The organism is Stenotrophomonas sp. 112478_Sma, assembly GCF_056479905.1.
In genome coordinates this window covers 1,605,563-1,834,566 of the sequence record NZ_CM151072.1, presented here as the reverse complement: position 1 = coordinate 1,834,566, position 229,004 = coordinate 1,605,563, and the positions used below count along the sequence as shown (strand labels likewise).

Annotated in this window: 203 protein-coding genes, 1 tRNA gene, 1 other RNA gene and 1 pseudogene (2 of these 206 running past the window's edge); 72 read left to right on the top strand and 134 right to left on the bottom strand. The window is 66.5% G+C overall.

All coding sequences use genetic code 11. From position 1 onward, the window contains the following. Positions 1–1,178, top strand: partial view of a TonB-dependent receptor gene (locus ACZK08_RS08650; RefSeq protein ID WP_065182694.1) — the 3' end only. Its footprint begins 1,897 nt before the window's first position; 1,178 of the gene's 3,075 nt are visible here — the last part of the coding sequence; its start codon lies beyond the left edge, outside the window; its stop codon occupies positions 1,176–1,178. Between the two features lie 157 nt (positions 1,179–1,335). Beyond that, positions 1,336–1,530, top strand: coding sequence for a heavy-metal-associated domain-containing protein (locus tag ACZK08_RS08645; RefSeq protein WP_053516712.1), 195 nt, complete (start codon positions 1,336–1,338; stop codon positions 1,528–1,530). Positions 1,531–1,618: 88 nt separating this feature from the next. On the opposite strand, the gene cueR is transcribed toward ACZK08_RS08645, so the two are convergent. The 17 genes from cueR to hisS all read right to left on the bottom strand — a co-directional run bounded on the left by cueR (position 1,619) and on the right by hisS (position 21,649). After that, positions 1,619–2,056, bottom strand: coding sequence for a Cu(I)-responsive transcriptional regulator (gene cueR / locus ACZK08_RS08640; RefSeq protein ID WP_065182695.1), 438 nt, complete (start codon positions 2,054–2,056; stop codon positions 1,619–1,621). A gap of 13 nt (positions 2,057–2,069) precedes the next feature. Next, positions 2,070–4,562, bottom strand: coding sequence for a heavy metal translocating P-type ATPase (locus ACZK08_RS08635; RefSeq protein WP_065182696.1), 2,493 nt, complete (start codon positions 4,560–4,562; stop codon positions 2,070–2,072). 151 nt (positions 4,563–4,713) lie between these two features. Continuing rightward, positions 4,714–7,671 (bottom strand): TonB-dependent receptor plug domain-containing protein, encoded by a 2,958-nt coding sequence (locus ACZK08_RS08630; protein ID WP_478452684.1) that lies wholly within the window; start codon positions 7,669–7,671, stop codon positions 4,714–4,716. Between the two features lie 295 nt (positions 7,672–7,966). Further along, positions 7,967–8,707, bottom strand: coding sequence for a copper homeostasis protein CutC (locus ACZK08_RS08625; RefSeq protein WP_065182698.1), 741 nt, complete (start codon positions 8,705–8,707; stop codon positions 7,967–7,969). Next, a complete protein-coding gene (locus ACZK08_RS08620; RefSeq protein ID WP_065182699.1) occupies positions 8,704–9,702 on the bottom strand; it encodes a glycosylasparaginase in 999 nt (332 codons plus the stop codon). Before ACZK08_RS08620 ends, ACZK08_RS08625 begins: the two co-directional genes overlap by 4 nt. A gap of 50 nt (positions 9,703–9,752) precedes the next feature. Beyond that, entirely contained in the window at positions 9,753–10,775 is a 1,023-nt protein-coding gene (locus ACZK08_RS08615) for a glucokinase (RefSeq protein ID WP_065182700.1), read from the bottom strand. Between the two features lie 157 nt (positions 10,776–10,932). Continuing rightward, positions 10,933–12,522 (bottom strand): calcineurin-like phosphoesterase C-terminal domain-containing protein, encoded by a 1,590-nt coding sequence (locus ACZK08_RS08610; RefSeq protein WP_065182701.1) that lies wholly within the window; start codon positions 12,520–12,522, stop codon positions 10,933–10,935. Between the two features lie 124 nt (positions 12,523–12,646). Beyond that, the gene (gene hisIE, locus ACZK08_RS08605) at positions 12,647–13,267 is read right to left on the bottom strand and encodes a bifunctional phosphoribosyl-AMP cyclohydrolase/phosphoribosyl-ATP diphosphatase HisIE (RefSeq protein WP_065182702.1); all 621 of its coding nucleotides are present in this window, start codon (positions 13,265–13,267) and stop codon (positions 12,647–12,649) included. After that, the gene (gene hisF / locus ACZK08_RS08600; RefSeq protein WP_053516721.1) at positions 13,257–14,033 is read right to left on the bottom strand and encodes an imidazole glycerol phosphate synthase subunit HisF; all 777 of its coding nucleotides are present in this window, start codon (positions 14,031–14,033) and stop codon (positions 13,257–13,259) included. The genes hisIE and hisF overlap by 11 nt, the downstream gene beginning before the upstream one ends. Next, positions 14,027–14,761: a 1-(5-phosphoribosyl)-5-[(5-phosphoribosylamino)methylideneamino]imidazole-4-carboxamide isomerase gene (gene hisA / locus ACZK08_RS08595; protein ID WP_053516723.1), complete on the bottom strand. Its 735-nt coding sequence runs from the start codon at positions 14,759–14,761 to the stop codon at positions 14,027–14,029. Before hisA ends, hisF begins: the two co-directional genes overlap by 7 nt. Beyond that, complete coding sequence (gene hisH / locus ACZK08_RS08590) at positions 14,758–15,360, bottom strand: imidazole glycerol phosphate synthase subunit HisH (RefSeq protein ID WP_053516724.1); 603 nt, start codon at positions 15,358–15,360, stop codon at positions 14,758–14,760. Before hisH ends, hisA begins: the two co-directional genes overlap by 4 nt. Next, on the bottom strand, positions 15,357–16,430 hold the full coding sequence (hisB, locus tag ACZK08_RS08585; protein WP_053516725.1) for a bifunctional histidinol-phosphatase/imidazoleglycerol-phosphate dehydratase HisB: 1,074 nt from the start codon (positions 16,428–16,430) through the stop codon (positions 15,357–15,359). The genes hisH and hisB overlap by 4 nt, the downstream gene beginning before the upstream one ends. Beyond that, positions 16,427–17,521 (bottom strand): histidinol-phosphate transaminase, encoded by a 1,095-nt coding sequence (hisC, locus tag ACZK08_RS08580; RefSeq protein WP_065182703.1) that lies wholly within the window; start codon positions 17,519–17,521, stop codon positions 16,427–16,429. Before hisC ends, hisB begins: the two co-directional genes overlap by 4 nt. After that, complete coding sequence (gene hisD, locus ACZK08_RS08575; protein ID WP_065175580.1) at positions 17,518–18,813, bottom strand: histidinol dehydrogenase; 1,296 nt, start codon at positions 18,811–18,813, stop codon at positions 17,518–17,520. Before hisD ends, hisC begins: the two co-directional genes overlap by 4 nt. Then, a complete protein-coding gene (gene hisG / locus ACZK08_RS08570) occupies positions 18,810–19,721 on the bottom strand; it encodes an ATP phosphoribosyltransferase (RefSeq protein ID WP_053516728.1) in 912 nt (303 codons plus the stop codon). Before hisG ends, hisD begins: the two co-directional genes overlap by 4 nt. Before the next feature lie 33 nt (positions 19,722–19,754). Beyond that, positions 19,755–20,063, bottom strand: a complete 309-nt coding sequence (locus ACZK08_RS08565) for a YerC/YecD family TrpR-related protein (RefSeq protein ID WP_074901503.1) — start codon at positions 20,061–20,063, stop codon at positions 19,755–19,757. A 188-nt stretch (positions 20,064–20,251) separates the two neighbouring features. Next, positions 20,252–21,649: a histidine--tRNA ligase gene (gene hisS / locus ACZK08_RS08560; RefSeq protein ID WP_053516730.1), complete on the bottom strand. Its 1,398-nt coding sequence runs from the start codon at positions 21,647–21,649 to the stop codon at positions 20,252–20,254. Between the two features lie 138 nt (positions 21,650–21,787). Between hisS and ACZK08_RS08555 the strand changes: the two genes are divergently transcribed. Then, the gene (locus ACZK08_RS08555) at positions 21,788–22,540 is read left to right on the top strand and encodes a Crp/Fnr family transcriptional regulator (protein WP_065182705.1); all 753 of its coding nucleotides are present in this window, start codon (positions 21,788–21,790) and stop codon (positions 22,538–22,540) included. A gap of 91 nt (positions 22,541–22,631) precedes the next feature. Here ACZK08_RS08555 and thrC read toward each other — a convergent pair whose 3' ends face one another. From thrC to ACZK08_RS08530, 5 genes are all read right to left on the bottom strand, one after another. Beyond that, positions 22,632–23,918: a threonine synthase gene (thrC, locus tag ACZK08_RS08550; RefSeq protein ID WP_065182706.1), complete on the bottom strand. Its 1,287-nt coding sequence runs from the start codon at positions 23,916–23,918 to the stop codon at positions 22,632–22,634. A gap of 29 nt (positions 23,919–23,947) precedes the next feature. Then, positions 23,948–24,862 carry a homoserine kinase gene (locus ACZK08_RS08545; RefSeq protein ID WP_065175578.1) on the bottom strand — a complete coding sequence of 305 codons (915 nt, stop codon included), beginning with the start codon at positions 24,860–24,862 and terminating at the stop codon, positions 23,948–23,950. Further along, on the bottom strand, positions 24,859–27,363 hold the full coding sequence (thrA, locus tag ACZK08_RS08540; RefSeq protein ID WP_065182707.1) for a bifunctional aspartate kinase/homoserine dehydrogenase I: 2,505 nt from the start codon (positions 27,361–27,363) through the stop codon (positions 24,859–24,861). The genes ACZK08_RS08545 and thrA overlap by 4 nt, the downstream gene beginning before the upstream one ends. Positions 27,364–27,720: 357 nt before the next feature. Beyond that, positions 27,721–28,671: a DMT family transporter gene (locus tag ACZK08_RS08535; protein WP_065182708.1), complete on the bottom strand. Its 951-nt coding sequence runs from the start codon at positions 28,669–28,671 to the stop codon at positions 27,721–27,723. A gap of 126 nt (positions 28,672–28,797) precedes the next feature. Further along, a complete protein-coding gene (locus ACZK08_RS08530) occupies positions 28,798–29,493 on the bottom strand; it encodes a helix-turn-helix transcriptional regulator (protein ID WP_053516737.1) in 696 nt (231 codons plus the stop codon). 80 nt (positions 29,494–29,573) lie between these two features. Here ACZK08_RS08530 and ACZK08_RS08525 point away from each other — a divergent pair, with 80 nt between their 5' ends. Beyond that, entirely contained in the window at positions 29,574–30,347 is a 774-nt protein-coding gene (locus ACZK08_RS08525) for a DUF6491 family protein (protein ID WP_065175574.1), read from the top strand. Here ACZK08_RS08525 and ACZK08_RS08520 read toward each other — a convergent pair. The 6 genes from ACZK08_RS08520 to ACZK08_RS08495 all read right to left on the bottom strand — a co-directional run bounded on the left by ACZK08_RS08520 (position 30,344) and on the right by ACZK08_RS08495 (position 37,619). Next, on the bottom strand, positions 30,344–31,396 hold the full coding sequence (locus tag ACZK08_RS08520) for a linear amide C-N hydrolase (protein WP_065182709.1): 1,053 nt from the start codon (positions 31,394–31,396) through the stop codon (positions 30,344–30,346). The genes ACZK08_RS08525 and ACZK08_RS08520 overlap by 4 nt on opposite strands. Positions 31,397–31,479: 83 nt before the next feature. Beyond that, positions 31,480–31,908: a BLUF domain-containing protein gene (locus ACZK08_RS08515; RefSeq protein ID WP_065182710.1), complete on the bottom strand. Its 429-nt coding sequence runs from the start codon at positions 31,906–31,908 to the stop codon at positions 31,480–31,482. Between the two features lie 89 nt (positions 31,909–31,997). Beyond that, the gene (locus ACZK08_RS08510; protein ID WP_053516742.1) at positions 31,998–33,125 is read right to left on the bottom strand and encodes a hybrid sensor histidine kinase/response regulator; all 1,128 of its coding nucleotides are present in this window, start codon (positions 33,123–33,125) and stop codon (positions 31,998–32,000) included. Beyond that, positions 33,122–33,697 (bottom strand): chemotaxis protein CheB, encoded by a 576-nt coding sequence (locus tag ACZK08_RS08505; RefSeq protein ID WP_053516743.1) that lies wholly within the window; start codon positions 33,695–33,697, stop codon positions 33,122–33,124. The genes ACZK08_RS08510 and ACZK08_RS08505 overlap by 4 nt, the downstream gene beginning before the upstream one ends. After that, positions 33,697–34,521, bottom strand: a complete 825-nt coding sequence (locus ACZK08_RS08500; protein WP_065175572.1) for a CheR family methyltransferase — start codon at positions 34,519–34,521, stop codon at positions 33,697–33,699. The genes ACZK08_RS08505 and ACZK08_RS08500 overlap by 1 nt, the downstream gene beginning before the upstream one ends. After that, positions 34,518–37,619 carry a response regulator gene (locus tag ACZK08_RS08495; protein ID WP_065182711.1) on the bottom strand — a complete coding sequence of 1,034 codons (3,102 nt, stop codon included), beginning with the start codon at positions 37,617–37,619 and terminating at the stop codon, positions 34,518–34,520. The genes ACZK08_RS08500 and ACZK08_RS08495 overlap by 4 nt, the downstream gene beginning before the upstream one ends. 152 nt (positions 37,620–37,771) lie before the next feature. Here ACZK08_RS08495 and ACZK08_RS08490 point away from each other — a divergent pair, with 152 nt between their 5' ends. After that, entirely contained in the window at positions 37,772–38,926 is a 1,155-nt protein-coding gene (locus ACZK08_RS08490) for a two-component system sensor histidine kinase NtrB (protein ID WP_053516751.1), read from the top strand. Then, on the top strand, positions 38,923–39,282 hold the full coding sequence (locus tag ACZK08_RS08485) for a response regulator (protein ID WP_053516753.1): 360 nt from the start codon (positions 38,923–38,925) through the stop codon (positions 39,280–39,282). Before ACZK08_RS08490 ends, ACZK08_RS08485 begins: the two co-directional genes overlap by 4 nt. Positions 39,283–39,297: 15 nt before the next feature. On the opposite strand, the gene ACZK08_RS08480 is transcribed toward ACZK08_RS08485, so the two are convergent. From ACZK08_RS08480 to ACZK08_RS08470, 3 genes are all read right to left on the bottom strand, one after another. Continuing rightward, positions 39,298–39,432: a hypothetical protein gene (locus ACZK08_RS08480; protein ID WP_262218444.1), complete on the bottom strand. Its 135-nt coding sequence runs from the start codon at positions 39,430–39,432 to the stop codon at positions 39,298–39,300. A gap of 132 nt (positions 39,433–39,564) precedes the next feature. Beyond that, the gene (locus ACZK08_RS08475) at positions 39,565–39,747 is read right to left on the bottom strand and encodes a hypothetical protein (RefSeq protein ID WP_053516755.1); all 183 of its coding nucleotides are present in this window, start codon (positions 39,745–39,747) and stop codon (positions 39,565–39,567) included. Positions 39,748–40,633: 886 nt separating this feature from the next. Continuing rightward, a tRNA-Arg gene (locus ACZK08_RS08470) sits at positions 40,634–40,710 on the bottom strand. A 109-nt stretch (positions 40,711–40,819) separates the two neighbouring features. Between ACZK08_RS08470 and ACZK08_RS08465 the strand changes: the two genes are divergently transcribed. From ACZK08_RS08465 to ACZK08_RS08440, 6 genes are all read left to right on the top strand, one after another. Continuing rightward, positions 40,820–41,422, top strand: coding sequence for a phosphatase PAP2 family protein (locus ACZK08_RS08465; protein ID WP_065182712.1), 603 nt, complete (start codon positions 40,820–40,822; stop codon positions 41,420–41,422). 77 nt (positions 41,423–41,499) lie between these two features. Next, positions 41,500–41,832: a hypothetical protein gene (locus ACZK08_RS08460; RefSeq protein ID WP_053516758.1), complete on the top strand. Its 333-nt coding sequence runs from the start codon at positions 41,500–41,502 to the stop codon at positions 41,830–41,832. Between the two features lie 77 nt (positions 41,833–41,909). Next, entirely contained in the window at positions 41,910–43,016 is a 1,107-nt protein-coding gene (locus ACZK08_RS08455) for a polysaccharide biosynthesis/export family protein (protein ID WP_111186544.1), read from the top strand. 64 nt (positions 43,017–43,080) lie between these two features. After that, complete coding sequence (locus ACZK08_RS08450) at positions 43,081–43,707, top strand: YjbF family lipoprotein (protein WP_065182713.1); 627 nt, start codon at positions 43,081–43,083, stop codon at positions 43,705–43,707. Positions 43,708–43,712: 5 nt separating this feature from the next. Then, positions 43,713–44,465: a capsule biosynthesis GfcC family protein gene (locus ACZK08_RS08445; protein WP_196768761.1), complete on the top strand. Its 753-nt coding sequence runs from the start codon at positions 43,713–43,715 to the stop codon at positions 44,463–44,465. Then, entirely contained in the window at positions 44,465–46,654 is a 2,190-nt protein-coding gene (locus ACZK08_RS08440; RefSeq protein ID WP_065182715.1) for a YjbH domain-containing protein, read from the top strand. Before ACZK08_RS08445 ends, ACZK08_RS08440 begins: the two co-directional genes overlap by 1 nt. Before the next feature lie 61 nt (positions 46,655–46,715). Here the strand turns inward: ACZK08_RS08440 and ACZK08_RS08435 are convergent, their stop codons facing one another. Together ACZK08_RS08435 and ACZK08_RS08430 are read right to left on the bottom strand one after the other, a co-directional pair. Further along, a complete protein-coding gene (locus ACZK08_RS08435) occupies positions 46,716–47,150 on the bottom strand; it encodes a low molecular weight protein-tyrosine-phosphatase (protein ID WP_053516763.1) in 435 nt (144 codons plus the stop codon). 149 nt (positions 47,151–47,299) lie between these two features. Then, positions 47,300–48,649 (bottom strand): undecaprenyl-phosphate glucose phosphotransferase, encoded by a 1,350-nt coding sequence (locus tag ACZK08_RS08430; protein ID WP_428992351.1) that lies wholly within the window; start codon positions 48,647–48,649, stop codon positions 47,300–47,302. Between the two features lie 594 nt (positions 48,650–49,243). On the opposite strand from ACZK08_RS08430, the gene amaB reads away from it, so the two are divergent. From amaB to ACZK08_RS08395, 7 genes are all read left to right on the top strand, one after another. Continuing rightward, positions 49,244–50,776, top strand: a complete 1,533-nt coding sequence (amaB, locus tag ACZK08_RS08425) for an L-piperidine-6-carboxylate dehydrogenase (protein WP_065181375.1) — start codon at positions 49,244–49,246, stop codon at positions 50,774–50,776. Continuing rightward, positions 50,776–51,579 (top strand): SDR family NAD(P)-dependent oxidoreductase, encoded by an 804-nt coding sequence (locus tag ACZK08_RS08420; RefSeq protein WP_053517548.1) that lies wholly within the window; start codon positions 50,776–50,778, stop codon positions 51,577–51,579. The genes amaB and ACZK08_RS08420 overlap by 1 nt, the downstream gene beginning before the upstream one ends. 76 nt (positions 51,580–51,655) lie before the next feature. Continuing rightward, positions 51,656–51,940, top strand: a complete 285-nt coding sequence (locus tag ACZK08_RS08415; protein ID WP_053517549.1) for a DUF4190 domain-containing protein — start codon at positions 51,656–51,658, stop codon at positions 51,938–51,940. A gap of 5 nt (positions 51,941–51,945) precedes the next feature. After that, the gene (locus ACZK08_RS08410) at positions 51,946–52,713 is read left to right on the top strand and encodes a class I SAM-dependent methyltransferase (protein WP_065181374.1); all 768 of its coding nucleotides are present in this window, start codon (positions 51,946–51,948) and stop codon (positions 52,711–52,713) included. A gap of 8 nt (positions 52,714–52,721) precedes the next feature. After that, positions 52,722–53,777, top strand: a complete 1,056-nt coding sequence (locus tag ACZK08_RS08405) for a quinone-dependent dihydroorotate dehydrogenase (RefSeq protein WP_065181373.1) — start codon at positions 52,722–52,724, stop codon at positions 53,775–53,777. Positions 53,778–53,785: 8 nt separating this feature from the next. Continuing rightward, positions 53,786–54,847 carry a UDP-N-acetylmuramate dehydrogenase gene (gene murB, locus ACZK08_RS08400; protein ID WP_053517611.1) on the top strand — a complete coding sequence of 354 codons (1,062 nt, stop codon included), beginning with the start codon at positions 53,786–53,788 and terminating at the stop codon, positions 54,845–54,847. Positions 54,848–54,879: 32 nt separating this feature from the next. Continuing rightward, complete coding sequence (locus ACZK08_RS08395) at positions 54,880–55,767, top strand: DMT family transporter (RefSeq protein WP_053517553.1); 888 nt, start codon at positions 54,880–54,882, stop codon at positions 55,765–55,767. Between the two features lie 7 nt (positions 55,768–55,774). On the opposite strand, the gene ACZK08_RS08390 is transcribed toward ACZK08_RS08395, so the two are convergent. Further along, entirely contained in the window at positions 55,775–56,803 is a 1,029-nt protein-coding gene (locus tag ACZK08_RS08390) for an aminoglycoside phosphotransferase family protein (protein WP_065181372.1), read from the bottom strand. A gap of 124 nt (positions 56,804–56,927) precedes the next feature. Then, positions 56,928–57,539 (bottom strand): TetR/AcrR family transcriptional regulator, encoded by a 612-nt coding sequence (locus tag ACZK08_RS08385; RefSeq protein WP_065175563.1) that lies wholly within the window; start codon positions 57,537–57,539, stop codon positions 56,928–56,930. A gap of 103 nt (positions 57,540–57,642) precedes the next feature. Here ACZK08_RS08385 and ACZK08_RS08380 point away from each other — a divergent pair, with 103 nt between their 5' ends. Together ACZK08_RS08380 and ACZK08_RS08375 are read left to right on the top strand one after the other, a co-directional pair. Further along, positions 57,643–58,722: an MBL fold metallo-hydrolase gene (locus ACZK08_RS08380; protein WP_065181371.1), complete on the top strand. Its 1,080-nt coding sequence runs from the start codon at positions 57,643–57,645 to the stop codon at positions 58,720–58,722. A 197-nt stretch (positions 58,723–58,919) separates the two neighbouring features. Continuing rightward, positions 58,920–62,036, top strand: a complete 3,117-nt coding sequence (locus ACZK08_RS08375; RefSeq protein WP_065181370.1) for a galactose-binding domain-containing protein — start codon at positions 58,920–58,922, stop codon at positions 62,034–62,036. A 59-nt stretch (positions 62,037–62,095) separates the two neighbouring features. Here ACZK08_RS08375 and ACZK08_RS08370 read toward each other — a convergent pair whose 3' ends face one another. The 9 genes and pseudogenes from ACZK08_RS08370 to ACZK08_RS08330 form a co-directional block, all read right to left on the bottom strand. Next, a complete protein-coding gene (locus ACZK08_RS08370) occupies positions 62,096–63,070 on the bottom strand; it encodes an ABC transporter substrate-binding protein (RefSeq protein WP_065181369.1) in 975 nt (324 codons plus the stop codon). Positions 63,071–63,087: 17 nt separating this feature from the next. Further along, positions 63,088–64,818: an amino acid ABC transporter permease/ATP-binding protein gene (locus ACZK08_RS08365; protein WP_081284349.1), complete on the bottom strand. Its 1,731-nt coding sequence runs from the start codon at positions 64,816–64,818 to the stop codon at positions 63,088–63,090. Next, on the bottom strand, positions 64,815–65,375 hold the full coding sequence (locus ACZK08_RS08360; RefSeq protein WP_065181368.1) for a GNAT family N-acetyltransferase: 561 nt from the start codon (positions 65,373–65,375) through the stop codon (positions 64,815–64,817). The genes ACZK08_RS08365 and ACZK08_RS08360 overlap by 4 nt, the downstream gene beginning before the upstream one ends. Beyond that, complete coding sequence (locus ACZK08_RS08355; RefSeq protein WP_065181367.1) at positions 65,372–66,586, bottom strand: M20 aminoacylase family protein; 1,215 nt, start codon at positions 66,584–66,586, stop codon at positions 65,372–65,374. The genes ACZK08_RS08360 and ACZK08_RS08355 overlap by 4 nt, the downstream gene beginning before the upstream one ends. A gap of 4 nt (positions 66,587–66,590) precedes the next feature. Continuing rightward, positions 66,591–67,934, bottom strand: a complete 1,344-nt coding sequence (locus tag ACZK08_RS08350; protein WP_065181366.1) for an LLM class flavin-dependent oxidoreductase — start codon at positions 67,932–67,934, stop codon at positions 66,591–66,593. 18 nt (positions 67,935–67,952) lie between these two features. After that, positions 67,953–68,948: an LLM class flavin-dependent oxidoreductase gene (locus ACZK08_RS08345; protein WP_053517564.1), complete on the bottom strand. Its 996-nt coding sequence runs from the start codon at positions 68,946–68,948 to the stop codon at positions 67,953–67,955. Positions 68,949–68,962: 14 nt separating this feature from the next. Next, positions 68,963–69,325 (bottom strand): DUF3088 family protein, encoded by a 363-nt coding sequence (locus tag ACZK08_RS08340; protein ID WP_053517565.1) that lies wholly within the window; start codon positions 69,323–69,325, stop codon positions 68,963–68,965. A gap of 159 nt (positions 69,326–69,484) precedes the next feature. Then, the gene (gene msuE / locus ACZK08_RS08335; protein WP_053517566.1) at positions 69,485–70,066 is read right to left on the bottom strand and encodes an FMN reductase; all 582 of its coding nucleotides are present in this window, start codon (positions 70,064–70,066) and stop codon (positions 69,485–69,487) included. Positions 70,067–70,118: 52 nt separating this feature from the next. Next, positions 70,119–72,697: pseudogene (locus ACZK08_RS08330) on the bottom strand (TonB-dependent receptor plug domain-containing protein). A 260-nt stretch (positions 72,698–72,957) separates the two neighbouring features. Here ACZK08_RS08330 and ACZK08_RS08325 point away from each other — a divergent pair. Both ACZK08_RS08325 and ACZK08_RS08320 read left to right on the top strand, forming a co-directional pair. Beyond that, a complete protein-coding gene (locus ACZK08_RS08325) occupies positions 72,958–73,959 on the top strand; it encodes a helix-turn-helix domain-containing protein (protein WP_065181364.1) in 1,002 nt (333 codons plus the stop codon). A gap of 85 nt (positions 73,960–74,044) precedes the next feature. Then, a complete protein-coding gene (locus tag ACZK08_RS08320) occupies positions 74,045–75,289 on the top strand; it encodes a hypothetical protein (protein ID WP_065181363.1) in 1,245 nt (414 codons plus the stop codon). A gap of 24 nt (positions 75,290–75,313) precedes the next feature. On the opposite strand, the gene ACZK08_RS08315 is transcribed toward ACZK08_RS08320, so the two are convergent. The 3 genes from ACZK08_RS08315 to ACZK08_RS08305 all read right to left on the bottom strand — a co-directional run bounded on the left by ACZK08_RS08315 (position 75,314) and on the right by ACZK08_RS08305 (position 77,489). Then, a complete protein-coding gene (locus tag ACZK08_RS08315) occupies positions 75,314–75,799 on the bottom strand; it encodes a hypothetical protein (protein WP_053517571.1) in 486 nt (161 codons plus the stop codon). A 96-nt stretch (positions 75,800–75,895) separates the two neighbouring features. Next, the gene (locus ACZK08_RS08310; protein WP_065181362.1) at positions 75,896–76,480 is read right to left on the bottom strand and encodes a TetR/AcrR family transcriptional regulator; all 585 of its coding nucleotides are present in this window, start codon (positions 76,478–76,480) and stop codon (positions 75,896–75,898) included. 55 nt (positions 76,481–76,535) lie between these two features. Then, positions 76,536–77,489, bottom strand: a complete 954-nt coding sequence (locus tag ACZK08_RS08305; protein ID WP_231107720.1) for an AraC family transcriptional regulator — start codon at positions 77,487–77,489, stop codon at positions 76,536–76,538. Between the two features lie 102 nt (positions 77,490–77,591). Here ACZK08_RS08305 and ACZK08_RS08300 point away from each other — a divergent pair, with 102 nt between their 5' ends. The 3 genes from ACZK08_RS08300 to ACZK08_RS08290 are packed head-to-tail and all read left to right on the top strand — an operon-like array spanning position 77,592 to position 79,237. Next, on the top strand, positions 77,592–78,428 hold the full coding sequence (locus tag ACZK08_RS08300; RefSeq protein ID WP_065181361.1) for an oxidoreductase: 837 nt from the start codon (positions 77,592–77,594) through the stop codon (positions 78,426–78,428). A gap of 33 nt (positions 78,429–78,461) precedes the next feature. Further along, entirely contained in the window at positions 78,462–78,776 is a 315-nt protein-coding gene (locus ACZK08_RS08295) for an ArsR/SmtB family transcription factor (protein WP_053517574.1), read from the top strand. A gap of 2 nt (positions 78,777–78,778) precedes the next feature. Next, positions 78,779–79,237, top strand: coding sequence for an SRPBCC family protein (locus ACZK08_RS08290; protein ID WP_065181360.1), 459 nt, complete (start codon positions 78,779–78,781; stop codon positions 79,235–79,237). Positions 79,238–79,259: 22 nt separating this feature from the next. Here the strand turns inward: ACZK08_RS08290 and ACZK08_RS08285 are convergent, their stop codons facing one another. From ACZK08_RS08285 to ACZK08_RS08265, 5 genes are read right to left on the bottom strand one after another with little or no spacing between them, the layout of a single operon-like run. Next, entirely contained in the window at positions 79,260–79,970 is a 711-nt protein-coding gene (locus ACZK08_RS08285) for an Imm52 family immunity protein (RefSeq protein WP_180875926.1), read from the bottom strand. A 13-nt stretch (positions 79,971–79,983) separates the two neighbouring features. Beyond that, entirely contained in the window at positions 79,984–80,685 is a 702-nt protein-coding gene (locus ACZK08_RS08280) for a Tox-REase-5 domain-containing protein (protein WP_065181358.1), read from the bottom strand. Then, positions 80,685–81,044: a hypothetical protein gene (locus ACZK08_RS08275; RefSeq protein WP_053517578.1), complete on the bottom strand. Its 360-nt coding sequence runs from the start codon at positions 81,042–81,044 to the stop codon at positions 80,685–80,687. Before ACZK08_RS08275 ends, ACZK08_RS08280 begins: the two co-directional genes overlap by 1 nt. Beyond that, positions 81,044–81,496 carry a DUF4123 domain-containing protein gene (locus ACZK08_RS08270; RefSeq protein ID WP_053517579.1) on the bottom strand — a complete coding sequence of 151 codons (453 nt, stop codon included), beginning with the start codon at positions 81,494–81,496 and terminating at the stop codon, positions 81,044–81,046. Before ACZK08_RS08270 ends, ACZK08_RS08275 begins: the two co-directional genes overlap by 1 nt. Before the next feature lie 2 nt (positions 81,497–81,498). Further along, positions 81,499–81,921, bottom strand: coding sequence for a PAAR domain-containing protein (locus tag ACZK08_RS08265; RefSeq protein WP_065181357.1), 423 nt, complete (start codon positions 81,919–81,921; stop codon positions 81,499–81,501). A gap of 315 nt (positions 81,922–82,236) precedes the next feature. Between ACZK08_RS08265 and ACZK08_RS08260 the strand changes: the two genes are divergently transcribed. Next, a complete protein-coding gene (locus ACZK08_RS08260; RefSeq protein WP_053517581.1) occupies positions 82,237–82,608 on the top strand; it encodes a DUF4180 domain-containing protein in 372 nt (123 codons plus the stop codon). Here ACZK08_RS08260 and ACZK08_RS08255 read toward each other — a convergent pair. After that, the gene (locus ACZK08_RS08255) at positions 82,605–83,387 is read right to left on the bottom strand and encodes a 3-hydroxybutyrate dehydrogenase (RefSeq protein WP_065181356.1); all 783 of its coding nucleotides are present in this window, start codon (positions 83,385–83,387) and stop codon (positions 82,605–82,607) included. The two genes, ACZK08_RS08260 and ACZK08_RS08255, sit on opposite strands and share 4 nt — an antisense overlap. Before the next feature lie 128 nt (positions 83,388–83,515). Between ACZK08_RS08255 and ACZK08_RS08250 the strand changes: the two genes are divergently transcribed. The 3 genes from ACZK08_RS08250 to ACZK08_RS08240 all read left to right on the top strand — a co-directional run bounded on the left by ACZK08_RS08250 (position 83,516) and on the right by ACZK08_RS08240 (position 87,297). Next, on the top strand, positions 83,516–84,895 hold the full coding sequence (locus ACZK08_RS08250; protein WP_065181355.1) for a M1 aminopeptidase family protein: 1,380 nt from the start codon (positions 83,516–83,518) through the stop codon (positions 84,893–84,895). Positions 84,896–85,144: 249 nt separating this feature from the next. Then, entirely contained in the window at positions 85,145–85,417 is a 273-nt protein-coding gene (locus ACZK08_RS08245) for a nucleotide pyrophosphohydrolase (RefSeq protein ID WP_227255387.1), read from the top strand. Next, complete coding sequence (locus ACZK08_RS08240; protein ID WP_065181353.1) at positions 85,414–87,297, top strand: DUF2075 domain-containing protein; 1,884 nt, start codon at positions 85,414–85,416, stop codon at positions 87,295–87,297. The genes ACZK08_RS08245 and ACZK08_RS08240 overlap by 4 nt, the downstream gene beginning before the upstream one ends. A gap of 66 nt (positions 87,298–87,363) precedes the next feature. Here ACZK08_RS08240 and ACZK08_RS08235 read toward each other — a convergent pair whose 3' ends face one another. Together ACZK08_RS08235 and ACZK08_RS08230 are read right to left on the bottom strand one after the other, a co-directional pair. Then, the gene (locus tag ACZK08_RS08235) at positions 87,364–88,095 is read right to left on the bottom strand and encodes a hypothetical protein (protein WP_065181352.1); all 732 of its coding nucleotides are present in this window, start codon (positions 88,093–88,095) and stop codon (positions 87,364–87,366) included. 98 nt (positions 88,096–88,193) lie between these two features. Then, positions 88,194–89,033, bottom strand: coding sequence for a type 1 glutamine amidotransferase domain-containing protein (locus tag ACZK08_RS08230; protein WP_065181351.1), 840 nt, complete (start codon positions 89,031–89,033; stop codon positions 88,194–88,196). Positions 89,034–89,130: 97 nt separating this feature from the next. Between ACZK08_RS08230 and ACZK08_RS08225 the strand changes: the two genes are divergently transcribed. Further along, positions 89,131–90,054 carry a LysR family transcriptional regulator gene (locus tag ACZK08_RS08225; RefSeq protein ID WP_065181350.1) on the top strand — a complete coding sequence of 308 codons (924 nt, stop codon included), beginning with the start codon at positions 89,131–89,133 and terminating at the stop codon, positions 90,052–90,054. Positions 90,055–90,605: 551 nt separating this feature from the next. Then, the gene (locus ACZK08_RS08220) at positions 90,606–90,962 is read left to right on the top strand and encodes a hypothetical protein (protein WP_065181349.1); all 357 of its coding nucleotides are present in this window, start codon (positions 90,606–90,608) and stop codon (positions 90,960–90,962) included. Between the two features lie 101 nt (positions 90,963–91,063). Here ACZK08_RS08220 and ACZK08_RS08215 read toward each other — a convergent pair whose 3' ends face one another. The 13 genes from ACZK08_RS08215 to ACZK08_RS08155 form a co-directional block, all read right to left on the bottom strand. Continuing rightward, positions 91,064–91,216, bottom strand: coding sequence for a hypothetical protein (locus tag ACZK08_RS08215; protein WP_155761001.1), 153 nt, complete (start codon positions 91,214–91,216; stop codon positions 91,064–91,066). Between the two features lie 62 nt (positions 91,217–91,278). After that, the gene (locus tag ACZK08_RS08210; RefSeq protein ID WP_231107719.1) at positions 91,279–92,253 is read right to left on the bottom strand and encodes an ATP-binding protein; all 975 of its coding nucleotides are present in this window, start codon (positions 92,251–92,253) and stop codon (positions 91,279–91,281) included. After that, a complete protein-coding gene (locus ACZK08_RS08205) occupies positions 92,208–92,366 on the bottom strand; it encodes an RNA-binding domain-containing protein (protein ID WP_231107718.1) in 159 nt (52 codons plus the stop codon). The genes ACZK08_RS08210 and ACZK08_RS08205 overlap by 46 nt, the downstream gene beginning before the upstream one ends. A gap of 37 nt (positions 92,367–92,403) precedes the next feature. Next, complete coding sequence (locus ACZK08_RS08200; protein ID WP_478452716.1) at positions 92,404–95,061, bottom strand: TrlF family AAA-like ATPase; 2,658 nt, start codon at positions 95,059–95,061, stop codon at positions 92,404–92,406. Positions 95,062–95,220: 159 nt separating this feature from the next. Further along, complete coding sequence (locus ACZK08_RS08195; protein ID WP_065181347.1) at positions 95,221–97,821, bottom strand: DEAD/DEAH box helicase; 2,601 nt, start codon at positions 97,819–97,821, stop codon at positions 95,221–95,223. Positions 97,822–97,824: 3 nt separating this feature from the next. Continuing rightward, complete coding sequence (locus ACZK08_RS08190; protein ID WP_065181346.1) at positions 97,825–99,954, bottom strand: site-specific DNA-methyltransferase; 2,130 nt, start codon at positions 99,952–99,954, stop codon at positions 97,825–97,827. Between the two features lie 458 nt (positions 99,955–100,412). Then, positions 100,413–101,978 carry a glutamine-hydrolyzing GMP synthase gene (gene guaA, locus ACZK08_RS08185; protein WP_065181344.1) on the bottom strand — a complete coding sequence of 522 codons (1,566 nt, stop codon included), beginning with the start codon at positions 101,976–101,978 and terminating at the stop codon, positions 100,413–100,415. Continuing rightward, positions 101,975–102,400, bottom strand: a complete 426-nt coding sequence (locus tag ACZK08_RS08180) for a hypothetical protein (RefSeq protein WP_231107717.1) — start codon at positions 102,398–102,400, stop codon at positions 101,975–101,977. Before ACZK08_RS08180 ends, guaA begins: the two co-directional genes overlap by 4 nt. A gap of 161 nt (positions 102,401–102,561) precedes the next feature. After that, complete coding sequence (guaB, locus tag ACZK08_RS08175; protein WP_014036909.1) at positions 102,562–104,019, bottom strand: IMP dehydrogenase; 1,458 nt, start codon at positions 104,017–104,019, stop codon at positions 102,562–102,564. A 270-nt stretch (positions 104,020–104,289) separates the two neighbouring features. After that, complete coding sequence (gene folD / locus ACZK08_RS08170; RefSeq protein WP_065181342.1) at positions 104,290–105,168, bottom strand: bifunctional methylenetetrahydrofolate dehydrogenase/methenyltetrahydrofolate cyclohydrolase FolD; 879 nt, start codon at positions 105,166–105,168, stop codon at positions 104,290–104,292. Between the two features lie 146 nt (positions 105,169–105,314). Then, positions 105,315–107,147: a monovalent cation:proton antiporter-2 (CPA2) family protein gene (locus ACZK08_RS08165; RefSeq protein WP_065181341.1), complete on the bottom strand. Its 1,833-nt coding sequence runs from the start codon at positions 107,145–107,147 to the stop codon at positions 105,315–105,317. 220 nt (positions 107,148–107,367) lie between these two features. Then, complete coding sequence (gene moeB, locus ACZK08_RS08160; RefSeq protein WP_065181340.1) at positions 107,368–108,504, bottom strand: molybdopterin-synthase adenylyltransferase MoeB; 1,137 nt, start codon at positions 108,502–108,504, stop codon at positions 107,368–107,370. A 7-nt stretch (positions 108,505–108,511) separates the two neighbouring features. Next, positions 108,512–109,456 (bottom strand): LysR family transcriptional regulator, encoded by a 945-nt coding sequence (locus tag ACZK08_RS08155; RefSeq protein WP_065181339.1) that lies wholly within the window; start codon positions 109,454–109,456, stop codon positions 108,512–108,514. A gap of 116 nt (positions 109,457–109,572) precedes the next feature. On the opposite strand from ACZK08_RS08155, the gene ACZK08_RS08150 reads away from it, so the two are divergent. Next, positions 109,573–110,607 (top strand): alcohol dehydrogenase catalytic domain-containing protein, encoded by a 1,035-nt coding sequence (locus tag ACZK08_RS08150; RefSeq protein WP_081284348.1) that lies wholly within the window; start codon positions 109,573–109,575, stop codon positions 110,605–110,607. A gap of 63 nt (positions 110,608–110,670) precedes the next feature. Here ACZK08_RS08150 and der read toward each other — a convergent pair whose 3' ends face one another. The 7 genes from der to ndk all read right to left on the bottom strand — a co-directional run bounded on the left by der (position 110,671) and on the right by ndk (position 117,296). Beyond that, positions 110,671–112,068, bottom strand: coding sequence for a ribosome biogenesis GTPase Der (gene der, locus ACZK08_RS08145; RefSeq protein WP_053520183.1), 1,398 nt, complete (start codon positions 112,066–112,068; stop codon positions 110,671–110,673). A 15-nt stretch (positions 112,069–112,083) separates the two neighbouring features. Next, positions 112,084–113,292 (bottom strand): outer membrane protein assembly factor BamB, encoded by a 1,209-nt coding sequence (gene bamB / locus ACZK08_RS08140; protein ID WP_053520184.1) that lies wholly within the window; start codon positions 113,290–113,292, stop codon positions 112,084–112,086. Beyond that, the gene (locus tag ACZK08_RS08135; RefSeq protein WP_053520185.1) at positions 113,292–113,930 is read right to left on the bottom strand and encodes a YfgM family protein; all 639 of its coding nucleotides are present in this window, start codon (positions 113,928–113,930) and stop codon (positions 113,292–113,294) included. Before ACZK08_RS08135 ends, bamB begins: the two co-directional genes overlap by 1 nt. Positions 113,931–113,994: 64 nt before the next feature. Further along, entirely contained in the window at positions 113,995–114,864 is an 870-nt protein-coding gene (locus tag ACZK08_RS08130) for a RodZ domain-containing protein (RefSeq protein WP_065181338.1), read from the bottom strand. 18 nt (positions 114,865–114,882) lie between these two features. After that, on the bottom strand, positions 114,883–115,668 hold the full coding sequence (gene pilW / locus ACZK08_RS08125) for a type IV pilus biogenesis/stability protein PilW (protein ID WP_065181337.1): 786 nt from the start codon (positions 115,666–115,668) through the stop codon (positions 114,883–114,885). Continuing rightward, positions 115,655–116,860: a dual-specificity RNA methyltransferase RlmN gene (gene rlmN, locus ACZK08_RS08120; RefSeq protein ID WP_053520188.1), complete on the bottom strand. Its 1,206-nt coding sequence runs from the start codon at positions 116,858–116,860 to the stop codon at positions 115,655–115,657. Before rlmN ends, pilW begins: the two co-directional genes overlap by 14 nt. A gap of 10 nt (positions 116,861–116,870) precedes the next feature. Then, positions 116,871–117,296: a nucleoside-diphosphate kinase gene (ndk, locus tag ACZK08_RS08115; RefSeq protein WP_005409295.1), complete on the bottom strand. Its 426-nt coding sequence runs from the start codon at positions 117,294–117,296 to the stop codon at positions 116,871–116,873. Between the two features lie 313 nt (positions 117,297–117,609). On the opposite strand from ndk, the gene ACZK08_RS08110 reads away from it, so the two are divergent. From ACZK08_RS08110 to ACZK08_RS08100, 3 genes are all read left to right on the top strand, one after another. After that, entirely contained in the window at positions 117,610–118,266 is a 657-nt protein-coding gene (locus tag ACZK08_RS08110) for a TetR/AcrR family transcriptional regulator (protein ID WP_065175050.1), read from the top strand. A 40-nt stretch (positions 118,267–118,306) separates the two neighbouring features. After that, positions 118,307–120,679 (top strand): 3-hydroxyacyl-CoA dehydrogenase/enoyl-CoA hydratase family protein, encoded by a 2,373-nt coding sequence (locus ACZK08_RS08105; RefSeq protein ID WP_478452669.1) that lies wholly within the window; start codon positions 118,307–118,309, stop codon positions 120,677–120,679. 93 nt (positions 120,680–120,772) lie between these two features. Further along, positions 120,773–121,981 carry an acetyl-CoA C-acyltransferase gene (locus tag ACZK08_RS08100; protein ID WP_053520191.1) on the top strand — a complete coding sequence of 403 codons (1,209 nt, stop codon included), beginning with the start codon at positions 120,773–120,775 and terminating at the stop codon, positions 121,979–121,981. 464 nt (positions 121,982–122,445) lie between these two features. Here ACZK08_RS08100 and galU read toward each other — a convergent pair whose 3' ends face one another. The 8 genes from galU to cmk all read right to left on the bottom strand — a co-directional run bounded on the left by galU (position 122,446) and on the right by cmk (position 130,725). Next, positions 122,446–123,324, bottom strand: a complete 879-nt coding sequence (galU, locus tag ACZK08_RS08095; protein ID WP_053517730.1) for a UTP--glucose-1-phosphate uridylyltransferase GalU — start codon at positions 123,322–123,324, stop codon at positions 122,446–122,448. Continuing rightward, entirely contained in the window at positions 123,324–125,234 is a 1,911-nt protein-coding gene (locus ACZK08_RS08090; protein ID WP_053517731.1) for a polysaccharide biosynthesis protein, read from the bottom strand. Before ACZK08_RS08090 ends, galU begins: the two co-directional genes overlap by 1 nt. Before the next feature lie 3 nt (positions 125,235–125,237). After that, complete coding sequence (locus ACZK08_RS08085; RefSeq protein ID WP_065181335.1) at positions 125,238–126,227, bottom strand: MraY family glycosyltransferase; 990 nt, start codon at positions 126,225–126,227, stop codon at positions 125,238–125,240. Positions 126,228–126,230: 3 nt separating this feature from the next. Next, complete coding sequence (gene lapB / locus ACZK08_RS08080) at positions 126,231–127,409, bottom strand: lipopolysaccharide assembly protein LapB (protein WP_053517734.1); 1,179 nt, start codon at positions 127,407–127,409, stop codon at positions 126,231–126,233. A 6-nt stretch (positions 127,410–127,415) separates the two neighbouring features. Continuing rightward, on the bottom strand, positions 127,416–127,700 hold the full coding sequence (locus ACZK08_RS08075) for a lipopolysaccharide assembly protein LapA domain-containing protein (RefSeq protein ID WP_053517736.1): 285 nt from the start codon (positions 127,698–127,700) through the stop codon (positions 127,416–127,418). 77 nt (positions 127,701–127,777) lie between these two features. Next, the gene (locus ACZK08_RS08070; protein ID WP_053517737.1) at positions 127,778–128,083 is read right to left on the bottom strand and encodes an integration host factor subunit beta; all 306 of its coding nucleotides are present in this window, start codon (positions 128,081–128,083) and stop codon (positions 127,778–127,780) included. Positions 128,084–128,168: 85 nt separating this feature from the next. Then, the gene (gene rpsA / locus ACZK08_RS08065) at positions 128,169–129,848 is read right to left on the bottom strand and encodes a 30S ribosomal protein S1 (protein WP_053517739.1); all 1,680 of its coding nucleotides are present in this window, start codon (positions 129,846–129,848) and stop codon (positions 128,169–128,171) included. Between the two features lie 199 nt (positions 129,849–130,047). Beyond that, positions 130,048–130,725: a (d)CMP kinase gene (gene cmk, locus ACZK08_RS08060; protein ID WP_053517740.1), complete on the bottom strand. Its 678-nt coding sequence runs from the start codon at positions 130,723–130,725 to the stop codon at positions 130,048–130,050. 197 nt (positions 130,726–130,922) lie between these two features. On the opposite strand from cmk, the gene ykgO reads away from it, so the two are divergent. The 6 genes from ykgO to ACZK08_RS08030 all read left to right on the top strand — a co-directional run bounded on the left by ykgO (position 130,923) and on the right by ACZK08_RS08030 (position 135,422). Further along, a complete protein-coding gene (ykgO, locus tag ACZK08_RS08055) occupies positions 130,923–131,048 on the top strand; it encodes a type B 50S ribosomal protein L36 (RefSeq protein WP_005409283.1) in 126 nt (41 codons plus the stop codon). 146 nt (positions 131,049–131,194) lie between these two features. Then, positions 131,195–131,524 carry a hypothetical protein gene (locus ACZK08_RS08050; protein ID WP_053517741.1) on the top strand — a complete coding sequence of 110 codons (330 nt, stop codon included), beginning with the start codon at positions 131,195–131,197 and terminating at the stop codon, positions 131,522–131,524. A 39-nt stretch (positions 131,525–131,563) separates the two neighbouring features. Beyond that, a complete protein-coding gene (locus ACZK08_RS08045) occupies positions 131,564–132,601 on the top strand; it encodes an agmatine deiminase family protein (protein WP_065181334.1) in 1,038 nt (345 codons plus the stop codon). Between the two features lie 164 nt (positions 132,602–132,765). Beyond that, complete coding sequence (locus ACZK08_RS08040) at positions 132,766–133,653, top strand: carbon-nitrogen hydrolase (protein ID WP_065181333.1); 888 nt, start codon at positions 132,766–132,768, stop codon at positions 133,651–133,653. Between the two features lie 13 nt (positions 133,654–133,666). Further along, complete coding sequence (locus ACZK08_RS08035; protein ID WP_065181332.1) at positions 133,667–134,197, top strand: GNAT family N-acetyltransferase; 531 nt, start codon at positions 133,667–133,669, stop codon at positions 134,195–134,197. Positions 134,198–134,201: 4 nt separating this feature from the next. Further along, positions 134,202–135,422, top strand: coding sequence for a TraB/GumN family protein (locus ACZK08_RS08030; RefSeq protein ID WP_196768722.1), 1,221 nt, complete (start codon positions 134,202–134,204; stop codon positions 135,420–135,422). A 156-nt stretch (positions 135,423–135,578) separates the two neighbouring features. Here ACZK08_RS08030 and ACZK08_RS08025 read toward each other — a convergent pair whose 3' ends face one another. The 3 genes from ACZK08_RS08025 to ACZK08_RS08015 are packed head-to-tail and all read right to left on the bottom strand — an operon-like array spanning position 135,579 to position 143,316. Next, positions 135,579–138,656 carry an efflux RND transporter permease subunit gene (locus tag ACZK08_RS08025; protein WP_065181330.1) on the bottom strand — a complete coding sequence of 1,026 codons (3,078 nt, stop codon included), beginning with the start codon at positions 138,654–138,656 and terminating at the stop codon, positions 135,579–135,581. Further along, positions 138,653–142,114, bottom strand: coding sequence for an efflux RND transporter permease subunit (locus ACZK08_RS08020; protein ID WP_231107723.1), 3,462 nt, complete (start codon positions 142,112–142,114; stop codon positions 138,653–138,655). Before ACZK08_RS08020 ends, ACZK08_RS08025 begins: the two co-directional genes overlap by 4 nt. A 56-nt stretch (positions 142,115–142,170) precedes the next feature. Continuing rightward, positions 142,171–143,316 (bottom strand): efflux RND transporter periplasmic adaptor subunit, encoded by a 1,146-nt coding sequence (locus ACZK08_RS08015; protein ID WP_053517749.1) that lies wholly within the window; start codon positions 143,314–143,316, stop codon positions 142,171–142,173. 205 nt (positions 143,317–143,521) lie between these two features. On the opposite strand from ACZK08_RS08015, the gene ACZK08_RS08010 reads away from it, so the two are divergent. Next, the gene (locus ACZK08_RS08010) at positions 143,522–143,914 is read left to right on the top strand and encodes a c-type cytochrome (protein ID WP_053517750.1); all 393 of its coding nucleotides are present in this window, start codon (positions 143,522–143,524) and stop codon (positions 143,912–143,914) included. Between the two features lie 9 nt (positions 143,915–143,923). Continuing rightward, positions 143,924–144,385, top strand: coding sequence for a c-type cytochrome (locus ACZK08_RS08005; protein ID WP_053517751.1), 462 nt, complete (start codon positions 143,924–143,926; stop codon positions 144,383–144,385). A 129-nt stretch (positions 144,386–144,514) separates the two neighbouring features. On the opposite strand, the gene ACZK08_RS08000 is transcribed toward ACZK08_RS08005, so the two are convergent. Both ACZK08_RS08000 and ACZK08_RS07995 read right to left on the bottom strand, forming a co-directional pair. Continuing rightward, entirely contained in the window at positions 144,515–146,395 is a 1,881-nt protein-coding gene (locus tag ACZK08_RS08000; RefSeq protein ID WP_065181328.1) for an ATP-binding cassette domain-containing protein, read from the bottom strand. Between the two features lie 51 nt (positions 146,396–146,446). After that, positions 146,447–147,322: a LysR family transcriptional regulator gene (locus ACZK08_RS07995; protein WP_065181327.1), complete on the bottom strand. Its 876-nt coding sequence runs from the start codon at positions 147,320–147,322 to the stop codon at positions 146,447–146,449. 101 nt (positions 147,323–147,423) lie between these two features. Between ACZK08_RS07995 and ACZK08_RS07990 the strand changes: the two genes are divergently transcribed. Both ACZK08_RS07990 and dbpA read left to right on the top strand, forming a co-directional pair. Continuing rightward, entirely contained in the window at positions 147,424–148,503 is a 1,080-nt protein-coding gene (locus tag ACZK08_RS07990; RefSeq protein WP_065181326.1) for a YeiH family protein, read from the top strand. A gap of 69 nt (positions 148,504–148,572) precedes the next feature. Then, positions 148,573–149,949: an ATP-dependent RNA helicase DbpA gene (gene dbpA, locus ACZK08_RS07985; protein ID WP_053517757.1), complete on the top strand. Its 1,377-nt coding sequence runs from the start codon at positions 148,573–148,575 to the stop codon at positions 149,947–149,949. Positions 149,950–150,067: 118 nt separating this feature from the next. On the opposite strand, the gene ACZK08_RS07980 is transcribed toward dbpA, so the two are convergent. Further along, on the bottom strand, positions 150,068–150,607 hold the full coding sequence (locus tag ACZK08_RS07980; RefSeq protein ID WP_053517758.1) for an adenine phosphoribosyltransferase: 540 nt from the start codon (positions 150,605–150,607) through the stop codon (positions 150,068–150,070). Between the two features lie 296 nt (positions 150,608–150,903). On the opposite strand from ACZK08_RS07980, the gene ACZK08_RS07975 reads away from it, so the two are divergent. Then, positions 150,904–153,327 (top strand): membrane-bound PQQ-dependent dehydrogenase, glucose/quinate/shikimate family, encoded by a 2,424-nt coding sequence (locus tag ACZK08_RS07975; protein ID WP_065181325.1) that lies wholly within the window; start codon positions 150,904–150,906, stop codon positions 153,325–153,327. Between the two features lie 101 nt (positions 153,328–153,428). Further along, the gene (locus tag ACZK08_RS07970; protein ID WP_065181324.1) at positions 153,429–154,286 is read left to right on the top strand and encodes an IclR family transcriptional regulator domain-containing protein; all 858 of its coding nucleotides are present in this window, start codon (positions 153,429–153,431) and stop codon (positions 154,284–154,286) included. A gap of 115 nt (positions 154,287–154,401) precedes the next feature. Here the strand turns inward: ACZK08_RS07970 and pcaC are convergent, their stop codons facing one another. From pcaC to ACZK08_RS07895, 15 genes are all read right to left on the bottom strand, one after another. Continuing rightward, positions 154,402–154,788, bottom strand: a complete 387-nt coding sequence (gene pcaC / locus ACZK08_RS07965; RefSeq protein WP_065181323.1) for a 4-carboxymuconolactone decarboxylase — start codon at positions 154,786–154,788, stop codon at positions 154,402–154,404. A gap of 24 nt (positions 154,789–154,812) precedes the next feature. Further along, positions 154,813–155,598: a 3-oxoadipate enol-lactonase gene (gene pcaD, locus ACZK08_RS07960; RefSeq protein WP_065181322.1), complete on the bottom strand. Its 786-nt coding sequence runs from the start codon at positions 155,596–155,598 to the stop codon at positions 154,813–154,815. Between the two features lie 25 nt (positions 155,599–155,623). Continuing rightward, positions 155,624–156,967 (bottom strand): 3-carboxy-cis,cis-muconate cycloisomerase, encoded by a 1,344-nt coding sequence (locus ACZK08_RS07955; RefSeq protein ID WP_065181321.1) that lies wholly within the window; start codon positions 156,965–156,967, stop codon positions 155,624–155,626. A 90-nt stretch (positions 156,968–157,057) separates the two neighbouring features. After that, entirely contained in the window at positions 157,058–157,621 is a 564-nt protein-coding gene (pcaG, locus tag ACZK08_RS07950) for a protocatechuate 3,4-dioxygenase subunit alpha (protein WP_053517766.1), read from the bottom strand. Between the two features lie 4 nt (positions 157,622–157,625). Then, positions 157,626–158,336: a protocatechuate 3,4-dioxygenase subunit beta gene (gene pcaH, locus ACZK08_RS07945; protein WP_053517767.1), complete on the bottom strand. Its 711-nt coding sequence runs from the start codon at positions 158,334–158,336 to the stop codon at positions 157,626–157,628. A 67-nt stretch (positions 158,337–158,403) separates the two neighbouring features. Continuing rightward, positions 158,404–159,618, bottom strand: a complete 1,215-nt coding sequence (gene pcaF, locus ACZK08_RS07940) for a 3-oxoadipyl-CoA thiolase (RefSeq protein WP_428992305.1) — start codon at positions 159,616–159,618, stop codon at positions 158,404–158,406. A 1-nt stretch (position 159,619) separates the two neighbouring features. Then, positions 159,620–160,267, bottom strand: a complete 648-nt coding sequence (locus ACZK08_RS07935; protein WP_053517768.1) for a 3-oxoacid CoA-transferase subunit B — start codon at positions 160,265–160,267, stop codon at positions 159,620–159,622. Continuing rightward, complete coding sequence (locus ACZK08_RS07930; RefSeq protein ID WP_053517770.1) at positions 160,264–160,944, bottom strand: 3-oxoacid CoA-transferase subunit A; 681 nt, start codon at positions 160,942–160,944, stop codon at positions 160,264–160,266. Before ACZK08_RS07930 ends, ACZK08_RS07935 begins: the two co-directional genes overlap by 4 nt. Before the next feature lie 169 nt (positions 160,945–161,113). Next, on the bottom strand, positions 161,114–162,430 hold the full coding sequence (locus ACZK08_RS07925) for an MFS transporter (protein WP_065181320.1): 1,317 nt from the start codon (positions 162,428–162,430) through the stop codon (positions 161,114–161,116). 53 nt (positions 162,431–162,483) lie between these two features. Beyond that, positions 162,484–163,371 (bottom strand): type I 3-dehydroquinate dehydratase, encoded by an 888-nt coding sequence (aroD, locus tag ACZK08_RS07920; protein ID WP_053517772.1) that lies wholly within the window; start codon positions 163,369–163,371, stop codon positions 162,484–162,486. Beyond that, entirely contained in the window at positions 163,371–164,660 is a 1,290-nt protein-coding gene (locus ACZK08_RS07915; protein WP_065181319.1) for a carbohydrate porin, read from the bottom strand. Before ACZK08_RS07915 ends, aroD begins: the two co-directional genes overlap by 1 nt. 22 nt (positions 164,661–164,682) lie before the next feature. Then, entirely contained in the window at positions 164,683–166,194 is a 1,512-nt protein-coding gene (locus ACZK08_RS07910; protein WP_065181318.1) for a NosD domain-containing protein, read from the bottom strand. Between the two features lie 273 nt (positions 166,195–166,467). After that, on the bottom strand, positions 166,468–168,033 hold the full coding sequence (locus ACZK08_RS07905; RefSeq protein ID WP_053517776.1) for a protein adenylyltransferase SelO: 1,566 nt from the start codon (positions 168,031–168,033) through the stop codon (positions 166,468–166,470). A 31-nt stretch (positions 168,034–168,064) separates the two neighbouring features. Beyond that, a complete protein-coding gene (locus ACZK08_RS07900; protein ID WP_065181317.1) occupies positions 168,065–168,754 on the bottom strand; it encodes a glutathione S-transferase in 690 nt (229 codons plus the stop codon). A 147-nt stretch (positions 168,755–168,901) separates the two neighbouring features. Further along, a complete protein-coding gene (locus tag ACZK08_RS07895) occupies positions 168,902–169,111 on the bottom strand; it encodes a cold-shock protein (RefSeq protein ID WP_005416210.1) in 210 nt (69 codons plus the stop codon). A gap of 303 nt (positions 169,112–169,414) precedes the next feature. Here ACZK08_RS07895 and ACZK08_RS07890 point away from each other — a divergent pair, with 303 nt between their 5' ends. Beyond that, the gene (locus tag ACZK08_RS07890; protein ID WP_065181316.1) at positions 169,415–169,906 is read left to right on the top strand and encodes a YaiI/YqxD family protein; all 492 of its coding nucleotides are present in this window, start codon (positions 169,415–169,417) and stop codon (positions 169,904–169,906) included. 13 nt (positions 169,907–169,919) lie between these two features. Here ACZK08_RS07890 and ACZK08_RS07885 read toward each other — a convergent pair whose 3' ends face one another. Beyond that, on the bottom strand, positions 169,920–170,801 hold the full coding sequence (locus tag ACZK08_RS07885; RefSeq protein ID WP_065181315.1) for a pseudouridine synthase: 882 nt from the start codon (positions 170,799–170,801) through the stop codon (positions 169,920–169,922). A gap of 124 nt (positions 170,802–170,925) precedes the next feature. Here ACZK08_RS07885 and ACZK08_RS07880 point away from each other — a divergent pair, with 124 nt between their 5' ends. The 3 genes from ACZK08_RS07880 (at position 170,926) to ACZK08_RS07870 (ending at position 174,816) form a co-directional block, all read left to right on the top strand. Next, positions 170,926–171,474 (top strand): YaeQ family protein, encoded by a 549-nt coding sequence (locus ACZK08_RS07880; RefSeq protein WP_053517781.1) that lies wholly within the window; start codon positions 170,926–170,928, stop codon positions 171,472–171,474. Next, entirely contained in the window at positions 171,471–172,655 is a 1,185-nt protein-coding gene (locus tag ACZK08_RS07875; protein ID WP_065181314.1) for a BaiN/RdsA family NAD(P)/FAD-dependent oxidoreductase, read from the top strand. Before ACZK08_RS07880 ends, ACZK08_RS07875 begins: the two co-directional genes overlap by 4 nt. A gap of 91 nt (positions 172,656–172,746) precedes the next feature. Next, positions 172,747–174,816: an EAL domain-containing response regulator gene (locus tag ACZK08_RS07870; protein ID WP_065181393.1), complete on the top strand. Its 2,070-nt coding sequence runs from the start codon at positions 172,747–172,749 to the stop codon at positions 174,814–174,816. A 149-nt stretch (positions 174,817–174,965) separates the two neighbouring features. Here the strand turns inward: ACZK08_RS07870 and fabV are convergent, their stop codons facing one another. The 6 genes from fabV to queA form a co-directional block, all read right to left on the bottom strand. Continuing rightward, a complete protein-coding gene (fabV, locus tag ACZK08_RS07865; protein ID WP_053520465.1) occupies positions 174,966–176,225 on the bottom strand; it encodes an enoyl-ACP reductase FabV in 1,260 nt (419 codons plus the stop codon). 589 nt (positions 176,226–176,814) lie between these two features. After that, on the bottom strand, positions 176,815–177,795 hold the full coding sequence (secF, locus tag ACZK08_RS07860) for a protein translocase subunit SecF (RefSeq protein WP_053519778.1): 981 nt from the start codon (positions 177,793–177,795) through the stop codon (positions 176,815–176,817). Positions 177,796–177,810: 15 nt separating this feature from the next. After that, positions 177,811–179,667 carry a protein translocase subunit SecD gene (gene secD / locus ACZK08_RS07855; RefSeq protein WP_053519779.1) on the bottom strand — a complete coding sequence of 619 codons (1,857 nt, stop codon included), beginning with the start codon at positions 179,665–179,667 and terminating at the stop codon, positions 177,811–177,813. A gap of 61 nt (positions 179,668–179,728) precedes the next feature. After that, entirely contained in the window at positions 179,729–180,073 is a 345-nt protein-coding gene (gene yajC / locus ACZK08_RS07850; RefSeq protein WP_053519780.1) for a preprotein translocase subunit YajC, read from the bottom strand. 134 nt (positions 180,074–180,207) lie between these two features. Continuing rightward, a complete protein-coding gene (tgt, locus tag ACZK08_RS07845) occupies positions 180,208–181,338 on the bottom strand; it encodes a tRNA guanosine(34) transglycosylase Tgt (protein WP_065181313.1) in 1,131 nt (376 codons plus the stop codon). Positions 181,339–181,435: 97 nt separating this feature from the next. After that, positions 181,436–182,503: a tRNA preQ1(34) S-adenosylmethionine ribosyltransferase-isomerase QueA gene (queA, locus tag ACZK08_RS07840; protein ID WP_065181312.1), complete on the bottom strand. Its 1,068-nt coding sequence runs from the start codon at positions 182,501–182,503 to the stop codon at positions 181,436–181,438. A gap of 209 nt (positions 182,504–182,712) precedes the next feature. On the opposite strand from queA, the gene ACZK08_RS07835 reads away from it, so the two are divergent. Further along, complete coding sequence (locus ACZK08_RS07835; RefSeq protein WP_065181311.1) at positions 182,713–184,209, top strand: aminotransferase class III-fold pyridoxal phosphate-dependent enzyme; 1,497 nt, start codon at positions 182,713–182,715, stop codon at positions 184,207–184,209. Positions 184,210–184,473: 264 nt separating this feature from the next. Then, on the top strand, positions 184,474–185,067 hold the full coding sequence (locus ACZK08_RS07830; RefSeq protein WP_065175031.1) for an LOG family protein: 594 nt from the start codon (positions 184,474–184,476) through the stop codon (positions 185,065–185,067). A 19-nt stretch (positions 185,068–185,086) separates the two neighbouring features. Here the strand turns inward: ACZK08_RS07830 and ACZK08_RS07825 are convergent, their stop codons facing one another. Further along, a complete protein-coding gene (locus ACZK08_RS07825; protein WP_231107716.1) occupies positions 185,087–187,882 on the bottom strand; it encodes a bifunctional diguanylate cyclase/phosphodiesterase in 2,796 nt (931 codons plus the stop codon). A 292-nt stretch (positions 187,883–188,174) separates the two neighbouring features. Between ACZK08_RS07825 and ACZK08_RS07820 the strand changes: the two genes are divergently transcribed. The 5 genes from ACZK08_RS07820 (at position 188,175) to ACZK08_RS07800 (ending at position 192,322) form a co-directional block, all read left to right on the top strand. After that, positions 188,175–188,693, top strand: coding sequence for an RNA polymerase sigma factor (locus tag ACZK08_RS07820; protein ID WP_229765872.1), 519 nt, complete (start codon positions 188,175–188,177; stop codon positions 188,691–188,693). Further along, positions 188,690–189,661 (top strand): hypothetical protein, encoded by a 972-nt coding sequence (locus ACZK08_RS07815; RefSeq protein ID WP_065181309.1) that lies wholly within the window; start codon positions 188,690–188,692, stop codon positions 189,659–189,661. Before ACZK08_RS07820 ends, ACZK08_RS07815 begins: the two co-directional genes overlap by 4 nt. A gap of 34 nt (positions 189,662–189,695) precedes the next feature. Next, on the top strand, positions 189,696–190,292 hold the full coding sequence (locus ACZK08_RS07810) for an IMPACT family protein (RefSeq protein WP_053519787.1): 597 nt from the start codon (positions 189,696–189,698) through the stop codon (positions 190,290–190,292). Then, on the top strand, positions 190,285–192,057 hold the full coding sequence (locus tag ACZK08_RS07805; RefSeq protein ID WP_065181307.1) for an ABC transporter transmembrane domain-containing protein: 1,773 nt from the start codon (positions 190,285–190,287) through the stop codon (positions 192,055–192,057). Before ACZK08_RS07810 ends, ACZK08_RS07805 begins: the two co-directional genes overlap by 8 nt. Positions 192,058–192,127: 70 nt before the next feature. After that, a complete protein-coding gene (locus ACZK08_RS07800; RefSeq protein ID WP_053519789.1) occupies positions 192,128–192,322 on the top strand; it encodes a hypothetical protein in 195 nt (64 codons plus the stop codon). A gap of 164 nt (positions 192,323–192,486) precedes the next feature. Here the strand turns inward: ACZK08_RS07800 and ACZK08_RS07795 are convergent, their stop codons facing one another. From ACZK08_RS07795 to ACZK08_RS07785, 3 genes are all read right to left on the bottom strand, one after another. Continuing rightward, positions 192,487–193,611 (bottom strand): prephenate dehydrogenase, encoded by a 1,125-nt coding sequence (locus ACZK08_RS07795; protein WP_065181305.1) that lies wholly within the window; start codon positions 193,609–193,611, stop codon positions 192,487–192,489. Further along, positions 193,608–194,516, bottom strand: a complete 909-nt coding sequence (gene pdxY, locus ACZK08_RS07790; RefSeq protein ID WP_053519791.1) for a pyridoxal kinase — start codon at positions 194,514–194,516, stop codon at positions 193,608–193,610. Before pdxY ends, ACZK08_RS07795 begins: the two co-directional genes overlap by 4 nt. Before the next feature lie 550 nt (positions 194,517–195,066). Then, a complete protein-coding gene (locus tag ACZK08_RS07785) occupies positions 195,067–196,266 on the bottom strand; it encodes an MFS transporter (protein WP_065175027.1) in 1,200 nt (399 codons plus the stop codon). 72 nt (positions 196,267–196,338) lie between these two features. Here ACZK08_RS07785 and ACZK08_RS07780 point away from each other — a divergent pair, with 72 nt between their 5' ends. Next, positions 196,339–197,136, top strand: a complete 798-nt coding sequence (locus ACZK08_RS07780) for an AraC family transcriptional regulator (RefSeq protein WP_065181304.1) — start codon at positions 196,339–196,341, stop codon at positions 197,134–197,136. Between the two features lie 145 nt (positions 197,137–197,281). On the opposite strand, the gene dnaJ is transcribed toward ACZK08_RS07780, so the two are convergent. From dnaJ to hrcA, 4 genes are all read right to left on the bottom strand, one after another. After that, entirely contained in the window at positions 197,282–198,406 is a 1,125-nt protein-coding gene (gene dnaJ, locus ACZK08_RS07775; protein WP_053519713.1) for a molecular chaperone DnaJ, read from the bottom strand. A gap of 153 nt (positions 198,407–198,559) precedes the next feature. Further along, positions 198,560–200,482 carry a molecular chaperone DnaK gene (gene dnaK, locus ACZK08_RS07770; protein ID WP_053519712.1) on the bottom strand — a complete coding sequence of 641 codons (1,923 nt, stop codon included), beginning with the start codon at positions 200,480–200,482 and terminating at the stop codon, positions 198,560–198,562. Positions 200,483–200,688: 206 nt separating this feature from the next. Next, the gene (gene grpE, locus ACZK08_RS07765) at positions 200,689–201,204 is read right to left on the bottom strand and encodes a nucleotide exchange factor GrpE (protein WP_053519711.1); all 516 of its coding nucleotides are present in this window, start codon (positions 201,202–201,204) and stop codon (positions 200,689–200,691) included. A 63-nt stretch (positions 201,205–201,267) separates the two neighbouring features. Beyond that, on the bottom strand, positions 201,268–202,332 hold the full coding sequence (gene hrcA / locus ACZK08_RS07760) for a heat-inducible transcriptional repressor HrcA (protein ID WP_053519710.1): 1,065 nt from the start codon (positions 202,330–202,332) through the stop codon (positions 201,268–201,270). Between the two features lie 114 nt (positions 202,333–202,446). Between hrcA and recN the strand changes: the two genes are divergently transcribed. Beyond that, positions 202,447–204,108, top strand: a complete 1,662-nt coding sequence (gene recN, locus ACZK08_RS07755) for a DNA repair protein RecN (RefSeq protein WP_065175026.1) — start codon at positions 202,447–202,449, stop codon at positions 204,106–204,108. Between the two features lie 43 nt (positions 204,109–204,151). Here the strand turns inward: recN and ACZK08_RS07750 are convergent, their stop codons facing one another. After that, on the bottom strand, positions 204,152–205,069 hold the full coding sequence (locus tag ACZK08_RS07750) for a LysR family transcriptional regulator (protein ID WP_065181303.1): 918 nt from the start codon (positions 205,067–205,069) through the stop codon (positions 204,152–204,154). A gap of 97 nt (positions 205,070–205,166) precedes the next feature. On the opposite strand from ACZK08_RS07750, the gene ACZK08_RS07745 reads away from it, so the two are divergent. Continuing rightward, a complete protein-coding gene (locus tag ACZK08_RS07745; RefSeq protein WP_065181302.1) occupies positions 205,167–206,420 on the top strand; it encodes an SGNH/GDSL hydrolase family protein in 1,254 nt (417 codons plus the stop codon). 55 nt (positions 206,421–206,475) lie between these two features. Here the strand turns inward: ACZK08_RS07745 and fur are convergent, their stop codons facing one another. Next, entirely contained in the window at positions 206,476–206,883 is a 408-nt protein-coding gene (fur, locus tag ACZK08_RS07740; protein WP_053519706.1) for a ferric iron uptake transcriptional regulator, read from the bottom strand. A gap of 103 nt (positions 206,884–206,986) precedes the next feature. Between fur and ACZK08_RS07735 the strand changes: the two genes are divergently transcribed. After that, positions 206,987–207,379 carry an outer membrane protein assembly factor BamE gene (locus ACZK08_RS07735; RefSeq protein ID WP_053519705.1) on the top strand — a complete coding sequence of 131 codons (393 nt, stop codon included), beginning with the start codon at positions 206,987–206,989 and terminating at the stop codon, positions 207,377–207,379. Positions 207,380–207,415: 36 nt separating this feature from the next. Here ACZK08_RS07735 and ACZK08_RS07730 read toward each other — a convergent pair whose 3' ends face one another. Both ACZK08_RS07730 and ACZK08_RS07725 read right to left on the bottom strand, forming a co-directional pair. Then, a complete protein-coding gene (locus tag ACZK08_RS07730; protein WP_053519704.1) occupies positions 207,416–207,673 on the bottom strand; it encodes an RnfH family protein in 258 nt (85 codons plus the stop codon). Positions 207,674–207,676: 3 nt separating this feature from the next. After that, positions 207,677–208,102, bottom strand: coding sequence for a type II toxin-antitoxin system RatA family toxin (locus ACZK08_RS07725; protein ID WP_053519703.1), 426 nt, complete (start codon positions 208,100–208,102; stop codon positions 207,677–207,679). A gap of 57 nt (positions 208,103–208,159) precedes the next feature. Between ACZK08_RS07725 and smpB the strand changes: the two genes are divergently transcribed. Next, on the top strand, positions 208,160–208,663 hold the full coding sequence (gene smpB, locus ACZK08_RS07720) for an SsrA-binding protein SmpB (RefSeq protein ID WP_019661238.1): 504 nt from the start codon (positions 208,160–208,162) through the stop codon (positions 208,661–208,663). 51 nt (positions 208,664–208,714) lie between these two features. Here smpB and ACZK08_RS07715 read toward each other — a convergent pair whose 3' ends face one another. Further along, positions 208,715–209,287 carry a hypothetical protein gene (locus ACZK08_RS07715; protein ID WP_053519702.1) on the bottom strand — a complete coding sequence of 191 codons (573 nt, stop codon included), beginning with the start codon at positions 209,285–209,287 and terminating at the stop codon, positions 208,715–208,717. 229 nt (positions 209,288–209,516) lie between these two features. On the opposite strand from ACZK08_RS07715, the gene ssrA reads away from it, so the two are divergent. From ssrA to ACZK08_RS07685, 6 genes are all read left to right on the top strand, one after another. Continuing rightward, positions 209,517–209,870, top strand: a transfer-messenger RNA (tmRNA) gene (ssrA, locus tag ACZK08_RS07710). Positions 209,871–210,157: 287 nt separating this feature from the next. Next, a complete protein-coding gene (locus ACZK08_RS07705) occupies positions 210,158–211,657 on the top strand; it encodes a S8 family serine peptidase (RefSeq protein WP_227255201.1) in 1,500 nt (499 codons plus the stop codon). A gap of 285 nt (positions 211,658–211,942) precedes the next feature. Continuing rightward, on the top strand, positions 211,943–213,952 hold the full coding sequence (locus tag ACZK08_RS07700) for an esterase/lipase family protein (RefSeq protein WP_065181301.1): 2,010 nt from the start codon (positions 211,943–211,945) through the stop codon (positions 213,950–213,952). 125 nt (positions 213,953–214,077) lie between these two features. Beyond that, a complete protein-coding gene (hchA, locus tag ACZK08_RS07695) occupies positions 214,078–214,950 on the top strand; it encodes a glyoxalase III HchA (RefSeq protein WP_065175070.1) in 873 nt (290 codons plus the stop codon). Between the two features lie 5 nt (positions 214,951–214,955). Continuing rightward, on the top strand, positions 214,956–215,660 hold the full coding sequence (locus ACZK08_RS07690) for a PA1136 family autoinducer-binding transcriptional regulator (RefSeq protein ID WP_065181300.1): 705 nt from the start codon (positions 214,956–214,958) through the stop codon (positions 215,658–215,660). Positions 215,661–215,769: 109 nt separating this feature from the next. Then, positions 215,770–216,624 carry an endonuclease/exonuclease/phosphatase family protein gene (locus ACZK08_RS07685; RefSeq protein WP_065181299.1) on the top strand — a complete coding sequence of 285 codons (855 nt, stop codon included), beginning with the start codon at positions 215,770–215,772 and terminating at the stop codon, positions 216,622–216,624. A gap of 18 nt (positions 216,625–216,642) precedes the next feature. Here ACZK08_RS07685 and ACZK08_RS07680 read toward each other — a convergent pair whose 3' ends face one another. The 7 genes from ACZK08_RS07680 to ACZK08_RS07650 all read right to left on the bottom strand — a co-directional run bounded on the left by ACZK08_RS07680 (position 216,643) and on the right by ACZK08_RS07650 (position 224,949). Continuing rightward, positions 216,643–216,906: a hypothetical protein gene (locus ACZK08_RS07680; protein WP_053517461.1), complete on the bottom strand. Its 264-nt coding sequence runs from the start codon at positions 216,904–216,906 to the stop codon at positions 216,643–216,645. 220 nt (positions 216,907–217,126) lie between these two features. Beyond that, positions 217,127–218,548 carry an efflux transporter outer membrane subunit gene (locus ACZK08_RS07675; RefSeq protein ID WP_065174973.1) on the bottom strand — a complete coding sequence of 474 codons (1,422 nt, stop codon included), beginning with the start codon at positions 218,546–218,548 and terminating at the stop codon, positions 217,127–217,129. Continuing rightward, complete coding sequence (locus tag ACZK08_RS07670) at positions 218,542–219,279, bottom strand: SDR family oxidoreductase (protein ID WP_053517458.1); 738 nt, start codon at positions 219,277–219,279, stop codon at positions 218,542–218,544. The genes ACZK08_RS07675 and ACZK08_RS07670 overlap by 7 nt, the downstream gene beginning before the upstream one ends. Positions 219,280–219,343: 64 nt before the next feature. Continuing rightward, positions 219,344–222,514, bottom strand: a complete 3,171-nt coding sequence (locus ACZK08_RS07665; RefSeq protein WP_053517457.1) for an efflux RND transporter permease subunit — start codon at positions 222,512–222,514, stop codon at positions 219,344–219,346. Positions 222,515–222,641: 127 nt separating this feature from the next. After that, positions 222,642–223,865, bottom strand: coding sequence for an efflux RND transporter periplasmic adaptor subunit (locus ACZK08_RS07660; protein ID WP_065181297.1), 1,224 nt, complete (start codon positions 223,863–223,865; stop codon positions 222,642–222,644). 89 nt (positions 223,866–223,954) lie between these two features. After that, on the bottom strand, positions 223,955–224,725 hold the full coding sequence (locus ACZK08_RS07655) for an SDR family NAD(P)-dependent oxidoreductase (RefSeq protein ID WP_053517454.1): 771 nt from the start codon (positions 224,723–224,725) through the stop codon (positions 223,955–223,957). Then, positions 224,722–224,949 (bottom strand): hypothetical protein, encoded by a 228-nt coding sequence (locus ACZK08_RS07650; protein ID WP_053517540.1) that lies wholly within the window; start codon positions 224,947–224,949, stop codon positions 224,722–224,724. Before ACZK08_RS07650 ends, ACZK08_RS07655 begins: the two co-directional genes overlap by 4 nt. 147 nt (positions 224,950–225,096) lie before the next feature. Between ACZK08_RS07650 and ACZK08_RS07645 the strand changes: the two genes are divergently transcribed. After that, entirely contained in the window at positions 225,097–226,128 is a 1,032-nt protein-coding gene (locus ACZK08_RS07645) for a LysR family transcriptional regulator (protein WP_065174970.1), read from the top strand. Positions 226,129–226,146: 18 nt separating this feature from the next. On the opposite strand, the gene ACZK08_RS07640 is transcribed toward ACZK08_RS07645, so the two are convergent. Beyond that, positions 226,147–227,043 carry a LysR family transcriptional regulator gene (locus ACZK08_RS07640; RefSeq protein ID WP_065181296.1) on the bottom strand — a complete coding sequence of 299 codons (897 nt, stop codon included), beginning with the start codon at positions 227,041–227,043 and terminating at the stop codon, positions 226,147–226,149. A gap of 122 nt (positions 227,044–227,165) precedes the next feature. On the opposite strand from ACZK08_RS07640, the gene ACZK08_RS07635 reads away from it, so the two are divergent. Beyond that, positions 227,166–227,891, top strand: a complete 726-nt coding sequence (locus tag ACZK08_RS07635) for an SDR family oxidoreductase (protein WP_111185460.1) — start codon at positions 227,166–227,168, stop codon at positions 227,889–227,891. A gap of 112 nt (positions 227,892–228,003) precedes the next feature. Here ACZK08_RS07635 and ACZK08_RS07630 read toward each other — a convergent pair whose 3' ends face one another. Together ACZK08_RS07630 and ACZK08_RS07625 are read right to left on the bottom strand one after the other, a co-directional pair. Further along, positions 228,004–228,699: a YiaD family glycine zipper/OmpA-like lipoprotein gene (locus tag ACZK08_RS07630; protein WP_065181292.1), complete on the bottom strand. Its 696-nt coding sequence runs from the start codon at positions 228,697–228,699 to the stop codon at positions 228,004–228,006. A gap of 141 nt (positions 228,700–228,840) precedes the next feature. Next, positions 228,841–229,004: the 3' portion of a cryptochrome/photolyase family protein gene (locus ACZK08_RS07625; RefSeq protein ID WP_065181291.1), read on the bottom strand. Its footprint extends 1,252 nt past the window's final position; only the last 164 of its 1,416 coding nucleotides appear in the window; the start codon falls outside the window, past its right edge — the gene reads right to left on this strand; it ends in the stop codon at positions 228,841–228,843.

The following is a 229,004-nucleotide window of genomic DNA, read 5'->3' as shown; positions in this document are numbered from 1 at the left end:
TCGAGGACGACTTCATCTACAACGTCAACGAGAAGATCTACTCGGGCTACTTCCAGGCCAACTTCCGCACCGAGCGGGTGCGCGGCAACGTGGGCGTGCGCGTGGTGCGCACCAAGCAGCTGGCGCAGTCCACCGATTCGATCGAGCGTTTCGACGACTACTTCCTCGACAACGCCGCAGGCGCACCGATGGCGTGCTCCGACCCGGCCGCGGCGGCCTACCCGAACTACAGCTGCGAGAGCGGTTTCGTGCGCCTGCCGTACAACCTGGCACAGAGCAAGAGTTTCGAGCTGCTGGGCGTGGACCGCACCTACACCGACGTCCTGCCGAGCTTCAACATCGCCTGGGACATCACCGATACCCTGCTGCTGCGCGGTGCCGCCTCGAAGGTCATCGCACGCCCCGGCTACACCGAGATCGGCGCTCCGGGCAGCCTGCGCTACTACAGCGAGGAGTACGTCAATGACCGCCGCGTGGCCGGCGGTGCACCGACCCCGGGCTGGACCGGCGACGGCAGCAACAAGCAGCTTGAACCCTTCGAGGCCACCCAGTTCGACCTCGGCCTGGAGTGGTACTTCCAGCCTGGCGCGGTGGCCGGCGTGGGCCTGTTCCGCAAGAACGTGGACAACTTCACCGTGCCTGTCGTGCGCGACATGCAGATGCAGGTCGGTGGCGAAACCGTGACCGTGCAGGACTACGAGACCCGTGCCAACGGCCAGGACGGTGTGTCGCAGGGCGTGGAGCTGTACGGCCAGTACACCTTCGATTTCGGCGTCGGCGTGCAGGCGAACTACACCTACAACGACACCAACCTGGCCTCGATCGTGCTGGATGGGCAGAACATCGGCTCGTCGCCGCTGGTCGGCAGCGCCAAGAACCAGGCCAACGTGACGGTGTTCTACGAGAACGACACGTTCCTTGCCCGCGCCTCGTACAACCGTCGCGGCCAGGTGGTCGGCGGACTGAACAACGGCATGACGGTCTACACCGAGCCGTACGACCAGCTTGATCTCAACGTGGCCTACAACCTCACCCCGGAGTGGACCCTGACCGCGTCGGTGATCAACGCCACCAAGTCCGAGCAGCGCGTGCATCTGGGCAATGACACCAAGGCCCGCCTGATCTCCAATACCTACGCGGGCCGCCAGCTGTACTTCGGCGCGACCTGGAAGTTCTAAGGCAGTCGCCCCGCCCGGCGCGGGGACATTCCTCCACGGCAGCCACGCTGGTACAGGTGGCTGCCGTTTTTCATGGGCACCGCGGAGGCATCACTTGACCCTGCCATCGTTGGAAGGTGCACACTGGCTGCATTCCCCGGAACCGAAGGAGCTACAGATGGACTTCCATGTTGACGGCATGACCTGCGGCGGATGCGCGCGCAGCGTGACCCGCGCGATCCAGAGCGTTGATCCGCAGGCCCGCGTGGTCGCCGATCCGCCGACAGGCCGCGTGCAGGTGCAGACCACGGCCAGCGAAGCGGAGATCTTCGCCGCTGTGAAGGACGCAGGCTTCCCGCCGCGCACCGCCTGATCGCCCGGCTCCGGGCGATGCCCACGTCCTTCTGAAGGAGCCACAGCACTCCCGCCGCGCAGGTGCGAAGACCCCTGCGCCCCGCGGCTCAGCTCCGGCGCGCCTGCCGCCGCGCCGCGACTGGCTCCGCGCCTTCCTCGCCCTCCTCCAGCCGCTGCAGGATCGGACACTCCGGCCGCTCGTCGCCCGCACAGCAGCTGATCAGCGACTTCAGCGTATCGGCCATCTGCCGCATGTGGTCGATGCGCTGCTCGAGATCATCGATGTGCTGCTCGGCCAGGCGCTTGACGTCGGCGCTGTGGCGCGAGGTATCGTTCCACAGACCCAGCAGATCCGTGATCTCGGCGACCGAGAATCCCAGGTCCCGCGCGCGGCGTATGAACCGCAGTCGATGCACGTCGGCGTGCGAATAGGCCCGGTAGCCGGATGCCGTACGGTCGGCAGCAGGAATCAGCCCGATCTGCTCGTAGTAGCGGATCATCTTCGCCGAAACGCTCGATGCCTTCGCGGCCTCACCGATGTTCAAGACAGTCTCCTTTTCAGTGGCTGGCGGCGTCGGCCATTGGCGCCCGGAAGCGACGCAGGCGCAGTGCATTGCCCAGCACGAACACGCTGGACAGTGCCATCGCACCGGCGGCGAATACCGGCGACAGCAGGATGCCGAAAGCCGGATACAGCACGCCGGCGGCCACCGGAATCAGAGCGGTGTTGTAGGCGAAGGCCCAGAACAGATTCTGCCGGATGTTGCCAAGGGTGGCCCTGGACAGCGCGATGGCATTGGGCACGCCCAGCAGACTGCCGGACATCAGCACTACATCGGCCGATTCCACCGCCACATCGGTACCGGTGCCGATGGCCAGGCCCACATCCGCCTCCGCCAGCGCCGGCGCATCGTTGATGCCGTCGCCGACGAAGGCCACGTGACCATGCGCAGCCTTGAGGCGTCGCACCGCCTCCACCTTGCCTTCGGGCAGCACTTCGGCCACGACCTCGTCGATGCCCAGCTGGCGTGCGATCGCCTGTGCGGTGCGCGCATTGTCGCCGGTGATCATCGCCACCTTCAGTCCCAGCGCATGCAGTGCGGTGATGGCGGCCGGCGTGCTCGTCCTGATCGGGTCGGACACTGCGATCACCGCTGCCAGCCGGCCATCGAAGGCGGCGTACAGCGGCGACTTTCCTTCACCTCCCAGACGCTGCACCAGCGCGGCAACGCCATCGATATCAACGCCCTGCGTTCGCATGAACCGGTCGGCCCCGACTTCAATGCGGCTTCCCTGCACGATCGCACGCACCCCCATGCCGGTGACCGATTCGAACTCCTGCAGGGCCGGCACGGAGATGCCCTCCTCCTCGGCGGCCATCACGATCGCGCGTGCGATCGGATGCTCCGAGCGCGATTCAACGGCCGCGACCGCGCCCAGCACCGCCGCTCGCGCAAAACCGTTGCTCAGCTCCAGATCGGTCAATCGCGGGCGGCCCTCGGTCAGGGTTCCGGTCTTGTCCACCGCCACCACCCGCGCATCCTTCAGCAACTGCAGTGCCTCGCCCTTGCGGAACAGCACGCCCATCTCCGCGCCCCGCCCGGTGCCGACCATGATCGAGGTCGGCGTTGCCAGCCCCATCGCACAGGGGCACGCAATGATCAGCACGGCCACGGCATTGACCAGGGCGAAGGTAAGCGCCGGGGACGGCCCGAGCAGCAGCCACGCCACGAAGGTGGCCAACGCGGCCAGCATCACCGCAGGCACGAACCACAGCGTGACCCTGTCGACCACGGCCTGGATCGGCAGTTTCGACCCCTGTGCCTGTTCAACCAGGCGGATGATCTGCGCAAGCACGGTCTGCGCACCTACCGCCGTGGCACGCACGGTCAGTGCTCCCTGCTGGTTGACCGTACCACCGACCACGGCCGCGCCCGATGCCTTTTCAACCGGAACCGGCTCACCGCTGATCATCGACTCATCGACGAAGCTGCGCCCCTCGACCACCTCGCCATCCACCGGGACGCGTTCGCCGGGACGTATTTCCACGAGGTCGTCACTGACCACCTCGCCCACCGGGACGTCGACCACCCGACCATCGCGTACTACGTGGGCGACCTTGGCCTGGAGCTTGACCAGCCGCTTGATGGCTTCCGACGTACGGCCCTTGGCACGCGCCTCGAGAAAGCGGCCCAGCAGGATCAGCGCGACGATCACCGCCGCAGCTTCGTAATAGACGTTCACCGTGCCGGGCGGCAGCAGCCGCGGTGCGAAGGTCGCGATCACCGAGTAGCCGAACGCCGCCGCGGTGCCCACCGCGACCAGCGAGTTCATGTCCGGTGCCAAACGCAGCAGTGCCGGAATGCCCTTCTGGTAGAAGCGCCGGCCGGGAATCACGAGAACCAGCGTGGTCAGCACGAACTGCACATACCAGCTGGCCTGCAACCCGATGGTCGACATCACCCAGTGGTGCATGCCCGGGATCAGATGCGATCCCATCTCCAGTATGAACACCGGCAGGGCCAGCACGCTGGCCAGTATCAGCGCGTGTTTGAGTTCAGCACGCTCGGCGTCCTTCTTCTCCCCGCCGTCATCGGCCTGCGCGCTGCCATCGAGAAGACGAGCGCCGTAGCCCGCCCTGTCGATCGCCGCCAGCAGCGCCTCCACGTCTGCTGCGCCGCGAACGGTGGCACGCTCGGTGGCCAGGTTGACGCTCGCCGCGCTCACGCCCGGCACGGCCAGCAGTGCGCGTTCGACCCGGCCCACGCAGGACGCGCAGGTCATGCCCTCCACGGCCAGCTCCACGGTCGTGGCCGCAACCTCATAGCCGGCCTTGTGCACCGCCTGGATCAAGGCGGCGCGGTCCACCGGCCCCGACGGACGGATATCGGCACGTTCCGTGGCCAGGTTCACCGAGACGCTGCCGACCCCCTCCACCTTGGCCAGCGCGGCCTCGACCCGGCCTACGCAGCTCGCGCAGGTCATGCCTTCGATGGGCAGGCTGATCGGATCAGGCACGGAAGCGGCGGTGTTGGCGTGCGACAGGCTCATGACTGGATTCCCGGGTTCCTTCTGGACCGGAACAGGCTAAACCTTGCCATCGTGGGAAGGTCAAATCCAGCCTGTCCTGTCCGGCGGCCCAGCGGTCAGTTCATCCGCGGGGCATGGATCCACCGGTCGAGGGTGGATCCATGGCGCGGGCTCAGAACGTGAACACGTATTCCAGCGCGAACTCGCGGCCGACCGCACCGAGCAACCGGGTCGGCGCGAAATCGTAGTCCAGCTTGTAGGGATCCTTGTGGTTCCAGCTGGCCGAGTTGAAGACGTTGTTGACGTACACATTGACCTTGGCGCGTTCAGTCACCTGATAGCCCACATTGACGTTCCAGGTGATGAACGGTCCAACCCGGCCGTAGTAGCGCGCCGTGCGCTGGCCGGCGTTCGGATTCGGATTCGGCGAACCGTCGGGACGCGTGGCAGGTTCCAGGCAGTCCAGCGAAGGACTGTCGCTGGGTACGTAGCCATCGGCGAACGGCAGGCAGCCGCCGGGATTGTCCAGGCGGTCGGTGCCCCAGTGGTAACGCACGCCCGGCACCGAGCCGATGCGGTCGGCGTACACATTCGCGTTCCAGTGACCACGCTGCCAGGCCAGGCTCGCTCGCAGCTTGCTGCGCAGGTCGCGGTCACGGCGCTGCGGATTCGGATCCGCGGCATAGCGCTGCTCCTTGGTCGACAGCTGGTTGGTGTAGTTCACGCCGAACTGGAAGCTTCCCCATGCCGCGCTGTCCCACCGGTAACGCGCGGTCAGGTCGATACCGCGGACCTCCCGGCTGGCCAGGTTGAACGGCCCCCGCTCGATCGACACCAGGCGGCCATTGCTGTCGCGGTTCACGCGCGCGAGGATGCCGGCGCAGTAGTCCGCACCGGCCGGATTGGCCCACGGCGTGCCGTCGATGTTCAGTCCCGTGCGGCAGCCCGCTTCGCTGGCCAGCACCTCGTCGGCGCCGACATCGACGATCATGTCCTCCAGCTTGATGGCCCAGTAGTCGGCACTGATCGAAAGATTGGACATCACATCCCAGACGAATCCGACCGTCCATGAATCCCCCGTTTCCGAGCGCAGCAGCGGAGTACCGCGACGATTCACGTCGAACGTGTACCAGACATCGGTATTGCCCACTCCACAGTTGTTGACCAGATAGGCACCGCTTTCGATGCAACGCAGGCGGTCATAGGTCTGCACCTCGGAACTGCTGGGCTGCCCCAGCAGGTAGTGCATGTCAGGCGCGTGGAAGCTGGTGGCGTAGGAACCGCGTACCAGCAGCGACTCCACCGGCCGCCATTCCAGACCGACATTCCAGGTGGTCTCCTTCTGGCTGCCGATCTCCAGCGCCTCTACATTGGCGTCGGCCTTGTAACTGCCGTAACGGTCATAGCGTGCCGCCGCGGTGGCGATCACGCTGTCCAGCAGTGGAATCTTGAACTCCACGCCCGCCGAGTAGCGCGTGCGCTCGCCGCCACCGCGATCAACGTTCTGCAGGTCGAAATCGATGCCGGCGCGAGGGTCGGGAGCGAGGTGATATCCCTGTTGCGCCACCTCGGCCACCGCCGCGAACGAAACAGGCCCCGCCCAGCCCTGGAACAACTCACCGGTGATGTCCGCCGACGCCTGGTTGACCCAGGAAGACGCACGGTTCTTCGCCACCGTACCCATCTGCCAGTACTGGTCCGGCGTGAGCGGGTTCCACCAGCGTGCTTCGTCCAGTGCGTAGATCGCTTCACCATCCGCCGTCGTACCCAGGCGCGGGCCGAGGAAGAAGTCATAGGACTTCTGCTCGTCCACTACATTCTGCCGCTCTTCCACGCGGTAGTAGGAACGGCCGATGGTGGCACTCCAGTCGAAGCGGTCCGCCAGGCGCCCGCGCAGGCCTGCACTCCAGTCCCAGGACAGCTCCCGGTTGGTGTTGCGAAGGGTGTCCAGGCCGCCCACTTCGTTGGGCGTGAACTGGCGCACGCCCAGGATCGCGCGGTTGCGGTTGGCATCCCAGTAGTAGCCGTTGTCATCATCGATGAGCGTCACGCTGGGCGGATTGGTCCCCCAGATCGCCTCCGACCGGTACACCGCCAGGTTGGTCCAGCCCTGCAGGTCGCTGTCGAAATCGAACGTGGCATACAGATTGCCGGACACATTCTCGGCACCACCGGTCAGCAGCCAGTTGGCATAGTCGGCCGTCATGCCACACAACTGCCCGGTATTGGTGATCGTATCGGTGTTGTAGTTGTAGACCAGTCGATCGGCGGTGTAGTACTCGCCGTCGAACTTCTCGCAGGTGCCGGTCGGCGGCGCCAGTCGCTGGCCGGTACCCGGGTCGATCAGGGCCAGGCCGGCGGTAGGACGGAAACCGACCTTGCGCTGTTCCATGTTCCAGGAGGGGCGCGGCGCATCATCGGCATCATCCATCTGCGGCCGGTTACGGCCGAACAGCGGATCGCGCTTGGTGTACTGCAGCGCGTAGGTCACGCTCCAGTTGTCTCCGGTCCTGCCACCCGCCCACGACAGATCCCAGGTATCGCGACCACCTTCAGTGGAGGTGCCGCCGCGCACGCGCACTTCGTCGCCGTCGTAGTGGGTCTTCAGGATGACGTTGACCACGCCTGCAATGGCATCCGAGCCGTAGATCGCAGAGGCGCCGCCGGTCAGGACCTCGATGCGCTCCACCGCAGCGGCGGGAATGTTGCCGTAGTTGGAGAAATTGGTCTCCCCGCCATAGGGCAACGGGTAGTCGGCCACGCGACGGCCATTGACCAGCAGCAGTGAGCGGTTGGGGCCCATCCCGCGCAGATTCAGGCCGCTGGCGTTGGGCGTGTGCGAGCCCCACTGCGACGCCGCCTCCACGGTGCCGGTGGCTTCGGTCAATGTCTTCAGCGCATCGTACACGCTGACAAAGCCTTCCTTCTGGATCTGCTGCGCGGTGATCACGTTGACGGGAGCTGGGCCTTCGACGCTGGCGCGCTTGATGCGCGAGCCAGTGACGGTGACCGCGTCGAGATCCTTGGTGGACGAACCTGAGACTTCCTGTGCATTGGCAGCCAGCGGAAGCAGGGCCAGGACCAGGGCCTGGGACAGCAGGTGACGACGATTGCGGACGAACTGAGCCATGTGGTCGCTCTCGGAGGGTGTGGTCGCACGGATGGGTGGTGGCGCGGCACTACGGAAGATCCAGGTGCCGGGTCGGTTCAAGCCGGTTCCGGCGCCCCCCTGTGGATCGATCCAAACTAAAGCACGGCTGAACCGGAGAGAGCATTCCGCGGCGCAACACGCCGCTGCGGATCCGCTGCCGTCCCCGCTTGAAAAGTAGATGAATCAGTGGCTTGCGCAGGTTGGCCGCCGCAGGCCGGAGATGAACTGATGACACGCGAGCGGCAGACCCGCGCGGAACCGACTTCGCCCGGTATCAGGACAGATCGCCGTCCAGCGCCCGCCGCAGCCCCGCCACGATTGCGGCATCGGTCTGATCCCAGTGCGGGTCCAGCCCGCGCAGTGCCGGGTTGTGGAACTGCATGGCCGAGTGCCGGCGGCGCTTGGCCGACGCGTGCAGCTCAACGCAGCCGCTGTGCCGCGCCACCGCAGCGATGTTGGCCGGGTCCAGGCCAGCACCCGCCATCACGCTGATGCGCCCCGCCGCCCGGGCGACCAGGCCTTCCAGCACGTCGACACCGGCAGCCGCGCTGGCCTGTCCCCCGGACGTCAATACACGGCTGCACCCCAGAGCGATCACCTGCTCCAACGCCGCCGGAAGGTCGCGCGCGGCGTCGAAGGCACGGTGGAACGTCACCTGCAGCGGACCCGCCGCCTGGATGAGCGCGCGGCACAGGGGCAGATCGATATCGCCCTGCCGGTCCAACGCACCGATCACCACGCCATCGCAGCCCAGCGCACGGCACTGTGCGATATCGCGCAGCATCAGCTCGGCCTCCAAGGCGTCGTAGTGGAAATCGCCCGGCCGCGGCCGCACCAGCACGAACAGCGGAATCGACAGGCGTTCGCGGGCCATGGCGATGCTGGCGAACGACGGTGTGGTGCCGCCCTCGGCAAGGTTGTCGAACAGTTCGATGCGGTCGGCACCACCGGCCTGCGCGGCCAACGCCGAAGCCAGCGAGTTGCTGGCGATCTCCAGGGTGAGCCGCGTGCTCACGCCTGTGTGCTCGTGTAGATCGACGGTGAATCGCGCAGGTCGTCCTGGCGCTGCGCATCGCAGACGGCATAGACGAAACCGCGATGCAGCGCATAGGCGCCCACCTCGCCCTGCTTGTTCATGGCCAGGAAGCACACCTGCAGGGTCCTGCTTGCCTCGGGACGCTTGCGTACCACGCGGTCGATCGCCTCACGGCAGGCCTGGGCGGGCGTTCGACCCTGGCGCATCAGCTCGACCACCAGGAACGAGGCCGCATTGCGGATCATCTCTTCGCCCACGCCCGATGCGGTGGCGGCACCGACCTCGTTGTCGACGTACAGGCCCGCGCCGATGATCGGACTGTCGCCGACCCGGCCGTGCAGTTTCCAGGCCATGCCGCTGGTGGTGCAGGCACCGGCGAGATGGCCCCGGGCATCCAGCGCCAGCATGCCGATGGTGTCGTGGTTGTCGCTGTTGCCGGGAAGGCCACGTCGCTCGGCGTTGATCTGGGGCTGGTACTTCTCGGTCTTCAACCACTCGCGCCAGGCCGCTTCGGCCTGCGGCGTCAGCAGACGCCTGCGCTCGAAGCCCTGCTGCACGGCGAACTGCTGCGCCCCTTCACCCACTAGCAACACGTGCGGGCTGTTTTCCATCACTTTGCGGGCCACCGACACCGGGTGCGGGATGTCGACCAGCGCGGCCACCGCACCGCAGCGGCCATCGCCGTCCATGATGCTCGCGTCCAGGCTCAGCACGCCGTCCCGATCCGGATTGCCGCAATGGCCCACGGTGGGATTGCACAGCTCGCTCTCGGCCCAGCGTGCGCCGGCCTCCACTGCGTCCAGGGCACTGCCGCCCTGCGCCAGGACCTTCCATGCCGCCTGGTTGGCCGGCACACCGAAATCCCAGGTCGAGACCACCTTCGCTCCGCCCTGCACACGTGCCTGTACGCCCGGCAGGGCGGCCATGCCTGCCACCAGCGCTCCGGCCTGCAGGAACTGCCTGCGATCCACCATGTTGCCTCCCAGTCTGCAACGTGTCGCCGGCCCGATGCCGGCAGCACCGATCAATCGTGTACGGGGTACCGCGCCGCATGCCAGACGGCGGCGCCCAGCACGCCCAGTTGGCCGTGTTCGACCCGCCATACCGGCACCTGCCGCAGCACGTCGGCCAGCACGCCCTTGTTGAGGAAGCGCTCGCGGAAGCGGCCATCGGCGAGGAAATCCTGCACGTGGGTGGAAATGCCGCCCGCCAGGTACACCGAGCGGGCCCCCACGGCGATGGCGGCATCGCCGGCCAGGCTGCCCAGCCAGGCGCAGAACACCTGCAGCGTCTCCACTGCAAGTGCGTCTTCGCCGCTGCGTGCGGCGCCGATCAGCGCTTCGGTGCTGGACCACACCGGAGTGACGCCACGCAGCTCGCACAGGCACGGATACAGATTCATCAGACCGCTGCCGGACAGCACACGCTCGTTGTCCACATGTGGCCACCGCTGCAGCAGCCTGCCCAGCACCTCCAGCTCCAGCGCGTTGCCGGCCCCCAGGGCAGCGTGGCCGATCTCGCTGGGCAGCACCGGACGCCCGCCATCGGCGAAGCGCAGCGCCGCGCCCAGGCCGGTACCGGCCCCCAGCACCAGCGCCGGGAACGCCATCGCCGGGTCGGCATCGCCGTTCAATGGAACCAGGGTGTCGGCCTGCAGGTAGGGAATGGCCAGTGCCACCGCCTCGAAATCATTGATGAGCTGCAGATCGTCCAGACCGGACTGTGCGCGGGTGGCGGACAACGACACCGTCCACGGCAGATTGGCATTGATCAGCACATCGCCATCGAGCAGGCCGGCGATGGCGACCACCGCCGACCGCACCGGCAGTGCGAGGCTCCGGGTGAAGTCGGCCAGAATCGCCGCCAGGCTGGAATGATCGGCACACGCGTAGGTGCGATGACTGCCCAGCCGTGGCGCCTGCCCGGGCAGCGTTTCAGCCAGCGCCAGGCGGGCAAAGGTACCGCCGACATCGGCGACGATCAGGCTTCGCGGAAGACCGCCGCGGGAGGAGTCGGTGGAAACCGGGGGCACTGCTGCGATGGTCACTCTGGCCTGCTTGAATCGATTGAATCGCACCGATTCTCAGGCATCAGGGTCGCTTTGCCTAGCGCGGCGCGGCGCCGGCATGCCGGCCCTGCCATGGCCTTGTCCGCAGCGCCCGGGTGGCGGCAGCCCGGACGCAGCGCGCAGCGGCACCTGCGGATCAGGGCTCTGCGGTCTGCAGACTATAACGGGTGGTGGCAGTGAATACCGCACCATCCGGCTGGGTCGAACGCACCTCGATCCTGTGGTCGCCCACGGCCAGGTGGGTGGGCAGCGCGCCGCGCCACAGATGCGGCGAAGCGGTGGCCTCCGGCGAGCGATCGTAACCGCGCAGCACGCTGGACAGGTCGTCCGCCGCATTCTCCACCAGCAGCCGCGGGTCGGGCTGGCGGACCTGCTTCATCGGCTGCCATGCCCCACCGTCCACGCGGTACTCGACCACGCTCGCGTCCTCACCCATGTACACGTTGGCGTACACGCCCCATGCCGGATACGCGCCCTGGCGCAGCACCTTCGGCGCATGCAGGCCGATCTGTTCGCTGGCTGGCGCGCCGGCCACGCGATACTGCAGGCGATAGCTGCCGTTGCCAGCCACATCCAGCAACGCGTAGCCCTTTGGCGTGCCGTCGCTCATGGTGCTGTCCGGCACGCCGGCAGCATCCTTCACGCCGGACCAGAACGCACCGCAGTTGGCACCGACGTTGTACTCGTGCAGGGGCTTTTCGCCGTGCCAGCCCTCGGCCTTGCCATGGTAGACATGCTGCTGGGTGTGGCTGTGGCCGCTCAGGACCAGCACGTTGCGGAAGTCCTTCAGCAGGTCGAACAGGCGCTGCCGGTCGGCGTGCCGGAAGCTCTCACGACCCGGCGCTGCATCGAACAGCGGAATGTGCATGCCCAGCACCAGCAGGCGGTCGCGATGCAGACCCTTGAGGTAGGCGGCAAGGAACGCGAACTGATCCTCGCGCAGGCCACCGACGTAGCTCGGCCTCGCCTTCGGGTCGTACACCACATCATCGAGGAACACGAAGCTGGCACCGCCCTCCTCCACGGCGTACGTGTCCGGGCCGTAGACGTTGCGCCAGCTGTCCAGCGAATGCTCGTCGACGGCGGCATCGAAATCGAGATCGTGGTTGCCCGGCACATGGAACCACGGCACGCCCAGCTGCGTGGTGACCTTGTTGATGGCCGGATACAGCGTCAGGTCATCATTGACGATATCGCCGAGCGTCGTGCCAAGCCGCGCCCGGGTCTGGCCGACCAGCGGCGCCACGATGGACTGCTGGTAGTAGCCGATGTCCTTGAGGCTTGCGGTCTGTGAATCAGTGAACACCAGCATCTGGAAACCACGCCGGTTGTCATGACGATCCGTCTGCAGCGCGAAGTCCCAGTTGCGGGTGGCGTCGCCGGTTGCGGCGATGCCACCGTACTTCAGTGCAGGCGAGCCGTTGGGCTGGAAATGACGCCAGAATGACGGGAGCCCGTCGCTCGCCTTCGGGAACGCGTACGCATCCGGCTTGATCACGAACACCGTCTGGCCCTCGCGCACGGGCAGGCTGTAGCTGCCATCGGCTGCGGTCTTCACGATGCGCTCGCCGTTGGACACCTGCACCCCGGCCAGGCCCGGGTCGGTCGCACCACGGCCGGGCCTGCCGTCGCGTTCCAGGTAGACCTTGCCGCTGACAACCGCATCCGCAGCCCAGGCCGGCGAGGTCAGCAACAGGCAGCACAGCCACGCAGCGGGCGATTTCATGGGCAATCCGGCAAAGAAGAAGACTACCTATTGTAGAGCGGAGCCATGGCTATCTGCCGCCCGGATGCAACCGGGCCGGCGCCGGCGCCGAAAGCGCGTGCGGACCGCAGGCCACATGCAACCATCAACGATGGCGCGTTTCCAGCACCCGCCGGGCGTCGTCAAGCGACAGGCCGCGTGCGCGCAGCAGCACCAGCAGGTGGTACAGCAGGTCCGAAGCCTCGCCCAGCAGCGCCGCGTCATCCTGTGCGACCGCGGCCAGAGCGGTTTCCACGCCCTCCTCGCCCACCTTCTGCGCGATACGGCGGATGCCGTCCTCGAACAGGCGGGTGGTGTAACTGCCGGGTGGACGCTGTGCTTCACGCAGGGCCACCAGTTGCCCCAGCCCGCCCAGGAAATCCTTCGGCGCCTGGTCGAAGCAGCTCTCCGCACCGGTGTGGCAGGTCGGTCCTGCCGGGCGGGCCAGCACCAGCAGCGTATCGGCATCGCAGTCCACGCTGATGGACTGCACCGCCAGCACGTTGCCGGACTGCTCGCCCTTGGTCCACAGGCGCTGCCTGCTGCGGCTGTAGAAGGTCATGTGCCCGACGGCAAGCGTCGCGGCCAGCGACTCCGCGCTGACGTAACCCAGCATCAGCACCTGCAGGGTATCGGCGTCCTGCACCACCGCGGGCAGCAGGCCGTCCCCCTTGCTCCAGTCCAGCCCCTGCAGGGCCTCCAGCGACGGTCGCACCTCAATAGACATCCCGTACCTCGATCTGCTGTTCGCGCAGGTAGCGCTTCAGGTCTGCAATGGCGATGGCGCCGCTGTGGAACACGCTGGCGGCCAGCGCACCATCCACGTCGGCGCGGTCGAAGGCCTCGGCGAAATGCTCCATCGTGCCCGCACCGCCCGACGCGATCAGCGGCACCTGGCACAACGCACGCGCCTGCTGCAGCTGGGCCACATCGTAGCCGCGGCGCACCCCATCGCTGTCCATGCAGTTCAGCACGATCTCGCCTGCGCCGCGGCGCTGTGCCTCGACGATCCAATCCAGCGTCCGTATGGGTACCGCTCGGGTCTTGTCCGGGTCGCCGCTGAAGCGGCGCACCCGCCATTCGCCATCGGCCTCGCGCACCGAGTCGACGCCGACCACCACGCACTGCACGCCGAACTCGGCAGCCAGCTCGTCGATCAGTGCGGGACGGCCCAGTGCCGGCGAATTGATCGAGATCTTGTCGGCACCGGCAAACAGCACCCGCCGTGCGGTTTCCACGCTGTCGATGCCACCGGCTACGCAGAACGGGATATCGATCAGCCGTGCGATGCGCTCGACCCAGGCCACATCGACCGAACGCGCCTCGGGGCTGGCGCCGATGTCGTAGAACACCAGCTCATCGGCCCCCTGGTCGCGGTAACGCTGCGCCAGCTCGGCGATATCCCCCATGTCCACGTGGTCACGGAAGCGCACCCCCTTGACCACCCGTCCTTCGCGCACGTCCAGGCAGGGAATGATGCGGCGACTCAGCATGCCAGCGCCTCCGCCAGGTCCATGCGCTGTTCCAGCAGCGCCTTGCCAAGGATGGCGCCGCCACAGCCGGCAGCACGCGCATCGGCCACGTCGGCCACATCGCGGATGCCACCGGAGGCCTGCACCTGCACGCCCGGCAGCAGCGACACCAGGTGCTGGTACAGGCCGATGTTCGGCCCGGCCAGCATGCCGTCGCGGGCGATATCGGTACACAACAGGTGGCGCATGCCCGCCCGTGCATACCGCAGCGCAAGGTCATCCAGGGTCACGCCCGCGTTCTCGGTCCAGCCATGCACCGGCAGCTGCCACTGGCCCTGAGGGTCCTGGCGTGCATCCAGCGCGATGGTGATGTGATCGGCACCGAACGCCTGCAGCCAGCCGACCACTTCATCGGGCCTGCGCACTGCCAGCGACCCTACCACCACCCGGCTCGCGCCCGCATCGAGAATGCGCGCCACATCATCACGCCCACGCACACCGCCGCCGGTCTGCACCTGCAACGTCGTCTGCGTGCGAACCGCCGCCAGCAGCGGGGCCAGCGTGTAGCCACCGGCACGCGCTGCGTCCAGATCGACCAGGTGCATCCAACGCGCGCCCTGCGCGGCGAATGCCTGCGCGCGCGGCAGGGGATCGTCGCCGTAGTGCGTTTCCTGCGCGTAATCGCCCTGCCGCAGCCGCACCACACGGCCTTCGCGGATATCCAGTGCGGGGTAGACCGTGAAACTCATGCAGCGGTGCCCTCGAGGAAGTTGCGCAACATCAGCGATCCGGTATCGCCGGAGCGTTCGGGATGGAACTGCGCACCGAAGTAGCGCCCCTGCTCCACCACGGCAGTGAACAGGCCGCCGTGATCGCAGGCGGCCACCGTGTGGCTGTTCAATGGCGCCGCATAGCTGTGCACGAAGTAGGCGCTTGCACGATCAGGCACATCGCGCAGCAGCAGCGAGGACCGCAGTGGCAGCAGGCGGTTCCAGCCCATGTGCGGCACGCGGATGCCGCACGCCGGTACCAGCTTGCGCACCACCCCGGGAATCAGGCCGAGCGCTTCCACGCCGGCTTCTTCCGAGCGCTCGAACAGCAGCTGCATGCCCAGGCAGATGCCCATCAACGGCACCTCGATCCGTCGCAACGGCTCCACCAGTCCCTGCGCGTGCAGGCGCTGCATGCCCGGCCCTGCCGCACCGACGCCGGGCAGGATCACCCGCCGTGCGCCCGCCAGCCCCTCTGCGTCGCGTACCAGGCGCACACTGGCGCCCAGCCGTTCCAACGCATAGCGTACGGAACCCAGATTGGCACCGCCGGCATCGATCAGCGCGACTTCGCTCACAGGGCCCCCTTGGTCGAGGGCAGCGCCGTACCCTGGCGCGCCAGCGCCGGGCGCAGCGCGCGGGCCAGCGCCTTGAAACAGGCCTCCACCTTGTGGTGGTCATTGTCGCCACGCACCTGCAGATTGAGATTCAATCCACCTGCATCGCACAGCGAGCGGAAGAAATGCGGCACCAGTTCGGTCGGCATGTCGCCAACGCGCTCACGCTTGAACTCGCCCTCGAAGACGAAATAGGGCCGGCCACTGAAGTCCAGCGCTGCGCTGGCCAGGGTCTCGTCCATCGGCAGGGTGAACCCGTAGCGGCCGATGCCGCGCTTGTCACCCAAGGCTTCGCGCAGCGCCTGGCCCAGCGCCAGCCCTGTGTCCTCGATGGTGTGATGCTCGTCGATGTGCAGGTCGCCCTCGGCGCGGATGTCCAGCGCAAAACCACCGTGCTTGCCGATCTGTTCCAGCATGTGGTCGAAGAACGGCAACCCGGTGCGGATGTTGGCGTCACCGGCGCGATCCAGATCCAGCTCGACGCGTATCTTCGTTTCCTTCGTGTTGCGCTGGACCACGGCCGTGCGCGGCGCATCGGCCAGTGCGTGGGCGATGCCCGGCCAGTCCCAGTCACCGCCGAACTGCTCCGTGCGCAACTGGAAGCCACGGATGTTGAGGTTGTCGGCGAACTGCAGGTCGGTGATGCGGTCGCCGACCATCGCCGAGCGTGCCCAATCGATGCTGCGGTCCTGCAGGTAGGCCGTCATCAGGCCGATGCCGGGCTTGCGGGTCGGGGCATTGTCCTGTGGCCAGCTGCAGTCGATCAGCACATCACGAAACACGATGCCCTGGCTTTCGAAGATCTGCAGCATCAGATCGTTCGGTCCATCGAAGCTGGCGCGCGGATAGCCCTCGCTGCCGAGCCCATCCTGGTTGGTGACGATGACGAACTGGTAGCCGGCATCACGCAGCTTCAGCAGTGCCGGAATCACCTGCGGCACGAAGCGCAGCTTCTCGTAGGCGTCGATCTGGAAGTCGGAAGGTTCCTCGATGAGGGTACCGTCGCGGTCGATGAACAGGATCGGGGTCATGCAACGGCCCTCCGGGCCGACAGGGCCGCAAGCACGCGGTCATTCTCTTCGGGGCTGCCGATGCTGATCCGCAGCGCATCGTCCAGCTGCGGGGCTGCACGCTGGTCGCGCACCACCACGCCGGCCGCCAGCAACGCATCGAACGCGCCCTGGGCATCGGCAAAGCGCACCAGCAGGTAGTTGCCTGCGGACGCATGGACCTGGCGTACGCCAGGCAGGCCCTGCAGCGCAGTACGCAGGCGCTCGCGTTCGGTGATCACGGTGGCCACGCGCTCGCGTGTGCGTGCCAGCGCTCCCGGCTGCAGCGCCTGCACCGCCAGTTCCGCGCACGGCGTCGGCACCGGATACGGTGCCTGGCAGCGACGCAGCACCGCGATCAGTTCCGCTGCGGCGATCAACGTTCCGATCCGTGCGGCCGCCAGCGCATGGGCCTTTGAAAGCGTACGCAGCACTGCCACATTGGCGTGCGTGGCAAGCAGGGAGGTCGCCGAAGGACGCTGCGCGTACTCGACATAGGCTTCATCGACCACGACCAGCGCCCGACCGCGCAAGGCTTCGGCCACACGCTCGATGTCGGCCAGGGCGATATCGCTGCCGGCCGGGTTGGAGGGCGCACACAGAAACACCAGCTTCGCATTGCGCGCTCTGGCCGATTCGATCACCGCATCCAGGTCAGCGCGCAGGCCGTCGGCGGCATCGACCAGAGGCACCTCGATCAGAGGCGCGCCCTGCAGCCGTGCACAGACCGCATACATGCCGAACACCGGCGGCGTGACCAGCACACCATCGCGCCCCGGCACGCACAGCGCGCGCACCAGCAGGTCGATGGCTTCATCGCTGCCGCGCCCGACCAGCACCTGTTGCGGCTGCACGCCATACAGCGAAGCCAGTCCATCGCGCAACGCCTGTGGCTGGGGCTCTGGATAGCGCCGGCTGCGGCCCTCGGCGTCCGCGGGGTTGGCCCAGGCCGATTCGTTGGCGTTCAGCCAGACATCGCCCTGCACTGCCGCACTGCGCGCCGAGCTGTAACCTGCAAAGGCCTGCAGGTCGGGGCGCACCAGCGCCAGTACCTCGTCGATCCCGGCATTCATGCAGCCACCTCCATGCGCAGGGCAACGGCGCGCTCGTGCGCGTCCAGCCCTTCGGCGCTGGCAAGGGTGCGCGCGCAGCCGCCGATCGCCGCCAACCCGGCGGCGCTGGCACTCTGCACGCTGATGAAGTTCTGGAAGCTGGCCACGCTGACACCACTGTACGCACGTGCGGCGCCTGCGGTGGGCAGCACATGGTTGGTACCACTGCAGTAGTCGCCCAATGCCTCGGGGGTGTAATCACCCAGGAACACCGAGCCTGCAGCCTGCACCCGATCAAGCCAGCCGCGTGGTTCGCGCAGGGCCAGGATCAGGTGCTCAGGGGCGTAGCGGTTGCTGATCGCGAAGGCATCGGCCAGCGTGTCGACCAGGATCAGGCGCGACGCCGAAAGCGCCTGGCGGGCGATATCCTGCCGCGGCAGCAGCGCGACCTGGCGTTCCACTTCGGCCTCGACCGCGGCCAGCATCGCGGCATCATCGGTCAGCAGCAGCACCTGCGAATCGGGGCCGTGTTCGGCCTGCGACAGCAGATCGGCAGCCACAAACGCCGGATTGGCACCGGCATCGGCAATCACCAGAACTTCCGACGGCCCTGCAGGCATGTCGATCGCCGCTGCACCGTTCTGCGCGACCTGCTGCTTGGCTTCGGTGACGAAGCTGTTGCCGGGCCCGAACAGTTTGTCGCAGGCCGGAACGCTGGCGGTGCCATAGGCCATCGCAGCGATCGCCTGCGCGCCGCCCAGCTTGAAAACGCGTTGCACGCCGGTCAGCCGGGCAGCCACCAGCACCGCCGGATCGGCGCTGCCGTCGGCGCGCGGGGGTGTGCACAGCACCACCTGCGGGCACCCGGCCAGCTGCGCCGGCACGCCCAGCATCAACGCCGTGGACGGCAACGGTGCGCTGCCGGCCGGCACATACAGGCCGACCCGGCCGATCGGCCGCAGCATGCGTTCACAGACCACGCCCGGCGCGGTCTCCACCGCATAGCCCTGGCCCATGCCTGCGCTGTGGAAGCGCGCGATGCGCCCGGCCGCTTCCACCATGGCCTGGCGCAGATCGCCTGGCACCGCCGCTTCGGCAGTCGCGAATTCGGCGTCAGACACTTCAAAAGACGGCAGTTGCACACCGTCAAAGCGTGCGGTGATCACACGCAGCGCCTCGTCGCCCTGCGCGCGCACCTGCGCGATCAGGGTCGCGACCGCATCGCGCGTCTGCTGGGCCACGGCCTGCACCGGGCGGGTCAGTGCCGCGCTGCGCGCAGCCTCATCAAGTTGCGACCAGATCAGACGATTCATGCCAGCGACCGCTCCACGCTCAACACCATCAGGCCCTGCGCGCCCGCACGCTCAAGCTCTTCCATGCGCTGCCAGCTCAGTGGTCCGGGGCACATGGTCTGCAGCCGCAGCGTGCCGCCGTCAGCCGGCAGGCGCTCCAGCGGCCCGGCATCGGCCAGCAGCTGGGCCAGGGCATCAACACGGTCTTCGCTGGCGCGGAACATCAGCAGCTTGCGGTCCTGCTTCTGTACCACGCCATCGAGACGGCGCAGCAGCATGGCGCGCAGGCCCGCTCGAGCGTCATCGGGCACGCGCACCGCACCGGCCAGCACCGCCTCGCTGTCCAGCAGGTTGTGCACCGGCACAAGCTGGTTGGCACGCAGGGTGGCACCGCTCGACACCAGATCGCAGATCAGGTCGGCCGTGCCCAGCCGTGGGGCGATCTCAACCGAACCGGACAGCTCCACCACCTGCGCGTCCACGCCCTGCTCAACCAGCCATGCCTTGAGGATGGCGGGATAGCTGGTGGCGATGCGCATGCCGGCCAGCTGCGCCGGCCCCTGCCATTGCCAGTCCTCCGGCACCGCCAGCATCAGCCGGCACTGGCCGAAACCCAGCCCCCGCAGGGCCTGATAGGCATCCGGCAGGCCGATCTGGCGACGCGCGGCGGCCTGCTCGTCCAGTTCGTTGCGACCGACGATGCCCAGGTCGCAGACACCGTCGGCAATCAGGCCAGGAATGTCGTCGTCGCGCACCAGCAGCAGGTCCACCGGCAACGATTCTCCGTAGCAGAACAGCTTGTCGCGGCTTTCGCGCCAACTCAGGCCGCAGGCACTGAGCAGGTTGCGGGCGGGCTCGGCAAGCCGCCCGCTCTTCTGGATGGCGATACGCAGCCGGTCTCGTGCCGGGGCTGCCTGGGTTGCACTCATGGGAAGGTCTCGAAGTTCGGTACGGGGCGCGGATCAGCGCGAGGCCAGACGGTCGATGGCGGCGGCATAGCCTCGATGGCCATGCTCGAGCGAGCGCGCCACCCGCCCGGTGGTGGTCACGCTGACCCCGGTGCGCTCGTGGATCTCGCGGTATGGCACCCCCTGCTGCAGCAGCGGCACCACTTTCCAGCGGTCGGCCATGGCCTCCAGCTCGGCCGGAGTACACAGGTCACGCAGGAAAGCCATGACCTGCTCCGGCTCACGCAGGGCCGCGAACGCCTGGGCCAGGGCTTCCAGATCGGCCTGGGGGTCTTTGGCGGCGATGTCGGGGCGGGCTTTCACGGGGCGGATCTCTTGCATCAATGTAATAGCACGCTAGTACATTAGCGCATTCTTGCGCAGTGCGTCAAACCACCCTATCGCCTCCACCCGAGCATTCAGGTTCCGGAAACGAAAAACGCCCGCCAGAGGCGGGCGTCATCCAGGTCAGCGCCGCCCCACCGGGAGAGCGGCGGCACGGCAATGTCAGTTCACACCATCACCTTCGACTGTTCCAGTTCCACCTGCAGGGTGCTGGCCAGCTCCTCGCGGGATACCTCGAACTGCTGCTCGCGGAGCAGATCCTTCACCGCCACCACCCCGCGCGCCAGTTCGTCCTCGCCGGCGAGCGCCACGAAGCGGATGCCCGCCTTGGCCGCGTACTGGAACTGCTTGCCGATCTTCTTCGGCTCCATCTGCACTTCGGTGTTGATGCCACCGGCCCGCAGGCGGCGGGCGATATCCAGTGACTGCGCCATGCCCTGCTCGTCCATCAGCGCCACCAGCGCCTGCACGCTGCTGGCCTCGATTCCGTCGATCAGGCCCGCCTCACGCAGCTGCCAGAACAGGCGCGACAGGCCGATCGAAATGCCGACGCCGGGCAGCTTCGACTTGCTGTAGTGGCTGGCCAGGTCTTCATAGCGGCCGCCGGAGCAGATCGAACCGATCTGCGGGTGGTCGGTCAGCGTGGTCTCATAGACGGTGCCGGTGTAGTAATCCAGGCCACGGGCGATGGAGAAGTTGAGGCAGTAGGCACTCTCCGGCACACCCAGCGCCTGCACCAGCTGCAGCACTTCGCGCAGCTCTGCCACGCCGGCACGCAGCGTTTCCGAGGACCCCGCAGCGTCCTCCAGCGCCGAAAGCTGGGCCAGCGCATCGGCATGCCCCTGCGAACGCACGGCCACGAATGCCAGGATCTTCTCGACCTGTCCGGCCGGAATGCCGAACCCGTCGCCCACCAGCGTCTCGCGCACGTAGTCGGCGCCCCGCTTGTCCAGCTTGTCCACTTCACGCAGCACCGCCAGCTGGCGCTCGCCCTCGGCCACGCCCAGGCTTTCGAAGAAGCCACGCATCAGCTTGCGGTTGTTCAACTGGATGCTGAAGTCTCCGATGCGCAGCTCCGAGAACACCGCGTGGATCACCGCCAGCACTTCGGCGTCGTACCGCACGCTCAGGCTGTCCTTGCCGATCACGTCGATGTCGCACTGGTAGAACTCGCGGAAACGGCCGCGCTGGGCACGCTCACCACGGTACACCCGCTGCATCTGGTAGCGCCGGAACGGGAATGTCAGTTCGTGCTCATGCTCAGCCACATAGCGCGCCAGCGGCACGGTCAGGTCGAAGCGCAGGGCCATTTCCGGAAGCGAGCGGTCACCCGACTCGGCGGCATTGGCCAGCGCACCGGTGGACTGCACGAAGTACACCTGGCGCTCGGTCTCGCCACCGGACTTGGTCAGCAGCACATCGGACAGCTCGAACACCGGCGTCTCCACCGGCAGGAACCCGAAGCGCTCGTAGTTGCGGCGGATGACGTCCAGCATGCGCTGGAACGCAATCTGCTCGCGCGGCAGCAGCTCAAGGGTGCCGGGCGGGGTACGGGGCTTGATCACGGGAGCAACTCCTGCTGGAACGGGACGTGGGAGGGGGCGACATTCTAGCGCCCTGGAGCGCGCGGCCGCCTGACGCAGGGTCGAACAGCCGCTTGAAGTATCATAAGGCCCTCCCCGCCCGCGATACGCCCACGCACCATGTCCCGGCCTTCCGGCGCCCCGTCCGCCAACAACGACATCGCCGGGCAGTCCTGCTCCACGTTGGACTGCCTGCACTGCTCGGTCCGCCACCTGGCGGTGTGTTCGGCACTGTCTCCTGACGAAGTGCAGGCACTTGAACAGGTGACCGTCTCGCAGGCGGTGACGATGGGCAGCACCCTCGCCCGCACCGGCGAAGAGCGCCAGCATGTCTATACATTGACCGCCGGCGCACTGCGCCTGGTGCGGACGTTGGCCGACGGCCGCCGCCAGATCAATGGCTTCGTGCTGCCGGGCGACTACCTGGGCCTGAGCGGCAGCGACCATCACCGCTACGACATCGAGGCGATCGCTGACAGCCGGGTCTGCCGCGTCGCGCTGCCGCAGATGAAGGCGCTGCGCGGGCGTTATCCGCACCTGGAGCGCAAGCTGCTGCAACGCGCCTGCCAGGAGCTGGACGCTGCGCAGGATGCGGCCCTCGCCCTGGCGCGGCTGCAGCCCGCGGAAAAGCTGGCTGACTTCCTGCTGCGCCTGGCCGCGCGCGAGGCGCGACTGGGCGGCGACGGCCTGCGCGTCTCGCTGCCGATGGGGCGCGGCGACATCGCCGACCACCTCGGCCTGACCATGGAGACAGTCAGCCGCACCTTCACCAAGCTGCGTCAGCAGGCGCTGATCGCGCTGCCGCACCTGAACGTCGTGGAGATCCTCGACGAGGACGGGCTGCGCCAGCTGGCGGGCGACGTCCAGGGTTGAGCGTCGCGCCACGACCTGCGCCTGGTGGTACCGGGCGCCCCACCCTGCCCCTTGCTTCAGACGACACCGCGCCATGCCCGGCACCTGTGCGTCAGCGCAGCAGCACCTCGCGCAGCGCCGCATAGTCGGCAGCCAGCGGTTCCGCATGCGCGGGACGCTGCAGCAGCGCCGCCAGCGCCGGAGGCACCGGCACTGCTTCGCCGATCAATGGCTCCACCACCGCCTCGAACTTGGCCGGGTGCGCGGTTGCCACCACCGCCCAGTCGCCCTTCGCCCCGCCCGCGCGGAGGTCCTTCAGCACCTTCACTGCCGTCGCGGTATGCGGGCAGAACAGCTCGCCCCCGCTGGCGTGCGCACTGGCGATGGTGGCGCGGATGGTCACATCATCCACCGCGAAAGCACGGAAGGCTGCGCGCAGTTCGGCATCGTCGCCGTCGTACAGCCAGCGCAGGCGCTCGAAGTTGCTCGGCGCGCCCACATCCATCGCATTGGCAACCGTGGCGACACTGGCCTGTGGCTGATACGCGCCGCCCTCGAAGTACTTCGGCAGCACATCATTGGCATTGGTGGCCAGCACGATCTGGCCGATGGGAACCCCCAGCGTGCGTGCCAGCACCGCAGCCATCGCGTTGCCCAGGTTGCCGGTCGGCACCACCAGGTTTAGCCGGCGCCGATGCTGCCCATGATGGACGAGTGCCGCATGCGCGTAGTAGCTCATCTGTGGCAGAAGACGCCCTAGGCTGATGCTGTTGGCCGAACTCAGCGGCACGTCCGCCTGCAACGCCCGATCGGCCAGCGCCTGCTTGACCATGGCCTGGCAGTCGTCGAACGAACCCGCCACGCGCAGCGCCTGGATGTTGTCGCCGAAGCAGCCGAGCTGGTGCGCCTGGCGCGGCGATACCCGGCCATCCGGATACAGCACCACCACGCGCACGCCCGGTTGGCGATGGAAGGCCGCCGCCACGGCGGCACCGGTATCACCGGACGTGGCAACGACGATCGTCAGGTCGCGTCCCTTGCCCGCCTGCAGCCTCGACAGCGCGCCTGCCAGGAAACGTGCGCCGATGTCCTTGAAGGCCGCAGTGGGACCATGGAACAGCTCGAGGACGTAGTCGCCACCGCCAAGCGGACGCAACGGCACCGGAAAATCGAACGCCTCACGGCAGATCGAAGGCAGCGCCTCCTGCAGCGCGTCGCCGTCGAAGAAGGGTGCCAGCAGATCGGCGGCGGTTTCGGCGAGGGTCTCGCCCTGCTGCACATGATGCGGCGCAGGCAAGGCGCTGGGCACATACAGCCCCCCATCGGGGGCGAGGCCGGCGGCGATGGCGGCACTCAGGCCTACGGCCGGCGACTGGCCGCGGGTGGAAACGAATTGCATGGGATCGGCATCCAGTGAGAGGAAAGAAGTCAGCACAGTCGTGCTCCCGCCGCGTCCAACGGCGAGACCCACGCGTCACTGTCGAAGCCCGCAGCCGCAAATGCCGCGCGGACCTGCCCTGCGGCAGCCTGCGCCTGCACCGCATCTTCGAACCAGGCGAACACGCTGGGACCGGCACCGGATATACCCGCGCCCATCGCGCCCGCCGACAGCGCGGCGTCACGCGCTGCCTCGAATCCCGCGATCAGGCCGGCACGTCGTGGCTCGATCAGCACATCGCGCAAGCCTGCGCGCACCAGCGTGGCATCGCCGCGATGACAGCCACTGAGGACCAGGGCCAGATTCGCGCTCTGGGCGACAAACTCGCGCAGCGCGTAACTGCCCTGCAGCGCCTGCCGTGCCCTGCGCGTTTCCAGCACGGCATGCGGATGCACCAGCAGGCTGTGCCAGCACGCAGGCACCGGCACCGACACCACCCTGTCGGCGGTGCACAGCGCCAGCCCGCCCGCCAGCAACGGTCCGACGTTGTCGCCATGGCGACCGCCGCTGGCCACCGCTTCGCCGTCGAGCGCGTGCGGATACAGGGCGGCGCGTGGCAGCGGCGCATCCAGCAGCGCGTTGGCTGCAACCAGTGCCGCGACGCAGGATGCTGCTGAGCCACCCATGCCGGAGCCGAACGGAATGCCCTTGTCGATCTCCAGCTCGAACCCGTAGCCCAGGCCCAGGCCCTCGCGCAGTGACAGCAGTGCCGCGCCAGCCGTGTTGCCCGCGGCCTCCAGTGGAAGCTCGACCGCACTGCCACGGATCGCCGCGATACGCACCACAGGCTCATCGATGCGGCGCACGCTGACCGTGTCGCCGATACCGGCGATGGCATGGCCCAGAATGTCGAACCCCACTGCCACATTGGCCACTGATGCCGGTGCGAATGCACGTGCGATCACAGGCGCGCCCCTTCACCGGCCGCCACCCGCAGCAGGTCGGCAAACACGCCTGCAGCCGTGACCTCCGGTCCCGCGCCGGGCCCCTGCACCACCAGCGGATTCTCACAGTAGCGGCGGGTACGGAACTGCACCACGTTGTCGGTCAGGCGCAGGTTGGCGAACGCGTGTGCCGCCGGCAGCTCGTGCAGACCCACCGACGCGCCGTCCGCGTCAAGCCTGGCCACATAGCGCAGCACTGCGCCGCGCTCGCGCGCGTCCTGCAGGCGTTGCTGCAGTGATGCATCAGACTCGCCCAGGCGGGCCATGAAGTCCTCGACGCTGCCTTCGCGAAGCAGCGCCGGCACCAGGCTTTCCACCTGCACCTGTTCAAGACTGAGTGCGTGGCCGGCCTCGCGCGCCAGGATCACCAGCTTGCGCGCGACATCCACGCCCGACAGGTCATCGCGGGGATCCGGCTCGGTGTAGCCCATCGAACGCGCCTGCGCCACCAGCGAGGAGAACGGCTGGCTGCCGTCGAAGCGGTTGAACAGCCAGGCCAGCGTGCCCGAGAAAATGCCTTCGATGGCCAGCACCTCGTCGCCGGTATCGACCAGGTCGCGCAGCGTGGTGATCACCGGCAGGCCGGCGCCCACCGTCGCCTCATAGCGGAAGCGCGCGCCGCTGGCAGCCGCCGCCGCACGGATCCGCTGGTAGCGCGACAGCGGGCCGGCGCCTGCCTGTTTGTTCGGGGTGACCACATGGATGCCCGCGGCCAGCCAATCGGCATAGCGCTCGGCGACCTCGCTGCTGCCACTGCAGTCGATCACCACCGCATGCGGCAGGTGCGCGGCCAGCAGGTGCTCAGTGAAGCGGTCGAGATCGCTGGCCTCACCGCCCGCCTGCAGCGCCTGCCGCCAGTCGGCATGCAGACCATCGGCCTCCAGCCGCATCCGCGAACGCGATGCCAGTGCACGCAGGCGCAGATCGACATTGGCCTTGGCCAGCAGCTGCGGGCGCGCCGCCAGCAACTGATCCAGCAGCGCGGCACCGACGTTGCCCGGCCCGATCACGCCCACCGCGAACGTCTGCGGCGACAACCAGAATCCGGCGTGGGCGGCGCGCAGCGCGCGCGTCGCGTCAGCGCTGTCCACGGCCACCGAGATGTTGCGCTCGGAGGAACCCTGGGCGATCGCCAGGATATTGACCTGCGCCCGGCCGAGCGCCTCGAACAGGCGCGCAGCCACACCGGGCTGGCCCGCCATGCCATCGCCCACCGCCGCCAGCACGCTGACCCCTTCGTGGACCTGTACGCGCTGCACCTGGCCGACCGACAGTTCATGGGCAAAGGCCTGCAGCAACGCTCCGCGGCCACGGCCCGCTTCGGCAGCCCGCACCACGCAGCAGATCGAGTGCTCCGAAGAACCCTGCGAGATCATCACCACCGACACCTGCGCCTGGCGCAACGCTGCGAATACGCGCTCGGCGGTGCCAGGCACGCCGATCAGGCCGGTCCCCTCGAGATTCAGCAGGGCCAGGTCGGGACTCAGCGTGAGCCCCTTCACCGGTCCGCGCGGCGAGCGCTCGGCGCTGATGCGCGTACCCGGGTGGGTCGGCTGGAAGGTGTTGCGGATGAAGATCGGCAGCCCGAGCCGGATCGCCGGCGACATCGTCTGCGGGTGCACCACTTTCGCGCCGAAGTACGCCAGCTCGCAGGCTTCGTCGTAGCTCAGCGACTCCAGCTGCACCGCCTCCGGCACCAGTCGCGGGTCGGCCGACAGCACACCATCGACATCGGTCCAGATGTGCAGCTCGTCGGCATTGAACAGCGCGGCGAAGATCGCGCCGGAGTAGTCACTGCCGTTGCGGCCAAGCGTGGTGATGCGGTCGTTGCGGTCCCGGGCGACGAACCCGGTGGCGACCACGCGCGTCTGCGGATGCTGCAGGCGCCATTTCGCCAGACGGTCGGCGCTGGCTTCCCAGTCCACATCCACGCCCAGCTCGCCGTGGCCGACCACGAGCACGTCGCGTGCATCAAGGACGGCGCAGTCCTCGCCGCATGCGCGCAGGTACGTACCCAGCAGCTGCGCGGAGAACACCTCTCCCAGGCCCTGCACGCGGTCGAGCACTTCACGCGGCAGCTCCCCGATTACGGTCAGCGCGGCCAGCACTTCGGACAGCTGCTCGAAACGCGCGTCGATCCACTCCACGGTGTCGCCCACCTGTTCGCCGAGCAGGGCCACCGCAGCCCCACGATGGCGGGCACGCAACGCATGCCAGGCCTCGCGCCACCCCTCGTCTCCCCGCGCCGCAAGCTGGGCCAGTTCAATCAACGCATCGGTGACGCCCTTCATGGCCGAGACAACGGTGACCTGCTGCGATTCGGGGCGGGCCCGCAGCAGGCTGCCGACATGGCGGTAGCGCTCGGCGTCGGCCACCGAAGTGCCGCCGAACTTGTGCACGACCGTGGACGGCGCGGCCAGCTCGGCCGGGGCAACAGGAGGGGGGAGAACGTGGGAAGACATGCAGACCTCGGCAGGAGGCCCCGTCGCATGCAGGTGTCGAGTTTCCCCGCCACCTGGATGGTGCGGGGCCGTGGTTTTCGGGAGTTACACGAAGACGACGGGCCGCACCAGGGCAGTGGTGACGGTGGTGGTGGTAATGGTGGTGATGGCGGCCGGTGCAGTCGGACGCCCCGCGATAGCGGGTGCAATCAGACTGACGGTGGCGGCATCAAGGACCATGACGGACAGAAAACACTGTTCAGCCCGCTGCTGTCAAGTGCTGCAGCGCAAAAACTCCCTGCGCCGATCATCTGCCAACGTGCCGTCATTTGGTTGCAACTGAGACAAAGCAGCGATCGTCGACTCTGAGATGGCCATTCAGCCGGCATGTTCGGCGATCGCGCGTGGCGCGCGGTGAGCGTGCGCGCACAGCATCACTCCCGCCACCAGGAACACGATCGCCAGTGCCTCCAGCACGGTTGGCCAGCGCTGCTGCCAGGCAAATGCGTACAGCAGCGCGAACAGGGTTTCGAACACGATCATCTGCCCGGTCAAAGTCAGCGGCAGCAGACGGCTGGCACGGTTCCAGAATGCGTTGCCCACGATCGACGCCACGACCGCGACACCTGCGCTGATGGCCCAGAATGCGCCCCATTGTGCGGCCGTATGGCTGCCGGCGGACCCGGCGAAGGCCATCGGTACCAGCAGCAGGGACAACCCGCCGGTGGTGACACCCGTCAGCAACGACCAGTCATGGCTGGACAGATCCGGGCGCCGCGCCAGCCAGCGGCTGTTGCCGATCGAGTACAACGCCCACGAGAACAGTGCACCGAAGGCACACAGCAGGCCGATCAGGCGCTGCCGCCAGGGCGTCGCCAGGTGTTCGGACATCAGCGCCTCCCACCCGACCAGGGCCACGCCGAGCACGCACAGCGCCAAGGCGGGCAACAGCTGCTTCAGGGGAACCGCCCCCTGCTCGCGCACGCCCACCAGGGTCACCACGACCGGAATCAGGCCGACGATCAGCGAGGCCGCAGCGCCACCGGCCCACTGCACGGCCGTGGCCAGCAGCAGGAAGTACACCAGGTTGCCCGCCAGGCTCAGCCACAGCAGGCCGTACCATTCCGCGCGCCCCAGCCTCGGCGCCAGCCGCATCCAGCGCGGCAGCAGCAGGATCACGGCGATGAGGCCATAGACCAGATAACGGCCGGCAGACAGCTGCAGGGCATTGAACGTGTGCAGCACGGCGGGGGCCAGGAACACCACGCCCCACAGCGCGCCCGCGGCTACGCCATTGGCGATGCCCAGGACCATCGGATTGTTGCGCATTGCGGATTCTTCGGGGGAGAAGAGGCCGCGCAGTGTAGCCGCCCACCGGACGACCTCTCTTGACCCAGGCTATTGCTGTCCCGGCAGCGCCGGACGCACTCGGCGGCGTTCCCGCAGCGCCATGGATCAGAGGCTGCCCCGCCGCCAGGCCGCAGGGGTTACGCCGCTCTCCCGGCGCAGCGCTCGGGTCAATGCGCTCTGTTCGGAATACCCCGCGGCCAGCGCAATCTCGCTGATCGGCAGCGCACTGGTCCGCAGCTGGTGCTTGGCCCAGCGCAGGCGGCAGGCACTGACCCAGGCCTGCGGACTCAAGCCGAATTCGCGCTGGAACAACGCATGCAGCCGGCTTTCGCTGACGCCGACGAATGCCGCCATGCGCGCGACCGGCCAGGGCTGCCCCGGGTCGGCCTGTACCGCCGTGCACAGCCCCTGCATGCGCGCGCCACTGCCTGCCGGTGCAAACACCCTCAGCAAGGCAGGCAGCAGCAACGGCAGCGGCTGCCCCTGCCGCACCTCGGCCAGCCCCTGGCGCAGGGCCAGCGGCAGATGCAGCCACCGCTGCCTGCACAGGTGCTCCTGCGTGTCGTCGTCCAGAACATCCGGACCGCAATCAACGATCACGAAACCGTTCGGACCCTCCGCCATCTGGTCATGCGCCTCGCCGGCGGCCACGAATGCGCCCTGCAGAAGGTCCAGCCGGCCGCCCCGCCCTTCCAGCTCGAACTGCAGCTCGCCCTGCAGTGGCAGCACCCATTGCGCGTAGTCGTGGCGATCCAGGCCGGTGGCCTGGCCATAGTGCCGGAGGTGGAAAATGGCGCCCATTCGGCAAGTCTGCGCGCCTGACACCGGCGGTGCAATTGACTGCTATAGTCGGGCCGTCTATCCAGCAAGGAGTGCAGGTCATGGCATATCGACAGGTTTCCCTGGCTCTGGCCGCGAGCATCGGCCTGTCCCTTTCCGTCACCGCCAGCGGGCAGGAACGCCGGGCGCCGGCACCGCACTGCCTCGACGCCGTGGGCGTGCAGGAGGTGGAGCAGGCCTCGCCGCGCTCGATCGCCGTCCGCGCCGCGTCCGGCCAGGCCTACCGGATCGACTTCAGCGAAGACTGCCCGAACGTGCGTGCGGCCACCTCCCTGAAGCTGGAAGCGCCGGCAGGCTGGGCCTGCGGCCGCCCCAGCGAACGCGTTGTCGTGGACGGGCACAGCTGCGCGGTCAGCGCGGTCAGTCCAGTGCAGAACCGCGACTACGCCACTGTCGCCCGTGACAGTGACCGCCTGAGCACCGCGACCCTGCCTGCGGTGACCATCAGCGAGCGGCGCGAGCAGCGCCGCAGCTTCGGCGGATCGCCCTCCTACTGTTTCGCAACCCGCAACGTCCGTGCCTGGTCCTCCGATCAGCAGGGGCTGCTGGTGGAGACCAATCCACGCCGCAATGGCGGCCACCGCTACTACCGCGTCGAACTGGGCGGCAGTTGCCGCCAGCTGGACCGCGCGCCTCAGGTCAGCTTCCAGTCCGGGCTGCAGAACGGCCTGATCTGCGGCAATCCCGGCGATCGCATCCTCAGTGCCGAGTTCGAGCCCGGCGACGAGCGCGGCCTGGGGCCGCTGCCGCTGTACACCCGCGGCAGCTGCCAGATCCAGGCGGTCTACCCGGCCGCGACCCAGGCGTCGAACTAGCTCCCGACACCGAGGAAGGTGAACGGTGCGCTGGGAACGAAATGCTCCAGCGCATCGCCGGAGAAGGTGTTGCGCTGGTCCTTGCCCAGGTCCAGCTTGAGCACCTTGCCACCGAAGTCGATCCTGTTGAGGTCCACCCAGAACGTATTCGGCGTCATCGCGGACTCGAAGAAGTACAGGCGTCGCTTGTGGTCGGCCACGGTGCGCCAACGCGTGGACGAGATATTGGGCTCGCCCGGCGTGGTGATTCCGTACGGCACCGAGACATTGCGGATCACACTGAACACACTGGCCAGTGCCACCACGGGGTCTTCCGCCTTGGGAATCGCATTGATGTAGAACGACGCGCGTGCAAAACGGTCGGCCGATCGGTTGGTGCCCGGCAGCATCACCGTGCCGCCGATCTGCTGCCAGTAGCTGTTGAGCGCAAGCTGATGCTCGAAGATGGGCGAATTCGTCATCACCTGGTAGCGGCGATCATGATGGATGACCTGACGGCCACCGATGTATTCCACGATCGCGCTGTCGCCGCTGGCATCGGACAGAGAGAGATGCAGGGTCGCCTGCCGGTCCTCGCCGGGCACCTTGTCGGTGACGATGGAGTACGGCTCGCGCTGCAGCGCCGCCACGGCCTCTGCGACTGTCGCGAAATTATCCAGCACGTACTGCGCCCACAATGAAATGGCCAGGCCGGGCTTGCTGCCGCGCTGCTGCGGATACTCCGATTCCACCAGCCATAGCAGATTGGCGACCAGCCCCTTCTCGTTCATGCCATCGGTGGTCGACACGTCGTAGCCGGTGGCCACCACACTGCCGTACCGTGCAGTCCATGCCAACGACTTCGGCCCGGCCTCGCCGGTCCGTGCAATTCCGCGCGGCAACACGTACAGGTTGGTCGCCACATCGACCTTCCAGTCCATCGACCGCGCCGTGATCACATCGCCGTTGTCACCCAGATAGACCGCACGTGTGCAGGCCAAGGCAGGCATTGCAGCGCCTGCCAGGGCCGCCACCAGCAGCGCGGCCCCTGTGAGTTTCATCCGTACCATGTTGCCCCCTTCCATGCCCTGGAGGTCCAATCTCAGCGCATGCAGGGTGAGACAGCGGTGAAGCCCGGCGCCCCTGCCGCGACTCAGCCGGCGTGGAGCGCCGGCTGCACGATATCGGCGAGCAGGTCCACCGCCGTCGGCGCCGCGCGGTCGCCCTGCAGCGCACGGCTGAATCCGGCCCAGTCGCCCACCGTGAGTCCATGCAGCATGGACGCCTCCACCTGCAGGACACGCATCGCCCAATAGGGAAACTGGCGCTGGCCAAGCCTGCTGCGCGCCAGCTCGACGATGTCGGCATGGCTGCCGGCCTGCAGGATGCGCTCATACACCGAATCAATGCCATCCGGCGGCCCTTCGATGTACTGCAGGAAGCGCCCGCCATCATGCAGCAGCACCCCGGTCACGCCAGCCAGCTTGTTGAAACGGGCGGCGTCGTCCACCAGCGCCTGCAGGCGATCTGCGGAAAGATCCGGCAGCGCCTGGCTGACGTAGGCGATGGCTCGCAATGGCATAGCGCTTCCCTGGCAAGATGTGCAGCCACGGTAGCAGTTGCGGATGAGCCCGTCATAACGCTGCGCCCCGCTTGCTGAAGAATTCAGGTTCAGGCCATGTCCGGTCCACCGCACCGCCGCGGCAGTGCTGCCTCCAGCACGACCTGCCCTGCGTCGTTGCGCGCGGTCAATCGACCGCCGTGAGCGCGCACGAACTGATCGACGATGTACAGCCCCAGGCCGAGGCCCTTGCTCTGGTGGAAGCTGGCCTTGAAGGGCTCGAACAGCCGCGGCAGCAGCGCCGCGTCGATGTGGCCGGCATTGCTGACCCGCAACACCACCCGCTGCGGGTCACGCCCGTCCAGTTGGACATGCGCTTCGCCGGCATGCGTCAGTGCGTTGCCGATCAGGTTCGATGCGACCTGCCCCAACCGGTCCATGTCGCCCTGCAGGACGGTATCGCCCTGCGCCTGGAAGCGGATCCGCTCGAGTCCGTGGGCACTGCCCGCCTCCGCAATGACCGCGCGGGCCAGGGCGTCGAGGTCGCAGGTCGTGGTCTGCAATCGCAGGCCGCCGCTGCGGATGCGCGAGAAGTCCAGCAGCTGCTCGACCATCCGTGCCATGCGCAGCGTGCTTGCTTCCAGGTGCTGCAATGTCTGCTGTGCAGCGGAATTGCCCGCAGGCAGTTCCAGGCTGAGCTTGTCCGCGCAGAGCAGGATGGCTGACAGCGGCGTCCGCAGGTCGTGGGTAAGCACCGCGGCCATGGTCTCGTTCAACTTCAGCGCGCGCTCCAGGGCTTCGTTGCGCACCTTCAGCAGCTGCCGCTGCTGGTACAGCTCGATGAACACATTGACCTTTCCGAGGATCACCTGCGGCGCCACCGGCTTGTGCAGGAAATCCACCGCGCCGGTTTCGTATCCCTTGAACGCGCGCACCGGATCATCCGGCGACGCGGTGAGGAAGATGATCGGCACGTCGCGGCTGCGCAGCGAGCCCCGCATCAGTTCCGCCAGCGTGAAGCCGTCGATCTCGGGCATGTGCACATCCAGCAGCGCCAGCGCCACCTCGTGCTCGAGCAGCAGTTCGAGCGCCTGGGCGCCGGAGCTGGCCAGCAGCAGGTTGACGCCCTCGCGCTGCAGCAGTGCCTGCATCGCCACCAGGTTCTGTGCAACGTCATCGACGATCAACAGGTTGACCGGGGCCTGGGCCTGCGCAGGGTCCGGTGGCAACAGGTTCATGAAAACAACTCCTTCAAGCGGCGACACATCAGTTCAAGGGGCAGCACCGCATCGGCGCCGGCATGCTGCAGGGCCGAGGCCGGCATCATCGAAGCTTCGGCCTCTTCGGGGCATTGCAGCCAGGCGCGACCTCCCGCCTCGCGCACTGCCGCCACGCCCTCGGAGCCATCACTGCTGGCGCCGGTCAGCAGCAGTGCCAGCACGCGCGGACCAAACACCGCCGCGGCCGATTCAAACAGGGGGTCGATGGCCGGACGCGAATACAGCACAGGGGGATCGATCGACAGGGCAACCGAGGACCGGTCTTCCACCAGCAGGTGATAGTCCGGCGGCGCAAACGTCACCGTACCGCGCTCTATCGGCTGCTTGTCCTCCGCCTCGCGCACCGGCACCGCGCAATGCGGCGCCAGCACCTCGACGATGCGGCTGTTGCGGTCACGGGGCACATGCAGAACCACCAGCACCGGCACCGACAGGCCCGCCGGCAGCGCCTGCACGATGGCCTGCAGGGCAGCGACCCCGCCAGCGGATGCACCGACCACCATCACCTCCGGCAGACCGGCGTCATTCATCAGGCGACCTTCCGGTACAGCCGATGTTCGCGCGAACACACGTCGAACGCGTCGTGATGGCAACCGAACTGCAGCGACTCCTTGCTGCCCAGGCCGAGGAAGCCACGATGCACGAGCGCTTCCCGGAACAACCCCACGGCCCGGTCCTGCAGGTCCCGGTTGAAATAGATCAGCACATTCCGGCACGACACCAGGTGCACCTCGGAGAACACCGTGTCCGTCGCCAGGCTGTGGTCGGCGAACATGATGTTGCGTCGCAGGTGACGATCGAACACGGCCCCGTCATACGCCGTCGAATAGTAGTCCGACAACGACGCCCTGCCCCCCGCCGCCAGATAATTGCGGCTGAACTGCGCCAGGCGATCGATCGGGTATGCGCCGGCCTCGGCGGTCACCAGGGCCCCGGGATTGATATCGGTGGCATAGACGATGCTGCGCTCCAGCAACCCTTCTTCGTGCAGCAGCACCGCCAACGACCACACCTCCTCGCCCGTGCTGCAGCCCGCCACCCACAGCTTCACCGAAGGATAGGTGCGCAGCACCGGCACCACCTGCTCGCGCAGGGTGCGGAAATATGCCGGGTCCCGGAACATTTCCGAGACCTGCACGGTGAAGAACTGCATCGCCTGCGTGAACAGCTCCGGCTCGTGGAGCAGGCGATGCTGCAGGTCCGACAGCTTCTCGCACTCGTAGCGCTGCATGGCCTGACGCATGCGCCGTCGCAGCGACGACACCGCGTAGCTGCGGAAGTCGTAGTGGTAGCGCTGATAGATCGCCTCCAGCAGCACCTTCAGCTCCAGGTCGAACAAGGCCTGCTCGTTCATTGACGCGAGCACCACACCCGGCACAGCGAAACCAGCTTGTCGACATCGATCGGCTTGGCGATGTAGTCGTTGGCGCCGGCCTGCAGGCAACGCTCGCGGTCATCGGGCATGGCCTTTGCGGTCAACGCGATGATCGGGAGATCCTGCAGGTGGCGCTGCGCACGGATCTCGCGCATCGCCGTCAGACCATCCTTCTCCGGCATCATGATGTCCATCAGCACCAGGTCCACCTCGCGCTGCGCCAGCCGATCGACCGCCTCCTGGCCGTTGCGCGCGATCTCGAGGTTGACACCCAGCGGCTCGAGCACGCTCGACAGCGCGAAGATGTTGCGCACATCATCCTCGGCCAGCAGTACGGTGCGCCCATCAAGGATGGTGTCGCGCCGGCGCGCCTCGCGCAGCAGGCGCTGCTGATCGGTGGGCAGGCTCGCCTCCACGCTGTGCAGGAACAGGGTGACCTCGTCCAGCAGGCGCTCGGGAGAGCGCGCACCCTTGATGATGATGCTCTTGGAATAACGACGCAGCCGTTGTTCTTCCTCGCGGCTGAGCGCACGTCCGGTGTAGACGATCACCGGCGGGAAGCCGACGTCATCATTGCCGGCCATGTGTTCAAGCAGGTCGTAACCACTGCCGTCCGGCAGGGAAAGATCCATCACCATGCAGTCGAACGTGACACTGCTGAGCTGCTCCAGCGCTGCGGCCAGTGTGCCGACGGCGACGATCTGCAGTTGATCACGCCCCAGCAGCAGCTCCAGGTTGCGCCTCAGCTCGCTGTCATCCTCGACGATCAGCAGGCGCCTGACATCGCGTTGGCTGGTCTGCTCGAGCTGCTCGATGGCCGCCGCCAGCCGCTCGCGCGTGGTCGGCTTGATCGCATAGCCGATCGCGCCAAGCTCACGGGCCACCTGGCTGCGGTCCATCGCCGAGACCACGTGCACGGGGATGTGCCGCGTGTCCGGGTTGCGCTTCAGACGCTCCAGCACGCTCAGACCTGACACGTCGGGCAGGCCGATGTCGAGCAGGATGCCGTTCGGCCGTAGTTCGGCAGCCAGCGCCAGCGCTTCCTCTGCCGTGCCGGCAACCACGCAGTCGAAGTCCAGTTCATGCGCCAGCACCACCAGCGCTTCGGCGAATGCCACGTCGTCCTCCACCGCCAGGATCAGGCGTCCCATGCGCTGCCGCCGGCCACGATCATCTGGAACGTGTGTGGCAGCTGCGGGCGGGGGCGCAGGTGCAGCCGGCGCCATCTGAGCAACCACTGGACGCGCTGCTGGAGTCGCCACGCGCGCGGGCTCCGCTCCCGGCTCCGGCGCGGACACGGGGGCGCCCTGCAGTGGAAGCTCCAGCACGAAACAGCTGCCACGCCCCGGTTCGCTGTCCACCTGGATTTCGCCGCCCATGCGGGCAGCCAGGTCGCGCGAGATCGATAGGCCCAACCCGGTGCCGCCATAGCGCCGGCGGGTGCTGCCATCAGCCTGGCGGAAAGCCTCGAAGATCACCTGCAACTGCTCGCGCGCGATGCCGATGCCCGTATCACAGACCTCGAAGCGGATGCGGCCACTGCCGCCGGGACGCACGTGCAGGCTGACCTTGCCGTGCTCGGTGAACTTCAGTGCATTGGCCAGAAGGTTCTTCAGAATCTGCTGCAGGCGCTGGCTGTCCACCACCAGCTGACCCGGCGCCAGCGCATCGGCGCTGATCTCCAGGGCAAGCCCCTTCTGCCGCGCGATCGGATCGAAGGTCTCGCGCAGCCGCTGCAGCGCGCTGTCGACCGCGACCACTTCATCGCTCAGTTCGACATGCCCGGCTTCGATGCGCGACAGGTCGAGAATGTCATTGATCAGCGCCAGCAGATCGTTGTTCGACGACAGGATTGCCCGTGCGTACTTCACCTGCTCTTCGGTGAGCGTACCATCCTTGTTGTCGGCCAGCAGCTTGGCCAGGATCAACGAGCTGTTCAGCGGCGTACGCAGCTCGTGCGACATGTTGGCCAGGAACTCGGACTTGTAGCGCGACGTCGCCGCCAGCTCGTTGCTGTTGCGCACCAGCTGGCTCTGCGCAACCAGCAGGGCCTGCTTCTGCGCCTCCAGCTCGTGCGTGCGCTCCTCAAGCTGTACGTTGCTCTGCTCCAGTTCGGCCTGCTGCTGTTCCAGATGGGTCTGCGACTGCAGCAGGCTGCGGCTCTGCTCTTCCAGCTCCTCGTTGGCCACGCGCAGTTCTTCCTGCTGGGCCTGCAGCTCCTCTCCCTGGCGCTGCGACTCCTCCAGCAGCACGACCAGCTGCGCGCGCAGCAGCGACGCCCGCAGGGCCATGCCGATGGTGTCGCCACAGCGCTCCAGCAGTTCGCGGTCCAGATCACGCTGTTCGCCGACGCTGGATCGACCCAGCTCGACGATGCCGACCACGGCACCGTCACTGGTGATCGGTGCAAGGATCCGCTCACGCACCGGAACCCGCCCCAGGCTGCTCTGGAGTTCAAGTACCGAGGCCTCATCGCCCTGCAGGTGGCGGGTGCGCAGGTCGCGCGCGACCTGTCCGGCCAGCCCCTCCTGCAGCGCCAGCGACGCCGGCATGCCGGCCGGCAACGCCAGTCCGCCCGTCAATTGCAGGCGGCCGCCCTCAAGCCGGTACACGGCGCCGACATCGGCCTGCAGCTGCGAGGCCAGGCTGGTCGCCGCCGCCTCGGCGATCTGCTCCGGCCCCAGGTCTCCCCGCAGGCTCATGGCCACCGCGTTCTCCGCCTCCTGCAGCCACAGGGCGCGCATGGCCTGCCGGCGCGCCTGGATGGCGCGGGACACGATCAGCGCGATCATCAGGAAGGCCGCACCGCCGATGGTGCGGTTGACCAGCGAGAACGCCGAATTCGTGCTTGCCGGGGCGATGTGATAGCCCACCATCAGCAGCGCGCAGGCCAGCACCGCGACCACGAACGGTGCGCGTGCACTCCGCTGGAACACCGTCACGCCAACGGCCAGGAAGTAGGCCAGCCACACCGCATAACCCAGAGGCACGACAAGTTCCAGTGCGATGGTTGCGGCCAGCAATGCGGCAGCAGTCATCCATATCCAGCGGTCGCGCGAGGTTGCACCGGGACGCATACGGGGCGATTCCAGAAGGTAAAGAAGTGCGTGATGGTACCCCGTGTCGTATTCAGCCGCATACGACCAATGGCACGGGTCATCCCTGCACACATCCTTCACACTGCAGTGCCTAGCTTTCCGGCCCTCACAGGGGTAATGCTCATTTCCACGTGGACGCACCCGCTTCTACGAGGTCCGCTCTGACGGACACTTCCCAACAGCTGCGCCTGCTGATAGACAGCGTGCGGGACCATGCGCTGTATCTGCTCGATCCCGAGGGCATCGTCTGCAGCTGGAACCCCGGGGCCGAACGCATCAAGGGGTATGCAGCCGAGGAAGTCATCGGGACCCACTTCGGACGCTTCTACCTGCCAGCAGACCGCGACGCCGGCGAGCCGCAGCGGCTGCTCCGGCTGGCCGCGCAGCAGGGTCATTGCTCCGCCGAAGGCTGGCGCGTCCGTCGCGACGGCGCCTCGTTCCGCGCCAGCATCGTGATCGAGCCGGTGCTGGAGAACGGCGAACTGCTCGGCTACGTCAAGATCACCCGCGACATCACCGAACAATGGCAGGCGCAGCGCCTGCTGCGTGACGCACAGCGTGCACTCCGGCAGACCCAGCAGTTCGAGACGGTCGGCCGGTTGAGTCGTGGGCTCTCGCATGAATTCAACAATCTGTTGACCACCATCGGCAACGCACTGGATCTGCTGGCGCTGCGCGTGGGCAGTGATCCGCGGGCCCACGAACTGCTATCCACTGCACAGACGGCGACCGACCGCGGCGCATTGTTGACCCGCCAGTTGCTTGCCTTCAGCACCGGGCAGACCCTGATCCGTGAACCGGTGGACGTCAACGAACTGATCGTCGAGTCCTTGCCGGGCCTGCGGCGCGCGCATGCCTCGGGTACACTGCTGGGCACGGAACTAGCTCACGATCTGCCGCCGGTCTGCACCGACGCGCTGCAGCTGCAGACCGCCCTGGCAAACCTGGTCGCGAACGCTGTCGAAGCCACGGCCGATGGCGGCCACGTGCTGATCGCCACCGCACTGGAGCATCGCCTTGATCCGGATGGAGAGGCTGGCCAGCAGCGCCGATACGTGACGGTGAGCGTGCGTGACCAGGGGCGTGGCATGCCCGTCGATGTGGCGGAACGCGCGACAGAGCCTTTCTTCACCACCAAGGACATCGGCAAAGGCAGCGGACTGGGCCTGAGCCAGGTGTTCGGATTCACCACCCAGAGCGGCGGCTTCGTCGATGTCTCCACCACGCCAGGCGTCGGCACCACAGTCAGCCTGCTGTTACCCGCACTAGAGGAACCCGCCCCATGACCGATGATCCGATCCGCGTGCTGATGGTGGAGGACCAGACCGACCTGCGCGAAATGATAGGGCTGGCCCTGCGCGATTTCGGCATCGACGTGGCGACCACGGCCGACGGTCATGAAGCAGTGGCCCTGCTGCGCGGCGATACCCGCTTCGACGTGGTGTTCAGCGACGTCAGCATGCCCAATGGCATGTCCGGCATTGAACTGAGCGAACACGTCGCGCGCGACCAGCCGCACGCCCGCATGATCCTCTCCTCCGGCTATGCGCGTTCGCAGCTGCCCCCCCTGCCCGAACAGGTCGAATTCCTGCCCAAACCCTATCGACTGCGGCAACTGGTGGAGCTGCTCAGGCAGGACTGAGCCTCGCCAAGTGCGTCAGGGGAGTTTTTCCCTGTCCGCACGCCTGCTGCGGCCCCTGCGCCGACGGTGAAGCCGGCTGCAGATTTCAAGAATTCCGAGCACGCAGGCGAACACCGCGGCCACTTTGCCAAGGGCGATCAGCAGGTGCATGGCGACTCCCGTCTGGACCGAAGGCGTGCAGGTGGCCGGGTACCCCTCCCGGCATTGGGGGCCACTGTAGGCCCGGCAAACCCATGCAGCCCGCAGACTGCTATGCGTTTCCGGCAAGAATCACCCGCGGACTCAGTCATCCAGAGAGTCGGCCTCGCCCGGTTTCCGGCTGATCCGTGATCTTCGCCAGCCGCCGTGGGAACGGAAGTAGCCGGTATCCCCGCTCACGGTATAGCGCAGCGCTGCCCACGCGGCGGCGACCAGGGAGGCCTGCCAGCCCCGCGCCTTGCGGAAGGCGTACTGGAAACGCCCCATCACCCGGCCGCCGGGGGGATGATCGGGAAGGCGGGGCGGCGTGCGCGTCCAGGGAAGACGGCATGGCCCACCCGGCAGCACAGGGGGACGGCGCCCGGTCCGACGCCAACGGACGTCACGGCATTGCGATTCATTCGGATCCTGCTGGTCATGGGGGAAGCGCTGCGCACGGCAGGTTCAAGGCCTGCCACGAGTCCCCCTGCCGACCCGTCACGCTGCAGTGAAACTGGGCGCTGAGCAGTTAGCCTTGTGTGAAAACGGCTTGCCTACCTGACTGGATGTTCAGGCTCCCCGCCCCTCTCGCGAACCCTCGGCCCTCACCAGAACGAAATAAGGGCTGTCAAGAACGAGAGTCTTAACAGTTCATGCTCTATGGTCACTTCATTCGGCTTCTCTTCGGCGCGAAATTCCTCGCCTCCGTGTCCAGCCCCTGACCGGCAAGACACATGACCACTCCTGTTGCATTCCGGATCCTGCGGATCCGCCCTTTGCTGCGCCTGGATGCCACCATCGAACGGCTGGATTCCGTGCAGGCCAAGTGCAAGTCATGTGGGGACGAATCACGGATGTCGCATGGGTGCGGGCTCACCGATGTGCACGGGGGTGTGCAACTGAGGTGTCCCGCCTGCGGCTCGATCGATGTCTTGACGGCGGCGGATGCCTGGGGCCACTGGGTGCAGCAGATCAGGCACGATCGAATACTCGCACTCGCTGGCCTGTTGCCAGAGGACCTGGATCGCCCCTAGGTGGGCTTGGCGGAAGGCAGGCAAGGCCGCCGCACGCCCTTTTCCAACGCACTGTGGCGGGTGGCAAGCACGCCGCAGCGACGACAGCACGCCGCAAGCAGAAGCGGCACCCGCCTGATCATCTGCGGGCAATTGACCGATGGTGACCCCGGCCCGATTCGAACGGGCGACCTTCCCCTTAGGAGGGGGACGCTCTATCCAGCTGAGCTACGGGGCCTTGCGCAAGCGGTAGAGCATACCGCGTCCAGCTGAATGGACCAAGCCACCGACGATCGCCGCGCCATCGGCGGCAGGTATGCTGGCCGCCCCCACATCAGTCCCACCGGATGTCCGAGTTCTGGCTTTTCCTCTCCAATTTGGGCGACAGCCGCTGGCTGCTGCCCATGGCCATGGTGCTGCTGCTGGCATTGCCGCGAAGCGAATCGTCCTTGAGGCGACGCTGGGCCGTCGCCATCGTCGTGACCGCTGGGCTGACAGTGGCGTCGAAGCTCGCATTCATGGGTTGGGGGATCGGCATCCGACGCCTGGACTTCACCGGCATTTCCGGGCACGCCGCCATGTCCAGCGTGGTGTACCCGGTGGCTCTATGGCTGACGGTGAGCACTGGCGAACGCAGGGACCTCCGCTGGTTCGCTGCGGGCTCTCTGCTGGCCGGTGCAATCGCGTATTCACGACTGCCTGTTCAGGCACACTCGACATCGGAGGTCATCTCCGGCCTGGCTCTGGGCCTGGCTGCAAGCTGCGCGGTGCTGGGGACATCGGTCGCCCACTCGCGGCCGAAAGTCCGGGTGCTGTTGCTGGCCTGCGTGACGGGCCTGGTGGTTCCGGCGGCCATTTCGGATCTTCGGACACACGATCTCATCAGGGACGCCGCCAAGCTGCTGTCGGGGCGAAGCAGCACGCATGAGCGGCATGACCTCGGGAACTGAACCCGGCGCTTGACACTGCGGGCCTTCCGCCGCAAGATTGGGGTGAAATTTTCCCTAACGGAGTAGGTGCCTCTCCCATGTTCAAGAAGACGATCGCCGTTCTGGCCCTGGCGGCATTCTCCGCCTCCCCGATGATGGCCTTCGCGCAGGACGCGCAGGCAACCACTGACGCCGAGACCCCGGCTGCCGAAGTGACCGCCGGCGCTGAAGCCGCTGGCTATTCGAACGCTGCCATTTTCGGCACCACTGTAGTCGGCATTGCAGCCGCAGCTGTGGCTTACAGCATCGGTGGCGACAGCAGCAGCGGCAGCGACGACAATGGTGGCGGCGAACCCGGTGGTCCGGGTCCGGGCGGCCCAGGCACCGGCGGTACGGGTGGCACTGGCGGGACCGGCGGCACCGGCGGCTGATTCGCCCTGCTGTTCGAGCAAGCCCTCGCCGGGCAATGCACGGCGGGGGTTTTTTATGCCTGTCGGAAACCCACCACATGAACATGAAGCCTCTCCGTACTCTCGCCACTGCACTCACTGTGCTGGCCGTTTCCGGCTGCGCATTCGCGCCAGGTCAGCACCTGCGCCGAAGTGATGTCACTTCGCAGAGCAGCGACGATGGCCGACTGGAAATCGTCACCATCACCTCCAAGCTGATCGCCCAGGAGCATGCAGCTCGCAACGAACAGACGCTTCCTGCCGAGCTTTTCGATTACCAGCCTTCCCCTTACCAGGTCGGCATCGGTGACATCCTCTACGTGACGGTCTGGGATCACCCTGAACTCACCGTACCCGCCGGCTCCCAACAACAGGGCGCGCTCGCCGGTCGTCTGGTGCAGAGCGATGGCACGCTGTTCTACCCCTACATCGGGAAGGTCAAGGCGGCGGGCAAGACCCCGTCTGAGATCCGTGAGGAAATCAGCCGGCGCCTCGCGCAGTACGTGGAATCGCCGCAGGTGGATGTGTCGGTCCTCAACTACGGCAGCCAGCGGGTGTGGGTCACCGGCGCGGCCGAGCGGTCCTCGCCCGTCCCACTCGGTACCTCGCCGCTTACCCTGACCGATGCCATCAGCCAGGCCGGACTGAACGCAGCCCAGGCGGATCTCTCGGGCATCCAGTTCAGCCGCGACGGAGTGAGCTACACCATCAACCTTGAAAGTCTGGCCAAGGAACATGGTGGGCGCCAGCTGTTCCTGAAGGATGGCGATTCAATTTATATCCCCTATCTGGATCGCAAGGAGGTCTTCGTCGTTGGCGAGGTCAACCTGCCAGGCGCGTACAGCTTCCGGACTGGCGACGTCACATTGAACCAGGCGCTCGGTCGTGCACGCGGGCTGCTGCAGCAGACGGCCAATGGCAATGCGGTGTACGTCATCCGCGGCAGCACCGATCTGCAGCAGGAGCCTTCGGTGATCTATCAGCTGGAAGCACGCTCACCAACAGCATTTGCCGTTGGCAGCCAGTTCAAGCTGCAGCCCGGGGACGTGGTGTTTGTCGGCGCCGCAGGTGTGAGCCGCTGGAACCGCTTCGTCAACCAGCTGCTGCCCTTCACCAATATCCTCTACACGGCCGCGCGCACCGGAACCGAAGTCAGGGACAACTGACATGGCGCGCACGGGAGCAGCCTCGGTGCGTTCATTCCGACGCACTTCAGGCCGTCTATTGCGCATGGCGTTGATCGCCGTGGCGCTCGTGCTTGCCGGTTGCACCACCGGCAGCCGGGCAACGGCGGACAGCTTCCGGCTGTTGCTGCACAAGCCCGTTGAGGTCAGCCCCGCTACCGTGGCGGCAAATCGCTTCCCGCAGGTGCTGGTCGAGACACGGGACCTGACCGCGGTGGCCGTTCTTGGCTACGTTGATGGTGGCCGGCAGCAGTGGTACGCCGGCACGCATGCCGTGATCGAGCTGGACGGCAACGGCGTGCTGCTGGGCTCAAGCGGGCTGGGACGTCAGTTGCAGACGCGGATCATCGGCGCGTCCCCCTTCGACCGCCTGACGTCGTTAAGCGGACCGGCACAGGTGCAACGCCAATACGACTGGATGTCGTCGTATCAGCTCGGCGTTGTCGTCACCGGCACGCTGACACCCGGCACCACCGAGGAGGTCAGGATTCTCGGCCGCACCCGCACCCTGCAGCGATTCGTCGAGCATCTCCAGGGCGGCGGAATGGACGCGCAGAACATCTACTGGGCGGACCCGGCGACCGGATTCATCTGGAAGAGCCGGCAGCATCTTGCCCCCGGGTACGTCGTGGAACTCACCCAGCTCAAGCCCTACCGTGCCCCGAAGGGATGACAGGCATGAACACTCGAATTCTCTGCCTGATGCTGTCGGCACTACCGTCACTGTGCTTGGCGCAGGCACCGTCTACCGTGCGCGTCGAGGGTGCGGTCGCCCATCCCGGTGACCAGGCCATCCAGCCGGAGCGGCGACTGGCCGATGCGGTTGTCCAAGCCCAGCCTGCCGCCGACGCCTATCTGCTCGGCAGCAGCTATCTTCGCCGCCAGGCGCTCGTTGAACAGGTCCGACTGCGTGCCGGAATCCTGCATGGCCTGACGCAGCTTCAGCTCAACGCGGATCCGGCCGTCGTCGAAACCGCGGCGGCCCTCCAGCAATGGGTGCAGGCGCACGCTGCAACCGGACGTGTACCGACGGTGATCTCGCCACGCCTGATGCAGGTGCAGCCGCAGAGCAATCCGGTGCTCATGGCCGGCGATGTACTCCGCATTCCCGTCCGACCTGATCACATCACGGTCCTCGGCGCGGTCCGAACCAGCTGCACTGTCTACCATTCCCCGCAGCGCGATGCGCGGGACTATCTGCGTGACTGCCCACCCAGCGCGGCCGCCGATCCCGACTCGCTCTACATCGTGCAACCCGATGGCCGGGTTCAGCAACAGGGCATTGCACTCTGGAACCGCGCGGATCCCCAGGCGGTCGCCCCTGGCGGTTCGATCTATGTTCCGTTGCGCGAATCGGTGCTGAAATCCATCGACCCGGCATTCAACAACGATCTTGCCACCTTCATCGCCACCCAGCCTGTCAGCCCGTAATGACCGACATTCCCCAGCGTGCACGCGTGCCGCGCCCAGCCCGCTTTGCGCTGACCGCGCTTGCCCTGTCACTGAGTGCCGCGTTGCAGGCGCAGGAAGCCCCTCCGCCGACCGCCAACGAATGGGGCGGCATCGGCCTCCTGCAGACACCGACGGCACGCATGGCGCCCGACGGCGACCTCAGCTTCACGGCCTCGCACAATTCCCCGTACAGCCGCTACAACCTCACGCTGCAACCGTTCCCCTGGCTTGAGAGCACGTTCCGCTACATCAACGTGTCCAACATCCGCTATGGTCCGAACATCGCGGGAGACCAGAACTACAAGGACAAATCGATCGACTTCAAGCTGCGGCTCTGGCAGGAGTCACGATGGCTGCCGGAGCTTGCCTTCGGTGTACGCGACCTCGGTGGTACCGGCTTCTTCTCCAGCGAATATCTGGTTGCCAGCAAGAATCTGGGGCCCATCGACGCCTCCATCGGCCTTGCGACCGGCTACATCGGCAACCGCGGCGATTTCGCCAATCCGCTGGGAGCGATCGACGATCGATTCAAGAATCGACGCCCCATCGCGGGCAGCAACATCAACGACGCCGGTCGCTTTGGTCTGGACAACATGTTCAAGGGCCCGGTCGGCGTCTTTGGCGGCATCACCTATCAGACGCCGCTGGACTCGCTGCTGGTCAAGGTCGAGTACGACGGTAACGACTACCGCCGTGAGCCGCGCGGGAACAATCTGGAACAGCGCACCCCCATCAACGTGGGGCTGGTCTACGTCCCCAACCGCAACGTGGAACTCACCGCCGCGTGGGAACGCGGTGACGCGGCGATGTTCTCGCTGACCTGGCGCGGCAATCCCGGCCATGCCGTGTCTGCGCCCAAGCCTTTCGATCCCCCGCCACAACGGATCGTGCCTCGCGACCCGCAGGCAGCCGCGGTTGCGGCGACCGCAGCGCCCGACGCCGGCGCCACGACAGCAGAAGGCGGCCCGGACTGGGCTGCCATCAGCGCCGACCTCACCCGGAATGCAGGCTTCCGGGTCGAGCGCATCTCCCGTCGCGGCGATGAGCTCTACGTGGACGGCTACCAGAACCGATACCTCCACAACGCCAAGGGCCTGGGACGCGCCGGCCGCATCCTGGCCAATGCGACGGGCGATGAGTACGAGTGGTTCACGCTGCGGACAACGCGACTGGGAATGCCCATCGTGGACACGTCCGTCTCCCGCAGTGCCCTCGTGGGCTATCTGGATGGTCGGGTCAGCGAGGACGTGCTACGTCGCAGCACCGAGGTGCAGTCTCCCGACGACGTCACTCGCCAGACGTTGTATGAACCCAGGACACGCCCCTATGGCGGCGGCTTCAACATCGGCTACCGACAGAATCTCGGTGGCCCGGATGGTTTCATCCTTTACCAGATTGCCGCCAATTATTCCGGAAGCCTGTTCGTACGCCCCAACATGTGGCTTACAGGAACCGTCAGCGCCAACCTGATCAACAATTACGACAAGTTCAAGTACAACGCCCCAAGTCGACTCCCGCGCGTGCGCACCGATCTGCGCAGGTACATGGTGGACTCGGACGTAGTGTTGCCAAATCTGCAGTTCAATGTGGCTGGGCGCCTGGGCCGCGATCTCTATGGCATCGCGTACGCGGGTTATCTGGAGTGGATGTATGCCGGCGTAGGCGGTGAACTGCTGTATCGTCCCGGCGGTGAGCGATGGGCCGTCAGCGCGAACCTGAATCGCGTGCAGCAACGCGACTTCGATCAGCGCTGGGATCTGCGCGACTACAAGGTCACGACCGGGCACGCCACCTTCTACTACAGTTTCGACGCCCGCGAGCGCATCGTCGGCTCGCTGTCCGTCGGCCAGTATCTGGCGGGGGACAGGGGCGCAACCCTGGACGTCGCCCGCGTCTTCGACAATGGCGTCACGATGGGTGCCTATGCAACGAAGACCAACGTTTCCGCACGCGATTTCGGCGAAGGCAGTTTCGACAAGGGAATCTACATAAGCGTCCCGCTGGACGGATTCCTGCCACGGTCGACACGCGGACGCGCCGCGTTCAACTGGAATCCCCTGATCCGCGACGGTGGCGCCATGCTCAGCCGCAAATATTCGCTGTACAACATCACCGGCGATCGCGACGAGCGATTCTTCTACGACAACATCCGCTCGATCGACGATTGACCTGCCGGAACGCAGCAGGGCGGCCAAAGGCCGCCCTGCTGCACGTTCGCCCGGTGAAGACCTACAGGTACCGCACCCAGCTTTCGATGCCTTCGGCCATCAATCTGTAGACATGCTCGAAAGCAGGACGCTGCTGGCGATAGGGATCGGGGATTTCCCGGTCCTGCTGCCACTTGCCCAGCAGGAAGGTCTTGCCCGACGCCTGCGGCGCAATCTCGGTGATGCGGTGAATGTGCTTGCGCTCCATGGCCAGCACCAGATCGGCCGCCCCAAGGATCGCATCATCGATCTGGCGTGCGCGGTGAGCCAGCCCATCCATGCCCTGCTCCACCAGCAGCGCCTGGGCAGTGGCGTCGATACCATGCCCGACGAGTGCTCCCAGACCTGCGGAAGACACCTGGATGCCTCTGCCCTGGACCGCCCGTCGAAGCATCACTTCAGCCGAGGGACTGCGGCAGATATTGCCGACGCAAACAAAAAGTACGTTATTGAACACTGACCTGGATCCTGTGGCATTCCATGCAGGCCCCGCCGCGAAACGGGCGGAGCGCTGACAGCTGCACAGATTACCTTACAGCGCCGCTGCTGGCGAGAAAATAGCCATGCAATTCATGGAATTACGTCGCAGTTCGGAGTTCTGCAGGGTCAATAAGCCGACTTCTGCCCGAGAACCTTCAGCGCCGTCAACGCAATGATCCGCACATCCAGGGTCGGGCTCCAGCGACGGATGTAGTCGATGTCGTACTGCACGCGCTTCTTCATCGACCGCAGTTCCGGCGTCTCGCCCCGCAGCCCGTGCACCTGCGCCCAGCCGGTGATGCCCGGCTTGACGTAATGGCGGTGCATGTAGCGTTCGATCACGCGTTCATAGTGATTGTTGTGCTGGATCGCATGCGGACGCGGGCCCACCACCGACATGCTGCCACCCAGCACGTTGAAGAACTGGGGCAGCTCATCCAGGCTGCTGCGCCGCAGGAAGGCACCGAACCGGGTCACCCGCGGGTCGCCCCGGGTCGCCTGGGTGATCTGCCCCGTCCCTTCCTCATGCACGCGCATGGAGCGGAACTTCAGCATCCAGAACTCCTTCCCGCCCAGACCGTGGCGGCGCTGGCGGAACAGGATCGGGCCGGGTGAACTGATCTTCACGCCGATCGCCAGCACCACGAAAAGCGGCGCCAGCAGGACGACCGCAACGCCGGCCACGAGGATGTCCTCGATGCGCTTGAACAGGCGGAAATTGTGGTCCACCAGGCCCTGGCGAACGCCGATCATCGGCACATCGCCCACCTGGTGCACGCCCGGGTTCAGTGCCCCCAGGCCCGTGGTATCGGGAATCAGGCGGATCGGCACCGGGAACCGCTCGATCTGCTTGAGCATGTCACGGATGGGCGCGGTATCCCCCAGCGGCAGGGACACCCAGACCTGGTCGAACTCCCCCCGGTGCGCATCCAGGTAGCGCGGCACATCATCCAGTGCGCCCAGGCGCTGCGGGGCATCGCCGCCACGCCGGGTGGCGATGTCGCCCTTGCTGGTGAAGTAGCCGATCACTTCCTTGCCCATCTCCGGCTTGCCGCGCAGCAGGCGATGCAGCCTGAGCGCCGGGGCCCGGAGCCCGACCAGCAGGATCCGCTCATGATCCAGTCCACGCGAACGCAACCGGTGCAGCTGGACACGAAGGAGTACGCGCAGCCCCGCCATCGAGGCCAGGCCGCCAATGTACCAGCCCACCAGCCAGCGCGACGGAACGGCATCGGCCAGCCCCACCAGCACGGCATACAGCGAGAACAGGGCGAAGCTGCCGGACCAGGCCAGCAGCAGCAGCCAGAGGTCGGCCAGCAGGCCACGCAGGCGCCAGTTGCGGTAGACCGGCGCGATGGAGAAGCAGACGATGGCGCTGAGAATCACCGCACCGAAGACGATGCGCTGGGACTGGTTGGGCGCCGGCGTGCCGTAGCACACGACGTGGGCCAATGCAGCCATGCCGGGCAGGAGCAACAGGTCTCCGAGGCGAAGCCCCAGTTCCAGGGCCGCCCGGGCTTCGACCCGGCGGCGGCCGGCATCGGCACGCTCTGCGGGGAGGTCATCTACCGATCCATGTAGCACTGCACTTCTCCAAGCTGTTTTCCGATCCAGCACTACAATTGTGATGGCTGTCGCATACCAGGCCTCCCCAAGCCGGTGCGAACAGACGGAATTGCGTCAATAAGTCGAACGTGATTGTGGATGATGTGAAAGGCAATTGGTAGGAAGCGGCAGCCCGTCGCGCGCCCATTCACCCGCCCGACCCACCCTAAGTCATTAGAACTATTCCTATTTTTTAATATTTCAAAATGCGTCAAAATGATTCGCACTACGTCCGACAGCGTCCAGAAATTGACGTTTGATGCACGGAATCATCCCATCACGCCCCGAAGGATCAACCCGATTGGCGCCCCCCCGGGACGTCCCGTCCCAGCACGTCCGCCAGGCCTGGCACCCTGCACTGCACCAAGGCCGCTCATCGCCCTCTGCTACCATCGGCGGTTCTGTTCATCGCCCCCCACCCGCCCGCGATGACGCCAAACAACGTAACGAAACACAGGAGTCTGCATGTCTTCCGAGCTGCTCAAGTCCCTTGGCCTGGACGCGATCAACGCTGGCACGTACCTGGGCAACGGGGAGTGGTCGAGCGCTGCCAGCGGTGAGCTGATCACCCCGGTCAACCCGACCACGGGCGAGCCGATCGCACAGGTGCGTGCGACCACCGAGACTGAATACGAAACGGTGATCGCCCGCGCCCAGGAAGCGTTCAAGCAGTGGCGCACCACCCCTGCCCCGCGCCGTGGCGAAGCCGTGCGCCTGTGCGGCGAGGCGCTGCGCAGGCACAAGGACGCGCTGGGCTCGCTGGTTGCCCTGGAGATGGGCAAGAGCAAGCCGGAAGGCGATGGCGAGGTGCAGGAGATGATCGACATCGCCGACTTCGCCGTCGGCCAGAGCCGCATGCTGTATGGCTACACGATGCACTCGGAGCGCCCCGGCCACCGCATGTACGAGCAGTACCACCCGCTGGGCCTGGTCGGCATCATTTCAGCCTTCAACTTCCCGGTCGCGGTGTGGAGCTGGAATGCATTCCTGGCGGCGATCTGCGGCGACGTGTGCATCTGGAAGCCGTCCAACAAGACGCCGCTGACCGCCATCGCCTCGATGAAGATCTGCAACGACGCGCTGCGCGAAGCCGGCTTCCCGGACATCTTCTACCTGGTCAACGATGCCGGCACCGCACTGTCGGAAAAGCTGGTTGATGATCGTCGCGTGCCGCTGATCAGCTTCACCGGCTCCACCCAGGTCGGCCGCACCGTCAATGAAAAGGTGGCGCGCCGCCTGGGCCGCTGCCTGCTGGAACTGGGTGGCAACAATGCCATCATCCTCGACGAGACCGCCGACCTGAAGCTGGCTGTGCCGGGGATCGTGTTCGGCGCCGTCGGTACGGCCGGCCAGCGCTGCACCACCACCCGCCGCCTGATCGTGCACCGCTCGATCTACGCCGACGTGCTGGCCACGCTGGTCAAGGCGTACAAGCAGGTGGAAGGCAAGATCGGCGACCCGACCGATGCCGCCAACCTGATGGGTCCGCTGAACAGCGAGGGTGCCGTGCAGCAGTTCCTCGATGCAATTGCCCAGGCCAAGGCCGCCGGCGGCACCATCGAGACCGGTGGCACCCGCATCGACCGCGCCGGCAACTTCGTGCTGCCGGCCATTGTCAGCGGCCTGAAGAACAGCGATGCCGTGGTCCAGCACGAGACCTTCGCGCCGATCCTGTACGTGATGCCCTACGACAGCATCGACGAAGCCATCGACATGCAGAACGGGGTGCCGCAGGGCCTGTCCTCGTCGATCTTCACCCAGAATCTGAAGACCGCCGAACGCTTCCTGTCGGCCGCGGGCTCGGATTGCGGCATCGCCAACGTCAACATTGGCACCTCCGGTGCGGAGATCGGTGGCGCGTTCGGTGGCGAGAAGGACACCGGTGGTGGCCGCGAGTCGGGCTCGGACGCATGGAAGGTCTACATGCGCCGGCAGACCAACACCATCAACTACTCCGATTCGCTGCCGCTGGCCCAGGGCATCAAGTTCGACCTGTGATGCATCCCGGCCCGGACGGCGCCGAGGGTGGGGCCCCCGCGGGGGCTCCAATCCTCGACTTCAGCGGCCGCCGGGTGCTGGTTGCCGGTGGCAGCAAGGGCATCGGCCGTGAGATGGCCCTGGCCTTCGCTGCGGCCGGCGCCCATGTCTCGGTCTGCGCACGAGGACAGGCGGGGCTCGACGCCCTGCTGGCCGACGCAGCGGCCCAGGGGGCATCACTGCACGCCTTTGCCGCCGACCTGGCCGACCCCGGCCAGATCGACGCCTGGCTGCATGCGGCCGCAGCGTTCCTGGGCGGCATCGACGTGCTGGTCAACAATGCCACCGGTTACGGCATGGCAGACGATGAAGACGGCTGGGCCGCCAGCCTGCAGGTCGACCTGATGGCCGCGGTGCGGGCCTCGCGGCTCGCCCTGCCCTGGCTGCGCGAATCGAGCGACGCCTGCATCCTCAATCTCTCCTCGATCGCCGCGCAGCAACCCCGGCCGGGGGGCGCTCCCTATGCGGCTGCCAAGGCCGCTCTTTCGCACTACACCACGTCGCAGGCGCTGGCACTGGCGCCAGACCGGATCCGGGTCAACGCGATCGCCCCGGGCTCCATCGAGTTTGCCGACGGTCTGTGGGACCGGCGCAAAACCAGCGACCCGGCGCTGTATCACGGCACCCTGGCAAGAATTCCGTTCGGCCGCTTCGGCCAGCCACGCGAGATTGCCGATGCCGCGCTGTTCCTGTGCTCGCCGCTGGCGCGCTGGATCACCGGTCACGTGCTGAACGTCGATGGTGGCCAGGTACTGATGGGCTGAACCGCTCGGGCCGGGCACTGCCCATGGGATTGCCCGGACGGAGGCACTATCATGTGCCTACTGCAAGGAGGACCCGATGAGCGTGGCACCCCGACAGACAAGCGCCCTGGCCGTGGTCAGCCTGGTCATGGGCATTGCCGCCTGGACTGTCCTGCCCTTCGTGGCCAGCATCGTCGCCATCGTCACCGGCCACATGGCCCGCGCCGAGATCCGCCGCCGCCCGCATGAACTCGAAGGCGATGGCCTGGCCGTCACCGGGCTGGTGCTGGGCTGGGTGATGGTGGCAGCCGCCCTGGCGGCAGTCCTGGCCTTCATCCTCTTCTTCGGTGGCCTGGCTTGGCTCGCCGCACTGTCGAACTGAACGCCATGACCTCCTCCGACAGCACCGAACGCTTCAGCAGCCGCGTCGCCGATTATGTCCGTTACCGGCCTGACTACCCGCCGGCGTTGATGGAATGGCTGCATGGACCGATGGGCGTCGGCCACGATGCACGGGTGGCCGACATCGGCGCCGGTACCGGCATTTCCAGCCGTCTGTTCCTCGACACCGGCCATCCTGTGGTCGCGGTCGAGCCCAACGCCGCCATGCGCGCTGCTGCCGAAGGCTGGCTGGCTGCATACCCGTTGTTCCAGGCCGTCGATGGGCGTGCCGAGGCCACCGGCCTGGCAGAGCACAGCGTCGATCTGGTCAGTGCCGCGCAGGCCTTCCACTGGTTCGACACCGACGCCGTCCGTGTTGAATGGCAGCGCATCCTGCGCCCCGGCGGACTGGCGCTGATCTACTGGAACTCACGCCTGCTCGATGCCAGCCCGTTCCTGGTTGGCTATGAGCAGCTGCTGCTCGATTACGGCACGGACTATTCCGCCGTGGCAGAACGCTACCAGGATGACGCCACGATGCAGGCATGGTTTGGCGCCGGGTTGCGCGGCCAGGTGGAACTGCCGAACGTGCAGCACCTGGATCTGGACGCCCTGCGCGGCCGCCTGCTGTCGTCCTCCTATGCGCCACAGCCCGGGCATCCGCGCCATGCGCCGATGCTGGCGGCACTGCAGGATCTGTTCGCGGCCCACGCGGTCAACGGTCAGGTCGCCTTTGAATATCGAACCCGAGCCTTCCTCGGCACGCTGGACTGAACCGACGCATGTATTCGCTTGCCCGCCCCTTCCTGTTCTCGCTCGACGCCGAGCGCGCCCACGGCCTCGGCCTGTCCGCATTGGACGTGGCCTATCGCACCGGCACCACGCCGCTGCTGGCCGCACGCATCGCGCCGCTGCCGAGCACCGTGTTCGGGCTGACATTCCCCAATCCGGTCGGCCTGGCGGCCGGCCTGGACAAGAATGGCGAGCACATCGATGCGCTGTTCGCGCTGGGTTTCGGCTTCGTCGAGATCGGCACGATCACGCCGCGGCCACAGGCGGGCAACCCGACGCCGCGGCTGTTCCGGCTGCCGGCGCACAACGCCATCATCAATCGCATGGGCTTCAACAACGCAGGCGTGGATGCACTGGTGCGCAATGTCGAGCGCGCGCGCAACCGTCGCGGCCTGCTCGGCATCAACATCGGCAAGAACAAGGACACCCCCAACGAGCAGGCCGTCGACGACTATGTGGCCTGCCTCGACAAGGTGTACCCGCTGGCTGACTACATCACCGTCAACATCTCCTCGCCCAACACCGCCGGCCTGCGCGAGCTGCAGGAGGAAACCGCACTGCGCCAGCTGGTCAGCCAGCTGCGTGATCGCCAGGAAGACCTGGCCGCGCGGCACGGCCGGCGCGTACCGATGCTGGTGAAGGTGGCGCCTGACCTCAGCGAGCGCGACATCGACGCTGCTGCGCGCGTGCTCGGCGAGCTGCAGGTGGACGGCGTGATCGCGACCAACACCACGATCGACCACAGCAAGGTGGCCGGCGATCCGCTGGCGAACGAAGCCGGCGGTCTGTCCGGTGCCCCGGTCCTGGAACAGTCCACCCTGGTCCTGCGGCGGCTGCGCTCGCGCCTGCCCGAGTCGGTGCCGCTGGTCGGTGTCGGCGGCATCCTGTCCGGCGCCGACGCAGTGGCCAAGATGGCGGCGGGCGCCTCGCTGGTGCAGTGCTACAGCGGCCTGATCTTCCGCGGGCCGGCGCTGGTATCGGAATGCGTGGAGGCGATCCGCCGCCGCCGCGAAGCGCCCAGCCGTGGCGCGGTGGCGCCGCTGTGAGCACCCCCATGGATGGACTCGACACCGCCGCACCGCTGCGCTGGACACTGACCCGGAACGCGCCGCTGCAGGCGCTGAACACCTTCCACGTGCGTGCCAATGCCGCGCAGCTGCTGGAGCTGCATGACGCATCGCTGTTGCCGGACGTGCTGGCGCTGCCGGAGGTTTCCGGCGGACCGCTGCTGGTGCTGGGCAGCGGCAGCAATGTGCTGATCGCCGACGATCTGCCTGGCACCGTGCTGGTGTTCGGCAACCGCGACATCAGTTTCCTGGAGCATCGCGCCGATCATGCGGTGATCCGCGCCGGTGCCGGCGTGCCCTGGCACGGCCTGGTGATGTGGTCGCTGCAGGAAGGCCTGTCCGGGCTGGAGAACCTGGCCCTGATTCCAGGCACGGCCGGTGCAGCGCCGATCCAGAACATCGGCGCCTATGGCGCACAGGTCGGCGAGTTCATCCAGGCAGTGGAAGCCTGGGACTGCCACGAGCAGGTATGGGTGCGGCTGGACAACGAACAGTGTGGCTTCGCCTACCGCGACAGCGTGTTCAAGCAGCAGGCAGACCGCTACCTGATCACCGCCATCGAGCTGAAGCTGCCCTTGCTGCACGACCTGCGCATGGACTATGCCGGCATCCGCGAAGAACTGCAGGCGCAGGGCGTGGAGCTGCCCAGTGCCGTGGACGTGGCCAACGCAGTCATCGCGATCCGCCGCCGCAAGCTGCCCGATCCGGAGGTGCTGGGCAATGCCGGCAGTTTCTTCAAGAATCCGGTCCTGCCCCTGGAGCAGGTCGACGTGCTGCTGCAGCATTTCCCGGACCTGCCGGTGTTCCCGGCCGATCGTGAGGACCGGCGCAAGGTCTCCGCAGCGTGGATGATCGAGGCCTGCGGCTGGAAGGGCTTCCGTGAGGGCGATGCAGGCGTTGCTGCCAGCCATGCGCTGGTCCTGGTCAACCATGGCAACGCCACCGGGGCCGAGCTGCTTGCGCTGGCGCGGCGCATTTCCGCGTCAGTGCTGGAGAAATTCGGCGTACCGATCGAACCGGAGCCCCGCCTGCTCGGCGCACAGTGGTGAACACCCCCGCCCTTTCCGCCGGCGCCACCCCGATGCGGGCGGCACTGCTGATGCTCGGCAGCACCCTGGCGTTCGGCATGATGGCGGTGGCGATCCGTTACGCCACCCGTTACGTACCGACCCAGGAGGTCGCCTTCTTCCGCAACGCGTTCGGCCTGCTGGCACTGCTGCCGATGCTGCTGCGGCCGGGCCATGCGCCGCTGAAGACCCAGCAGCTGCCACGCTACTTCGTGCGTAGTGCGATCGGCCTGGGTTCGATGCTGTGCGCGTTCTGGGCGTTGGGCCATCTGCCACTGGCGCAGGCGGTATCGCTCTCGTACTCCACACCATTGTTCGTCACCATCGCCGCCGTGCTGTGGCTGGGCGAAACCGTGCGTGTGCGCCGCTGGGCCGCAGTGGTGGTCGGTTTCATCGGTGTGCTGGTGATCGTGCGGCCGGGCACCACCGGCTTCACCGCTGGCAGCCTGGTCGCCGTCGCCGCTGCGGTGCTGAGTTCACTGGTGGCCATCCAGATCAAGCAGCTCACCCGCGTGGACAGCGCCGATACCGTGGTGCTCTATACCTACGTCTTCTGGGTGCCGCTTTCGCTGGTTCCGGCAGTGTTTGTCTGGGTCTGGCCCAGTGGCGTGGCCTGGCTGTGGCTGCTGCTCACCGGCGTGATGGGCACGGTCGGCCAGCTGCTGTGGACGCGTGCGCTGCGCCTGGGAGAAGTGTCGGCGCTGACGCCGATCAGCTTCCTGCAGCTGCCGCTGGTGACCCTGTGCGGGTGGCTGCTGTTCAACGAGACCGTGGACCGCTGGACCATCGTCGGTGCGGGCATCATTCTGGCCGCCAACGCTTACATCGCCCACCGCGAGGCCGTGCTGTCGCGGCGGGCGGCGACGGCGGCGGCGTCAGCGGCGGCCAAGCCCGCCGAATGATCCACCGTCAACGCTGCAGCGGCGACGCGTCCAGCGCGCGATACGCGCGTTCGGCTGCGTCGAACACATTGCCCGGCGCGAACTGTTCGCCCAGGTAGTGCAGCGACTGACGGCGCAGCTGCGGCGAGCGCTCCAGCGCGTCGCCCCCCAGCAGCACCTGTTCGAACTCGATCAGGTCCTGCAGGATCCGCCAGTGCCGGTACCAGGCGATCCAGCGTGGGTCCCCCAGGTCCGGGCCATACCCTTCCACGAAACCGAGCGGACGTTCGCGCCCCCAGCGTCCACCCACCGCCGCGCCGGGAAACATCAGATCCCGCTCGCGGGGCGCCAGGGACAGGCCATCCCAATCAATCAGGTGCAGGTTGCCCTCGTTGCCCATCAGCAGGTTTCCCGCATGCAGGTCGGTATGGCACAACCGCAGCGGCGGCCGTTCGTCGCGCAGTTCATCGTGCAGTTCCGACGCGCGGCGGTGGACCTCGGCAATGCGTTCGCGGCGCAGCTCCCAGACGGCCAGGAACGCGCTGCCCAACCGATCCTGCGCGACCGGCAAGGCATCGCCCGGCTGCAGCCAGCGCCCAACGGTGGTCAACGCATCCGCTTCAAGGCGCAGGGTCGGCAGCGCGCGTTGCAGCGATTCGGGCACCTCAGCGTCATGCAGCCGGCGCAGCACGTTGCCCAGGCGCAGCCACTGCGCATGGCTGAGCGGCGCCTCGAAACCGGACTGGCCCTCGATGTAGGGAAACAGCGTGAACTGCAGGCCCCAGCGCTGGACCGACGCGCCGCCGGTCAACGCCGGCCAGGGCGCCACGATCTCCTCGATGCCCAGGGTGCCCCGCAGCCAATGCAGCGTGTCCCAGACCGCCGGTTGCACCTGGTAGGTGCGGCATTTCAACCACCACTGACCGCGTCGCGCGTCGATGCGGTAAACGCTGGCATTGGCGTCTGCGCCAACCGCGCGAGGCACCACGGCGGCGGTGGTGATGCCATAGGACTGTTGCAGGACTTCGCCGATATGGCGCGCCGAAGCGGATGACATGGAAGCAATCGTGCATTGATACCCGACGTCACTATCGCAGATGGCGCATCGACGGCACAGACATGTCCGTCACAGCACTGTGCTTGCGAGCCGGGCGAGCCATGCCGACGCGGTTGCCACGGCGTCAGCGCGCGTAGTGGCCCAGGAACATGGCGACCGCCGATGCCGCCACCCGCGCGCGCTCGTCGGCCCCCAGCGGCGCCTGCCCCATCGTTACCTGCGGCCAGAAGGCGAAACTCTTCACCAGTCCATGCAGCTGATGGGCGGCGAATTCGGGATCGACCGCACGCAGCCGGCCATCGGCGATCGCTGCACGGATCCAGGCGCTTTCCCCACTCTCCTTCTCGCCCATGCGACAGACGATTGCCTGCGCACGTTCGGGTGAATGGATGATCTCCGCCATGGCAACGCGGGCCAGGTCGATGAAATTGGCATCACCCAGCAGTTCCAGCTTCTGCTCCAGCAACGCGAGCAGCTGCGGCTCCAGTGGCTGCTCCGCACGGTAGGGCAGCTCGACGCCGGCCATGCTGCGTTCCCAGAGTTCCTCCAGAATCAGCGAGAACAGTTCTTCCTTGCTGGGGAAGTGGTTGTAGACCGTGCGTTTGGATACACCGGCCGCTGCCGCGATCCGGTCCATGCTGGTGGCTTCATAGCCGGCCGTGCGGAACTCCTCCACCGCCGCGCGCACGATGGCCTCGCGTTTGCGGTCGGTCAGGCGCTGCGGCGGACGGGACATGGCGACACCAGATAACTGAACGGATACCCCCATTTTACACCGATGAGTATACTTTTCCGCAGCAGGAAACTACACTGTGCAGTGTACCCTGCGGACGTCACCCATGAAGCGCCTGCTCCTTGTCCTCCTGCTTGGAATCCTCGCCGTGACCGCCTACACCTTCTGCAAGTCCTGGTCCCTCCCCGACTTCCCCGACTCCCCGCAGTACCGCGAGGGCAAGTTCCACAACGTACTGCCGCGGCCGGCGATGGGCCTGCGCAACGGGCTGGAGATCTGGTGGACCTTCCTGTTCAACAAGCCGAAGGGGACCGTACCCGCGGGCGCCATTCCGGTGCAGGCGCTGGATCGTGCCGCGCTGGAAGCCGCGCCGGATCGCAGCCTGTTCCGGCTGGGGCATTCGACGATCCTGCTGAAGCTGCGCGGCCAGTATTGGCTGACCGACCCGGTCTTCTCCGAACGGGCGTCACCGGTGCAGTGGATGGGCCCTGCGCGCTTCCACGCCCCGCCGATCAGCATCGAACAGCTGCCGCCGATCGCCGGCGTGATCCTCTCGCACAACCATTACGACCACCTGGATCACGCTGCGGTGATGCAGCTGGCGGGCAAGACCACGCGCTTCATCGCGCCGCTGGGTGTGGGTGATCAGTTGATCGCCTGGGGCGTGGACGCGGACAAGGTCGAACAGCTGGACTGGTGGCAATCGACCGAAGCCGATGGCCTGCGCCTGACCGCCACACCCGGCCAGCACTTCTCCGGCCGCGGCCTGGGCGACAGCGACCGCAGCCTGTGGGCCTCGTGGGTCATCCAGGACGGCGACTTCCGCATCTTCTTCAGTGGTGACACCGGCTACTTCGATGGCTTCAAGGCCATCGGCGAGAAGTACGGCCCGTTCGATCTGACCATGATCGAAACCGGCGCATACGATCCGCGCTGGGCATTCGTGCACATGCAGCCGGAGCAGACGCTGCAGGCCCACCTGGACCTGCGCGGCAAGTGGCTGCTGCCGATCCACAACGGCACCTTCGACCTGGCCCTGCACGACTGGCAACAGCCCTTCGAGCGCATCACCGCGCTGGCAGCCGCGCACGATGTGCCGATCGCCACGCCGATGATGGGCGAGGCGCTGGACATGCAGGCGCCGCAGGCAGGCACGCGCTGGTGGGAACAGGTGGCGCTGCGCTGAGCTTGCCTGGGCGCTGCTGTCACGGGGCGCCGGTTCGTGCAGGCAGTGACGTTGCGGACGATGGCTGTCGCGACGCCGTGCAGGGCGTCGCGCCACGCGTCCGCCCTCTGCCCTATTGCAGCGCGTCATGTAAACGATTACACCCCCTGCTAGCGTAGCGCCTGCCCGATCCTGGCCGAACCTCCAAGGCTGTCGACATGACGCTGCGTGCTGATCGCTTCCGCCCCTCCTGGGCCTGCCTGCGCTACGTCGCGCGCGCTCTGCTGCCGCTGGCCGTGATGGCCTCCGCCGCGCAGGCGCAGACACTGCCACCGCGCAGCCAGTGGCAGGCCAGCAGCTCATCACAGCAGGTCCCGGCGATGGCCATCGGCCATCTGATCGACAACGACCCGAAGACGGTCACCGGCGGCGCCTTCAGCCCCGGACACTGGTTCCAGATCGATCTGGGCGCACCTGCCCTGCTCGGGGGCGCGCGCCTGACCTGGGATGTCTCCAATCCCGAGGGCTACACGCTGCAGACCTCGATGGACGGCCGGCAGTGGCAGACCGCCTACACCATGGCCGACTCGCTGGGCGATGTGGAGACGCTGTACTTCGAACCGCGCCAGGCGCGCTATCTGAGGCTGGCCAGTCCCCAGCGCACGTCGGACTGGGGGGTCTCCATCTTCGAGATGGAACCCTTGGACGCCACGCTCAGTGCACGCGTGCACGGACTCGACAGCGCACAGGCAGCCGCGTTGTGGCAAGGCGGTAGCGGCGTCGCCCTCCCTACCGATGGCAAGGGCAGCCATGTGCTTGAAATCACCCTGCCGCGCGCTCAGCCGGGCACCGGCCTGGCGGTGGAGTGGGCGGGCCAGCGTGGCGCCGCACGCCTGCAGGCCCAGGATGCGCAGGGGCGCTGGCAGCCGCTGGCGCAGGACACGCAGGCCGCCAGCCATGCCCAGAGTTGGTTGGCCAGCGATACGGTGCACGATGTGCGTGCCCTGCGGCTCATCGTCGACGGGCCCTCGCCACAGGTCACGCGCCTGCGCCTGCTCGGCCCGAAGGCCGTGATGACGCCGATGAAGCAGTACCAGATCGCCGCCAGCGGCGCGCAGCGTGGCTTGTTCCCGGCGTCGTTGCAGATGCAGCAGACGTACTGGACGGCCGTGGGCGTGCATGCCGGACGGCAGAAGTCGATCTTCGACGAATACGGCAACATCGAGGCATTCAAGGGCGCACCGCTGGTGCAGCCGATCTGGCGCAATGCCGATGGGCGTGCCGCCGGTGCCGCGGAACAGGCCGTGCAGCATGCCCTGCGCGACGGCTGGAAGCCGATGCCCTCGGCCGCCTGGTCGCCGCAACCCGGTCTGGAACTGCGCAGCGAAGCGTTCGCGATCGAGCGCGACGGCCAGCCCGTCACCTTCCTCCGGCATCGACTGCGCAATACCGGTACCACGCCGGTCGAGGGCATGCTGAGCCTGGTGGTGCGGCCGATGCAGATGAACCCGCCGTGGCAGAACGGTGGCCTGTCGCCGATCCGCGACGTGGCCATCGACGGCCAGAGCGTGCGCGTCAATGGTCGTACCCTGCTGCACTCGCTGTCGGCGGTCAGCGCCTCCGGCGCGGCACCGTTCGGCCCGAACGGCGAAACCGAGATCACCTCCGCCATCGCTTCGGGCCGGTTGCCCGGCGCACGCCAGGCCACCGATGCGCGTGGGCTGGCGGCGGCGGCGCTGGACTACCGGATCACCCTGGCGCCCGGCGCCAGCCAATCCGTGGTCGTCGCCTTCCCGCTGGGTACGGCGGCGGCCGACGCCAAGGGCGCACTGCCGGAGCCACCGGCACTGGACCTCGCGCGCCTGCCACGCGATGCCGATGCCGGCTTCGAGACGCTGGCCGCCGAAGCCTCCGCGGACTGGCAGGCACGATTGGGCCAGGTCGGCCTGCGCCTGCCCGATCCGTCGCTGGTCGACATGCTGCGTGCCCAGGCCGCGTACATGCTGATCAACCAGACCGGCCCGGCCATGCAACCCGGCCCACGCAACTACAACCGCTCCTTCATCCGCGACGGCATGGCCACCTCGGCGATGCTGTTGCGGATGGGCGAAGCCAAGGTCGCACGCGACTACCTGGCGTGGTACAGCGAACACGGGGTACATGCCAACGGCCTGGTGTCGCCGATCCTCAATGACGATGGCAGCGTCAACACCGGCTTCGGATCGGACATCGAGTACGACAGCCAGGGCCAGTACGTCGCGTTGGTGGCCGATGTCGCGCGCCTCGACGGTGGCCCCGAGTCCGTGCGTGCGTACCTGCCGAAAGTGAAGGCCGCGCTGCGCTTCCTGCAGGAACTGCGTGAGCGCACGCTGGTACCCGGTTACAAGGCCGATCAACCGGCGCCGGAACGCTTTGCCGGCATCCTGGCACCGTCGATCAGCCACGAGGGCTATCCCTCTCCCACCCACAGCTACTGGGACGACTACTGGAGCCTGAAGGGCTGGCATGACGGCGCATGGCTGGCTGAATCACTCGGCGACCACGCCACCGCCACCTGGGCACGCGGGCAGTACAAGGCGCTGTATGACGCACTGCACGCTTCGATCCGCGCGACGATGGCGTGGAAAGGCATCGATTTCATTCCCTCCTCCGCCGATCTTGGCGATGGCGACCCGACCGGCGTCTCCATCGCGCTGGATCCCACCGGTGCGCAGAGCGTGCTGCCGGCTGATGCGCTGCGCACCACCTTTGCCCGCTATCTTGACGACGTCCGCAAGCGCAACCAGCCCGGTGCGCTGTATGCGTACACCCCTTATGAAATCCGCAACGTTCTGAGCTATGTGCATCTGGGCCAGCCCGCAGCGGCCGACGAACTGCTGCAGGGCCTGCTGCGCGACCGTCGCCCGCTGCAATGGCAGGTGCTGGCCGAAGTCGTGCACTCACGGCTGCGTTTCCCGCGCTACCTGGGCGACATGCCGCATACCTGGATCGGTGCCGAATACGGCCGCACCCTGTTCGGGATACTGATGCGCGAGGACGACGATGCCCTGTCACTGCTGCCGGGCACGCCACCGTCCTGGCTGGCCGGCGATGGCCTTGCGGTGGAGCGCCTGCCGACGGCGTACGGCACGCTGCGGATGCAGGCACAGCAACGCGACGGTACGCTGACCGTGACGCTCGGCGAAGGGCTGCGCAGCGCCACGGCCGTCAAGGTCTGGTGGCCCGCGCGCACGGCACCGAAGCAGGTGCGCGTGGACGGCCATAGCGTTTCCGACTTCGATGCCGAGGGTGTGCGGTTGGCGAAGCCGTTCAGGACGCTGGAGGCGCGTTGGTAGTGCAGCCGAGCATGGCTCGGCTCTACACAAGCCGCCTTGGTGCCGGGGCATGCCCGGCGTCAGAGATCCGGCAGGCCGGGTGGGTTGGTCTGCGACTGCGGCACGGCTTCCTCGGTCACGTTCCAGCGCGCCAGTGCCTGTGCATAGGTGCCGCTGCCGATCTGGGTGTTGAGCGCCTGGGTCACCGCATCGGCCAGGCCGCTGCCCTTGCGCGTGGTGACCGAGATCGCAGCAGCGTTTGGCCAACCGCCCGGAAACAGGCCAACGCGCCGCACCTTGCCATCGCGCGCGGAGTACGCGCCGGTGGCGTTGGGTTCGAACGACACATCGGCTCGGCCGGTGATCACGGCCAGGCGGCCGACCACCGAATCATCGAAGTACTGGTATTGCACCGGCTCCAGCCCGGCCGCGATGTTCTGTGCATCCCACTGCCGCAGGATCTGGTCCTGGTTGGTGCTGGCACCGACCACCACCTTCAGGCCAGCGACATCGGCCGGCTTCTCGATCTTCTGGATGGGCCCGTCGGTGCGCGTATAGATGCCGAGCAGGTCATAACGGTAGCTGGAGAAGTCGAACTTCTTCTTGCGCTCTTCGGTCACGGTTACGTTGGACAGCACTGCGTCGTACTTGCCCGACTCCAGTCCCAGCGGCCAGTCGGCCCAGGCGACCGGCACCACCACCAGCTTCAGGCCCAGCGCATCGGCCACCAGCCGTGCGATGTCCGGCTCGATGCCGATCACTTCCTTGCTGTCGGCGCCATAGTCGGCCAGCGGCAACTGACCGGGATGCGTCGCGACGGTCAACGTGCCCGGCGTCACGAAGCGGAAGTCCGCCGGAACCAGCGCCTGCGCTTTCGGATCCACGGTCCCCCGCAGCGCTGGCGCGCCGGCACCGGCCAGGCTGCTGGCCGCTGCCGGCACGGCCTCCGGTCCCTGCCGTGCACGGGAATAGACGATGCCGGCAATGCCGATGACCAGCACAGCGATGACCAGCAGGGTGCTGCGCGAGGGGCGACGAGACGTTGCAGGGCTCATGGGGGGTCACATCCGGATCAGAGGGTCTTGGCGAGAAAATCGGCGGTGCGCTGCTGGCGCGGGTGTTCGAATACGGCCTCGGGCGTGCCCTGCTCGATCACCCGGCCCTGGTCCATCATCACCACGTGGTCGGCAACGCGGCGGGCGAAGCCGAGTTCGTGGGTAACGATCACCAGCGTGGTGCCGGAACGGGCGAGCTCTTCGATCACGCTGAGCACTTCGGCCACCAGTTCCGGGTCCAGCGCCGACGTCGGCTCATCGAACAGCAGCACCTTCGGCTGCAGGGCCAGTGCACGGGCGATGGCGATGCGCTGCTGCTGGCCACCTGACAGCTGGCGCGGGAACGCATCGGCCCTGTCCGCCAGACCGACGCGCTCCAGCAGCACGCGCGCCTGCTGTTCGGCCTGCGTACGCGGCACACCGCGCACCGCCATCGGCGCCTCGATGATGTTCTCCAGCGCGGTCAGGTGCGGGAACAGGTTGAAGCCCTGGAACACCATGCCCACCTCGGCACGACGGCGGCGGATCTCGCGCTCCGGCAGCTCGTACAGGGTGTCGCCGTCACGGCGATAGCCGATCAGCTGGCCACCGACGCTGACCAAGCCGGTGTCGGCGCGCTCCAGGTGGTTGATCAGCCGCAGCAGCGTCGACTTGCCGGCACCGGACGGGCCGATCAGCACCGTTACGCTGCCGCCGCGCAGTTCCAGGGTGATGTCCTCCAGTACCGGCTGCCCGTCGAACGCCTTGCCGACACCGTGCAGCGATATCGGCGCTCCCTGTCCGGCCTCGGCCACGCTCGCGATGCGCGGCCGCACCGCAACCGGCGATGCCGCACGCGGCGCGGGCGAGGATACCCGCGACACGCTGCGCTCACGCTGCAGCTGGCCACGCGCGAAGCGCTGCTCCACGCGCCGCTGCAGCAGCGACAGCACGGTCAGGATCACCAGGTACCAGACCGTGGCCACCATCAGCAGTGGCACCACCTCCAGGTTGCGGCGGTAGATCACCTGCACGGTGTAGAACAGCTCCGGCAACGCCAGCACGTAGACCACCGACGTGCTCTTGGCCAGGCCGATCACATCGTTGAAGGCGGCCGGCAGGATCGAACGCATCGCCTGCGGCAGGATGATGCGCCGCACCTGGCGGCCGCGCGGCAGGCCCAGCGCGGCCGCTGCTTCATACTGGCCGTGATCGACCGAGAGGATGCCACCGCGGATCACCTCGGCCGAGAACGCCGCCTGGTTCAGTGTCAGGCCCAGCACCGCAGCCGTGAACACACCGATCAGCTGGGTGGTGGGATACGAGAACAGGCTGATGCCGGTGAACGGAATGCCCAGTTCGATCGTGCTGTACAGATAACCCAGATTGTTCAGCAGCAGCAACAGCACCAGCAGTGGAATCGAACGGAACAACCAGACGTAGCCCCACGATACCGCCGACAACAACGGCGAGCCGGATACCCGTGCCAGCGCCAGCAGCGTGCCCAGCGCGAAGCCCAGGCCGGTGCCGAGCGCGGTCAGCAACAGCGTGCGACCCAGCCCTTCCAGCACCGGGCGGGCGAAGAACCACTCGGCGAAGGTGCCCCAGCCCCAACGTGGATTGCCGAGTACCGACTGCAGCCCGATCAGGATCAATGCCAGCGCCAGGACCGTGCCGAACACCTGCAGCGGATGCCGCGCCGGCACGATCTTCAATGCCGGTGCCGGACGCGCGGCCAGACCCTCGATCGCGGTGGACGGCGTACTCATGCGTGGACTCCCTGCACGGCGGCAGTGCTTGATGCCGGCGGACGCGCCGGTGCCCGCAGCTGCTTCTCGAACGGCAGATGGGCGATCGATTCCGGGTCGGCAGACAGATCGAACAGTGCGGTGTAGCCATGGCTCAGGTACAGGCCGACCGCCTCAGGCTGACGGAAGCCGGTGGTCAGGTACACGCGGCGATAGCCCTGGCGTGCGGCCTGGTCTTCAAGCTCCTGCAGTACCCGCCGGGCGATGCCCTGGCGGCGCAGGCCAGGCAGTGTCCAGATGCGCTTGAACTCGGCCGTATCCGGGTCGCGGTGCGGCATGAACGCGCCGCCGGAAATGGCCACGCCCTCACGCAGCAGCAGCACGAACGCTCCCACTGGCGCAGCGAATGCCTGCGCTGGATAGCGTTGCAGCTCCTCGCGCGCACTGCCACCGATGCGTCGCCGCACATCGGCGTAACGACTGTCGTACTCCTGTTCGAGCCCATCGAACAGTGGCCGCGCCAGTGGATCGTCCACCGAGGTGTAGAGGAAGCGCTCCTCGAACGGTGCCGTACTCATGCTGCGTCCTCCACCAGATAGTGTTCGGCCAGCCGCGCCCAGAGGCTGGCGGCGGGAGCGATGACCGCATCGTTGAACACGTAGCGCGGGCTGTGCAGCGATGCACTGTCACCGTTGCCGACGAACACGAAGCTTCCGGGCCGGGCCTGCAGCAGGAAGGCGAAGTCCTCGCTGGCGGTGCGCGGCGCGAAGGCATCCTGCACCTGCCCTGCGCCGAATCCCTGCAGCGCCACCTCACGGATATAGGCGGTCTGCTGCGGATGGTTGATCACGCTCGGGAAGCCACGCGGGAACTCGATCTCGGCGCGCGCCCCGAACGCGGCGGCGGTCTGCTCGGCAAGCTCGGTCACGCGACGGCGCAGCGTGTCGCGAACGTCGGGCAGATAGGCGCGTACGGTCAGGGTCAGCTCCACCACGTCGGGAATCACGTTGGCCGCCTGCCCACCGTGGATCGAACCGACCGTCACCACGCCCATCTGCCGCGGGTCCACATTGCGCGACACCACACTCTGCAGTGCGGTGACGATGTGCGCGGCGGCGAGGATGGGATCCACGCTTCCCTGTGGTTCCGCACCATGCCCGCCCTTGCCGATCACCCTCAACCGTGCCCAGTCGACCGATGCCATCGCCGGTCCGTCGACAAAGCCGAAGTGCCCCACCGGCACACCCGGCCAGTTGTGCAGTCCATAGATCGCATCCACCGGAAAACGCTCGAACAGACCGTCGGCGAGCATCCTTGACGCACCGGAGCCGGTTTCTTCCGCCGGCTGGAACACCAGTTGCAGGGTGCCATCGATGCGCCCGTGCCGGGCCAGGTAATGCGCCGCCGACAGCAGGATCGCAGTGTGGCCATCATGACCGCAGGCGTGCATCCGTCCTTCGTTCTGGCTGGCATAGGGCAGCCCGGACGCCTCCTGGATCGGCAGCGCATCGATGTCGGCGCGCAGCCCGAGCCGGCGGCTGCCCTGCCCCCGCTGCAGCGTTCCTACCACGCCGGTTCCGCCGACGCCCGTGGTCACCGTATAGCCCCACTGCTGCAGCAGTTCGGCTACGCGTGCGCTGGTGCGATGCTCCTCGAAGGCGAGCTCCGGGTGTCGATGCAGGTCGTGGCGGATGGCGATGGCCTCATCGGCGCGTGCGGCTATTTCAGGCAGCACGCCCGTCGGCCCGGTGGGCGCCACAGTCAACGATGCCCGGCGCAGTACGTTCATCGCCTCACCCCACCTTCCGCGCCGGTTCGGCGGCCGTCGAATGACGGCTGGCCTTGTACGGCAGGCCCAGGTGGTCGCGCAGCGTCTTCCCCTCCAGTTCGCGCTGGTGATACCCGCGCGCCTGCAGGATCGGCAGTACCAGGGTCACGAAATCGTCCAGTCCCTCGCGCTGCGCCGCGAACCCCAGAATGAAGCCATCGCTGGCGCCCGCCTCGAACCAGCGGATCAACTCGTCGGCCACGTGCTCGGGTGTACCTATGAAGTTGGGCCGCGGGCTCACCGCCTGCAACGCGACCTGGCGCAGGCTCAAGCCCTGCTCGCGGGCATCCTGCTTGATCCGATCGGTGGTGGAGCGGAACGAATTGCTGCCGATCTCGCCCAGCTCGGGGAACGGCGCGTCGGGATCGTACTGGGTGAAATCGTGATGGTCGAAGAAGCGCCCGAGGTAGGCCAGCGCATCGTCCAGGCCCGCGAGTGCGGCAATCGCCTGGTACTTGGCTTCGGCCTCCTCGGCGGTGTGGCCGACAATCGGCCCGATGCCCGGAAAGATCTTAACGTCATTGCCGCTGCGCCCGTGGGCGATGGCCGAGTTCTTCACCTTTTGGGTGAAGGCACGGGTTTCTTCCAGCGAGGGCGAGTGGGTGAATACCGCATCGGCATACTTGCCGGCCAGCGCGATGCCGTCGTCGGACGAGCCCGCCTGGAAGATCACCGGCTGCCCCTGCGCGGAGCGCTGGATGTTCAGTGGGCCTTCGACCTGGAAGAAGCGGCCCTTGTGGTCGAGGCGGCGGAACTTGTCGGCGGCGAAGAAGGTGCCCTGTTCGCGGTCGCGGATGAAGGCATCGTCGTCCCATGAATCCCACAGGCCCTGCACCACCTCCAGGTACTCGTCGGCGATCTGGTAGCGCAGCGCATGTTCCGGATGCGGGCGGCCGTAGTTGCGGCCTGATCCTTCCAGCGGCGAGGTCACCACGTTCCAGCCGGCGCGCCCACCGCTGATCAGGTCCAGCGAGGCGAACTGCCGGGCCACGGTGAACGGATCGCTGTAGGAGGTGGACAGCGTGCCGGCCAGGCCGATCTTCTTCGTCGCCGTGGCCAGCGCGGACAACAGCGAGATCGGCTCGAAGCGGTTGAGGAAGTGCGGGATCGATTTCTCGTTGATGTACAGCCCATCGGCAACGAAGCCGAACGCGATGCCGTTGTCTTCGGCCGTGCGCGCGATGTCGATGTAGAAGTCCAGGTTCACGCTGGCATCGGCCGGGTTGGACGGATGCTTCCACGCATGCATGTGGCTGCCCGGTCCCTGCAGCATGATGCCGAACGGGATGGTGCGCGGTGTCTTGCTCATGGGTATCGCTCCTGCAGGTCAGGCCACCGCCGCGCGTGGCGCGGGCGACAGCAGTTCAAGGGATGCCAGGCGTGCGTCGAGGTCGGCCACCGGCGCATCGAGGATGAATTCGCCCACGCCGAAGCGGCGGTGCAGTGCGTCCAGTTCCCCGCGCACCTGCTGCGCGTCGCCCGACAGCACGCTGGGCCGCGTCTCTTCGATACGGAAGTCGGTCACGCCGACCTGGCGGGCATACTCGGCCGCGGCGTCCGGGCTGGGCAGGTTCACCGTCTGCCCCGGGCCGAGGTGCAGCTTGTAGACACGCAATGCGCCGACATGGCGCGCTGCCGCTTCGCTGGTGGGCGCCGCGAAAGCGACGGTGGCCAGCAACGGCGGCTGCGTGGATACGGCGCGATAGGCCTCGAACGCCGCTTCGATGTGCTTCGGGTCGCCGTCGAAATGGGCGGCATAGACGAAGCGCCAGCCCAGCTCTGCCGCCTGTCGTGCGCTCTGCGGGCTGGCGCCCAGCAGGAAGCGCTCGGCCGCTACCTGCGGCACCGGCCGCGCCTGCGCATTGGCATGCGCATGATCTTCGGCCAGCGAGCCGGACAGGAATCCTTCCAGATCGCGCAGCTGCTGATCGAAATCGGCGAAGGCCGGTCGCCCGGCGGCCAGCGCTGCGGTGGACGCCGGCAGGCCACCGGGTGCCTTGCCCACCCCCAGGTCGACGCGTCCGGGCGCCAGCGCCGCCAGCAGGTTGAAGTTCTCGGCCACCTTGTACGGCGCATAGTGGCGCAGCATCACGCCACCGCTGCCGATGCGGATGCGCCGGGTCTGTGCCAGCACCCATGCTGCCAGCACCTCCGGCGCCGGACTGGCCAGGGTCGGTGCGGCGTGATGCTCGGCAAACCAGTAGCGGTGGTAGCCCAGCTGTTCGGCACGCTGGGCCAGCTGCAGGCTGTTGCGCAGCGCCTGCTCGGCGCCTGCGCCTTCGGCCACCGGGCTCTTGTCCAGCACGCTGATGAGGTAGCTCATGTCCGCGTCCTCGCTCAGGGGTGGGCCACAGGAATGCCAAGCAGGCCATTGAGTGCGGCCAGGATCGGCTCGGCACCGGTCACGTACTGCCGGTCCTGGTAGGCACCGTTGGCGTGTTCGCTGCGCACGCCCTGCGGCAACACCAGCTTCGGCAGCGACTGGTCCTGCTCGCCCACCGCCGCGATCACCTCGCGGCGTGGCCGCGCGAAGCCGATGCGGCGCACGTCCAGCTGTGCATCCAGGCCGTCGATGCTGGACAGCGCGCCTTCCAGCAGCAGGCTGTGCCGGCAGAAGAAGCGCTGGCCCGGCAACTGGCCGTCGACGAACTCGCGATCAAGCAGGAACAGGATGGGTTTGGGGGAGGCAGCTGCAGCCACGGGTTCGTCCTCGTCTGGGCCGGCAATGAAGTGCCGTTTCGCTATCGATGCTAGAGAAGCTGTGCGCCGCGCCCGTACCTGCTGGCGACAATCGCCGGTCGGATCCGGCCACGCAGATGCAGGTTGGCAATAAGCAGACTGCTGGCCGTTATGGGCAGCTCAGGCGATGCGGCGCAGGGGCGCCGGCCCGCTGGCGGCATGCGGCAGCAGATGCCCGGCAGCGCGCTCGGCAGCCAACTGGATGCGCGCCTGCAACGCCGCGCTGTTGATCTGCTCGCCATCGAAATCGGCTGGTGTGGCATACACGCCGATGGGCAACGTATGCGCCTGCAGGAAGCTGAACAACGGTCGCAGCTGATGGTCGATCACCAGCGCATGCCGCTCGCTGCCCCCGGTGGCCGCCAGCAGCACAGGGGTGTCCACCAGCGCCTCGAGGTCGATGAAGTCCACCAGGTGCTTGAACAACCCCGGGTACGAGCCACGATGGACCGGTGCGGCCACCACCAGCAGCTCGGCGTCCTCGAGGGTGGCCAGCGCCTGCTCCACCGCGGGCTCGGCCTCGCTGCGCGACAGCGTCTGCCCCAGCGCGCGCGCTATCGGCGCCAGCTCCACCAGTGTCACGCTGGCATGCAGGCGCTGCTGCAGCGCCTCCAGCAGGTGCCGTACCAGCAACAGCGTGCGCGAATTCACCGATGCCGTTGGCGAACCGATCAACGCAACAATCTTCAACCCAGATGACATGCCACTCTCCTCGGTAACGCCGGACGCTGGCCGGCGACGCCATGCCTGAACCTCAGAACCGGTAATTGACCCGCCCGTACCAGAACGCGCCGATCCTGCTGAGCACGTCACCGCTGTCCCAGGTGGTCTCGATGCTGGCCACGTCGGTGGCGCTGCGCGCGTACTCCGGCACCTTGCGGGTGCGCTTGTCGAACACGTTGTTGATGCCCAGCGCCGCACTCCAGCCCGCGCCCAGCTCCACACCGCCGGACAGGTTGGTCACCAGCACCGGTGGCTGCCTGTATTCCACGCCGTTGTTGAGGCGCTTGATCGACCCGTAGTAGGTAACGTCCACATTCGAGCGCCAGCGTCCGTTCTGCCAACCCAGTCCGGCCACCTGGGTGTAGCTGGGCGTACGGAAGCGCAATGCGTACTCGCCGGACTTCGTCAGCAGGTTGATGTTGGGCAGCCCCTGCAGCGCCGCAGGAATGGCGCTGACGCTGCGGATCGTGGTGCGTCCGACGTTGGCGGCATAGCTCCAGCGCAGCTTGCCCCACGATGTGTCCTGGTTCGCCTCCAGCGTCAGCTCCACGCCGCGCGTGCGGGTGTCGCCCACGTTGGTGAAGTAGCTGGCATAGAACGCGTCGCCCGGCAGGATGCTGATGCCGGCCGAACCCAGCAGCGCATCGATCGTGTTCTTCTGCGCGGAGGTCAATACGGTGCCGGTGTTGTCGGTGATGCGCGCCGGATCCTGCGCGTTGTAGCCGATCTGGCTGGACTGGCCGAGCTGGCCGCGGATGTCGATCTGGTAGGCATCCACGGCCAGGTGGAAGGCCGGGCTCGGGTCCCAGGTCACGCCGATGCTGTAGTTGGTGGCCTTCTCCGGTTTCAGCGGGGTGGCACCCAGTGCCACCGCAGCGGGCGAGGACACCTGCGCCACCAGCGTCGTACCGCACGGGCAGCTGCCCGTGGCCTGGTAGAACTGCGCGCCCAGGCTTGGCGCGTGGAAGCCGTTGCTGACCGTCGCACGCACGCCCAGTGCGTCGGTGATGTCGAAGCGGCTGGTCAAGCGTCCGGTCGAGACGCTGCCGAAGTCCGAATGGTCTTCCCAGCGCGCGGCCGCATCCAGGTACCAGCGCGAGGTGACGTTGGTCGCCGCCCCCACGTACACCGCCTTGCTGTTGCGCGTGGCTTTCACCGCGTCGGCGGTGGAGTAGCCGACAAACGCAGCGGCACCGAATCCGGTGTACGACTCCCACTGCCCCGCCCCGCGCTCGTAGCGCTCGTGCTGGTACTCGGCACCGGCACTCACTTCCAGGGGTGAGGCAAAGGCCGCTACGTCAAAGCCCCGGCGCAGGTCCAGGTTGGCAATGCCCTGCTGGTAATCCAGCTTGCCGTCATAGAAGTCGGTGGGCGAGCCCGGGTACGGCAGCGAGTAGTTCACCGAGTTGCGGGTATAGGTGCGCACCGTGCTGCGGTTGCCGGTCAGGCTGGCGTCGTAGTCCCAGCCGGCCACCTGCCCTTCTTCACGCCGGCGGTGCCGGTGTACTGCTTTTCCTTGGTCTCCAGCACCGGCAGGAAGCCGTCGGGAAACACGCTCAGCACCCCCGGTGTCCGGTAAGTGGTGAAGATCGTGGCCGGCAGGCGGAAGTTCTGGATCGCCTGCGCGGTGCGGTCACTGGCAGTGGCGTTGGCGTAGAACTGCGCGCTCTCACCCAGGCCATGGCCCACGTTCACCGCAAACGCCTTCAGCGCATACGACGGTGAGCTGAGGATGGTGTTGGCTTCGGCATCGCGCGTGGCCTCGGCAGGGTCCGGCGTCGCACCGGCCGGCAGGCGGTTGTTCGGCCGCAGCGCGACCCGGTTACCATTGGCATCGATCGCCGGATAGCTCAGATAGCCATCGATGTAGCGTCGCGTCCGGATCGCGTGGTGCTGGCGCGTGGTCTCGCCCGAGAGGTTGACGAAGCCGTCCTCGCCCCAGGGCAGGCCGACGTTGGCGCGCACGCTGGTACGGGTGCCATCGCCATCGATGCTCTGCCCGCTCTCCACCGACACCTCGCCGCCCTGTGCCTGCGATTTCAGGATGACGTTGACCACACCGGTTATCGCGTCCGAGCCGTAGATGGCGGAGGCACCATCGCGCAGCACTTCCACGTGGTCGATGGCCGACACCGGAATCAGCGCCAGATCCGCCCAGGCGTGGCCAGGAAAGCCGCCGCCGTTGGCACCGCTCACATAGGCACTGGCGTTGCGGCGCTTGCCGTTGACCAGCACCAGCGTGTAGCCCGGTGAAAGATTGCGCAGCTGATAGCCGCGGATCAGGCTCTCCTGGTCGCTCTGGTAGCCACCGATCTGGCTCAGCGACGGCAGGCTGCGCTGCAGCGCTTCGAGCAGGTTGGCCTGCCCGGTCGCAGCAAGATCCTCGGCGGAGATCACGTCGATGGGCGTGGAGCTGTTCTTGACCGTGCGCGTGCTGGTGCGCGAGCCGGTCACCACCACTGCGTCCAGGGTGGAAGCAGCGACGTTGGCGGCAGCCGCTGTGGTTGCCGGCTGCGCATCGGCGTCTGCCGCATGCACGGGGGCCGCAACCAGGGCGGCGGCGATCAACACAGCAAGAGGACTCAGGACAGGGGCGTAGGCGGCAGGCATGGGGGCTCGTGGGGTGGGCCGGAAACACGCTTCCATTCAAGGGCCTGTTCACCCGCCACGACAGGCGTGATCGCGTCACCCAGCCGTAACATCCGGCCACCCACATGACCGCTGGTAATGACGTTAGGCAGCGCACTTGCATGGGGTCGGATCCCTTTCGAAGGAAACGGATCCGAACCCAGCCGCCATATATCCCGCAGGCATCACCTCATGACCGCATGCCACGCGGCGGCATGCACCATCACCGGTAGCATCAGGCCATGCCCATCCACGCTGCCGATCCCACCGCGCCGACCGTCGCCATCGTGGCCTGCCACGGCCAGGGCTTGTTCGAGTTCGGTTGTGCGGTGGGCCTGTTCGCACCGGTGCGTCCGGAACTGGGCGTGGCGTGGTACCGCACGCAGCTGTGCGCGGGCGAACCCGGTGCACTGCGCATGCTCGGCAATACGCAGGTGCAGTTGCCGCATGATCTCAACGCGGTGGACGATGCGGACATCATCGTCATTCCCGGTTGGCGCGAACCCAGTGAACGCCCGCCGCAGGCGTTGCTTGATGCGCTCGTCCGCGCACACGCGCGCGGCGCCCGCATCGCCTCGATCTGCTCGGGCGCCTTCGTGCTGGCCTGGGCCGGCCTGCTCGATGGCCGCCAGGCCACCACCCACTGGCGGCTCACCGAAACGCTTGCGCAGCAGTTCCCCCGCATCGGCGTGCGCGACGACGTGCTCTACGTCGACGCCGGCAGCATCATCACCTCGGCCGGTTCGGCCACCGGCATGGACATGATGCTGCACATGGTGCGCAAGGATTACGGCGCGCGCGTGGCCAACCTCGTTGCCGAGCGCCTGGTGCTGGCGCCCTGGCGTGATGCCGGCCGCAGCCAGCGCGTCAGCCGCGCCATTCCCAGCGGCGAGCCGACGCGCCTGGCCAAGCTGATGGAATGGATGCGGCGCAACCTGCGCGAACCGCACTCGCTGGGCAGCCTGGCCGAACAGGCTGCGTTGAGCCAACGCACCCTGCAACGGCAGTTCCTCGACGCCACCGGCCTGTCACCCATCGACTGGCTGATCCGCGAACGGGTGGCTTTCGCCCGCGAACTGCTGGAAACCACCGACCGCCCGCTGCACTGGGTCGCCGATCAGGCCGGGTTCGGCTCGCAGGAATCGTTCCGCCGCCATTTCCGCGGGCTGGTCGATGCCAGCCCCACCGAGTACCGCAGCCTGCATCGGCAGGGCATCGCAGCCGATCGACTGGTCGGCTGCTGAGGTACGCCTGCGGCAACGTCCGCCTTTCCACTCCGTCACCGGACCGGCAAGATAACGCCATGTCCCGCAGGCCGATGGAACGGTGATGACTGACCGCCCTTACAGGAACTACCGCTTCGGGATAGGCGTGTCGCTGGTGCTGGCGGCGTTCATCGCCACCCTTTCGCTCATCGCCGTGGCCACCCCCAATCTGGGTTGGGGCGTTGTGGCGCTGGCCACCCTGGCGATCTGGGTGGGCGTACCGTTGCTGCTGGTGCTTGTGCTGGCGTGGCTGCGCTACATGGTACGGGACCGTGGCCAGGTGCCCGGCCGCGTGCACGCCGTGATGTTCGTGCCCACCGCCGCAGCCATGCTCATCGTTCCGCTGTGGCAGTCCCTGCAGAACACCTGGGACAGCCTCGCCGGCGGCTCGCGTGCCGCCATCGCGGAACTGCACGTCAATCTCAGCGGGCAACCGCTGTGGCTGGACACCTCGCCGTATGCATCCACCGGCTCCGGCGCTGGCCCGGACCTGCCCATGCAGGGCGACACGCCCGAAGGTTTCATCACCTTCCACCGCTACCCCAACGCGCAGTCCGATGCAGACAGGGCATTCCCGTATGAAGGCGGACGCCTGAAGCGCTCGGTGGACCACTACCGCTACGCCACGCCCTCCGGAGATCGTGCCGTCACCGACGTGCCCTTGCTGCGCCACCCCTATCCGGACCTTGCGCCCTTCAACGCGTCATGGAGGCGCCCGGGCACGCCGGAATTGGTGCACCTCTATTACCACTACCGCGATCATGTGGAGGTCGCGCCCGCGCTCGCACGCCTCAGCGGCACTACCGCAGATGATCTGGAGCGCAGCCGCTTCGAAGGCCTGGTGCTGTTCAAGGTCCACAACTACGGCGGCGCGCCCATCGTGCGGATGGAGGTCAATGGCCTCACGCTGGACATCGGTGACGGCGCCATCGCCAACATCCCGACGCCGCCCGCGGACTGCACCGCCTACGGCTACCCGGACGGCGCCGCCCTGCTTCCGCTCGATCAGCCCCTGCAGGTCCGCTGGCAGACCAGCAGCGAGCCGATGCGCTGGCACAGCGCCCGCGTGCAGGTACCGGCGTTCCGCACGCCGCAGCCCATGGAGAGCCAGTCAACCCTGCAGCGCGTGCTGCTGTATGTGCTGCCTGATGACGCGCTGGCCGCCGAACGCTACGCGGAAATATTCGACCGCGATACGCGGCGCGGCATCCGCGCTACTGGCCTGCCCGCGGCGGCCGCTACGGTGGCCACCTGCGGCAGCGCCTACGCCACCTATGGCGAAGACGCGCCGCCGCCGCTGGCAGACTGAGCAGCGTCGCCGCAGCGCCTGTTCTCAGCGGCGGCCACGCATCCGCCAGCACTGTGCGATGAAACCGAGCACGAACACCACGAAACACCCCAGCAAGGTCTGCAGCACGACCGGAGCCATCGGCGCGGCCGCAATCGGATGTGCCACCGGGATGCGGGTCAGCGTTTCATTCACGCCCGGCACCAGCGACAGCAGGAAACTGAACGACAACGCGAAGGTGGACAGATACCGCGCCGCCCGCCCCAGGAAGCGCAGGCGCGCGGCTAGCACGCCGCCGAAAGCAACCAGCAGCACGATCACGCCAAAGGCGTGGCCGGGATTGAGTCCGCCCGTGCTGGACACGGTGAACGAGGTTGCCACCGACAACACCAGGCCCAGCAGGTAGAGCTTGCCGGCACGCGTGGCCGGATCGATGGCGCGGTGGCGGACGAAGCCATAGAGACCGGCCACGATGGGAAGCAGGCTGACGGCAGTGTGGATGACGCCGAGGGCGGACAGCGGGTGTGGCATGGGAGTGCTCCGTTGGGATTAAACAAACCTACTAGTAGGTAGTCATGGTGGACAAAAAGAAGACCCGCGTTGCCGCAGGCCTTCCGCATACAGTTCTCAGGAGGCGCTCACCCGCGCGATCGCCAGCCGCGCCAGGGCCGCGAAGGTGGCCGCATCGCCAAACCCCCGCGCCGCCAGCATCGCACCATGCACGGACGCCATGAACGCCTTGGCTTCGTCGTCCGCCGGGCCCTGCAGGCGCAGCTGCCCCTGCGCAGCGCCCTTCTGCAGGGTGCGGGTCAGCCACTCGGTCAGGTCCTCGAAGTGGCCGCGCACCTCCTCGGCAATCTCCACCGGGATCATCGGTGCTTCCGCGGCCAGCATCGCGCAGATGCAGAACGACGCCGTTCCGCCGGCAATGCAGCTGGACCAGTAATCGACATAGGCGTTGAGCTCCCGCAGCGGATCACCCAGCTGCCGGTCCAGCAGCGCCAGTCCCTCGCGTGCCTCGGCCCGGTACAGCACCACCACCGTGCGCACCAGATCGGCCTTGCTGGGGAAGTGGTGATGGATGCTGGCCTTGCTGATGTTCACCCGCGCGGACACGTCCGCGTAGCTGAAACCGTTGTAACCACCGGCTTCCAGCAGGGAACGGGCCTGCGCCAGGATCTCCAGCGCCTTCGGGGACAGCGACTCTTTCATGGGCGTAAACCTACTAGTAGGTAGACAGGCCTGTCAACGGGCCGACCCGCGCCGTTCAGTGAGAGGACACATACAGCGCACCGGCTGGCGCGGGCGGCACCGCGAAGCTGCGCCGCATCCGCGCCACTTCCGCCGCCGGCGGCAGGCCGAACAGACGCTTGAACTCCCGGTTGAACTGCGACGGGCTGGCATACCCCACCGCCAGCGACGCCGCCTCGGCGGTCATCCCCTGGCGCAGCATCAGCAGCCGCGCCTGGTGCAGGCGCGTGGACTTCACGTACTGCATGGGCGAAGTGCCGGTGATGTCACGGAAGTGATCGTGGAAGGTCGCCACGCTCATCCCCGCCTCCGCCGCCAGGCGTGCCACGTCCAGCGCCGTGGCATAGGCCACATGGATCTGCCGCAACGCCCGGCCGATGCTGCCAAAACGGCCGCGCATGGCCAGCGCCTCACGCATCGCAGCGCCCTGCGCGCCGGTCAGCACGCGGAAGTACACCTCGCGCACCAGCGCCGGGCCCAGCACTGCCGCTTCCCGCGTGTCGCCCAGCGCATGCAGCAGCCGTATCACCGTGGCCTGCATCGGCGGGTCCATCGGGCTGGCCATCATGCTGCGCGCGTGTGTCTGCCCCGGCGCCTCATGCGCGTCCAGCGCAAGCAACAGCTCCGCCGCCAGTTGCAGGTCCAGGTGCAGGTAGATCGCCAGCAACGGCGCCTCCGCCGACGCGTCGGTTTCCATGGTGAACGGCACCGGCACCGACACCGCCAGGTAGTGCTGCGCGTCGTACTGGTAGACCTGCCCGCCCAGGTAGCCGCGCTTGACGCCCTGGCAGACGATCACGATGCCCGGGTCGTACAGCACCGGCGTGCGCGCCAGCGGCCGGTTCGAGCGCAGCAGGCGTACGCCCGGCACGGCGGTGAGCGTGTAGCCCTCCTCCGGCGCCAACGCCTGCAGCAGCCCCACCATGCGCGCCTGCGCATCCTGCTGCACCGGATCATCGCCAGACCGCACCGCACACCTCAGAGGAATAGGCAAGATCGGCCGAAGCTTAGGCCTGTAGGGCATCCCCCACAAGCACTACTGTGCAAGCCCGCTTTCCATGAGGCCATCACCATGTCCCCCTCCCGTCTGCTGCTCATCACCGGCGTCAGCAGCGGCTTCGGCCGCGCCCTCGCCGAACAGGCCCTGCAGGCCGGCCACCGCGTGGTCGGTACCGTGCGCAACGAACCGGCCCGCCAGGCGTTTGAATCCCTCGCCCCCGGCCGCGCGTTCGGCCGCCTGCTGGGCGTCACCGACCACGCCTCCATCGACGCGCTGGTCGATGCCATCGAAAGCGGCATCGGCGCCATCGACGTGCTGGTCAACAACGCCGGCTATGGCCACGAAGGCATCCTCGAGGAATCCACGCTGGACGAACTGCGCCACCAGTTCGAGGTCAACGTGTTCGGCCCCGCCGCGCTCATCAAGGCCGTGCTGCCGCATATGCGCGCGCGCCGCCGTGGCCACATCCTCAACATCACCTCGATGGGCGGCTTCATCACCCTGCCCGGCATCGCCTGGTATTGCGGCAGCAAGTTCGCACTGGAGGGCATCAGCGAGGTGCTGGGCCAGGAAGTGGCCGCGTTCGGCATCCACGTCACGGCCGTCGCGCCGGGATCGTTCCGCACCGACTGGGCCGGCCGTTCGATGGTGCGTGCGCCGCGCAGCATTGAAGATTACGACGCCTTGTTCGACCCCATCCGCAGTACGCGCGAGGCCAAGAGCGGTCATCAGCTGGGCGATCCGGAAAAGGCGGCGCAGGCCATGCTGAAGATCATCGACAGCGACGCACCGCCCAGCCACCTGCTGCTGGGCAGCGATGCCGTGCAACGTGTGCGTGACAAGCTGCAGGCCATGTCCAGCCGCATCGACCAGTGGGAGGCCGTGAGCCGATCCACCGACGGCGGTTGACATGCAGGTATTTACCTGCCTATTCTGTCCGCCATGGATGCAGACAAGGTGTTCAAGGCCCTGGCCGACCCCACGCGCAGGACGCTGCTGGACCTGCTCTGCGCAGACAACGGCCAGACGTTGGGCCAGCTGTGCGAACACCTGGACATGGCCCGGCAATCGGTCACCCAGCACCTGGGCCTGCTGGAAGACGCCAACCTCATCAGCACGGTGCGCCGCGGCCGCGAGAAGCTGCACTTCATCAACCCGGTGCCGCTGCATGACGTCTACGAGCGCTGGGTACGCAAGTTCGAGCAGCAGCGCCTGAGCCTGCTGCATGACCTGAAACGAGAACTGGAAGGAGAATGACGATGTCCGCAGCGTCCACCCGCTTCATCCACGTGATCTACATCGCATCCACGCCACAGAAGGTGTTCGAGGCCATCACCCGGCCCGAGATCGCCCGCCGCTACTGGGGCCACGAGAACGTCTCGGACTGGAAACCCGGCTCGCCCTGGCAACATGTGCGCGCCAACGACACGCGCTCGGTCGAGCTGGTCGGCGAAGTGGTGGAAAGCACCCCACCCTCGCGACTGGTCATCACCTGGGCCGCGGCCTCGCAGGCCGACAACCCGGACAGCTACAGCCGCGTCACCTTCGAGATCGTGCCCTACCAGGACATGGTGCGGCTGACCGTCACCCACGACGATCTGGAACCCGGCAGCGGCATGGATACCGGCATCCGCCAGGGCTGGCCGATCGTGCTGTCCAGCCTGAAATCGTTGTTGGAGACCGGCAAGGGTCTGGACGTGTTTGCCAAGCCGAGCTGACCGGTGAGGTGTCTGGCCGCAGTCACTTCAACGCCGGGTCGATGACCGGAAGCAGCCCGAGATCCACCAGGCTCATCTCGACCTGGTTGGCCTGTTGCACGGCATGCGGGTCGGCAAGATCGAGTACGTCGGTGGCGAGGATGAGTGTTCCGTTGCCCCGTCGCTCAAGCTTTGCCGCAGCAGGAACCTGATCACGGGTGAGCGCCTCATCCACATATCCCATCCAGCCCAGGAACTCACGATGGGGAAACGGTGCTCGATGCAGGCTGTAAAGCAGTAGATCAGCGCCCACACGCTGTTTCACGTTCGTCTGTATCAAACACACATCGGGCCGCTTGGACATCGCATCCAGAATCGTCCACAGCACGCGCGATGGCCGCTCGAAGACCACCTCCACATCGCTGATGCTGATCCGAATCGAGCCAAAGCTTGGAGAGATCGCCAGCCCAACCCGTCCGCGCGCCCTCCAGCTCGCCTCATCTCCCGCGTTCGTCAACAGCAGGCCGGGAGCGCCGGCATGCCGAAGCTCTGGAAACTCGGCATCGTCCGCTTCCATTCGGGCGATGATCCTCGATCGCTCTACGAATGACACGAAATGGTCCTTCGGCCCTTTCGGCATGCCCCACCATTGCCGGAAATCAGGCGTGAGCTCTCCAAGATTCTCGATCAATGCAGCCGAATAGGCGTATGCCTCTGAGAGAGACAGCCTCTGTGGGACGAACTTCACGGTCAAGGTAACGATCATCTCAAATGGCACCCAGCACGTAAGGGGTATGGCGCGCACTCTCAGTTGGAATCCCGGCTTCAATTCCAGCAATGAAAGCGACGACGTCCATGAAGTGCCACTCAAGCTTCCCTCTAGGCATTGCAGGGGCGACGAGCGCGGATTGCACTCTGTAACTTTTGAGCCAGGACTCAGTTACGGCAAACGTAAATGGCGTTGCATCACGGCCATATTCGTCGAAGAATTTTTCAAAGTTGGCCTTCGCTTCAACCACGGTACACCGATCTCGCCAGAAGCCATCAAACGAGGTACCTCCGTATAGCCATTCAAGGGTGGTGTACTCTCCGCCCTTGCCAAAGAACCCCTTTACAACTTCTACGCCAATGCTCACGATCTGGTCAGCACTATCGCCTCGGCGTACATAGCCAAACCGCTCCGGACCGGCAAACATGTTGGCGATCTGTAGCTGGTAGTCATAGTTGATGCGTGTGCTCAAGGTTATGTATCTCGGCGTCGGCGGCTGCCCCACTCGCCCATTCCCCAGCAAGCACTGATTGCACTCGCTGTGGTCTGGCACATCAGAGCAGTCTGCTTCTCGACTTCGGACGTCTGGCTTGTCCTTGACGGCGTCGTTCGCCGCGGTGGCCGCGGCTGCCGCTGCCGCCGCCGCAGCGGCTCTCTCGGCCAGCTTGCCTATGCCCCAACGAACAGGAACCGCAACCATCACTCCTCTCCCTTCGGCCACCGATGCAAGGCGGCCAAGGCGCCGAGCACATCAGCCGCCTTGGTGCTCGGATGCTCCGCGTGGCGAATCGCGATATCCACTTCAGCATTGCGATGAAGCTCACCACCACTGCCGACATCCGTTTTCGTCCAGGCAACGAGCACCGGAAGGTGGGTGATGCCCAACTCGTAGGCCGCGTAGGCATAACAGCGATCGGTTTCCGCAAGAAGTGCGGCGTCATCCATGCCAAGGACCCGTTCGGGCATGTCACGACGAATCTCGCCAGCAAGCTTGGGGAGGAAATCGAACAGATCAGGCAAGCGCAGCAACGCCTCCTGCCTGGCACTGAACGTCAGCATCAGCTTTTCTCCACAACGTCGCGATCCAGCTGCCACTGCTGCCCCTGCAGCCAGACTGACCACCGGAGGAATGGCGCCATGAACGCTCTCTTCTGTTCACGCGTCATGACGGTCCACACACGATACAAGGCGCGTCCATCCCAGAACCGGAACAGCGCCAAGCCTCCATCTGACAGCCGTACTTCCAGGCGGGCTTGAAGATGCTCGATGACGGCGCCAACCGGCTCGTCACTGGTCACCCAGCACACCCGTCCCGGACGCGCCTCAAGATTCAGCAGCCATCGGCGCACCCATCCATCGCCATTCAACTGGATCAGCCAAGGCCCAACATCGGCGCTGCTGGCTTCAGGCTGATGTTCAAAGAGCGGCCACGCAATGCCCGATGTGGCATAACCCCCCAGAACATTGGCAATCTGCGGGGACGCAGCGGCGTCAACAATGGCGTATTCCATATTCATCTCCGCAGGTAAGCGGCACCGCTCCTTGCCGCCGCCAGAAGGCATTCCCGGCAGACCGGCTCCTTTGGGGTCGAGTGCACCGTGAACTCGTCGGGCGGTGGCGCGGGAGCCGTGGCATCCCCTTCCGACGTGGCAGGTGCCAACGCACCAGCAGCCGCGATGTGGGCCGTCTGCTGGGCGCCCGCCAACAGGCTGCATCCGCAGGCCAGCCGATCGCCGTCGCGCGCAACCGGCTGCCCATCCACAATCCAGGAATCGTCCCCGGTCACGATCGGAAAGATGCCCTGATGCTTGGGGCATGTCGCGCGGTCGGACACACGTGCTACGGCGTGCCCGTTGATATCAGTAAACGCAGAGCCCGTGATAACGCGCCCGCCGCCACTGGTTGCATCCCCGACGACCACAATCAATCGACCCATATCAGTTCCACACGAAGCAGGCACCGACCTTTCCAGCCAGCTGCGCGAAGCTACCGAAGCCGATGACAGGACTTCCAGGCGCGAAACGGCGGCGATCTACCTGCAATCCCGCAAGTGGATGAGCTACAAGGAGAATTCTGGAATCGTGTAAACACAACCACCTCTCAAATGCGGCAGAATGCGTCTCCAGTTAAGGGCGAACACGTCACCATGAGCGAGCAGCCGGCCTGATCGACCCACACCGTCCGCAAAAGGGGCAGCCCTAGCTCGCTCCCTCCCCCACCCCGCTCAACGCACACCACCCACTCCACCCCCATGCACCCGCACCTGGAAAAGATCGGCGACACCACCCTCCTGCGCGTCCATGACCAAGGCCCCGTGCTGGATGCCAGCGGCCTGCGCGACCTCGTCGGCGACGCGCTGGGTCACGATGCCGAGTGGATCGTGGTTCCCGCGCAGCGCCTCTCGCCGGACTTCTTCGATCTGCGTTCGGGCGTGGCCGGGCAATGGGTGCAGATGCTGGTGAACTACCGCCTGCGTTTTGCCGTGCTGGGGGATGTCAGCGCCCACCGGGCGCGCAGCGAATCACTGGATGCGTGGATCACCGAGTGCAATCGCGGGCGCGAGGGCTGTTTCGTGGCCGACTGGGACGCGCTGCGGGCGCGGCTTGCGGCGCCGGCCCGCTAGCGCGCGGTCCAGCCCCCATCCGCCGGCAACGCTGTGCCGGTGATCTGGGCGGCGGCGTCCGAGGAAAGGAACACCACCATTTCTCCCAGCTGCTCGGGGGTGACGAACTGCAACGAGGGCTGCTTTTCGGCCAGCAGCGCACGCGCGGCAGACTCCTGGTCGATGCCCCCGCGCTCGGCCAACGCGGTGATCTGTTGCTCCACCAGCGCCGTGCGCACCCACCCCGGGCAGATGGCATTGGCGGTGATGCCGGTGCCGGCATTCTCCAGCGCGGTCACCTTGGTGAACCCCACCACGCCGTGCTTGGCCGCCACATAGGCCGACTTGTTCACCGAGCCCACCAGCCCATGCGCCGAGGCGATGTTGATGATGCGGCCGGCGCCCTGCTGCTTCATGTGGGGCAAGGCCGCCGCCGTGGCATGGAACACCGCCGAGAGATTCAGCGCCAGGATCGCGTCCCACTTCTCTGCGGGAAATTCCTCGATCGATGCGGTGTGCTGGATGCCCGCGTTGTTCACCAGGATGTCGATACGGCCCATCCTCGCAACGGCGTTGGCGATCATGGCTCGTACCGCCTCGCCTCGGGACAGATCAGCACCGTCATGCGCCACCCGCACACCGAACTCCGCCTCGAGGTTGGCGCGGAGGCTCTCGATCTGCGCCGCATCGCCGAAGCCGTTCAGCACGATGTCGGCGCCCTGTCGCGCCAGCGCCGTGGCGATGCCAAGGCCAATACCACTGGTGGAACCGGTAACCACCGCGACCTTTCCGTTCAACATGGGCAAGCTTCCATCACGTGCAGGGGGCCAGTGTAGCTCCGCAACTGCACGCCACGCGTGGATGCGCCCCTCTCGGCAGGAATTCATATTGGCTCTATAGTCGGCGCCATCCACCCAAGGATGGCTCGATGAACCCCAGCAAGGCCCTGCTGCCGGCGGCCCTCGCCGCACTGCTCGCTCCTGCCCTCAGCCAAGCCGCATCGCCCGAGCAGCTGGCAACGCCGCTCACCACTGGCAGTGTGCGCCTGGATATCGCCAGTGGCCGCGTGGAGGGCGATGCATGCCTGTCCAATCGCCCCGCCGACGCACAGGGCCACTTCGTGCTCAATGCCGGTCTGAACGTCGCACGGGTCACCGATGACGAGGGCAAGCCGGTCGGATTCGATGGCTGGTACGACCCGGGCGTGGATGGCGAGGCGCGCGTCTACACTCTGGCCGAGCCCACGGCCACGCTCTGCGTGCAGTACGTGGGCGCGTTCCCGCTGTACCCGAAGCACGATGCCATGGGCGACTTCAAAGGCATGATGGCCTTCAACGGCGACAGCGCCCGTTTTACCGAGCAGTCTGCATGGCTGCCTCAGGCGTTCGACCCCAAGGCCCGCGTGCGCGGCAGCGAAAGCCGCTACGACCTGCAGGTGGACTGCCGCGGCTGCCGCTTCCTGTACCTCAATGGCAGCCCCGCCATCGAAGGCACGCAGGGCCGCTTTCGCAGCGACAACGCGCGGCCCATCCTGCTGTTCGGTGGCAGCGGCCCGATCACCCACACCGCGCAGGTCACCCTCCTCAACGAGAGCCTGCCCACGCCCAAGGTCGACGCGCTGTCCCGCGTCGTGCAGCAGGTGGCCGACGCGCACGCGCGCTACATGGGCGTGCCGCTGGCCGACCGCCCCACCTTCCTGCGCATGGTCACGCTCAACCAGGCCGAGCGCGACCGCGACGGCAGCGAATGGGGCTTTGCCACCTGGCCGACCATCGCCATGAGCGGCAGCATCGGCAACGTGGCCGATTCGCTGCTGGCCGGCGGTGAACAGGCCGAACGGCGCGTGCAGTACATCGCGCACGAAATGGGCCACTACTACTTCGGCACGCTCAACCGGCCGCAGGGGCCGTACTACTGGGTGCTGCTGGAATCCAGCGCCGAATTCCTGTCGATCAAGGCGCTGCGTCAGATCAGTGGTGACGCTGCGGCGGACCACTATGTTGCAAGGTTGCAGGCCACCGTCGATGCGCTCGATACGCCGCTGCCGGCGCTTGATGCCGTCGATGGCCACTCGGACCTGGGCGAGATGTATCGCTACGTCTATGGTCCGTTGCTGCTACTTTCGCTGGAAAAGCAGGTGGGTGAGGCGAAGATGCAGGCCTTCATGCGCGGGCTGCTGACCGCGCCTTCACCGAAAGACTGGGCGGAGCTGCAGGCCATTGCACTGAAGGCCAGTATCGATGCCGAGGCCTGGCAGCACTGGCAGGCCAGCTGTGTGGCAGGGGGCAGGCCGAGGTGTCGGGGCTGATGCCGGGACGGGCAATCATCGCCTGATCGCATCACCAACAAGGGCGCCCATTGGCGCCCTTGTTGATTGCAGGGCAAGGCCGAAATGTCGCTTACGCCCCACTGGCATGGGTAGAATTGGCCAAACCCTGTCGTATAAGGCCATGCCATGGAACACCCTCTTGTCGAGGTTCGGGGCGCTGCCCAAGCGCTCAGGGAGTTCGCCGAAGCCCGTGACTGGGCCCAGTTTCACTCCCCCAAGAATCTTGTCATGGCCCTTTCCGGCGAAGTTGGAGAGCTGAACGAGATCTTCCAGTGGATGACAGAGGCCGACTCGTTCAAGGCGGCGACTTCGGAAACCACCGCCAAGGCCGTACGCGATGAAGTTGCCGATGTAGCCCTGTACCTCATCCGGCTGTCGGACGTGCTCGGCATCGATCTGAACGAAGCCGTCAGCAGCAAGCTGGCCACCAATGCCGCCAAGTACCCGGTGGACCTCTCGCGGGGCGTCAGCACCAAGTACAACAAGCTGTCGCAGCCATGATCGTCTACCAGGCAGACAAGGCGTCCTTCCTTCGCCAATGCAACGACGAGGAGATCGAGGAGGTCATCCGCGCCAGCTTCAAGGCGGCGACGAAGGGCGACGTAGGCGAGTCCGAGATCCGTTCCTGGCGCGAGTCGCTTCGGTACGTCGCGCGTGCACTCACCCATCACTCCATTCCCGATGACATCGGCGTGGCGGTGGAGTTCATTCTTCCCCAGTCGAAGAAGCGCATCGACGTCGTCCTGACCGGTCGCTCCGAGGACGGTTCACCCCACGTCATCATCGTCGAGCTCAAGCAATGGTCCGCCATCAAGCCGACCAAACGCGACGCCATCGTGGAGCTTCGCGAAGGGCAATCACTCGTTCACCCCAGCTATCAGGCGTGGTCCTATGCTGCATTCCTGGAAGGCTTCAACGAAGCGGTCCATGAAGGAAAACTCCAGCTCCACCCCTGCGCCTACCTGCACAACTATGTGCCGGACGGTGTGATCGATTCGCCCCACTATCAGCCCTACATCGAACGTGCCCCGCTCTTCCTGAAGAGCACCGGGGACCTCGAAAAGCTGCGTGGCTTCATCAGTCAGCACACCAGCAAAGGCGATGGCGCGTTCGTGCTTGCCGAGCTGGAGAATGGGCGAATCCGCCCTTCCAAGGCGCTCGCCGACGATGTGCATCGGCTGTTGAGGGGAAACAGTGCCTTTGCGCTGCTTGATGAGCAGAAGCAGGTATTTGAAGCCGCCAAGGCCGCGTGTGCCCAAGCGCACGCCAGCGGAAAGCCCCGCGTCGTCATCGTCGAAGGTGGTCCAGGCACGGGCAAGTCCATTGTCGCGGTGAATCTTCTTGCCGCGCTTCGCGATGGGTTGACCGTCAAGTACATCTCCAAGAATGCGGCACCTCGCGCCGTCTACAGCAACACGCTCATCCAGAAGCCCGAGAACGCCCATCTGGTGCATCTTTTCGGCGGGTCCGGCTCCTTTACCGAGTCGGCACAGAACGCGTATGACGTGTTGGTCGTGGACGAGGCACACCGCCTTACCGAGAAGAGCGGGTTCTATGGGAACCTGGGCACGCACCAGATCCAGGAACTGATAAATGCCGCACTATGCAGTGTGTTCTTCATCGATGAAGACCAGCGCGTCACGCTGAAGGATGTCGGCACCAAAGAGGCCATCCGGGACTTCGCGATTGCCCGTGGAGCGACGGTGGAGGAATACGTACTGTCTTCGCAGTTCCGTTGCGCGGGTTCAGACGGCTATCTGGCGTGGCTGGACGATGTACTGCAGATCCGGCCCACCGCAAACACAACGCTGGACGAGAACAGCTACGACTTCCAGGTATTCGATGATCCGTCCGCGCTGCATGCCGCCATCGAAGCGAGGAACACCGTCAACCGTGCGCGCGTTGTGGCCGGCTACTGCTGGCCTTGGAACAGCAAGAAGAACAGCAAGGAGATGGACATTGTCATCGGCAGCTACCAGCGCCAATGGAACCTCAATGACGACGGAAGCCTCTGGATCATCTCGCCGGACTCGATCGACCAGGTGGGATGCATCCATACCTGCCAGGGTCTGGAAGTGGACTACATCGGGGTGATCATCGGGCCGGACCTCGTCATGCAGGACGGCGTGCTCAAGACCGTGCCGCGCGCGCGGGACCGGCACGACAAAACCATGAAGGGTTTCGTGAAGCTGTCAAAGGCTCATCCCGCCCACGCCGCTGAACTCGCGGACACCATCATCAAGAACACCTACCGCACCTTGATGACCCGAGGGATGAAGGGCTGCTACGTCTACGCGACCGATCCGCAGGTTGCCGCCTACTTCAGGGCCCGACTGCAGTCCGTCGCCAGCGTTGAGCACGCTGTAGAGGTGGAGGCCTGAGCGCCTCCACCTGACAGGCCATCAGCGGTAGATTCACGCGGGGCGAAGATGCTCCCCCTCAACCCATCACTTCCAGTGATCCGGCCCCAGAAACGGCAGGCTCAACACAAACACCGGAACCGCCACAGGAATCAAAGCGGCGCCCAGCACCTTGCCCGCCGCTGACCCCACGCCCGGCCCGTCCTCCCGCTCCGGCAGGATACGCTCGGCGCGCGCGTTGATCGGCTGCGCCAGCGCCGCCTTCTCCGCCAGCGCCGCAGCGTGCGGCAGCTGCACGCGTTCGCCATCGCCCTCGAACAACGCGCTGTAATAGCTGCCACCCTTCTTTGAAAGGTCGCAGGCACGATCAAAGGCCAGCGAGTAACGGGTCCGCTCCAGCGGCAGGTAGTAGCGCGCGCGCTCATCGACCACCTTGGCTTCGCGCGGTGTGACGTCAATCCGTTCCAGCCTGAACTGCGCTGCGTGTTGCGGCGTCACCTGCTCCGGCCGCAGCAGCAGCGCGTAGCTGCCATGCACCTTGGCCTTGTTGGCCGGGTCGCGCCAATCCTCGTGGAAGTACATCTGCGCGCACACCACCGCCTCGCGCAGCGGGCTGTCCATCAGGGCGCGGTAGTCACGGAACGGCGCGGCATCGAAACGCATCGGTTCGTCGTAGCGCGGCAGCAAGTACAGCTGGCCATCGTCGGCCACGAAGGCACCGGTGATCTCGCGGCTTGAGGTGTGCTGCTCCGGGCCACTGGCGCACCCGGACAGCAGGCCCAGGCACAAGGCGGAAAGAATGAAGAAGGACGTTCGCATGTCGTGTCGAGGGCTTCCCTGGGAAACGGCCTCGCCAGCAAGGACGAGGCCAATCCGCCATGGTGCCATGCCGGCCATCACACGCCCAATCAACCGGTTTACTTCAACCGCTCAAGCAACCGCTGCCCGACTTCCAGCGCCGAGGCCGGGTTCTGGCCGGTAATCAGCTCGCGGTCCACCACCACATGGCCGGTCCACGGCGTGGTGTTGCTGCTGAACTTCGCACCCGCCCGCTGCAACGCGGTCTGCGGGTAGAACTTCATCTCGCCGCCGCCCAGCAGCGGCTTGGCCTGTTCTTCTTCCTGGTTGCTGATCACCGTCATCTGGTAGCCGCTGTAGATCCAATTCGGCGTAGCCGGCATCGCACCCGCGTCCAGCTTTGCCACGAAACCCGCTGCATCCGGCAGGGTGGACAGCAGCGCGATCGGGCCGTGGCAGACCAGCGCGGTGGTCTTGCTGCGCTGGTGGAAGTCGGCCAGCAGCCGGCCCAGCGCCGGGCTCTTCAGCAGGTCCTGCATCGGCGCGTGGCCACCGGGAATGTAGACCGCATCGAAGCGCGCGTAGCCCTGCTGCTCCACACGCGCCAGGCTGACCACCGGCGAGGCCGTCAGCGAGGTCAGCGCCAGTTTCTCGAGCAGGTCCTTGTGCAGCGTCAGCTGCGCGGCATCGTTGCCGAAGTACGCCGCCGTCACCGAGGACGCATCCACCGTCGGCGCCCGCCCCTGCGGCGTGGCGAAGGTCACCGCGTGGCCGGCGTCCAGCAGCAGCTTGACCGGCTGCATCAGCTCGTTGAGATAGAAGCCGGTGGACAGCACCTTGCCGTCCTTCAGGTCCAGGTGGTTTTCGTCGGACAGCACCACCAGCACGTTGGCGGCGTGGGCGCCGCTGGCGGCCAGGGTCAGGGCCAGCGCTGCGGCCAGCCGGGTCATCAGGTTCATGGGGAGCTCCTGTTCGGGGAATGGCGGCCACTTTATTCATCGCCCCAGCGGCGATAAATTGGCCCCATCGCAAAACATCTGTTCCCCGGAGAGCCAAATGAGCCGCAAGTTCGACTACCTGGGCGATGTGGAGGTGTTCCTGACGGTGGTCGAGCATGGCTCGTTCACGGCGGGCGCGGTGGCGCTGTCCACCACGCCGTCGGTACTGAGCCGCGCGGTCACGCGCCTGGAAGCGCGTCTGGGCCGGCAGCTGCTGCAACGGACCACCCGCCGCGTGGGCCTGACCGACGCCGGGCGGCTCTATCTGGAACAGGTGCGCACGGCCTTTGGCCTGCTGGACGACGCCGAGCGCGACGTACAGGGCCAAGACGGCGCGCTGGCAGGCCGCGTGCGCCTGAGCGTGCCGACCACCTATGGCCACTACCGGCTGCCGCCCGTGCTGGCGCGCTTTGCGCAGCAGTACCCGCAGGTGCAGGTGGAACTGAACATCACCAACCGCAATGTGGACCTGGTGGCCGAAGGCTTCGACCTGGCCATCCGCCTGGGCCAGCTGCCGGACAGCGGGCTGGTGGGGCGAAAGCTGGAAGACGCGCCGCTGCTGCTGGTGGCCGCGCCGGGCTACCTGCAACGCCGTGGCACGCCGCAGACGCTGGACGACCTGCAACAGCACCTGTGCCTGCCCTTCGTGATGCCGCGTACCGGGCGGTTGGCGCCGTGGATCTTCCGCGACGAGGGGCGCGACGTGGACTGGCTGCCGCGTTCGTCCATCGAGACCTCCGACGATGTGCTGGGCGTGGTGTCGCTGGCCGAACAGGGCATCGGCATCTGCCAGAGCTATGAGTTCATCGTGCGCGAGCGGTTGCAGCGCGGGCAGCTGGTGGAGGTGCTGCCGCAGCTCCGGGGGCGGTCACGGCCGTTCTCGGTGATCTATGCGCCGCATCGGCGGCAGTCGGCGGCGGCGCGGGCGATGATCGAGTTGCTGGTGGGGAATGCTGGCGCGGTTGAGGGCGGCGTCGGTTGAGGGTGCGATGCCTGCTGGCAGTGTCGTGATTGAACCGGTTTTTCAGGTGCGCGGGTGATCGGGCAGCGACGCCAGCCGATTTTGAGCCGAAAGGGGTGTTAAGAACGCTGTCGCGCTATTCGCTTGTGGCGTGGGCGATTGCGCCAGTTTGATTCGCAATCAGCAGGGTGACTGCGCGAATGCGTCTGGCGATGTCGCGTGCTGCACGAATGGTGCGTGCCACAATAGTTCTTCGCTCTCGATTCCTGCGATTTCTTCGGGAATTTCTATTGGCATTCGGAGCGACGGCGTAAACACCATGGCGCGCCACCGACAACGGGTGGCCGGGTCTGCAAACCCGAAGAATGCGACGTCTGTTGTTTGCGCTTGCCCGTCGGCACCGGCCTTAGTCGGTGCCGGCGGGCAATCCGTCGGCCCTTATGGCGGGCGGTGCGTGGGGGTCTTCGGGCCCGCCGGTCTATGACGTCGCTTCATCCGGTTTGCAGCCACGCATCGTCCGCCACCCCGTTCACGCGGTGGCGCTGTCACGTACAGCCAGGGAAACCGACGCCATGAACGATTCCGAGAACTTCTCGTCGTATACGTCCGTTGAGCCCATCAACGACGACACCCCACCGCCCGACCTCAACTCCCTCATTGGCATCCTCAAGCGCATCCGTCGCTGCGAGGGCGCCGATGGGTTGCCTTGGCCGGAGAACGATGTGTCGCCTGGACGGCGAGTCAGTCTTGCCAGGAGTGAGCGCGCGATGGTGGGGGCGCTGACGGTGCTGGAGGTGCTGCACGCCGCGGATCGCTGCCGGGTGGCTGCTGACCCGGAGCGGCATTTGGATGAAGGGGTGGTGGATGGGTTGTTTCTGGCTTGTAGGGGGTTGCTTGAGTGGGCTTGTCGGGAGGTTAGGCCGGAGTGAGACTCGAGCCCTTCAAGATCAATCAAGTCACCGATAGAGATCAGCAAGACGCACATTGACGCTCTCGATGAAATTGGTGGTTATAGATCACCTTCTAGATATCAGGTGGGAACGCGAAGGAGCTCTACCCCGATGTCGCGGACGCTCTTCGTTCTGGCACGGCCGCGAGATTTGAACTCACAGCCGGCAGCAGCCGTCTGGGCGGCCATGTCCTCGGTGGCGAAGAACGTTTCGTTCTCATCGTTCAGTTCCATGCTGACAGCATAGGGACGATCTAAAGACCAGAAGCCTATCCACCTCACTTTCAGCCGATCAGTCAAGAACTTCCGGCCGCCTCGAGAAAGTTGCGACGTGCCACGATAGCCTTGAACAGATTGCCAGCCCGATCATCGATGAGTTCGATCTGCGGCCATGCCCTCAGTGGGCGCAGCAAGCCGCTACCCAATCCGCGATAAGGCAGGAGCTTGGCGGCAAAGGACGCCAGGATGGGGTTGCGCATACTGGAGTTGCCTGCCTTGATGTTCTCGATAGTCAGGTTCTTGGGCAGGTGGCCAGGGCTGACGATCTCGACACGATCCGCGAAGACCAGTATGCGGATAGGCGCGCTGACGAAGTAGTCGCAGTGAATGAGGGCGTTGGCAACCAGTTCTTCCCAGACGATGCGGGGAATCTCAGGCTGCCCTTGAGAGTTAAAGCCCTGCTCGCCCTGCGCGGCGCGGGTGTTAGCGACTATAAAGCCCAGCGTCTGCTGGAACACGTCGGCCAGCTTGCCGACGATGTCGCGGCTGTCGATGTAGCGTTCGTCCTCAATCTGGGTGCCAACAAAGGCGACGGCCTTGACGACGAAGGCAGGCAGCGCGTAATACGGCGATTTGGCAAACAGCAGACCGCCCACCAAGTTGAGCTGCTCCTGGTTCATCAGGTTCATGTTGGTCAGTACCTGCGGCAGCGGCTTGTTATGCTGAGCGAGCGACTCACCGAAGTGCTGCTCGAAAGAGGTTTCGAGATAGGGCATGTCCACATCGCCCGCGCTCAAGCCCGCTACGGGCGTTTCGTCGGCGTGCACCAAACCTGCCTGCTGGAACAGGCGCTGCAATTCCTCGCGCCAGGTGGCCCGGCGCTTGTCCGAGGTGTTCTTCACCCAAATTGTGCCGTTCTTGTCCATGTAGGGCTTGTTAACACCGTCAGCGACGAAGAGCACCAGCACCGTGCCTGCCGAGTGGGGCACGTTCTCAGTGAGCGGGTTCACGGCTGGACGCACGACCTGCGAGGCGACGTTGGCGATGAGCATGTTGAGACGAGCAACATCGGCGCTGGATAGACTCCGCACCGAACCGCGTCGTTCACCCCGATGAAGATGCGACCACCAGCGGTGTTGCTGAAGGCAAAGATTTCTGCTGCCAAGGGGTCAGAATTGTTGATGTCCGTTTTGAACTGCTGCCTACTGTCCTCTCCCCGGCTGAGCAGGTCGATCAGCTCTGTGGTTCCATAGGTTATAGACCTCTTTGCGGCGGTTGAAGGCTTCCTGGCCTCCTTCCATGATGTTGATGATGGCGTCCTGCACCCGCCGGGCGTCGATGCTGCCGCTTCGCGTGGCGACCTTCTCGTCCTGATATTGGCAGGCGTGCACCTGTTCCGCGTCACCCAGCACCGGGAAGTTAGCGTTGTGGGTCGCGAAAATGAACTGGGCATGAGGCTTCATTTCCCGTAGCAGCTTGATCACATCGTCGTAAATGGTCTGGTTGTCCAGATCATCTTCCGGTTGATCGATGATGATCACGTCGTTCTGGCGTTGACTGAGCACGTACAGCAACAGCGCCGAAGCGCGCTGCCCGAGAGAGTGGTGCTTCAACTCTTTGCCGCGATAGCGGATGACGAAGCGGTTGGGCACCTGCCAAGTGACGAAATCGGTCAGGTTCTGCATCAAGGTCCTCTCGAAGACCTCGGGGGTACTGCCAGCCTTCGCCAAGGCTCCCGGCAGGGCACGCAGGAGGCCGCCGAAATCGGCATAGTCATCCATCACTGCGCGCAGCGTGGTTTCGCGGATGTTGCTGCCCTTGAAGAGTTGTTGCATGAAGTTGATGGCGGCTTCCTTGTCACCCTTAAAGTCCGCTTCGATCTGCAGGGCAGTGTGGCCAGCGTTCACGCGGTCCAGCTCTGCCTTGATGGTGTTGAACTCGCGCAGCCATAGTTCATTGAGCTTGTCGATCTCGGCAAACAGCGCGTCGCGGATGCTGGTCTGCTGTGATTCCTGCTTGGTCAGTGCCTCCAGCATTTGCTCCGCCTTGGTTTTGCGCTGCTGCTGGGCCAGGAAGTCGTCCGGCTGGATGGCAGTCATGCCGGTTTGCTTGAGCTCCTGAGCCAGTTGGCGCTCAACTTGTGCGAACTCCTCCTGAAGGTTCTTGCTTGCATCTTCAAATTCGCCCTGTTTGGTCTTGAGGCGAGCCGCAATGGCCCGCGCGTCTTGCTCGATCTGCTTGAGCTGATCGACCTTGGCAACGAGGTTGGAGAACTCGGCGTAGCAGGCCGTGAAGAAATCCGGGTTCTGCTTGGAAACGTAGCTCGTTGCGTTCCGCAGCTCGTCCTCATGCTCGGCAATCAGACTTCCTAGGGCGAGGATGAAGCTGTCTGCCCGCTCCATCATGCGCGCGAGCGCTGTGGCGTCCTGCTGGAAGCCAAGTCGCTTTTGGAGCTTATCGGCGACACCATGCTCCGCGAACTTGGTCAGACGGAAGTTGGCATCATTTAGTTGGGTCTCGAAGTCGCGCTTGAGTTCGGCCGTGTTGCTGAGCTTGAGCCAGCGCTGAGCAGCGTCACGCACGCGCTGGCGTTGAACCTCTATTTCGTCACGCAGCACACGCAGCTTCTCGCCAACCAGCTTTTCCACCAGGTCGGTCTCGAAGCCTTCGCCGGTACTGGAAAGGTCCTTCTGGCCGAAGTAGATCGGACGGCGCAGTACGGTCTCCCGGATCGACACGCCGGGTTGCAACTTGCCGCCCAAATAGACATTCGGGGCTTCGCGGAAGATGCGGGAGATGGTGAATTCCTGTCCGTAAACGTCACATGCTGTCAGCGTCACCTTGCCGCCGCTGCCAAGGGTATGGCGGATCAACTCATCCTTGTACTTGGTGTCCTGCGCCTTCTCACCGCGTGGAATGTCGAGGGCGTAGCGTACTGCCTCCAGGATGGATGATTTGCCGCTGCCCCGAATGCCGATCAACGTGTTGAGTTCGGAAGAGAAATGCAGCACTTGCCCGTCGAGGATGCCGCCGTCGAAGCGGATGCTGCGGATGTGCGACGCTTGATGTTTGGGCGGCTCCATGGCTACCCGCCCAGCGGGATCGCTCAAGGCAAACTTGACCGCCTCGAAGGACAGTTCGCCCAGCTTCAGGTAGCTGGCTTTGCCTCGACCGATTTCATCGACACTCTTGGGGTCGCTGCCTTCCAGTTCGGCGGGGTACCAGCTCTGTAGCCAGCTTTGAATCTTGGTGCGGCAGGGTTTGTCTTTGCCTGCGCCGTCGTGCGTGCGTACCTTCTGAAAAGCCAGCGTTCTGCGTCGGAAGAACTCGTTTTGCCCCAACTCAGTAAGCCGGCCGCCATCCAGCTCCGCCCACAGGCCACTCGGGGCTTCGACATGGGCGAAGACAAGGAAGAAGTCCCGGTGATAGCCTTCCAGCTTCTTGATGGTCTCCAGAAGCGACCATGAAGTGCGCCCGTTCTCCTGCTCGTACTGCGCGGGCGTTTTACCTTCGAATGCGCTGGTCAGAAAGGGGTTGATGTAATTGTGTTCATCGATCCATTCGTCGGAGAACACAACAAGCGTGTGGATGCCATTAGCCCCGTCATTGACCGACAACTCAACGCCTGGCAGCAGCGCAATACCCTTCTTCTGCGCCGTCTTGCGCAGTGCTTTGAATTCTTCGAAGTCGAACTTGTTGTGGTTGGTGATGACGCCCAATCGGATGTCCGCTTTCTCCAACGCATCCACATAGTTGCTGTTGTAGAAGTTGTCATCGCCCTTGAACTTGAATTCTCGGTCCGCTCGGGTATGCAGATGAAAGTCAGCACGGACCCACAGCGCCCCTTCTGCAAAGACCATAGATCGAGTCTCTGGTTGCTTCGGTCGCAGATTTTCCATCATGGTCCATCCTTACATTGAGTCCGCGCGTAGACTGCCAATTGCGAGGTAATTGGATCATAGATAACTTCGTTAATCGATCCATTTCGAATGTGCTGATTCGTCATTGCGCCTAGACGGTCACTGGTAATCTTCCGCCAACCCGCTGCTGAACAGAACCTCTGCATCCTGGCCCACGGCAATCGCATCCCGCACTTCCGGCCGTTTCAAGTCAAGCACGCGCAGTTTGTCACTGCCCTTCACCTTGGCAATGGACTCGATCCGGCGATAGGCATCGGCATGGTTGGCTGCGTACAGCGCCAAGCCCTGCAGCTTGACCAGCGCGTCACTCAAATGCAGCCCATGCGGATCAACCAGATCAACGACAAGGGAGCCATCCCCCTGAATAGCAAAGAACAGAAAGTCCGGGCGAACAATTCCATACTGCCCAGCATTTTCATAGGCGATACCCAGCGAAGCCTGCCCTGGCTGCTGCGGGTTGCGATACCAGAACGAGAATCCCGGCTTTGCCGATTCCGTATCGACGACCGTCCGCTCCCAGTCATTCAGTTCAGCAGGATACTTGCCGGCCTCGTTGCACAGCAAGTGGCCATCCCAGACCTGGAGCACTCTCACTTTGCCGTTCTCGTTCGCCTTGGTCGCCTCATAACGAGCCTCTGGCTTGAGCAAGCCCACGTCCTGCGGCTCCGTGCTCATTTCGATGATCTGCCTGTAGGATTCCCGTCGATCGTCACTGAGCGCCTTGATCTGCGCCCCATGCTTGACCAGCCAATCCTTCGTCAGCTTATCGGCCTCGGCATCGAAATAAGCCTGTGCCTCCATCACCAGCCCCAAACCGGCAATGGTTACGCGAGCCTCCATAATGGCCTCAAGAAAGCCCTCCGGGTCTTCGTCGCGGTCGGCTTCCTGACTGGCAAGATGGTCAACATAGGAATGGGCAATCGGCGGGCTGAAGATGCGCGCCGCACGGCGGTAGGCATCGTCGATGACTGCCACATCGGCGTCTTCCCAGAATTTCTCTAGACTTCGGCCCTGACCCAGCAGGTCAGCCTTGACGGTCTCGCCGTCCACAACCAGGACCGACTGCCGCTTAGCCTTGATCTTGGCCTCGTTGTCGGCCTGAAATGCATCCAAGACCGTATGCATCGCGGCGTGTGCCCGTTGGCCTGCGCCGGACAGAATATCGTCAGATACCAATTCATGTGCCAGTGCGGTCAACCTGACCGCCGGCCTGGCACCCCGTTGCGGCCGGGTTTGCGACGGCAGCGCCTCGAATGCCTCCCACACCGCAGGCGGGGCCGCCGGGTTCGGCCGCACCTCGATGTAGTCGATCAACACCCGTCCCGGTGTGGCGGCCTCGCTGCCGGTCATCAACGCATCAACCACTTCTTCCACGGCCTTGCGATTGAATTTCGGCAGCAAGCAGTCAACCGCATTCAGGCGGTCGTTACCGGGAACACGGCGGGCCAGCGGCGAGCGCACCAGACGACCCAACAACTGCGTGATGTGCGTTTTGTCGTTGGCCGCACGGAACGACACCATCACCTCGGCACGCGGGCAATCCCAGCCGGTACTGATGGCATCCTTGGCAATCAGCACCCGCACCCAAGTCGATTCCTGAACCCGCTGCGGCTCGATGTAGGGCACATCGCGGTTACCGAAGCGCTGGGTAGTGTGATCCCCGAAAACATGCGCCACGCAGGCAGAGGGCAGCTCCGGATATTGTTTGAAGATCGTATCCAGCGCCCTTCCGATTTCATCGGGATCAGGCGTGTTGGGTACCTGCAGGACCATCAACGGCACAACAGCATGGGCTTCCTGTTGCAGCCTAGAGTAAGCGCTCCAGGCAAGGCTGGACTCCTTCAATTTATCAGTCGCTCGCCGCACCAGCACGGTATCAAAGTCGCCAGCTTCATCTGGAATATCCAGCAGGATGGTGTCCTTGATCAGGCCGGATTCCTGCACCTTGGAGGCATCCACTTCCACATTCGGCAGCTTGATGTGCTTGCCTGCCGACTCAATCGCCTTGTTGAATCGTTCCACTGTGGCCGAAATGCCCCAAACCGCCGGAATGCCCGGCACGCTGCCCACGCCATTGATCAGCCGCTGGACGATGGTGCTCTTGGCGTTCTGACTGGCGGCTGTTTGCGCGCCCATGCCACGGTGCGCCTCATCCAGCACCAGATAGAGCGTCAAATCCGGGTCTTCAATGGTGTTCTGAATGGTGTCCCAGATCGTGTAAGCCCGCAGGTCTGGTCGCATGTCCGGGAAGGTGCCGTCCCGCTTGGCGGCCAGCTCTTCAGGGTCGTAGCCGCGCACCAGCAAGCTGTTCTTGCTGAGCTTCTGGGTGTTCAGAAAGTAGATTTTCCCCGCCTGGAACTTCGGCTGGTTGAAGGTGTTCTCCACCACCACCAGATCGGTGTAGCTGATGCGGTCACTGGCCTCGATAAAGCGAAAGCGGGTCTGCTCGTTCAGCGAAGGATCGTCGCTGAACCAGATCACCACCGCGCCAGGGTCGGCGTCGAAGCTGAATTCATCGTCACCGTGAAACAGCGCCTCGAACGTGGCAGCGGCCATCACGGTCTTACCCGCGCCGGTAACCGCCGTCAGTGAAAACGCCGTCCTGTCGGCCTCGCCCCGCCACAGGCGGCGGGCCTTGCCCAAATTGCTCAGGGAGTCGCGGACGGCGTCGCGCTGGTAGTCTTTTAGCGTGAACTTCATCCCTTACTCCCCGTTAGCGAAGCTGAAATTAGTCAGATACGATTCGTACAAGCGCACCGGCTCAACGCCATCAGGCAAGCGCTTGGCAATGGCCTGAAAGCGCCGATCGTCATCGGTGACGATATAGGCGATGCGGATTCCATCAGCCTTGGACAGCGCCTTGATAAAGGGTGTCGCCGCGTCCACCTGGTGAAGCAAGCCATAGGCGTCTGCCACCGCCCAGCCATCACTAGGCAGCTTGTCTATGCGGCCGCCCCGCGCCCCGGCTCGCAACCACAGCAACGGCGCAATCCGGTTGAACGCAAGGTTGTAATTGACCGATACCGGCGTCTCATAGGTCAGCGTGAAGAACTCTGCATTTTCCTCAAAGCCATCCGCCATCGGGAACTCGTCGGGGAATTTGTAGTCGCCCTTGATGGGCTCGCCGTTGGGTGTCCTGCCTGTGATGGCGCTGGCAACGCGGGGCTTGGTGATGTAGTCGCAGATGCCGTTTTCTTCCCACTCGGCATCACCGGGGCGTAAACCCGCTTCGCGTAACTTCTTCTGTTCATCGGCAGCGACTTCATTGTTGGTGACGCTGATGCATTGACGATGACCGCCATCCTGACGGTTCAGTCGCATTACTGCGTGGGCAGTGGTGCCGGAGCCGCTGAAAAAATCGAGGATGACGGCTTCGGGCTTGTCGCCTATGAAGAAGCGAAGTGAGTCTTCTACGGCATACAGTGATTTAGGAAATGGGAACCGGCGACCAGGAAGCAATTTGGACAGGATCAGTGACCCGCCGTTCTCAGCATTGTGCGACGTCATGTTCCATACCCGTTTGGGGATCACGCCTTTGCGTTCGCGGTAAACCGCTTGAACCGCGCCGTCAGGATCGTGGCCAACAACGTCGATCCGCCCATCTTGAATTGCGCTCACCGTTCCGCTGGGAAGGTAGTGGATAGAAACCTGTTCAAGCTCTGGCTTGTAGTTGCGGGCGCGGATGTAGCCGTCTTTGAGGTAGCACTTCGCGGTTTCAGGCGTAATTCCCCAAAGCCCTTCGCCGCCATTTGGTCTCAGCGGCCAGACCGCGAAGGTTCCCTCTGGGACTTTGACTTTCAGTCGGTCGACATCATCGGTGATCGGTTCACCGACTGACTCGATGTAGCCGGTCTTTGTGTCCACGAAGATCGGGTAGAACTGATTTGGTCGCGCTCCGCGCTTTGCCGTGGGCTCCCGACGGCGCAGCCCAAGCCAGTCAATGTCTTTTCCGATCTGTGCTGTCGCCGAACGCGACTCGTCCAGCATATTGTTCTCGCCGAGCTGGACCGTGGACTTACCGATTCTTGCAAAAAAGATGAACTCTTCAACTCGAGAAAACTGACCAAAACGAGCCACACCTTTGGCACTGATCACTGTCGTGACCATTTCGATTTGGGCCTCTGGGAACAACTGCTCCAACAGCAGCCCCAGACGCAGATACTCCTTTTCATCAATCGTAACAATCAACACCGAATCCGCCGGATTCAACAACTCCTTCGCCACTTGCAAGCGGCGCTCCATCATCGCCAGCCATTTGCTGTGGCGATATTGGTCATCACCTTCCACATAGTCGTTGTTGTACTTCCAATCCTTCGCCCCGGTGTTGTACGGCGGGTCGATGTAGATGGCATCCACCATGCCCCGATGCGTGTAGGTCAACGCTTTTAGAACGTGGTAATTCTCGCCATTGATGACAGTGTGGCAGGGCTTGTCACCACCACGCTGCACCTTACCGGTACTTACCAAGCCGGGATAGATGGTGTCGCGGAACTCGGCCACCACCACCAGATCATCCAGCGCCTTGGTCTGCGTTTCGACCTCTGCCGCACCCAGCAACTCCAGGTCGGCCGCCTTCTTCGCCTTGTGGATTGCCTTCACCTGCCACAGCCGCTGATCGCCCTTTCGGGTTTCGCCACGCTCCGGCAGCACACGCACCTTGTCGCCCTTGCGCAGCGGGCGCAGCGGTAGTTCCACCGCCTCCGGGCTATGCCGCTCGAAGTTCAAGCCAAATGGAAGGCGCGAAGAGAGTATCTTGAACTCTCGATCCAACTCAGCCCCCAGAGTCGAATCCTTGGCTTTGGCCTTGGCAATCAAATCAGTCAGTCTGGACACGGAAATGTCTTCTCTCTATTGCTTCTTTGCTATTGATGACGTGGTTGTACGACACCGCAATGCTTGTACATGGCGGTTCGGGATACGCCATAGCGGCCGGCCACGTCCGCCAACTGTATACCGGGGTCATGCAGCAGGGCCTTGATCTCTCTCACCTGCTACTCGCCAAGCTTCGGTTTGCGACCACCGGCACGACCAGCTTCCCGTCGCTGGCTTATCCGCCAAGCTGCTGTCTTTCTGTGGGGCGCCCATGTCTTGTCCTGCGTCTTCTAGGCTATCGGCAACTTCTCATGACGTAGAAGCGCTCAGTTTTGTCCATCATGCCATGAAGAAACGGTATTTAGCGATGCCAGATGTTGGCCGGCAATGCGCTCAGCCAAATCATAAAAAAGCCCGCAGTTGCGCGGGCTTAGGTAGACCTTCGTGCGACTAACTGCCAGCAAACACCAGAGGCCGAATCATTCCCACTCAATAGTAGCCGGCGGCTTCCCCGAGATGTCATAAACAACGCGCGACACCCCCCGCAACTCATTGATGATCCGGTTGCTCACCGTCCCCAGGAACTCATACGGCAGATGCGCCCAGTGCGCCGTCATGAAGTCAATCGTCTCCACGGCCCGCAGCGCAATCACCCACTCGTAAGCCCGCGCGTCACCCACCACGCCCACCGACTTCACCGGCAGGAACACGGCAAACGCCTGGCTGGTCTTGTCGTACAGATCCGCCTTGCGCAGCTCATCAATGAAGATCGCATCGGCCTTGGCCAGCAGCTCGGCGTATTCGCGCTTCACTTCGCCCAGAATACGCACGCCCAGGCCCGGGCCCGGGAACGGATGGCGGTAGACCATGGTGCGCGGCAGGCCCAGCTCCACACCCAGGCGGCGCACTTCGTCCTTGAATAGCTCGCGCAGCGGCTCCACCAGGCCCAGCTTCATGTGCTCCGGCAGGCCGCCCACGTTGTGGTGGCTCTTGATCACATGCGCCTTGCCGGTCTTGCTGCCGGCCGACTCGATCACGTCCGGGTAGATGGTGCCCTGCGCCAGCCACTTCGCGTTCTTCAGCTTGTTCGACTCTTCGTCGAAGATCTCAACGAACAGGTTGCCGATGATCTTGCGCTTGGCTTCCGGGTCGCTCACGCCTTCCAGCGCCTTGAAGTAACGGTCGGCGGCATTCACGCGCACGACTTTCACGCCCATGTGCTCGGCGAACATCGCCATCACCTGGTCGCCTTCCTGCCAGCGCAGCAGGCCGGTATCCACGAACACGCAGGTCAGCTTCTCGCCGATGGCCTTGTGCAGCAGCGCGGCCACCACGGACGAATCGACGCCGCCGGACAGGCCCAGGATCACTTCATCATCGCCCACCTGTTCGCGCACGCGGGCGATCTGGTCGTCGATGATGTTGGCGGCGGTCCACAGGGTCTGGCAGCCGCACACGTCCACCACGAAGCGGCGCAGCAGCGTCTGGCCCTGCAGGGTGTGGGTCACTTCCGGGTGGAACTGCACGCCGTACCAGCGCTTTTCTTCGTTGGCCATGGCGGCCACCGGAATGCGGTCGGTGGTGGCGGTGATGGTGAAGCCCGGCGGCGCAACGGAGACGTGGTCGCCGTGGCTCATCCAGACATTCAGCTTCGGCTCGCCGCCGTGGTCGCTCAGGCCCTTGAACAGTGCATCGGGGTTGATCACGTTCACTTCGGCGTGGCCGAACTCGCGCTGGTCGGCGGCTTCGGTGGCACCGCCCAGCTGGGCAGCCAGGGTCTGCATGCCGTAGCAGATGCCGAAGATCGGCAGGCCGCTGTCGAACACTTCCTGCGGTGCGGCCGGGGCGCCCGGCAGCGTGGTCGATTCGGGGCCACCGGACAGGATGATGCCCTTGGCGCCGAAACCGGCGATCTCGGCCGGGTTGTGGTCCCACGCCCAGATTTCGCAGTAGACACCCAGCTCGCGGATGCGGCGGGCAATCAGCTGCGTGTACTGCGCGCCGAAATCGAGAATCAGGATCTTGTCGTTATGGATGTTGGTCATGGTGCCGTTCCAGTGGTGTTTTTCGCAGCGCCCGGCGCTTCAAGGCTCTGTGTCAGCGTGGCGATGAACGCCTCGCGTTGTTGAATATGTGAGGGGTCTTCCTCGTCCCAGCGCAGCATCAGCAGGCCGTGCGGTGCGGTGGGGTTGGCGCGGTCGGCGCGCGGCAGCTCGGCGATTTCCTGCACTTCGGTGCCGGGCACGATGCGCCGTTGAAAGGCGTGCATCGGGTAACCGGAATCCACGGCGTTGCCCCAGAACGCGGACTGCACGCTCATCCGTTTCGGCTCCAGCGGCCCCAGCTCGGCGGTGACCACAGGATCTTCAAGCCTGTCACCCAGATCGGTAACGCACCGCAGGATGACCTGCAACGGGCGCTCGCCGGTGCCTTTCAGCAGCCAGCGCTGTTCGCCGGCGGCCTGCACCTGCCAGCCCTTCGGCAGCGAGAACGCGTTCTGGCACGCCTGCACGTGCTGCAATTGCGAAACCGCCGCGCCCGGAGACCCGGAGCGCGGCGGCGGTTCGGACAACGAACAGCCTGCCATCAGCAGGCTGCCCGTAATCGCAAGAGCAGTTCGCAAGCGCATCAGGCGCGGTAGTTCGGCGGCTCTTTGGTGATCGTCACGTCGTGGACGTGGCTCTCACGCTGGCCGGCGCCGCTGATCTTCACGAACTTGGGCTTGCTGCGCATCTCGTCGATGGTGGCGCAGCCCACGTAACCCATGGTGGCGCGCAGGCCGCCCATCAGCTGGTGGATGATGCCGCCCACCGGGCCGCGGTACGGCACGCGGCCTTCGATGCCTTCCGGCACCAGCTTGTCGGCGGTGGCGGCGTCCTGGAAGTAGCGGTCCTTGGACCCCTTCTCCATGGCAGCCAGCGAGCCCATGCCGCGGTAGCTCTTGTACGAACGGCCCTGGTACAGCTCGGTCTCGCCCGGCGATTCCTCGGTACCAGCCAGCAGGCCACCGACCATGATGGTCGAGGCACCGGCGGCCAGTGCCTTGCCGATGTCGCCCGAGTAGCGGATGCCACCGTCGGCGATCAGCGGGATGCGGTCCTGCAGCGCTTCGGCCACCAGATCGATGGCGGTGACCTGCGGCACGCCGACGCCGGCGACGACGCGGGTGGTGCAGATCGAGCCCGGGCCGATGCCGACCTTCACCGCGTCCGCGCCGCTGTCCAGCAGCGCCAGTGCGGCTTCGCCGGTGCAGATGTTGCCGCCGATGACCTGCACGTTCGGGAAGTTCTTCTTGACCCAGCTGACGCGGTCCAGCACGCCCTGCGAGTGGCCGTGCGCGGTATCGACCACGATCACGTCCACGCCGGCGGCGACCAGCGCTTCCACGCGGCGATCGGTATCGCCACCCACGCCGACGGCGGCGCCGACCAGTAGGCGGGTCGACAGATCCTTGGCGGCGTTCGGGAAGTCGGTGTTCTTCTGGATGTCCTTGACGGTGATCAGGCCACGCAGTTCGAACGAGTCATTGACCACCAGCACCTTCTCGATGCGGTTGCGGTGCAGCAGCTGCAGCACTTCATCAGACGCGGCGCCTTCCTTGACCGTGATCAGGCGATCCTTCTTGGTCATGATGTGGCGGACCGGATCGTCCAGCTCGGTCTCGAAGCGCATGTCGCGGTGGGTCACGATGCCGGCCAGCAGGCCGTCGCTGCCCACCACCGGCACGCCGGAGATGTTGTGCGCCTGCGTCAGGGCCAGCACGTCACGGATGGTGGTTTCCGGGCCGACGGTGATCGGGTCGCGGATGACACCGGCCTCGAACTTCTTCACCTTGGCCACTTCCGCGGCCTGCTGTTCCAGGCTGAGATTCTTGTGGATGATGCCCATGCCGCCGAGCTGGGCCATGGCGATGGCCAGGCGGGCTTCGGTGACGGTGTCCATGGCTGCGGACAGGATCGGAAGCTTGAGCTTCAGGTCTCGGGTCAACCGCGTTTCAAGGTTGACGTCCTTGGGCAGGATGGTCGAGTGGGCGGGGACGAGCGAGACGTCGTCGTAAGTGAGTGCTTCAGCCTGGATGCGCAGCATCGGCATACCCGAGATGTGGGGAAGCGCGACATTTTACCTTGTTTTCGCGCCGCGTGGCAGGGGGTGGATGCGACGCAGTGTCGCGCGGGCGGCGGTCCATTCAGGGGGCCGGCTACCGCTTCGGTGGGTGCCAACCTTGGTTGGCACAAACAGGGAGAGGCCTTTACCCCATCTGGGGTCCAGGCACCTGACGGATCGTGCCAACCAAGGTTGGCACCCACACAGGCAGGCCGACGACGGTTGGCACCTACCAACAGCCGCTCGCTGCGATCAGCTCAGCGCTTCCGCCGCTTCCAGGGTGTTCTGCATCAACGTGGCCACGGTCATCGGGCCGACACCGCCCGGCACCGGGGTGATCCAGCTCGCCCGCTGCGCCGCCGCGTCGAAGCCGACGTCGCCCACCAGCCGGCCATCGTCCAGACGGTTGATGCCAACGTCGATCACCACCGCGCCCGGCTTCACCCACTCGCCCGGCACGATGCCCGGACGGCCCACCGCCACCACCAGGATGTCGGCGTTGCGCACGGCCTGTTCCAGCACGTCCTTCGGGGTGAACTTGTGGCAGCTGGTGACGGTGCAGCCGGCAATCAGCAGTTCCAGGCCCATCGGGCGGCCGACGTGGTTGCTGACACCCACAATCGTGGCGTTGCGACCGCGCACCGGCTGGTCGGTGTGGCCCAGCAGCGTGGTGATGCCGCGCGGCGTGCACGGGCGCAGGCCGAACTCGCGCAGAGCCAGATGGCCGACGTTTTCCGGGTGGAAGCCATCGACATCCTTGCGCGGGTCGATGCGCTGGATCAGCCGGCGTGCATCGGGGATGCCCGGCAGCGGCAGCTGGATCAGGATGCCGTTGATCTTCGGATCGGCATTGAGCTGGTCGATCAGGTCCAGCAGCTCGGCCTCGGTGGTGCCGGCCGGCAGGTCGTAATCGTGCGCTTCGATGCCGACCTTCTCGGCGGCACGGCGCTTGTTGCGCACGTACACGGTCGAGGCCGGGTCGCCGCCCACCAGCACCACGGCCAGCCCCGGACGGCTGCCACCGGCCGCGATGCGGGCGTCGACGCGCACCTTCAGGCTGTCGAGCAGGTCTTCAGCGATGCGGCGGCCATCGAGAATGCGGGCAGGATGCGGGGCGGCGGAATCGTTCATCGAATGCGGGGGCGGCGGCGGTGGGGAGGCTATTGTCCCCGATTCAGGCCCCCTCGCCCACCGCCAATGCGGCCGCTGCGCTCGCCGGGCATGGACCGGCGCCACCTTGGAACGCTGACCCCGGGTGACGTTACGGGTTGCATCCCTCATTCTTCCTCTTCGGGCACGTCCTGCGGGTTCAAGGTCTTGCTAGCCCGCTTCGGCGCGGTGAACGGGGTCGGCGTCGGTACGCCCTGGCCGGAGTTGCCAAACACCATCTTGGCGCCGGCGTTCAGGCCGCCACCGGCGATTTCCAGCTCGAAACGCTCGGCGTCGCGGCGACGGATCTGCTCGGCGATCTCGATCGCGTCGTCCTCGTCGGCGCCCAGCTCGACCAGGGCGGCCTGACCGAACAGCACGGCCGATTCAAAGGTCTCGCGGATCTGGAAATCGACGCCGGCATGGATCAGCCGCAGCGAATGCTCGCGGTCGAACGAGCGCACCATCAGCTTGGCCTGCGGGAATTCGTGCGCGACCAGCTCGACGATGCGGTCGGCGGCGTCAGCCTTGTCCACGCACACCGCGATCGCGCGCGCGGTCGCCGCGCCGGAAGCATGCAGCACGTCCAGGCGGGTGCCGTCGCCGTAATAGATCTTGAAGCCGAACCGCGCCGCGCTCTGGATCATCTCCACATCGTTGTCGATGATGGTCACGTCCACGTCGCGCGCCAGCAGCGACTGGCTGGCCACCTGGCCGAAGCGGCCGAAGCCGATCAGCAGCACGCTGCCGGACAGGCCGTCGGCTTCGTCCACGCCCTCCAGGTTCACCGTCGGCTTCGGCGCCACGCGCTTGTAGACCAGCACCACCAGCGGGGTCAGCGCCATCGACAGCACCACCACGGCGGTGAAGTTGGCATTGATGTCCACATCGATCACACCAGCGGCCGCCGCCGCGGAGAACAGCACGAAGGCGAACTCACCGCCCTGCGCCATCAGCACGCCACGGTCCAGCGCCTGCGCGTGGTCGCTGCCCATCAGACGCGCAACGACGTAGATGCACAGCGCCTTGGCCGCCATTAGCGCCAGCACCAGGCCAGCGATCAGCTGCCAGTGCGAAGCCACCACGCCCAGGTCCAGCGCCATGCCGACGCTGAGGAAGAACAGGCCGAGCAGGATGCCGCGGAACGGTTCGATGTCGGCTTCGATCTGGTGGCGGAAGGTCGATTCGCTCAGCAGCACGCCGGCCAGGAACGCGCCCATCGCCATCGACAGGCCGGACAGCTGCATCAGCAGCGCCGCGCCCAGCACCACCAGCAACGCGGCGGCGGTCATCACCTCGCGTGCCTTCGATTCGGCCAGCAGGCGGAACAGCGGGTTGAGCAGGAAGCGGCCGACCAGCACCAGGCCGACGATGGCACCGACACCGATCGCCACCGACAGCCAGCGCGAGCCCTCGCCATCGGCGCTGCCCGCGCTGGGCGCCATCCACGCCACCAGGGCCAGCAGCGGCACGATCAGCAGGTCTTCGAACAGCAGGATGGAGACGATCTTCTGCCCCGAAGGCAGCGCGATATCACCGCGCTCGGCCAGCAGCTGCATCACCACGGCGGTGGACGTCAGCACGAAGCCGGTGGCACCGATGAAGGCCACCTGCCACGGGAAGCCGAACAACTTGGCGATGCTGGTCAGGACCAGCGCGCAGGTGACGATCTGCAGCGTGCCCAGCCCGAAGATTTCATTGCGCAGGCTCCACAGGTGCGAGGGCCGCATCTCCAGGCCGATCACGAACAGGAACATCACCACGCCGAGTTCGGCGGTATGCAGGATGGCCTGCGGATCGGAGAACCAGCCCAACCCGAACGGTCCGATCGCCAGGCCGGCGGCGAAATAGCCCAATACCGACCCCAGGCCCAGCCGCCGGAACAAGGGCACCATCACCACCGCCGCGCCCAGCAGGGCAACCACCTTGACCAGCTCGCTGGTCGCTGCTTCTACCGCCATGCGGTGCTTTCCCCGGAATCCAGAATCGCTCACCACGATAGAGCAATGTGGATGACGGCAATAGCACGCATGTTGCGCCGGATTGTCTTGGAGGTGGAACGATGCCGGCAGCCACCCCATACATCATTCTGAAACGATCAACGGTAGCGCCGGGCCATCCCCTGCGGATATGCGTGCCGGCCCCGCTGCGCCCGCCGGGCATGGCCCGGCGCTACCGGAATCACCCGCCTTGGCAGAAGGCGGCGTAATCGATATAGCCCGGGAACGGCACGCCCGGCGCGCAGACCGGGCATTGTGGGTCTGGGCCGATGCCGGTCTCGCGGAAGCGCATGCCCAACGCATCGAAGCGCAGCAGACGCCCCACCAGGGGCTCGCCGATGCCCAGCAGCAGCTTCAACACCTCGGTGGCCTGCAGCACGCCGGCCAACCCTGGCAGCACGCCCAGCACGCCGGCCTCGGAACAGTTCGGCGCGAACTCCGGCGGCGGCGGCTCCGGGAACAGGCAGCGGTAGCAGGGCGCGACACCGCGCTGGCGGCCGGCGTCGAACACGCTCACCTGGCCGTCGAAGCGCTCGATCGCCGCATACACCAGCGGCAGCCGGTGCTTGATGCAGGCATCGTTGAGCAGGTAGCGCAGCGGGAAGTTGTCCGAGCCATCCAGCACCACGTCCACCCCGTCCAGCAGCGCGTCGACGTTGTCGGAGGTGACCCGCTGCGGCACGGCTTCAATGTCGATGGCGGGATTCAGCGCCAGCAGGCGCTCGCGTGCGGAGTCGACCTTGAGCTGGCCGACACTGGCTTCGGTATGCACGATCTGGCGGTGCAGGTTGCTGCGTTCGACCCGGTCGTGGTCGGCGAAGCGCAGGTGCCCGACCCCGGCGGCGGCCAGGTAGAAGCCGGCCGGTGCGCCCAGCCCGCCCGCGCCCAGCACCAGCACACGCGACTGCTGCAGGCGACGCTGACCCGCCTCGCCGATCTGCGGCAGAAGCAGGTGGCGCGAGTAGCGATCGAAGAAATCGCGGTCGGCAGCGCTGGCCACGGGCTGCACCAGCGGCAGCGCCTGCTCGCGCCAGGCCACGGTGCCCCCGGCGACCGACGCCACGTTTGCGTAGCCGGCATCGAGCAGGGCCTGCGCGGCGTCGGCCGAACGCTTGCCGGTCTGGCAGATCAGCAGGATTTCCTGTTCCGGGCGTGGCAGGTGCGCGGCCGGGTCGGCCTGCAGTTCCGCCCTGGCCACACCGCGGGCGCCTTCGGCCATGCCACCGGCGCGCTCGTGCGCCTCCCGCACGTCGATCAGCACGGCGCCATGGGCCAGGCGCTCATGCGCCTGCGCGGGGGAAAGCTCTCGGATGCTCATGGCGCCATTATCGCGCAGGCCCTGCCCACGGTTCCGCCTCCGCCCGGTGCTGCTGGAGGGTCCGGATCAATGCCTTCAGTCCCGATGGCACATGACGATGGCCGGGGTAATAGAGCGAAAGCCCCGAAAACTCGGGGCACCAGTCCTGGAGCAACCGCACCAAGCGTCCGTCGGTCAACGCCGCAGCCGCCAGATGCTCGGGAACAAAGGCGATGCCGATCCCGTCGATGGCCGCATCGACCATCAGTGGCTGGTCGGTCAGGGTGATGGGGCCATCGACATTGATCCGTTCGGCCACGCCCTGCCGCTCGAACTCCCAGCGGTAGATTGCGCCGCTCTCGAAGCGGAACCGGATGCATGCGTGGTGGTGCAGATCCAGCGGCAGCTGCGGCCAGCCGCGCGTGTGCAGATAGTCGGGCGAGGCCACTGCGGCGAACCGCATCGGCGCCGTGACTGCAATGGCCACCATGTCCCTCGGCACCGCTTCTGTCAGGCGGATGCCAGCGTCGAAGCCCTCGGACACGATATCACCCAAGCGGCCGTCACTGACGATATCCAGGTGGACGTGCGGGTAGTCGCGCAGGAACCGCGCAAGCACCGGCTTCAGCACGAGCCGTATCGCGCCTTCGCTGGCGTTGATGCGCAGGGTGCCACGCGGTGTGGCGGTCTCGGCATCTACCGCCTGCAGCGCTTCCTCGATCGATGCCATCGCCGGCCGCAGCTTCTCGGCCAAGCGTTCTCCGGCATCAGTCAGCGACACGCTGCGCGTGGTGCGATTGAACAGGCGCGCGTCCAGCCGCTGCTCAAGCGCCTTGATGGCATGGCTGATCGCCGACGGCGTGATGTTCAACTCGGCGGCGGCGCTGCGGAAACTGCGATGTGCCGCCACGGCGAGGAAGGCGCTGAAGGCGGTCAGATCTCCGCCCACCCATTGATGAACTGATTTCACCATGACATGCAATATTGGAGAGATTGTCTCGATAGTCAACCGATTCTATGCTCCAACGCGCCCCTGGCATCGCACCTCGCGCGGCCCTGACGCCGGCACACCCACACAGGATCAAGACGATGAAGACCATGAAAGCGGTCGTGATGACCGGACCGAACCAGCCCTGGGAAGTCCGTGAGGTGCCCGTTCCGGAAGTGCAGCCGGGCCAGGTACTGGTCAAAGTGCATGCGTCCGGCATGTGCTACACGGATGTGTGGGCAACTCAGGGCTACGGCGGCGACATCTACCCGCAGACGCCGGGCCACGAAGTGGTGGGCGAAGTCGTCGAGGTCGGTGCGGGCGTGCATGCGCGCCGGGTCGGTGACCGGGTCGGGACCACCTGGGTGCAGTCCTCGTGTGGACGCTGCCCCTACTGCCGGGAACAGCGCCCGTTGTCGGGCCAGACCGCGATGAACTGCGAGGCGCCGCGCACCACCGGCTTCGCCGCGCAGGGTGGCCACGCGCAGTACATCGCGATCTCGGCCGAAGGCACGGTCCTGCTGCCCGACGGGCTTTCCTACATCGATGCCGCGCCGATGATGTGTGCCGGCTACACCACGTGGAGCGGGCTGCGCGATGCGGCGCCCCAGCCACGCGAGCGGGTGGCGGTGCTGGGCATTGGCGGACTGGGACACGTGGCGCTGCAGCTGTCCAGCGCGTGCGGTTTCGAGACCATCGCCATCACCCACTCGGCCGACAAGCACGCGCTGGCGCGTGAGCTCGGTGCCCACCACGTGGTGAGCACCGGCAAGGAACTGAAGGCGATCGGCGGTGCCGACGTGCTGCTGGTGACAACCAACGAATTCAGTGCCGCCGAAGAAGCCATGGCCGGACTGCGCGTGGATGGCCGCGTCGTCCTGTGCGGGCTCGACTTCAGCAAACCCTTCTCGATCTCTTCCGAAGGCGTGCCATTCCACATGATGCGCCAGCGCGTGATCGGGTCCACGCACGGCGGCCAGCAGTACCTCAGCGAAGTGCTGGATCTTGCCGCCCAGGGCAAGGTGAAGCCCCGCGTCGAGACCTTCGATCTGGATCACGCCACCGAGGCCTATGACCGGCTGGCGTCTGGCCGCATGAGGTTGCGTGGCGTGCTGCTGCCGTGGGGCAGCGCCTGAGTCCGGCCCTGCCGGCCACAACGCGGTACAACGAAAAAGGCGGCCCTGCGGCCGCCTTTCCGGTTACTTGCCCTTGACGTGTTTCATCAAGCGCCGCTTGGCCTTGATCTGCCGTTCGGTCAGCACGTTCTTCTTGCCCTCGTACGGGTTGGCACCTTCGCGGAACAGGAACACCACCGGCGTGCCGATCAGCTTGAAGCGCTTGCGGAAGAAGTTCTCCAGGTAGCGCTTGTACGACTCCTGCAGCTCCTTCAGGCGTGTGCCATGCACGATGAAGGTGGGCGGGTTGGCCCCGGCCGGGTGCACGTAACGCAGCTTGGAGACGTGGCCGCGGATGGTCGGCGGCGGGTTGGTCTCGTAGGCCACTTCCAGCGCCTTGTTCACTTCGCTGGTGGTGAACGTCTTGTTCGCCGATTCGTGGGCGCGGTGCACCGCACGGAACAGCTCACGCAGGCCCGAGCCATGCTTGGCCGAGATGCGTACCGATTCCGCCCACGGCACGAAGCCCAGCTTCAGCGACAGCATGGTTTCGGCCTGCTCGCGCTGGTACTCGGTCAGGCCATCCCACTTGTTGATGGCGATCACCAGGGCGCGGCCGGCGTCGAGCACGGCCCCCAGCACGGTGGCGTCCTGGTCGGTCACGCCTTCGGTGGCGTCCAGCATGAGCACGGCCACCTGGCACTGCTCGATGGACTGCATGGTCTTGACCACCGAGAACTTCTCGACCACCTCGTCCACCCGCGAGCGGCGACGCAGGCCGGCGGTGTCGATCAGGCGATATTCGCGGCCATCGCGTTCCAGGTCCACCGCGATCGAATCGCGGGTGGTGCCGGGCACGTCGGAGGCGATCATGCGCTCCTCGCCGAGGATGCGGTTGACCAGGGTCGACTTGCCCACGTTGGGGCGGCCGACAAAGGCGATGCGCACACGGTTCGGATCGTTGTCCAGCTCTTCGCCACTGCCCTCTTCCGGCAGACGCTGGATCACTTCATCGAGCAGATCGTCCAGGCCCTGACGATGCGCGGCCGAAACCGTCAGCATCTCGCTGAAGCCGTAGCGCGCGAATTCCGAGCGCACGGCCATCTCGTCGGTGCCGTCGATCTTGTTGATGAGCAGCAGGGTCGGACGCGACAGCTTGCGCAGCCACGACAGGATCTCGTCGTCCAGCGCCGACGTGCCCTCGCGGGCATCGACGACGAACAGGATCAGGTCGGCTTCGGCGGCAGCGGCCCGGGCCTGACGCGTAGTAGCGCCCGCCAGGCCCTCGTCTTCCCCGGCGATACCGCCGGTGTCCACGACGAGGAAATGATTGTCCTCGTCGAGGCGGCAGACGCCGTAGTTGCGATCACGGGTGACGCCGGGCTGGTCATGGACCAGGGCGTCACGGGTGCGGGTCAACGCATTGAAAATGGTCGACTTGCCGACATTCGGCCGTCCAACCAGGGCGACCAAAGGCAGCATCGCGATTACTCCGTATTAATTTGCCAACCGGAAGGCGGTCAGCTTGCCATCCACGTTCTGCACCAGCAGCACCCCGTCGACGACGATCGGCTGGGCCAGCAGAGCTTCACCGCCGCTCTTGGCCCGCGCCGCCATCGCGCCATCGGACGTCTGCAGCCAGTGCACGTATCCCTTGTAGTCGCCGACCACCACGTAGTCGCCGTGCAGTGCCGGGCCGGTCAGCAGGCGCCGGGCGAGCCCGGTCTGCGACCACATCGCCGCGCCACTGGCCTTGTCCAGGCCGAACACGCCACCCTTGTTGTCGGTGACGAACACATTGCCCGACGAGACCGCCACGCCACCGGCACCGCCGTGGTCGCGCGCCCACAGCGGGCGACCGGTCGGGCCTTCGATGGCCATCGTCTGGTTCTTGAAGCTGCTCACGAACAGCGTGTTGCCATCGAGCACCGGCGCACCGTCGATGTCGGCCATGCGCTCCAGCTCGGTGCGCCCTTCAGCGCTGCCCACGTTCTGTTCCCACAGGGTGCGGCCATCCTGCATGGCCAGCGCGGCGATGGCGCCGTCATCCCTGCCGATGAACAGCACGCCCGGACCGGTCACCACCGGCGCATTGCCACGCACGGTCAGCGCCGGCAGTTCGCTCGGGTTGAACCAGCGCTGGGTGCCGTTGCCCACGTCGAAGGCGGTGATGCGGCCGTCGTTGCTGCGCACGAACACCATGCCCTGGGCCACCGCCGGCGCGGCGATCACTTCGCCGGGCACGCGGGCGCGCCACTTCTCGCTGCCATCATTGATGTCCAGCGCGATGACCTGGCCGTCGAGCGTGCCGATCACGACCAGGTTCTCGCCAACACCCGGGCCACCGGACAGGCGCAGCTTGTCCTTCTTCTTTTCCTTCTTCGGCTCCCAGGTCCAGACCTTCTTGCCGGTCTGCAGGTCGATGGCGTGCACGCCCCCGGTGATCGCCGCAGCGAACACGTGACCGTTGGCCACCGCCGGGCCCTGGCGCACGCCGATGCGACGCTCACCCTTGCCCAGATTGACCGACCAGGCCTTGTTGACCTTCAGGGTCGGCTCGAACTTGACCAGTTCGGCCGGCTCCTGCGCCTTCTTCGCTTCCGCGTCCTTGCCGGCGAACCAGCCCTTCATGGTGCTGCAGCCGGACAGCGCCACGCCGAGCAGCAGCACGGTGGCGACGCGGGTGATCATGACCTTCTGACTCATCAAACCGACTCCGCAGGGGCGGCGACGGTGCCGCCGGCGTCCATAACCTTGGTTTCCAGCAGGCGCCGCTGGGGCGCCGCCACGTCCAGCGTCTTCAACGCCTTCTCGTACTGTTCGCGGGCGGCATCACGCTTGCCCTGGGCCATCAGCGCATCGCCATGGATCTCCAGGCTGCCGCTGTCGGTGGCGCTGCCCAGCAGGGAGATGGCCTCGTCGGCCTTGCCGGTAGCGACCAGCAGGCGGGCCACGCGCTGGTCGACCACGCGCTGCAGGTCACCTTCGACCTTCACGCTGCGCAGCGTCGCCAGGGCTTCTTCGTTCTTGCCGGCGTCGACCTGGGCCTTGGCCAGCTGCAGCGCCGCGAGGTCGCCGTAGATGCTGGAGGGACCGGCTTCGAGCGCCTTCACCGCCTTGGCGGCGTCGTCGAGCTTGTTCTGCTGCAGACCCACCAGTGCCTTCTGGTATTCGACATTGGCCGAGGCCAGCTTGCCGCCCTGCTGCGTCTGCCACCACTGCCAGCCGGCGATGGCGCCGATGGCGATGGCCACGCCACCGATGATGCTGGCGCCATTCTTCCGCAGCCAGCTGCGGACGCGTTCACTTTGTTCGTGCTCGTCGAGCAGATCGTCGATCGCCATGCGTACTCTCGCCCCGCCCATCGGGAGGGACCATTGGGATTATCGAAGGTGGTGAAACCGCGCCTCAGTGCGAAACCGGGACCACGGAGCCTTCAGAGGATACCTGAAAGCGTGCCACGTTGGCTCGCTGGTAGGGCGCCAGATCGACGATAGCGCCGTTCTGCTGAACCTGGACCGCCGAGGCGTTGCCCAGAGTGACCCGGGTCACCTGGCCCGGGGTGAAACTGCGGCTCTCGCCCGACCGGATCAGCGCCTTCTCGACGGTGCTGCCATCGGGGCCGCCGATGTCGACCCAGCTGTCTCCGTTGAACTGCATCTCCAGCGTGGTGCCGGCACCCGCCGCAGCGGCGGCCGGACGCGGTACCGGCGCCAGCGAGGCGACGTAGGGGGTCGCGGCCGGCTTGGCGGTGGACGCCACCGAGGTCTCCGTCGATGCCACCGGCTCGCCGCCATCGGCGGCGGGGGTGACCGGCACGGTCGCCGGGATCACGTCCAGCGAGGCGGTGTTCGGCGACGGCGTGCCGCCATCGAAATGGCCACGCGTGGCGAACCACACCGGCACGGCCAGCACCGCGGTGATGCCGACATACAGCACGCGCCGGCCGAGGTTCTCGGCGATCCGGCGCGCACGCGGGGTATGGGTATGGCTGACCAGGGTCGGCGGGACCACCGGGCCCACCTGGGCCTGCTCCAGCAGTTCGCTCACATCCACATTCAGCAGGCGCGCATAGCTGCGCAGCTGGCCGCGGACGAACACCGGCGCACCGAGCTTCTGCCACTGTTCTTCTTCCAGCGACCTGACCACCTGGACCGGCATGCGCAGCCGCTGTCCGACGTCGTCAAGGGTCAGTCCGGCCGCCTCGCGGGCCTGGCGAAGGCGGGTGCCACAGCCGGCCGCAGTCTCGAGAGCGCTCACAGTCTGGTCATCAATCACAATGCATCAACCCTGGAGTTAGGAGCCCGCATCCTGCGGAAATTCCTGTCGAATCCGCTGCAGATAGCGATCGGATGCTGCGTGATCGCCCAGCCGCGCCTCGATTTGAGACGCAAGTTGTAACACGGAACGTGTTGCGGGTGCAGCCGAAATCCTGCGCTCGGCGAAGGCCCGGGCCTCCATGTAGCGGCCCTGGCGGAAGCTCAGCTGGGCCATCGCCTCCAGGGCGACCGGGTTGGCCGGAGCCACCGCGAGTGCGGCACGCAGGTCGCGCTCGGCCCGTTCGGGCTGCCCCGCGTCAAGCGCACAGCCCCCCGCGTTGGCCTGCGCCTCGGCCGGCGTGGCATAGCCCGGCGCCTGCAGCGCACGATCGAACCACACCAGCGACTCGGCGGCCTGCCCCTGCTGGCACAGCCAGGCGCCATAGTTGTTGAGTACGTCACCGCGCTGCGGGGCCAGCTCTGCGGCCCTGCGGAAGCCCTCGCCCGCCTGCCGGGTACGGCCGCGGCGGTCATCGATGCCGGCCAGCAGGACCAGTGCGTCAGGCTCGTCGGGCTGCAGCTTCAGCACCTGGCGGGCCTTGCTCTCGGCACCGTCCAGATTGCCCAGCTGCATGTCCCGCGAGGCCAGCACCAGCAGATCGTTCACGCGCACCTGGCGACGCACGCCGTCCGGGTCGCGCACCGAATAGACCGGCGCTTCGCTGGGACCGAGCCGGCCCTTGGGCGTGGAGGAGCAGGCACCGACCGCCATGGCCAGCACGCCCGCAAGCAGCGCCAGCCGGAAGCGGTCAGGCGGCCGCATCGCTCCCCTTCCCCGCCTGCAGCGTCTTGTTGAACTCCGCCTGGCGCCGGGTGCGGTCCATCACCTGGCCCTTGAGCTGGCCACAGGCGGCGTCGATGTCATCGCCGCGCGTGCGGCGGACCATCGTCAGCACATTGCTGTCGAGCAGGATCTTCTGGAACGCGCGGATGTCGGCTTCCTCGGAACGCTCGTAACGGGTGCCCGGGAACGGATTGAACGGGATCAGGTTGACCTTGCCCGAGTCCTTGGCCTGCACCGCGTTGTCGAACTGGCGCATCAGCCGGGCCAGCTGCCGGGCATGCTCGGGCTGGTCGTTGATGCCCTTCATCAGGGTGTATTCGAAGGTCACCGACTCGCGACGCTTGTTGGCGCGCAGGTAGCGCGCGCACGAGGCCATCAGCTCGGCGATCGGGTACTTCTTGTTGAGCGGCACCAGCGTCTCGCGCAGCTCGTCGTTCGGTGCGTGCAGCGACACCGCCAGGGAGACATCACTCTCGCTGGACAGGCGGTCGATCTGCGGCACCAGGCCGGACGTGGACAGTGTCACGCGCTTGTTCGCCAGGCCGTAGCCCAGATCGTCGCGCATCACGCTCATGGCACGCACGACGTTGTCGAAATTCATCAGCGGCTCGCCCATGCCCATCATCACCACGTTGGTGAGACGGCGCATCTGGTGCGGCACGTTGCCCAGGTGGCGCGCAGCCACCCACACCTGGCCGATGATCTCGGCGGTGGTCAGGTTGCGGTTGAAGCCCTGGGTGGCGGTGGAGCAGAACGTGCAGTTCAGCCCGCAGCCGACCTGCGAGGACACGCACAACGTGCCGCGGGTCTTGTCCGGGATGTACACGGTCTCGATGGCGTTCTTGCCATCCACGCCCATCGCCAGCAGCCACTTGTGGGTGCCGTCGGCGGAGGGCTTGTCGAACACGATGTTGGGAACGACGACCTCGGCATGATCCTGCAGCTTGGCGCGCAGGACCTTGCCGAGATCGGTCATCTCATCGAAGTCGGTGACGTAGCGGTGGTGGATCCACTTCATCACCTGGTGGGCACGGAACTTCTTCTCGCCGAGAACCTCGACGAAAAACGTCTCCAGGCCCGCGCGATCGAGGTCGAGCAGGTTCTGCTTGCCGGCCGTGGGTGCCGACTTCGGCAGCGGCTGGATGGCGGGTGTCTGTACGACCTCGTTCACGGCATCACTCTCAGCGCGAGACGACTTCGGTCGCGGCGAAGAAGTAGGCGATTTCGATCGCGGCATTCTCGACCGAGTCCGAGCCGTGGGCGGCATTGGCATCGATGGATTCAGCGAAGTCGGCGCGGATGGTGCCCGGCGCGGCTTCCTTCGGATTGGTGGCGCCCAGCAGGTCGCGGTGGGCCAGCACGGCGTTCTCGCCTTCCAGGGCCTGGATCATCACCGGGCCGGAGATCATGAACTCGACCAGGGCGTTGAAGAACGGACGCTCGCGGTGCACGGCGTAGAAGCCTTCGGCTTCACGGCGCGACAGCTGCTTGTACTTGGCGGCGACGACCTTCAGGCCGGCCTTTTCAAAGCGGGCGTAGATTTCGCCGATGACGTTCTTGGCAACGGCGTCCGGCTTGATGATCGAAAGGGTGCGCTCCAGCGCCATGGGATGTCTCCAATGGAATCGGGCCGCTGATGGCCCGAAGGGTACATGAAAAAAACCCGCGTCGGAACGCGGGCTTAGCCTGATAAACGTAGGCGAATTGTAAGAGATAAAGCGGCGCGGTGGTAGTGTGCCCCTGGCTGGCGGCTCGTGGCGCCGGGGTCCGAGCCCCTGCGGGGATCCGCCCCCGGCTGTACCCCATTCACCCACCTGAGTGAAATCTGACCGGACCCCGCGTTTTGCTGCACTGCAAAATGCCATACGCTGCCGTCTGGTTCTAGTATCAAACAATCGTTTGATTAAGGTCCGCCTGCCGATGGCCAAGCCCGCCCACTTCTCGACCAAGGACCGGATCCTCGGTGCCGCGGAAGAGCTGTTCGCCCTGCACGGCTTTGCCGGCACGTCGCTGCGCCAGGTCACCAGCCAGGCCGACGTCAACATCGCCGCCGTCAACTACCACTTCGGTTCCAAGGAAAACCTGGTCAACGAGGTGTTCCGCCGTCGCATGGACGAGATGACCGGCGCCCGCATGGCCCAGCTCGAACGCGCCCGCAGCGAACACCCCGGCGAACTGCGCCCGGTGCTGGCCGCCTTCGTGGAGCCGGCGCTGGCGCTGGCCCAGGACCGCCAGAGCGGCGGCGCCTTCGTCCGCGTGATCGCCCGCGCCTACGCCGAGAAAAACGACAACCTGCGCAAGTTCCTGTCCGACCACTACGGCCACGTGCTGCGCGCGTTCGGCAAGGCCATCGCCGAGTGCGTGCCCGACCTGAGCAAGGAAGAGCTGTACTGGCGGCTGGATTTCCTGGCCGGCTCGCTCACCTACGCCATGGCCGATTTCGGGCTGATCAAGCGTCCCGCCGGTGTCACCGAAGCGGCGCATCGTGCCCAGGCAGCCCACGAGCTCATCCATTTCGCCGAAGCCGGGTTCCGCGCCGCCGCACGCAGCGGCAGCGCCCTGCCCGCCTCCGCCTGATTCCACCCAGTAACTGCTGACCAACAAAGGCCCTTACACCATGTCCAATTCCCTGCTAGTCCGCCGCGCCGCCGTGCTGGGTGCCGGCGTCATGGGTGCCCAGATCGCCGCCCACCTCACCAACGCCGGCGTCGACACCGTGCTGTTCGACCTGCCCGCCAAGGAAGGTCCGGCCGATGGCATCGTGCTGAAGGCAATCGCCAACCTGGGCAAGCTCAGCCCGGCGCCGCTGGCCAGCAAGTCGCTGGCCGAAGCGATCACCCCGGCCAACTACGAGTCGGGGCTGGAGCAGCTGAAGGACTGCGACCTGATCATCGAGGCCATTGCCGAGCGCATGGACTGGAAGCAGGACCTCTACAAGAAGATCGCTCCGTTCGTGGCCGATCACGCCGTGCTGGCATCCAACACCTCCGGCCTGGGCATCAACAAGCTGGCCGACGTGCTGCCGGAACAGCTGCGCCACCGCTTCTGCGGCGTGCACTTCTTCAATCCGCCGCGCTACATGCACCTGGCTGAGCTGATCCCGGCCTCGACCACCGATGCCGCCGTGCTGGAAGGCCTGGAAGAGTTCCTGGTCACCACCCTGGGCAAGGGCGTGGTCTACGCCAAGGACACCCCGAACTTCATCGGCAACCGCATCGGCGTGTTCTCGATCCTGTCGACCATCCACCACACCCAGCAGTTCGGCCTGGGCTTCGATGAAGTCGATGGCCTGACCGGGCCGCTGGTCGGGCGCCCGAAGTCGGCGACCTACCGCACCTCCGACGTGGTCGGCCTGGACACCATGGCGCACGTGATCAAGACCATGGGCGACACCCTGCCGAACGACCCGTGGCATGAATTCTTCAAGTCGCCCAAGTGGCTGGACGCGCTGATTTCCAAGGGCGCACTGGGCCAGAAGACCGGAGCCGGCATCTTCCGCAAGGTCGGCAAGGACATCGTCGTGCTCGATCTGGAAAAGCAGGACTACCGTCCGGCCGACCGCAGCGCCGCACCGGAGGTGGTCGAGATCCTGAAGATCAAAAACCCGGCCGAGAAGTTCGCCAAGCTGCGCGAGAGCCAGCATCCGCAGGCACAGTTCCTGTGGGCGACCTTCCGCGATCTGTTCCACTACAGCGCCTACCACCTGGCCGACATCGCCGAGACCGCGCGCGACGTCGATCTCGCGATCCGCTGGGGCTACGGCTGGTCGCTGGGCCCGTTCGAGACCTGGCAGGCCGCGGGCTGGAAGCAGGTCGCGCAGTGGATCGCCGATGACATCGTCGCCGGCAAGAGCATGAGCAACGCCCCGCTGCCGGACTGGGTCTTCGATGGCCGCGACGGCGTGCACGCCGCCGAGGGCAGCTACAGCCCGTCGCGCAACGCCAAGCTGCCGCGCTCGTCGCTGCCGGTGTACCAGCGCCAGCGCTTCCCGGATCCGCTGCTGGGCGAAACGTTCGCGCCGGGCGAGACCGTGTTCGAGAACGATGGCCTGCGCATGTGGCACGACGGCGACGGTATCGCCGTGGTCAGCTTCAAGACCAAGATGAACACCGTCTCCGACCAGGTGCTCGATGGCCTGCAGGAATGCGTCTCGCGCGCCGAGAAGGACTTCCAGGGCCTGGTGATCTGGCAGCAGAAGGAACCGTTCTCCGCCGGTGCCGATCTGGCCGGCGCCCTGGGCCTGCTGCAGGCCGGCAAGGTCGACCAGTTCGAGCAGATGGTCGCCAACTTCCAGCGCGCCAGCCAGCGCATCAAGTACTCGCTGGTGCCGGTGGTGGCTGCCGTGCGCGGCCTGGCCCTGGGCGGTGGCTGCGAGTTCCAGATGCACAGCGCCAAGACCGTGGCCTTCCTGGAAAGCTATATCGGCCTGGTGGAAGCCGGCGTCGGCCTGCTGCCAGCCGGTGGCGGCCTGAAGGAACTGGCCGTGCGCGCCTCGCAGGCGGCCGGCCCGGGCGGCGACGTGTTTGCCGAACTGAAGAAGACCTTCGAGACCGTGGCCATGGCCAAGGTGTCCAACTCGGCGGTCAACGCCAAGGAACTGGGCCTGCTGCGCAACACCGACAAGGTGGTGTTCAACAGCTATGAGGCGCTGTACATCGCCAAGGCCGAAGCCCGCGCGTTGGCCGAAGCCGGCTACCGTCCGCCGCTGCCGGCACGCCGCATCCAGGTGGCCGGCGACGTCGGCATCGCCACCTTCAAGATGATGCTGGTCAACATGCTGGAAGGTCGCTTCATCAGCCCGTACGACTACGAGATTGCAGAGCGCATCGCCACCGTGCTGTGCGGCGGCAAGGTCGATCGCGGCACCCTGGTCGATGAAGAGTGGCTGCTGACCCTGGAGCGCAAGCACTTCGTCGAACTGGCCCAGCAGGAAAAGACCCAGGCCCGCATCGCGCACATGCTCAAGACCGGCAAGCCGCTGCGCAACTGATTGATGGCGGGTGCCGGCCCCCGGGCCGGCATCACCTGCTGTGGCAGTCGAGCATGGCTCGACTCTACAAAACCTATTCGAGAGATCACTGCAATGACCAAGCAAATCCAGGACGCCTACATCGTCGCCGCCACCCGTACCCCGGTGGGCAAGGCGCCCAAGGGCATGTTCCGCAATACCCGCCCCGACGACATGCTTGCCCACGTGCTGCGCAGCGTTGTCGCGCAGGCGCCGGGCGTGGACGTCAACCGCATCGATGATGCGATCATCGGCTGCGCGATGCCGGAAGCCGAGCAGGGCATGAACGTGGCGCGCATCGGCGTGCTGCTGGCCGGCCTGCCGAACACCATCGCGGCGCAGACCGTCAATCGCTTCTGCTCCTCCGGCCTGCAGGCCGTTGCGCAGGCCGCCGATGCGATCCGCCTGGGCAACGCCGACCTGATGCTGGCCGGCGGCACCGAGTCGATGTCGATGGTGCCGATGATGGGCAACAAGATCGCGATGGCACCGAGCGTGTTCGACAACGACCATGTGGCCATCGCCTACGGCATGGGCATCACCGCCGAGAAGGTGGCCGAAGAGTGGAAGGTCTCGCGCGAAGAGCAGGATGCCTTCGCCCTGGCCTCGCACCAGAAGGCGATGGCTGCGATCCAGAAGGGCGAGTTCAAGGACGAGATCAGCCCGTACGAGATCGTCTCGCACCTGCCGGACCTGGCCGATGGCCAGCGCATCATTACCCGCAACAAGGTTGCCGATACCGACGAAGGCCCGCGCCCGGATTCCTCGGCCGAAGGCCTGGCCAAGCTGCGCCCGGTGTTCCGCAATGGCCAGTTCGGTGGCACCGTCACTGCCGGCAACTCGTCGCAGATGAGCGACGGCGCCGGTGCCGTGCTGCTGGCGTCGGAACAGGCGATCAAGGACTACGGCCTGACCCCGCTGGCGCGCTTCGTCAGCTTCTCGGTGGCCGGCGTGCGCCCGGAAGTGATGGGCATCGGCCCGATCGCCGCGATCCCGAAGGCACTCAAGCAGGCTGGCCTGAACCAGGATCAGCTGGACTGGATCGAGCTCAATGAAGCCTTCGCCGCGCAGTCGCTGGCGGTGATCCGTGACTGCGGCCTGGACCCGGACAAGGTGAACCCGCTGGGTGGTGCGATCGCCCTGGGCCACCCGCTGGGTGCCACCGGTGCGATCCGTACCGCGACCCTGCTGCACGGCCTGCGTCGTCGCCAGCAGAAGTACGGCATGGTGACGATGTGCATCGGCACCGGCATGGGCGCGGCGGGTATTTTCGAGGCGCTGTAAGGTTCAAAGCGTTGCCGGCTGATTGCTGATGGTGGGGCCCGGGTGGGTGAGGCTGCCCGGGACACGCCGCAAGTACATCCCTGCAGGCTTGGCAGCGGCATCCATGCCGCTGACAGTCCCGGCCAGCCTCACCCACCCGCGCCTTCCAGCATTCCGCGCGGCGGAGGGATGAGCAGGAGCTGGGGTCAGATCCCTTTGCTGCGCAAAGGGATCTGACCCCAACAAGCAAAAAGGCAGCCGATGGCTGCCTTTTTGCTTTTGCTCTTGTCTTTGATTCCGCCCTTCCCGTCCGCGCCCGCAGGAAATCTGACAGGCGGTACGGGTGGGCCTTTGCAGGACCGTTGGCGCCATGGATGGCGCCATCGAGCCCCCATGGATGGGTTTACGGCGTGTCCTGCAAAGGCCCACCCGTACCGCCCACCACGTATCAATCAAGGCGCCGCGAACGGAGCGCTTGATAAACCTTATTCCGCCAGCATCGCCGCCAGCTTCTCGCGCGCCGGGCCCGCCAGCTTCGGGTTGTCCAGCGCGAAGCGGATCGTCGCCTCGACCAGTCCCAGGTGCGTGCCGCAGTCGAAACGGGTGCCCTCGAAACGGTAGGCATCGACCTGCTCGGTCTTCAGCAGCTGCGCGATCGCATCGGTCAGCTGGATCTCGCCACCGGCACCACTGCCGGTCTGCTCCAGCAGATCGAAGATCTTCGGGCTCAGCACATAGCGGCCGACCACCGCCAGATCGCTGGGGGCGTCCTCCGGCTTCGGCTTCTCCACGATCTGCGAGATACGGCCCTTGCGGCCATCGAAGGCCTCGGTGGCCACGATGCCGTAACTGGCGGTCTTGTCGTGCGGCACGTCCTCGACGGCGATCACGCTGGCACCGCTGGCCTCATTGAGATCGGCCATCTGCTTCAACGCACCGTCGCCGCGGTTCCAGATCAGATCGTCCGGCAGCAGCACGGCGAACGGCTCGTCACCGATCACGGCCTTGGCACACAGCACCGCGTGGCCCAGGCCCAACGCTTCGGCCTGCGTCACGAAGACCGCACGCACGCCGTTGGGCAGCACGTGGCGGATCATCTCCAGCTGTTCCTGCTTGCCGGCGCGCTCGAGCTTCTGTTCCAGCTCATACGCCTTGTCGAAATAGTCGGCGACGGCGTGCTTGTAGCGGTTGGTGATGAACACCAGCGTGTCACAGCCGGCTTCTATGGCCTCATCAACAGCGTACTGGATAAGCGGACGATCGATGATCGGCAGCATTTCTTTCGGCACCGTCTTGGTCGCCGGCAGGAAGCGCGTCCCGAGCCCTGCCACGGGAAAAACTGCTTTACGAATTCGCTTGCTCATTAGTGCCTGTTGGCCTCGCGTGTCGGAAACGGCACGACTTTAGCGGATGAGATGTAAGCATCCTGTTCGATTGGAGAAAACTCCGGCATCGTCGCGAACAGGATCTCCTGGATGGTGTCGATGTCGTAGCTGCTGATCGCTTCGCGCAGCTTCGGAACGTTGCCGAGCACCATGTCACGCGAGAACGCGCGCACGCCGGCTTCGAGGATCTTGGGGTGCGCGGTCGAACGATAGTCCTCGTCGGAATAGAACAGCGTCTCGTGCAGCTTCTCACCCGGGCGCAGCCCGGTGTAGATGATCGGAATATCCTTGTACGGCTGCTTGCCGGCCAGCCGGATCATCTGCTCGGCCAGCACCCGGATCGGCACCGGCTCACCCATGTCGAGCGTATAGATGGCGCCATGCGACGCCGAGGCGGCCGCCTGCAGGATCAGCTGGCAGGCCTCGGGGATCGTCATGAAATAGCGGCTGACCTCCGGGTCGGTGACCGTGACCGGCCCGCCCTTGAGGATCTGCTCGCGGAACAACGGCACGACGCTGCCCGCCGACGCCAGCACGTTGCCGAAGCGCACGGTGACGAAGCGGGTATGCGTGGACTTCTGGTCCAGGCTCTGGCAGATCATCTCGGCGTAGCGCTTGCTGGCACCCAGCGCATTGACCGGATCGACCGCCTTGTCGGTGGAGATGAACACGAAGTGCTCGACGTGTGCCTCCAGGCAGGCACGGGCGACGTTCTCCGTGGCCAGGATGTTGTTGCGCACCGCCTCGCGCAGCTGCCGTTCCAGCACCGGCACATGCTTGTAGGCGGCAGCATGGAAGGCCGTATCGACCGGGTGCAGCGACAGCGCATGGCGGATCACTGCGGGGTCACCGCAGTCACCCAGCACGGCTTCGATCTCGATGTCGGGAAAACTGCGGCGCAGCTCGCCTTCGATGGTCAACAGCAGCAGTTCGCTGATCTCCAGCAGGACGATGCGGCCTGCACCGTGGCGCGCGCACTGGCGGCAGAGTTCTGAACCGATCGAACCACCGGCACCGGTCACCATCACAGTGCGCCCGCCCAGCCAGCCACGGATCAGGTTCCAGTCCGGCATGATCGGCTTGCGGCCCAGCAGATCCTCGATCGCCACTTCCTTCAGCTGGCCCGGCAGCGACTGCCCCTGCAGGATGTCACTGAGCTTGGGCACGGTGCGGAACGGAACCCCGGTGCTCTCGCAGATAGCGACCACGCGCTGCATGCCGGCGGCATCCAGCGACGGAATGGCGATGACCAGCAGCTTGGCTGCGGTTTCGCGGGCCACGGCCGGCGCATCGTCCAGCGTGCCCAGGATCGGCAGGCCCTGCAGTTTCGCGCCGCGCAGGTGCGGGGCGTCATCGAGCAGGCCGACCGGCTCGAAATTGCCGGAACGACGCAGATCGCGGACCAGCGTTTCGGCGGCCTGTCCGGCACCCAGGATCAGCACCCGGCGCGCGCTCGAATCGGACTGCAGCGCCTGGTAGTCCTTCCATGCGCGATACAGCAGGCGCGGCGCGCCCAGCAGGGCCGACAGCGCGAAGGGATAGATCACCAGCACCGACATCGGCACGCCGTTGAAGCGCTTCCACATCAGCACCAGGACGATGGCGACCATGCCGATGAAGCTGGCTTTGAAGATGTTCAGCAGGTCGCTGACGCTGGCAAACCGCCACAGGCCGCGATACAGGCCGACGCGCCAGAACACCAGTCCCTGCAGCAGCAGGACCAGGGTGGTATCGACATTCCACAACGGCAGCGCAGGCGCGTCCGGCAGGATCGAGTAACGACCGGCATGGAGCAGCTGCCAGCATGCCCAGACCATGAAAAGGTCGTGGCAGACAATGGCCGTACGCGGCAACAGGCCGAGGATTCTATCCCGCCAGGGTGAAGACATATTTCAAGGAGTTCCTTGTCGGAGGCGCATTCCATTGCGCAGGAGGAGCCACAGCATGCTCAGCGTGATGAACCAAGCAATTGCCACGACAGCCTCCCACCTCGGCTGCAGATTCGAACTGACATTGAACACTGTAATACTGAATAGGCCCAAAACAAAGTACATCCCTGTCACCAAGGCGTGGCTGGCTCCTGCCTGCACAGCGCGCTGATAGACGTGCTGGGTGTGGGGTTCCATCCAGCGTTGTCCGGAAATGATGCGCGCCAGCAGTGTGAAGCCCGCGTCCACGAGGAACGGTGACAGCGGCACCAGCAGGAGGATCCAGTTGATGTCCGTGCGCAGGCTGGCCACGGCCACAACGGCCGCCACCGCGTAGCCCAGCGCTCCGCTGCCGACATCCCCGAGGAAGATGCGTGCGCGCGGAAAGTTGAAGGGCAGGAAACCCACGCAGGCCAGCCCGAGGGCGATGGCCAGCAATGACCACGGCCAGGGCAGCACCGGAGCGAACCCCAGCGCGACCACGATGGCCTGGCTGCTGGCAATGCCGTTGATGCCATCCATGAAGTTCCAGATGTTGATCAACGAGGCGGTGAAGAACAGCACCAGCAGGGCCAGCAGCCAGCTGCCGCCGTGGATCTTCACCAGCCCGGCCAGCAGGCCCGCAGCAATGAAATGAACAAGCAGCCTGCGCATGGCCGGCAGCGGGCGATGGTCGTCCCACCAGCCGATGCCCGCGACCAGCAGCAGGCCGGCAGCGGCGACCAGCAGGCTCGGCATGGCCTGCGGCCACGCCCACATGGCCACGGCGGCGGTGGCCAGCAGGCTGATGACAATGGCGATGCCGCCGCCGCGTGGCGTGGCGACGCTATGGCTGCGGCGTTCCCCGGGGTGGTCCATCAGCTGCCGGCGCAGCGCGTAGCCGCGCGCCGCCCAGGTCAGGGCGGCGCTCAGCAGGGCCAACGCCAGCAGCGCGCCCATCACGAGCCAGGGCATGATTCAGAGCACCGCGTAGTTCAGCAGCGGCTTGACCGTACCCCATTCCTTGCAGCTCGGGCACTGCCAGTGGTGGGTGCGCGCGCCGAAGCCGCAGCGCGTGCAGCGGTAGGCCGGATTGCGCACCAGCAACTGGTCGGTGATGTGCTTGAGATCGTGCAGGGTGGCGGTGGAATCGGCACCTTCGGCGAGGGTCAGGTCGATCAACGCCGATTCGCCGCGCACCGAGGGGCGGTCCTTGAGCTGGCGGCCCAGATAGGCGCGCGCAGGGGCGACACCTTCCTGTTCCTCCATCAGCCGGGTCAGCGCCAGCACCGGCGCGATACCGCGGTAGTGCTCGGTCATTTCCGAAAGGAAGGCACGGGCGCCGCCCAGGTCGCCGACCTTGCGGTAGTTCTGCATCAGCGCCGGCAGCAGTTCCGGCAGATACTCCGGGTCATTGCGCGCAGCACGCTCGAAGGCTCGCACCGCCGCTTCGGGATTGCCGGCATCGCTCTCCAGGCGTCCTTCGATGATGCCGGCGCGCACCGACATCGCATCGGCCTGGTAGGCACGGGCAATGGCCGCCCTCGCCTCTTCCAGCTTGCCGGCGCCACGGAAGCGTTCGGCCAGCTCGCACTCGAACTGCCCGATCAGCTTGCCCATCGGCTCACCGGTGACATCCTCGAAGCGGGTGGCGTTGTCGATCGCCTTCTCCCAGTCGCGCTCGGCCTGGTAGATCCCGATCAGGTGCTTGAGCGCCTGCGGCGCACGCTGGTCCAGCTGGGCCAGCTCGGTGAACACGGTTTCGGCGCGGTCCAGCAGGCCGGACTTCATGTAGTCCTCGCCCAGCGCCAGCAGCGCCTGCACGCGCTGCGCATCGCTCAGATCGTTGCGGTTGACCAGGCCCTGGTGCAGGCGGATGGCGCGGTCCACTTCGCCGCGGCGACGGAACAGATGGCCCAGCGCGACCTGGGTCTCGAAGGTTTCCTTGTCGAGCTCGGCAATGTGCAGGAACAGCTCGATGGCCTTGTCCGGCTGCTCGTTGAGCAGGTAGTTCAGGCCACGGAAGTAGGTGCTGGACAGTCGGCTGACCTGGTTGTCACCGTGGCGCTGACCGCCACGCCGTCCGATCACCCAGCCGGCCAGGGCGGCCAGCGGCACGAACAGGAAAAACCAGAACCACTCGGTGACGAAATCCATCTTCGATCAACGTCCGTCAAAAGATTGGGGGGAAGCGGCCGGTGCCGGCGTCGCGGCAGCGGACTTGTTGGCGCGGCGCAGCTGGCTGTAGAGCGGAACGACCACGCTCACCAGCACCAGGCCGGCGCCGACCACCACGCCCACCAGCAGGGCGGCGATCAATGCCACGCCGACGGAGGTATGCAGCTCGGTGAACAGCAGGTTGATCGACATCGCGGTCATGTTGACCGCACCGATGATCAATCCAAGGATCAGCACCGCCAGCAGGACCAGCAGACGAAAGACCTTCATGCGACAGCTCCAGGGGCGGGAGACCGTAGCTTATCCGACTCGCGGCTGGATTCGCACGCGGTGGCGCGACGGGACGCTCAAGCGGGATCGGCGTCCAGCGGCAGCACGCTGCTGACCCGCTCGCGCAGTTCCTTGCCCGGCTTGAAATGGGGAACGTGCTTGCCCGGCAGGGCAACCGATTCGCCGGTCTTGGGGTTGCGACCCAGGCGCGGCGGGCGGTAGTGCAGCGAGAAGCTGCCAAAACCGCGGATTTCGATGCGATCCCCGACAGAGAGGGAACCGCCCATCATTTCCAGCAACGACTTCACCGCCAGATCGACATCATCGGCCTTCAGGTGCGCCTGACGGCGCGCAAGGATTTCGATCAGTTCGGATTTGGTCATCACCGGCTCACATCAGGGGCATTTCAGCCTGAAACGGCCCGGGCAGTGCCCGGGCCGTCCAGGAAACAACGAACAACGGGCCCGATTACTCGGACTTGCTACCGTTCAGCTGGGCACGCAGCAGCGCGCCGAGCTGGGTGGTGCCACCCGAAGCGGACTGGTATTCCTCCAGCACTTCGCGCATTTCCGCGTCGTCCTTGGCCTTGATCGACAGCTGCAGGGTACGGCCCTTGCGGTCCATGCCCACGAACTTGGCTTCGACCTTGTCGCCGACCTTCAGGTGCTGGGTGGCGTCGTCAACGCGCTCGTTGGCGATGTCGCGAGCCGAAACGTAGCCTTCGATGCCGTCGGCCAGTTCGATCACGGCGCCCTTGGCGTCGACTTCCTTCACCACGCCTTCGACCTTGGAGCCCTTCGGATTGGCCGCCATGTACTGGCCGAACGGATCCTGCTCCAGCTGCTTCACGCCCAGGGAGATGCGCTCGCGCTCCGGGTCGACGGCCAGGACGACGGCGTCCAGGGTATCGCCCTTCTTGAAGTTGCGAACGACGTCTTCGCCGGTGGTGTTCCAGCTGATGTCGGACAGGTGGACCAGGCCATCGATGCCGCCGTCCAGGCCGATGAAGATGCCGAAGTCGGTGATCGACTTGATCTGGCCGGACACCTTGTCACCCTTCTTGTGGGTGGCAGCGAAGGTTTCCCACGGATTGGCGGCAACCTGCTTCATGCCCAGCGAGATGCGGCGACGCTCTTCGTCGACGTCCAGCACCATCACTTCGACTTCGTCACCGACCTGCACGACCTTGGACGGGTTGACGTTCTTGTTGGTCCAATCCATCTCGGAGACGTGCACCAGGCCTTCGACGCCCGGCTCGATCTCGACGAACGCGCCGTAATCGGTGACGTTGGAGACCTTGCCGAAGACGCGGCTGTTGGCCGGGTAACGACGGGCGATGTTGTCCCACGGATCTTCGCCCAGCTGCTTCAGGCCCAGCGAAACGCGGTTGCGCTCGCGGTCGAACTTCAGCACGCGCACGTCCAGCTCGTCGCCGACGTTCACGACTTCGGACGGATGGCGCACGCGCTTCCATGCCATGTCGGTGATGTGCAGCAGGCCGTCGATACCGCCCAGGTCCACGAACGCGCCGTAGTCGGTCAGGTTCTTGACGACACCCTTCAGGATCGCGCCTTCCTGCAGCTTGTCCATCAGCTGCTCGCGCTCTTCCGAGTGCTCGCTTTCGACGACAGCGCGGCGCGAGACCACGACGTTGTTACGCTTGCGGTCCAGCTTGATGAGCTTGAATTCCAGCTCCTTGCCTTCCAGGTAGGCCGGATCGCGCACCGGGCGCACATCGACCAGGGAACCCGGCAGGAAGGCGCGGACATCCTTGATGTCCACGGTGAAACCACCCTTGACCTTGCCACTGATGCGGCCGGTGATGGTTTCGTTCTTTTCCAACGCTTCTTCCAGCTCGTCCCACACCATCGCGCGCTTGGCCTTCTCGCGCGACAGGACGGTTTCGCCGAAGCCGTTCTCGATGGAGTCGAGGGCGACCTTGACGATATCGCCTTCGGCGACATCGATCTCGCCAGCGTCGTTACGGAACTGTTCGATCGGCACGATGCCTTCGGACTTCAGGCCAGCGTTGATCACCACGACGTCGCCGCGGACTTCAACAACGGTACCGCTGACGATGGCGCCCGGCTTCAGCTTGGCCAGATTGGCCTGGCTGGCTTCAAACAGTTCGGCAAATGATTCGGTCATTAGATTTACTCTGTTGGACACATGGGTCGGTGGCGTCCCTTCGGGGATGGGCGACCGCCCGCCTGTTGGTCGACCCCGGAAAAGCAGGTCGTGTGTGAAGTAGGAAAACCGCCACGCATCATTGCGCGACGGAGCTTGTACAGCACTGCTATTGCGCGACCACCACCGATGCGGCTGGCAGTGCTCCCGCGCGAACGGATCAGGCAGCCGGAACCGGAAGCAGATCCATCACTCGGGCAACGACATCTGCGATGCCGATGCCTGTGGTGTCGATGAGGACGGCATCGTCTGCCGGCTTCAGGGGCGCCACGGTACGCTGAGCATCACGGGCGTCGCGGGCCATGATCTCGCGCAGGAGGTCATCAAAGTTAACAGAAACCCCCTTGTCTTTCAACTGCTTATGCCGGCGCTCGGCGCGCTCTTCGGCACTGGCGGTCAGGAACACCTTGTAGGGGGCATCCGGGAAGATCACCGTACCCATGTCGCGACCGTCCGCGACCAGGCCCGGCAGCTCCCTGAATGCGCGCTGCCGCTCCTTCAGGGCCGCCCGGACTTCGGGAATGGCCGCGATGGCCGACGCCAGCGCGCCGGTGGTCTCCAGCCGCAGTTCGTCGGTGGCATCGCTGCCATTGACCAGGACCCGCATCGCATCACCCTGTTCAACAAACTGAACATGGGTATCGAACGTGCACCGCACCAATGCCGAGGCGTCGGAGGTATCGATGTCGGCCCAGCTGGCGGCCACGCCCACCGCCCGGTACAGGGCGCCTGAATCCAGGTAATGCCAGCCCATCCGGCGCGCCACGATGCGGCTGATGGTACCCTTGCCGGCCCCTGATGGGCCGTCGATGGTCAGGACGGGAGCGAGTGGATTCATGGGGGTCCCAGTACGTGTGAAGGGGGCATTCTAGCCCCTGCCAGACACCCCGCGACGGATCTTTTGTGCAACCACTTGAAACCATGAGGAAAAGCCCGGTAGAATGGCGGGCTTGAACGAGCGTCAACTGCCGATTGTCTTTCGCATATCGCGGCCACGCTCCACCCGAACAACTACTGTTTACGCCGAGGTATGCCATGAAAGTCCTGTCCTCCCTGAAGTCGGCGAAGGCCCGTCACCGTGACTGCAAGGTCGTCCGTCGCCGTGGCAAGATCTTCGTGATCTGCAAGTCGAACCCGCGTTTCAAGGCGCGTCAGCGCTGAGCCCAACAGCCTTCGTGGCTGCGGCTGGTCCCGCGCGGGACCGACCCGATGCAAAAAGCCGCCTTCGGGCGGTTTTTTGCTTATGCGGCTTTTTCCTGCCGATTTTGCTGTAATCGCCTTTCTTGACCACTGGGGAGTAGATCGAGATGAAGCGTTACCTGTCCACCCTGGCCGTGCTGGCCACTCTGGCTGCCGCCACGCCGGCCCTGGCCGACACTCTGCTTGTCGACCGCGCCCGCGAGAAGCCGGCCGGCGCCCTGCCCCTTCGTGGCCAGTCCATGCAGCAGGTGCAGAGCCAGTTCGGTGCGCCCAGCGAGCAGCTGCAGCCGCGCGGCGGGCAGAAGCGGCAATGGCCGACCATCAACCGCTGGGTGTACCCACAGTTCACTGTCTACTTCGAGAAGCAGAAGGTGATCGACGTGGTGGCCAACCAGGCGGACCCGAACGAAATCGGCCCGAAACCGCCGATCCGTTGACCCCTTTACCCGCCCCGGGCGGGCCTGTGTAGCGAGACCATGAACCAGACCCTTCGTTTTCCTGCCGAGTGGGAAGCCCAGAGCGGCGTCCTGATTGCCTGGCCCACCGCCGATACCGACTGGGCCGACCGCCTGGGACAGGTGGAGGAAACCTATATCGCACTGGTTGCAGCGATCACCCGCTTCCAGCCGGTGCTGATCTGCGTGGCCGATGACGATGTGGAGACCTATGCCGAAATGCGGCTGCGCTCCAACCGCATCGACATGGACAGGGTGCACTTCACCACGGCGGCCTACGACGACACCTGGCTGCGCGACTCGGGCCCGATCACCCTGCGCCGTGCCGACGGCGGTTTCCAGCTGCTGGACTTCCGCTTCACCGGCTGGGGCGGCAAGTTCCATGCCACCCTCGACGATCAGCTGGTGGGCGCGCTCGACCAGGCCGGCGTTTTCAACGACGCGCCGGTGCGCAGCATCCCGTTCGCGCTGGAAGGCGGCGCCATCGAAACCGACGGTGAAGGCACCCTGCTGACCACCTGGAAGTGCCTGCACGAACGCCACCCGGATCGTGACCGCGCCAGCCTGAGCACCGACCTCGCCGACTGGCTGCAGCAGGAGCGCGTGCTGTGGCTCGACCACGGCTACCTGGAAGGCGACGATACCGATGCCCACATCGATACCCTCGCCCGCTTCGCCTCGGCGGACAGCATCGTCTACCAGGCCTGCGACGACGAGAACGACTCGCACTACGCCGAGCTGCAGGCGATGGGCAGGGAACTGGCTGCGCTGCGCACCCGTGACGGTCAGCCATACCGCCTGTTCCCGCTGCCGTGGGCACAGCCGGTGATCGACGAGGGCCGCCGCCTGGCGGCCTCGTACGCCAACTACCTGATCGTCAACGGCGCGGTGCTGATGCCGGCGTACGGTGATCCGGCCGACGATCTGGCCCGCGACGTGCTGGCCAAGGCCCATCCGGGCCGCGAGATCGTGCAGGTGCCGTGCCGCTCGCTGATCTGGCAGAACGGCAGCCTGCACTGCATCACCATGCAGCTGCCGGAAGGCCTGCTGAAGGCGTAGCACGATGCGGTAGCGCCGGGCCACGCCCGGCGAGCACAGCGGCATTCGGTTCGTACGCCGGGCATGGCCCGGCGATACCGGCTGCGTGCACCTGTTCAGCGGCCGACACGCTGCGGCATCGCATACGCGCTAACATGCGGGTTTTCCCCCGCAGGAACACCCGCATGAACTCGCGCAGCCCGCTTACCGTCGCCCTGATCCAGGAGCGCAACCACGGCGATGCCGCCGCCAATCTGGCGGTGATCGAGGCACGCGTGGCCGAAGCGGCAGCGCAGGGCGCCAAGCTGGTGCTGCTGCAGGAACTGCACAACGGCCCCTACTTCTGCCAGCACGAGTCGGTTGACGAGTTCGATCTGGCCGAACCGATCCCGGGCCCGAGCACCGAGCGCCTGGGTGCGCTGGCGAAGAAGCATGGCGTGGTGCTGGTCGGTTCGCTGTTCGAGCGCCGCGCCGCCGGCCTGTACCACAACACCGCGGTGGTGTTCGAGAAGGACGGCACCCTGCTCGGCAAGTACCGCAAGATGCACATCCCGGACGATCCGGGCTTCTACGAGAAGTTCTACTTCACCCCGGGCGACATCGGCTTCACCCCGATCGACACCTCGGTGGGCCGCCTGGGCGTGCTGGTGTGCTGGGACCAGTGGTATCCGGAGGCGGCGCGCCTGATGGCGCTTGCCGGCGCCGAGCTGCTGCTGTACCCGACTGCGATCGGCTGGGACCCGGACGACGTGCAGGACGAGAAGACCCGCCAGCGCGATGCCTGGGTACTGAGCCACCGTGGCCATGCCGTCGCCAACGGCCTGCCGGTGCTGAGCTGCAACCGCGTCGGCCATGAGGCCTCGCCGCTGGGCGCGTCGGGCATCCAGTTCTGGGGCAACAGCCACGTGCTCGGCCCGCAGGGCGAGTTCCTGGCCGAAGCCGGCACCGATGCCGCTGTGCTGGTATGCGACGTCGACCTGCACCGCAGCGAGCACGTGCGCCGCATCTGGCCGTTCCTGCGCGATCGCCGCATCGATGCCTACGGCGATCTGCTCAAGCGCTACATCGACTGAACCGGAGCCGCGCATGGCCGTCCTCATCCGTGATGCCGGCCCGGCCGACATCGCCGCGATCACCGCGATCTACGCGGTCGAAGTGACCGACTTCGTCAACACGTACGAGTACGACATCCCGGACCAGGCCGAGATGCTGCGCCGCATGCGCGACATCATCGACCGCGGTTTTCCCTATCTGGTCGCCGAGATCGACGGCCAGGTCGCCGGCTACGCCTACGCCAACACCTACCGCACGCGCATTGCCTACCAGTGGACCGTGGAGAACTCGGTCTATGTCGATGCACGGTTCCAGGGCCAGGGCGTCGGCACCGGCCTGTTGCAGGCGCTGATCGACGCATGCGTCGCACGTGGCTTCCGGCAGATGGTGGCGGTGATCGGCGAACCGACCAATACCGCTTCGATCAGGCTGCACGAGCGTTTCGGCTTCGAGCTGGTCGGCGTGTTCCGCGGCCTCGGCCGCAAGCACGGCCGCTGGCTGGACACCGTGCAGATGCAACGCGCGCTCGGCGACGGCGCCGACTCCGCACCTTCCAATGAATGACTCCATGACCGAAATCCTTCCCGAGACCGACGACGATCTGTTCGCCGGCCAGCCGGTGCGCGTCGTTGAACGCGACGGCGTGCGCTACACCCTGCTGGGCACCGCCCACGTTTCCCACGCCAGCGTCGAGGCGGTGGAGAAAGCAATCAACAGCGGCCGCTTCGATGCCGTCGCGGTCGAACTGGACCCCCAGCGCCTGCAGGCCCTGAGCGATCCGGACACGTTGGCCAAGCTGGACCTGGTCGAGGTGATCCGCAAGGGTCGCGTTGCCCTGTTCGCCGCCAACCTGGCGCTTTCCGCCTACCAGCGTCGTCTGGCCGAACAGCTCGGCATCGAGCCGGGTGCGGAACTGAAGCGCGCCGTCGAACTGGGGCGTGAGCGCGGCCTGCCCGTCCACCTGATCGATCGCGAGGTGGGCCTGACCTTCCGCCGCGCCTCGCAGCGGCTGGGCTTCTTCGGCAAGCTGAAGCTGGTTGCAGGCCTGGGCGCCGGCCTGTTCTCATCGGAAGAGGTGGGCGAAAACGAAATCGAGAAGCTCAAGCAGGGCGACATGCTGGAGTCGAGCTTCGGCGAGTTCGCGACCGAGAATCCAGCGCTGTACGAAACCATCATCGGCGAGCGCGACCGCTACATGGCCACGCGCCTGCGCGAAGAACACGACCCGCGGCAGCGCGAAGTGCTGGCGGTGGTCGGCGCCGGCCATCTGGCAGGCCTGGCGCGATACCTCGAAACGGATACCGATGCACCGGCATCGTTGCGCGCCGAACTCGAAGCCGTGCCGAAGAAGCGCAACATCCCGTGGTTCACGCTGGGCATCCTTGCCATCGTCATCACCGGCATCGCCGTCGGCTTCTACCGCGGAGGCCTGGGCGTGGGCACCGAACTGCTGGCCACGTGGGCGATGTACACCGGCGGCCTGGCCGGCCTCGGCTGTCTGCTGGCCGGCAGTCACCCGCTGAGCATTCTCACGGCGATCGTGGTCGCCCCGTTCAAGCCGTTCCGGCTCAGCATTCCCACCGGCGCGTTCTCGGCGCTGGTCGAGGCACGCCTGCGCAAGCCGGCGTACCAGGATTTCCTGCAGCTGCGCGACGATGCACAGTCGTTGAAGGGCTGGTATCGCAATCGGGTCACCCGCGTGGTGCTGACGTTCATGCTGACCAATCTCGGCAGCATGCTCGGCCTGTGGCTGACCGGCTTCCAGGTGTGGGGCAAGGTCGCAGGTTGATTGCAACGCCCCGCCGGGCATGGCCCGGCGCTACCGCGTGGCGGTGATGGTAGCGCCGGGCCATGCCCGGCAAAAAAGGGGGGAGGCCGCCCCACTACGACCGGCCTCCCCACACCACAACACGTTGTCGTTCCCCGTAGTCGGGCAAGCTCGACGCTAGGCGGCCGTTGCCGCCACCTTTTCCAGGCCGCGCGCGCGGCGGATCAGCCGCGTCACGGCATTGCGCAGGTCGTCCAGCACCGCGTAGATCGTCGGCAGGAACAGCAGGCTGACCACGGTCGAGAACGCCAGTCCACCGGCGATGGCTCGGGCCATCGGCGCGTACTCCGGGCCGTCGCCGAACATCTGCGTGTTGGTCAGCGAAATCGGCACCATCGCCAGGATCGCCGTTCCCATGGTCATCATGATCGGGCGCAGGCGCTCGCGTGAACCCTCCACCAGCGCCTGGGTACGCCCCATGCCGCTGCGCCGGAGGTTGTTGATGTGCTCGATCATCACGATGCCGTTGTTCACCACCACGCCCATCAGCACCAGGATGCCGATGAAGGACATGATTCCGAACGAGGTGCCGGTGATCCAGAACAGCCAGAACACGCCGAAGATCGAGAACAGCACGCCGCTCATGATCGCCGCCGGGAACAGCAGCGATTCGAACACCGCCGCCATCACCACGTAGATCATCACCAGCGCGATGAGCAGGTTGAACACCATCTGCTGCATCGCCTCGTCATCGTTGCCATAGTCGCCGCCATCGAAGGTGTAGCCATAGCCGGCCGGGAAGCTCATCGGCTTGAGTACGGCCTCGATCGCCTTGCGTCCGTCCGGTGCGGTGATCTTCTCGGCCAGGTTGGCCTTGATCGTCAGCGTGGTCTGCCGGTTGGTTCGGCCGATCTGGGTGGCGGACGAACCGACATCGACGCTGACCAGACTCAGCAGCGGCACGCTGCGACCGTCGCCGGTACGCACGCTGAAGCCGGCCAGGTCCTCCGGACTGCTCTGCTCGGCTCCGGCGAAGCGCACCCAGACCGGAACCTCGTTGTCGCCTCTCCGGAACTCACGCATCGGTGCGCCGCGCAATGCCAGGCCGACAAAGCTGGCCACCTGCTCGGCGTTGAAGCCGAAGGCGGCGGCACGCTCGCGATCGACGCGCACCTTGAGTTCACCGCCCTTCTCGCCATTGTCGATGCGCACGTCGCGCAGCTCCGCACGCTGGGCCAGCAGGGGCAGCACTTCCTGGCCGATTTCCTGCAGCATGCTGCTGGAATCGCCGATCAACTGCACCTGCACGCCCTGGTTGCCGCCACCACCATCACCGCCCTGGTTGCCGACGAAGTAGTCGGTACGCGCGGACTTCGGCAGGCCCTTGCGCAGCTCCTCCTGCAGTGACTTGATGTCCTTGGCGTACTTCTCGTCCAGGGTGACAACCGTCGAGCTGCCTTCCTGCTCGCTGTACCAGGAGTACACCTGCTTGACGTGCAGGCGCTCACGGTTCTCGTCGATCCAGTTCTCCACCCGAGCCACTTCCTCGGACATCTGCCGGTAGGTGTAGGCACCCTTCCACATGTAGCCGATGAAGATGTCCTTGCCACCTTCACCACCGAACATGTCCACCTTGGTCAGTTTCATCGGCACCAGGCTGACGGCCACCACCAGCACGATGCCCAGCAGGCTCCAGCCACGATGGTGCAGCGACCAGTCCAGCACCTGCGCGTAGCGCCGCTGCAGGCGCGCGATCAGGCCGGTCTGCGAGTGCACGAGCTTGGGCGTGGCCATGCGCGCGGACAGCATCGGAATCAGGCTGACCGCCACCAGCCAAGACGCCAGCAGCGATACCGAAATGGTGATCGCGATCTGTGCCATGAAGATGCTGATGTTGTTGGTCTCGCCGAACAGGTTCGGCACGAACACGATGCAATGGCACAGGGTGCCGGCGCTGAGCGCGATGGCGACGTTGCGGGTGCCGATGATCGAGGCCAGCCGTGGCTGTCCCGGCATGCGCTCGCGCTCCTGGTAGATGCTCTCCACCACCACCACGGCGTTGTCCACCAGCATGCCCACCGCCAGCAGCAGGCCCATCATGGTCAGGATGTTCAGCGTCACCCCGACGAAGTACATGAAGCCCAGGGTGATGGTGAAGCAGATCGGGATGGCCAGCGTCACCATCAGCGTGGACGGCCAGTGGCGCAGGAAGAAGAACAGCACCGTCACCGACAGGATCAGGCCCACCGCACCGGCTTCGGCCAGCTCCAGCAGCGAGGAGGTCACCGCCTTGCCCTGGTTGTCGATGACCTTGATCTGCACATCGCGCATCGAGGCCTGTGCGCGGATCGCTTCGACTTCGGCCAGCGCCGCGCGCGAGACGTCGACCAGATTGGCGCTGCGCTCCTTGAAGATATCCAGGCCCACTGCCGGGTTGCCATCCAGGCGGCGGCCATAGTTCATCCGCGCCGGCTTCAGCCGCACATCGGCGATGTCACCCAGCCGCAGGCCCTTGGCGTTGATCACCAGATCGCGCAGTTCCTGCAGGTCGGTGATCTCGCCGACCGGTTGCACGCGCACACGCTGGCCGTTGTCATCGATCTGCCCGGCCGAGATCGAAAAGTTCAGCGTGCGCAACCGTTCGCTCAGCTCGTTGATGCTCAGCCCGTGCGCGTTGAGCCGGTTGGGATCGATCGCGATCTCGACTTCATTCGGCGGTGCACCGGTGATGTCCACGCGCGCAACGCCCGGAATGCGCTCGATGCGCCGCTTGAACTCGCGGTCGAGCATGTCATAGGCGGTCGTCAGGTCGGTGGTGCTGGCCAGGCGCACCTTCAGCACCGGCTGGTCGCTGCTGGACCACTTGAACACGTTGTAGCGCTGCAGGTCGTCAGGCAGGTCGCTGCGGATCGCATCGATACGTTCGCGCGCGTCGGAAGCGGCGATGGCGATGTCACGGTCCCAGTCGCTGAACTCGATGAAGATCAGCGCCGCTTCGGACGTGGCCGAGGAGCGCATGCGCTTGATCCCGGTCATCGTTGCCAATGACTCTTCCACCGGCCGGATGATGGTCCGTTCCACTTCTTCCGGTGTCGAGCCCGTGTACGGAATCTGCACGAACAGGAACGGCGCGGAGATGTCCGGCAGAGCCTCCAGTGGCAGCCGGAATGAAGCGATCAGGCCGATCACCACCAGCGATACGAAGCACATGATGGTGGTGACCGGACGGCGGATGGAGAACTCGGCGACACTCATGCCGGCTCCTCGCCGCCGACGCGGCCACCTTCTGCGATCCGCAGTCCGTCGCCGGCGTGCGTGCGGCCGCGTTCGCGGTAGTAGGCGTCGCCGCGGCGATCCATCAGGTCGTAGACCACCGGGATCACCAGCAGGGTCAGCAGGGTGGAGACCAGCAGGCCGCCGATCACGGTGATCGCCATCGGCGCACGTACTTCAGCGCCCTCGCCCATCGCCACCGCCAGTGGCAGGAAGCCGAACAGCGTGCACAGGGTGGTCATGATGATCGGACGCAGGCGCGAGCGCGCGCCTTCCACCAGCGCCTCGTGCTTGGCCACGCCGGCCTCGCGCAGCTGATTGACCTTGTCGATCAGGATGATCGCGTTCTTGGTGACCAGTCCCACCAGCAGGATCAGGCCGATGAACACCACCACCGAGATCGGCTTGCCGGTCAGCATCAGCGCCAGGATCGCGCCGACCAGCGCCAGCGGGATGGTGAACAGGATCACGAACGGATGCAGCAGCGATTCGAACTGCGACGCCATCACCAGATAGACCAGGAAGATCGCCAGTCCGAAGGCGAAGATCAGCGACGTTGCCGCCTGCGCCAGTTCCTCGCCCTGGCCGCCGATATGCAGGCCGACGCCCGCACCAAGCGGCTGTTCGGCGACCATCTGCTGCACTTCGCGCATGGCCGCGCCCAGATCGATGTCACGCAGGTTGGCCGAGACCACCGCGACGCGGGTCTGATCGGCACGGTGGATCTCGCTCGGACCGGTGGTGGCCACCACGTCGGCCACGGCGTCCAGGGTGACCGGACGGGTACTGCCCGGGTTGACGATCAAGCGGCGGATGCTCTCCACGCTGGCCCGGTCGCCTTCCTGTGCCCGTACCAGCACGTCGATCTTGCGGTCGCGGAAGCTGTAGCGGGTGGCCACATCGCCGCGCACCTTCTTCACCACGACGTCGGCGATCTGGCGGGTGGTCAGGCCCAGTGCACCGGCGCGCTCCTGGTCGAAGCGGATCTGGATCTCCGGGAAGCCCTCCTCCACCGTCGACTTCACGTCGGCGTAGTGCGCATTGCCGCGCAGCAGGGCAGCCAGCCGCTGGCCGGCCTGCTCCAGCGTGGCCATGTCCTGACCACGCAGTTCGATTTCCAGCGGCGTCGAGAAACTGAACAGTGCCGGCCGCGCGAAGTCGACCTGCGCGCCGGGGTGTCCGGCCATGGTGCCACGCAGGCGCTCGGTGATGGCCGCTTCGGTGCGCGCATCCCCACCGCCTTCCATCACCACGGTCAGCTTGCCGATGTTCTCACCGCTCTCGGTCGGGCTTGCGTCCAGCCGGGTACCGCTGCCACTGACGCCGTACAGCGAGGCCACGCCCTCGCCCTTGCCGTGCGCCAGCTGCAGTTCGCGGACCAGTGCATCGGTCTGCTTCAACGGCGTGCCGGCCGGCAGCTTGACGGTCATCTCGAAGCGGTCCTGCGCCAGCTGCGGGATGAGGTCGGCGCCCAGCATCGGCACCAGCGCCATGGTGGCTGCAAACGCCAGCGCGGCCAGGCCCAGCACCTTGCCGGGGTGCGCCAGCGCGCTCGGCAACAGCCGCAGGTAGCCACGTTCGGCCCCCGCATAGGGCTTCATCGCGATATCGCTGGCCTTGCGCATGACCGGACCGATCACGGCGGCAACGCCGCGGCAGGCACGTACCACCAGCCAGGCCAGCGCATAGAAGGTCCAGCGCACCGCAGCGACGAAGCCACGACGGCCGGCTGCAACGGGCTTCTGCCAGCGACGCTCCGGCTGCCACGCCTCGCTGGCGGGCTCTTCGGGGAACGCCAGCGGCGGCCGCCCCTTCAGCGAACTGAGCATCGGAATCAGTGTCATCGATACCAGCAGCGAAATGGCGATGGCGATCGCCACGGTCAGCGCCTGGTCGCGGAACAGCTGGCCGGCGATACCGTCGACGAACACCAGTGGCAGGAACACCGCGATGGTGGTCAGGGTGGAGGCGACCACCGCCATGCTCACTTCGCGGGTGCCTTCGATCGCGGCCTGCAGGATGCCCAGCCCGCGCTCGCGCGCCTTGGCGATGCTCTCCAGCACCACGATCGAATCGTCCACCACCAGGCCCGTCGCCAGCGCCAGGCCGCCCAGCGACATGACGTTCAGGCTGAGACCCAGTTGGCCCATGAAGAAGAACGTGGCGATGATCGACACCGGCAGCGACAGGCTGATGACGAACGTGCTCCAGCCATCGCGGAGGAACAGGAAGATGATCAGGATCGCCAGCAGGCCGCCGATCACCGCATCCTTCTTGACGTCGCTGATCGCATGCTCGATGAAGCGCGACTGGTCCTCGATGGTGGTCAGTTCGGCATCGCCGGGGAACGTGCCCTTGATCTGCTCCAGGCGCTTGCGCAGCGCTTCGGCGGTGGCGACGGTGTTGGCGTCGCCTTCCTTGTAGATCGCCAGCTCGACCGATTCCTTACCGCCCAGGCGGATGATCGCTTCACGCTCCTTGTAGCCCTGGCGCACGGTGGCCACGTCCTTCAACCGGACAGGAACGCCATTGGCGACCACGCTGGAGCCACCGCCGGACGATGCGCTCTGTGCGGCCGAGGCTGCGGCGATGGCCGCAGCGGAACCGGTGGAGGCGGCAATGTTGAACATCTGCTGCAGCGCGGAGTCTGCCGCGCTGCCATTGGACGCCTGGGTGGTGACCAGCAGGTTGCGGATCTCCTCCAGGTCGGCGAACTGGTTGACGGTACGCACCAGGAAGCGCTGCGAGCCCTCTTCCAGCCGACCGCCGGAGATGTTGATGTTCTCGTCCTTCAGGCGCTTGATGACGGTATCGATCGGCAGATTCAGCTGCGCGAGCTTCTGCTGGTCGATGTCGACCTGGATCTCGTCCTCCAGGCCGCCGCCGACCTTGACCGCCGCCACGCCGGTGACCGGCTCCAGCTTCTTCTTCAGATCCTCGTCGGCGTAGCGGCGCAGGATGGTCAGCTCGCGGATGGCGTCGGCATCGCTGGACGGCGCCGCCTTGCTGGACAGCACCAGGCGCATGATCGGCTCGGTGGACGGATTGAAGCGCAGCAGCACCGGGGCCTTCGCCTCCAGCGGCAGATTCAGCGCTTCCATCTTGTCGCGCACCTCCAGGCTGGCCTGGTCCATGTTGGTGCCCCAGGCGAACTCCAGCACCACATCGCTCTGGCCGGTGCGCGAGACCGACTTCAGCTTGCGCAGGTTCTTGACCACGCCCACGGCTTCTTCCACCGGCTGGGTGATCAGGGTTTCGATCTCGGTCGGTGCCGCACCGGTGTATTCGGTGCGTACCGTCAGCGTCGGGTAGCTCAGGTCCGGCAGCAGGTTGACCTTGAGACTGCCCAGCGCAATCAGGCCGAACAGCAGCAGGGTGACCGTGCACATGGCAATGGTGACGCGGCGGCGGGTAGCGAACTCCACCAGGCCGCCGCGCATGCCGGCGGCGGCGCTTTCGCCGTGGGGCGAAGCACCGTGGTCGTGGTCAGGATGGCTCATTGCCGGCTCCCGGCCTTGTCTGCCGGCTTGGCCGAGGCCGTCGCCGTCTTCGCCTTCGGATCAGCGATCACCTGCACGGCGGTGCCGTCGCGCAGCGCGACCTTGCCTGCGGTGACCACCTGGTCTCCGGCCGCCAGGCCATCACGGATCTCCACCCATGGCCCCTCGGCGTAACCCAGCTTGACCGGAACGCGCGCGACCTTGCCGTCGCGCACCCGGAACACCGCCGGCTCACCATCGTCGAGCAGCGCCAGGCGCGGCACGACCAGGGCGTCGGCACGCTGGTCGTAATCGATGCGGATCCGGCCGAACATGCCCGGCTGCAGGGAATGGGCAGTGCCGTCGAAGGCACTGACAACACGGAACGTGCCGCTGCCCGAATCCACCACCGGTGCGATGCGATCAACGATGCCGGTGAAGCTCTGGCCCGGCAGTGCATCCGCCGACAGGGTCACCGGTTGGCCGGCACGCAGCGTTGCCAGCTCGCGTTCGGGAACGTTGAGGGTGGCTTCCAGGCGCGAGTTGTCGACGATGCGGAAGATCGGCGTGTTGATCTGCACGAAATTGCCGGTCTTGATCGAGCGCGAGGCGATCACGCCGGAGATCGGTGCGACCACCGTGGTGTACGACAGCTCCAGCGTGGCCAGGCGATACTGCGCGCGCACGTTTTCCAGATCGAAGCGCAGCTGGTCGACGTCGGCGGCACTGACCATCTGCTGGCCGACCAGCTTCTGTGCGCGCTGGTAGTTGTTCTCGAGCTTGCGCATCTGTGCCTCGCTCTGGGCAACCGCCAGGCGTGCGCGGTCCGGATCGAGCCGTACCAGCGGCTGCCCCGCGCTGACCCGCTGGCCTTCCTCGACCAGCACCGCCAGCGCCACGCCAGAGGTCTTGGCAACCACCTGCGACTCGGCGCGCGGCTCCAGCGCGGCGGTGCCGGTGTAGCTGGCCGCCACCGCGCGGCGGCTGGCCACCGCGACCTCGACCGGCACGGACTCGACTTTTTTCTCATCCTTGGTTTCGGCGGCCTTGGCCTCGCTGTTGGGGCCCGCGGCGCAACCGCCCAGCATCAGCGTGGTGGAGATCAGCAGGGCGGCGGCGCAGAGTCCGCTGCGGCGGCCATGCAGGAAGATTGGGTGCGACATCGTCAGGTCCCTGGAGGATGCGTGGGCAGGTGTGGTAGCAAAGTAATGCACCACTTCACGGCAACACCATATCCCAAAGGTCATGGTGTCTTCACGCCGCTGGTCGGCCCACCCCCATTTCAGCTAGATGAAACCTGAGGCTATACTCGGGTCGTTCCGTACCCCACGCCGGAACGACCAGACCCGAATCCCCGGAAACGACATCATGCGCCCGCAGCCGCTCGCCGCTTGTCTCGCTCTGGCCGTCCTCCTGCCCCTCGGGGCCGCCGCACAGCCCGCTCCAGCTACCACGACCGCAGCACCCGCCCCAGCCCCGGCACCCGCCGCTGCTGCCGCCGCCGCACCTGCCGGCAATTACGACAATGGCCGGGTGCTGGCCTACACCTGCCAGGGGTGCCATGGCATCACCGGTTACAAGAACGCCTACCCGAGTTACCGGGTACCGAAGATCGGTGGCCAGACCCAGCAGTACCTGACCCAGGCCCTGACCGAGTACCGCCAGGGCAAGCGCCGGCATCCGACGATGCAGGCCCAGTCGATGAGTTTCAGCGAACAGGAGATCGCCGATCTCTCTGTTTACCTGTCCACCGTCAAGTAAGGCCCGCCCATGTCGAAAGCCGCGCATCCACTGCGTCATGCCATCGCCCTGTCCGTCGCCCTGCTGCTGGCGGCCTGCTCGCAGTCACAGGTGGAGAACAGCGAGAAATCCGCCGCCGATCCGGGCCATGCCAGCGGCGAGCACGGCTCTTCATCGTCGGCAGGCCTGCCCACCGGCCGTGAGGCTGCCGGTGAAGCCCGGGCCAAGGTGAAGGGCAAGGCCACCAACCAGAGCTGCATCGATTGCCATGGTGCCGACGGCAACGCCCCGATCGATCCGACCTACCCGAAACTGGGTGGGCAGTACGGTGATTACCTCGCGCATGCGCTGCAGGCCTACCGTTCCGGCGACCGCCAGCACGCGTTGATGACGCCGCAGGCGACGGACCTGAGCGATCAGGACATCGCCGACCTGGCGGCGTACTTCGGCAGCCGGCCAAGCCAGCTGCGGGATCTGCACGGGGTCAAATAGGATCAGGGCGCCGTGGCGCCCTTGCATCCCTGGCGCCGGGCCATGCCCGGCGGAACGCCAGAAGCCCGCGCTGTGCGCCCGCGGGGCATGGCCCCGCGCTACCCTTGCACCGCCAGCGTCGGTCAACGATCAGCCTTCCAGCTCTTCCCAGCGCGCGTACGCGGCGTCCAGTTCGGCCTGCACCTTGGCCAGCTGCTGCGTGTGTGCCGTCACCTCGGCGCTGCTGCGGGTGTAGAACGAGGGATCATTCATCGCTGAGGTGAGGCCTTCGACGTCACCTTCCAGCTTCTCGATCGTCTTCGGCAGCTGCTCCAGTTCGCGCGCTTCCTTGTAGCTGAGCTTGCGCTTGACCGCGGCAGGTTCCGCGGCAGCCACAGGCGCAGCCGCTGCCGCCGGCCTGGCTGCGGCGGGCACTGCTGCCGCTGCGGTACTGGCCGCGTAGCGCTGCCAGTCGGTATAGCCTCCAACGTACTCGCCGATCACGCCGTCGCCCTCCATCACCAGCGTGGACGTCACCACGTTGTCGATGAAATCACGATCGTGGCTGACCAGCAGCAGCGTGCCGGTGTACTCGCCAAGCAGCTCTTCCAGCAGCTCAAGCGTTTCCACGTCCAGGTCGTTGGTGGGTTCGTCCATCACCAGCAGGTTGGACGGCTGCGCGAACAGCTTGGCCAGCAGCAGGCGGTTGCGCTCCCCACCGGACAGCCGGGTGATCGGCGCGCGCGCGCGCTCGGGCGTGAACATGAAGTCCTGCAGATAGGCATGCACGTGCTTCCGCTTGCCGTTGAACTCGAGGAAATCACGGCCTTCGGCCACGTTCTCGATGGCGCTCCAGTCCTCGCGCAACACGGCACGATACTGGTCGAAATAGGCCACCTGCAGGTTGGTGCCGGCGTTGACCTCGCCCTTCTGCGGCTGCAGTTCACCCAGCAGCAGCTTCAACAGGGTGGTCTTGCCGCTGCCGTTGGGGCCGATCAGGCCGATCCGGTCGCCGCGCAGGATGGTGGTGGTGAAGTCGCGGACCATGGTGCGGTCGCCGAACGCGAACGAAATGTCCTTGACGTCGATGACCTTCTTGCCGGAGCTCACGCCCTGTGCCGCTTCCATCCGGACATTGCCGCTCAGCTCGCGTCGCTGCGACCGTTCGGTGCGCATCGCTTTCAGCCGGCGCACGCGACCTTCATCGCGGGTGCGGCGCGCCTTGATGCCCTGCCGGATCCACACTTCTTCCTGTGCCAGCAGCTTGTCGAAGCGCGCGTTCTCCTGCGCCTGCGCGTTGAGGCGCTCTTCGCGGCGGCGTTCGTAGTTGGCCCAGTCGCCGGGCCAGCTGGTGACCTGGCCACGATCGATCTCGACGATGCGGGTGGCCAGCGCACGCAGGAAGCGGCGGTCATGGGTGACGAACACCACGCTGCCGCTCCAGCCCTTCAGGAATGCTTCCAGCCAGTCGATGGCTTCGATGTCCAGGTGGTTGGTCGGCTCGTCCAGCAGCAGCAGGTCCGGGCTGGAGACCAGCGCGCGGCCCAACAGGACGCGGCGCTTCATGCCACCGGACAGGCGCGCGAACTCCGCATCGCCATCCAGGTCGAGCTTGGTCAGTGTCTCGGCCACGCGCTGGTCCAGACCCCAGCCATTGGCCGCGTCGATCTTGGCCTGCACCCGGCCGAGTGCATCGCCGTCGAACTCGTCGGCATGGCTGAGGTGGTGGAACTCGGCCAGCCACTGGCCCAGCTCACCCAGGCCATCGGCCACCACGTCGAACACCGAGCCGGCCGCGCCGTGCGGCACTTCCTGTTCCAGGCGGGTCACACGGACGCCCTGCTGGACGCGTACTTCGCCATCATCGGGCTTGTGGTCGCCGGACAGCAGCTTGAGCAGGGTGGATTTGCCGGCGCCGTTGCGGCCGATCAGGGCGATGCGTTCACCCGGCTCGATCGACAGTTCGGCTTTTTCCAGCAACAACGGGCCGCCGACGCTGAAGTCGACGTTCTGCAGAGTAATCAGAGGCATCCGGATATTGTACGGGTTGGGGGCGCCGGCCGGGCTGCTCCCGGAGATCGATCAGCCCACCTCCCCCAGCAACGCCTGCAGACCCGGCAACCATTGCTTGCCGGGGTGGCGCACCAGCCACAGCGTGCGCTGCAGCGCGGGTAGCGGTGTATCCAGCACACGCAGGCGACCCAGTGCCAGCGGCTCCTCCAATGCGTGACGTGACAGGCAGGCCACGCCGAGGCCGGCGATCGCGGCTTGCTTGATCGCCTCGGTATTGCCCAGCTGCAGGGTCTGCGCGAAGCCGCGCAGATGCGGCAGAAGCGCCTGCTCCACGGCCTCGCGGGTGCCGGACCCGGGTTCGCGCAGCAGCCAGCGCGCCGCGCGCAGATCCTCCAGCGACCAGCGCGCCGCCGCGTCGGCGGCGGCAACGATCACCAGCGGATCCTGCTGCCACGCGGTCACCTGCAAACCCCGCTCGTGGCATGGCCCCTCGATCAGGCCGGCATCCACATCCAGCCGCTGGACGGCGGCGACCACGCCGGCGCTGTTGTCGATGCGCAGATCGACTTCCGCCTGTGGCGCCTGCCGCAACAGGTCGGCGATGCGCGCCGGCAGCAGGTAGTTGCCGATGGTGGTGCTGGCCGCCAGCACCAGCCGCAACGGTGCCCCCTGCGCGGGGTCCCCGCCGGCAGCGAGCTGGCGCTCGAGATCAACGGCATTGACCAGCAGCGCGCGGGCCGGTTCCAGCAGCGCGCGGCCATGGCCGTTCAGCACCAGGCGGCGACCGACACGGTCGAACAGGGGCGTGCCGAAGTGCGCCTCCAGCTCCTGCAGGGCGGCACTGCTGGCCGACTGCGAGAGCGCGATGGCCTGGCCGGCCGCGGAGGTACTTCCGTGGTCGGCAATGGCGACGAAGACCTGTAGCTGGCGCAGAGTCAGGCGCATGGCCTTTACCTATAAAGCAGGTAGATTATACTTATATTATTCGTTTTACAGGTCATTGGCGCAGGCGCACGCTTTTCATCGTTCCCCACACCGGTCCCGCGATGAGCACCTCCGCCCCCTCCACCTGGTCCCTGCCCGTTCTGCGGCAGCGCTGGCAGCCGCGCCTGCCCGGGCTGCTGCTGGCGGGCCTGCTCGCTGCGGCATCGCTTCATCTGGCGGACCTGCCATGGCTGCAGGCGCATGGCCTGAGCGCGCTGACCGTGGCGATCGTCGCCGGTATCGCGGTCGGCAATACCCTCTACCCGCGGCTGGCGCCGCGCAGCGCGGCAGGCATCGGCTTCGCCAAGCACTGGCTGCTGCGTGCCGGCATTGTGCTGTATGGCCTGCGCCTGACGTTCCAGGACATCGGCCATGTCGGCATCGCCGGCGTGCTGATGGACGTGCTGGTGGTCGCCAGCACATTTGGCCTGGCCTGTTGGCTGGGCACGCGCGTGTTCAGGATGGAGCGTGAGGCGGCGATGCTGATCGGCGCCGGCAGTGCCATCTGCGGCGCGGCGGCAGTGATGGCGGCCGAGCCGGTGGTGCGTGGTCGTGCAGCACAGGTAACGGTGGCGGTATCGACCGTGGTGGTGTTCGGTACGCTTGCCATGTTCCTGTATCCGGCGCTGTATGCGTTGCTGCAGTCGCACGGCTGGCTGGCGATGGACGCGCGGCAGTACGGCCTGTTCACCGGGGCGACCGTGCACGAAGTGGCGCAGGTGGTAGCTGCCGGCCGTGCCGTGGGTGAGGCGGCTGCCGATACCGCCGTCATCACCAAGATGGTTCGGGTGATGCTGCTCGCGCCGTTCCTGGTCGTGCTGTCGCTCTGGCTGGCACGCGGCAGCAGGGCAACGCCCGAGGGCAGCAAGGCCCGCATCGTTGTGCCGTGGTTCGCGTTCGGTTTCGTCGCCGTGGCCGGCATGAACTCGCTGCAGCTGCTGCCCGCCGGACTTCACGCAGCGCTGGTGCAGCTGGACACGGTGCTGCTGGCGATGGCGATGGCGGCGCTGGGCGTGACCACCCATGTCTCCGCGCTGCGCCAGGCGGGCCTGAAGCCGCTGCTGCTGGCGCTGCTCCTGTTCGCCTGGCTGCTGTTCGGTGGCCTGGCGATCCACCAGGGCGTGCTGGCGATGCTGCACTGAGCGCAGGTCTGCCGATACGGCCGCTGCCCCGGGAGACGGGGACGGCCGCGCGCGCAGGTACAATGCGCCATGACTGACTTCTCGACCCTGCCGCTGAGCCCGGCCCTGCAGCCCGGCCTGGATGCCCTCGGCTACACCACCCTGACCCCTGTGCAGGCCCAGAGCCTGCCCGCCATCCTCGATGGCCGCGACGTGATCGCACAGGCTCCGACCGGCAGCGGCAAGACCGCTGCGTTTGGCCTGGGGCTGCTGCAGGCGATCGATCCGAGCCTGATCCGCGTGCAGGCGCTGGTGCTGTGCCCGACCCGCGAACTGGCCGACCAGGTCGGCAAGCAGATCCGCAAGCTGGCCACCGGCATCCCCAACCTGAAGCTGCTGCTGCTGGTCGGCGGCGTACCGCTGGGACCGCAGCTGGCTTCGCTGGAAGGCCACGACCCGCACGTGGTGGTCGGCACCCCTGGCCGCGTGCAGGAGCTGGCACGCAAGCGCGCGCTGAATCTTGGCGCGGTGCGCACGCTGGTGCTGGACGAAGCCGATCGCATGCTCGACATGGGCTTTGAAGAGCCCATCCGCGAAATCGCCGGACGCACCCACAAGGACCGGCAGAGCCTGCTGTTCTCGGCCACCTTCCCCGACAGCATCCGTGCCATTGCACGTGATCTGCTGCGCGATGCCGTTGAAGTCACGGTGGAAGGCGCTGACCAGGCGCCGGCCATCCGCCACCTGTTCTGCGAGGTCGAGCCGGCCCATCGGCAGAAGGCGCTGGCCGGCCTGCTGCTCAAGTACACGCCCGAATCGGCGGTGGTGTTCTGCAATACCCGCAAGGACGTGGATGAGGTCGCCCATTCGCTGCAGCAGTTCGGCTTCTCGGCGCTGGCCCTGCACGGTGACATGGAGCAGCGTGACCGTGAGGAAGTGCTGCTGCTCCTGGCCAACCGCAGCTGCAACGTGCTGGTCGCCAGCGACGTCGCCGCGCGCGGTCTGGACGTGGAAGAGCTGGCGGCGGTGATCAACTACGAGCTGCCGACCGATGTCGAAAGCTACCAGCACCGCGTTGGACGTACCGGCCGTGCCGGCGCCAGCGGCCTGGCCATCAGCCTGGTGGCGGGCCGCGAAAAGACCCGCGCCGAAGCAATCGAAGCACAGATGGGGCACGCGCTGGACTGGCAGAAAACGCCGCTGGCGACGTCACGTCCCGCCGAGTTGCCGCAGGCAGCGATGCGCACCCTGCGCATCGACGGTGGCAAGACAGACAAGCTGCGCCCGGGCGACATCCTCGGCGCCTTGACCGGCGACGCCGGCCTGTCGGGCAAGTTCATCGGCAAGATCGCAATCTTCCCGACCCGCTCCTACGTGGCGATCGCGCGCGAGCAGGCCAGCAAGGCCGTGGCGAAACTGGAGGCCGGCAAGATCAAGGGCCGCCGCTTCCGCGTACGGATGATGTAAGGCCCAGCGACAGGTAGCGCCGGGCCATGCCCGGCGGCAGTTCCCAAGCCGGTAGCGCCGGGCCATGCCCGGCGACAGTCTCAGAACGGGTAGCGCCGGGCCATGCCCGGCGGCAGTCTCAGAACACCAGCTCGGTGTGCAGCGGCAGGTCCGCCTGCCAGCGGGCGCGGCCACCCAGGCCATCCAGCTCGACCAGGACGCCAGCACCGACCACGTCCACGCCCAGCCGGCGCACCAGCGACAATGCGGCCACCAGCGTGCCGCCGGTCGCCAGCACGTCATCGATGATCGCCACGCGCGCGCCGGCCGCCAGCGCATCGGCATGCACTTCGATGCAGTCGCTGCGGTACTCCAGTGTGTATTCCTCGCGCAGCACCTGGCCGGGCAGCTTGCCCGGCTTGCGCACCGGCACGAAGCCGACGCCCAGTTCCAGTGCCATCGCGGCGCCCAGGATGAAACCACGCGATTCGATACCCACCACCGCGTCCAGCTTCTGGTCGCGCCAGCGGTCGGCCATCGCGCGGATGGCATCACGGAAGTCCTCGCCGTGCGCGAGCAGCGGCATGATGTCCTTGAACAGGATGCCGGGCTTGGGGAAGTCGGCGATGTCGCGCAGGCGCGAGGCCCACGCGGGGACGGCCACGGTGGCGTCGGTCATTGCAGCTACCAGCTTGTATGGCGGCATAGGGTAACCGGTTCGTCCGTACGCTGCCCGTTCCCGGCATCTTCGCGCCGCTGCGTTCCATCAATGGCGCCACAGCATCACGCAAAAATCGCACACGCGTGCGATACTCGCCGTGATCGGTCATTCACCCGCCTTGCGTCATAAGCAGATCGACGCCTGCACGCCGTCACGGCCCGCAGCCGCCCTGGATGCCGTCGGCCCCCGCCACGCCTGGCGCGCGCGGGGCTTCCCCGCCTTCGCGCGGGTTCCTGCAATGAGGTTCATGCAACGTGGACGAGACGACGAAGGTTCCGGCCGTGTGCCGTGTGCTGGTGATCCTGCTCGGCATCCTGGTGACGCTGTTCGGCCTGGCTCTGCTGGTCGGCGGCGTACGCCTGGTGCAGCTGGGGGGCAGCTGGTACTTCCTGCTGATGGGTGTGGCGTCTGCCGTGGCCGGCGTGCTGCTGGTGATGCGCCGGCCGAATGGTGCGCTGCTGTACGGCCTGGCGTTCGTGGCTACGCTGCTGTGGGCGCTGGTGGATGCCGGCTGGAATTTCTGGCCGCTGGTTTCGCGCCTGGTGATGCCCGCCGTGCTCGCCCTGCTGGTCGCCTTGGCCTGGCCGGTGCTGCGCCGCAGCCGCGGCCAGGTGGCCGGTCGCGGCGCCTATGGCGTGGCTGCAGTGCTGCTGGTGGGTCTGCTGGGTACTGCATTCGCAGCGTTCCAGCCGCGTCCCGTGCAGGCGGCGCAGGGCACCCCCCCCCCCGTAGTGCCCGTGGCCAAGGGCGCTGAGCAGCGCGACTGGATGCACTGGGGCAATACCACCGCCGGTACCCGCTTTGCCGCACTGGACCAGATCACCCCGGCCAATGTGAAAGAGCTGCAGGTGGCCTGGACCGCGCGTACCGGCGATGTACCGGAAAGCAACGGCTTCGGCGCCGAAGACCAGAACACCCCGCTGCAGATCGGCGACACCCTGTACCTGTGCACCCCGCACAACCAGGTGATCGCCGTTGATGCCGATTCGGGCAAGCAGCGCTGGGCCTTCGATCCCAAGGCCACCGCACCGAACTGGCAGCGTTGCCGGGGCCTGGGCTATTTCGATGCGACTACCGCACCGGCCGCCGCGACGACGGCTACACCGGCACCGGCACCAGTGCCGGCCACTGACGTGGCGAGCACCGGCCCGGCGCTGTGCGGGAAGCGCATCCTGATGACCTCCATCGACGCCCGCCTGTTCGCGCTGGATGCGAACACCGGTGCCCTTTGCCCGGACTTTGGCAGCAACGGGGTGGTCGACCTGAAGGTCGGCATGGGCGAGATCAAGCCCGGTTTCTACACCCTCACCGCCGCGCCGCTGGTGGCGGGCGAGCTGATCGTGGTCGGCGGTCGGGTGGCCGACAACATCGAAGTGGGTGAACCGTCCGGCGTGGTGCGTGCGTACAACGTGCGCACCGGTGCGCTGGTCTGGATCTGGGATCTTTCAAAGGAGACCCCGGACGTGCCGCTGGATCCGTCGATCCACTACACCCGTGCGACGCCGAATGTGTGGACGTCGATGGCCTACGACCCGCAACTGGGCCTGGTCTACCTGCCCACCGGCAACACCACGCCGGATCAGTGGGCCGGCGAACGCACGCCGCAGGACGACAAGTACAGCTCTGCCGTGGTCGCGCTCGACGTCGCCACCGGCAAGGAACGCTGGGTGTACCAGACCGTACACCACGATCTGTGGGACTACGATCTGCCCGCGCAGCCGACCCTGATCGATGTACCCGACGGCAAGGGCGGCACATTGCCGGCGCTGCTGCAGGTCACCAAGGCCGGGCAGATCTTCATGCTCAACCGGCAGACCGGCGTGCCGATCAGCGAAGTGCGCGACATTCCGGCGCCGCAGGGCAACGCCGAGGGCGAGCGCTACGCCGCCACCCAGCCGCTGTCGGTGGGCCTGCCGCAGATCGGCGCGGAAACGCTGACCGAGTCGGACATGTGGGGAGCCACCCCGATCGACCAGATGCTGTGCCGCATCCAGTTCAAGCAGTTCCGCTACGACGGCATGTACACGCCGCCGGGCGAAGACCTGGCGCTGCAATGGCCGGGTTCGCTGGGCGGCATGAACTGGGGCAGCGCCTCGGTCGACCCGACCACGGGCTATCTGTTCGTCAATGACATGCGCCTGGGCCTGTGGACCAAGCTGATTCCGCGCGCGCAGATGAGCAGCGGCGACGGCGGCGTGGAAATGGGCGCGGCCTCGCAGACCGGCACGCCCTATGGTTCGCTGCGCGACCGCTTCCTGTCCAAGCTTGGCATTCCCTGCCAGAAGCCCCCGTTCGGCACGATGTCGGCGATCAACCTGGCGACCCGCAAACTGGTCTGGCAGGTACCGGTGGGCACGGTGAAGGACACCGGTCCGATGGGCATCAAGATGGGCCTGTCGATCCCGATCGGCATGCCGACCCTGGGCGGTTCGCTGGCCACCCAGTCAGGCCTGCTGTTCTTCGCGGGCACGCAGGATTACTACCTGCGTGCCTACGACAGCCGTACCGGCGATGAGCTGTGGAAAGCGCGCATGCCGGTGGGTAGCCAGGGCACGCCGATGACCTATGTCTCGCCAAAGACCGGCCGTCAGTACGTGGTGATCTCCGCCGGTGGCGCCCGCCAGTCGCCGGACCGCGGCGATTACGTGATTGCCTACGCGCTGCCCGAGCGCAGGTGAACCCTGCCCCGTAGCGTCGCCTGCCGGGCGGCGCTACCCGGGTACCGGTTGCTGGTGCGAGCGCTTACCATGCAAGGTCGAACCCGATGAAAGCTGCTGCCATGCCTGCCGCCGTTCCTCCCAGCCGTCGCCCCAAGCGCGCTCCTGCTCCGCCGCAGGACCGTGGCCTGGCCCATGAGCTGATGCAGCAGATCCAGGACAACCAGGGCGATCCGGACTTCATGACATCGCTCGGTCGCGGCCTGGCCGTGCTGAGCGTGTTCTCGCAGCACCCGCGCGAAGTGACCATGTCACAGATCAGCACCGATACCGGCATCTCGCGTGCCGCGGTGCGGCGCGTGCTGTATACGCTGGAAAAGCTGGGCTATGTCGGCGAACAGGGCCGTGGCTACGTGCTGCTGCCGCGCGTGCTGGGCATGGGCGGTGCCTATGTGGCGTCGTCGTCGATGACCGCCGCAGCGCAGCCCGTGCTCGATGCCCTGCGCGACGACGTGCATGAATCCTGCTCGCTGGGCGTGCTGGACGGCGACGACATCCTGTACGTGGCACGTGCGGAAACCGTGCGCATCATGTCGATTGGACTGCGCGCGGGCAGCCGTCTGCCTGCCTACTGCACATCGATGGGCCGCGTGTTGCTCGCGGCGTTGCCGCGCGACACGCTGGAAGGCTATCTGGAACGCAATCCGCTGCGGCCGCGCACCGAGCGCACCATCACCCGCATGGATGATTTCCTGGACACGCTGGAGAAGGTGCGCCGCGAAGGTGTGTCCCTGGTCGACCAGGAACTGGAGATCGGCCTGCGCTCGATCGCAGTGCCTGTGCGTTCGCGCAGCGGTGACGTGGTTGGTGCGTTGAACATCGGCACCCAGGCGGGCCGTATCGGTCTGGGCGTGATGCAGACCCAGCTGCTGCCGCGCCTGCGCGAAGCGGCGCAGCGATTGGGCACGTTGTTGAATTGAGGCACGCCGCCGGGCATGGCCCGGCGTCATCGTGGGCCGCTGCGCTCGCCGGGCATGGCCCGGCGCTACCACAACGCGGCCAGGTAGCGCCGGGCCACGCCCGGCGCTACCGGCGTCAGCCCTCGGCGGCCTGCTCTTCCAGAATCGGCTTAGCCAGCGCGAAGGCGTGGTTGGCCGCAGGCACGCCACAGTAGATCGCAGCCTGCAGCAGCACTTCCTTGATCTGCTCCGGTGTGACGCCGTTGTTGCGGGCGGCACGGATGTGCAGCTTGAACTCCTCGTCGTGGCCCAGCGCCACCATCATCACGATGGTCAGCAGCGAGCGCGTATGCCGCGGCAGCCCCTCACGCGTCCACACCGTGCCCCACGCTGTGCGGGTGATGAAGTCCTGGAATTCGGTGGTGAAATCGGTGCGCGCCTGCAGCGAGCGTTCAACGTGTGCCTCGCCCAGCACCTGGCGGCGCACCGCAAGTCCGGCTTCGTAGCGTTCCTGTTCGTCCATCGTGGTCTACCTGCTATGCGGGGGTCAGTGCTGCGCGGAAAGATGCGCAGCCAGTGCGGAAGTGAACGCCTGCGATGACTCCAGGTTGCAGATGTGGCGGCCCGGGACAGCGGCGTAGTGGCCATGGGCCACGCCCTCGGCGATTGCCTGCAGATCGGTCGGCACGCACACCGGATCATCATCACCGGCAATGGCCAGCAGCGGCACGCCGATGCGGCCCAGCACATCGCGGAAGTCGGCCGTTGCCACAGCGTTGCAGCAGCCGACATAACCGTCGACGCGGGTCGCCAGGAATACCTGCAGGATCTCTTCCACCTGGCTGGCATGGGTCTGTGCGAAGGCAGCGGTGAACCAGCGTTCGCGGGTGCCATCCACGAGGGGCAACAAGCCATCGTGCTGGACCTGGGCCATACGCGCCTGCCAGCTCTCCAGCGTGCCGATCTTCGCCGCGGTGGCGGCCACGGTGAGCGTGCGCAGCCGGTTGCCCGCATGCACGCCCAGCCACTGCCCGGTCAGACCACCGATCGAAAGACCGCAGAAATGGCTGCGCTCGACGCCCACGTGATCCCACAGCGCCAGCACGTCGGCGCCCAGTTCGGCCACGGTGTACAAGCCCGGCGGAGCGCTGGACTGGCCGTGGCCCCGACGGTCATAACGCAGGATTCGATACTGCGAGGCCAGCGCATCCACCTGCGGCTGCCACATGCCCAGGTCGGTACCGAGCGAATTGCAGAACGTCAGCCATGGCGCGTCTGCACGGCCCTCGGTCTGGTAATGCAGGCGGTGCTGCGGAAGGTCGAGGAAGGGCATGCGTGCTCCAGCGGTGAACGTGGGATCAGCCGCGCGCGAGCACGCGGTCGATCCAGGTATCGGCCATGCCGCGCCAGCTGTCGGCAGCGAACAGGGCATCCAGTTGTGCAGCGGAAAGCTGCGCGGTGACCTCCGGCGTCTGCGCCAGCACGTTGCGAAGATGCTGCGATTGCGCCAGCGCCTGCTTCGCGGCCTGCTCCACCAGGGCGTGCGCGGCCGACTTGCCGATACGCTCGCCCAGGGTGACCGCCACGGCCTCGGCGTAGAGCAGGCCGCCATGGCTGTCCAGATGCTGGCGCATGCGTGCGCGATCCAGTTGCAGGCCCTGCACCACCATCTCAACCTGGGCCAGGCTGCCCGCACACAGGCGGACGATCTCCGGCACGGTCTCCCATTCGGCATGCCACTGCCCGGCCGCGCGCTCGTGCGGCTGCGGCATGGCGCTGAACAACGTGGACAGCAGGCCCGGCACGCGCGTGGCGGCGGCGATGGCCGCCACGCAGCCCACCGGATTGCGCTTGTGCGGCATCGCCGAGGAGCCTCCCTTGCCCTCCCCGGCCGGCTCGAAGGCCTCCGCCACCTCGGATTGCATCAGCAGCACGATATCGCTGGCGATCTTGCCGAGGCTGCCGGTCAGCAGCGCGAACACGCTGCCCAGTTCGGCGATACGATCACGTGCGGTGTGCCAGGGCAGCGCCGGCAGCGGCAGCTGCAACTCGGCAGCCAGGGCTTCGGCCACGTCCAACCCGCGCGTCTGCAGCGAGGCCAGCGTGCCCGCGGCGCCACCGAACTGCAGCACCAGGGTGTCTTCGGCCAGTGCATCCAGGCGCCGCTGGCTGCGCTGCAGGGCATCAAGCCAACCGGCGGCCTTCAACCCGAAGGTTACCGGCACGGCCTGCTGCAGCAGCGTGCGTCCCGGCAGACCGGTGCCGCGCTCGGCCTCGGCCAGCCGCGCCAACGCCGTGCACAGCACCTGCAGTCGCGCCTGCACGTGACCGACCGCCGTGCGCAGCTGCAACACGGCGCCGGTGTCGATGATGTCCTGGCTGGTGGCACCCCAGTGCACCCAGCGCGCGGCTTCGGCATCATTCGCCTTGACCTGCGCAGTCAGCGCCTTGACCAATGGAATGGCCGGGTTGCCAGCCAGCGCGGTGGCGGCCGACAGCGCCGGCAGCGCATACAGATCGGCGCGGCAGGCCGCTTCGATCGGGGCCAGTGCAGTGGCGGGAATCACCCCGCACCGCACCTGCGCGCGTGCCAGCGCGCGCTCGACGTCCAGCATCGCCTGCAGGCGCGCTTGATCACTGAACACGGCGTCGACGGCAGAATCGCCGAACAGACCGCCCAGCAGCGTTGGGGAGAGGCTCATCGGTGCAGTCCATCCTGGGTGGCCACAGCTTACCCGCGCCCGCTGCGTGCGGGCGTGGAGTGGCCGGAAGGCGCGTCGCGCGCGCCGCGATCAGTAGGCGAAGAAGACCGTCTCATCCGGGCCCTGCATGCGCACGTCCCAGCGGTACAGACCCTTGCCCTGCGCCTGCGCAACCAGCGTGTGACGGCGCTCGGGCGGTACCAGCGCGAGGATGCCGTCCTCGCCATTGCTGGCCTCGTCGCTGAAGTAGATGCGGCCCCGCACAGCCTGCAGCAGGCCACGCATGAACACCAGCACGATCAGGTGCGGTGCCTGCGGCTCGCCGCGCAGGCCCGGCACGCGGCCCGGCTTGACGGTGCTGAAGGCAAACCGCCCCTGCTCATCGGTCGGCACGCGGCCCCAGCCATCGAAGGCCGGGTCGTGGTCGTCGCGGCGCGGGTCTTCGCCATGGGCATAGATGCCCTGTGCGTCGGCCTGCCAGATTTCCAGCACGGCATCGGACACCGGCACGCCATTGCCATCGAACACCTGGCCCTGCACGTGCACGCGTTCGCCCTGCGCGGTGGCCGGGGCGATGTCGGTGCGGTACAGCGGTTCCAGGCCCAGGCGGTAGTACGGGCCGACGGTCTGCCACGGAGTGGATTGGAAACTCATGGTCTTACTCCCAGACGGTCATCTTGCGACCGCGCAGCACGATGTCGAAGCGGTAACCCAGCGCGAATTCGTTGGTAGTGGTTTCCCAATCGAACGAGGACACCATGCGCTCGCGCGCGTTGGCATCGTCCACGCAGTTGTAGATGGGATCGAACGCCAGCAGTGGGTCGTTGGGGAAGTACATCTGCGTGACCAGCCGCTGGCCGATGCCATCGCCATGCAGGGAGAAATGGATGTGCGCCGGGCGCCAGGCGTTGTAGTGGTTACGCCACGGGTAGGCGCCGGGCTTGATGGTGGTGAAGCGGTAACGGCCTTCACTGTCGGTCAGCACCTGGCCTGTACCCTTGAAGTTGGGATCCAGCGGTGCATCGTGCTGGTCACCCTTGTGCAGGTAACGGCCAGCAGCGTTGCACTGCCATACCTCGACCACGGTGTTGCGCACCGGGCGGCCATTCTCGTCCAGCACGCGGCCGCTGACGATGATGCGCTCGCCCTGCGGCTGGCCGGGGAAACCTGCGGTCAGGTCCGCGGCGTGCTCACCCAGGGTGATGCGGTTGATGCTCGGGCCGGTCACTTCCGAGAGCGTCACCGGGATGGCGATCGGATCGGTACCCGGGCCACGCAGCGCGGTGGAGGCATACGGCAGGTGGATGCGCGGCGGCTGGCTGCCGGGATACGGCGTGCGGTAGCCGCGCAGTTGAGTGGGATCGCTCATGGCGTACTCCTGTTGGCGAGCGGCCCGCAGGCCGCGGCTGTCGTGCAGATTATGGGTTCGTTGGGGCTCACACGCGCTCAATGGCCAGGGCTACACCCTGCCCCACGCCGATGCACATCGTGGCCAGGCCACGCCGGCCCCCGGTGGCTTCCAGCTGGCGCAGCAGGGTCAGGGCCAGGCGCGCACCGCTCATGCCCAGCGGGTGCCCCAGTGCGATGGCGCCGCCGTTGGGGTTCACGTGCGCGGCATCATCGGCCAGGCCCAGCTGGCGCATGCAGGCCAGGCTCTGCGAGGCGAACGCTTCGTTCAGTTCGATGGCATCGAAATCGGCAATGGTCAGGCCCAGGCGCGTCATCAGCTTCTGGCTGGCCGGCACCGGGCCCATGCCCATGATTGCCGGCTCCACGCCGGCGCTGGCAAAGCCGAGAATGCGTGCGCGCGGGGTGAGGCCCAGCGCCTTGACCTGCGCACCGGACGCCAGCAGCAACGCCGCGGCACCATCATTGATGCCCGAGGCATTGCCTGCGGTCACCGTTCCGGGTTGCCGGAACAGTGGCTTCAGTCCAGCCAGCGCGTCTGCGGTGGTATCGCCGCGCGGGTGTTCATCGCGGTCGACAGTCACGGTCTCGCCGCGCCTGCGGCCCGGCACCTCCACCGCCTCGATTTCGCCATCGAAGAATCCACCCGCCTGCGCGGCGGCGGTGCGTTGCTGGCTGCGCAGCGCGAACGCATCCTGGTCCTCGCGGCTGATGGCGTAGCGCTCGGCCACGTTCTCGGCGGTCTGGCCCATGGTCTCCACGCCATGCAGCTCGCGCAGGCGGGAGTTGATGAAGCGCCAGCCCATGGTGGTGTCTTCAATCTGCTGGTCGCGGGCGAACGGCGAGGTCGCCTTGCCCATCACGAATGGCGCGCGCGACATCGACTCCACACCACCGGCAATGGCCAGACCCAGCTCGCCCGTGGCGATCCCACGGGCCACCGTGCCGATCGCATCCAGGCCCGACCCGCACAGGCGGTTGATCGTGCTGCCCGGCACCGTCACCGGCAGGCCGGCCAGCAGCAGGCTCATGCGCGCAACGTTCCGGTTGTCTTCGCCGGCCTGGTTGGCACAGCCGAGGTAGACGTCCTCGACCAGCGCCGGATCCAGCTGCGGGTGGCGCGCCAGCAGTGCCTTCAGCGGAATCGCGCCGAGGTCGTCGGCGCGCACACCGGACAGCGCACCACCATAGCGACCGATCGGGGTACGGATGCCATCGACGATGTAGGTCTCGTGCAGGCTCATCTCAGGCTCCCTCGGCCAGCGCCAGCGGCAGGCCGGTCAGTTCACGCAGTTGTCCGATATCCATCCCTTCCACCATCTCCAGCACGGTCGCGCCATCAGCCCCCAGATCGAACACCGCCACATCGGTGTACACGCGCGACACGCAGCGCAGCCCGGTCAACGGGTAGCTGCACTCGGTCACCAGCTTGCTCTCGCCCTTCTTGGTGAACAGGTCCATCATCACGAACACCTGCTTGGCACCGATGGCCAGGTCCATCGCGCCGCCCACGGCCGGAATCGCATCGGGGGCCCCGGTGCTCCAGTTGGCGAGGTCGCCCTGCACCGAGACCTGGAAGGCACCCAGCACGCAGATATCGAGGTGGCCGCCACGCATCATCGCGAACGAATCGGCATGGTGGAAATAGCAGCCCCCGGTCAGCAGGGTGACCGGCTGCTTGCCGGCATTGATCAGATCCGGATCCTCCCGGCCAGGCGCCGGCGCCGGTCCCATGCCCAGCAGGCCATTCTCCGACTGCAGGAAGATCTCCTTGTCGGCCGGCAGGAAATTGGCCACCGTGGTCGGCAGGCCAATGCCCAGGTTGACGTAGGCACCTTCGGGAATGTCACGCGCCACGCGCGCGGCCATCTGTTCGCGGCTGAGCTTGTTCATGCCTGCACCCCCGCTGCGGCCACCGGAACCACGCGCTGCACGAAGATGCCCGGGGTCACCACGGCCTCCGGGTCCAGTTCACCCAGCGGCACCACCTCACGCACCTGCACGATGGCGCAGCGCGCGGCCATCGCCATCAGCGGGCCGAAGTTGCGTGCGGTCTTGCGGTACACCAGGTTGCCCCAACGGTCGCCGCGGTCGGCCTTGATCAGCGCGAAATCAGCGTGCAGCGGGTACTCAAGCACGAAGTGACGCCCGTCGATCTCACGCGTCTCCTTGCCCTGCGCCAGCTCGGTGCCGTAGCCGGTCGGGGTGAAGATCGCGCCCAGGCCGGAACCCGCCGCGTGGATGCGCGCGGCCAGATTGCCCTGCGGCACCAGCTCCAGTTCGATCTCACCGGCGCGGTAGGCGGCGTCGAAATGCTGCGAATCGGCCTGGCGCGGAAACGAGCAGACGATGCGACGCACGCGCTTGTGCCTGATCAGCGCGGCCAGGCCGGTATCGCCGTTGCCGGCGTTGTTGTTGATGATGCACAGCTCGCGCGCACCCTGTGCGATGAGCGCGTCGATCAGCTCGTCGGGCATGCCCGCCGTGCCAAAGCCGCCGATCATCACGGTGGCGCCATCATGGATATCGGCCACCGCTGCTTCCACGCTGGCCACGGTCTTGTCGATCACTGCATTGCTCCTTGCCCTGCGCGCCAGCGGTCATCACCGCCTCGCTTCAGAGCCACTGCGAAGGGAAAACACGGCCTCGACATGGTCGCCATGGCACTCCGTCCGGTCAATGCGATATTCGCACTCATGATTCGATAATCGCACATTGAGTCAACGACTCCCTCGCGGTTCAACGCTGGTTCCGGCCCACGCCCACGCGCAGACCCAGGCACGCCCAGGCCGCCAGCAGCAGCGGCAGCGCGCACAGCACATACAACGCGGAGGGCCGCCAGTGGCCATCCACCAGCACACCCACCGTGAGCGGCGAGAGGATCGCACCGACGCGGCCGATGCCGATGGCCCAGCCCAGACCGGTGGTCCGCACTTGCGCGGCGAACACCACCGGCGCCGCGGCATACAGGCCCGCCATCGCGGCGAACAGTGCTGCACCGATCACGAACGCCAACGGGAAGGCCATGCCCAGCTGTGTGTTGAAGGCGGCAAAGCCCAGCATCGACACCATCGCCAGCAGCAGCGCACCGGCGGTCAGCTTCGACAGCGACCAGCGCGAGGCCAGCCAGCCGAACAGGCTGCCGCCGACGATGCCGCCCAGGTTCAACAGCACGCCTCCGGTGATGCCCTGCTGGGCGGAGACACCGGCAGAGACCAGCAGCTTCGGCGTCCAGCTCAGCACGAAGTAGAAGGCGAACATGTGCAGGAAGAAGGCCAACGCGATCAGCAGCGCGACGCGCCGCAGGTCACCCACGAACAGCGCCGCATAGCCCTGCCGCTGGCCATCACGCAGCGGCGCCGGCGGCAGCGCCTGCAGCTGCGGCATGCGCATGCGCGAGAGCAGTGCGTTCAGGCGCGGCAGCGCATCGGCCGGGCGACGCGCAACCAGGAAATCCAGCGATTCGGGCAGGCACCTGAGCACCAGCGGAATGCACACCAGCGACGCCACGGCGCCGATCAGGAACACGCTGTGCCAGGACCAGTGTTCCAGCATCCACGCCGCCAGCAGACCGCCGGCGGTGGCGCCTATCGGATAGCCGGTGGCCTGCAGCGCGACCGCCGTACTGCGCCACTTGGCATTGGCGTACTCGGCGGTGATCACGCCCACGCCGGCCAGCATGCCGCCGATGCCGATGCCCGTGTACACGCGCAGCGCGCCCAGCTGCCAGGCGTTGGCAGCCAGCGCCGACAGCGCCATGCCGCTGGTCAGGATCAGCAGGCAGCACACGATCATCGGCCGCCGGCCCCAGCGATCGGCCAGCGGCGCCAGCAGGAACGAGCCCAGCGCCATGCCGACCAGGCCGGCGCTGAGCATCATCCCCAGCACCTTGCCCGACAGCTCCCAGTCCGCCGACACATGCGGCGCGGTAAAGGCCATGACCATCACATCGAAGCCATCGAGCATGTTCAACAGCACGCAGATGGCGATGGCGGTCCACTGGAAGGGACTCATCCGTTCCAGGACAAGCGAGGGTGCGGGGGCGGCGTGGCTCATGGGGCGGTTTCCTGCAACAGCGTGATGCGGTGGAACGTCCGGCGGGGAAGGTCTCAGTGACCGGCCTGGCTGGATGCATGGATGACCTGCAGGACGTCCTGCAGGCGATCGACTTCGACCTGGCCCGGTGCCGACGGAGTGCCGATCATGCCGAAGGTGAGCGCCTGGCCGAAGGTTTCACCAGCCAGGCGCGAGACCACACCGGTGCCCCCCATCGACATGGTCAGCAGCGGCCTGTCGCTCTGCTGGCGCACCTGCCAGGTGGCATCGAGCAGGGCCAGCACGTCGCCTGCGTCGCGCGGCATCACCGCGATCTTCAGCACGTCCGCCCCCAGCGCCTGCTGCCTGAGCAGGCGCGCGACGATCTCATCGCGGGGCGGCGTTGCGTGGAAGTCATGGTTGGACATCACCACCTTCACGCCGGCCTTGTGCGCCTGCGCCACCAGCGCCTGCACCACCTTCGGATCACGGAACATCTCCACGTCGATCAGCTGGGCCACGCCGCCGCGCAGCAGCGTGGCGTAGAGCGCGCCGTAGTCGGCATCGCTGATCGGCTTGGCGCCGCCCTCGGCCTTGGTGCGGAACGTCACGATGACCGGCTTGCCGCCCAGCGTGGCCTGGATGCGCTTGCCCAGCGCGACCAGCGCCTTGCCATCGGTGGCGATGTCCAGGTAGTCGATGCGCCACTCGGCGATGTCGGTGGCCTTGCTGGCAGCGATGGCCGCCGCCTGCTGCAGGGCCACGTCAGCGGTGGCGCCAGTGATCGGCACGATGGTGCGGGGATGGCCCTCGCCGATACGCAACTGGCCGACCTGCAGTACCGCCGGCGGCGGTGCGGCCAGGGCCAGCGCCGGGACGGCGCACAGTGCACCGGCCAGCACAACCGGAGCGAGCGGAAACTTCATGGCGGTCACCAGAGCATGGAAGGAGCGCATGGCCATCAGAAGGTCACCTTGGCCTGTACGCCCACGGCCCAGGCGTTGTCGGTACCGCTGTAGTTGAACGTGCCCGGGTTGACGATGTACTGCACATCCGGGCGGATCATCAGCCACGGGTTTACCTGGACGCTGTAGGACAGTTCGAACAGCTCCTCGGCCTGGCTGAGGTTGTACAGCGGCGAATCGCCAGGCACGCCACCGGCGGCCAGCGTGGCCCGGCGCGCATCGACCAGCCGGTTGTTGATGTCGGCGCCTACGTAGCCCAGCGCGATGCTGTCCTGGGCGCGCGAGCCAATGCCCTGGTAAACCCCGCCCAGCGCATACCAGCGTTTGATCTGCGCGGTGTCGGTGTCGGACACCATGTACTGCGCGAACGCAGTCAGGCCGCGGCTGGGATCGGCCGATTCCCGGGTCAGACGCTGCTCGGCGAGCACGTAGGCGCCGTGGCGCCCGGTCGTCGGCGAAGCATCCAGACCGCGCTTGTCCACGCGTGAGGTGTCGTAGTAACCGCCGAACTTGTAGACGCCCGCGTAGCGGCTGCCCTTGGCCGGGGTCCAGGTCACTTCCACCGGGAACAGCGAACCGGTGGTACCGGAAGCGAGCGGACGGAACGCGTTGCGTTCGATGTTGCCACCCAGGTTCGGATTCACCTGGAACCAGCCGGTGCGAACGTTGACGGCCGGGCTGACCTGCTGGGCGAACTCACCGCCCCAGCGTGCCACGGGGTAGTTGTACCAGCCGCTGTTGCCCGACATCGCCAGCGGGTGCGCGCAGAACGCCGCATTGACGAAGTGGGTCAGCAGGCTGTGCAGGCCGAACTGGTTGCCCATCGCGTAATAGCCCAGCTTGTAGTACGACTGCCCCGCGTTGAAGGTCTGGTCGTAGCTCAGTTCGGTCAGCCGCGTGTACTGGCCGCCGTACGCTTCCTGGATGGGGAAGCGGTTGCCGACGAAGTCCACCGAGGTGCTGCGGCCGCGACGGTCGTTGAGGGTGAAGTGGAAGGCACCGCCGTTCCAGCCGGCCAGCGTGCCCATGTCCAGGTCCACGCCAACGCGCACCTGCTGCGCATAGCGCGCACCGGTTTCGCCGTAGCCTCCATCGACCACGCCCATGGCTTCACCCACGTAGTCGCCGCGGAAGGCGATGCCACGCTCGAACAGATCGGTGCGGGTGCCGCCCCAGTCACCAGTAAGCGTCCTGCCTTCGTAGCGGTTGCTCGACTGCGCGCTGGCGATGCAGGGCAGCAGCGCGGTGGCCAGGACGGCCAGGGAAACGGGCTTCGCAAGATTCATGATCGCGGTCTCGTGGAGATGATCAGCGCAGCGACAGCGGCGCGCTCAGGGGGGAGGTGGCGCCCTGCGCCGAGGTGACCGTGGCGGTCAGGCTGCCGGCAGCCGCAGCATCTGCCGCGGCGCCGAGCGGGAAGGTGAAACGGCCCTGCCCCTGCGCATCGGTGCGCGCCTGCACGCTGCCCAGCACCCACTCGGCCTCGCTGCCGCTGGCGGCGCGGTTACCGAACACTTCGACCTGGTAACGGCTGTCGGGCGTGCCCTGGAAACGACCGATCAACTGGCGCTGCGTACCCTCGCCCTGCACGCCAGTCAGCTGCGGCGCCGCCTGGCCCAGGTTCGGCAGCGGCTGGCAGTCGGTCTGGCCGGCAGCGGAGCAGATGCGCGCACGCTTGGACGGATCATTGTCGACACCACGACCACGTGAACCGACGAAGCTGGCGTGTTCCAGGCCCGGCACGCCGAACACGATGGCGCCGCGCGGTTGGCCCTTCACGCAGGCGCCGCCGGCCTCGCAGCGCTCGATCGGCAGGCCGTTGCCGAAGATGCGGTTGGCGGTGAAGCGGTTCGGCGCACTGACCGGCTGCGGGCGCACGCCGATGCCGATGCCATTGCCGGTGATGATGTTGCCATCGACCACGTTGCCGCTGCCGGTGATGCTCAGGCCCAGCGAATTGCCGGTGAAGGTGTTGGCGGCGATGTAGTTGCGGTTGCCCCAGTTGATCTGCAGGCCATCGGAGTAATCGACGAAGCGGTTGTGTACCACGCTGTTGTCGTTGCCCCAGAGGATTTCGATGCCCTGCGACGGTTCCGGGTTGGCCCGGGTGGACTGGAACAGGTTGTCGGCCACCAGGTTCCAGGCCGCGCCACGGGTCAGCTCAAGTCCGTCGCCGTTGTCGAGGAATTCATTGCGCACGATGCGGTTGTGCACGGTGGTGGTGGCAGTGGACTGCCCTGTGCCGTCGTCCCCGGTGAGCATGATGCCGGCGCCGCCCTTGTTGGCGACGATGCGGTTGTCGTGGATCTCGTTGTGGCTGGAGCGGTTGACCAGCACACCGATGCAGAAATTGCGGATCTCCAGACCGGCCAGTTCAACGCCTTGGGTATCCCGCAGGACCAGCCCCGGCAGCGTGGTGGTGCGCACGTTGGTGCCCGACTGGCCCGGTTCGGCGCCCGGACAGGCGTCGGTGCCGGTGCCGGTGACGTAGGCCGAACCGTCGATGGCGACGAACTGGCCATCGCGGTCCCAGGACGTGCCGATGATCTGCACCGGCCCCTTGATCTCCGGCAGCGGCGAGGTCGGCTTGATCACATGGGGCGCGGTACCCACCGCGTCGATCTCGATGCGATAGCGACCCGGCGCGGTGTTGGCGGTGGTGATCGCCCAGCGCAGGGAGCCGGGACGGGTGTCGTCGGCGTAGCGGTCCACGCGCAGCACCTGCAGGGGCCCGCGCGGCGGTTCGGCCTGGTAGGCCAACGCCAGGGTCGGCAACTGGGCGAGCAGGAACAGAGAAACAATGGACAAGCGACGGCGCATGCGATCACTCCGCACAGGTGAAGGGAAATCCTGCGGTCTTCCCCTGCACCTGGCTTCAGCACCGGGTCGGGTGCTGCCCTCGCCCCGCCAGGGGTGGATCGCTTGGACTGCTTTGAATCTGCGGAAGTGAAATTAGGTTTATCGCACTGCACCATTCAAGTGCGGTAATCGACTACGCGTGCGAATATCGCACTGAATGGGTACGACCATCGTTGTAGGGAAGGCTGCACTGGCACTTGCCAGGCGAAGCGCACGGCTGCGCCGTAGCACCGGTCAGGAACTGCAGGACAGCATCGAGCAGCCGGCGCGGTCGTCGGCCCAGGCCGGGCGCCTGCTGGCGAAATGCTCACGTCCGGCGCGTTGGGTGTACGGATCGCGCAGCACGTCCTGCAAGGCGTGTACGCCGCCCATGTCCCCTTGTTCCGCACGGTCGATCGCTTCCTGCGCCAGCCAGTTGCGCAGCACGTACAGCGGATTGGCCGCGCCCATCTTCGCCAGGCGCTCGGCGGCCGGAAGAGGATCCGCCCGCAATCGCGCGGCGTAGTCCTGCAGCCACTGCCGCAGCGGCACCTGCACGGCCTCCTGCCGCTCCCGGTCGTAATAGACCTCAGCCAGTGCCGCCGGATCGGGCGATGCCGGATCGATCCGCATCAAGGCGCGCCAGGACAGGGTCATGTCCATGCCACCGTCCTGCAGCAGCTGCTGCCAGCGCTGGTAGAGCTGCAGATCGGCATCATCGGCAGCTGCCAGGCCAAGCTTGGCCGCCGCATCGCGACGCGTGCAGGCGGCAAAGGTGGCCTGATAGGCAGCAAGGCCCGCCTGCAACGGCGCGACGTCGGCAAACAAGGGCGACAGCGCCTGCGCAAGCCGCCCCAGATTCCAGTACGCCACCTGCGGCTGCGTTCCGAAGCGGTAGCGACGGCCCTGTGCGTCAGTCGTGTTCGGGGTCCAGTCCGGATCGAAGTCCTCGACCCAGCCATAGGGGCCATAGTCGAGAGTGAGGCCAAGCACGGAGAGGTTGTCGGTGTTCATTACCCCATGCACGAAACCGACACGCATCCAGTGCGCGATCATCTCGGCGGTGCGCACCGCGATCTGCGCGAACCAGTCACCGTACAGCGCCTCACCCTGCCCTGCCAGTTCGGGGAAATCACGGGCGATGCAAGCATCCACCAGTTGCTGCAGCAGTGACGTCTCACCGCGCGAGGCCGGCAGTTCGAACGAACCGAAACGCAGGAACGAGGGCGACACACGGCATACGATCGCGCCGGGCTCGGCTCGCGGACGGCCGTCATAGAACATGTCGCGCACCACGTGCTCGCCGGTACCGACCAGCGACAGCGCACGCGTGGTCGGTACACCGAGGTGGTGCATGGCCTCACTGCACAGGAATTCACGGATCGACGAGCGCAGCACCGCGCGACCGTCGGCGCCACGGGAGTACGGGGTCGGGCCTGCACCCTTCAGCTGCAGTTCCCAGTGCCGGCCATCCGGCGCAACCAGCTCGCCCAGCGAGATCGCCCGCCCATCGCCAAGCTGGCCCGCCCAGTGACCGAACTGGTGCCCGCCGTAATTGGCGGCCCACGGCTGCATGCCCGGATACAACGCGTTGCCAGCGAATACCTGGGCAAACGTGCCGCTCGACACTTCAGCCACATCGATGCCGAGCAGAGCGGCGACCTCCGGCGACCAGGCCAGCAGGGTCGGCGCGGCGACCGGCGTCGGCATCACCGACGACCAGGCCGCCTCTCGGACTTCACGCCGGCGGGGCCCGGCTTCCGGGTCGCCCGGCAGGACGGTCAGCAGACGGTTGTCGAATCGCGGGAAGGGGCTGTCCATGGCCCTGACATGGGGATGGACGCCGCCGACCTCAATCGCCGCGCAGCGCCTGCAGCGATCCGCCGTGCGCTTCAGCGCGCTGGTAGGCCGGGCGTTCACCGATGCGCTGGAGAAACGCGCGCAGCGCCGGCTTGTCGTCCAGTCCGCCTCCGCGCGCCGCTGCGGCCTGGATCGGGAAGCTCATCTGGATATCGGCCGCGGTGAAACGCTCACCCGCGAACCACGGGCTCTCGGCCAGGCGGCGCTCCATCCAGTCCAGGTGCAGGCGGCGCTGCGGGCCGACAAAGCTCTGCTCGGCCTTGTCGGCGATGCTGCGGGCAATCGGGCGCACGAAGAACGGCACCGGCGCGTTGCGGATGCGGCTCATCACCAGCGTCAGCAGCAGCGGCGGCATCGCCGAGCCTTCGGCGTAGTGCAGCCAGTAGCGATAGGCCATGCGCTCGGCACCTTCGGCCGGTATCGGCGACGGCGACACCTGCCGCTGCGTGTCGTAGCGGTCAGCCAGGTAATCAAGAATGGCGCCGGATTCGGCCAGCACCTGCTCACCGTCCTGCAGCACCGGTGATTTCCCCAGCGGATGTACCTGGCGCAGTGCCGGCGGTGCCAGCAGCGTTCTGGGGTCGCGCGGGTAACGGCGCAGTTCGTAGTCCAGCCCCAGCTCCTCCAGCATCCACAGCACGCGCAGCGAACGGGAATTCTCGAGGTGATGGACGATGCGCATGAAGGAACTCCAGAGGGGTGCAAGCATCGTAACGCGCCTGCACGCATGCGCCTGTGGATTCGATCCGTGCCTGCTCCCGCCGAGGCAAAAAAAAACGCCGGAAGCTTGCGCTTCCGGCGTTCTGGCTACCCGAGGGCAGCAGACGGATTAGACCGCCTGCACCTGGTCAGCCTGCATACCCTTCTGGCCCTGGACGGCGATGAAGGTGACCTTCTGGCCTTCCTGCAGGGTCTTGAAGCCGGTGCCCTGGATGGCGCGGAAGTGCACGAACAGGTCCGGGCCGCTTTCCGGGGTGATGAAGCCGAAGCCCTTGGCGTCGTTGAACCACTTGACGGTGCCGGTCTGACGTTCAGACATATTTACTAACTCCTGAAACACATGTTGAAAAAAATCGCAGCCACCGGGTATCGGGGCCGAGACTGAGTTGCAGGCGTTGGTAAAGCGGATCGATGAGTGGATCGTGAGATCAACTGCACCAGGCCACGATTCACGGTGACCCTAGCAAACACAGTGGGTCGCACGATACGCGTGTTTTCCCCAAAAAGCGATAGCCGCGGCATTCATCGCCACCCCGCCCCCGCTAGGCGTGGCAAGGGCTGGCAGTCGGTCGGGCCCGGATCCGGGGACCCATTCAGGTTTTTCCTACCCTACACTGGGTAAATGACTGAAGCTGAAACCCCGGCTGAACTGCCCCGTCCCCGCATCTGGGTGGACGCAGACGCCTGCCCCGTTGTCATCCGCGACATCCTGTTCCGGGCCGCCGAGCGGGTCGGCCTGGAGTTGACCCTGGTCGCCAACCAGTGGATCCGCACCCCGCCCTCGCGCTGGATCCGCTCCCTCCAGGTGCCGCAGGGCCTGGACGTGGCTGACAGCGCCATCGTCGAACGGGTCGCCGCCGGCGATCTGGTTGTCACCCAGGACATTCCATTGGCCGCGCTGGTGCTCGAACGAGGCGCGCTGGCCCTGCATCCGCGCGGGGAGCTGTTCACCGCCGACACCATCGCCCAGCGCCTGTCGGTACGCAATTTCCTGGAAGAGCTGCGCGGCGCCGGCGTCCAGACCGGGGGCCCGCCTCCCCTGCATGCGCGCGACCGCCAGGCGTTCGGCAGCGCGCTGGACCGCTGGCTGGCCCGCATCCGCGTGGCGCGATGAGGCGGGGCCCGGCTCACGCCACCACTGGGCCCAGCTCCAGGCCCAGCTGACGCTGGCTGCTGAACACCCGTCGTTCCCCATTCAGGGGATCGTCGAAGGACAACGCCCGCGCCAGCAGCTGCAGCGGCGCCTGCGCCCCGCTCGCGGCCGGACGCAGCTGCGGATACAGGTCGTCTCCGATGATGGGCGCGCCCAGCGCCGCCATGTGCACGCGCAGCTGGTGCTTGCGACCGGTTCTCGGCTGCAGGCGGTAGCGCCAGACCGGACCTGTCGCGTCGATCACCTCGATGCGGGTACTCGCATTCGGCTCGCCCTCCATTTCGCCCATGCGGAAGAACGGTTGTGCCGGGCCGATGCGACTGTGGCGCTCGAACGGGAAGTCCAGCGCCGGCAGCGCCGGGGCCAGCGCTTCGTAGGTCTTGTCGATACGGCGCTCGCGGAACAGGCGCTGGTAGGCATCGCGCGACTCCGGTCGCAGTGAGAAAAGGACCAGCCCGGCGGTGAGCCGGTCCAGGCGGTGCAGCGGTGCCAGCTGCGCGTTGCCGGTCCGCGCCACCAGCCGCGCCAGCAGGGTTTCGCGGACATGGGCACCCGCCGGGGTCACCGGCAGGAAGTGCGGCTTGTCGACCACCAGCAGATGCTCGTCCTGGTAGAGGATCGTCTCGTTGAACGGAATGCGCGGCTCGTGGCTGACCTCGCGGAAATACAGGATTTCCAGCCCCACCTGCCACGGCTGGTCCGCCGCCAGCGCCCTGCCCTGCGCATCCTGTACCCGTCCGCGCGCGAACCGGTCCTGCCACTGGCTGCGGTCGATGCGCGGAAAGCGTGCGCACAGGCCGTCGAGCAGGGTCGGCCAATGGCCGGGTGGCAGCTGCAGCCGGCTGGGCAGGGTCATCGCGTCCGCTCCGGCGGCAACAGGAACCGCAAGCGTGCCACCGTTGACGCGCGGCAGACACCCCGGCCACGGACACCCCTGCAGCAAACCTCTATCATTGTCCTCTTTAGTCGACGGATCCCCCATGGCCCTCACCGCCACCATCCGCAAGGCCGAGTTGCAGATCAGCGACATGGATCGCGGCTACTACGCGACCCACAACCTGACCCTGGCCCAGCATCCGTCGGAAACCGACGAGCGCCTGATGGTGCGCCTGCTCACCTTCGCCCTCAACGCCGACGACCGCTTGGAATTCGGCCGGGGCCTGAGTACGGATGACGAGCCGGACCTGTGGCAGCACGACTACACCGGCGACATCCTGCAGTGGATCGACCTCGGCCACCCCGATGAATCCCGTATCCGCAAGGCCAGCAACCGCAGCCGCCAGGTGCAGGTGGTCAACTACGGCGGCAATGCGTCCGACATCTGGTGGGGCAAGCAGGGCAAGGGCCTGGCGCGCTTCGACAACCTGTCGGTGATCGACCTCGATGGCACCTTCGTCGAGCAGTGGGGCCAGCAGATCCAGCGTGCCATGCGCTTCAGCGTGCTGATCCAGGACGGCGAGGTGCAGATCCTCAACGACCAGATCCAGCTCGACATCATCCCCACCTGGCGCAAGCGCGCCAAGGCATGAGTACGACGCGCTGCGACGTCGTGGTGATCGGTGCCGGTGCCGCCGGCCTGATGACCGCGATCACCGCCGGCCGGCGCGGCCGCCAGGTGCAGGTGATCGATCACGCCAACAAGATCGGCAAGAAGATCCTGATGTCCGGCGGTGGCCGCTGCAACTTCACCAACACCGGCACCACCCCGGCCAACTTCCTGTCGGCCAATCCGCACTTCTGCAAATCGGCGCTGGCCCGCTATACGCCTTGGCACTTCATCGAGATGGTCGAGCGCCATGCCATCGCCTATCACGAGAAGGAGCTGGGGCAGCTGTTCTGCGACGTTTCGTCCAAGCAGATCGTGAAGATGCTGGTGGACGAGTGCCAGGCAGCGGGTGCGCACATCCGTACCCACTGCAGCGTCGAGCGCATCGAGCACGGGGCGGATGGCTTCCGGGTGCACACCACGCAGGGGATGTTCCACTGCGCCTCGCTGGTGGTCGCCACCGGTGGCCTGTCCATCCCCAGCCTGGGCGCAACCGGCTTCGGCTACGAGATTGCACGCCAGTTCGGGCATGCCGTGCTGCCGACCCGCGCCGGACTCGTGCCGCTGACCCTCAGCGGCAGGCACCAGGAGCGCCTGGCCGACCTGAGCGGTGTCGCCCTGCCGATCGAGGCGCGCTGCAACGGCATGCAGTTCCAGAATTCCATGTTGCTCACCCATCGTGGCGTCAGCGGCCCGGCGATCCTGCAGATCTCCTCCTTCTGGCAACCCGGCGATGCACTGGAACTGGATCTGCTGCCCGGCCAGGATGCCGGCCAGTGGCTGCGACGGATGAAACAGGAGCGGCCAGCCGCCGAACTGCGCACGGTGCTGGCCGAGGTCCTGCCCAAGCGCCTGGCCCAGCGCCTGTGCGAACACTGGCTGCCGGACCGCCCGGTACGGCAGCTGGATGAGCCCCAGCTGCGCCAGGCTGCGCAGCTGCTGGGTGCGTTCCCGCTGGTGGCCAGTGGCACCGAAGGCTACCGCACCGCCGAGGTCACGCTGGGCGGCGTGGACACCGCCGACGTTTCGTCCTCCACGATGGAATCCAAGCGCGTGCCGGGCCTGCATTTCGTCGGCGAAGTGCTGGACGTCACCGGCTGGCTTGGCGGCTACAACTTCCAGTGGGCCTGGGCCAGCGGCCACGCCGCCGGCAGCGTGGTGTGAACCGCATCGCCGTTCGGGGTGCGGGATGCCTGCACGCATGGACGGCTCGCCGAGCATCGTGTATCAAGATCCGCAGATTGGGGAGCAGTGCATGCAGAACGCGAACGACATCACCATCCGCCTGCTGATCGTCGACGACAGCGGCGAGAATGCGGAAGCCATCGTCAGCACGCTGCGCAACAGCGGCATCGCCGTGCGCCCCTGGCGCCCGCAGGATTCGGCCGAGCTGTCGCAGGTGCTGGCCAACCAGGCCATCGATCTGGTGCTGGCCTCGCCCTCGCAGGGCATCCCGCTGCCGCTGGTGGCCCAGCACATCGCGGCCAGTGGCAAGGACATTCCGCTGGTGCTGCTGGCCGAGCGCATCGACGAAGATGAGCTGGTCCAGGCCAGCAGCCATGGCATCCGCGCCCTTGCCCTGCGCCAACGGCCGGAGCATCTGCTGGCGGTGGTCCGCGACCAGTGGGTCGACCTGCAGGCGCGCCGCGGGCTGCGCCGCATCGAGGCACAGATGCGCGAGACCGAGCGCCGTTGCGACGCGCTGATTGCCTCCTCCCGCGAACCCATCGCCTATGTGCACGAAGGCATGCACATCCGCGCCAACGATGCCTATCTGGACATGTTCGGCTACGAGCATTTCGACGACATCGAGGGCATCTCGCTGCTGGACATGGTGGCCGCCCAGCATGTTGATGACTTCAAGCAGCTGCTGAAGAGCCTCAGCCGCGGCGAAGCGCCACCACCGCAGTACCAGCTCGATGCACGCCACCAGGATGGCAGTGCGTTTCCGGCAACGATGGAATTCACCGCAGCCACCTATGAGGGCGAATCCTGCCTGCAGGTCGTCTTCCGCCGCCGGATCGAGTTCGACCCGGAACTGGCCCGAGAGGTCGAGGATCTTCGCCAGCGCGACCAGGTGACCGGCCTGCTGAACCGGCCGACCTTCATGCTGCAGGTCGAAAGTGCGGTCGCCCAGGCTGGCCGCAGCGAGGGCCAGTTCGGCCTGCTGCTGGTCGAGCCCGACCACTATGCGCGGCTGATGCCGGACATCGGGCTGGCCTCGGCCGATACCCTCATCGGCGCGCTGGCCTCCCTGCTGGCCGATGTCGTGGGGGAGGACGCGCAGCTGGCGCGCTTCGGCGAACACAGCTTCGCCGTGCTGCAGGCCGGCCCCTATGCGCAGACCGTGGCACTGGCCGAACGCATCCGTGAGGCATATGCCGCCCATGTGTTCAGCATCGGCGCGCGTTCGGCCACGGTCACCGTGAGCATCGGCGGTGTCCAGGTCGGCGAGAAGATCGCCAGTATCGGCCAGGTCCTGGCGCGTGCCAGCGAGTGCACGCAGGCGGCCGCCGAGCTGGGCAACACCTGTCGCATCTTCGATCCGGCCGCGGTCGATCGGGTCGAGGAAGAACGTGTGCAGCGATGGGTCGGCCGCATCCGCGAAGCCCTGGACGGCGACGGCTTCCAGCTGCATTACCAGCCGGTCCTGAACCTGCAGGGCGAGCCACTGGAGCTGTACGAAGCCTATCTGCGACTGGAGCACAACGGTGAACTGCTCAGTCCCACCGCTTTCCTTGGCATCGCCGAGGAACACGGGCTGCTGGCCGAGATCAACCGCTGGGTGGTGTCCAAGGCCATCACGGTGCTGGGGCAGCGCGCGCGCGAAGGCAGCGCCACCCAGATGCTGGTGAAGGTCACCCCCGAATCGTTCGACGACCCGCAGATGATTGCCACCCTGCGTGGTGAACTGAAGGCGCACGGGGTTCCGGGCGAGCGCCTGTGGCTGCATGCGCCGGAAGCGAAGGTGTTCACCCACCTGCGCAGCGCCCAGCAGTTCCTGGCCGACGTGGCCCCGCTGGGCTGCCGCATCGGCCTGGAACAGTTCGGGTCCGGCCTGGATTCGTTCCAGCTGCTGGCCCACTTCCAGCCGCAGTTCCTCAAGCTGGACCGTGGATTCACCAGCGACCTGGCGGCGACCCGCGAGAACATCGACCGCATCAGCCAGATCACGGCGCGCGCGCAGGAGGCCGGTATCCGCACCATCGCCGAGTTCGTCAGCGATGCCAACTCCATGACGCTGCTGTTCAGTGCAGGCGTGGACTACGTGCAGGGCGACTTCGTCGGTCCGGCGCTGCCGACGATGAGTTTCGACTTCGGGTGATCCCGCATCGCGGGGCATGGCCCGGCGCTACCAAGGGGCGCCGGGGTAACGCCGGCCCATGCACGACGAGCCTGCTAGCGCCGGGCCATGCCCGGCGAGCACAGCGGCGCGCCCTATGTGAAAAGGCCGGCTTTCGCCGGCCTTTTCGATCAGGTCATATCGACCAGATTGTTGATCTTCACATCCGGATCGACGTCGGCCTCGTAGTCGACGCCTTCAACGCCGAAACCGAACAGGCGCAGGAAGTCCGCCTTGTAGCCGGCCAGGTCGCTGATCTCGTACAGGTTTTCGTTGGTCACTTGCGGCCACAGCGCAACCACCTTGCCCTGCACGTCTGCCGCCATTTCCTTGTAGTCGGCACGCAGGCGGCCTTCTTCATCGACCAGCGCGACGGTATGGCCATCGCCATCGACCAGATCGTGACGCAGGCGGTCGATCGCCACGCCGTCGGCCTTGCCGCCGTAGAGGATGTCGTAGAGCACGTCCAGCTGCTCGATGCAGCCTTCGTGGGTGCCCTTTTCCTTCATCACCTTGAACAGCAGCGACAGGTACAGCGGCATTGTCGGAATGGCCGAGCTCGCCTGGGTGACCACGGCCTTGAGCACCGACACGCGGGCATCACCGCCGATCTTCGCCAGCTTCTCGCGCAGGCCAAGCACCTTGGTGTCGAGATCCTTCTTGGCAGCGCCGATCGAGCCATTCCAGTAGATGGCCTGGGTGATTTCTTCGCCAACGTAGGTGAAGGCGGTGGTGGTGCAGCCATTGGCCAGCACGCCGGCATCGGCCAGCGCGTCGATCCACATCTGCCAGTCTTCACCGCCCATCACTGCGACGGTCCCTGCGATTTCCTCCGGCGTCGCCGGCTGCAAAGTGGTCTCGGTGATCACTTCCTTGTCGGTATCCAGGCCACGCAGCGTGATCGGCTCACCGATCGGCTTCAGCGTGGAACTGATCACTTCACCGGTTTTGGGGTGCTTGCGGCGCGGCGCAGCCAGGCTGTAGACGACCTGGTCGACCTGGCCGAGATCGGCCTTGATCATCTCGATGGTGCGCGCCTTCACTTCATCCGAGAACGCATCACCATTGATGCTCTTGGCATACAGGCCCGCCTCATCGGCATAGCGGTGGAACGCCGCCGAGTTGTACCAGCCCGCCGTGCCCGGCTTGGTCTCGCTGCCGGGACGCTCGAAGAACACGCCCAGGGTCGCCGCACCGCTGCCGAACGCGGCAGTGATGCGGGCGGCCAGGCCGTAGCCGGTCGAGGCGCCGATCACCAGCACACGCTTGGGACCGTTCTGGATCGGCGGGCGGGCGCGGATGTAGTCGATCTGCTGCTTGACGGCGGCGTCGCAGCCGGTCGGATGGGTGGTGACGCAGATGAAGCCGCGGACGCGCGGTTTGATGACCATGGATACCTCGGGTTGGCAGATGCGGCGCGCAGGGCGCTCAGCAGGAATCGGAGGGCGCGCCTGCGCGCGCGAACCGCAGGATCGTAGTGTGCGGGGCACGATTGCACAACCGACGCTGCCGTAGGGTGGTGTTTGTTTTGCAGGGTTGCACCCTGCACCCGCCGAATCAACGTCAACATCAACGGCAGAAGCGAGCTATCTGCGGGATGGCGGGGCGGGTCCGGTTGCGGGGGACGCCGCAAGTACGTCCATGTAGGCTCGGTCGCGCCATCCATGGCGCTCACGCCCCCGCAACCGGACCCACCCCGCCTTCGACAGTCTTCCGCGTTCTGTCGGAACCGCATTCTGCTCTGGTGGGTGTCGACCTTGGTCGACACGATTGAATTCATTCGAAATCTGACAGATGTGTCGACCAAGCTCGACACCTACCGACAGCCGCGTGAACCCGCACTCCGACACCGCCCCGCCAACCCACGAAATGCCCGCTGTTGATGTTGCCTTTGCCTCGGCAGGTGCAGGGCTACACGCCTTGCCAACAAAAAACCCCGCTTGCGCGGGGTTCTCTGTGCGTTGCGTGCAGCGCGAACGCTTACGGACGGCGGGCCAGAGCCTCGATGTCCTTGGCCTTCGGCAGCAAATCCTGCTTGCTCACGCGCAGGAAGCCGATCGTGAGCATCGGCACCGCGACCAGGATCGACGACATGACCACGATCACCGCACCGATCATGTGCGTTTCGGCCAGGCCTTCCATCGAGCTGCCACCGTACAGGTACAGGGCCAGTGCGGACAGGAAGAACATCACCGCGGTGATCACCGTACGCGACAGCGTCTGGTTGATCGAACGGTTCAGCACTTCCATCGGTTCCACGCGCAGGCTGCGGAAGTTCTCGCGGACGCGGTCGAACACCACGATGATGTCGTTGATCGCAAAGCCCATCACCGACAGCAGGCCGGCCAGCACAGTCAGGTCGAACTCGCGGCCCAGCAGGGACACGTAAGCCACCGTCACGATCAGGTCGAACATGGCCACGATGCTGGCGGTGACCGCGAACTTCCATTCAAAGCGGACGGCGATGTAGATCAGGAAGCCGGCCAGCATGAAGATGGTGGCGTACAGGCCGTTCATCGCCAGATCCTTGCCGATCTGCGGGCCGACGAACTCATTGCGCAGCACCGTCGCCTGGTTGTCGGCCGAGGACAGCGCCTTGACCACGGCCGCCGCGGTGGCCTTGTCCTCGGCGGCGGAATCGCCGGTACCCGGGGCATGCTCACCGTGCGGCGCCAGGCGGATCAGCAGGTCGGTACTGCCACCGACGCTCTGCACCTGGGCGCCGTCGAAGCCGCTCTGCTCGAGCTTGGTGCGGACCTGCTCGACGTCCACCGGGCGCTCGAAGCGGGCTTCAATCAGGGTGCCACCGGTGAAGTCCAGGGCATAGTTGAAGCCCTTGAAGCCGATGATGGCGATCGATGCCAGGAACACGATGATCGTGACGACCATGGCGACATGGCGCCACCGCATGAAATCGATCTTGGTGTCGTTCGGGAGGATGTGCAGCGGAAACAGTTTCATGTGCGTGTCGTCCCGTCAGATGGCCACGTTCTGGAGCTTCTTGCGACGGCCGTAGATCAGCGTCGCCAGCGCACGCGACACGGTGATCGCGGTGAACATGGAGGCGAAAATACCGATGATCATGGTCAGCGCGAAGCCCTTCAGCGGACCGGTACCGAATGCGAACAGTGCCACGCCGACGATCAGGCCGGTCAGGTTGGCGTCGAGGATGGTGCCGGACGCGCGCTCGTAACCGGTCACGATCGCGGTCTTGCCCGGAACACCGGCCCGCAGCTCTTCACGGATACGCTCGTTGATCAGCACGTTGGCGTCGACCGACAGGCCGACCGACAGCGCCAGGCCGGCGAAGCCCGGCAGGGTCATGGTCGCGCCGAACAACGACATCACCGCCACCACGATCAGCAGGTTGAACAGCATCGCCACCGACGTGATGATGCCGAACATGCGGTAGTAGATGCTGAAGAACACCAGGGTGAACAGGAAGGCGAAGACCACGGCGCGCATGCCGTTCTTGACGTTCTCGGCACCCAGGCTCGGGCCGACCACGCGCTCTTCGACGAAGTCCATCGGCGCGGCCAGCGAGCCGGACTTCAGCAGCTTGGCCAGATCTTCGGCTTCCTTCTTCTGCAGGCCGGTGGTCTGGAAGTTCTTGCCGAATACGCCGTTGATGTTGGCCACCGAGATCACTTCCTCGTTGACCTTGAAGCCGCGCACTTCCTGGCCGTCGACCACGGTCACGGTCGGCACGCGTTCGGTGTACACCACCGCCATCGGCTTGTTCACGTTGGCGCTGGTGAAGTCGAACATGCGCTGGCCACCGACGTTGTTCAGCGTCACGCTGACCGCCGGGGCACCGCTGTTGGCGTCGGTCACCGCCTGCGCAGCCACCATCTGGTCGCCGGTGACGATCACGCGCTTGTTCAGCAGGATCGGGCCGCGGCCGTCACGCTGCTGGTAGACCTTGGCTTCCGGCGGGATGCGGCCGGCGTTGATGGCGTCCTGGGCGTTGCCCTCGACCACCGCACGGTATTCCAGGGTGGCGGTCGCACCGATCATGCGCTTGGCTTCGGCCGTGTCCTGCACGCCGGGCAGCTGCACCACGACGCGGTCGGCGCCCTGGCGCTGGATGATCGGCTCGGCCACGCCCAGCTGGTTCACGCGGTTGCGCAGGGTATTGATGTTCTGCTCGATGGCGCCGTTGGCGATCTGCGAGATCTCGGCCTCCGGCACGGTCACCGTGATGCGGCTGCCGCTGACGTCATAACCGAGGGTCGGCTGCGCCTTGAGCAGGGCCGTGCGGGCGCGCTGCGCGGCGTCGTCACCGGCGGACGGGCTCAGGTTGGCCACGATGCTGTTGTCGGCGCGACGCTCGACCGACTGGTACGGAATGCGTGCGTCGCGCAGGGTGCTGCGCACGTCTTCGGTATAGGCATCCAGGCGCTTGTCCAGCGCAGCCTTCTGGTCCACCTGCAGCACGAAGTGCACGCCGCCCTGCAGGTCCAGGCCGAGCGTCATCGGGCGACCGCCAAGATTGGCCAGCCAGTCCGGAACGGTGGATGCCAGGTTCAGCGCGACCGTGTAGTTCTCACCCACGCTGTCGCGCAGCAGGTCGCTTGCCGCGGCCTGGGTCTTGAGGTCCGGCAGGCGGACGATCAGGCTCTCGCCTTCCTTCTCGGCGCCGAGGCTGGCGATGCCGGCCTTCTTCAGGTCAGCCACCACGCGGTCGCGGAGGGCGTCGTCGACCTGTCCGCCACGGTTGGCGGTGATCTGGACGGCCGCGTCCTTCTGGTAGATGTTGGGCAGCGCATACAGCGTACTGAGCGCAAGTACGATCAGGATGACGACGTACTTCCAGCGTGGAAATTCGAGCATTGCTTGGGTCCCGCGCGGCGCCATCCCCGGCGCCGCGGTTGTGCATCGGAAAGGGAGTGGCTTACTGGGCCGACTTCAGGGTACCGGCCGGCAGCACGTTGCCGACAGCGCCCTTCTGCACGCGGATGCGCACGTTCTCGGCCACTTCCAGGGTGACGAAGTTGTCGCCGATGTCAGTGACCACGCCGGCGATGCCACCGTTGGTCAGCACTTCATCGCCACGCTTGATCTTCTCCAGCATGGCCTTGTGCTCCTTCTGCCGCTTCATCTGCGGGCGGATCATCAGGAAGTACATGATGGCGATCAGGATGATCGGGAACAGCAGCGTGGTCAGGCCCATGCCCTGCGGTTGGCCACCGGCGGCCTGGGCGTGGGCGGCGGGAATCAGGAAGGCAAGCAGGTTCATCTTTGGTCCTTTGGTTGGGCGGCGCTCCGGCCCTTTCACGGGCGCGGGGTGTCGACCGCGGATCTGGGTCAGCCTTGAAGTATGCCATGGCCCCGGACGTTCGTCCCCGGGCCGTTCGACAGGGGGGCGCCGGGTTACAGCGGCGGCGGAACCGCTCCGCGTGCCGCATAGAAGGACTCGCGGAAGGCCTGGAAGGTTCCCGCCTCGATCGCCGCCCGGATGTCGGCCATCAGCTTCTCGTAGTAGAACAGGTTGTGCAGGGTGCCCAGCATCGGCGCCAGCATCTCGTTGCAGCGGTCCAGGTGGCGCAGGTACGAGCGGGTGTAGCCGCCGGTACAGGCCACGCAGCCGCAGCCCGGTTCGATCGGGTCCATATCCCGCGCATACTGCGAATTGCGGATGCGGACGGTACCGAACGAGGTGAAGTAATGCCCGTTGCGCGCGTTGCGGGTCGGCATCACGCAGTCGAACATGTCCACGCCGCGTGCGACACCCTCGACCAGGTCTTCCGGCCGGCCCACGCCCATCAGGTAGCGCGGGCGGTCGCCCGGCAGCTCCGGATCCAGGTGGTCGAGCATGGCGTTGCGCTCATGCTCCGGCTCGCCCACGGCCAGGCCACCGATGGCATAGCCATCGAAGCCGATCGCCTGCAGGGCCTCGGCCGAGCGGCTGCGCAGGTCGGTATGCACCCCACCCTGGACGATCCCGAACAGGGCCGCATCGTTGCCGAGCTCGTCATGCGCGTTGCGGCTGCGCTGGGCCCAGCGCAGGCTCAGCTCCATCGACCGGCGGGCGACGTCCTCGGTGGCCGGGTACGGGGTGCACTCGTCGAAGATCATCACCACGTCCGAATCGAGCACCTTCTGGATCTTCATGCTCTCTTCCGGGCCGAGGAACACCCGGGCCCCGTCGGTCGGCGAAGCGAAGGTCACGCCCTGTTCGGTGATCTTGCGGCGGTGGGCCAGCGAGAACACCTGGAAACCGCCGGAATCGGTCAGGATCGGGCCGTCCCAGCGGCAGAAGCCATGCAGTCCGCCGTGGTCGGCGATGATGTCCAGGCCCGGACGCAGGTACAGATGGAAGGTGTTGCCAAGGATGATCTCGGCACCCAGCGCGCGCACCTGGTCCGGCAGGATGCCCTTGACCGAGCCATAGGTTCCCACGGGCATGAAAGCCGGCGTTTCCACCGTGCCGCGCGGGAAGGTCAGGCGGCCGCGACGGGCACGGCCGTCGCGGGTCTTGAGCTGGAACTGCAGTCGGGACATGGAGCGGTCGTTCAGGCAAATAGTTGCCTATTGTCTCCCAAGAAGGCGTGCGCACCAAGGTGCGCACCCGCAAGGGTCCCTGCCCTCCCGGCGCGCCCTACCCTGCCTGCGGGAACAGCAGCATCGCGTCGCCGTAACTGAAGAAGCGATAGCGCTGCTGGATCGCGTGCTGATAGGCCTCGAACACCCGCTCCTTGCCGGCAAAGGCCGAAATCATCATCAACAGGGTGCTTTCCGGCAGATGGAAATTGGTCACCATCGCGTCAACGCTGCGGATCCGATAGCCCGGGGTGATGAAGATCTGCGTCTCGCCGGCGAACGGCAACAGCTCGCCGTCACGCATCGCACTTTCCAGCGCGCGCACCACGGTGGTGCCGACACCGATCACGCGCCCGCCCGCAGCGCGGGTCCGACGCACCTGCTGCACCAGCTCGGCGCCCACGTTCAGCCACTCGCGGTGCATCACGTGGTCCTTCAGGTCATCGGCTCGCACCGGCTGGAAGGTGCCTGCCCCCACGTGCAGGGTGACGTGGCCGAACTCCACGCCCTTGTCCTTCAGCGCGGCCAACAGCGGTTCATCGAAATGCAGGCCGGCGGTCGGTGCCGCCACCGCTCCCACCTCCCGCGCGAACACGGTCTGGTAGCGCTCGCGGTCGTCCACGCCCGGCTCGCGCTGGATGTAGGGGGGCAGCGGCAGGCGTCCGGCGTGCAGCAGCCACTGCTCCAGTGACTCGGGCACATGGAACTGCAGCACATAGAACTCGCCGTCGCGGCCCAGCACTTCGCCTTCGCCACCGGCATCGAGCGCGATGCGGCTGCCGGCCTTGGGCGACTTGCTGGCGCCGACCTGGGCACGCGCCTGCTGGCCGCCGAGCAGGCGCTCGATCAGGATCTCGACCCGCCCACCGCTGGCCTTCTGACCGAACAGGCGCGCCGGGATCACGCGCGTATCGTTGAATACCAGCAGGTCGCCCGGCTGCAGCAGCGAGGGCAGATCACGCACCTGCAGGTCGGTGAAGGCGGCAGGGGCCGGAGGCACCAGCAGCAGGCGGCTGGCGGAACGTTCAGCCAGCGGCGCCTGCGCGATCAGTTCAGCCGGCAGGTCGTAGTGGAAATCGGACTTCTTCAAGGCAGTGGGCGGCAACAGGTCGACAATGGCGCGCATTGTACGGCCAGCGTCTGCGAGCCGGCGTGGTCCGCGGCGAACGTCGCGCAAAATGCTGCTATGCAACAGGTTTCTGCGGGGTTATCGCGCAAAAAAACAAGTGCTAGCATCGAGATGGAAGTCCGCTGCACGAGGCCGCCCAGCGCGCGTGATGACGCGCGTTTTGCTTTTTGATGGCCCGTGCGCCCCATTGTTTCAGGAGATCTGCAATGAGCTTCATCGAACGCCTCGCCCCCCTGCGCAGCCAGCCCGGCACCCGCCTCACCACCGGCCTGGACGACGCCACCCTGACCACCCTGTCCGTCCGCCATCCGCAGCTGGTGGCCGCGGTCGAGGCCGCCGCCGCGGAGTTCGCCCGTGTGCAGGGCGAACTGGGGCCGTTGCTGGCGCAGGACGAACAGGCGCAGATCGATGCCATGCAGGACGGGTTCGTCAATTTCTACGCCGACGACGCCGTTACGCCCTATGTGGCGCTGGCCGCGCGCGGCCCGTGGGTGGTCACCCTCAAGGGGGCGGTGCTGTATGACGCTGGCGGCTACGGCATGCTCGGCTTCGGTCATACCCCCGACACGGTGCTGGAGGCGATGGCCCGACCGCAGGTGATGGCCAACATCATGACCCCCAGCCTGTCACAGCAGCGCTTCATCACCGCCCTTCGCGCCGAGATCGGCCACCGTCGTGGCGGCTGCCCGTTCGCCCGTTTCATGTGCCTGAACTCCGGCTCGGAGGCGGTCGGGCTGGCCGCACGCATCGCCGACGTCAACGCCAAGCTGCAGACCGACCCGGGTGCGCGCCACGCCGGCGCCGCGATCAAGCGCGTGGTGGTCAAGGGCAGCTTCCATGGCCGCACCGACCGGCCGGCGCTGTACTCCGATTCCAGCCGCAAGAGCTACATGCAGCATCTGGCCAGCTACCGTGGCGAGGATTCGGTGATCACCGTGGCGCCGTACGACGAAGCCGGCCTGCGCGCGGTGTTCGAGGACGCCGCCCGCAACAGGTGGTTCATCGAGGCGGTGTTCCTGGAGCCGGTCATGGGCGAAGGCGATCCGGGCCGCTCGGTGCCGCCGTCGTTCTATGCCCTGGCCCGCGAATTGACCCGCGCGCACGGCAGCCTGCTGCTGCTCGATTCGATCCAGGCCGGCCTGCGCGCGCACGGCGTGCTGTCGGTGGTTGACTACCCGGGCTTCGAAGGCCTGGATCCGCCGGACATGGAAACCTACTCGAAGGCCCTGAACGCGGCCCAGTACCCGCTGTCGGTGCTGGCGGTGACCGAGCATGCCGCACAGCTGTACCGCAAGGGCATCTACGGCAACACCATGACCAGCAACCCGCGTGCGCTGGACGTGGCCTGCGCGACGCTGGCACAGCTGACCCCGCAGGTGCGCGCCAACATCGCCGAGCGCGGCGCCGAAGCCGTGCGCAAGCTGGAACAGCTCAAGGGCGAGCTTGGCGGGCTGATCACCAAGGTGCAGGGTACCGGCCTGCTGTTCTCGTGCGAGCTGGCGCCGCAGTTCAAGTGCTACGGCAGTGGTTCCACCGAAGAATGGCTGCGCCGGCATGGCATCAATGTGATCCATGGCGGCGAAAACTCGCTGCGCTTCACGCCCCACTTCGGCATGGACAGCGAAGAGCTGGATCTGCTGGTGGGCATGGTCGGCCGCGCCCTGCGTGAAGGCCCGCGACGCGAGCAGGCTGCGGCGGCGTAAGCCCCCGCTTTTTGTAGAGCCGAAGGCAGCGGCAGGAGCCGCTGCCAACGTCGCTGGCGACGGCCCGAAGGGTGCCGGTCAGGACGACCGGCATAGCCCATGCTCGGCTAGGGCACTGCCGCGATCTGAACGAAGAGCAGCCGAGCATGGCTCGGCTCTACAGAAGGCCTCTCAAGGCCTCATAATCCTTGGACACCCCGTCCCTGACCGCCCTGCGGTCGGCGACGGGGCGTTTTCGTTTCCGGCCAAGAGACAGGAAGATCCATGAAATCGATCTGTGTGTACTGTGGTTCCAACGCTGGCAGCAAGCCGGCCTATACCGAACGCGCCATTGCACTGGGCGACCGCATCGCCCGCGACGGCCTGCGCCTGGTGTATGGCGGCGGCAACGTCGGCCTGATGGGAACCGTGGCCAATGCCGTGCTCGCGGCCGGCGGCGAGGTCACCGGCGTGATTCCCCGCCAGCTGGCCGACTGGGAAGTGGCCCATCGTGGCCTGACCGAGCTGGAGATCGTCGGCTCGATGCACGAACGCAAGTCGCGCATGTTCGACCTGGCCGACGGCTTCGTCGCCCTGCCCGGCGGCTTCGGCACCATGGAGGAGATCTTCGAGATGCTGACCTGGCGCCAGCTGGGCATCGGCAACAAGCCCTGTGCATTCCTGGACGTGGACGGCTTCTACGCGCCGCTGATCGGCATGATCGATCGCATGGTGGATGAGCGCTTCCTGCACCCGGACCAGCGCCAGGACCTGTGGTACGGCTCGGACATCGAGCAGATGCTGGAGTGGATGAAGAACTACCAGCCGGCACAGGCCTCCAAGTGGATCGACGAGAAGCGCCGCGCCGCCCTGCGTTGATTGTCCGCCGCGTGGCGTCTCAGGTCGCCACGTCGGCCCAGGGAGCCGGTCGCCCCAGCAGGTAGCCCTGGCCGTAATCGCAGCCCAGTTCGCGCAGTGTCTGCCGCTGGGCTTCGGTTTCGATGCCTTCGCCGATGGTTTCGATGCCCAGCGTGCGCGCCAGCGACAGCACGCCCTGTACAAGCGCGCGGGTGCTCTGCACTTCCGGTCCATGCAGGCCGGCAATGAAGCTCTGGTCGATCTTCAGCGTGCTGATCGGGAAGCGGTGCAGGTACGACAACGCCGAGAAGCCGGTGCCGAAGTCGTCCAGCTGCACCTGGATGCCGCGCTCGCGCAGTCCCTGCAGGATATGCAGCGTGTGCGGGCCGTCATCCAGCAGCGCGACCTCGGTGATCTCCAGGCGCAACCGGCGCGGATCGGCCCCGCAGGCGTCGAGCAGGCCGAACAGGCGCGCACTGAAACCGGCCGAACGGAAATGCCGCGGCGACACGTTCACCGACACATAGCCCTGCCCGCCCGCGGCCAGGCCGGCGATGACCTGTTCGTAGATCAGCCAGTCGACCTGTTCGATCAACCCGCTCTCCTCTCCCAGCTCCAGGAACGCGCCCGGCAACAGCAGGCCACGCCGTTCGTGCTGCCAGCGCAGCAGCGCTTCGTGGCCCACCACTTCCCCGTCGGACAGGCGCACGATCGGCTGGTAGAACGGCACGAAATCCCGGTTGTTGATCGCCCGCCGCAGATCGGCTTCCAGATCGAGGCTGCGCATGGCCTGCTCGCGCATGTCCTCGTCGAAGATCGCACAGCGATCATGCCCCTGCGCCTTGGCCCGGTACATGGCGGCGTCGGCATCGCGCAGCAGCTCTTCTCCGGTCCGGTAACGCGGATTCCACAGCGCGATGCCGAGGCTGCCGGACGGGAACAGCTCGCGCCCGGCGATCCACATCGACTCCTGCAATGCCAACAGCAGGCGTTGACCGAAATCCAGGGCCTGCGCCAGGCCCAGCGGGCACTGCAGCAGCACCGCGAACTCATCACCGCCCAGGCGCGCCACCACGTCGTCGGGGCCCGCCATCGACACGATGCGCTTGGCCACTTCCACCAGCATGTGATCGCCGGCGGCGTGGCCGATGCTGTCGTTGACCAGCTTGAAACGGTCCAGATCCAGGAACAGCACCGCGAACACCGGGCCGTCCTCCTGCCTGGCCAGTACCAGCGCATCCTGCAGCCGGTCCAGCAGGTGCAGGCGGTTGGGCAACCCGGTCAGCGCGTCGTGCATGGCCTGGTGGGTCAGCCGCTGCTCGGCACGCAGGCGCTCGCCGATCTGGCCCAACAGCTTTTCGTTGACCTCAGCCAGTTCGCGCGTGCGTTCGTCCACGCGCTTCTCCAGTTCGGCATGCGCCGAACGCAGGCGCTGCTGGTCGCGCTGGCGGGCCAGTCCGGTGCCGATGTTCTGCGCGACGAAGGTCAGCAAGCGCTGGTCGTGGATGCTGAAGGCACGCTGCTCGCTGTAGCTCTGCACCACGATCGCGCCAACCACTTCGTCATCCCGCAGCAGCGGCACGCCCAGCCAGCACAGCGAGCGCGCGCCGGACTCGCGCACCTCGCCACTGGCGCGCAGCGAGTCGATCTGCGCGCGGGAGGCCAACAGCGGCTGGCGGTTGCGCACCACGTATTCGGTCAGGCCACGACTGAACGCACGGGAGGCGCGGCTGGCGTGGCGTTCATCCACCGAGTAGACGAAATCCAGTCCATCACCCGCCTCGTTGACCAGCGCGATGTAGAAATTGCGCGCGTCGAGCAGTCGGCCGACCACGCCATGCACCTGGCCGTAGAACTGCTCCAGGCTCTCGGCGGACATCGCCATCTCTGCAATGTCGTACAGCGCGATCTGCAGCTGCTCGGCACGACGACGCTCGGCCACTTCGTCCTGCAGGCTGTGGTTGGCGCGCTGCAGCTCCTGCGTGCGCAGTTCCACCTGCTGCTCGAGCCGCACCTGGGCCTGGCGCCGGTCCATCGCGGTCTGTACGTGCTGGGCAACGAAACCCAGCAGTGCACGCTCGGCCTCGCCATAGCGGTCTGCCTGCTCGTAGCTCTGCACCACGATGGCACCGCACACCCGGCCATCGCGCAGCATCGGCACACCCAGCCAGTCCAGGCTTTCGGGGCCGCGAAGCGGGTCATGCTCCTGCCCGACCTCGCGGGCCAACAGTTCCCGCGAAGGTCCGCTCAGGGGCCTGCCATGGTGCAGCAACGCCACCGTCAGGCTGCGCGGCATTCCACTGGCGTCGAAGCTCTGCGCCGGATCGGCGACGAAATCATCCACCTGGTCGGCGAAGTACAGGAACCTGATCTGGTCATGCAGGTCATCGTATTCGACGATGTAACAGTTTTCCGCGTACATCAGCGTGCCCAGCACGTCGTGCACGCGGCGCAGCATCTGCCCCATCTCCAGGTCGGCGCCGGCAAGATCGGCAATCTGGAACAGCGCCTGCTGCAGCCGCTCGGCCTCTTCCAGCGCCTTGATCTGTCCCGCCTGGCGGCCCCGCTGCAGGGCCAGTTCCATGGCCTGCCGCGCCAGACCCCACCATGCGGACGAAGGCGCCGCGCCTTCCACCACCAGGTACAGGCGGGCACCATCATGATCCCAACCGTGGCGGCCATCGCCGGCAGCCGGTGCCCCGCTGTCGGCCGCGACCGGGGGTATCGGCCAGATGGCGTCACCGCGCCCCAGCTGGGGATCGTCCCAGCCGACCCGGACCACCGCCGATTCCGGCAGCAGCGCATGCAGCGCGCGCACGAGTTCCGTACTCAGCACGGCCTCGTGTGATGGCGTTTGCGCAGGTTCAGCGTGCGTGGACAAATGACAATCTCTTGGCGCCGTCTGTGCGTCGCCTCCCCTGAGCCGCCGAGCATAGCGCGCCACCGGGGGGGCAATGGAAGCCCGGCAACCCCGAATCGTGCGCCCGTTCGTTATTCCTGGCGTCCGCACCCCGTTCCGAGCCATGAACCTCGCCCTGTCCGCCCCCGCACCCCGCTATGCGCCATCGTCGGCAGGCCTTAACCTGTACCGCGTGGAAGCCAGCGCCCTGCCAACCGATGAAGCCTTGATGCTCGCCTGGGCCGGCGGCGACCTGCACGCGTTCGAGAGCCTGTATGCGCGCCATCGCAAGCGCCTGTTCGGCTTCCTGCTGCGCCAGCTGCGCGATACCGCCCTGGCCGAGGAGATCTTCCAGGACGTCTGGCAACGGGTCATCAGCGCACGGTCCGGCTGGCAGCCGGATGCCGCCTTCAGCACCTGGCTGTTCCGCATCGCGCACAACCGGCTCAACGATCACTGGCGCGCCGCACGCCACCGCCCGGCGGCGCCGGCCGATGCCGAGCTGCGTCTGGCCGCGCTGGAAGACGGGCAGACCCCGGAAGCAGAGCTTTCAGAATTCGAGCAACGTCGCCGCATCCAGCGCGCGATGGAAGAACTGCCGCTGGAGCAGCGCGAAGTGCTGCAGCTGCGGCTGGATCAGGAACTGAGCCTGGAGGAGATCGGCCAGATCACCGGCGTAGGCCGGGAAACCGTGAAATCGCGGCTGCGCTATGCGATGGACAAGCTGCGTGCGGGACTGAACGCATGAACCGAGACGAACCCCTGACGCCTGAAGAGCGCGAGCTGGCGCGCCTGCTCGGCCGTCGTGTCGAACAGGCGCCTCCGGCGGCGCTGGATGCCACGATCCTGGCGGCCGCCCGTGCGGCGGTGCAGGCGCCACCGGCCGACGCGGCCGACGCGGCCGACGCGGGCAGCGTGCGTGCACGGCGGCCGCGCCGGCACTGGCCTGCGGTGTTCGGCGTTGCTGCATCGATGGTATTCGCCATCGGCATCGCCTGGCAGCTGCGCCCGGAACCGCCCGCGGTCCCGGCGCACGATGCACAGATCACTGCGCCGCGCGTCGCCGGCGAGGTCGCTGCCGAAGTGGCCGCGCAGCCTGCCGAGGACCCCACCCGGCCTTCCCCTGCCGAGCCGGCCATCGCAAGTGCGCCGCCGGCACCACCGGCGCCGGTCGCGGCACCCAGGCCCGCCGCGCCGGCCCGATCCTCTGCACCGCAAACACCGGCACCGACGGTGGCGGCACGAGCGAAGGCGGCGGCTCAGGCCACCGAGCGCGCCGCCGCCGACACCGCAGCTCCGCCGCCGGCTGCGGAACCTCCGGCCGCTGTGGCCTATTCGGCACCGCTGCCCGCTGCGGCGCCTGCGCCGCCGTCGCTGGAAGCGCGCGACGCCGTTGTCCCCCTGTCCGGCGCGATGGAGGCCGCCCCGGCCAGCGCGGGACAGCGCGGTGACACCACGACGCTCAAGCGGGCCGTACCGCTCCGCAGCGCACCGGGCGTGATGCGTCGCGGCAGCGATGCCGCGCTCAGCGCTACGGCCGTGCAGGCCGAAGTGGCCGCCGACGCCCAGCTGCCCCGCCGGCAGTGGCTGCAGAAGATCCGCGAACGTCGCGACGAAGGCCAGCGCGACATCGCCCGTGCCAGCCTCGAGCGCTACGTGCAGCAGTATCCGGAGTCGCGGCTGCCACGCGACCTGCGTCCTCTGCTGGACGACTGAAGCATGGGGGCGGCAACCCCGTAGAATGAAGGGAATGCCCGATACCCTCGCCCAGCCCGTCAGCCACACGCTGGAAGTCAAGCACAGCCGCTTCATCGCCCATGCCGCGCCCATCGATGGCGCGGCGGCGGCGATGTCGTTCCTGCAGCGGGTGATGGTGGCCGACGCCACGCACAACTGCTGGGCCTACCGGCATGGACAGGAGTATCGTTCCAGCGATGATGGCGAGCCGGCGGGAACTGCCGGCCGGCCGATCCTGGCCGCCATCGATGGCCAGGGCTTCGACCGGGTCATGGTGGTGGTGATCCGCTGGTACGGGGGTATCAAGCTCGGCGCCGGCGGTCTGGTCCGCGCCTACGGCGGTACCGCCGCCGAGTGTCTGCGCACGGCACCGCGGCTGCCGCTGGTGGCGATGGCACGGCTGCAGCTGCTGGCCGGCTTCGAGGACCTGGGTACCCTGCATGCGGCCCTGCCCGCATTCTCCGCCGAGAAGCAGGATGAACAGTTCGACGCTGAAGGCGTGCGCCTGCGGATCGAATTACCCGCCGACCAGGCCGACGCATTGAAAATCCGCCTGCGAGACGCCACCCGTGACCGTATCCGTATCCGAGATGACGACCAGGATGACTGACAAGGACGACGCGGCCGCCGCGACCCCGCCATTGCGCCGCCTCGGCAGCCTGCGAACGCTGTGGCCGTTCGTGCGCCGGCACAGTGGCCTGTTCGCCGCGTGGCTGCTGGCGCTGGCCGTCTCCTCGGCCGCCACCCTCAGCCTGCCTCCGGCCGTCAAGCAGATGATCGACCACGGCTTCAGCAGCGGCGGCCAGATCAACCGGGCGTTTGCCCTGCTGATGCTGGTGGCGGTAGTGCTGGCGATCGCCACCTCCGCACGCTTCTACTTCGTGTCGCTGCTCGGCGAGAAGGTAGTTGCCGACCTGCGCAGCCGTCTGTACGGGCACCTGATCCAGTTGGGTGCCGGTTTCCATGACCGCAGCCGCAGCGGCGAACTGGTCTCGCGCCTGACCGCCGACAGCGAGCTGCTGCGCAGCGTGGTGGGCTCGACCATGTCAGTCGCATTGCGCAGCAGCGTGACGGTGGTCGGCAGCCTGGCCATGCTGTTCGTGACCAGTCCGCGCCTGGCGGCGTGGTCGCTGCTCGGCATCCCGCTGGCGGTGCTGCCCATCATCATCGGCGCACGCAAGCTGCGCACCGTCGCGCGCAGCAGCCAGGACCGCATCGCCGACGCCAACAGCCTGGCCAGCGAGACCCTCGGTGCCGTCCGCACGGTGCAGGCACATGCGCGCGAGCCTTACGAGCGCGGCCGCTTCGACCTGGCGCTGGGCGATGCGATCCGTGCCGCACGCCGGCGCATCGGCGCACAGTCGCTGGTCACCGCCAGTGCTATCCTGCTGATCTTCGGTGCCATTGTCGGCGTGCTGTGGCTGGGCGCCCACGATGTCATCGAGGGCCGCCTCAGTGCCGGCACCCTGGGCCAGTTTGTGCTGTATGCGCTGATCGGCGGTGGCTCGGTGGGCGCTCTGGCCGAAGTCTGGAACGAGCTCCAGCGCGCTGCCGGCGGCATGGGCCGGATCGGCGAACTGCTGCAGGAGGATGTCGAGATCCGCGCGCCCGCGCATCCACGCGCGCTGCCGCAGCCGCTGCAAGGCGAGATCCAGTTCGATGACGTGGTGTTCCACTACCCGCAGCGACCGGACCAGGCCGCGCTCGACCACTTCAGCCTGCATGTGCGCCCCGGCGAGACCGTGGCCCTGGTCGGTCCCTCGGGTGCCGGCAAGAGCACGGTGCTGTCGATGCTGCTGCGCTTCCATGACCCGGCCAACGGCCGCATCTGCGTGGACGGCATCGATGTGCGCGAGGTCGATCCCGCCGACCTGCGCGCCCAGCTGGCCCTGGTGCCGCAGCAACCGACGCTGTTCGCCGCCAGCGCCCGCGACAACATCCGCTACGGCCGCCTGCAGGCCAGCGATGCCGAAGTCGAGGAAGCGGCTCGTGCCGCTGAGGCCGATGGCTTCCTGCGTGCGTTGCCGCAGGGCTATGACAGTGAGCTGGGCGAGCGCGGCGCGCGCCTGTCCGGCGGGCAGCAGCAGCGCGTGGCGATCGCCCGCGCGCTGCTGAAGGATGCGCCGATCCTGCTGCTGGACGAAGCCACCAGCGCGCTCGACGCGCAGAGCGAGTACGGTGTGCAGCAGGCGCTGGAGCGCCTGATGGCGGGCCGCACCACGCTGGTCATCGCACACCGTCTGGCAACCGTGCTCAAGGCAGACCGCATCGTGGTCATGGACCAGGGGCGCATCGTCGCCGAAGGCACGCACGCACAGTTGCTGGCTGAAGGGGGTCTGTACGCGGAGCTGGCGCGGCTGCAGTTCATCGATTGATGACGGTCGGCTAACACCTCTGGCGCCAAGCTGGCCGCGCAGAAGCAGCATCCGCTGAAGGAGGTGGACGATGTCGTTCCGTCAGTTTCCCGCAGTCGACAGCAATGGCGAGAGCCATATCATCATCGAGTTCAAGCCCGAGGCCAATGGCAGCGGACATCATTCCGAAGCCACCCCGCGCTACGAGCTCGACGACGGGCGTCATCTGGTGCGCAATGGCCGCGAGTTCAGCACCAGCGGCGGCGAACTGCGGCTGACCATCTAGCGTCGCCTGGGTCATCGCAGGGCCGCCGGGCGTAGCCCGGCCCCACCGGCAGCACCCTGGTCAGTTTTTCGCCACAGATCTTGACAGCTTGTGCTGGCAAGGGATGAGCAGTGTTATCCACATGTTTGCGCAGAATTCATCCACATCCCCTGTGGATGAATGCACTACGCCAGTACCCGTCCGATTCCGCTGGCATCCACGGCGGCCGCTGCGTCGGCCAGGGCACGTGGATCACTGCCGGCGACGAAGCCGATGCGGAAATGCACTTCCCCGCCCGGCGTGCGCGAGGAATGGATGGAAGCCAGGCTGATGCCGTGCTGCTCGAAGATGTTCAGCAGTTCACGCAGTGAGCCCGGGCGATCTTCCGGCAGGTGGACCGACACGGCGTTGCGCTCGGTCAGATCGGCCAGCAGGTAGCCCACCCGCTCGAAGGTATAGTTTCCCGAGGCCAGTGCAGGCGCGCCGAAGGCGGCCTGGTTCGCCGCCAGCATCTGCTCGCGGAACGCACCGCGCGCCATGTCGTCGCCTTGGTCCACCTGGGCCTGCAGCATGCGCAGCTGGCCGACCAGGCGTTCCAGCATCGGCGCGACATGCGGATTGCCGAACTGGATGTCCTCATAGATCGCCGGATTCAGCGAGAGGATGCGCGAGATGATCGCGGTATCCAGTTCGAACGACGCCGAGCGATAGGGAAGCATCGCTTCCAGTGTCCCCAGTTGCGGCTGATATTCCCGCAGCACGCCGGCCTGGGCCAGATGCGTGGCATGCACCATCGCCTGCACCAGCGCCATCATCTGGTCATGGTGCTGTGGCGTGGCGCGCACGCACTCGGCCTGCAGCGCCACGCACAGCGCATCCAGCCAGGGCCGACAGTGCTGCAGTCGCGCTTCGCAGACCACCATCACCCTGCCCTTCAACGTGGGGGCCTTCGGCGGCGCGGTCATCGGGTGCAGGCCGACCACTTCGGCCTGTGAGTCAAGCATCGCCTGTACCGGCGCGTCCTTGACCGAGGTGACATCGAGCCACAGGCGCCCGCGTTCACGACCCGCCGAGCGGCGCACGTATTCGGCGATCAGTTCCGGCGTATGCCGGATCGGTGCGGAGAACACCAGTACATCGGCCTCGGCCAGCAACTGCTCCGGTGTATGCGAAGCAGCATCGGCCGGATCGTGGCCGATCACCTGCAGTCGCATCTGCTGCTCGAAGAAGCGGCCCAGCCAGCGCCCGTAGGCGCCGGCACTGCCGACGATGCCGATCGTGCGCGGCGCAAAGTGCTGCACTGCCGTCATGCCACGCGTTCAGCGCGGAAGCGCGTGCCTTCGGCCAGTGCGGCGGGCGCCGCGGCAATCACGTCGAACTCCTCGAAACCATTGGCCAGCGTGGCCTCCAGGGCGGCATGGGTACCCGCGATGGCACGCGAGATCGCCTGCTGCATCGACTCTCCCCGCAGCAGGAACGACACCACCAGCGACATCAGTACGTCGCCGGTCCCCGCCACGTCCACCGGCAGCAGCGGCGAGGTCCAGCGCCAGGTCTCGTCGCGTCCCACCGCCAGCGTCACCAGCTCGCCCGGCGTGCCACCCACGCTGTGCGCGATCACCCAGTGCGGACCACGCGCCAGCAGCGTACGCGCGGCGGCGATGGCGTCGGCCTCGGCCAGTGCCGGCATGCCGGTCAGACGGGCCAGCTCGAATGCATTCGGGGTGACCAGCCACGCATGCGGCAGCAGTCGTTCGGCGAAGATCGCCTCCAGACCCGGCTCCACATAGGGGCCGGTATGGGTATCGCCGATCACCGGATCCAGGCAGTAGCGCAGCTGCGGGCACGCGGGCAGGACCTGATCGAGCCAGTCGGCGAACGCCGCACCATTGGCGGTGCTGCCGAAGTAGCCGGAGACCAGCATCCTGGCCCGCTGCGGCAAGCCACGCTCGTGGGTGCCCAGCAGCAGATCGGCGAACCAGTCACTGGGCAGTACGCGGCCGCGGGTGGTCTCGTAGAACGGCGCGTTGCTCAGCAGCGTGGTCGGGATGTCGGCCACGCGCACACCGAGCGCGCGCATCGGCGGCATGGCGGCACTGTTGCCGGCATGGCCGTAGACAAGCTGCGACTGGACCGAAATGACATCGACCGGCGACGGCCCATCCGGCCGCTGGCGGCGACCGTGGACCAGATGGGTATCAAGGGATTCGCTCATATCCGCATTCTACGCCCAAGGGGGTTTTCGGCAGGGCTTGCAGCCCTGCACCTGCTCAATGCAACGGCAACGGCCGAAGCCAAAGCGGCATTCCGTGGGGTGGCGGGGCGGTGTGGGTGGTCAGGACACGCCGTAAACCCATCCATGGGGGCTCGATGGCGCCATCCATGGCGCCAACGGTCCTGACCACCCACACCGCCCCACCTTCGACAGGTTCACGCGGCTGTTGGTAGGTGTCGACCTTGGTCGACACATCTGTCAGATATCGAATGAATTCATCCACGCATGGCGTGGATCTACCGTGTCGACCAAGGTCGACACCTACCAGAGCAGAGTGCTGTTCCGACAGATCGCGGAAAACCACCGAAGGCGGGGTGGGTCCGGTTGCGGGGGCGTGAGCCGCATGGATGCGGCGACCGAGCTTACATGGACGTACTTGCAGCGTCCCCCGCCAACCGGACCCACCCCGCCAATCCACGGATAGCGCGCTTCGGTTGTTGCCGTTGCCTCTGCAGGTGCAGGGCTGCAAGCCCTGCAAACCCACCCTCCCTCAGTGAGCAGCAGGCCGCGACGGCGGCAGCCATGCCGCCACGATGCCGAGCAGCGGCAGGAACGCCGTCAGGTGATAGACGTATTCGATGCTGGTCCTGTCCGCCAGCAGGCCCAGCACCGCCGCGCCCAGGCCGCCCATGCCGAACGCAAAACCGAAGAACAGGCCCGACACCATGCCGATCCGGTGCGGCATCATCTCCTGCGCATAGACCACGATGGCAGAGAAGGCAGACGACAACACGAAACCGATCAGCACCGCCAGCACCGTGGTCCACAGCAGATCCGCATGCGGCAACGCCAGTGCGAACGGCGCCACACCCAGGATCGAGGTCCAGATGATCGGCTTGCGGCCGATGCGATCGCCCAGGGGACCGCCCAGGAAGCCACCCGCCGCCGAAGCCACCAGGAACGCGAACAGGTGCAGCTGCGCCTGCGCCACCGGAATGCCGAAATGGTGGATCAGGTAGAAGGTGAAGTAGCTGCCGATGCTGGCCATGTAGAAGTACTTGCTGAAGATCAGCACCAGCAGGATCGCCAGCACCTTGGCCACGGTGCGCGGAGGATGCCGCGACGCCACCGCCGCCACGCCGGCCGGGCGGGGTGCGCCCAGGTGCAGCGCATACCAGCGGCTCACATAGGTCAGCAGGGCGATGCCGACCAGCGCAGCACCGGCAAACCATGAGGCCGCATGCTGGCCGTACGGCACGATCACGGCGGCGGCAATCAGCGGCCCCAGCGCGGTACCGAAGTTGCCGCCGACCTGGAACACCGACTGTGCGAAGCCATGGCGCCCGCCGGACGCCAGCCGTGCGATGCGCGACGCTTCCGGGTGGAAGATCGCCGATCCGATGCCGACCAGCGCGGCGGCCATCAGGACCATCGCATAGTTCGGCGCGAAGCCGAGCAGCAGCATCCCGCACAGCGTCGAGGCCATGCCGATCGGCAACGAGTACGGCGCTGGATGGCGGTCGGTCTGCATCCCCACCAGCGGTTGGAAGATCGACGCGGTGAGCTGGTAGGTCAGCGTGATCAGTCCGATCTGGGTGAAGCTGAGATTGAAGCCGCCCTTGATGACTGGATAGATCGCCAGGATCAACGACTGCATCATGTCGTTGACGACATGCGAGGTGGAGATGGCGGCCAGTACGCCGGGCGCCACCGGGCGGGAGGTCGTTGCAGGGGAAGCCAGAGTCGACATGGACGCAGTCAGATTTGAGGGCGGTTCCGCATGCTACGGTTGCCTTCCCCTCCCTTCTGCCGCGTTCGGGTCATGGCCTATCGCAAAAAGGACATTGGCGGTGACGTCGATCCGGCTGCGCCGTGGCGCGATGTGCCGCTGCATCGCCCGGTCACCTACCGGGTTACCCAGTACCCGGCCGGCACCCATATCGCAGGCCACAAGCACCAGCGCCACCAGCTGGTCTATGCCATCTCCGGGCTGATGGTGGTGCGCTCGGAAGTCGGTCGCTGGGTCGTGCCCTCCACCCGTGCGATCTGGATGCCGGCCGGCATGGTGCATGCGGTGGACTGCATTGCCGCCGTGCACATGCGCAGCCTGTACATCGACCCGTCATTCGCCCCGCAACTGCCGGCCGAACCGTTCGCGGTACAGGTGGCACCGCTGCTGCGCGAACTGCTGCAGGCAGCCACCCTGATCAAGGGCGAGCACATCGAAGACAGCCGCGATGGCCGCGTGGTGCGCCTTCTGCTGGACGAGCTGCATCGCATGGACGTATTGCCGCTGCACCTGCCCGCGCCTACCGATCCGCGCCTGCAGCGGATCTGCCAGCACCTGCAGAAGCATCCCGGCGACGATGCGACGCTGCAGGACTGGGCGCAGTCACTGGAAGTGGATGTGAAAACCATCCAGCGCCACTTCGCCAACGAACTGGGCATGACCTTCGGCCAGTGGCGGCAGCAGGCGCGGCTGCTGGCGGCAATGGAACGGCTGGCGACCGGCGAGAAGGTCATCGATGTCGCACTGGCGATGGGCTACGACAGCCCCAGCGCGTTCACCAGCATGTTCAAGCGCCAGCTGGGGCAGACCCCGGCGGCGTTCTTCCGCTGACCCTATGCACAGAAACGCCGGGCATGGCCCGGCGCTACCGGATTCATAAGGTCACGGACCGATGCCCGGCGGCGCGCAATGCATTCCCATACACGACAACGCCGGGCATGGCCCGGCGCTACCGTTCAACGCTTGCGTTGAAAATTCAGGACGTCATCCGGTCCCAGAAGCCCTTCACGCCGTCCATGAAGGTGGCGGACTTCGGCGAGTGCTTGCGCGCTTCCTCACCGACGAAGGTGGCCTCGAACTGCTCCAGCAGCCTGCGCTGGTCGTTGGTCAGGTTGACCGGCGTCTCGACCACCACGCGGCAATACAGATCGCCCTCGCTGCGGCTGCGCACCGAACGCACGCCCTTGCCGCGCAGGCGGAACAGTTTGCCGGTCTGGGTCTCTGCCGGAATGCGGATCTCCGCTTCGCCACCCAGCGTCGCCACGCGCACGGTATCGCCGAGCGCCGCCTGCGAGATGCGGATCGGCACTTCACAATGCAGATCGTCGCCATCGCGCTGGAAGATGGGGTGCTCGCGCACGCGCACTTCCACGTACAGGTCGCCCGGCGGCGTGCCGGCCGGCCCCGCTTCGCCCTCGCCAGCCAGGCGGATGCGATCGCCGGTGTCGACGCCCGCCGGCACCTTCACCGACAGCACCTTGTCTTCCTCGACACGGCCATTGCCGTGGCAGGTCTTGCAGGGCTTGGCAATGATCTGGCCGCGGCCGCCGCAGTTGTGGCAGGCCTGCTGCATGGCGAAGATGCCGCGCTGGATGCGCACCTGGCCGCGGCCGTGGCAGACGTTGCAGGTCTCCACCTTGCCGTCTTCCGAGCCGCTGCCATCGCAATCGCCGCATTCGGCCAGGGTCGGGATCTCGATGCGGCGCTCGACGCCACGCACCGCTTCTTCCAGGTCCAGCTCCATCACGTAACCGATGTCGGCACCGCGGCGTGCCTGGCGCGGACCGCCGCCGGCACCACCGAAGATGTTGCCGAAGATGTCGCCGAAGATATCGTTCATGTCCGGACCACCCGGACCGCCCCCGCCCATGCCGTGCTCGAACGCGGCATGACCGTGGCTGTCATACATCCGGCGCTTGTTGCCGTCGGACAGCACCTCGTAGGCTTCCTTGCACTCCTTGAAGGAGGCTTCGGCGGCCGCATCACCCGGATTTCGGTCCGGATGGAACTTCATCGCGCAGCGGCGGTAAGCCTTCTTCAGCTCTTCTTCGTTGGCGGTGCGGGCCACGCCCAGCACTTCGTAGTAATCGCGCTTGCTCATATCGTGAATCGGCTTCCGGAATGTCGGGATTCGTCAAAGCGGAAGAGCGGAACCAGGTCCGCTCTTGCGTCGGGCGCCCCGACGCGCCGGAGGCGGTCAGGACCCTGATGCGACAACGGGACGCTGCCAGGCAGCGTCCCGCGTCGGTCCGGATCAGGACTTCTTGTCGTCCTTGACTTCGGTGAACTCGGCGTCCACCACGTCGTCGTTGCCCTTGCCCGCATTGCCGGCATCGGCGCCCGGGGCACCGCCCTGCTCTGCCGACGCTGCGGCGAACAGCGACTGGCCGGCTTCCTCCAGCACCTTCGACTTGGCTTCGATCTGTGCCTTGTCGTCGCCCTTCATCGCGGTTTCAAGATCGGCCAGAGCCGCTTCCACCTTGCCGATGACATCGCCGCCGACCTTGCTGCCGTGCTCGGTGATGGCGCTGCGGGTGCCGTGGATCAGGGCATCGGCCTGGTTGCGGGCCTGCACCAGTTCCTGGAACTTCTTGTCTTCTTCGCGGTTGGCTTCCGCGTCGGCGACCATGCGGGCGATCTCTTCCTCGGACAGGCCCGAGCCGGCCTTGATCTCGACCTTCTGTTCCTTGTTGGTCTTCTTGTCCTTGGCCGACACATGCAGGATGCCGTTGGCGTCGATGTCGAAGGACACTTCCACCTGCGGCAGGCCACGCGGCGCCGGCTCGATGCCGGACAGGTCGAACTTGGCCAGCGACTTGTTGAAGCGGGCCTGTTCGCGCTCACCCTGCAGCACGTGCACGGTCACGGCCGACTGGTTGTCCTCGGCGGTGGAGAACACCTGCGAGGCCTTGGTCGGGATGGTGGTGTTCTTCTCGATGATCTTGGTGAACACGCCGCCCATGGTTTCGATGCCCAGCGACAGCGGGGTCACGTCCAGCAGCAGCACGTCCTTGACGTCGCCGCCCAGCACGCCACCCTGGATCGCCGCACCCAGTGCCACGGCTTCGTCCGGGTTGACGTCCTTGCGCGGCTCCTTGCCGAAGAACTCGGTCACCGCCTGCTGCACCTTCGGCATGCGGGTCTGGCCGCCGACCAGGATCACTTCGCTGATGTCGCTCGAACGCAGGCCGGCATCGTTCAGGGCGACGCGGCACGGCTCGATCGACTTCTTGATCAGGTCTTCCACCAGCGCTTCCAGCTTGGCGCGGGTCAGCTTGATGTTCAGGTGCTTCGGACCCGACGCGTCAGCGGTGACGTACGGCAGGTTCACTTCGGTCTGCTGGGCGCTGGACAGCTCGATCTTGGCACGCTCGGCAGCGTCCTTCAGGCGCTGCAGAGCCAGCGGATCCTTGCGCAGGTCGATGCCCTGGTCCTTGTTGAACTCTTCCACCAGGTACTCGATGACGCGGTTGTCGAAGTCTTCGCCGCCCAGGAAGGTGTCGCCGTTGGTGGCCAGCACTTCGAACTGCTTCTCGCCGTCGACGTTGGCGATCTCGATCACCGAGACGTCGAAGGTACCGCCGCCCAGGTCGTACACAACGATCTTGCGATCCTTGTTGTCGCCCTTGTCCAGGCCATAGGCCAGCGCGGCCGCGGTCGGCTCGTTGATGATGCGCTTGACGTCCAGGCCCGCGATGCGGCCAGCATCCTTGGTGGCCTGGCGCTGGCTGTCGTTGAAGTAGGCCGGCACGGTGATGACCGCTTCGGTGACCTTCTCACCGAGGAAGTCCTCGGCGGTCTTCTTCATCTTCTCCAGTACCTTGGCCGAGATTTCCTGCGGCGCCATCTTCTTGGCATCGCTGGTGGCCACCCACGCATCACCATTGTCATGGGCGAGGATGCTGTACGGGACGTGGGCGATGTCCTTCTGCACCTCGGCGTCGGTGAACTTGCGGCCGATCAGGCGCTTCACCGCGTAGAAGGTGTTCTTCGGGTTGGTCACCGCCTGGCGCTTGGCCGAGGCACCGACCAGGACTTCGCCGTCCTTGGTGTAGGCGACGATCGACGGGGTGGTGCGATCGCCTTCCGAATTCTCGATGACGCGGGCCTTGCCGCCGTCCATGATCGCCACGCACGAGTTGGTGGTGCCGAGGTCGATACCAATGATCTTGCCCATGGGGGAGACTCCTGAGAAATGCTGTGTGGATGTCAGTCCGGCCGCTCGGCCGGTGGATGAATGGGATGTGGGGGAGGCTCGTGGAACATTCAAGCCATCTCCCGAACGCTGTGTTCAGCCGTTCAAGGTTCGCCGGGCATTGCCCGGCGATGACGATCCGGGGGTAGCGCCGGGCCATGCCCGGCGGCCGCTCCCGGATCGACCGCTCAGTCGGCGGCCACCACCACCAGCGCCGGCCGCAGCAGGCGCTCGTTGAGCAGATAGCCCTTCTGGAACACGGTCACCACGCTGCCCGGGGCGGCGTCAGGGGCCGGCACCTGGCTGATCGCCTGGTGGTGCTCCGGGTTGAACGGCTGGCCGGTCGGGTCAATCAGGACCAGGCCGTTGTCGGCGGCGACCTTCAGCAGCTGCTTGTAGGTCAGCTCCAGGCCCTCGCGCAGCGGGTGCGGGTCGTCGCCGGCGGCCTTCAGGCCGGCATCCAGGCTGTCGAACACGGGCAGCAGTTCGCCCAGCAGCTTCTCGTTGGCGAACTTGCGGGCCTGCTCGATGTCGCGGGCCACGCGCTTGCGCTGGTTCTCCAGGTCGGCGCGCTCACGCAGCGCATCGGCCCTGACCTGCTCGACTTCCGCGCGCAGGCGCTCCACTTCGTCATTGACGCCTGCTGCGGCGGCCGCGTCGGCGGCGCTCTGCTGGGATTCGAAATCTGGATGTTCGTGGTTCATGTCTGGGTCCCTGGCGGTCACTCCCCGCCTCCACCCACCCTAGTGTGGGCGGGATGCTGCGTTTCAAGCGTCCGCGGCACCGGATCCGCGTCCGGTCGGTGAAAAGGCCGCCCCCAGCACGTCGGCGGTGGCCTGTACCAGCGGGATCATGCGGTCGTAGGCCATCCGCTTCGGCCCGATCACCCCCAGCACGCCCAGCACCTGCCCGTTGGCCGCATACGGGGCGGTCACCAGCGAAACGCCCTGCAGCGGCATCATCCCGGTCTCTTCGCCGATGAAGATGCGCACGCCCGGGGCCTGGATGGTCCGCTCCAGCAGCTGCAGGATCTCGCGCTTGCTGGAAAACAGCTCGAACAGTTCACGCAGGCGCTCCAGGTCGGACAGGTCCTGGACCCCCATCAGGCGCGTCTGGCCCGCCACCAGCATGTCGTCGGCCGCGGGCTGCAGGGCCTGCTCGGCCAGTTCGATGCTGTGCGCCAGCAGCTGCTCCAGCTCGGAGCGGGCATCGCGCAGCTCCAGCAGCAGGCGCGCCCGGATCTCCGCCAGCGGCAGCCCGGCGAAATGGGCGTTGAGGTAATTGGCGACCTGCTCCAGCTGGCCCGGCGCGAAGTCCTGGCGGGTTTCGATCACCCGGTTCTGGACCTCGTTGTCGGCGAACACCAGGATCGCCAGCACCCGGCGGCCGTCCAGCGCCACGAAATCGATCTGGCGGAAGGCGAACTGCTCGCGCCGCGGCGCGCTGACCACGCCGACGAAGTGGCTCATCGCCGACAGCAGCTCGGAGGCACTGCCGAGCAGGGCCTGGGTGCTGCCGCCACCGGCCAGTTCCTGGCGCAAGCGGGCCAGCTCGCCCTCGCCCGGCGGCTGCATCTGCAGCAGGCTGTCGACAAACACCCGGTAGCCATGCGCGGTCGGGATCCGCCCGGCGGAGGTATGCGGCGACGCCAGCAGGCCCAGGTCCTCCAGGTCGCCGAGGATGTTGCGGATGGTGGCCGGGCTGACTTCCAGCCCGGCCACGCGCGCCAGCGTCTGCGAGCCCACGGGCTCACCATCCTGGATGTGGCGCGCGATCAGCGTGCGCAGCAGATGGCGCGCGCGCGGGGCGAGTTGGTCGGCGGAACCGTGCATGGAATCAACCTGTGAGACACGGAGACTAGATAATGGCGCCGGATCACCTTGGCAAGCCATTGGACCGCCCGCGTGCGCGTGCTAGCGTTGCGCGGCTCAGATACCCCCAGACCCATGCTCAGACACCTATCGATCAAGGATTTCGCCGTCGTCCGCGCTACCGAACTTGAATTCGGGCCTGGCATGACCGTGGTTTCAGGCGAGACCGGCGCCGGCAAGTCGCTGATGGTCGACGCGCTGGGCTTCCTGTCCGGCCTGCGCGCCGACAGTGGCGTGGTCCGCCACGGTGCCGCCCGTGCCGAGCTGTCGGCCGAGTTCGCGCTGGAGCATCTGCAGGCCGCACGCCAGTGGCTGGCCGACAACGAGCTGGACGATGAGGACCAGTGCCAGCTGCGCCGCGTGATCCGCGCCGACGGCGGTTCGCGGGCCTGGATCAACGGCCGCCCGGTCACCCTCGCCCAGCTGGGCGAACTGGCCGCGCTGCTGGTGGAAATCCACGGCCAGCATGAACAGCAGGCCCTGCTGGCGCGTCCTTCCCAGCTGGCCCTGCTCGATGCCTATGCCGGCAACGAGGAAGAGCGCCGTCAGGTCCGCCGCGCCGCAGCCGCCTGGCAGGCACTGGTCGATGAATCCCTGGCGCTGTCGCAACAGGGCGACGTCAGTGACCGTATCGGTTTCCTCGAGCATCAGCTGCGCGAACTGGACCGTGAGGATCTGGAGCCCGAATCGATCCTCGCGCTGGGCGCCAGCCATCGGCGCCAGGCCCATGCCAGCGCGCTGCTGACCGCCTGCCAGGCCGCCAGCAACCAGCTCAACGGCGACGAGGGCAGCTCGGCGCTGGATCAGCTGCAGCAGGTGCGGCACGAACTGGCCCGGCTGATCGAACACGACCCGCGCCTGGGCGAGGTGGACAGCCTGATCGAAAACGCGTCGATCCAGCTGCACGAAGCCCTGTCCCTGCTCGACCGCGTGCACGACGACCTGGATGCCGACCCCGAGCAGTTCGAGGAGAACGAGCGCCGTCTCGGCCGCCTGCACGACCTTGCGCGCAAGCATCGCGTGCCGATGGACGAACTGGGCGCGCAGCGCGAGCGCATGCATGCCGAAGTGGAGCAGCTGCGCGGCGCCGACGAGCGGCTGCAGCGCCTGGCCGGCGAGATCGACAAGGCCGCGGCCGCCTGGCGGGTGCAGGCCGAAGCACTGAGCGCAAGCCGGCGCAGTGCGGCGGCCGCGCTGTCGACCACCACCACCGGCATCATTGCCGAGCTGGGCATGGGCGGTGGCCAGTTCCTGATCGAGCTGGAACCCCAGGACGGCGGCAAGCCCGACCCGCAGGGCGCCGAACGCGTGGAGTTCCTGGTCGCGGCCAACGCCGGTCAACCACCACGCGCCCTGCGCAAGGTGGCCTCGGGTGGCGAACTGTCGCGCATCTCGCTGGCAATCGAAGTGGCCGCGCTCGACCTGGACGCCGTGCCGACCATGGTGTTCGACGAAGTCGACTCGGGCATCGGTGGCGCGGTGGCCGACATCGTCGGCCAGAAACTGCGCGCCCTTGGCGAGAAGCGCCAGGTGCTGTGCGTGACCCACCTGCCGCAGGTCGCGTCCAAGGGCCATGCCCACTACCGGGTCAGCAAGGCACCGGTGGAAGGCATGACCCAGAGTGCGGTGGAGAAGCTGGACCTCAAGGCACGCGAGGAAGAACTGGCACGCATGCTCGGTGGCGTCGAAGTGAGCAAGGAAGCGCGCGCCGCCGCCCGCAAGCTGCTGCAGGTCTGACGCCGGCGGCGCCGAGCGACGCCCGGTCCGTCCCACCGCAGGTTCACCCCAGCGGCCGCGCCAGATCCACCTTTTCCACCAGGAAATCCAGGAACGCACGCACCCGCAGCGGCAGATAGCCACCCTGCCCCAGGAATACCGCGTGCACCTCTTCCAGATCGCCGGGATTGGCCTCTTCCAGCACCGGCAGCAGCCGCCCGGCCGCTATGTCGTCCCTGACCTGGAACGCGGCCAGCCGGGCCAGCCCGAGCCCTCCCAGCACCAGCTGCCGCAGGGCATCGCCGTTGCTGGCGCGCGCATTGCCGCTGGTGGGCACGCGCAGCACCTGGCCGCCCTGCAGCAGCGGCCACCCCTGCATCGCCCGCGCATGGCCGATGTCCAGCCGGTTGTGCGTCTGCAGGTCGTCGACGTTGCCAGGCAGACCGTGTCGCTGCGCATAGCCGGGTGAGGCCACGATCATCATCCGCGTCGCCCCCAACCGTCGTGCCACCAGGCTGGAACTCTTCAGCGGACCGGCCCGCACGGCCACATCGGTGCGCTGCTCGAGCAGATCGATCACTTCATCGGTCAGGGTCAGATCCACCCCCACCTGCGGGTGCTGCTGCAGGAACATGGGCAGCAACGGCAGCAGGAAATGCTGGCCGAAGGGCACGTTGGCATTCACCCGCAGCCGCCCGCGCGGTTCGGCATGCGCGCTCGCACAGCGCTCGGCCTCTTCCAGGTCAGCAAGCACGCGCAGCCCGCGCTCGTAGAAGGCGCAGCCCTCCGGGGTCAGCTGCAGCTGGCGGGTGGATCGCTGCAGCAGGCGCGTGCCCAGCCGCTGCTCCAGCCGCGCCACCAGCTTGCTGACCGCCGAGGGCGTCATGTCCAGGCTGCGGGCCGCCGCAGAGAATCCGCCGGTTTCGATCACCCTCACGAACACTTCCAGCTCGCCGGAGCGATTGATGTCGGGTCGCGGCATGGTGATGAATCCAGTTCACAGATGATTATCCAGGCGCAGTCTAGTTCACAGAAAGCAGCAGGGACACCATGGCCCCTCCTTCCGACGGACCCTTCCGATGAACCGCCTGAGCACGTTGACTACCGCTGCCCTGCTCACCCTGTCCGCAGCAGCCAGCGCCACGGCCGCCCCTCCCCGGCACTGGGTGGCCAGCTGGCAAGCCAGTCCACAACCGGTTTGGCAGGCAGACTTCCTGTTTCCGACGCTGATCCCCGCAGAGCTGGCCGACCAGACCTTCCGCCAGACCGTCCGCATCAGCCTGGGCGGCTCGCGCCTGCGTGTCCGCTTGAGCAACGCCTACGGGACACAGCCACTGCGGGTGGGCCGGGCCACCCTGGCGGCACATCCGGGCGAGGTGCCGCAGGCGCTGACCTTCGATGGCCAGCCCGGCGTGCTGATCGCGCCTGGCCAGGACCGGCTCAGCGACGCGCTGCCGCTGCCCACGCGCAACCTGCAGTCGCTGCAGGTCAGCATCCATCTGCCACAGTCCACGCCGCTGCGGACGTTCCACTGGGAGGGCCGGCAGACCAGTTGGATCGCGCCGGGTGACCAGAGCCTGGCTGCGGACCTGGACGGGGCCCGCAGCACCACGGCCCGCCTGCTGCTGTCCGGCATCGACGTCGAAACCGCAGCACGCGCGCGCAGCGTGGTGGTGATCGGCGACTCGATCACCGATGGCGCAACGGCCAGCCTCGACCAGGACCAGCGCTGGACCGACCATCTCGCCGCACGGCTGGCACCGCAGGGAATCGCAGTGGTCAACGCCGGCATCTCCGGCGGACGCCTGCTGCGCGACGGCATGGGGGAATCCGCCCTGGCCCGCTTCCCGCGCGATGTCCTCGACCAGCCCGGTGTCGCCAGTGTGATCGTGCTGATCGGCATCAACGACATCAGCTGGCCGGGCACAGCGTTCGCGCGCGGCCAGGACCGGCCCGGGCTCGCCGAACTGCAGGCCGGCTATCGCAGCCTGGCCGGACAGGCCCATCGCCATGGACTGCGCATTGTCGGCGCAACCCTGCCGCCGTTCGCCGGTGCCCTGCCCGGCACCCCGCTGGACGACTACTACCAGCCGGACAAGGACGCACTGCGCCAGCAGCTCAATGCCTGGCTGCGGCAGGACAGCCCATTCGATGCGGTGATCGACCTGGATGCAGTGCTGCGCGACCCCGCCGATCCCTCACGGATGGCCGCCGCCTACGATTCAGGCGACCATCTGCATCCGGGCGATGCCGGCAACCGGGCCATGGCCGAGGCCGTGGATCTGCGGATGCTGATGCCGCCATCGCACCCGGCGGTGACTCCGCCGCGCTGACGAAAAACCCCGGGGCCAGCCCGGGGTCTCGTCGCAACCGGCACGCAGGGGGTGCCTATCTGCGCTTCTTGCGCACGTACAGCACCAGCGAGTGTTCTTCCAGCTCATAGCCGTGATCGGCCGCGATCTTGCGCTGCAGTTCCTCGATCTCGGTACTTTCGAACTCGATGATCTTGCCGCTGTCCACATCGACCATGTGATCGTGATGGCCGCCGCGGTCCAGTTCATAGACGGCCTGGCCGCCTTCGAAATTGTGCTTGAGCACAAGGCCGGCAGCCTCGAACTGGGTCAGTACCCGGTACACCGTGGCCAGGCCGATCTCGTCACCATGCTCCAGCAGCTGGCGGTAGATGTCTTCGGCGGTCATGTGGTGCTGGGCAGTGCGCTGCTCGAGCAGCGCCAGGATCCGCATCCGTGGATGGGTTACCTTCAGGCCGACTTTACGCAGGTCGTGGGTTTCCATAGGTCTCCGTTCATTGGCGATTTAGCGCCAGCTGCCTCGGATTGGGTCGCGGTGGCACGCCGGGAGTGTATCATCGGTTCGATTTCCCCAACCGCCAGTCCCGATGCGCAATCTCCTGTTGGTCGCCGCCGTCGCCCTGTCCACCACCGGGTGCGGCATCATCTACAAGCAACCCATCTATCAGGGCAACCTGATCCGGGAAGATGCCGTGGCCAAGCTGCAGGTCGGGCAAAGCAAGCAGCAGGTGAACGCGCTGCTGGGCACGCCCTCCGTGCCGGACCCGTTCCATGCCCAGCGCTGGGACTACACCTCCAGCCAGCGGGTCGACCGTCTCGGCCGCACGGAAGTGAAGAACTTCACCGTGTATTTCGAGAACGACGCCGTGACGCGCTGGGAGGGTGACTATTTCCCGGCCAACGACAAGGCGCTGGCCCAGCAGACCGTCCGCCAGTTCGGCCGCAACCTGCCGAAGGACAAGAAGAAGAAGGGCCGCTGAGGCCGCCGGCCCGTTCCGACGGACGGGCCCTGGCCCTCAACCGCCGAGCGCGCGACGCCGGCGGTTGTCCTTGGGATCGGCCTGCAGCGGGCGCAGCAGTTCGACCCGGTCCCCATCCAGCAGTGCCTGCTGCGGGCGGGCCAGCACACCATGCACGGCGGCAGCCGGGCAGCCGGCACTGCCCTCAAGAGCGGCAGCGGCGATCGCATCGGCAACCGTGGCGCCCTCTTCCAGCTGCAACCGGCGTGACAGCACCCGCTGCGGCCAGGCAAGCACCACCTCGACCTCGATCATCGCTCAGTCCTCGTCGGCGACCCGGACGAAATCGTTGACCATGCGATCGGCCAGACCCTGGAAGCCGATCGCCAGCGCCGGGCCCAGCAGCCGTGAGCTGGGTTCGAATTCCAGGGTCAGCGTCACCTTGCAGGCGTCTTCGGCCAGCGCGTGGAATTCCCAACGGCCATGAAGCTGCTTGAAGGGACCGTCGCGCAGCTGCATGTCGATGCTGTGCGGGCGCTGCAGGGTGTTCTCGGTCTGGAACCAGGTACTGAACGAACCCAGGCCCAGGTCCAGACGCGCCACCAGCCGGTCCTCGCCCTGCTCCAGGATGCGGGCATCGGAGCACCAGCGGAAGCGGCGCGGATAAGCCTGGACGTCGTTGACCAGGTCGAACATGCGCGCGGCCGAATGTTCGACCAGGGCGCTGCGGCGGATAGTAGGCATGTATACGGGACGTTTCGGCAATCGACCGGGCGGGCCCGAATCGGAGACAATACGGAAATGAGCAAGAACAGCGGCAAGGATAAAGCAAAGAGCGCGACGGCCAACAAAACCATCGCGCTGAACAAGCGTGCCCGCCACGAGTACCACATCGAAGAGCGCTTCGAGGCCGGGCTCGCCCTGCAGGGCTGGGAGGTCAAGTCGATCCGGGCGGGGCGCGGCAACATCATCGACGCCTACGCTTACGTGAAGCGTGGCGAGATCTACCTGATCGGCGCACAGATCACTCCGTTGATCCAGGCCTCCACCCACGTGGTGGCCGAGGATCGGCGCGAGCGCAAGCTGCTGCTGCACCGGAACGAGATCGACAAGCTGATCGGCAAGGTCGAGCGTGATGGCTATACGATCGTGCCGACCGCGATGTACTGGAGCAAGAACAAGATCAAGCTCGAGATCGCGCTGGCCAAGGGCAAGCAGAACCACGACAAGCGCGATGCGGCCAAGGATCGCGACTGGGCGATCGAGAAGCAGCGGGTGATGCGGCGCGGCAACCGCGACGCCTGAGGCAGGCCCCGCCGCCTTGTGGCGCCGGGCGATGCCCGGCGGCCCGGGCCATCAACCAGCCAGCATGCCCTGCCCGCGCGCGCGCGGCGCCAGGGCCGCGTGCATCACGGCCAGGTGCATCACTACCGCCAGTTCAGGCGCGTGGCGGTCATCGCCCGCCCGCCACTGCTGGGCGAGCTGGGCTGCATCGGCCGGCAGCAGGGCCAGCAGCTGCGTATCGTCGAGCGCATCGGCTGCACCCTGCAGCTGGCGCGCCAGCTGCCGCGACTGCCACACGTGAACGCCGATGCTGAGGCTGGCCAATGTCATCAAGGTCAGCGCCAGGCCGTGCTCGAACCACTGCGCCAGCACGTCCGGCCCCCACAGCAACGCCGCCAGTACCGCCAGCGCCGGCAGCCGCCAGCCCAGCCAATGGGTGCGCCCACGCTGCGGCCAATGCACCACCACTGCGCTGGCGACCAGCGCCACCGCTGCGGTGGCCGGCAGTTCGGTCAGCCAGGTCGCCGCCAGCAGCACCGCCAGCAGCGCCCAGACCCAACCGGGAGGCAACGCCCGTCGCTGATAGTCGGCCCCGACCGGGCCCACCAGCTGGCGCAGGCTGCGCTGTTGCATCGCGTCGGTCACCCACAGTCTCCCGTTTCTGTCCTGCCCTGGATGGTCACGACCAGTGTGTCGCAAATCCGTGCCGGAGACGTTAGCAATCCGCTATGACACAGGCAGTACAACATGTTGCGGATTGACCGGCCGCGCGAGGTGACTGTTCAGCTGTTTTGCCGTAGCATGACAACCGTTGGGCAGGCCCTGCCCGTGGTGACACGGAATCGGCCCTGTACCTTGCAGCACTGTAGAAACCGGGGGTGCATTGGTTTCGACGGGGGTTGTGAAGTCGCCTGGCGCATGCCGAGGGGGTAGCTTTCCTCGTAAATCCAGCTGCAAAACTCTAGTTGCCAACGACGACAACTACGCTCTGGCCGCTTAAGGCCTAAGCCTCGAAACCGCTTGTGTCCATGCTCGCGGTGTAGAGTCACTATCATGGAATCGCGCTGGACGGCTGCCTGTCAGTCCGGCACTAGAACACAACAGGCTGGTTCCCGGATGCGCTTTGCACGCCGTGCTGTTCGGGGACGAGATTCAACGGCGAGCTAAGCATGTAGTGCTGGGGATGGAGTGCCTTCGGACGGCGGTTCAATTCCGCCCACCTCCACCAACGAGCGGTCCTTCAAGGACCGGAGAAGCCCGGACATTCCCGCCAGAAGGGGATCTCCGGGCTTTTTTATTGCCTGCGGTATACACCGCTCGCCGCGCGTGTCGATCTCGACATCGGTAAATCGGTTCAGAAATTTCCTACCCCCGCACTGGGGGAGAACGGTCTGCGAAGCCGTTCGTTCAAGGTCGCCATCAGAAAGGAGACCGCACGGACATACCCCCTTCATCTCGAGTCGAGCCCCCAGGGCACGACCGGCTCATCGCACCTTTCACAAAGGAACTGTATTCATGCGTACGTCGCTTCGGGTTTCCCTTGCCAGTGCCATCACCCTGGTCCTGGCCAGTGCCCCTGCCTTCGCCCAATCCACCGAACGGGTGTGGACACGGGGCATGGACAACAACCAGCAGTACAGCAGTTTCATCGTCAAGTACCGCGATGGCAGCCGCAAACGCGTCTCTGCCGACACCGCCCAGGATGCGCTGAAACAGCGCCTGGGCGTGCAGCAGCGCAGCAAGCGCTCGGTGGGTGCGGCGCAGGCTGCGGCGGTGGCGCATCAGCGCCGCATGGGTGGCGGCGCCGATGTGATCAGGACAGACAAGGCACTGGATCGTCCGGAGGCCGAGATCCTGATGCAGCGCATCGCCGACGACCCGGACGTCGAATACGTGCAGCCGAACTTCATGATGAGTGCGTTCGCCACGCCCAACGATCCGCGTTACGCCGAACAGTGGCACTACAGCAATCCCGTCAGTGGCGCACGCGTGCCGGCGGCATGGGATCGCTCCACCGGCCAAGGGGTCGTGGTGGCGGTGATCGATTCGGGCTATCTCGACAACAACGACCTGCAGCCGAACCTGCTGCCAGGTTACGACATGATTTCCTCCACCCGGCCGTTCAGCAATCTGCAGTGCATCCTGGGCGGGCTGAATCCCGGTTGTGGCGGTTCCGACGATGGGGATGGCCGCGATGCGGATGCCTTCGATGCCTCGGGCATCGCGCACGGCACCCACGTTGCGGGAACCGTCGCGGCGGTAACCAACAACCAGATCGGCGTGGCAGGCGTGGCCTACAACGCGAAGGTCGTACCGGTACGCGTGCTGGGCAACCAGGGCAATGGCGGCTCGGATGACATCATCGACGGCATGCTCTGGAGCGCTGGCATCGCTGTGCCGGGTGTTCCCGCCAATGCCAATCCGGCCGAGGTCATCAATCTCAGCCTGGGCGGCCGTCGGCCCTGCTCGCCGGCCGAGCAGGATGCGATCGACGACATCACGGCCACCGGCACCCTCGTGGTGGTCGCGGCGGGCAACAGCAACCTCGATGTGTCCGAGTTCGCACCGGCGAACTGCAACGGCGTGATCGCGGTAGCCGCGAACGACCAGGGCGGGCGCCGCGCGTTCTACTCCAACTACGGCGCAGGCATCCATATCACCGCGCCCGGTGGCGAGACGTGGTCGTGCCGCGCCTCGGTGGGCGAGTTCCTGCCCCTGGCCACACCGCCGAACTCGACCAACTGCGCACCGACCCGCCAGCATCCGGCGCAGGGCGTTCTGTCCACGGTGGGCAACAATGCCTTTGACTTCATGTCCGGCACCTCGATGGCGGCACCGCACGTGGCCGGCGTCGTCGCGCTGATGCAGGCGGTGGCACCGGTGCCGAAGACCACCAGCCAGGTCAAGGACATCCTGCGCCGCACCGCCCATCCGATCGCGGCGGCCAACTGCCCGGGGGGTTGCGGTCCGGGCATCATCGACGCCGCAGAAGCTGTCAGGGAGGCCAGCAACTGAGGCCCGGGCGCAGCGGCCCGCCACAGCCGCTGCGCCATGCGTTGCCCGCCGGTCAGATCCACAGGCCACCTTCTCCCACACTCCCGGCACGAAACCCATGAACTGGTTCGACGGCATGGCCATCGGCTTCCTGCTCGGTGTGCTGGCATGTACTGCTGCAGTGGTCCTGGCAATCCGCAACAGCGATCTGGACGATTGACGACCGGCCGCTGAAGGAACCGGCGCACGCCGCTTCCGCCTTGACATGCCTCCCGCTAGAGTGGCGCGACCGCGCAGGAGGATCGTATGGCAACCACGGGAATGGGCATCGTCGGCCGCACGGCTCTCGTCTTCACCCTGCTGCTGGCGCTGAGCGGCTGCGCCACCCTGCGCCAGTTCGGGCCCTCGGTGCAGGTCGCCTCGGTTACCCCCGGCCAGTACATCGCGCTCAAGCGCGGTGACATCCTCACCACCGGCAAGCTCAGCTCGGCCACCCTGGAAACCCTGCGCGTGGCCGGTCTGGACGAGGGTGTCTGCGCCAGGCCCGGTCCGCCCTGCATCGATGCAATGGAGGCCAGCATCGTCGTGCGCGAGGAAGACAAGCGCTCGGCCCTGGCCGAACTCTGGCTGCAGTACGCATTGACCCTGCCCGCCCCCAAGCGCGAGTACTCCGCCGAAGGCCGCGCCAAGGCCGTGGTCACCGAACTGGACGCCGGCTTCCAGCCGCGTCTGGATGCGTGGATGCAGGTTGCGCGGCAGGCCTACGCCTATCTGTTCTTCACCGAGCGCACCGCCAACCAGCGGGGTTTCGAGGATCGCCAGACGCAGGTGCGGGACTACTACAACCTGGCCGTGCAGGAAGCCTCCGTGCAACTGTTCGAGGCCTACGCTACCGGCCGGGTGCACAGCGACACCAGCCGCTTCCAGCTGGGACGATGGACCTTTGTGCTGGCCCCATCGGACGACGGCTCGCCCTTGGACGAGCGTACGCCGAGGGAGCTGGTTCCCGCCGCAGCGCTCTCGTTCACCGGCACCCTGCGCAGCGTGCATCGCCGGGATGGCTTCGGCGCCGAGCTGGTGGCGGTGATGGATGATCCCGGCAGCGACGTGGACACGCCTGCTGGCGCGGCCAGCGCCGCCGCGTCCGTACAACGCAGCTGGAGCGAAATGCCTTCGCCATCGATGTCGGTGCTGCTGCGGTTCTCCGGCAACAACCTGTGGGAAGTGCTGCACGACGACGAGCCGGAGGTGGAGATCCACGATCCCTACCAGGTTTCGGAAGTCACCCTGCATGGCCAGCAGGTGCCACTGGCGGCCAACTTCACGGCAGGCTACGCGCTGTGGCTCGCACGCTCCAACTTCAGCCGGCAATCGCTGCGCTCGCTGTTCGGCAGCAAGGGCGGCATCGATACGCCGCATCTGTACATGATGCAGCCCTACGACCCGAAGCGCCGCGTGCTGTTGATGATCCACGGCCTGGCAAGCAGCCCGGAGGCATGGGTCAACGTCGCCAACGAGCTGATGCGCGACGATGAGATCCGCCGGGACTTCCAGGTGTGGCAGTTCTACTACCCGACCAACATGCCCATCGCGATGAGCCACGATGCGATCCGCCACATGCTGGCCGATGTGCTGCAGCACTTCGATCCCACCGGAAAGGCCGCGGCCTCGCATGACATGGTGCTGGTCGGGCACAGCATGGGCGGAGTGATCTCGCGGCTGATGGTGTCTTCGTCCGGCGACCATCTGGTCGAGACCCTGCTGGCAACCGCGCAGATGACGCCAGCACAGCGCGAGCTGCTGCGCACCCGCGGCGCGCCGGTGCTCACGTTCAAGCCGGAACCGGAGATTTCACGGGTGGTATTCATTGCCACACCGCATCGCGGCACCGACGTCGCCGGTACCCGCCTCGGGCGCTGGATCGGCCGTCTGGTACGGCTGCCACTGACCGTGCTGGAGGACGTGGCGACGATCGCCAACGACGGCCACGTCGATCGCGACGACGGCAAGCACGGCTACCAGATGAACAGCATCCAGAATCTCGACAAGGATGACCCCTTCGTCAAGGCCGTCGCCGATCTGCCGATGTCTCCGAGCGTGCGCTACCACTCCATCATCGCGCGCGCCAAAGCCGACGGACCGCTGGAGCAGACCAGCGACGGACTGGTGCCGTACTGGAGTTCGCACCTGCCGGGCGCCGAATCGGAGAAGGTGATCGTGTCCGGTCACAGCGTGCAGGAAGCCACGCCCGCCATCGTCGAGCTCAGGCGCATCCTGCATGAAGACATGCAGGCACACGACCGGCGCGATGAATAGCGCAGGCTGATCGCCGTTCCGCCACCGGCGGAGACGGCGGGTCAGGCGTTGCGGGAAATCCCTCATCGCACGTACGCACAGTGCCTCCTATGCTGGCCGCACCTCCCCGACAGCAGGCCAGCCACATGAACACCCAGGACCTCAGCCGCCAACCCCGTCCCGATCCGGCCGAGCGCGATGCCTTCTTTCCCTCGCCCTGGTCGCTCTCGCAGTTCACGTCACCCACCAGCAATCTGTCCGGCGCGGACTATGCCGACGCACGCCGGGATGGCCGCTGGAAGATACTGATGATCGGCGCCGATGAGCGCTACCTGCCGACCGCCAACGGCCACCTGTTCTCCACCGGCAATCACCCGGTCGAAACGCTGTTGCCGATGTATCACCTGGACAAGGCCGGCTTCGACTTCGATGTGGCAACCCTGTCCGGCAACGCCGTGAAGTTCGAATGGTGGGCGTTCCCCGGCGAGGACCGCGACATCGGCGGTCTGTACGAACGTTACCAGGCGCGGTTCCGCCAGCCGAAGGTGCTGGACGACATCGTGGCCTCGCTGGACGCGGCGTCGGACTATGCAGCCATCTTCATTCCGGGCGGGCATGGTGCACTGATCGGCCTGCCGGAGAGCCGCGCGGTCAGCAAGGCGCTGCACTGGGCGATGGCACAGCAGCGCTACATCATCACGCTCTGCCACGGCCCTGCAGCGCTGTTGGCTGCCGGGATCGATGAAGCGGGCGGTGATTCGCTGTTCCGTGGCTACCGCATCTGCGCCTTCCCCGATGCGATGGACCGGCAGACGCCGGACATCGGCTACATGCCCGGGCAACTGCCGTGGTTCTTCGGTGAAAAGCTCGCGCAGCAGGGCGTGCAGATCGTCAACGAGGGTATTGACGGCAGCGTGCTGCAGGATCGCCTGCTGCTGACAGGCGATAGTCCGTTGGCCGGCAATGCACTCGGCCAGTTGGCCGCACGCACCCTGCTGGACGCGCTGGCAGGTCGCTGAACACCGTGGCCGCGCTGGTGCCGATGCTGCTGGAACTGGAGCAGGCGCGTTCGATCGCCGGGATCGGCGCGCTGCTTCGCTCGATCGCCGCGCCCCTCGGCTACGATCGCGTGCTGGTGTTTGCGGCCGGCACCGGGCTGGAACGCGGCGCACACCGCGTGTACTGGATCGAGGGCGACTGGCTGGGCGAAGGGCGTGAGACCGATCTTGCCCGCTACCTGCATGCCTGCCCGGTCAACCGCCACGTGCTCGACAGCGATGCCCCGTTCTTCTGGAGCAAGCGCGACGGCGCAAGGGGGGCCCGCTACCAGGTGGTCAGGCAGCCCCGCGGCGACGGCCTGCATGGCCTGCAGGTACCCGTGTTCGGAACCACGGGGCTGGAAGGGGCAATCAGTTTCGCCGGAACGATCATCGACGCTTCCGCGCCTGCCCGGCTGCTGCTGGAGTCTGCCGGCACAGCAGCATTCCGCGCCGCCCGCCGGCTGGCCGAAGCACCGGCTGAACGCCCCCTGGGCGAACTGAGCACGCGGGAACGCGAGGTTCTGCGTTGGGTCGCAGCCGGCCGGCGCCAGGCGGAGATCGCCGCCACGCTGGGGTTGTCCGCGCGCACCGTGGAGAACCACCTGCGCCGCGCGCGCCAGCGCCTGGGCGTTGCGACGACGGCGCAGGCCGTGCGCGCGGCCGCGCGACGCGGCGAGATCGAAGACTGAGCGGGCCCCCGTGCAGCCGCCACGCCAATGACCCATCCCGGCATACCCTCCCCTGCCAATCCGTGCCATCCTTCATGGAATCGTTTACATGGAATGGAGGGATTCCACGATGCTGTCGCGTTTCCGTCGCCCTGCGCTGTGTGCGCTGCTGGCCTTCGCTCTTCCCGCCATCGCCTGGGCGGCGGCCCCTGCGCCGCTGAAGGTGATGTCCTTCAATGTCCGCACCCCGGCCGACACCGCGCCAGGCAAGCGCTGGCCGGATCGCCGCGATGCGATGGTCAAGGTCATCCTGGATGCCCGCCCGGCCGTCATCGGCACCCAGGAGCTGGTACAGGAACAGGCCGACTATCTCGCCGGCCACCTGCCCGGCTACGCGTGGTTCGGTGAAGGACGGCGCGGTGGCAGCGGCGATGAGCACATGGGCGTGTTCTACGACACGCGGGTGCTGGCCGTGGAGGAATCAGGCAACTTCTGGCTGTCCGATACACCGGAGGTCGCCGGCAGCATCACCTGGGGCAACCTGTACCCGCGCATGGTGACCTGGGCCCTGTTCCGTCGCCTTGACGATGGCCGCCGCTTCTACTTCATGGACACCCACCTGCCCTATCGCGACGAAGACGAACCGCGCCGGGTCAAGGGAGCCGAGCTGATCGGCAGGCGGGTGGCGACGCTGCCGCCGGATCTGCCGGTGGTGCTGACGGGCGACTTCAACAGTGAACCCGGGGGCGGAACCTACGCGACGCTCACCCGCGTTCTGCAGGACGCACGCACCCAGGTGGCGTCTCCCCAGGGGCCGCGCCTGACCTTCCATGATTTCACCGGCAAGGCCACCACGCAGCTGGACTGGGTACTGGTGAGAGGCTTCCGTGCGCGCAGCTTCCTGACCGATGACCGGCGCATCGACGGCGTGCTGCCCTCGGATCACTTCCCGCTGGTGGTCGAGCTGGACTGGCCCCGGCCCTGAGTCGGATTGCCGCCGCGTTCACCGCGGCGGCTGCCGCGCCAACAGGCGATACAGCGCCTGGTGCTGATCGCGCGCCTGGCAGATGCGAGCGCCGATGGCCAGCAGCACGGCCACGCCGATCAGGCCCAGGCCCAGCATGGAGTCCGGCAGCCGTACGAAGCCGATGGCCGCGGCCAGCATCGCCAGCACCAGCAGAACGACCACCGCGACGGACAGTCCTGCACCGGGTGGTCCCGGATCGCCGAACAACATTCGTTGGGTATCCCGCTTGCCGTCCGTCATCGCCTGTCCTCTGATGGCCCGCCCCACTTGTTACACGGCAGAAGGCGCTTCCGGGAGAGTCAGAAGCGTCATGAATGTGACGGTGTCCACGGCTCACGCCGCGCTGCCCTGCCTGAGTTCGCAAAGTGTGGAGGACGGCATGGCAGGGCGGCAGGCGCCCGCCCATCGGTGGCCCTGACCGGAAACGAGGACGGAGGCCACTGCCTCCGTCCCCGTCCGGTCAATTCACCTGTGCCACGCTCGGCGCCTGCGGGGACTGGCCCCAACCACCCAGCGCCTTGTATACGCCGACTACGCTGACGTTGACCTCCGCCTCGGCGGCCGCCAGTGCATCATCGGCGGCCAGCTGGGTGCGCTGCGCGTCGAGCAGGGTCAGGAAGTCTTCCGAGCCCTCGCGATAGCGGATCTGCGCCAGCGACTCGGCTCGTCGTGCGGCCTGCGCCTGCTCCACCACGATCGCCAGCCGTGCCTGCTGCTTGGAGTAGCGTGTCAGCGCGTTCTCGGTGTCTTCCAGTGCCAGCAGCACCGTCTGCTCGTACTGCGCGGCAACGCCCTCGGCCTCGGCCTTGCTGGCACGCAGACGTGCGCGCACGGTTCCGAAATCGAAGGCTGCCCAGCTCAACGACGGCGTCAGCGACCAGGCCTTGTTGCTACCGTTGACCAGGCCATTGGCGTCGCCGCCGAGGAAGCCGACGAAACCGGAAAGCGACAACCGCGGGAACAGATCGGCCGTTGCCACCCCCACCCGTGCCGTGGCGGCTGCCAGCCGCCGCTCGGCCGCACGCACGTCGGCACGCTGGCGCAGCAGTTCGCGGGTATCGCCCAGCGGCAACGGCTTGGCGAACGCCGGCACCTCATGCGGCGCGAGCATGTCGGCCAGTACTTCCGGGCGCTGGCCCAGCAGCACCGCCAGGCGATTGCGGGACTGCGTCTCGGCCACTTCCAGCAGGGGAATATCGGCCTCGATCGCCTTCAGCCGGGCACGGCTGCTCTGCACATCCAGCTCGCTGCCGGCACCGAGTTCCCAGCGCGCCTCGGTCAGCTTCTGCGTATCACGCAGATTGACCAGTGTGTGCTGGGCCACGGCGATGCGCTTCTGCGTGCCGCGCAGCTCGAAGTAGTTGCGTGCCACTTCGGCGGCAACCAGTACCTGCGCATCGGCCAGGTTGGCCTGCTCGGCCCCCAGATCGGCGCGTGCCGCTTCGGCAGCACGGCGCTTGCGGCCGAACAGATCCAGCTCCCAGCCCGCATCGAACCCGAGCTGGTAGCTTTCACTGAACACCCGCTGCCCACCCAGCTGCGGATCGGGTTGCTTGCGGCGGTCGTAACTGCCGCCTGCGGTCACGTGCGGTGCCTGGTCGAAGCGGCTTTCGACGAACACCGCCCGCGCCTGGCTGACACGCGCCACGGCCACGCGCAGGTCAAGATTGCTCGACAGTGCGCCGTGCACCAGCTCTTCCAGCACCGGGTCATCGAACTGCGCCCACCAGCTGGCAACGGGCGATGTGGTGCTGAACACCGGCTGCTCCGCGCCCTGCAGGACGACAGGCTCCTGCTGGGGCGCCTTGTAATTGGGACCGACGGTGACACAGCCGGCCAGCACGAGGCTGGAAACGGCCACCGCCAGGGTGCGGATCACCATGGCAGCACCTCGCCCAGATAGGTGAAGCTGCCACTCGGGCCTTCAGGGCCGATCAGCGCCATCTGCACGCTGGAACGCGCACCTTCGGCGATCTCGATCTCGCCGTGGCCACCATTCATGTCGGTCTTGACGTAGCCCGGGTGCACGGTGTTCACCTTGATCGGCGAGCTGCGGAGCTCGTATGCCAGGGCCAGCGTCCAGCTGTTCACCGCCGCCTTGGAGGCGTTGTAGGCCGGAATCTTGAAGTCATAGATGCCCGAACCCGGGTCGGCGTGCAGGGTCTGCGAGCCGAGGATGCTGGACACGTTGACGATGCGCCCGGCCTTGGCCTGCTTCAGCAGCGGCAGGAACGCCTGGGTCACCGCCACCAGTGCATATACATTGGTGTCGAAGGTGCGACGCCACGTATCCAGCGACTGCTCCGACGGTGCCTGTGCCGGGTTCTCGATCATGATGCCGGCGTTGTTGACCAGGATGTCCAGCCGGCCGTGACGCTGGCGCACCTGCTCGACCGCGTCGGCGATGCTCGCAGCGTCGGTAACGTCCAGCTGCAGCGCTTCCACCGGCAGGCCTTCCGCCTGCAGCTTCAGTGCCTGCTCCACCGCCGTCTCACGCTTGCGGCCGGCCAGCAGCGTGTGCACGCCTTCCTTCGCCAGCTGGCGCACGGTCTCGGCACCGATGCCACGGGTAGCGCCGGTAACCAGCGCGATCTTGTTCTGATGGGTGTTCATGGATTCATGCCTTTGGAGGGATAAGCCAACGCCGGTCATCGACCGGCGGCGACGGGGTTCCGTATCAGTGATGAATGGTGGGCTCGCCGTGCTGCACCAGCTGGCCACCGCCGTTGCGGGTGACGAACTTGCGCAGGGCAACGTAGAACACCGGGGTCAGGAACAGGCCGAACAGGGTCACGCCCAGCATGCCGGCGAACACCGTGATACCGGTCACCGAACGCACCTCGGCACCCGCACCGTGCGAAAGCACCAGCGGCACGGTGCCGGCGATGAACGCGATGGAGGTCATCACGATCGGGCGCAGGCGCAGGCGGCAGGCTTCCAGCGCGGCCTCGACGATGCCCTTGCCGCCCATCTCCAGCTCACGGGCGAACTCGACGATCAGGATCGCGTTCTTGCATGCCAGGCCCATCAGCACCACCAGGCCCACCTGCACGAACACGTTGTTGTCGCCGCCGGTCAGCCATACGCCGAACAGAGCCGACAGCAGGGTCATCGGCACGATCAGGATCACCGCCAGCGGCAGCGACCAGCTCTCGTACAGCGCGGCCAGCACGAGGAAGGCCAGCATGATCGCCACCGGGAACACGATGAACGCGGCCTTGCCCTGGGTGGCCTGCTGGTAGCTCAGGTCGGTCCATTCGGTGGCCATGCCGACCGGCAGCACCTGCCCGGCGATCTCGGTCAGCTTGTTCATCGCTTCCGCCGAGGACAGCAGGCGCGGGTCGGCTTCGCCGGCCAGGTCCGCTGCCGGGTAGCCGTTGAAACGCAGCACCGGGTCCGGGCCGAACGTCTGCTTGATGGTCACCATCGAACCGATCGGCACCATCTCGCCGCGGTCGTTGCGGGTGCGCAGCTTGGCGATGTCCTCGACGCTCTCACGGAACGGGCCGTCCGCCTGGGCGATCACCTGCCAGGTGCGGCCGAACTGGTTGAAGTCGTTGACGTACGCCGAACCCAGGTAGGTCTGCAGCGTGTCGAACAGCTCGGTCAGCTGCACGCCCTGCGCCTTCGCTTTCACACGGTCCACTTCCGCATCCAGCTGCGGCACGTTGGCCTGGTAGCTGCTGATCGGGAAGGCCATGCCCGGAGTCTGTGCAACGGTCCCCTGCATCGCCTGCACGGCATTCTGCAGCGCGCCGTAACCCAGGTTGCCGCGGTCCTCGATGAACATCTGGTAGCCATTGCCGTTGCCCAGGCCCAGGATCGGCGGCGGCATCATCGCGAACGCGAAGCCCTCCTGCAGGCCTGCGATCTTCTGGTTGATCTCGGCGTTGATCTCCGCCGCGGTCCGGCCATGACGCTCGTTGAACGGCTTGAGCGGAATGAACGCCACACCGGTGTTCGGGGTGTTGGTGAACTGCAGCGCGTTCAGGCCCGGGAACGAAATGGTATGCGCCACGCCGTCGGTTTCCTGGGCGATCTTGGCGACCTTGCGCAGCATTTCATCGGTACGTGCGATCGACGAACCTTCCGGCAGCTTCACGCCCGCGATCAGGTACAGCTTGTCCTGGGTCGGGATGAAGCCCGGCGGCACCAGCTTGAAGATCACACCGGTACCGACCAGCAGGATCGCGTAGACCACGAACACAGCGCCGCGGCGGCCAAGGATGCGCGCCACGCCGCGCTCGTACTTCTCCGAGCTGGACTTGAAGAAGCGGTTGAACGGGCGGAACACCCAGCCGAACAGGCGATCGATCAGACGGCTCGGACCATCCTTCGGAGCGCCATGGGCCTTCAGCAGGCGGGCGGCCAGGGCCGGCGACAGGGTCAGCGAGTTGATCGCCGAGATCACCGTGGAAATGGCGATGGTGACAGCGAACTGCTTGTAGAACTGACCGGTGACGCCCGACAGGAACGCCATCGGCACGAACACCGCGCACAGCACCAGTGCGATCGCAACGATCGGGCCGGACACCTCACGCATGGCCTGGTGGGCGGCTGCGGTCGGCGACAGACCTTCTTCGATGTTGCGTTCAACGTTCTCCACCACCACGATCGCGTCGTCGACCACGATGCCGATCGCCAGCACCAGGCCGAACAGGCTCAGCGTGTTGATCGAGAAGCCCAGTACGTACAGCGCTGCGAAGGTACCGACCACCGACACCGGAACCGCGATCAGCGGAATGATCGACGCGCGCCAGGTCTGCAGGAACAGGATCACCACCAGCACCACCAGGGCGATCGCTTCAAGCAGGGTCGAGACCACCGCCTTGATCGAATCACGCACGAAGATGGTGGTGTCGTACACCGCTTCGTACTTCACGTCGGCGGGCATGGTCTTCTGCATCTCGTCCATCGTGGCGATGACCTTGTCGCGGATCTCCAGTGCATTCGCACCGGGCGACTGGAAGATGCCGATACCCACCGCATTCTTGCCGTCGAGCTGCGAGCGCAGGGTGTAGTCGCCAGCGCCCAGTTCCAGGCGGGCAACGTCGGACAGTCGCACGATCTCGCCGTCGACACCGCTCTTGAGCACGATGTCGCCGAACTCCTGCTCGCTGCGCAGGCGGCCCTGGGCATTGATCAGGGTCAGGAACTGGCTGTTCGGCAGCGGCTCGGCGCCGAGCTGACCCGCAGAGACCTGCACGTTCTGCTCACGCATGGCACGCACCACGTCGCTGGCCGTCAGGCCGCGCGAAGCAACCTTGTCCGGGTCCAGCCATGCGCGCATGGCGTAGTCACCACCACCGAAGATCTGCGCGTCGCCCACGCCGGGAATGCGTGCCAGCGCGTCCTTGACGTGCAGGCGGGCGTAGTTGCGCAGGTACAGGGTGTCGTACTTGCCATTGGGCGACGTCAGATGCACGACCATCAGGAAGGTGGGCGACTGCTTCTGCGTGGTCACGCCCTGCCGGCGCACGTCCTCGGGCAGGCGGGCCTGCGCCTGCGCCACACGGTTCTGCACCTTCACCGCCGCCGCGTCCGGATCAGTGCCCGGGCGGAAGGTGACGGTCATCTGCAGCACGCCGTCGGAACCGGCGACCGACTTGAGGTACATCATGCCCTCGACGCCGTTGATCGCCTCTTCAAGCGGCGTGGCGACGGTTTCGGCGATGACCTTGGGATTGGCGCCCGGATAGACCGTGCGCACCACCACCGACGGCGGCACCACTTCCGGGTACTCGCTGATCGGCAGGATCGGAATCGTGATCAGGCCTGCGGCGAAGATCACGATCGACAGTACCGCCGCGAAGATCGGCCTGTCGATGAAGAAACGGGAAAAGTCCATGGAGGAATTCCTGGGAAATGCCGCCGGCGGGCAACAGCCCCCCTGCCCCTCGCCGATATGACGAAGGCAGGGAAGGCCGCCGCTGGCGCCGGCAGCTAAGCGGAAACTCGGATCAGGCGACGGCGGATCAGCGGTTCAGCGCAGCAGTGGCATCACGGCCTGGTGCGGCGGCCGCAGCCGGCTGCATCGCCACCGCCTTGGCCTGCACCGGCATGCCCGGCATGAAGACCTTCTGCACGCCATCGATGATGACCTTGTCGCCTGCGGACAGGCCCTGCTCGACGATGCGCAGGCCTTCCGCCGTGCGGCCAAGGCGGATGTCGCGGCGCTGGGCCTTGCCATCCTTGTCGACCACGTACACGTACTTGCGGTCCTGGTCGGTCAGCACAGCCTTGTCGTCGATCAGCATCGCCTGGAACTGGCCACTGCCCAGCAGCTGCACACGGGCGAACAGCCCCGGGGTGAACTGCCGGTCGGCATTGTCCAGCAGCGCACGCACGCGGATGGTGCCGGTGCTGCGTGCAACCTGGTTGTCGAGGAAGTCGACCTTGCCCGCGTGCGGGTAGCCTTCTTCACCCGACAGGCCAACCTTCACCGGCAGGTCGCTGTCGCGCTCGCTCGGGCGCTCGCCCTTGCGTGCCATCTGCGCGTAACGCAGGAAAGTGCTTTCGTCGGCATCGAAGTAGACGAACACGGTGTCCAGCGAGACCAGCGTGGTCAGCACGCTGGCGCTGTCGCCGGCGGTGACCAGGTTGCCCGCGGTGACCATCGCGCGGCCGGCACGGCCGTCGATCGGCGCACGCACCTTGGTGAACTCCAGGTTGAGCCGGGCAGCATCCAGTGCCGCCTGCGCGGCCTGCACGGCTGCGCCGGACTGGTCTGCCGCAGCGCGACGCTGCTCGGCGGTCTCGGTGGAGATCGCCTGCTGCTCGGCCAGGCGCTTGGCCCGCTCCGATTCACTGCGGGCCAGGGTTGCCTGGGTGCGGGCGCGGGCCAGTTCAGCGGCGGCGCGATCGTACTCGGCCTGGTAGCTGCGCGCGTCGATGGTGAAGAGCACATCGCCCTTCTTCACTTCCTGGCCTTCGACGTAGTTGACCTTGTCGATGTAGCCGGACACGCGTGGACGCAGTTCAACGCTCTGCACCGCCTCGATGCGGCCGCTGAACTCGTCCCATTGGCTGATCTGCTTGACCAGCACCGGGGCTGCGCTGACCTGCGGCGGGGGCGGTGCACCGGCTTCTTCGGCATGGCCGCCACTGCAGGCAGCGAGCACCGCCGCGGCGAGGATCGACACGCCGACCATCGCAATGCGATGGCCGAAACGATGTGGGGTGGTTTTGGGGGAAGTCATGGCATGCATCCGTACGGAGGGGTGGTACAGCTAATGAGAATGGCTATCAGAAAGTGCGGCGTATGCTGCAACCTCAACCAAGGTCAAGGTCAAGCGACACCGACGGCGTCGCGCCACGGTGGTGGAACTTCCAGTCGCAGCAGGCCCCGCGGCAGTTCCGCATCGCTGCTGTCGCAGCGAACGATGGCGCGGTTGTCGCGGCAGCCATCAAGCAGCGACACCACGCGCCGGCCGACCAGCAGCGAGCTCGGCCACTCGATGCAGGCGTTGGCGGCGTTGGCCGGTGTACACACCGGGCTGCACACCTCCAGCATCTGCGCACGGACACCGACCGCCTGTGCTTCCTGGTGCACCACCTGCGCGTACATGCGCAGGGCGGCGGTGGTGATCGAGGTCTCGCCGTAGCCGGCCCAGGGCTTGAGACCGGCAGGGCTGCCGATCATCACGTAGCGCCGCGCATGCACGTTGTCACGCAGCAGCGGCAGCAGGTGGCGTACCGCATGCACATGGGGCATCAGGTCGGCCTGCAGTGCGCCGAGCAGTTCGTCGCCCTTGCGGTCCATCACCCGGCCACGGTTGTAAGGACCGCCCATGGCCGCGATCACCGCCGCCAACGGCCGAGGGCGTTGCGCGACGCGCTCGGCCAGGACCTGCGCCGAACCGTCGTCTGCCAGTGAACCGAGCATGGTCTGCAGGCCGGGCTCATCGGCGAACTGCGCTTCCAGCGACGCCAGCCGTCCTGGATCGCGGCCGACCACCAGCACCGGGCTGCCGGCTTCCAGCAGCGCACCGACCACGCCCTGGCCGACCGCACCGGTTCCGCCGAGGACCAGGACTTCGGGCATCAGAATCCCATTCACGGGACATTTCCTCCCAAATCCGGGATAGTCCCGATTCGGCGCAGTCGATCGCTCTTCTGCGGCGCCAAGCGGATGGCACCGCCACGCTGCTGCCGCATGGGCGCGGTAAACTCACGGAAATCCTTGTGCACCAAGGAACTCGGGCGGATCTCAACGGTCATCGCCAGATCCAGGGCGTTCTGGCCGGCATGCCGGAAACGGGCAAGAATGTTGCGCAGGCTCATGGCGGGGGGACTCCATTTCACGAATGGCGCCACGATAGACCTCAAACCTTTACTTGATTAGTCCTGATTAAGGGGAATAATCATCCCGTTCCCGGTCCAATCGATCTGTCACGATTGTCCCACCCCCGACGTCCAGGACTCCCGACCATGTCCCACGATCTCAATGAAACGCTGATCTTCGTCAAAGTGGTCGAGCAGGGCAGCTTCATCGCAGCTGCCAAAGCGCTCGGCCTGCCCAAGACCACTGTCAGCCGCAAGGTGCAGGAGCTGGAGACACGGCTGGGCGCGCGCCTGCTGCACCGGACCACGCGCCGTCTTGGCCTGACCGAGGCGGGCTCGATCTACCACGAGCACTGCCAGCGCATCGCGCGCGAGCTGGAAGAAGCCGAGAGCGCGGTCAGCCAGTTGCAGTCCGGCCCACGCGGCTGGCTGCGTTTCACTGTGCCCTACTCCATCGGCATCACCTGGATCGCGCCGTTGCTGGGCCAGTTCCATGCGCAGTACCCGGAAATCCGCCTGGACATGCACATGGGCAACGAGAAGCTCGACCTGATCGCCGGTGAAGCCGATCTGGCCCTGCGCGTCGGCGCCCTGCCCGATTCAAACCTGGTCGCACGCAAGCTCGGCAGCCTGCGCACGCAGGTGTTCGCCAGCCCAGCCTACATCGAGCGCTACGGCGAACCACTGCACCCGGAAGAGCTTCAGTTCCATCGCATCCTGGCCATGCGCAAGCCCTACCACACTGGCAATTCACCGCGCTTTACCTGGCAGCTGGGCGAGAACGGAGGGGAACTGCGTGACTTCCCGGTGACGCCGCTGATGACGGCCAACGACATGTCCGCGCTCAACGGCGCGCTGGTGTGCGGTGAAGGCCTGCTGCTGACCGGCGATGTGATGGCCAAGCCGTTCGTCGAGTCAGGCATGGTCCGTCGCGTGCTTGCCGGGTGGACAGGTCCGGAGGTGGATTTCAACGCGGTCTTTGCCGGCGGCCGCCTGGTCTCGCCGAAGGTGCGCGCATTCGTCGACTTCCTGGTGGAGAAGCTCAACTTCGACGCCAATTACATGCTGGCGCAGTGCCCTGGCGCGAAGCTGGCGCGGCAGCAGCAGGAGCAGGAAGATGCCGCGCTTGAGATCAGCGGCAAGCGGATCCTGGAGAAGGTGGCCGCGCCGGCGGCGTGAAGCGGGGCCTGCCCGGCGTCATGCGGTGCGCTGTTCCAGCAGATGCTCGATCAGTGCCCGCAGCTTCGGCTCGGCCTGGCGCCGGCTGGGGTAATACAGGAAGAACCCTGCGAACCACGGGCAGTACGGCTCCAGCACGCTGACCAGTTCCCCACGCTGCAGCCACGGGCGCCATGTGTCCTCCATGCCGAAGGCCAGCCCGGCGTCCGCCAATGCCAGGCGGGTCATCGTGGCCATGTCATTGCTGGTGATCTCCGGCTGCACATCGACGCTGAACTCGCGTCCGTGCTCTTCGAATTCCCAGCGATAGGGCGCCTTGCGTGGTGCGGCGCGCCAGCCGATGCAACGGTGCCCGGGCAGCTCGCGCGGGTGCCTGGGCATGCCGTGCTGCTGCCCATACCGCGGAGTGCACACCACCACCTGCCGCTGCCGGCCGGACACCGGAATCGCCACCATGTCCTGGGCGATCACCTCGCCCAGACGCACGCCCGCGTCGAAACCCGCCTCGACGATGTCGAACTCCTCATCGGTCACCGTGATGTCCAGCTGCAGCTCCGGGTGCCGGGCGGCGAAGCTGGCCAGCAGGGGACCGGCCAGGAAATGCTCGGCAATGGAGGACACGGCCAGGCGCAGCTGGCCCTTGAGGGTGCTGCCGCGACGTAGCGTGGACTCCACGGCGCTGTCCAGTTCAGCCAGGGCGGGTCTGACCGCCGCAAGCAGCGCCTGGCCGGCATCGGTGAGGTTGACGCTGCGGGTGGTGCGCAGCACCAGAGCGACACCGAGCGACTGTTCCAACCGGGCGATGGTCTGGCTGACGGCCGATCGGGTCACGCCCAGTTGCTGGGCCGCCGCGGTGAAGCTGCTGCAGTCGGCTACCCGCTGGAACACCGCGAGGGCATTGAGATCGACGGACATTGGTTAGCGGATCTATACAAGGTAGTCAGCAGTCGCCATCTTATCGCGACGAAGCAGGCCGTCTACCGTCACTGCACCGGGCACGACCCGGCATTTCCCCCTAGCCCTTCCGGAGACCTGCCATGAGCCATTCCCGAACCATCCTGATCACCGGTGCCTCCAGCGGCATCGGCGCCGGCATCGCCCGCTCGCTGGCGCAGCCCGGCGCGCGCCTGGTGCTGGGCGCGCGCCGCCTCGAACGGTTGCAGGCACTGGCGGATGAACTGCGCCAGCACGGCGCCGACGTACGCGTGCATGCGCTGGACGTGACACAGCGCGCGCAGGTCGAAGCGTTCGCCGCTTCGGCCCTGGAGCAGTTCGGCGCCCTCGATGTGATCGTCAACAATGCCGGTGTGATGCCACTGTCGCCGATGGCATCGCTGAAGGTGGACGAATGGGACCGGATGATCGACGTCAACATCCGCGGTGTACTGCACGGGATCGCAGCCGTGTTGCCCCATATGCGCGCACGCGGCCGCGGACAGATCATCAACATCGCGTCCATCGGCGCGCTGTCGGTCGTACCGACCGCTGCGGTCTACTGCGCCACCAAGCACGCGGTACGCGCCATCTCGGAGGGCCTGCGCCAGGAACACCGCGAGCTGCGGGTCACCTGCATCCACCCCGGCGTGGTGGAAAGCGAGCTTGCGGACAGCATCACCGACCCGGTCGCCGCCGAAATGATGGTCGGCTATCGTGCCATCGCCCTGCAGCCGGATGCGATCGGGCGCGCGGTGCGGTTCGCCATCGAGCAGCCCGACGACGTGGACGTGAACGAGATCGTGGTGCGGCCGACGGCCGCGGCATGACCCGGCCGCCGTTCCTGCGCTAGGCGCCGCGCATCTCGCCCAACGAAAATGCCGCCTGCAAGGGCGGCATTCCCGTTCCGGCTGCGCCGGACCTGCACGCACGCGCCGCGCGTTACTGCTGCAGCGGAATCACGCGGATTTCAACACGGCGGTTCTTGGCACGGCCGGCATCGGTGTTGTTGTCGGCAATCGGGTACGCCTTGCCGGCGCCCAGCGTTTCGATACGCACGCTCTGCACGCCCTGCCCGATCAGGTACTGGGCGACCGAATCGGCGCGCTCCTTGGACAGGCGGTTGTTGACCGCATCGCTGCCGATGCTGTCGGTATGGCCGACCACTTCGATCATGGTCTGGTTGTAATCACGCAGGGTGCCGGCCACGCCGTTGAGCGCGCCGTAGAACTGCGGCTTCAGTGCCGACTTGCCGAAATCGAAGGTGATGCCGTCGGGCAGGTTCAGCATGATGTTGTCGCCCTGGCGCTGCACATCGATGCCGGTGTTGGCAGTGCGCTCGCGCAGCGCGCGTTCCTGGCGATCCTGGTACTGGCCCACGGCCGCGCCACTGAGCGCGCCGATGCCTGCACCGATCAGCGCGTGCTGGCGGCGCTCGGTCGCACTGTCGCCGCTGAGCAGGCCGGCGGCCACGCCAATGGCGGTACCGATCAGCGCGTTGCGACCGGTACGGTTCTGCTGCTCGGTCGGGTTGCCGTACTGATCGCTCTGCACGTAGGAACCGCCGGTGGCGCAGGCCGACAGGACGGCCGCGCTCATCAGGGCCAGTGCGACATTGCGGGTGGTGTTGCGGATCATGATGGTCTCCTTGGTTTCCGGTCGGGCCGGCGGCTTGCGGGCCGCCCAGAGGATAAACAGCAGGACGCGATGCCGGGATGATGAACACGCCGCTCGACAGGCCCTTGTTCAGCTAGCTGTCTGGAACCCCGCGGCGGCGCTTTACCCCGCTCCCGACTGGCGGTAGGCGGCGAGCGCTGCATCCCGGCCGGCGGCCAGATCCACCAGGGGGCTGCGCGGATACTCCGGCGCGTGCTCGGCCAGCCACTGCGGATGCTGCCACGGCGCGAAGCGCGCCTTCACCGGCAGCGCCGCCAGTTCCGGTA

Coding starts and splice junctions, on each gene's coding strand:
- ACZK08_RS08645 (WP_053516712.1), top strand. CDS start 1,336: ATGGACTTCCATGTTGACGGCATGACCTGCGGCGGATGCGCGCGCAGC.
- ACZK08_RS08635 (WP_065182696.1), bottom strand. CDS start 4,562: ATGAGCCTGTCGCACGCCAACACCGCCGCTTCCGTGCCTGATCCGATC.
- ACZK08_RS08630 (WP_478452684.1), bottom strand. CDS start 7,671: ATGGCTCAGTTCGTCCGCAATCGTCGTCACCTGCTGTCCCAGGCCCTG.
- ACZK08_RS08620 (WP_065182699.1), bottom strand. CDS start 9,702: ATGGTGGATCGCAGGCAGTTCCTGCAGGCCGGAGCGCTGGTGGCAGGC.
- ACZK08_RS08610 (WP_065182701.1), bottom strand. CDS start 12,522: ATGAAATCGCCCGCTGCGTGGCTGTGCTGCCTGTTGCTGACCTCGCCG.
- hisIE (WP_065182702.1), bottom strand. CDS start 13,267: ATGTCTATTGAGGTGCGACCGTCGCTGGAGGCCCTGCAGGGGCTGGAC.
- hisF (WP_053516721.1), bottom strand. CDS start 14,033: ATGCTGAGTCGCCGCATCATTCCCTGCCTGGACGTGCGCGAAGGACGG.
- hisA (WP_053516723.1), bottom strand. CDS start 14,761: ATGAGTTTCACGGTCTACCCCGCACTGGATATCCGCGAAGGCCGTGTG.
- hisB (WP_053516725.1), bottom strand. CDS start 16,430: ATGACCCCGATCCTGTTCATCGACCGCGACGGTACCCTCATCGAGGAA.
- hisC (WP_065182703.1), bottom strand. CDS start 17,521: ATGAATGCCGGGATCGACGAGGTACTGGCGCTGGTGCGCCCCGACCTG.
- hisD (WP_065175580.1), bottom strand. CDS start 18,813: ATGAATCGTCTGATCTGGTCGCAACTTGATGAGGCTGCGCGCAGCGCG.
- hisG (WP_053516728.1), bottom strand. CDS start 19,721: ATGAGTGCAACCCAGGCAGCCCCGGCACGAGACCGGCTGCGTATCGCC.
- ACZK08_RS08555 (WP_065182705.1), top strand. CDS start 21,788: ATGTCCCGGCCTTCCGGCGCCCCGTCCGCCAACAACGACATCGCCGGG.
- thrC (WP_065182706.1), bottom strand. CDS start 23,918: ATGCAATTCGTTTCCACCCGCGGCCAGTCGCCGGCCGTAGGCCTGAGT.
- thrA (WP_065182707.1), bottom strand. CDS start 27,363: ATGTCTTCCCACGTTCTCCCCCCTCCTGTTGCCCCGGCCGAGCTGGCC.
- ACZK08_RS08535 (WP_065182708.1), bottom strand. CDS start 28,671: ATGCGCAACAATCCGATGGTCCTGGGCATCGCCAATGGCGTAGCCGCG.
- ACZK08_RS08530 (WP_053516737.1), bottom strand. CDS start 29,493: ATGGGCGCCATTTTCCACCTCCGGCACTATGGCCAGGCCACCGGCCTG.
- ACZK08_RS08525 (WP_065175574.1), top strand. CDS start 29,574: ATGGCATATCGACAGGTTTCCCTGGCTCTGGCCGCGAGCATCGGCCTG.
- ACZK08_RS08520 (WP_065182709.1), bottom strand. CDS start 31,396: ATGGTACGGATGAAACTCACAGGGGCCGCGCTGCTGGTGGCGGCCCTG.
- ACZK08_RS08515 (WP_065182710.1), bottom strand. CDS start 31,908: ATGCCATTGCGAGCCATCGCCTACGTCAGCCAGGCGCTGCCGGATCTT.
- ACZK08_RS08510 (WP_053516742.1), bottom strand. CDS start 33,125: ATGAACCTGTTGCCACCGGACCCTGCGCAGGCCCAGGCCCCGGTCAAC.
- ACZK08_RS08505 (WP_053516743.1), bottom strand. CDS start 33,697: ATGAATGACGCCGGTCTGCCGGAGGTGATGGTGGTCGGTGCATCCGCT.
- ACZK08_RS08500 (WP_065175572.1), bottom strand. CDS start 34,521: ATGAACGAGCAGGCCTTGTTCGACCTGGAGCTGAAGGTGCTGCTGGAG.
- ACZK08_RS08495 (WP_065182711.1), bottom strand. CDS start 37,619: ATGCGTCCCGGTGCAACCTCGCGCGACCGCTGGATATGGATGACTGCT.
- ACZK08_RS08485 (WP_053516753.1), top strand. CDS start 38,923: ATGACCGATGATCCGATCCGCGTGCTGATGGTGGAGGACCAGACCGAC.
- ACZK08_RS08480 (WP_262218444.1), bottom strand. CDS start 39,432: ATGCACCTGCTGATCGCCCTTGGCAAAGTGGCCGCGGTGTTCGCCTGC.
- ACZK08_RS08475 (WP_053516755.1), bottom strand. CDS start 39,747: ATGGGGCGTTTCCAGTACGCCTTCCGCAAGGCGCGGGGCTGGCAGGCC.
- ACZK08_RS08465 (WP_065182712.1), top strand. CDS start 40,820: ATGTCCGAGTTCTGGCTTTTCCTCTCCAATTTGGGCGACAGCCGCTGG.
- ACZK08_RS08460 (WP_053516758.1), top strand. CDS start 41,500: ATGTTCAAGAAGACGATCGCCGTTCTGGCCCTGGCGGCATTCTCCGCC.
- ACZK08_RS08455 (WP_111186544.1), top strand. CDS start 41,910: ATGAACATGAAGCCTCTCCGTACTCTCGCCACTGCACTCACTGTGCTG.
- ACZK08_RS08450 (WP_065182713.1), top strand. CDS start 43,081: ATGGCGTTGATCGCCGTGGCGCTCGTGCTTGCCGGTTGCACCACCGGC.
- ACZK08_RS08445 (WP_196768761.1), top strand. CDS start 43,713: ATGAACACTCGAATTCTCTGCCTGATGCTGTCGGCACTACCGTCACTG.
- ACZK08_RS08440 (WP_065182715.1), top strand. CDS start 44,465: ATGACCGACATTCCCCAGCGTGCACGCGTGCCGCGCCCAGCCCGCTTT.
- amaB (WP_065181375.1), top strand. CDS start 49,244: ATGTCTTCCGAGCTGCTCAAGTCCCTTGGCCTGGACGCGATCAACGCT.
- ACZK08_RS08420 (WP_053517548.1), top strand. CDS start 50,776: ATGCATCCCGGCCCGGACGGCGCCGAGGGTGGGGCCCCCGCGGGGGCT.
- ACZK08_RS08415 (WP_053517549.1), top strand. CDS start 51,656: ATGAGCGTGGCACCCCGACAGACAAGCGCCCTGGCCGTGGTCAGCCTG.
- ACZK08_RS08410 (WP_065181374.1), top strand. CDS start 51,946: ATGACCTCCTCCGACAGCACCGAACGCTTCAGCAGCCGCGTCGCCGAT.
- ACZK08_RS08405 (WP_065181373.1), top strand. CDS start 52,722: ATGTATTCGCTTGCCCGCCCCTTCCTGTTCTCGCTCGACGCCGAGCGC.
- murB (WP_053517611.1), top strand. CDS start 53,786: ATGGATGGACTCGACACCGCCGCACCGCTGCGCTGGACACTGACCCGG.
- ACZK08_RS08395 (WP_053517553.1), top strand. CDS start 54,880: ATGCGGGCGGCACTGCTGATGCTCGGCAGCACCCTGGCGTTCGGCATG.
- ACZK08_RS08390 (WP_065181372.1), bottom strand. CDS start 56,803: ATGTCATCCGCTTCGGCGCGCCATATCGGCGAAGTCCTGCAACAGTCC.
- ACZK08_RS08385 (WP_065175563.1), bottom strand. CDS start 57,539: ATGTCCCGTCCGCCGCAGCGCCTGACCGACCGCAAACGCGAGGCCATC.
- ACZK08_RS08380 (WP_065181371.1), top strand. CDS start 57,643: ATGAAGCGCCTGCTCCTTGTCCTCCTGCTTGGAATCCTCGCCGTGACC.
- ACZK08_RS08375 (WP_065181370.1), top strand. CDS start 58,920: ATGACGCTGCGTGCTGATCGCTTCCGCCCCTCCTGGGCCTGCCTGCGC.
- ACZK08_RS08370 (WP_065181369.1), bottom strand. CDS start 63,070: ATGAGCCCTGCAACGTCTCGTCGCCCCTCGCGCAGCACCCTGCTGGTC.
- ACZK08_RS08365 (WP_081284349.1), bottom strand. CDS start 64,818: ATGAGTACGCCGTCCACCGCGATCGAGGGTCTGGCCGCGCGTCCGGCA.
- ACZK08_RS08360 (WP_065181368.1), bottom strand. CDS start 65,375: ATGAGTACGGCACCGTTCGAGGAGCGCTTCCTCTACACCTCGGTGGAC.
- ACZK08_RS08355 (WP_065181367.1), bottom strand. CDS start 66,586: ATGAACGTACTGCGCCGGGCATCGTTGACTGTGGCGCCCACCGGGCCG.
- ACZK08_RS08350 (WP_065181366.1), bottom strand. CDS start 67,934: ATGAGCAAGACACCGCGCACCATCCCGTTCGGCATCATGCTGCAGGGA.
- ACZK08_RS08345 (WP_053517564.1), bottom strand. CDS start 68,948: ATGAGCTACCTCATCAGCGTGCTGGACAAGAGCCCGGTGGCCGAAGGC.
- msuE (WP_053517566.1), bottom strand. CDS start 70,066: ATGTCATCTGGGTTGAAGATTGTTGCGTTGATCGGTTCGCCAACGGCA.
- ACZK08_RS08325 (WP_065181364.1), top strand. CDS start 72,958: ATGCCCATCCACGCTGCCGATCCCACCGCGCCGACCGTCGCCATCGTG.
- ACZK08_RS08320 (WP_065181363.1), top strand. CDS start 74,045: ATGACTGACCGCCCTTACAGGAACTACCGCTTCGGGATAGGCGTGTCG.
- ACZK08_RS08315 (WP_053517571.1), bottom strand. CDS start 75,799: ATGCCACACCCGCTGTCCGCCCTCGGCGTCATCCACACTGCCGTCAGC.
- ACZK08_RS08310 (WP_065181362.1), bottom strand. CDS start 76,480: ATGAAAGAGTCGCTGTCCCCGAAGGCGCTGGAGATCCTGGCGCAGGCC.
- ACZK08_RS08300 (WP_065181361.1), top strand. CDS start 77,592: ATGTCCCCCTCCCGTCTGCTGCTCATCACCGGCGTCAGCAGCGGCTTC.
- ACZK08_RS08295 (WP_053517574.1), top strand. CDS start 78,462: ATGGATGCAGACAAGGTGTTCAAGGCCCTGGCCGACCCCACGCGCAGG.
- ACZK08_RS08290 (WP_065181360.1), top strand. CDS start 78,779: ATGTCCGCAGCGTCCACCCGCTTCATCCACGTGATCTACATCGCATCC.
- ACZK08_RS08280 (WP_065181358.1), bottom strand. CDS start 80,685: ATGGTTGCGGTTCCTGTTCGTTGGGGCATAGGCAAGCTGGCCGAGAGA.
- ACZK08_RS08275 (WP_053517578.1), bottom strand. CDS start 81,044: ATGCTGACGTTCAGTGCCAGGCAGGAGGCGTTGCTGCGCTTGCCTGAT.
- ACZK08_RS08270 (WP_053517579.1), bottom strand. CDS start 81,496: ATGGAATACGCCATTGTTGACGCCGCTGCGTCCCCGCAGATTGCCAAT.
- ACZK08_RS08265 (WP_065181357.1), bottom strand. CDS start 81,921: ATGGGTCGATTGATTGTGGTCGTCGGGGATGCAACCAGTGGCGGCGGG.
- ACZK08_RS08260 (WP_053517581.1), top strand. CDS start 82,237: ATGCACCCGCACCTGGAAAAGATCGGCGACACCACCCTCCTGCGCGTC.
- ACZK08_RS08255 (WP_065181356.1), bottom strand. CDS start 83,387: ATGTTGAACGGAAAGGTCGCGGTGGTTACCGGTTCCACCAGTGGTATT.
- ACZK08_RS08250 (WP_065181355.1), top strand. CDS start 83,516: ATGAACCCCAGCAAGGCCCTGCTGCCGGCGGCCCTCGCCGCACTGCTC.
- ACZK08_RS08245 (WP_227255387.1), top strand. CDS start 85,145: ATGGCCCTTTCCGGCGAAGTTGGAGAGCTGAACGAGATCTTCCAGTGG.
- ACZK08_RS08240 (WP_065181353.1), top strand. CDS start 85,414: ATGATCGTCTACCAGGCAGACAAGGCGTCCTTCCTTCGCCAATGCAAC.
- ACZK08_RS08235 (WP_065181352.1), bottom strand. CDS start 88,095: ATGCGAACGTCCTTCTTCATTCTTTCCGCCTTGTGCCTGGGCCTGCTG.
- ACZK08_RS08230 (WP_065181351.1), bottom strand. CDS start 89,033: ATGAACCTGATGACCCGGCTGGCCGCAGCGCTGGCCCTGACCCTGGCC.
- ACZK08_RS08225 (WP_065181350.1), top strand. CDS start 89,131: ATGAGCCGCAAGTTCGACTACCTGGGCGATGTGGAGGTGTTCCTGACG.
- ACZK08_RS08220 (WP_065181349.1), top strand. CDS start 90,606: ATGAACGATTCCGAGAACTTCTCGTCGTATACGTCCGTTGAGCCCATC.
- ACZK08_RS08215 (WP_155761001.1), bottom strand. CDS start 91,216: ATGGAACTGAACGATGAGAACGAAACGTTCTTCGCCACCGAGGACATG.
- ACZK08_RS08210 (WP_231107719.1), bottom strand. CDS start 92,253: ATGCTCATCGCCAACGTCGCCTCGCAGGTCGTGCGTCCAGCCGTGAAC.
- ACZK08_RS08200 (WP_478452716.1), bottom strand. CDS start 95,061: ATGGTCTTTGCAGAAGGGGCGCTGTGGGTCCGTGCTGACTTTCATCTG.
- ACZK08_RS08195 (WP_065181347.1), bottom strand. CDS start 97,821: ATGAAGTTCACGCTAAAAGACTACCAGCGCGACGCCGTCCGCGACTCC.
- guaA (WP_065181344.1), bottom strand. CDS start 101,978: ATGACCAACATCCATAACGACAAGATCCTGATTCTCGATTTCGGCGCG.
- guaB (WP_014036909.1), bottom strand. CDS start 104,019: ATGCTGCGCATCCAGGCTGAAGCACTCACTTACGACGACGTCTCGCTC.
- folD (WP_065181342.1), bottom strand. CDS start 105,168: ATGAACGATTCCGCCGCCCCGCATCCTGCCCGCATTCTCGATGGCCGC.
- ACZK08_RS08165 (WP_065181341.1), bottom strand. CDS start 107,147: ATGGCGGTAGAAGCAGCGACCAGCGAGCTGGTCAAGGTGGTTGCCCTG.
- moeB (WP_065181340.1), bottom strand. CDS start 108,504: ATGAGCATCCGAGAGCTTTCCCCCGCGCAGGCGCATGAGCGCCTGGCC.
- ACZK08_RS08155 (WP_065181339.1), bottom strand. CDS start 109,456: ATGGTGAAATCAGTTCATCAATGGGTGGGCGGAGATCTGACCGCCTTC.
- ACZK08_RS08150 (WP_081284348.1), top strand. CDS start 109,573: ATGAAGACCATGAAAGCGGTCGTGATGACCGGACCGAACCAGCCCTGG.
- der (WP_053520183.1), bottom strand. CDS start 112,068: ATGCTGCCTTTGGTCGCCCTGGTTGGACGGCCGAATGTCGGCAAGTCG.
- bamB (WP_053520184.1), bottom strand. CDS start 113,292: ATGAGTCAGAAGGTCATGATCACCCGCGTCGCCACCGTGCTGCTGCTC.
- ACZK08_RS08135 (WP_053520185.1), bottom strand. CDS start 113,930: ATGGCGATCGACGATCTGCTCGACGAGCACGAACAAAGTGAACGCGTC.
- pilW (WP_065181337.1), bottom strand. CDS start 115,668: ATGCGGCCGCCTGACCGCTTCCGGCTGGCGCTGCTTGCGGGCGTGCTG.
- ndk (WP_005409295.1), bottom strand. CDS start 117,296: ATGGCGCTGGAGCGCACCCTTTCGATCATCAAGCCGGACGCCGTTGCC.
- ACZK08_RS08110 (WP_065175050.1), top strand. CDS start 117,610: ATGGCCAAGCCCGCCCACTTCTCGACCAAGGACCGGATCCTCGGTGCC.
- ACZK08_RS08105 (WP_478452669.1), top strand. CDS start 118,307: ATGTCCAATTCCCTGCTAGTCCGCCGCGCCGCCGTGCTGGGTGCCGGC.
- ACZK08_RS08100 (WP_053520191.1), top strand. CDS start 120,773: ATGACCAAGCAAATCCAGGACGCCTACATCGTCGCCGCCACCCGTACC.
- galU (WP_053517730.1), bottom strand. CDS start 123,324: ATGAGCAAGCGAATTCGTAAAGCAGTTTTTCCCGTGGCAGGGCTCGGG.
- ACZK08_RS08090 (WP_053517731.1), bottom strand. CDS start 125,234: ATGTCTTCACCCTGGCGGGATAGAATCCTCGGCCTGTTGCCGCGTACG.
- ACZK08_RS08085 (WP_065181335.1), bottom strand. CDS start 126,227: ATGCCCTGGCTCGTGATGGGCGCGCTGCTGGCGTTGGCCCTGCTGAGC.
- lapB (WP_053517734.1), bottom strand. CDS start 127,409: ATGGATTTCGTCACCGAGTGGTTCTGGTTTTTCCTGTTCGTGCCGCTG.
- ACZK08_RS08075 (WP_053517736.1), bottom strand. CDS start 127,700: ATGAAGGTCTTTCGTCTGCTGGTCCTGCTGGCGGTGCTGATCCTTGGA.
- ACZK08_RS08070 (WP_053517737.1), bottom strand. CDS start 128,083: ATGACCAAATCCGAACTGATCGAAATCCTTGCGCGCCGTCAGGCGCAC.
- rpsA (WP_053517739.1), bottom strand. CDS start 129,848: ATGACCGAATCATTTGCCGAACTGTTTGAAGCCAGCCAGGCCAATCTG.
- cmk (WP_053517740.1), bottom strand. CDS start 130,725: ATGAATCCACTCGCTCCCGTCCTGACCATCGACGGCCCATCAGGGGCC.
- ykgO (WP_005409283.1), top strand. CDS start 130,923: ATGAAAGTCCTGTCCTCCCTGAAGTCGGCGAAGGCCCGTCACCGTGAC.
- ACZK08_RS08050 (WP_053517741.1), top strand. CDS start 131,195: ATGAAGCGTTACCTGTCCACCCTGGCCGTGCTGGCCACTCTGGCTGCC.
- ACZK08_RS08045 (WP_065181334.1), top strand. CDS start 131,564: ATGAACCAGACCCTTCGTTTTCCTGCCGAGTGGGAAGCCCAGAGCGGC.
- ACZK08_RS08040 (WP_065181333.1), top strand. CDS start 132,766: ATGAACTCGCGCAGCCCGCTTACCGTCGCCCTGATCCAGGAGCGCAAC.
- ACZK08_RS08035 (WP_065181332.1), top strand. CDS start 133,667: ATGGCCGTCCTCATCCGTGATGCCGGCCCGGCCGACATCGCCGCGATC.
- ACZK08_RS08030 (WP_196768722.1), top strand. CDS start 134,202: ATGACCGAAATCCTTCCCGAGACCGACGACGATCTGTTCGCCGGCCAG.
- ACZK08_RS08025 (WP_065181330.1), bottom strand. CDS start 138,656: ATGAGTGTCGCCGAGTTCTCCATCCGCCGTCCGGTCACCACCATCATG.
- ACZK08_RS08020 (WP_231107723.1), bottom strand. CDS start 142,114: ATGCGCGGCGGCCTGGTGGAGTTCGCTACCCGCCGCCGCGTCACCATT.
- ACZK08_RS08015 (WP_053517749.1), bottom strand. CDS start 143,316: ATGTCGCACCCAATCTTCCTGCATGGCCGCCGCAGCGGACTCTGCGCC.
- ACZK08_RS08010 (WP_053517750.1), top strand. CDS start 143,522: ATGCGCCCGCAGCCGCTCGCCGCTTGTCTCGCTCTGGCCGTCCTCCTG.
- ACZK08_RS08005 (WP_053517751.1), top strand. CDS start 143,924: ATGTCGAAAGCCGCGCATCCACTGCGTCATGCCATCGCCCTGTCCGTC.
- ACZK08_RS08000 (WP_065181328.1), bottom strand. CDS start 146,395: ATGCCTCTGATTACTCTGCAGAACGTCGACTTCAGCGTCGGCGGCCCG.
- ACZK08_RS07995 (WP_065181327.1), bottom strand. CDS start 147,322: ATGCGCCTGACTCTGCGCCAGCTACAGGTCTTCGTCGCCATTGCCGAC.
- ACZK08_RS07990 (WP_065181326.1), top strand. CDS start 147,424: ATGAGCACCTCCGCCCCCTCCACCTGGTCCCTGCCCGTTCTGCGGCAG.
- dbpA (WP_053517757.1), top strand. CDS start 148,573: ATGACTGACTTCTCGACCCTGCCGCTGAGCCCGGCCCTGCAGCCCGGC.
- ACZK08_RS07980 (WP_053517758.1), bottom strand. CDS start 150,607: ATGACCGACGCCACCGTGGCCGTCCCCGCGTGGGCCTCGCGCCTGCGC.
- ACZK08_RS07970 (WP_065181324.1), top strand. CDS start 153,429: ATGCCTGCCGCCGTTCCTCCCAGCCGTCGCCCCAAGCGCGCTCCTGCT.
- pcaC (WP_065181323.1), bottom strand. CDS start 154,788: ATGGACGAACAGGAACGCTACGAAGCCGGACTTGCGGTGCGCCGCCAG.
- pcaD (WP_065181322.1), bottom strand. CDS start 155,598: ATGCCCTTCCTCGACCTTCCGCAGCACCGCCTGCATTACCAGACCGAG.
- ACZK08_RS07955 (WP_065181321.1), bottom strand. CDS start 156,967: ATGAGCCTCTCCCCAACGCTGCTGGGCGGTCTGTTCGGCGATTCTGCC.
- pcaG (WP_053517766.1), bottom strand. CDS start 157,621: ATGAGTTTCCAATCCACTCCGTGGCAGACCGTCGGCCCGTACTACCGC.
- pcaH (WP_053517767.1), bottom strand. CDS start 158,336: ATGAGCGATCCCACTCAACTGCGCGGCTACCGCACGCCGTATCCCGGC.
- pcaF (WP_428992305.1), bottom strand. CDS start 159,618: ATGAGCCTGCACGAGACCTACATCGTCGATGGCATCCGTACCCCGATC.
- ACZK08_RS07935 (WP_053517768.1), bottom strand. CDS start 160,267: ATGAACAAGCTCAGCCGCGAACAGATGGCCGCGCGCGTGGCGCGTGAC.
- ACZK08_RS07925 (WP_065181320.1), bottom strand. CDS start 162,430: ATGAGCCACGCCGCCCCCGCACCCTCGCTTGTCCTGGAACGGATGAGT.
- aroD (WP_053517772.1), bottom strand. CDS start 163,371: ATGGCCATGCGCTCCTTCCATGCTCTGGTGACCGCCATGAAGTTTCCG.
- ACZK08_RS07915 (WP_065181319.1), bottom strand. CDS start 164,660: ATGAATCTTGCGAAGCCCGTTTCCCTGGCCGTCCTGGCCACCGCGCTG.
- ACZK08_RS07910 (WP_065181318.1), bottom strand. CDS start 166,194: ATGCGCCGTCGCTTGTCCATTGTTTCTCTGTTCCTGCTCGCCCAGTTG.
- ACZK08_RS07905 (WP_053517776.1), bottom strand. CDS start 168,033: ATGGACAGCCCCTTCCCGCGATTCGACAACCGTCTGCTGACCGTCCTG.
- ACZK08_RS07900 (WP_065181317.1), bottom strand. CDS start 168,754: ATGCGCATCGTCCATCACCTCGAGAATTCCCGTTCGCTGCGCGTGCTG.
- ACZK08_RS07895 (WP_005416210.1), bottom strand. CDS start 169,111: ATGTCTGAACGTCAGACCGGCACCGTCAAGTGGTTCAACGACGCCAAG.
- ACZK08_RS07890 (WP_065181316.1), top strand. CDS start 169,415: ATGACTGAAGCTGAAACCCCGGCTGAACTGCCCCGTCCCCGCATCTGG.
- ACZK08_RS07885 (WP_065181315.1), bottom strand. CDS start 170,801: ATGACCCTGCCCAGCCGGCTGCAGCTGCCACCCGGCCATTGGCCGACC.
- ACZK08_RS07880 (WP_053517781.1), top strand. CDS start 170,926: ATGGCCCTCACCGCCACCATCCGCAAGGCCGAGTTGCAGATCAGCGAC.
- ACZK08_RS07875 (WP_065181314.1), top strand. CDS start 171,471: ATGAGTACGACGCGCTGCGACGTCGTGGTGATCGGTGCCGGTGCCGCC.
- ACZK08_RS07870 (WP_065181393.1), top strand. CDS start 172,747: ATGCAGAACGCGAACGACATCACCATCCGCCTGCTGATCGTCGACGAC.
- fabV (WP_053520465.1), bottom strand. CDS start 176,225: ATGGTCATCAAACCGCGCGTCCGCGGCTTCATCTGCGTCACCACCCAT.
- secF (WP_053519778.1), bottom strand. CDS start 177,795: ATGAAACTGTTTCCGCTGCACATCCTCCCGAACGACACCAAGATCGAT.
- secD (WP_053519779.1), bottom strand. CDS start 179,667: ATGCTCGAATTTCCACGCTGGAAGTACGTCGTCATCCTGATCGTACTT.
- yajC (WP_053519780.1), bottom strand. CDS start 180,073: ATGAACCTGCTTGCCTTCCTGATTCCCGCCGCCCACGCCCAGGCCGCC.
- tgt (WP_065181313.1), bottom strand. CDS start 181,338: ATGTCCCGACTGCAGTTCCAGCTCAAGACCCGCGACGGCCGTGCCCGT.
- queA (WP_065181312.1), bottom strand. CDS start 182,503: ATGCGCGCCATTGTCGACCTGTTGCCGCCCACTGCCTTGAAGAAGTCC.
- ACZK08_RS07835 (WP_065181311.1), top strand. CDS start 182,713: ATGAGCTTCATCGAACGCCTCGCCCCCCTGCGCAGCCAGCCCGGCACC.
- ACZK08_RS07830 (WP_065175031.1), top strand. CDS start 184,474: ATGAAATCGATCTGTGTGTACTGTGGTTCCAACGCTGGCAGCAAGCCG.
- ACZK08_RS07820 (WP_229765872.1), top strand. CDS start 188,175: ATGCTCGCCTGGGCCGGCGGCGACCTGCACGCGTTCGAGAGCCTGTAT.
- ACZK08_RS07815 (WP_065181309.1), top strand. CDS start 188,690: ATGAACCGAGACGAACCCCTGACGCCTGAAGAGCGCGAGCTGGCGCGC.
- ACZK08_RS07810 (WP_053519787.1), top strand. CDS start 189,696: ATGCCCGATACCCTCGCCCAGCCCGTCAGCCACACGCTGGAAGTCAAG.
- ACZK08_RS07805 (WP_065181307.1), top strand. CDS start 190,285: ATGACTGACAAGGACGACGCGGCCGCCGCGACCCCGCCATTGCGCCGC.
- ACZK08_RS07800 (WP_053519789.1), top strand. CDS start 192,128: ATGTCGTTCCGTCAGTTTCCCGCAGTCGACAGCAATGGCGAGAGCCAT.
- ACZK08_RS07795 (WP_065181305.1), bottom strand. CDS start 193,611: ATGACGGCAGTGCAGCACTTTGCGCCGCGCACGATCGGCATCGTCGGC.
- pdxY (WP_053519791.1), bottom strand. CDS start 194,516: ATGAGCGAATCCCTTGATACCCATCTGGTCCACGGTCGCCGCCAGCGG.
- ACZK08_RS07785 (WP_065175027.1), bottom strand. CDS start 196,266: ATGTCGACTCTGGCTTCCCCTGCAACGACCTCCCGCCCGGTGGCGCCC.
- ACZK08_RS07780 (WP_065181304.1), top strand. CDS start 196,339: ATGGCCTATCGCAAAAAGGACATTGGCGGTGACGTCGATCCGGCTGCG.
- dnaJ (WP_053519713.1), bottom strand. CDS start 198,406: ATGAGCAAGCGCGATTACTACGAAGTGCTGGGCGTGGCCCGCACCGCC.
- dnaK (WP_053519712.1), bottom strand. CDS start 200,482: ATGGGCAAGATCATTGGTATCGACCTCGGCACCACCAACTCGTGCGTG.
- grpE (WP_053519711.1), bottom strand. CDS start 201,204: ATGAACCACGAACATCCAGATTTCGAATCCCAGCAGAGCGCCGCCGAC.
- hrcA (WP_053519710.1), bottom strand. CDS start 202,332: ATGCACGGTTCCGCCGACCAACTCGCCCCGCGCGCGCGCCATCTGCTG.
- recN (WP_065175026.1), top strand. CDS start 202,447: ATGCTCAGACACCTATCGATCAAGGATTTCGCCGTCGTCCGCGCTACC.
- ACZK08_RS07750 (WP_065181303.1), bottom strand. CDS start 205,069: ATGCCGCGACCCGACATCAATCGCTCCGGCGAGCTGGAAGTGTTCGTG.
- ACZK08_RS07745 (WP_065181302.1), top strand. CDS start 205,167: ATGAACCGCCTGAGCACGTTGACTACCGCTGCCCTGCTCACCCTGTCC.
- fur (WP_053519706.1), bottom strand. CDS start 206,883: ATGGAAACCCACGACCTGCGTAAAGTCGGCCTGAAGGTAACCCATCCA.
- ACZK08_RS07735 (WP_053519705.1), top strand. CDS start 206,987: ATGCGCAATCTCCTGTTGGTCGCCGCCGTCGCCCTGTCCACCACCGGG.
- ACZK08_RS07730 (WP_053519704.1), bottom strand. CDS start 207,673: ATGATCGAGGTCGAGGTGGTGCTTGCCTGGCCGCAGCGGGTGCTGTCA.
- ACZK08_RS07725 (WP_053519703.1), bottom strand. CDS start 208,102: ATGCCTACTATCCGCCGCAGCGCCCTGGTCGAACATTCGGCCGCGCGC.
- smpB (WP_019661238.1), top strand. CDS start 208,160: ATGAGCAAGAACAGCGGCAAGGATAAAGCAAAGAGCGCGACGGCCAAC.
- ACZK08_RS07705 (WP_227255201.1), top strand. CDS start 210,158: ATGCGTACGTCGCTTCGGGTTTCCCTTGCCAGTGCCATCACCCTGGTC.
- ACZK08_RS07700 (WP_065181301.1), top strand. CDS start 211,943: ATGGCAACCACGGGAATGGGCATCGTCGGCCGCACGGCTCTCGTCTTC.
- hchA (WP_065175070.1), top strand. CDS start 214,078: ATGAACACCCAGGACCTCAGCCGCCAACCCCGTCCCGATCCGGCCGAG.
- ACZK08_RS07685 (WP_065181299.1), top strand. CDS start 215,770: ATGCTGTCGCGTTTCCGTCGCCCTGCGCTGTGTGCGCTGCTGGCCTTC.
- ACZK08_RS07680 (WP_053517461.1), bottom strand. CDS start 216,906: ATGACGGACGGCAAGCGGGATACCCAACGAATGTTGTTCGGCGATCCG.
- ACZK08_RS07675 (WP_065174973.1), bottom strand. CDS start 218,548: ATGGTGATCCGCACCCTGGCGGTGGCCGTTTCCAGCCTCGTGCTGGCC.
- ACZK08_RS07670 (WP_053517458.1), bottom strand. CDS start 219,279: ATGAACACCCATCAGAACAAGATCGCGCTGGTTACCGGCGCTACCCGT.
- ACZK08_RS07665 (WP_053517457.1), bottom strand. CDS start 222,514: ATGGACTTTTCCCGTTTCTTCATCGACAGGCCGATCTTCGCGGCGGTA.
- ACZK08_RS07660 (WP_065181297.1), bottom strand. CDS start 223,865: ATGACTTCCCCCAAAACCACCCCACATCGTTTCGGCCATCGCATTGCG.
- ACZK08_RS07650 (WP_053517540.1), bottom strand. CDS start 224,949: ATGAGCCTGCGCAACATTCTTGCCCGTTTCCGGCATGCCGGCCAGAAC.
- ACZK08_RS07645 (WP_065174970.1), top strand. CDS start 225,097: ATGTCCCACGATCTCAATGAAACGCTGATCTTCGTCAAAGTGGTCGAG.
- ACZK08_RS07640 (WP_065181296.1), bottom strand. CDS start 227,043: ATGTCCGTCGATCTCAATGCCCTCGCGGTGTTCCAGCGGGTAGCCGAC.
- ACZK08_RS07635 (WP_111185460.1), top strand. CDS start 227,166: ATGAGCCATTCCCGAACCATCCTGATCACCGGTGCCTCCAGCGGCATC.
- ACZK08_RS07630 (WP_065181292.1), bottom strand. CDS start 228,699: ATGATCCGCAACACCACCCGCAATGTCGCACTGGCCCTGATGAGCGCG.